Annotated in this window: 158 protein-coding genes, 2 tRNA genes and 2 pseudogenes (1 of these 162 cut by a window edge); 78 read left to right on the top strand and 84 right to left on the bottom strand. The window is 67.1% G+C overall.

Features of this window, described 5'->3' with window-relative positions; all coding sequences use genetic code 11:
- Positions 1-74: 74 nt before the first annotated feature.
- From HBE64_RS04985 to HBE64_RS04975, 3 genes are all read right to left on the bottom strand, one after another.
- Entirely contained in the window at positions 75-605 is a 531-nt protein-coding gene (locus tag HBE64_RS04985; protein WP_167098484.1) for an RDD family protein, read from the bottom strand.
- Positions 606-713: 108 nt separating this feature from the next.
- The gene (locus tag HBE64_RS04980) at positions 714-2,108 is read right to left on the bottom strand and encodes a cystathionine beta-synthase (RefSeq protein ID WP_167098482.1); all 1,395 of its coding nucleotides are present in this window, start codon (positions 2,106-2,108) and stop codon (positions 714-716) included.
- A gap of 34 nt (positions 2,109-2,142) precedes the next feature.
- Positions 2,143-3,207 (bottom strand): alpha/beta hydrolase, encoded by a 1,065-nt coding sequence (locus tag HBE64_RS04975; protein WP_167098479.1) that lies wholly within the window; start codon positions 3,205-3,207, stop codon positions 2,143-2,145.
- A gap of 198 nt (positions 3,208-3,405) precedes the next feature.
- Here HBE64_RS04975 and HBE64_RS04970 point away from each other — a divergent pair, with 198 nt between their 5' ends.
- Both HBE64_RS04970 and HBE64_RS04965 read left to right on the top strand, forming a co-directional pair.
- A complete protein-coding gene (locus HBE64_RS04970; RefSeq protein WP_208300648.1) occupies positions 3,406-4,365 on the top strand; it encodes an SGNH/GDSL hydrolase family protein in 960 nt (319 codons plus the stop codon).
- 42 nt (positions 4,366-4,407) lie between these two features.
- Complete coding sequence (locus HBE64_RS04965) at positions 4,408-5,625, top strand: acetyl-CoA C-acetyltransferase (protein ID WP_167098474.1); 1,218 nt, start codon at positions 4,408-4,410, stop codon at positions 5,623-5,625.
- Between the two features lie 54 nt (positions 5,626-5,679).
- Here the strand turns inward: HBE64_RS04965 and HBE64_RS04960 are convergent, their stop codons facing one another.
- Positions 5,680-6,564, bottom strand: coding sequence for an endonuclease domain-containing protein (locus tag HBE64_RS04960; RefSeq protein WP_243841502.1), 885 nt, complete (start codon positions 6,562-6,564; stop codon positions 5,680-5,682).
- A 123-nt stretch (positions 6,565-6,687) separates the two neighbouring features.
- Positions 6,688-7,536, bottom strand: a complete 849-nt coding sequence (locus tag HBE64_RS04955) for a Bax inhibitor-1/YccA family protein (protein ID WP_167098471.1) — start codon at positions 7,534-7,536, stop codon at positions 6,688-6,690.
- 217 nt (positions 7,537-7,753) lie between these two features.
- Between HBE64_RS04955 and HBE64_RS04950 the strand changes: the two genes are divergently transcribed.
- Genes HBE64_RS04950 through HBE64_RS04940 form a run of 3 tightly spaced genes read left to right on the top strand, consistent with a single transcriptional unit; the run spans position 7,754 to position 11,289 of the window.
- Complete coding sequence (locus HBE64_RS04950; RefSeq protein WP_167098468.1) at positions 7,754-8,812, top strand: enoyl-CoA hydratase/isomerase family protein; 1,059 nt, start codon at positions 7,754-7,756, stop codon at positions 8,810-8,812.
- Positions 8,802-9,587 carry an enoyl-CoA hydratase gene (locus HBE64_RS04945; protein ID WP_167098465.1) on the top strand — a complete coding sequence of 262 codons (786 nt, stop codon included), beginning with the start codon at positions 8,802-8,804 and terminating at the stop codon, positions 9,585-9,587. Before HBE64_RS04950 ends, HBE64_RS04945 begins: the two co-directional genes overlap by 11 nt.
- Positions 9,588-9,597: 10 nt before the next feature.
- Complete coding sequence (locus HBE64_RS04940) at positions 9,598-11,289, top strand: alpha/beta-hydrolase family protein (protein WP_243841501.1); 1,692 nt, start codon at positions 9,598-9,600, stop codon at positions 11,287-11,289.
- On the opposite strand, the gene HBE64_RS04935 is transcribed toward HBE64_RS04940, so the two are convergent.
- The gene (locus tag HBE64_RS04935) at positions 11,273-11,653 is read right to left on the bottom strand and encodes a rhodanese-like domain-containing protein (RefSeq protein WP_167098462.1); all 381 of its coding nucleotides are present in this window, start codon (positions 11,651-11,653) and stop codon (positions 11,273-11,275) included. The genes HBE64_RS04940 and HBE64_RS04935 overlap by 17 nt on opposite strands.
- Entirely contained in the window at positions 11,650-12,210 is a 561-nt protein-coding gene (locus HBE64_RS04930) for a cysteine dioxygenase family protein (protein ID WP_167098459.1), read from the bottom strand. The genes HBE64_RS04935 and HBE64_RS04930 overlap by 4 nt, the downstream gene beginning before the upstream one ends.
- Before the next feature lie 110 nt (positions 12,211-12,320).
- Here HBE64_RS04930 and lpqV point away from each other — a divergent pair, with 110 nt between their 5' ends.
- The 3 genes from lpqV to HBE64_RS04915 all read left to right on the top strand — a co-directional run bounded on the left by lpqV (position 12,321) and on the right by HBE64_RS04915 (position 14,036).
- Positions 12,321-12,755, top strand: a complete 435-nt coding sequence (lpqV, locus tag HBE64_RS04925) for a lipoprotein LpqV (RefSeq protein WP_167098456.1) — start codon at positions 12,321-12,323, stop codon at positions 12,753-12,755.
- A 137-nt stretch (positions 12,756-12,892) separates the two neighbouring features.
- Positions 12,893-13,072 (top strand): hypothetical protein, encoded by a 180-nt coding sequence (locus HBE64_RS04920; RefSeq protein WP_167098452.1) that lies wholly within the window; start codon positions 12,893-12,895, stop codon positions 13,070-13,072.
- A gap of 22 nt (positions 13,073-13,094) precedes the next feature.
- Positions 13,095-14,036, top strand: a complete 942-nt coding sequence (locus HBE64_RS04915; protein WP_167098449.1) for a patatin-like phospholipase family protein — start codon at positions 13,095-13,097, stop codon at positions 14,034-14,036.
- On the opposite strand, the gene HBE64_RS04910 is transcribed toward HBE64_RS04915, so the two are convergent.
- Genes HBE64_RS04910 through HBE64_RS04890 form a run of 5 tightly spaced genes read right to left on the bottom strand, consistent with a single transcriptional unit; the run spans position 14,002 to position 19,123 of the window.
- Complete coding sequence (locus tag HBE64_RS04910) at positions 14,002-14,865, bottom strand: patatin-like phospholipase family protein (RefSeq protein WP_243841500.1); 864 nt, start codon at positions 14,863-14,865, stop codon at positions 14,002-14,004. The two genes, HBE64_RS04915 and HBE64_RS04910, sit on opposite strands and share 35 nt — an antisense overlap.
- Before the next feature lie 25 nt (positions 14,866-14,890).
- Positions 14,891-16,045 (bottom strand): SRPBCC family protein, encoded by a 1,155-nt coding sequence (locus HBE64_RS04905; protein ID WP_167098446.1) that lies wholly within the window; start codon positions 16,043-16,045, stop codon positions 14,891-14,893.
- A 50-nt stretch (positions 16,046-16,095) separates the two neighbouring features.
- Positions 16,096-16,974: an ABC transporter permease gene (locus tag HBE64_RS04900; protein WP_167098444.1), complete on the bottom strand. Its 879-nt coding sequence runs from the start codon at positions 16,972-16,974 to the stop codon at positions 16,096-16,098.
- Positions 16,971-17,873: an ABC transporter permease gene (locus tag HBE64_RS04895; RefSeq protein WP_243841499.1), complete on the bottom strand. Its 903-nt coding sequence runs from the start codon at positions 17,871-17,873 to the stop codon at positions 16,971-16,973. The genes HBE64_RS04900 and HBE64_RS04895 overlap by 4 nt, the downstream gene beginning before the upstream one ends.
- Before the next feature lie 5 nt (positions 17,874-17,878).
- Positions 17,879-19,123 carry a spermidine/putrescine ABC transporter substrate-binding protein gene (locus HBE64_RS04890; protein ID WP_167098441.1) on the bottom strand — a complete coding sequence of 415 codons (1,245 nt, stop codon included), beginning with the start codon at positions 19,121-19,123 and terminating at the stop codon, positions 17,879-17,881.
- Between the two features lie 124 nt (positions 19,124-19,247).
- On the opposite strand from HBE64_RS04890, the gene HBE64_RS04885 reads away from it, so the two are divergent.
- On the top strand, positions 19,248-20,624 hold the full coding sequence (locus tag HBE64_RS04885) for an aspartate aminotransferase family protein (RefSeq protein ID WP_167098438.1): 1,377 nt from the start codon (positions 19,248-19,250) through the stop codon (positions 20,622-20,624).
- Positions 20,625-20,649: 25 nt separating this feature from the next.
- Entirely contained in the window at positions 20,650-21,807 is a 1,158-nt protein-coding gene (locus HBE64_RS04880) for an ABC transporter ATP-binding protein (protein ID WP_167098435.1), read from the top strand.
- A 1-nt stretch (position 21,808) separates the two neighbouring features.
- Here HBE64_RS04880 and HBE64_RS04875 read toward each other — a convergent pair whose 3' ends face one another.
- Positions 21,809-22,486, bottom strand: coding sequence for a TetR/AcrR family transcriptional regulator (locus tag HBE64_RS04875; RefSeq protein WP_167098432.1), 678 nt, complete (start codon positions 22,484-22,486; stop codon positions 21,809-21,811).
- 111 nt (positions 22,487-22,597) lie between these two features.
- Between HBE64_RS04875 and HBE64_RS04870 the strand changes: the two genes are divergently transcribed.
- Positions 22,598-24,238: an NAD(P)/FAD-dependent oxidoreductase gene (locus HBE64_RS04870; RefSeq protein ID WP_167098429.1), complete on the top strand. Its 1,641-nt coding sequence runs from the start codon at positions 22,598-22,600 to the stop codon at positions 24,236-24,238.
- Between the two features lie 8 nt (positions 24,239-24,246).
- Positions 24,247-26,295: an acetate--CoA ligase family protein gene (locus HBE64_RS04865; RefSeq protein WP_208300567.1), complete on the top strand. Its 2,049-nt coding sequence runs from the start codon at positions 24,247-24,249 to the stop codon at positions 26,293-26,295.
- Positions 26,296-26,354: 59 nt separating this feature from the next.
- Here the strand turns inward: HBE64_RS04865 and HBE64_RS04860 are convergent, their stop codons facing one another.
- Positions 26,355-26,702: a cupin domain-containing protein gene (locus HBE64_RS04860; RefSeq protein ID WP_167098425.1), complete on the bottom strand. Its 348-nt coding sequence runs from the start codon at positions 26,700-26,702 to the stop codon at positions 26,355-26,357.
- A gap of 20 nt (positions 26,703-26,722) precedes the next feature.
- Positions 26,723-27,919 carry an FAD-binding oxidoreductase gene (locus HBE64_RS04855; RefSeq protein ID WP_167098422.1) on the bottom strand — a complete coding sequence of 399 codons (1,197 nt, stop codon included), beginning with the start codon at positions 27,917-27,919 and terminating at the stop codon, positions 26,723-26,725.
- A 65-nt stretch (positions 27,920-27,984) separates the two neighbouring features.
- Here HBE64_RS04855 and HBE64_RS04850 point away from each other — a divergent pair, with 65 nt between their 5' ends.
- Positions 27,985-29,160, top strand: coding sequence for an acyl-CoA dehydrogenase family protein (locus HBE64_RS04850; protein WP_167098419.1), 1,176 nt, complete (start codon positions 27,985-27,987; stop codon positions 29,158-29,160).
- Positions 29,161-29,172: 12 nt separating this feature from the next.
- Here HBE64_RS04850 and HBE64_RS04845 read toward each other — a convergent pair whose 3' ends face one another.
- The 3 genes from HBE64_RS04845 to HBE64_RS04835 are packed head-to-tail and all read right to left on the bottom strand — an operon-like array spanning position 29,173 to position 31,549.
- Complete coding sequence (locus HBE64_RS04845) at positions 29,173-29,991, bottom strand: class II glutamine amidotransferase (RefSeq protein WP_167098416.1); 819 nt, start codon at positions 29,989-29,991, stop codon at positions 29,173-29,175.
- 5 nt (positions 29,992-29,996) lie between these two features.
- Complete coding sequence (locus HBE64_RS04840; RefSeq protein ID WP_167098413.1) at positions 29,997-30,470, bottom strand: SRPBCC family protein; 474 nt, start codon at positions 30,468-30,470, stop codon at positions 29,997-29,999.
- A 20-nt stretch (positions 30,471-30,490) separates the two neighbouring features.
- Positions 30,491-31,549: a dihydrodipicolinate reductase gene (locus HBE64_RS04835; RefSeq protein WP_167098411.1), complete on the bottom strand. Its 1,059-nt coding sequence runs from the start codon at positions 31,547-31,549 to the stop codon at positions 30,491-30,493.
- Between the two features lie 153 nt (positions 31,550-31,702).
- On the opposite strand from HBE64_RS04835, the gene HBE64_RS04830 reads away from it, so the two are divergent.
- On the top strand, positions 31,703-32,893 hold the full coding sequence (locus HBE64_RS04830) for a lipid-transfer protein (protein WP_167098408.1): 1,191 nt from the start codon (positions 31,703-31,705) through the stop codon (positions 32,891-32,893).
- On the opposite strand, the gene HBE64_RS04825 is transcribed toward HBE64_RS04830, so the two are convergent.
- Positions 32,890-34,515, bottom strand: a complete 1,626-nt coding sequence (locus HBE64_RS04825; protein WP_167098405.1) for a long-chain fatty acid--CoA ligase — start codon at positions 34,513-34,515, stop codon at positions 32,890-32,892. The genes HBE64_RS04830 and HBE64_RS04825 overlap by 4 nt on opposite strands.
- Before the next feature lie 66 nt (positions 34,516-34,581).
- On the opposite strand from HBE64_RS04825, the gene HBE64_RS04820 reads away from it, so the two are divergent.
- On the top strand, positions 34,582-34,914 hold the full coding sequence (locus HBE64_RS04820; RefSeq protein ID WP_167098402.1) for a YnfA family protein: 333 nt from the start codon (positions 34,582-34,584) through the stop codon (positions 34,912-34,914).
- A 48-nt stretch (positions 34,915-34,962) separates the two neighbouring features.
- Here the strand turns inward: HBE64_RS04820 and HBE64_RS04815 are convergent, their stop codons facing one another.
- The gene (locus HBE64_RS04815; protein ID WP_167098399.1) at positions 34,963-35,199 is read right to left on the bottom strand and encodes a CsbD family protein; all 237 of its coding nucleotides are present in this window, start codon (positions 35,197-35,199) and stop codon (positions 34,963-34,965) included.
- A gap of 177 nt (positions 35,200-35,376) precedes the next feature.
- Between HBE64_RS04815 and HBE64_RS04810 the strand changes: the two genes are divergently transcribed.
- Entirely contained in the window at positions 35,377-35,700 is a 324-nt protein-coding gene (locus HBE64_RS04810) for a hypothetical protein (RefSeq protein WP_167098396.1), read from the top strand.
- 10 nt (positions 35,701-35,710) lie between these two features.
- Here the strand turns inward: HBE64_RS04810 and HBE64_RS04805 are convergent, their stop codons facing one another.
- From HBE64_RS04805 to HBE64_RS04795, 3 genes are all read right to left on the bottom strand, one after another.
- Positions 35,711-36,790: a YncE family protein gene (locus HBE64_RS04805; protein ID WP_167098393.1), complete on the bottom strand. Its 1,080-nt coding sequence runs from the start codon at positions 36,788-36,790 to the stop codon at positions 35,711-35,713.
- Positions 36,791-37,307: 517 nt separating this feature from the next.
- Positions 37,308-37,955, bottom strand: coding sequence for a superoxide dismutase family protein (locus HBE64_RS04800; RefSeq protein ID WP_167098390.1), 648 nt, complete (start codon positions 37,953-37,955; stop codon positions 37,308-37,310).
- A 48-nt stretch (positions 37,956-38,003) separates the two neighbouring features.
- The gene (locus tag HBE64_RS04795) at positions 38,004-39,242 is read right to left on the bottom strand and encodes an MFS transporter (protein ID WP_167098388.1); all 1,239 of its coding nucleotides are present in this window, start codon (positions 39,240-39,242) and stop codon (positions 38,004-38,006) included.
- 239 nt (positions 39,243-39,481) lie between these two features.
- On the opposite strand from HBE64_RS04795, the gene HBE64_RS04790 reads away from it, so the two are divergent.
- From HBE64_RS04790 to HBE64_RS04775, 4 genes are all read left to right on the top strand, one after another.
- A complete protein-coding gene (locus HBE64_RS04790) occupies positions 39,482-40,687 on the top strand; it encodes an alkane 1-monooxygenase (protein ID WP_167098384.1) in 1,206 nt (401 codons plus the stop codon).
- 4 nt (positions 40,688-40,691) lie between these two features.
- The gene (locus HBE64_RS04785) at positions 40,692-41,405 is read left to right on the top strand and encodes a DUF3060 domain-containing protein (RefSeq protein ID WP_167098381.1); all 714 of its coding nucleotides are present in this window, start codon (positions 40,692-40,694) and stop codon (positions 41,403-41,405) included.
- A 115-nt stretch (positions 41,406-41,520) separates the two neighbouring features.
- Positions 41,521-42,999, top strand: coding sequence for an amino acid ABC transporter substrate-binding protein/permease (locus HBE64_RS04780; RefSeq protein WP_243841498.1), 1,479 nt, complete (start codon positions 41,521-41,523; stop codon positions 42,997-42,999).
- The gene (locus HBE64_RS04775) at positions 42,996-43,769 is read left to right on the top strand and encodes an amino acid ABC transporter ATP-binding protein (protein ID WP_167098378.1); all 774 of its coding nucleotides are present in this window, start codon (positions 42,996-42,998) and stop codon (positions 43,767-43,769) included. The genes HBE64_RS04780 and HBE64_RS04775 overlap by 4 nt, the downstream gene beginning before the upstream one ends.
- Here the strand turns inward: HBE64_RS04775 and HBE64_RS04770 are convergent.
- Entirely contained in the window at positions 43,766-45,217 is a 1,452-nt protein-coding gene (locus HBE64_RS04770) for an alpha-L-fucosidase (protein WP_167098375.1), read from the bottom strand. The genes HBE64_RS04775 and HBE64_RS04770 overlap by 4 nt on opposite strands.
- Before the next feature lie 93 nt (positions 45,218-45,310).
- On the opposite strand from HBE64_RS04770, the gene HBE64_RS04765 reads away from it, so the two are divergent.
- Positions 45,311-45,751 (top strand): MarR family winged helix-turn-helix transcriptional regulator, encoded by a 441-nt coding sequence (locus HBE64_RS04765; RefSeq protein WP_167098372.1) that lies wholly within the window; start codon positions 45,311-45,313, stop codon positions 45,749-45,751.
- Positions 45,752-45,755: 4 nt separating this feature from the next.
- Positions 45,756-46,178 (top strand): organic hydroperoxide resistance protein, encoded by a 423-nt coding sequence (locus tag HBE64_RS04760; RefSeq protein ID WP_167098369.1) that lies wholly within the window; start codon positions 45,756-45,758, stop codon positions 46,176-46,178.
- Positions 46,179-46,183: 5 nt separating this feature from the next.
- On the opposite strand, the gene HBE64_RS04755 is transcribed toward HBE64_RS04760, so the two are convergent.
- Positions 46,184-46,549, bottom strand: coding sequence for a hypothetical protein (locus HBE64_RS04755; protein WP_167098366.1), 366 nt, complete (start codon positions 46,547-46,549; stop codon positions 46,184-46,186).
- A 97-nt stretch (positions 46,550-46,646) separates the two neighbouring features.
- Positions 46,647-48,542, bottom strand: coding sequence for a glycoside hydrolase family 2 protein (locus HBE64_RS04750; protein WP_167098363.1), 1,896 nt, complete (start codon positions 48,540-48,542; stop codon positions 46,647-46,649).
- A gap of 167 nt (positions 48,543-48,709) precedes the next feature.
- Between HBE64_RS04750 and HBE64_RS04745 the strand changes: the two genes are divergently transcribed.
- The 6 genes from HBE64_RS04745 (at position 48,710) to HBE64_RS04720 (ending at position 55,352) form a co-directional block, all read left to right on the top strand.
- Positions 48,710-49,714, top strand: coding sequence for a GTP-binding protein (locus HBE64_RS04745; protein WP_167098360.1), 1,005 nt, complete (start codon positions 48,710-48,712; stop codon positions 49,712-49,714).
- Positions 49,715-49,760: 46 nt separating this feature from the next.
- The gene (gene zwf, locus HBE64_RS04740) at positions 49,761-51,254 is read left to right on the top strand and encodes a glucose-6-phosphate dehydrogenase (RefSeq protein ID WP_167098357.1); all 1,494 of its coding nucleotides are present in this window, start codon (positions 49,761-49,763) and stop codon (positions 51,252-51,254) included.
- 26 nt (positions 51,255-51,280) lie between these two features.
- Entirely contained in the window at positions 51,281-52,099 is an 819-nt protein-coding gene (locus tag HBE64_RS04735) for an acyl-CoA thioesterase II (protein WP_167098354.1), read from the top strand.
- Positions 52,100-52,130: 31 nt separating this feature from the next.
- A complete protein-coding gene (locus HBE64_RS04730) occupies positions 52,131-52,919 on the top strand; it encodes a DUF4239 domain-containing protein (RefSeq protein ID WP_167098351.1) in 789 nt (262 codons plus the stop codon).
- 134 nt (positions 52,920-53,053) lie between these two features.
- Entirely contained in the window at positions 53,054-54,202 is a 1,149-nt protein-coding gene (locus tag HBE64_RS04725) for a hypothetical protein (RefSeq protein ID WP_167098348.1), read from the top strand.
- Positions 54,203-54,320: 118 nt separating this feature from the next.
- A complete protein-coding gene (locus HBE64_RS04720; RefSeq protein WP_167098345.1) occupies positions 54,321-55,352 on the top strand; it encodes an acyl-CoA dehydrogenase family protein in 1,032 nt (343 codons plus the stop codon).
- 30 nt (positions 55,353-55,382) lie between these two features.
- Here the strand turns inward: HBE64_RS04720 and HBE64_RS04715 are convergent, their stop codons facing one another.
- The 3 genes from HBE64_RS04715 to HBE64_RS04705 all read right to left on the bottom strand — a co-directional run bounded on the left by HBE64_RS04715 (position 55,383) and on the right by HBE64_RS04705 (position 57,572).
- Complete coding sequence (locus tag HBE64_RS04715; RefSeq protein WP_243841497.1) at positions 55,383-56,087, bottom strand: hypothetical protein; 705 nt, start codon at positions 56,085-56,087, stop codon at positions 55,383-55,385.
- A 58-nt stretch (positions 56,088-56,145) separates the two neighbouring features.
- Positions 56,146-56,640 carry a VOC family protein gene (locus tag HBE64_RS04710; protein WP_167098342.1) on the bottom strand — a complete coding sequence of 165 codons (495 nt, stop codon included), beginning with the start codon at positions 56,638-56,640 and terminating at the stop codon, positions 56,146-56,148.
- A gap of 68 nt (positions 56,641-56,708) precedes the next feature.
- Positions 56,709-57,572 carry a cyclopropane mycolic acid synthase family methyltransferase gene (locus HBE64_RS04705; RefSeq protein ID WP_167098340.1) on the bottom strand — a complete coding sequence of 288 codons (864 nt, stop codon included), beginning with the start codon at positions 57,570-57,572 and terminating at the stop codon, positions 56,709-56,711.
- Positions 57,573-58,055: 483 nt separating this feature from the next.
- Here HBE64_RS04705 and HBE64_RS04700 point away from each other — a divergent pair, with 483 nt between their 5' ends.
- On the top strand, positions 58,056-59,834 hold the full coding sequence (locus HBE64_RS04700; RefSeq protein WP_167098336.1) for a diguanylate cyclase domain-containing protein: 1,779 nt from the start codon (positions 58,056-58,058) through the stop codon (positions 59,832-59,834).
- Positions 59,835-59,840: 6 nt separating this feature from the next.
- On the opposite strand, the gene HBE64_RS04695 is transcribed toward HBE64_RS04700, so the two are convergent.
- The 3 genes from HBE64_RS04695 to HBE64_RS04685 all read right to left on the bottom strand — a co-directional run bounded on the left by HBE64_RS04695 (position 59,841) and on the right by HBE64_RS04685 (position 61,492).
- The gene (locus HBE64_RS04695) at positions 59,841-60,662 is read right to left on the bottom strand and encodes a family 16 glycosylhydrolase (RefSeq protein WP_208300645.1); all 822 of its coding nucleotides are present in this window, start codon (positions 60,660-60,662) and stop codon (positions 59,841-59,843) included.
- 90 nt (positions 60,663-60,752) lie between these two features.
- The gene (locus HBE64_RS04690) at positions 60,753-61,238 is read right to left on the bottom strand and encodes a cupin domain-containing protein (protein WP_167098333.1); all 486 of its coding nucleotides are present in this window, start codon (positions 61,236-61,238) and stop codon (positions 60,753-60,755) included.
- A gap of 2 nt (positions 61,239-61,240) precedes the next feature.
- Complete coding sequence (locus tag HBE64_RS04685) at positions 61,241-61,492, bottom strand: hypothetical protein (protein ID WP_167098330.1); 252 nt, start codon at positions 61,490-61,492, stop codon at positions 61,241-61,243.
- A gap of 195 nt (positions 61,493-61,687) precedes the next feature.
- Here HBE64_RS04685 and HBE64_RS04680 point away from each other — a divergent pair, with 195 nt between their 5' ends.
- Entirely contained in the window at positions 61,688-63,202 is a 1,515-nt protein-coding gene (locus tag HBE64_RS04680; protein WP_167098327.1) for an MFS transporter, read from the top strand.
- An 11-nt stretch (positions 63,203-63,213) separates the two neighbouring features.
- On the opposite strand, the gene HBE64_RS04675 is transcribed toward HBE64_RS04680, so the two are convergent.
- Positions 63,214-64,116: an NAD(P)-dependent oxidoreductase gene (locus HBE64_RS04675; protein ID WP_167098324.1), complete on the bottom strand. Its 903-nt coding sequence runs from the start codon at positions 64,114-64,116 to the stop codon at positions 63,214-63,216.
- Between the two features lie 133 nt (positions 64,117-64,249).
- Here HBE64_RS04675 and HBE64_RS04670 point away from each other — a divergent pair, with 133 nt between their 5' ends.
- Positions 64,250-64,843, top strand: coding sequence for a hypothetical protein (locus HBE64_RS04670; protein WP_243841496.1), 594 nt, complete (start codon positions 64,250-64,252; stop codon positions 64,841-64,843).
- A 3-nt stretch (positions 64,844-64,846) separates the two neighbouring features.
- Here HBE64_RS04670 and HBE64_RS04665 read toward each other — a convergent pair whose 3' ends face one another.
- A complete protein-coding gene (locus tag HBE64_RS04665) occupies positions 64,847-66,433 on the bottom strand; it encodes an NF038122 family metalloprotease (protein WP_167098321.1) in 1,587 nt (528 codons plus the stop codon).
- A gap of 521 nt (positions 66,434-66,954) precedes the next feature.
- On the opposite strand from HBE64_RS04665, the gene HBE64_RS04660 reads away from it, so the two are divergent.
- The 3 genes from HBE64_RS04660 to HBE64_RS04650 are packed head-to-tail and all read left to right on the top strand — an operon-like array spanning position 66,955 to position 68,696.
- Entirely contained in the window at positions 66,955-67,662 is a 708-nt protein-coding gene (locus tag HBE64_RS04660; RefSeq protein WP_167098318.1) for a hypothetical protein, read from the top strand.
- Between the two features lie 60 nt (positions 67,663-67,722).
- Positions 67,723-68,325: a hypothetical protein gene (locus HBE64_RS04655; RefSeq protein WP_167098315.1), complete on the top strand. Its 603-nt coding sequence runs from the start codon at positions 67,723-67,725 to the stop codon at positions 68,323-68,325.
- Positions 68,322-68,696, top strand: coding sequence for a hypothetical protein (locus HBE64_RS04650; protein ID WP_167098312.1), 375 nt, complete (start codon positions 68,322-68,324; stop codon positions 68,694-68,696). The genes HBE64_RS04655 and HBE64_RS04650 overlap by 4 nt, the downstream gene beginning before the upstream one ends.
- On the opposite strand, the gene HBE64_RS04645 is transcribed toward HBE64_RS04650, so the two are convergent.
- The 7 genes from HBE64_RS04645 to HBE64_RS04615 all read right to left on the bottom strand — a co-directional run bounded on the left by HBE64_RS04645 (position 68,693) and on the right by HBE64_RS04615 (position 75,131).
- Positions 68,693-70,120, bottom strand: a complete 1,428-nt coding sequence (locus HBE64_RS04645) for a tyrosine-type recombinase/integrase (RefSeq protein ID WP_167098309.1) — start codon at positions 70,118-70,120, stop codon at positions 68,693-68,695. The genes HBE64_RS04650 and HBE64_RS04645 overlap by 4 nt on opposite strands.
- A 43-nt stretch (positions 70,121-70,163) precedes the next feature.
- Positions 70,164-70,802 carry a recombinase family protein gene (locus HBE64_RS04640; protein ID WP_167098306.1) on the bottom strand — a complete coding sequence of 213 codons (639 nt, stop codon included), beginning with the start codon at positions 70,800-70,802 and terminating at the stop codon, positions 70,164-70,166.
- Positions 70,803-70,879: 77 nt separating this feature from the next.
- Positions 70,880-71,311, bottom strand: a complete 432-nt coding sequence (locus HBE64_RS04635) for a hypothetical protein (protein ID WP_167098303.1) — start codon at positions 71,309-71,311, stop codon at positions 70,880-70,882.
- 362 nt (positions 71,312-71,673) lie between these two features.
- Positions 71,674-72,867, bottom strand: coding sequence for an AAA family ATPase (locus HBE64_RS04630; RefSeq protein WP_167098300.1), 1,194 nt, complete (start codon positions 72,865-72,867; stop codon positions 71,674-71,676).
- Entirely contained in the window at positions 72,857-74,047 is a 1,191-nt protein-coding gene (locus tag HBE64_RS04625; RefSeq protein ID WP_167098297.1) for a bifunctional DNA primase/polymerase, read from the bottom strand. Before HBE64_RS04625 ends, HBE64_RS04630 begins: the two co-directional genes overlap by 11 nt.
- A gap of 178 nt (positions 74,048-74,225) precedes the next feature.
- Complete coding sequence (locus HBE64_RS04620; RefSeq protein WP_167098295.1) at positions 74,226-74,855, bottom strand: hypothetical protein; 630 nt, start codon at positions 74,853-74,855, stop codon at positions 74,226-74,228.
- Between the two features lie 27 nt (positions 74,856-74,882).
- Positions 74,883-75,131 carry a hypothetical protein gene (locus HBE64_RS04615; protein ID WP_167098292.1) on the bottom strand — a complete coding sequence of 83 codons (249 nt, stop codon included), beginning with the start codon at positions 75,129-75,131 and terminating at the stop codon, positions 74,883-74,885.
- A gap of 301 nt (positions 75,132-75,432) precedes the next feature.
- On the opposite strand from HBE64_RS04615, the gene HBE64_RS04610 reads away from it, so the two are divergent.
- The 4 genes from HBE64_RS04610 (at position 75,433) to HBE64_RS04595 (ending at position 78,850) form a co-directional block, all read left to right on the top strand.
- Positions 75,433-76,611 (top strand): hypothetical protein, encoded by a 1,179-nt coding sequence (locus HBE64_RS04610; protein ID WP_167098289.1) that lies wholly within the window; start codon positions 75,433-75,435, stop codon positions 76,609-76,611.
- Between the two features lie 617 nt (positions 76,612-77,228).
- Positions 77,229-77,411: a YegP family protein gene (locus tag HBE64_RS04605; protein WP_167108682.1), complete on the top strand. Its 183-nt coding sequence runs from the start codon at positions 77,229-77,231 to the stop codon at positions 77,409-77,411.
- A gap of 492 nt (positions 77,412-77,903) precedes the next feature.
- Positions 77,904-78,272 carry a hypothetical protein gene (locus HBE64_RS04600; RefSeq protein ID WP_167098286.1) on the top strand — a complete coding sequence of 123 codons (369 nt, stop codon included), beginning with the start codon at positions 77,904-77,906 and terminating at the stop codon, positions 78,270-78,272.
- Positions 78,269-78,850, top strand: coding sequence for a methyltransferase domain-containing protein (locus HBE64_RS04595; RefSeq protein ID WP_208300566.1), 582 nt, complete (start codon positions 78,269-78,271; stop codon positions 78,848-78,850). Before HBE64_RS04600 ends, HBE64_RS04595 begins: the two co-directional genes overlap by 4 nt.
- 71 nt (positions 78,851-78,921) lie before the next feature.
- Here HBE64_RS04595 and HBE64_RS04590 read toward each other — a convergent pair whose 3' ends face one another.
- The 3 genes from HBE64_RS04590 to HBE64_RS04580 form a co-directional block, all read right to left on the bottom strand.
- Positions 78,922-79,584 carry a hypothetical protein gene (locus HBE64_RS04590; RefSeq protein WP_167098283.1) on the bottom strand — a complete coding sequence of 221 codons (663 nt, stop codon included), beginning with the start codon at positions 79,582-79,584 and terminating at the stop codon, positions 78,922-78,924.
- A 199-nt stretch (positions 79,585-79,783) separates the two neighbouring features.
- Positions 79,784-79,857 (bottom strand) — tRNA-Leu (locus HBE64_RS04585).
- Positions 79,858-80,624: 767 nt separating this feature from the next.
- Positions 80,625-81,560, bottom strand: a complete 936-nt coding sequence (locus HBE64_RS04580) for a hypothetical protein (RefSeq protein ID WP_243841495.1) — start codon at positions 81,558-81,560, stop codon at positions 80,625-80,627.
- 430 nt (positions 81,561-81,990) lie between these two features.
- Here HBE64_RS04580 and HBE64_RS04575 point away from each other — a divergent pair, with 430 nt between their 5' ends.
- Positions 81,991-82,326 carry a RidA family protein gene (locus tag HBE64_RS04575; protein ID WP_371744093.1) on the top strand — a complete coding sequence of 112 codons (336 nt, stop codon included), beginning with the start codon at positions 81,991-81,993 and terminating at the stop codon, positions 82,324-82,326.
- Between the two features lie 192 nt (positions 82,327-82,518).
- Here the strand turns inward: HBE64_RS04575 and HBE64_RS04570 are convergent, their stop codons facing one another.
- Together HBE64_RS04570 and HBE64_RS04565 are read right to left on the bottom strand one after the other, a co-directional pair.
- Positions 82,519-82,914, bottom strand: coding sequence for a hypothetical protein (locus HBE64_RS04570; protein ID WP_167098280.1), 396 nt, complete (start codon positions 82,912-82,914; stop codon positions 82,519-82,521).
- A gap of 154 nt (positions 82,915-83,068) precedes the next feature.
- Positions 83,069-84,442, bottom strand: coding sequence for a cation:dicarboxylate symporter family transporter (locus HBE64_RS04565; RefSeq protein WP_167098276.1), 1,374 nt, complete (start codon positions 84,440-84,442; stop codon positions 83,069-83,071).
- A 107-nt stretch (positions 84,443-84,549) separates the two neighbouring features.
- Here HBE64_RS04565 and HBE64_RS04560 point away from each other — a divergent pair, with 107 nt between their 5' ends.
- The gene (locus HBE64_RS04560) at positions 84,550-86,103 is read left to right on the top strand and encodes a sensor histidine kinase (RefSeq protein WP_167098273.1); all 1,554 of its coding nucleotides are present in this window, start codon (positions 84,550-84,552) and stop codon (positions 86,101-86,103) included.
- Positions 86,100-86,786 (top strand): response regulator, encoded by a 687-nt coding sequence (locus HBE64_RS04555; RefSeq protein WP_167098270.1) that lies wholly within the window; start codon positions 86,100-86,102, stop codon positions 86,784-86,786. Before HBE64_RS04560 ends, HBE64_RS04555 begins: the two co-directional genes overlap by 4 nt.
- 9 nt (positions 86,787-86,795) lie before the next feature.
- On the opposite strand, the gene HBE64_RS04550 is transcribed toward HBE64_RS04555, so the two are convergent.
- The 3 genes from HBE64_RS04550 to kdpA (HBE64_RS04540) all read right to left on the bottom strand — a co-directional run bounded on the left by HBE64_RS04550 (position 86,796) and on the right by kdpA (HBE64_RS04540) (position 90,901).
- Positions 86,796-87,608, bottom strand: a complete 813-nt coding sequence (locus HBE64_RS04550; protein WP_167098267.1) for a LysA protein — start codon at positions 87,606-87,608, stop codon at positions 86,796-86,798.
- 173 nt (positions 87,609-87,781) lie between these two features.
- The gene (locus HBE64_RS04545; RefSeq protein ID WP_243841494.1) at positions 87,782-89,041 is read right to left on the bottom strand and encodes a DUF2254 domain-containing protein; all 1,260 of its coding nucleotides are present in this window, start codon (positions 89,039-89,041) and stop codon (positions 87,782-87,784) included.
- Between the two features lie 168 nt (positions 89,042-89,209).
- The gene (kdpA, locus tag HBE64_RS04540) at positions 89,210-90,901 is read right to left on the bottom strand and encodes a potassium-transporting ATPase subunit KdpA (RefSeq protein ID WP_167098261.1); all 1,692 of its coding nucleotides are present in this window, start codon (positions 90,899-90,901) and stop codon (positions 89,210-89,212) included.
- 408 nt (positions 90,902-91,309) lie between these two features.
- Here kdpA (HBE64_RS04540) and HBE64_RS04530 point away from each other — a divergent pair, with 408 nt between their 5' ends.
- The 7 genes from HBE64_RS04530 to HBE64_RS04500 all read left to right on the top strand — a co-directional run bounded on the left by HBE64_RS04530 (position 91,310) and on the right by HBE64_RS04500 (position 100,360).
- Entirely contained in the window at positions 91,310-91,399 is a 90-nt protein-coding gene (locus HBE64_RS04530) for a potassium-transporting ATPase subunit F (RefSeq protein ID WP_156432735.1), read from the top strand.
- The gene (gene kdpA, locus HBE64_RS04525; protein ID WP_167098258.1) at positions 91,399-93,069 is read left to right on the top strand and encodes a potassium-transporting ATPase subunit KdpA; all 1,671 of its coding nucleotides are present in this window, start codon (positions 91,399-91,401) and stop codon (positions 93,067-93,069) included. The genes HBE64_RS04530 and kdpA (HBE64_RS04525) overlap by 1 nt, the downstream gene beginning before the upstream one ends.
- Positions 93,069-95,213 (top strand): potassium-transporting ATPase subunit KdpB, encoded by a 2,145-nt coding sequence (gene kdpB / locus HBE64_RS04520; protein ID WP_167098255.1) that lies wholly within the window; start codon positions 93,069-93,071, stop codon positions 95,211-95,213. The genes kdpA (HBE64_RS04525) and kdpB overlap by 1 nt, the downstream gene beginning before the upstream one ends.
- 2 nt (positions 95,214-95,215) lie before the next feature.
- Complete coding sequence (locus HBE64_RS04515) at positions 95,216-96,121, top strand: potassium-transporting ATPase subunit C (protein ID WP_167098252.1); 906 nt, start codon at positions 95,216-95,218, stop codon at positions 96,119-96,121.
- A gap of 134 nt (positions 96,122-96,255) precedes the next feature.
- On the top strand, positions 96,256-98,751 hold the full coding sequence (locus tag HBE64_RS04510; protein WP_167108673.1) for a sensor histidine kinase KdpD: 2,496 nt from the start codon (positions 96,256-96,258) through the stop codon (positions 98,749-98,751).
- Positions 98,748-99,434 carry a response regulator gene (locus HBE64_RS04505; RefSeq protein ID WP_167098249.1) on the top strand — a complete coding sequence of 229 codons (687 nt, stop codon included), beginning with the start codon at positions 98,748-98,750 and terminating at the stop codon, positions 99,432-99,434. The genes HBE64_RS04510 and HBE64_RS04505 overlap by 4 nt, the downstream gene beginning before the upstream one ends.
- Before the next feature lie 164 nt (positions 99,435-99,598).
- Entirely contained in the window at positions 99,599-100,360 is a 762-nt protein-coding gene (locus tag HBE64_RS04500; RefSeq protein WP_167098247.1) for a sulfite exporter TauE/SafE family protein, read from the top strand.
- A gap of 248 nt (positions 100,361-100,608) precedes the next feature.
- Here HBE64_RS04500 and HBE64_RS04495 read toward each other — a convergent pair.
- Positions 100,609-101,038: pseudogene (locus HBE64_RS04495) on the bottom strand (pyridoxamine 5'-phosphate oxidase family protein).
- Between the two features lie 364 nt (positions 101,039-101,402).
- Positions 101,403-101,729 (bottom strand): MarR family transcriptional regulator, encoded by a 327-nt coding sequence (locus tag HBE64_RS04490; protein WP_167098244.1) that lies wholly within the window; start codon positions 101,727-101,729, stop codon positions 101,403-101,405.
- Between the two features lie 160 nt (positions 101,730-101,889).
- On the opposite strand from HBE64_RS04490, the gene HBE64_RS04485 reads away from it, so the two are divergent.
- Together HBE64_RS04485 and HBE64_RS04480 are read left to right on the top strand one after the other, a co-directional pair.
- Positions 101,890-103,884, top strand: coding sequence for an APC family permease (locus HBE64_RS04485; protein ID WP_167108670.1), 1,995 nt, complete (start codon positions 101,890-101,892; stop codon positions 103,882-103,884).
- A gap of 40 nt (positions 103,885-103,924) precedes the next feature.
- Complete coding sequence (locus tag HBE64_RS04480; RefSeq protein ID WP_167098241.1) at positions 103,925-104,407, top strand: DUF4383 domain-containing protein; 483 nt, start codon at positions 103,925-103,927, stop codon at positions 104,405-104,407.
- 4 nt (positions 104,408-104,411) lie between these two features.
- Here the strand turns inward: HBE64_RS04480 and HBE64_RS04475 are convergent, their stop codons facing one another.
- The 5 genes from HBE64_RS04475 to HBE64_RS04455 form a co-directional block, all read right to left on the bottom strand.
- On the bottom strand, positions 104,412-105,353 hold the full coding sequence (locus HBE64_RS04475) for a Ppx/GppA phosphatase family protein (RefSeq protein WP_167098238.1): 942 nt from the start codon (positions 105,351-105,353) through the stop codon (positions 104,412-104,414).
- Entirely contained in the window at positions 105,350-105,841 is a 492-nt protein-coding gene (locus HBE64_RS04470) for a DUF501 domain-containing protein (protein WP_208300564.1), read from the bottom strand. Before HBE64_RS04470 ends, HBE64_RS04475 begins: the two co-directional genes overlap by 4 nt.
- A complete protein-coding gene (locus HBE64_RS04465) occupies positions 105,834-106,496 on the bottom strand; it encodes a septum formation initiator family protein (protein WP_167098232.1) in 663 nt (220 codons plus the stop codon). Before HBE64_RS04465 ends, HBE64_RS04470 begins: the two co-directional genes overlap by 8 nt.
- A gap of 15 nt (positions 106,497-106,511) precedes the next feature.
- Positions 106,512-107,798, bottom strand: a complete 1,287-nt coding sequence (gene eno / locus HBE64_RS04460) for a phosphopyruvate hydratase (protein ID WP_167108667.1) — start codon at positions 107,796-107,798, stop codon at positions 106,512-106,514.
- A gap of 106 nt (positions 107,799-107,904) precedes the next feature.
- On the bottom strand, positions 107,905-108,633 hold the full coding sequence (locus HBE64_RS04455) for a lytic transglycosylase domain-containing protein (protein WP_167098229.1): 729 nt from the start codon (positions 108,631-108,633) through the stop codon (positions 107,905-107,907).
- A gap of 176 nt (positions 108,634-108,809) precedes the next feature.
- Here HBE64_RS04455 and efeU point away from each other — a divergent pair, with 176 nt between their 5' ends.
- From efeU to efeB, 3 genes are read left to right on the top strand one after another with little or no spacing between them, the layout of a single operon-like run.
- On the top strand, positions 108,810-109,730 hold the full coding sequence (gene efeU / locus HBE64_RS04450; protein ID WP_167098226.1) for an iron uptake transporter permease EfeU: 921 nt from the start codon (positions 108,810-108,812) through the stop codon (positions 109,728-109,730).
- Positions 109,730-110,893 (top strand): iron uptake system protein EfeO, encoded by a 1,164-nt coding sequence (gene efeO, locus HBE64_RS04445; RefSeq protein WP_371744167.1) that lies wholly within the window; start codon positions 109,730-109,732, stop codon positions 110,891-110,893. The genes efeU and efeO overlap by 1 nt, the downstream gene beginning before the upstream one ends.
- Positions 110,874-112,184, top strand: coding sequence for an iron uptake transporter deferrochelatase/peroxidase subunit (gene efeB, locus HBE64_RS04440; RefSeq protein ID WP_167098223.1), 1,311 nt, complete (start codon positions 110,874-110,876; stop codon positions 112,182-112,184). Before efeO ends, efeB begins: the two co-directional genes overlap by 20 nt.
- Position 112,185: 1 nt before the next feature.
- On the opposite strand, the gene HBE64_RS04435 is transcribed toward efeB, so the two are convergent.
- The 3 genes from HBE64_RS04435 to HBE64_RS04425 are packed head-to-tail and all read right to left on the bottom strand — an operon-like array spanning position 112,186 to position 117,426.
- Positions 112,186-113,100: a nucleoside triphosphate pyrophosphohydrolase gene (locus HBE64_RS04435; RefSeq protein WP_167098220.1), complete on the bottom strand. Its 915-nt coding sequence runs from the start codon at positions 113,098-113,100 to the stop codon at positions 112,186-112,188.
- Positions 113,097-116,777: a transcription-repair coupling factor gene (mfd, locus tag HBE64_RS04430; protein WP_167098217.1), complete on the bottom strand. Its 3,681-nt coding sequence runs from the start codon at positions 116,775-116,777 to the stop codon at positions 113,097-113,099. Before mfd ends, HBE64_RS04435 begins: the two co-directional genes overlap by 4 nt.
- Before the next feature lie 55 nt (positions 116,778-116,832).
- Positions 116,833-117,426, bottom strand: coding sequence for a TetR/AcrR family transcriptional regulator (locus HBE64_RS04425; RefSeq protein ID WP_167108661.1), 594 nt, complete (start codon positions 117,424-117,426; stop codon positions 116,833-116,835).
- A gap of 94 nt (positions 117,427-117,520) precedes the next feature.
- Between HBE64_RS04425 and HBE64_RS04420 the strand changes: the two genes are divergently transcribed.
- The 5 genes from HBE64_RS04420 to HBE64_RS04400 all read left to right on the top strand — a co-directional run bounded on the left by HBE64_RS04420 (position 117,521) and on the right by HBE64_RS04400 (position 121,143).
- Positions 117,521-117,592, top strand: a tRNA-Gln gene (locus HBE64_RS04420).
- 74 nt (positions 117,593-117,666) lie between these two features.
- Positions 117,667-119,064, top strand: coding sequence for a bifunctional UDP-N-acetylglucosamine diphosphorylase/glucosamine-1-phosphate N-acetyltransferase GlmU (gene glmU, locus HBE64_RS04415; protein ID WP_243841606.1), 1,398 nt, complete (start codon positions 117,667-117,669; stop codon positions 119,062-119,064).
- 94 nt (positions 119,065-119,158) lie between these two features.
- Entirely contained in the window at positions 119,159-120,139 is a 981-nt protein-coding gene (locus HBE64_RS04410; protein WP_167098211.1) for a ribose-phosphate diphosphokinase, read from the top strand.
- Between the two features lie 9 nt (positions 120,140-120,148).
- Positions 120,149-120,496 (top strand): arsenate reductase (glutaredoxin), encoded by a 348-nt coding sequence (gene arsC, locus HBE64_RS04405; protein ID WP_167098208.1) that lies wholly within the window; start codon positions 120,149-120,151, stop codon positions 120,494-120,496.
- 35 nt (positions 120,497-120,531) lie between these two features.
- Entirely contained in the window at positions 120,532-121,143 is a 612-nt protein-coding gene (locus tag HBE64_RS04400) for an LpqN/LpqT family lipoprotein (protein ID WP_167108645.1), read from the top strand.
- Here HBE64_RS04400 and HBE64_RS04395 read toward each other — a convergent pair.
- Positions 121,130-122,905: a PecA family PE domain-processing aspartic protease gene (locus tag HBE64_RS04395; RefSeq protein WP_167098205.1), complete on the bottom strand. Its 1,776-nt coding sequence runs from the start codon at positions 122,903-122,905 to the stop codon at positions 121,130-121,132. The genes HBE64_RS04400 and HBE64_RS04395 overlap by 14 nt on opposite strands.
- 170 nt (positions 122,906-123,075) lie before the next feature.
- Between HBE64_RS04395 and HBE64_RS04390 the strand changes: the two genes are divergently transcribed.
- The 4 genes and pseudogenes from HBE64_RS04390 to HBE64_RS24960 all read left to right on the top strand — a co-directional run.
- Positions 123,076-123,942, top strand: a complete 867-nt coding sequence (locus HBE64_RS04390; protein ID WP_167098202.1) for an oxidoreductase — start codon at positions 123,076-123,078, stop codon at positions 123,940-123,942.
- Positions 123,943-124,082: 140 nt separating this feature from the next.
- Complete coding sequence (locus HBE64_RS04385) at positions 124,083-124,733, top strand: 50S ribosomal protein L25/general stress protein Ctc (RefSeq protein WP_167098199.1); 651 nt, start codon at positions 124,083-124,085, stop codon at positions 124,731-124,733.
- 9 nt (positions 124,734-124,742) lie between these two features.
- Entirely contained in the window at positions 124,743-125,318 is a 576-nt protein-coding gene (gene pth, locus HBE64_RS04380; protein ID WP_167098196.1) for an aminoacyl-tRNA hydrolase, read from the top strand.
- 87 nt (positions 125,319-125,405) lie between these two features.
- A pseudogene (locus HBE64_RS24960) lies at positions 125,406-125,816 on the top strand (DUF6611 family protein); the annotation flags it as partial.
- Between the two features lie 35 nt (positions 125,817-125,851).
- Here the strand turns inward: HBE64_RS24960 and HBE64_RS04375 are convergent.
- The gene (locus tag HBE64_RS04375; RefSeq protein ID WP_167098193.1) at positions 125,852-126,493 is read right to left on the bottom strand and encodes a DUF998 domain-containing protein; all 642 of its coding nucleotides are present in this window, start codon (positions 126,491-126,493) and stop codon (positions 125,852-125,854) included.
- A gap of 9 nt (positions 126,494-126,502) precedes the next feature.
- Positions 126,503-127,534 (bottom strand): epoxyqueuosine reductase, encoded by a 1,032-nt coding sequence (locus HBE64_RS04370; RefSeq protein ID WP_167098190.1) that lies wholly within the window; start codon positions 127,532-127,534, stop codon positions 126,503-126,505.
- A 49-nt stretch (positions 127,535-127,583) separates the two neighbouring features.
- On the opposite strand from HBE64_RS04370, the gene HBE64_RS04365 reads away from it, so the two are divergent.
- A complete protein-coding gene (locus tag HBE64_RS04365; protein ID WP_243841493.1) occupies positions 127,584-128,237 on the top strand; it encodes an O-methyltransferase in 654 nt (217 codons plus the stop codon).
- On the opposite strand, the gene HBE64_RS04360 is transcribed toward HBE64_RS04365, so the two are convergent.
- Both HBE64_RS04360 and HBE64_RS04355 read right to left on the bottom strand, forming a co-directional pair.
- Positions 128,234-129,868 (bottom strand): fatty acyl-AMP ligase, encoded by a 1,635-nt coding sequence (locus HBE64_RS04360; protein ID WP_167098187.1) that lies wholly within the window; start codon positions 129,866-129,868, stop codon positions 128,234-128,236. The two genes, HBE64_RS04365 and HBE64_RS04360, sit on opposite strands and share 4 nt — an antisense overlap.
- A 310-nt stretch (positions 129,869-130,178) precedes the next feature.
- Positions 130,179-131,132 (bottom strand): 4-(cytidine 5'-diphospho)-2-C-methyl-D-erythritol kinase, encoded by a 954-nt coding sequence (locus HBE64_RS04355; protein ID WP_208300563.1) that lies wholly within the window; start codon positions 131,130-131,132, stop codon positions 130,179-130,181.
- Between the two features lie 67 nt (positions 131,133-131,199).
- Between HBE64_RS04355 and HBE64_RS04350 the strand changes: the two genes are divergently transcribed.
- Positions 131,200-132,009 (top strand): serine/threonine-protein kinase, encoded by an 810-nt coding sequence (locus HBE64_RS04350; RefSeq protein WP_167098184.1) that lies wholly within the window; start codon positions 131,200-131,202, stop codon positions 132,007-132,009.
- Here the strand turns inward: HBE64_RS04350 and rsmA are convergent.
- The 3 genes from rsmA to HBE64_RS04335 form a co-directional block, all read right to left on the bottom strand.
- The gene (gene rsmA, locus HBE64_RS04345; RefSeq protein ID WP_167098182.1) at positions 132,003-132,920 is read right to left on the bottom strand and encodes a 16S rRNA (adenine(1518)-N(6)/adenine(1519)-N(6))-dimethyltransferase RsmA; all 918 of its coding nucleotides are present in this window, start codon (positions 132,918-132,920) and stop codon (positions 132,003-132,005) included. The two genes, HBE64_RS04350 and rsmA, sit on opposite strands and share 7 nt — an antisense overlap.
- On the bottom strand, positions 132,917-134,038 hold the full coding sequence (locus tag HBE64_RS04340; protein WP_167098179.1) for a resuscitation-promoting factor: 1,122 nt from the start codon (positions 134,036-134,038) through the stop codon (positions 132,917-132,919). Before HBE64_RS04340 ends, rsmA begins: the two co-directional genes overlap by 4 nt.
- A gap of 123 nt (positions 134,039-134,161) precedes the next feature.
- Positions 134,162-134,962 (bottom strand): TatD family hydrolase, encoded by an 801-nt coding sequence (locus tag HBE64_RS04335; RefSeq protein WP_167108636.1) that lies wholly within the window; start codon positions 134,960-134,962, stop codon positions 134,162-134,164.
- A 62-nt stretch (positions 134,963-135,024) separates the two neighbouring features.
- On the opposite strand from HBE64_RS04335, the gene metG reads away from it, so the two are divergent.
- From metG to HBE64_RS04315, 4 genes are read left to right on the top strand one after another with little or no spacing between them, the layout of a single operon-like run.
- The gene (gene metG, locus HBE64_RS04330) at positions 135,025-136,572 is read left to right on the top strand and encodes a methionine--tRNA ligase (RefSeq protein WP_167098176.1); all 1,548 of its coding nucleotides are present in this window, start codon (positions 135,025-135,027) and stop codon (positions 136,570-136,572) included.
- Positions 136,573-136,621: 49 nt separating this feature from the next.
- Positions 136,622-137,803, top strand: a complete 1,182-nt coding sequence (locus HBE64_RS04325; protein ID WP_167098173.1) for an NAD(P)/FAD-dependent oxidoreductase — start codon at positions 136,622-136,624, stop codon at positions 137,801-137,803.
- The gene (locus HBE64_RS04320; protein WP_167098170.1) at positions 137,800-138,693 is read left to right on the top strand and encodes an RNA polymerase sigma-70 factor; all 894 of its coding nucleotides are present in this window, start codon (positions 137,800-137,802) and stop codon (positions 138,691-138,693) included. The genes HBE64_RS04325 and HBE64_RS04320 overlap by 4 nt, the downstream gene beginning before the upstream one ends.
- Before the next feature lie 45 nt (positions 138,694-138,738).
- Positions 138,739-139,959, top strand: a complete 1,221-nt coding sequence (locus HBE64_RS04315) for an aminodeoxychorismate synthase component I (RefSeq protein WP_167098167.1) — start codon at positions 138,739-138,741, stop codon at positions 139,957-139,959.
- On the opposite strand, the gene rsmI is transcribed toward HBE64_RS04315, so the two are convergent.
- Positions 139,956-140,792, bottom strand: coding sequence for a 16S rRNA (cytidine(1402)-2'-O)-methyltransferase (rsmI, locus tag HBE64_RS04310; RefSeq protein ID WP_167098164.1), 837 nt, complete (start codon positions 140,790-140,792; stop codon positions 139,956-139,958). The two genes, HBE64_RS04315 and rsmI, sit on opposite strands and share 4 nt — an antisense overlap.
- Before the next feature lie 25 nt (positions 140,793-140,817).
- Between rsmI and HBE64_RS04305 the strand changes: the two genes are divergently transcribed.
- Positions 140,818-142,368 (top strand): dolichyl-phosphate-mannose--protein mannosyltransferase, encoded by a 1,551-nt coding sequence (locus tag HBE64_RS04305; protein WP_167098160.1) that lies wholly within the window; start codon positions 140,818-140,820, stop codon positions 142,366-142,368.
- Between the two features lie 21 nt (positions 142,369-142,389).
- Here the strand turns inward: HBE64_RS04305 and HBE64_RS04300 are convergent, their stop codons facing one another.
- Positions 142,390-143,319 (bottom strand): LLM class F420-dependent oxidoreductase, encoded by a 930-nt coding sequence (locus HBE64_RS04300; RefSeq protein ID WP_167098145.1) that lies wholly within the window; start codon positions 143,317-143,319, stop codon positions 142,390-142,392.
- 137 nt (positions 143,320-143,456) lie between these two features.
- Here HBE64_RS04300 and HBE64_RS04295 point away from each other — a divergent pair, with 137 nt between their 5' ends.
- On the top strand, positions 143,457-144,596 hold the full coding sequence (locus HBE64_RS04295; RefSeq protein ID WP_167098142.1) for a Zn-dependent alcohol dehydrogenase: 1,140 nt from the start codon (positions 143,457-143,459) through the stop codon (positions 144,594-144,596).
- A 5-nt stretch (positions 144,597-144,601) separates the two neighbouring features.
- The gene (locus HBE64_RS04290) at positions 144,602-146,908 is read left to right on the top strand and encodes a CoA transferase (RefSeq protein WP_167098139.1); all 2,307 of its coding nucleotides are present in this window, start codon (positions 144,602-144,604) and stop codon (positions 146,906-146,908) included.
- Here the strand turns inward: HBE64_RS04290 and HBE64_RS04285 are convergent.
- From HBE64_RS04285 to arcA, 4 genes are read right to left on the bottom strand one after another with little or no spacing between them, the layout of a single operon-like run.
- Positions 146,848-148,398 carry an NAD(P)/FAD-dependent oxidoreductase gene (locus tag HBE64_RS04285; protein WP_243841492.1) on the bottom strand — a complete coding sequence of 517 codons (1,551 nt, stop codon included), beginning with the start codon at positions 148,396-148,398 and terminating at the stop codon, positions 146,848-146,850. The two genes, HBE64_RS04290 and HBE64_RS04285, sit on opposite strands and share 61 nt — an antisense overlap.
- Positions 148,395-150,131, bottom strand: a complete 1,737-nt coding sequence (locus HBE64_RS24430; RefSeq protein WP_208300642.1) for an NAD(P)/FAD-dependent oxidoreductase — start codon at positions 150,129-150,131, stop codon at positions 148,395-148,397. The genes HBE64_RS04285 and HBE64_RS24430 overlap by 4 nt, the downstream gene beginning before the upstream one ends.
- A 19-nt stretch (positions 150,132-150,150) precedes the next feature.
- Complete coding sequence (locus HBE64_RS04280; RefSeq protein WP_167098133.1) at positions 150,151-151,593, bottom strand: aldehyde dehydrogenase; 1,443 nt, start codon at positions 151,591-151,593, stop codon at positions 150,151-150,153.
- Positions 151,590-152,786, bottom strand: a complete 1,197-nt coding sequence (gene arcA / locus HBE64_RS04275) for an arginine deiminase (protein ID WP_167108634.1) — start codon at positions 152,784-152,786, stop codon at positions 151,590-151,592. The genes HBE64_RS04280 and arcA overlap by 4 nt, the downstream gene beginning before the upstream one ends.
- Before the next feature lie 60 nt (positions 152,787-152,846).
- Here arcA and soxR point away from each other — a divergent pair, with 60 nt between their 5' ends.
- Both soxR and HBE64_RS04265 read left to right on the top strand, forming a co-directional pair.
- Complete coding sequence (soxR, locus tag HBE64_RS04270; protein WP_167098130.1) at positions 152,847-153,278, top strand: redox-sensitive transcriptional activator SoxR; 432 nt, start codon at positions 152,847-152,849, stop codon at positions 153,276-153,278.
- Positions 153,279-153,312: 34 nt separating this feature from the next.
- On the top strand, positions 153,313-153,906 hold the full coding sequence (locus tag HBE64_RS04265; RefSeq protein WP_208300561.1) for an alpha-ketoglutarate-dependent dioxygenase AlkB: 594 nt from the start codon (positions 153,313-153,315) through the stop codon (positions 153,904-153,906).
- Positions 153,907-153,908: 2 nt separating this feature from the next.
- On the opposite strand, the gene HBE64_RS04260 is transcribed toward HBE64_RS04265, so the two are convergent.
- Positions 153,909-154,565 carry a DUF5642 family protein gene (locus tag HBE64_RS04260; RefSeq protein WP_167098124.1) on the bottom strand — a complete coding sequence of 219 codons (657 nt, stop codon included), beginning with the start codon at positions 154,563-154,565 and terminating at the stop codon, positions 153,909-153,911.
- Positions 154,566-154,594: 29 nt separating this feature from the next.
- Positions 154,595-155,248 carry a DUF5642 family protein gene (locus HBE64_RS04255; protein WP_243841489.1) on the bottom strand — a complete coding sequence of 218 codons (654 nt, stop codon included), beginning with the start codon at positions 155,246-155,248 and terminating at the stop codon, positions 154,595-154,597.
- 62 nt (positions 155,249-155,310) lie between these two features.
- On the opposite strand from HBE64_RS04255, the gene HBE64_RS04250 reads away from it, so the two are divergent.
- Entirely contained in the window at positions 155,311-156,279 is a 969-nt protein-coding gene (locus HBE64_RS04250; RefSeq protein WP_167098118.1) for a linear amide C-N hydrolase, read from the top strand.
- Here HBE64_RS04250 and HBE64_RS04245 read toward each other — a convergent pair.
- Both HBE64_RS04245 and HBE64_RS04240 read right to left on the bottom strand, forming a co-directional pair.
- Positions 156,276-156,752, bottom strand: coding sequence for a TspO/MBR family protein (locus tag HBE64_RS04245; RefSeq protein ID WP_167098114.1), 477 nt, complete (start codon positions 156,750-156,752; stop codon positions 156,276-156,278). The genes HBE64_RS04250 and HBE64_RS04245 overlap by 4 nt on opposite strands.
- Before the next feature lie 40 nt (positions 156,753-156,792).
- Entirely contained in the window at positions 156,793-158,115 is a 1,323-nt protein-coding gene (locus HBE64_RS04240; protein WP_208300560.1) for a PE-PPE domain-containing protein, read from the bottom strand.
- Positions 158,116-158,508: 393 nt separating this feature from the next.
- On the opposite strand from HBE64_RS04240, the gene HBE64_RS04235 reads away from it, so the two are divergent.
- From HBE64_RS04235 to HBE64_RS04225, 3 genes are all read left to right on the top strand, one after another.
- Positions 158,509-159,213 carry an LpqN/LpqT family lipoprotein gene (locus tag HBE64_RS04235; protein ID WP_167098107.1) on the top strand — a complete coding sequence of 235 codons (705 nt, stop codon included), beginning with the start codon at positions 158,509-158,511 and terminating at the stop codon, positions 159,211-159,213.
- Positions 159,214-159,288: 75 nt separating this feature from the next.
- The gene (locus tag HBE64_RS04230) at positions 159,289-159,660 is read left to right on the top strand and encodes a hypothetical protein (protein ID WP_167098103.1); all 372 of its coding nucleotides are present in this window, start codon (positions 159,289-159,291) and stop codon (positions 159,658-159,660) included.
- The gene (locus HBE64_RS04225; RefSeq protein WP_167098100.1) at positions 159,660-160,562 is read left to right on the top strand and encodes a hypothetical protein; all 903 of its coding nucleotides are present in this window, start codon (positions 159,660-159,662) and stop codon (positions 160,560-160,562) included. Before HBE64_RS04230 ends, HBE64_RS04225 begins: the two co-directional genes overlap by 1 nt.
- A 42-nt stretch (positions 160,563-160,604) precedes the next feature.
- On the opposite strand, the gene HBE64_RS04220 is transcribed toward HBE64_RS04225, so the two are convergent.
- Complete coding sequence (locus tag HBE64_RS04220; protein WP_167098097.1) at positions 160,605-161,426, bottom strand: shikimate 5-dehydrogenase; 822 nt, start codon at positions 161,424-161,426, stop codon at positions 160,605-160,607.
- Between the two features lies 1 nt (position 161,427).
- Positions 161,428-162,474, bottom strand: a complete 1,047-nt coding sequence (locus tag HBE64_RS04215) for a GNAT family N-acetyltransferase (RefSeq protein ID WP_167098094.1) — start codon at positions 162,472-162,474, stop codon at positions 161,428-161,430.
- Positions 162,475-162,602: 128 nt separating this feature from the next.
- Here HBE64_RS04215 and HBE64_RS04210 point away from each other — a divergent pair, with 128 nt between their 5' ends.
- The gene (locus tag HBE64_RS04210; RefSeq protein ID WP_167098091.1) at positions 162,603-164,108 is read left to right on the top strand and encodes a cellulase family glycosylhydrolase; all 1,506 of its coding nucleotides are present in this window, start codon (positions 162,603-162,605) and stop codon (positions 164,106-164,108) included.
- A gap of 2 nt (positions 164,109-164,110) precedes the next feature.
- Here the strand turns inward: HBE64_RS04210 and HBE64_RS04205 are convergent, their stop codons facing one another.
- The 5 genes in view from HBE64_RS04205 to HBE64_RS04185 are tightly spaced (at most 31 nt apart) and all read right to left on the bottom strand, a layout consistent with a single transcriptional unit that may run on beyond the window.
- Positions 164,111-164,947 (bottom strand): SDR family NAD(P)-dependent oxidoreductase, encoded by an 837-nt coding sequence (locus HBE64_RS04205; protein WP_243841488.1) that lies wholly within the window; start codon positions 164,945-164,947, stop codon positions 164,111-164,113.
- 20 nt (positions 164,948-164,967) lie between these two features.
- A complete protein-coding gene (locus HBE64_RS04200) occupies positions 164,968-165,984 on the bottom strand; it encodes an NAD(P)/FAD-dependent oxidoreductase (protein ID WP_167098088.1) in 1,017 nt (338 codons plus the stop codon).
- Positions 165,981-166,490, bottom strand: coding sequence for an isoprenylcysteine carboxyl methyltransferase family protein (locus HBE64_RS04195; RefSeq protein WP_167098085.1), 510 nt, complete (start codon positions 166,488-166,490; stop codon positions 165,981-165,983). Before HBE64_RS04195 ends, HBE64_RS04200 begins: the two co-directional genes overlap by 4 nt.
- Positions 166,490-167,560 (bottom strand): type III polyketide synthase, encoded by a 1,071-nt coding sequence (locus HBE64_RS04190; RefSeq protein ID WP_167098082.1) that lies wholly within the window; start codon positions 167,558-167,560, stop codon positions 166,490-166,492. The genes HBE64_RS04195 and HBE64_RS04190 overlap by 1 nt, the downstream gene beginning before the upstream one ends.
- A 31-nt stretch (positions 167,561-167,591) precedes the next feature.
- On the bottom strand, positions 167,592-169,667 hold the 3' portion of the coding sequence (locus HBE64_RS04185) for an MMPL family transporter (RefSeq protein WP_167098079.1). 219 nt of this gene lie beyond the right edge of the window; only the last 2,076 of its 2,295 coding nucleotides appear in the window; its start codon lies beyond the right edge, outside the window; it ends in the stop codon at positions 167,592-167,594.

Genomic DNA, 169,667 nt, shown 5'->3' with positions numbered 1-169,667 from the left:
CGTTCCCGGGCGGTTCGGGCGGTTGTGTCATGACATCCTCGGCTTTCGTGGGTGAGTAGAGATATTGACCGGCTTTATAACTGCACGCAGACGGTGGACATGATCTTGTCGGCCAGCGTCTGGCGCTTGGTGTCCCACAGCGGAAGAAGATAACCGATGTAGCAGACGATCTGGTCGACGAAATGGGCAAACTGCCGGATCACTGACAAACCGAAACCGATCGGCTGACCCGTTTTCTCGCCGATCACTTTGAATTTCATGATCGTTTTGCCCACGCTGGATCCCGTGTTGCCCTGGCGGAAGCCCAGATTCCACAGCGCGAACCCGAGCGAGAACACGGTCGCCATGGCCAGTGCGGCCCAGCCGAGCACGGTCGGGCCGATGAAGCCCTCTTTGCAGAATTCACCGAGTTCGTACTCCGAGGAGTCGGTGACGCAGACGGTGCCCTGGGCGCTGGCGAGCCAGATCCACGAGCCGATGCCGATCACGAGGTACACCGGGAGCTGGTCGATCAGCCACGCGACGACCCGGGTGAGCCACGGCGTGTAGGCCTCGGGCGGCAGCGGTTGGTCACCGTAGGGTTGCCCCGGTGGTTGGTCGGTCATCGCGCCTTCCAGCAGACATCGGCCCAGCTCAAGCCGGACACAATCTACCGGAGAAGAGACTTCGTATCGCGCCAAAGTGCAATGTTCACCTGCGGGTTACGCGGCAGGTCAGCGGCGGCGCGGGCCCTCCGAGAGGAAACCCAGAAGGTCGTGGCGGGTGATGACGCCGACGGGTTTGCCCTCCTCGACGACCATCAGTGCGTCCCATTCCCGCAGCGACTTGGCGGCCGCGCTGACCAGCTCGCCGCCGCCGATCAGCGGCAGCGGCGGGCCCATGTGCAACGCCACCGCGTCGGCGAGCTTGGCCCGGCCCTCGAATACCGCCGAGAGCAGCTCCCGCTCGGACACGCTGCCGGCGACCTCGCCGGCCATCACCGGCGGTTCGGCGCCGACGACGGGCATCTGGGAGACCCCGTATTCGCGCAGGATGCCGATGGCGTCGCGCACCGTCTCCGAGGGGTGGGTGTGCACCAGGTCCGGCAGCTCCCCGGACTTCCCGCGCAACACGTCGGCGACGACGGGTTCGGGCACCGACTCGTCGAGCGGTGTGCGCAGGAACCCGTAGGACGACATCCAGGCGTCGTTGAAGATCTTCGACAGGTAGCCGCGGCCGCCGTCGGGCAGCAGGACGACCACGAGCGAATCGGGGCCGGCTTCCTTGGCCACCTTGAGCGCGGCGACCACCGCCATGCCGCACGAGCCGCCGACCAGTAGCGCCTCCTCGCGGGCGAGCCGGCGCGTCATGTCGAACGAGTCGGCGTCAGAGACGGCGATGATCTCGTCGGGTACTGCCGGGTCATACGCCGACGGCCAGAAGTCTTCGCCCACGCCTTCAACGAGGTAAGGCCGGCCGGTGCCGCCGGAGTACACCGATCCCTCGGGGTCGGCGCCGATGATCTTGACCTTCCCGCCGGACACCTCCTTGAGGTAGCGGCCGGTACCGGTGATGGTGCCGCCGGTGCCCACGCCTGCGACGAAGTGGGTAATCTTGCCGTCGGTGTCCGCCCAGATCTCCGGGCCGGTCGTTTCGTAGTGGCTGGCCGGCCCGTTGGGGTTGGAGTACTGGTCGGGTTTCCATGCGCCGTCGATCTCGGTGACCAGCCGGTTGGAGACGCTGTAGTAGCTGTCCGGGTGGTCCGGTGGCACGGCGGTGGGGCAGACGACGACGTCGGCGCCGTAGGCGCGCAGGACGTTGCGCTTGTCTTCACTGACCTTGTCCGGGCACACGAACACGCACTTGTAGCCGCGGCGCTGGGCGACCAGTGCCAGGCCGACGCCGGTGTTGCCGGAGGTGGGTTCGACGATGGTGCCGCCGGGCTTGAGCTCGCCGCTGGCTTCGGCGGCGTCGATCATCTTGACCGCGATGCGGTCCTTGGAACTGGACCCGGGGTTGAGGTATTCGATCTTGGCCGCGACGAGGCCGGACCCCTCTGGCACAACCGAGTTGAGTCGAACCAGCGGAGTGTTCCCGATGAGCTCGCTGATGTGCGGCGCGATACGCATGCCTACATGGTGTCAGGCCCGCACCGCTGTGCGCTCAGCCGGTGGCCTCGCGGATGTATTCGCCGATCTGGCGCAGCGAGCGCGTCGCCTCCGGAATGAGCGGGGCGGCGAGTTGGAAGTCGTGGATCTGGCCGGGCCACACCCGTACCTCGGTCGGCACGCCCGCGGCAGCCAACTTGCGGGCGGCGAGCCGGGCGTCGTGCAGCAGTACCTCCGAGCCCGACACGTGGATGAGGGTGCGGGGCAGCCCGGGCTCGATGTGATCCAGCGGTTCGTAGGCGCCCTCGGGTTCGCCGTCGACGATGTTCTTGGCGGCCGCGCGGGCCACCAGCGCGACCAGTGCGTCAAATGCCTTGGGCGGGAACATCGCATCGGTGTGGATGTTCGGATGGTTGAGCTTGGGGCCGTGGTCGAGTTGAAGCAGCGGCGAGATCGCGACGAGCGCGGCGGGCTCCTCCCCCTCGGCCTGCAGTCGCTGAGCCAGCGCCAGCGACAGGTATCCGCCTGCCGAGTCGCCGGCGAGCACGATCTGGTCGGGCTCGTAGCCGCGCAGCCGCAGCCACTTGTAGGCGTCGTAGCAGTCGTCGAGGGCGTTGCCGATGGAGTGCTTGGGGATGAGCCGGTAGTCGACCACGAGTACCGGCGAATCGGCGAACTTGGACAGCGCAGTTGAAATCCGGCTGTGCGAATTGACACCGCATGTCAGGAACGCCCCGCCGTGCATGTAGAGCACGATGCGGCGACGGCCGTCGGCGGGCAGCACGCCGGGGGCACGAACCAGTTGGGCCGAGGCGTTGGGCAGGCCGACGGTGGCGCGCACCGTTCCCGGTGTGGGCAGGACCGCGCGGGCGACGAAGTCCACCAGGCCGAACGGCCACGGCCAGTGCGGCACATGGCTCAGCACGGCGAGGGTGGGCCACATCGTGGCGCGGGTGCCCATGGATACCAGCCGCGCAGCGATGCTGGGGCCGTCCTCGACGACCTCGACGGGTGCGCCGTCGGAAACCGGATAGCGGCGCGGGCCGTGGGCTTTGCCAAGGCCGTTGCCGGCCTGTGTTCGATGGGGCGAAGAAGCCCGGACCTTACTGGGTGCGGTCATCGTCAACACTCCCTACGCCGTTGTAGATACGTGTCCCCGGGACCCACCAGCGAACCCCGGTAACTTAGCTTGACAGCTGCGATAGATACAACAACTAACGATTTGTTTTCTTACCGGAAGTGATACCTGTCCGTAATCCCGGGGCCACTGTCGGGACCGGTTTCCGGGGGTATCGCGACATAAACTGGCCCGGTGGACATGCGCGGGCCGCGTCGGTCGACGGTGGTGTTGGGGGTGGCGGGAGTACTCGCCTCCACCGGAACAGCCGTGTTGGGTGCCCGGACTCTGCTCAATGAACAGGCAGCCCAGGCTCGAACGGTGATCCCGAAGGCTTGGGACGTGCCCCCGCGCGCCGACGGCGTCTACGCCCCCGGCGGTGGACCGGTGCGCAAGTGGGAGCGCGGTGTCCCCTACGACCTGCACATGATGGTGTTCGGCGACTCGACAGCCACCGGCTACGGCTGCCGCGACGCCGACGAGGTGCCCGGCGTGGTGATCGCGCGTGGGCTGGCCGAGGAGTCCGGCAAGCTGATCCGGCTGTCGACCAAGGCGATCGTCGGCGCGACGTCCAAGGGGTTGTCGGGTCAGGTGGACGCCATGTTCGTGGCCGGTCCCCCACCGGACGCCGCGGTGATCATGATCGGCGCCAACGACATCACCGCGCTCAACGGCATCGGGCCGTCGGCCAACCGGCTCGGTGCCGCGGTCAAGCGGCTGCGTGCCAGCGGCGCGGTCGTCGTCGTCGGCACCTGCCCGGATTTCGGTGTCATCACGGCCATTCCGCAGCCGCTGCGCTATGCCACGCGGTCCCGCGGACTGCACCTGGCGCGGGTGCAGGCCGCTGCGGTGCGGGCCGCGGGCGGGGTTCCGGTGCCGCTGGCGGATCTGCTGACGCCGAACTTCCTGGAGACTCCGGAGCTGATGTTCTCCGACGACAAGTTCCACCCCTCGGCGGCCGGGTATGCGTTGGCGGCCAACCAGTTGCTGCCCGCGCTGTGCCACGAACTCGGCGAGTGGACCGGTGCCACCGTGCCGGACCTGCCGTGGATCACGCCGTCGCAGAGCTGGAACGTCTCTACCCGCCTGGCGCCGATCACGCGGCTGTTCCGCAGGCGTACCACCGGGGTGCCCGCACCGATCGTGGTGCCCGCGAGTTAGGTTCGTGTGCAATTGCCGCACATCTCCTAAGGAGCCCTGTTCATGCCTGAAGCCGTCATCGTCTCTACCGCCCGCTCGCCGATCGGCCGGGCCTACAAGGGTTCGCTGGTCGACATCCGCCCGGACGACCTTGCCGCGCAGATGGTGCGCGCCGCGCTGGACAAGGTGCCGTCGCTGGATCCCCGCGACATCGACGACCTGATCATGGGTTGTGGGCAGCCCGGCGGCGAGTCCGGTTTCAACATCGGCCGCGCCGTGGCGGTGGAGCTGGGCTACGACTTCCTGCCGGGTACCACGGTGAACCGGTACTGCTCGTCGTCGCTGCAGACCACGCGGATGGCGTTCCACGCGATCAAGGCCGGCGAGGGACATGCGTTCATCTCGGCGGGCGTCGAGACGGTGTCGCGGTTCGGCAAGGGCAACGCCGACGGCTGGCCGGACACCAAGAATGCGCTGTTTGAAGCCGCACAGCAGCGCTCCGAGGCCGCCGCGGCCGGTGCCGAGGAGTGGCACGACCCGCGTGCGGACGGCCTGATTCCCGACGTCTACATCGCGATGGGCCAGACCGCCGAGAACGTGGCGCTGTTCACCGGCATCAGCCGCGAGGACCAGGACCACTGGGGTGTTCGGTCGCAGAACAAAGCCGAAGAGGCAATCAAGAACGGCTTCTTCGAGCGCGAGATCGTGCCCGTCACCCTGCCTGACGGCACGGTCGTCAGCACTGACGACGGCCCCCGTGCGGGCACCACCTACGAGAAGATCAGCCAGCTCAAGCCGGTGTTCCGCCCCAACGGCACGATCACCGCAGGCAACGCGTGCCCTCTCAATGACGGCGCGGCCGCGCTGGTGATCGTCTCCGACACCAAGGCCAAGGAGCTGGGCCTGACCCCGCTGGCGCGTGTGGTGTCGACCGGTGTGTCGGGGCTGTCGCCGGAGATCATGGGCCTGGGCCCGATCGAGGCCGTCAAGAAGGCGCTGGCGAATGCCAAGCTGTCGATCTCCGATATCGATCTGTACGAGATCAACGAGGCGTTCGCGGTTCAGGTGCTCGGCTCGGCGCGGGCGCTGGGGATGGACGAGGAGAAGCTCAACGTCTCCGGCGGCGCGATCGCGCTGGGGCATCCGTTCGGTATGACGGGCGCCCGGATCACCGCCACGCTGCTGAACAACCTGCAGACCTACGACAAGACCTTCGGCATCGAGACGATGTGCGTCGGCGGCGGCCAGGGTATGGCCATGGTGATCGAGCGGCTCTCCTAGAGTCCGCCCGCCGATTCTGCGGTGAGAGCGTCCGTCCGCGAGGATTGCGCGCTCTCACCGCAGAATCGATGCACGCCGAGCCAGAGCAGCGCGCACCCGCCGCACGATGTCGGCTGCCGTGTCGCCGACGAGTACCCGGATCACGATCCAGCCCAGCAGCTCCAACTCCTCCCGTCGGCGCGCATCCTTTGCGTATTGCAGGCGGTCGGTGCGGTGGTGTTCGCCGTCGTATTCGACCGCGACTTTGACGTCCTCCCAGCCCATGTCGAGGTAATAGTTCGACCAGCCATCTGAGCGCCGAACCGGGATCTGCGTACGAGGACGAGGCAGCCCTGCTTCGACCAGAATCATTCGGAGCCAGCTTTCCTTCGGCGACTGCGCGCCGGCGTCGACCCATCTCAAGACTGTCTCGAGCTGCCGTAGGCCTGGTGTGCCCCGGTGATCGACAGCGACGGCTGCCACCTCCTCGACAGTGATACCGGTCGCCCTGAACAGGGCGTCCATCCGCGCGACGGCTGAGCGTGCGGGACGACGGCGCCCGATGTCGAAGGCCGTCCGTGCGGGAGTTGTGATGCGGAGGTTGTCCATCTCGACGAACTCGTGGCGGTACATGCGGAGGTAATGCGTTGTTATGCCTTGGGGTGCACGGGCATTTAGCCACATCAGCTCGATGGGCAGATCGTCGTCAACCCACCTGCTGCCATGCAGTGCCGCCGCCGTCAGCCCCATGACAATCCCTTGCCGGTGCGACCACAGCCATGCCGCCCGCGCACGCTCGCGCGACGTCAGCTCAACGTCCTTGGGCGCATACACGTCGGGAAATACGGCGGTGTACCGGGTTCGCGGCAGATGCTTGCCGACCAGCCCGGCATCGACGGCCTCACTTCCGATGAAAGGCGCAGTGCTCGTCATCGGCCCACCATCGCGCAGACCTGCCATCAGTTCTGCTCACAGAGCGACCTTGTGGGGACAAAACCCGATCTGTGAGCAGAACCGATGACACTCGCCATACGACAAAGCCCCGGCCGCTTGGAAGGGGCCGGGGCTTTGTGCGAGGTAAAGCTAGCGCTGCTGGAAGTAGCTGAGCAGACGCAGGATCTCCAGGTACAGCCACACCAGCGTGACGGTCAAGCCGAGGGCCACACCCCAGGCCGCCTTCTCCGGTGCGCCGGCGCGGATCATCTGATCAGCGGCATCGAAGTCGAGCAGGAAGCTGAACGCCGCCAGGGCGATGCACACCAGGGAGAAGATGATCGCGATCGAGCCACCGCTGCGCAGGCCCATGCCCTCGCCGCCGCCCACGCCGAACATCGACAGGACGAAGTTGCCGAGCATGAGCACCAGCACGCCGACCATGCCCGCAACCAGCATGCGGGTGAACTTCGGCGTCACCCGGATGGCGCCGGTCTTGTAGACGACGAGCATGCCGAAGAACACGCCGATGGTGCCCAGGATGGCCTGGCCGATCAGCATGCCGGCATTGGCGCCCGACACCACGACATTGGCCAGCACGAACGAGATCGCGCCGAGGAACAGGCCCTCGAGGGCGGCGTAGCTCAGCACGATGGCCGGGTTGTCTTGCTTGCGGCCGAACGTGGCCACCAGCACCAGTGCCAGGCCGCCGAGCGCGCCCACCAGGGTGAACGGCATCGCCAGCGCGAGGTTGGCCGAGACCAGGAAGTAGGAGATGACGGCGACGATCGACAGCACACCGAGGGTGATGCCGGTCTTGGTGACGACGTCATCGATCGTCATGGGCCGCGAGACACCGGTCTGCGGCGGGTACTGCGTGGTGTAGGGGTCGGCCTGGTAAGCCACCTGCTGGGCACCGGCTACGCCGCTGCCGAACTGTGCATATCCGCCCTGCTGCTTGGGCAGCGAGCGAAATATCGGGTTGCTGGTCTCCCGCACCGTCGGATCCTCTCCTGGAGATCGAGTGAACACACCGTCAACGAACGGCGCCACAGCCGGGTTCCCAGAAAATTCACAAACTTCCCGGTGATTCCCGACCGTACAAAGCCCGACCTTACCGGTGGGACGACTGTGGTGGGGTCTCGATCTGGATCTGGCTGAGCCGGGTGGTAAAACTAGGACATCCAACCTTTCGACGAACAAGGACCGCGCTGCCGTGACGGCTGACTCCGACGAAATCCTCACCAGGGTCGACGGCCGTGTCGGCCGCGTGACGCTCAATCGGCCCAAGGCCATCAACTCGCTGACCCACCACATGGTGAGCGTGCTCGACCAAGTGCTCACCGACTGGGCGGACGATCCGGCAATCACCGCCGTGGTGCTCGACGGCGCCGGCGAGCGGGGGCTGTGCGCGGGCGGCGACGTGGTCGCGGTCTATGAGAGCGCCAAGGCCGGCGGCGCCGACGTGCGGCAGTTCTGGTGGGACGAGTACCGGCTCAACGCCAAGATCGGCAGCTACCCCAAGCCGTACGTCGCGATCATGGACGGCATCGTGATGGGCGGCGGCGTCGGGATCTCGGCTCACGGCAACGTCCGCGTGGTCACCGACCGGTCCAAGATCGCGATGCCCGAGGTGGGTATCGGCCTGATCCCCGACGTCGGCGGCACCTACATCTTGTCGCGGGCGCCTGGCCTGCTGGGCCTGCATGCCGCCCTCAGCGGCGCACCCTTCACCGGCTCCGACGCCATCGCGATCGGCTTCGCCGACCACTACGTCACGCATGACAAGCTCGAGGCCTTCACCGCCGCCGTGGCCGGTGACGGAGTGGAGGCCGCCGTCGAGGCCTTCGCCACCGAGCCGCCCCCGAGTCAGCTTCTGGCGCAACAGGAGTGGATCGACGAGTGCTACGCGGCCCCCACCCTCACCGAGATTCTCGCCGCGCTGCGCGGCCACGCCGACCCCGCCGCCCACGAAGCGGCCGAGCTGATCGCCGGCCGCTCCCCCATCGCCGCATCGGTCGCCTTGGAGGCCATCCGGCGCGCCGCACACCTGCCGACGCTGGAGGACGTCCTGGTCCAGGAGTACCGGGTGTCGTGCGCGTCGAGCCGGTCCCACGACCTCGTCGAGGGCATCCGGGCCCAGATCATCGACAAGGATCGCAACCCGAAGTGGTCCCCCTCGTCGCTGGCCGCGGTGACCGAGGAGGATGTGCAGGGCTACTTCGCCCCGGCCGACCCCGACCTGACCTTCGAGAGAGGACAAATTGAGCCCTAAATCGAGCTTTGAGACCATCCTGGTGGACCGCGACGATCGCGTCGGCACCATCACACTGAACCGCCCGAAGGCGCTCAACGCGCTCAACACCCAGGTCATGCTCGAAGTGACAACGGCCGCAGCCGAATTCGACGCCGACCAGGGTATCGGGGCGATCATCCTCACCGGCAACGAGAAGGCCTTCGCCGCCGGCGCCGACATCAAGGAGATGGCGACGCTGTCGTTCTCCGAGGTGTTCGACGCCGACTTCTTCGCCGCCTGGTCCAAGCTGGCCGCGGTGCGTACCCCGACCATCGCCGCGGTCGCCGGCTACGCGCTGGGCGGTGGCTGCGAGCTGGCCATGATGTGCGACGTCCTGATCGCCGCCGACACCGCGAAGTTCGGCCAGCCCGAGATCAAGCTCGGCGTGCTGCCCGGTATGGGCGGCTCGCAGCGGCTGACCCGCGCGATCGGCAAGGCCAAGGCGATGGACCTCATCCTGACCGGCCGCACCATCGACGCGGCCGAGGCCGAACGCAGCGGCCTGGTCTCCCGGGTGGTTCCGGCCGCCGACCTGCTCACCGAGGCCAAGGCCGTGGCGACGACGATCTCGCAGATGTCGCGGTCGGCCGCCCGGATGGCCAAGGAGGCCGTCAACCGCGCCTTCGAGTCCACGCTCACCGAGGGGCTGCTTTACGAACGGCGGCTGTTCCACTCGGCGTTCGCCACCGACGACCAGACCGAGGGCATGGCCGCCTTCACCGAGAAGCGCCCTGCCAACTTCACGCACCGATAAAGTGCTGTAGGTGAGCGAAGCCGAGGTCAAGACCGCCGAACCTGCCCCGCCCACCGCAGCAGAACCGAAACCGGATTGGTGGCAGCGCCGCTACACCTTCACCGGGACCGCAGTCGGCATGGTGTTCCTCTGGCTGTCGCTGACACCGTCGCTGCTGCCCCGCGGGCCGCTGTTCCAGGGACTGGTCAGCGGTGCGGCCGGCGCCATCGGTTACGGGCTGGGCGTCTTCGGCGTCTGGCTGGTGCGCTTCATGCTCTCGCGCCCCGACAGCCCGCGTGCACCCCGCTGGGCCTGGCCGATCCTGCTGATCGCGGCGGTGATCGGGCTGGCGTTCTCCATCTTCTCGTTCCACCTGTGGCAGGACGAGGTTCGCGATCTGATGGGCGTGCCGCGGCTGAAGTGGTTCAACTACCCGCAGGCCGCGATCATCTCGGTGATCGTCCTGTTCGCGTTCGTCGAGCTGGGCCAGCTGATCGGCAAACTGATCCGGTTTCTGGTCGGCCGGCTCAATCGCTTTGCCCCGCCGCGTGTTTCATTCATCGTCGTGGTCGCCCTGCTGCTCAGTCTGTCGATCTCGCTGCTCAACGGCGTGGTGGTCAAAGGCGGGATGGCCTTCCTCAACAAGACATTCGCCGCGGTCAACGACGAGATGGGCCCGGGCAACCCGGCGCCGACCACCCCGCTGCGCTCCGGTGGTCCCGGGTCGCTGGTCGCCTGGAACACGCTGGGCAATCAGGGCCGAATCTTCGTCGCGGGCGGCCCCTCGGTGGAGCAACTGACCACGTTCAACGCCGCCCCGGCCGTCGAACCGATCCGGGCCTACGCGGGCAAGAACTCCGCACCTGACATCCGGGCCGCCGCCGACCTCGCCGCCCGTGAACTCGAGCGTGCGGGTGGCTTCAAACGCAAGGTGATCGCGGTCGCGACGACCACCGGGACGGGCTGGATCAACGAGGCCGAGGCCTCGGCACTGGAGTACATGTTCAACGGCGACACCGCGATCGTGTCGATGCAGTACTCGTTCCTACCGAGCTGGCTGTCCTTCCTGGTGGACAAGGAGAACGCCCGCCAGGCCGGCCAGGCATTGTTCGAGGCGGTCGACGAACGACTGCGGGCCATCCCGGAGGCGCAGCGGCCCAAGATCGTGGTGTTCGGTGAGAGCCTGGGCTCCTTCGGCGGTGAGGCGCCGTTCCTGAGCCCCAACAACATCATCGCCCGCACCAACGGCGCTCTGTTCAGCGGCCCGACGTTCAACAACACCATGTGGGAGGACGTCACCAGGAACCGCGACGCGGGCACACCGATGTGGCTGCCGACCTTCGACGACGGCGCCAACATCCGATTCGCCGCGCGCCCGGACAACCTCGGCCGTCCGGACAAGCCCTGGGGCAACCCGCGGATCGTCTACCTGCAGCACGCCTCGGACCCCATCACGTGGTGGAATCCGGATCTGCTGTTCGCCGAACCGGATTGGCTGCGCGAGCCGCGCGGCTACGACGTCTCCCCCGACATGAACTGGATTCCGATCGTCACCTTCCTGCAGGTGTCGGCGGACATGGCCGTCGCCATCGACGTGCCCGACGGTCACGGCCACCGCTACGTGCGCGACGTGGTCAACGCCTGGGCGGCGATCACGCAGCCGCCGGGGTGGACGCCGGAGAAGACCGAAAGGTTGCGCGGGATCGTCAACGCGCCGGAGTAGCCAGCCCTACTTCGGCCAGCGCCTCGAACCCGCCGACGACGTCGGTGGCGCGGTGCAGTCCGAGATCCTGCAGGGCCGCCGCGGCCAGGCTCGAGGTGTAGCCCTGCGAGCACAGCACCACCCATTCGACGTCGTCGTCGACCGCTTGGGGCAGCCGCGCGTCGCTGGTCGGGTCGCAGCGCCACTCCAGCACATTGCGTTCGATCACCAGCGCGCCGGGCACCTCGCCTTCGGCAGCGCGCTGGGCCGCGGGCCGGATGTCGACAAGGATCGCGCCCCGGCTCAGCGCAGCGGGAACCTCGTCGGCCTCAAGCCGGCGCAGCCGTGCCCTGGCGGCGGTCAGCGCATCGTCGATTCGGCTCACGAGCCTTCTGGACCGTCGGTCAGTTCGGTGCGGGTCCGCCGAAGCGTATTGCGCTCTGTCACTTCGTAATACGACATCGCGGTCAGCGGCGGCGAGTAGGCGTGCACGCTCAGCGTCGCCGAATCCGGGTCGGCCAGGGCCGGTGCCCCCACCACGTCGTGCACCCAGCCCAGCGGGAAGGCCGCCTGGTCGCCGGCGTCGAGGCGGCGCCGGCGCAGATCTTGGCCGTCCCAACGGTATTCGTGCAGGGCACCCGATAGCACGGTGAGTGCGCCGAGGGACCCGCCGTGGTCGTGCAGTTCGGTGGTGTGACCGGGCACCCAGCTGATCAGCCAGACGTCGAGTTCGTCGTCGGCGTGCAGCCGGGTGTACCAGCGCCCGTCGGACGGCGGGCCGCCCGCGGGCATCAGCGTGTCGTACTCGCCGCGCAGCACGCCGTCGGCGAACAGGTCGGTGGTGTGCAGAAGGTCGGGCAGCCGCAGCCGGGTCGGCGCGGATACTGCGGGAAGCACGGGCGGGAAGTTGGTGACGGCACGAGCTGAGCTCGACAACGACATGGGGAGAAACTCCGGATTGCAGGGACGGATCGGGGCCGGGCTAGACCCGACAACACTCCCGAGAACCGGCACGCTCCGTCATGGCAGACAGTGTTGCATAGATTGGCATCATGCGCCGCGACCGATGTCGTTCACTGACTGCTGCCGCTACGGTCGTGGTGGTCCTCAACACCGCCCTGATGGCGTGTTCGTCGGGGGGCGGCGGCAATGCCACCTCCAAGGCTCCGGCGCCCGCGAGCCCGGCCGAGGAGCAGAGCACACCGGCCGAGCCCATCGGGGTGTCATCGAACGGGGTGACCACCCGCATCGACGTGCCCGCCGAATCCACCGAGGAGCAGTACGCGCAGGCCTGCATGTCCACCAAGAGCTGGATGGAAGCCCACGGCGGTGATCCCACCACGCTGGTGGAGACGAAGCTCAAGGAACTGCAGGCCAGCACCGAGCCGAGCCCGCAGACGTTCAACAGCACCTGGGCCCAGTTGTCCACCGCACAGCAGGCCGCGGTGATCATCGCGGTGCGGGCCGCTGCGGACGGCGGGTGTTGACGGTCACACCCGGTTCTAATCACGGGTAGCAAAAGTCGTCCCGAACACCTGATTGCTGCCAACGGGCGATCACTTACTGCCACTGGAATTAATAGTCTGACCTGGTGGTTTTCACCTCCGTAAAGGAGGCACGAAAGATGACGAGATTCGGATTGACGGCACTGGTCGGTAGCGCCCTGAGCGCTGCCCTGATCGGACTGGCCGCGCCGGCGGTCGCCGCACCGAGCGCCGACCACCAGCACAGCACCACCGTCGACTCGCTGGGCTACACCGTGGGCGGCGACAACGGAACAGTCGACGCGATCCAGCGCGACTGATACCGGCGAGCAGAATGGGGTGATGGCGACTGGACGGGTTGCGCTGGCGCTGGGCAGCGGGGGTGCGCGGGGTTACGCGCACATCGGCGTCATCGACGAACTGCGGGACCGCGGCTACGACGTCGTCGGGGTCGCAGGTTCGTCGATGGGCGCCCTGGTCGGCGGATTGCATGCCGCCGGCTCGCTCGACGAATTCGCCGACTGGGCAAAGACTTTGACCCAGCGGGCGGTTCTGCGCCTGCTCGACCCGTCCATCACCGCCGCCGGCGTGTTGCGGGCGGAGAAGATCCTCGACGCAGTGCGCGACATCCTCGGCGAGGCGACCATCGAGAGCCTGCCGATCCCGTACACGGCGGTGGCGACCGATTTGATCACCGGTAAGTCGGTCTGGCTGCAGCGCGGCCCGGTCGACGCCGCGATTCGGGCGTCGATCGCCATCCCCGGCCTCATCGCGCCGCATGTGCTCGACGGCCGGCTGCTGGCCGACGGCGGCATCCTCGATCCGGTGCCGATGGCGCCGATCGCCGCCGTCAACGCCGACCTGACCATCGCGGTCAGCCTCAACGGCGGCCAGTCCGACGCGCCCGCCGACCAGAGCGCCAGTCCGGAGACCCGCACCACCGAGTGGCTCAACAAACTGTTGCGCAGCACGTCGTCGCTGCTGGACACCGCACCGGCGAAGTCGGTGCGCAACCGGTTCGGCAGTAGCGAGGACACCGGGGACGAGGAGCCTGTCGCACCGGAAGCCGACCTGCCCAAGCTGGGCAGCTTCTCCGTGATGAACCGCACCATCGACATCGCGCAGTCCGCGCTGGCCCGGCACCAGCTGGCGGCCTACCCGCCCGACCTGCTGATCGACGTGCCCCGCACCGCGTGCCGAAGCCTGGATTTCCACCGCGCCGCCGAGATCATCGACCTCGGCCGTGAGCTCACCGCGCGGGCGCTGGACCAACAAAGTCACTGACGGCCTCAGCCACCCGCCGGCCTTGCTCGCGACCGGCGCGCGCCGAGGGGACCCGGCAGACCGGGTCCAGGGGGTTGGGCCCGAACGCGGCCAGCGAGGCCTCGTCGGCGTACACGGTGAAACTGCGGGCCCCGAACGCGGCGATCTCGGCGGCGGTGCCGTCGCTGAACGGCGAGGGCGCGAATTCCGCCGCCGGGACCAGCAGCACCGCGGTATCGCAGTCGGCGGCCACCCCGGTGTGCACCGAGCTACTGACCCCGCCGTCCATGTAGCGCCGCCCGCCGATGGTGACCGGCGGCCAGGTCGCAGGCACCGCACAGCTTGCGGCGACCGCGTCCACCAGCGACACCCCCGAGGCGGAGTCGAACACCACCAGCTCGCCGGTGGCGATGTCGATGGCGGTGATGCGTAGGTCGGCGTCGGGCCAGTCGTGGCTGGGCAGGCGCGCTTCGATGACCCGGCGCCGGACGGGTTCGGCGACGGTGGTGGCGCCGGCTGCGACGGCGCCGATGCGTCGCAGCTTCTCGGTCAGCTCACCGGGTCCGGCCATCGCGCCCAGGAACAGCTCGGCGATGGTGTCGATGTCGACACCGGGATCCAATTCGCTTGATGTGGCTGCGATTTGGCGTTCGTAGAGCTCGTCGAGCGGCATGGGGCTGCTGATCTGGGCGGCCACGGTTGACCCAGCCGAGGTGCCGACGAGGACGTCGGAGGCCAGCAGTGCGCGGGCGGTGGCAGGCGATTCGTCGGCGATGCCGCGCAGCACGCCGGTCTCCCAGGCGATGCCGGCCAGGCCGCCGCCGGCCAGGATCAAGGCTCTTTTCGTCACAGCCTGGCAGTGTGCCAGGCCGGGCTCAGCGGCTGCCGGTGTAGGCCCGCGCAACCCGGGTGACGAACTGGTAGACGCCGTCTTCGTCGGGGGCCAGCGGGCCCGGCCGGGAGTGCGGGGAGCTGAGTCCGCGTTGCACCGATTCGCAGGCACCCCAGTCCTGGCGGTTGGTCAGGTCCCAGAAGTCCACCGCGTAGGACGGGTCGAAATCGGGTGCCTCGAGCGCCTCCCGGGGGAACGCCCACGCGCATTCGACGTGGGTGCGGTCGACGCCCAGCGGCGTCATGATGTGGGTCATCACGTAGTCGGGGTGCAGGCTGACAAGCAGGTTGGGGAAGCCCACCAGGTACATGACGGTGCGCAGTTCCTGTTCGGAGAGGCCCTTGATCGCCACCCCGCCGCTCGCACCGGACAGCGACATCGTCTGTGCACCATCGATGATCGACATCCAGCCGCCCATCCAGTCACCGGGCAGGTCGATGTTCTCACCGCTGGTCGGCGGGGAGATCCGGGACAGCTCGGGGTGGATGGTCTGGCAGTGGTAGCACTCCTGGTAGTTCTCGACGATGACCTTCCAGTTGGTGTCCAGCACGTAGGAGTGCCGGTCCACCACGGTCAGGTCCTCGGGCCGGTATGGGCCGATGATGTCTTCCAGGCCCGCGACGTGCTGGCCGAAGTCGACGTCCGCGCCGCTGGGGTCGACGAACAGGTAGCCGTGCCAGTTCACCAGCCGCAGTTCGGTGAGCCCTAATTGGCTTGTCTCGAACTGGAATCCGTCGGCGTCGTCGAAGCCGGGGGCATTGCGCAGTTCGCCGTTGAGTTTGTAGGACCACGAGTGGTAGGGGCATACGATGCCGCGGCGTTTGGCGGTGGCCCCGCACGCCAGCATCTCGTGGCCTCGGTGGCGGCACACGTTGGCGAAGGCCCGCACCTGGCCGTCGTCGCCGCGGACCAGCAGGATGCTGTTCTTGCCCGAGCCGACAGCCTTCTGGGCGCCGACGCCGTCGAGGTCGCTGGCGTGGCCGACGCAGTGCCAGCCGGAGAAGATGTTCTCCTTCTCCCATTCGAAGACCTGGGGGTCGACGTAGGCCTCGCGCGGCAGCATCCGCGACTGCCCGAAGGGGGCGAGTGCGGCGGCCAGATCGTCGGCGGGAACCGGAGCGGGCTGTTGTTTGAACATACAGTCAGACTAGTCGGTCGGGCGGTCCCGGTCCAGAGATGGACGAAGACTCAGGCCTCGCCGGCGAAGGCCGCGATCCCCTTGCCGGTGGTCGCATCCCCGCGAGTCATCCTCCGGTACAGCAGATATCCGACGGTGACCGCGATCAGCGCCGCCGCCAGCAGCATGGTGGCCAGCGCGTTGAGCGCCGGCGTCGGCGCGGCACGCGCGGTGTTGTAGATCTTCACCGACACCGGTTCGGTCGAGGAGTTCCCGGACAGGTAACGCACCAACACGAAGTCGTCGATGACGTCGGCGAACACCAGAACCGTGCTGGCGAAGATGGCAGGCATCAGCATGGGCAGGGTGACGCGCCGCAGCGCCTCCAGCGGCGAGGCGCCCAAATCCATTGCCGCTTCCTCATATTGGTTGCCGATGGTGGCCAGCCGGGCTCGCACCAACACAGCTGGGTAGGCGATCTGGAAGGTCACCAATCCAATCACCTGAGCCGAGGTGCCCAACCCGATGGGCAGGGCCAGTGAGGTGATCACGAACAGCAGGGCGACGGCCAGCAAGACCTCGGGAAGCACGAAGGACACCAGCATCAGCAGGTTGGCGCCCGCGGGCAGCCTGCCGCGCCAACGGTCGATGCCGATGGCGAGCATCACGCCGAGTGGAACGGTGATCACCGTGGTGAGCACGCCCAGTTTCAGGGTCTGCAGCAGCGCGGTGTGCAGCGAGGCGTCATGCCACACCGATCGGGTGGGGTCACCCCAGTACCAGCGGAACGAGAAGCCCTGCCAGTTGGTGCGCGACTTGCCGTCGTTGAACGAGAACATCACCGCGATCAGCACCGGCAGCAGTGACCACAGCAGATAACCGAGGGTGACCGCGATCAGAATCCGCGGCGGCCGCCAGGGATCCTTCCACCATGCGATGGGACCCCTCATGTGGACACCTCGTCGGCCCGCGCGGTGACCCGCACGTAGTAGAACATCGGCAGCACCGTCACGATGAGCACCAGCATGACGAAGGCCCCGGCCTGCCCGGTCTGCCCGGGCGACTGCACGCTGTCATTGATCAGGTTGCCCACCATCGCGGTCTTCGGCGACGCCGACAGCATGTCGGAGGTGAAGTAGTCGCCGAGCATCGGCAGGCAGGTCAGCAGGACCGCGGCCACGATGGTGGGCCTGCACATCGGCAGCGTCACCCGCCAGAACGACGCGACGCGGTTGGCGCCCAGGTCGCGCGCGGCCTCCAGCGTCGCCTGCGGCAGACGGTCCAGGCCCGCATACAGCGGCAGGATCATGTAGGGGATGTATCCGTACACCAAGCCCAACACCACCACTGCCGGTTGACCGGTCAGCCAATGCGTGTGGACGTGAAACACTCCACCCAGGCTCAGCACCTTGTTGACCAGGCCGTCATCCTGAAGCAGGTTGACCCAGGCCAACATTCGCATCATGTAGCTGATCCAGAACGGCGCGATCAGAGCGGCCAGCAGGATGCCCGCCCACCGCCCGGACAGCCGCGCCACGTAGTAGGCCACCGGGAACGCGATCGCCAGGCACAGCACGCTGGCCAGCAGGACGTACACCCCGGTGCGCAGCAGTGCGGGGCCGAACACACCGTTCTCGCCGACGATGTGGGTCAACACGTAATTGAACTGAGAAGGGTTCCAGTCCAACGGGTTCCACACCGGTATGGGCGTGCGGAAGATGGGGTCTACCTGGCCGAAGACGATCGCCAGGACGACGTAGAGCGGCGCCAGGAAGAACAGCAGCAGCCAGGCGATGCCCGGCATGGCCAACGCAGGCCACAACACGCTGTTGCGCGTGCGCTGGACCACCGTGATCAGGATCCTCCGGCTTTGAAGCTACGCCAGACATTGTGCCAGGCAGCATCGTTGGCGGGATCGAGTTCGAGCAACCGATAGCCGACGTCGAAGTACTCCGGGCGAACGATCGCGCTCTTGAGGTTCTCCGGCACCAGGCCGTCGGCCACAAGCGAATCCGGGTTCAGCGAGACCTGCGGGGGCTGGTAGCCGATCTGCTGGAAGTTCTGCTTGGCGACCTCGGTCTCGAGCATGTGGTTGAGGAACAGGTGGGCCAGCACCGGGTTCTTACCGCCGCGCAGCAGCACGATCAGGTCGTTGTCGACCATGCCCTTGCCGTCGGCGGGGAACCAGTACCGCAAGATGTCGGGCTTGACGTCCTGGGGCAGGTAGTTGATCGCGTTGATGATGTCGCCCGACCACATCTGCGACAGTCCGATCTGCCCGGCGGGCAGGTCGCTGTACATCGTCACGGTCACCTTCGGCGACGTCGCCTTCACCAGCGCTGTCAGCTCATCGCCGAGTTTCTTCAGATCGTCGGCCGAGGAGGTGTTGATGTCGGTGATGCCCAGCTTCAACAGCACCATGGCCATGGCGGTGTGCCAGTCGTCGATGACGGCGGTCTTGTTCTTGTAGGCCGGATCCCACAGTGCCTCATAGGGATTCTTCAGCGCGCCGATGTCGGCGGGCACCTGGTCGTTACGCCAGCCGATGCCGGTGGTGTAGACGGTGTAGGGCACCGTGTAACGCCATTCCTGGTCGTACCAGGGGTTGGAGAAGAACGGCCAGACATTCTTGATGTTCGGGATGTAGCTGTGGTTCAGCGAGCGCACGAGGTTGCCCTTGACCAGCCGGCTGATCTGGTCGTAGCTCGGGAAGTAGATGTCGTAGTCGACGTTGCCGCCGCGGATCTTGGTGATCGCCTCGTCGGTGTCGTTAAAGGTCGACACCTGGATCTTCGTCGCGTACTTCTCCTCGAAGGACTTGATCGCATCCGGAGCGATGTAGTCGGCGTAGCTGTAGAGCTGCAGCGTCGCGCCCTTCTCCGGCGAGAGTCCGTCTGCGATGGGTTTGTTGTCGTCGGCGATGTCCCACTTGACCGGACTGCTGGGTGAGGCGATGGTCAGGCTGGGTGCCGAACTGGTTTGTGCGCCTTTGGAACACGCATCGAGGAATGCCACCAGCGCTGGAGTTCCGGCGGCCAGCAGCGCAGCCCGGGTCAGGAACTGGCGGCGGTTCGGACCGGGTCGATTGGGGACAGGCATCCGCACCTCCGTGAGTTTTTCGGGCTTGTAGCTCATTGGACTCTGACATAGACTGAACGCTCAGTCAATAGCTGGCGCGGTGCTTTTACGCAGGTCCGCACAGCATTCGAGCGGAGGTTTTCCCGTGGCTTCGTCGATTATCGAGAGCCCGGTTGCAGACGCGGTCGACCAACTGATCGCCGACGAGGAGAGGGTGTTCCTGGCGCGCCAGCCGCGCAGCACCGAAATGATCGCTCTCGCACGCGAACACCTCGCCGGCGGCGCCACGTCCAACTGGCAGATCGCCCAGCCGCAGGCAGTCTGGATGAGCCACGGCGCGGGGTCCAAGGTCTACGACGTCGACGGCACCGAGTACGTCGACATGCACGGCGGCTACGGGGCGTCCATCGCCGGCCACGCGCATCCGGCCATCGTCGAGGCGGTCAGCAGGCAGGTCCGTCGCGGCACCCACTTCGCCCAGCCCACCGAAGACGCCATCTGGATCGCCGGCGAGCTGGCCCGCCGCTTCGACCTGCCGCTGTGGCGCTTCGCGAACTCCGGCACCGAGGCCACCATGGACGCCGTCCACCTGGCCCGGTCGGTCACCGGCCGCGACCTGATCATCAAGGTCGAGGGCTGCTATCACGGCCACCACGACTCGGTGGAGGTCTCGGTGCTGCCCGAGGCCGACGAGGTCGGGCCGCGCGACCACCCGATCGGGGTCCCGGGTAACAGCGGTATCCCGGCCGCCATTCGCGACCTGGTGGTCGTCGTGCCGTTCAACGACCCCGCGGCAGTGGCCCGCGCGCTCGCCGAACATCCCGGCCAGGTCGCCGCGATGATCGTGGAGCCGGTGATGATGAACGCCGGCATCATTCCGCCCGCCGACGGGTATCTGGCCGCGATCCGCGATCTGCTGCACAGCCACGGCGCACTGCTGATCTACGACGAGGTCAAGACCGGCTTCACCACCGGCCCGGGCGGCGTCACCGCCATCTCCGGTGTGGTACCCGATTTGGTCTGTCTGGCAAAGGCTTTGGGCGGCGGCATCTCGGTGGCCGCGATCGGCGGCACCGCGCAGGTGATGTCGGCGATCGCCGACGGACGCTACGAGCAGGTCGGCACGTTCAACGGCAACCCGCTGGCGATGGCCGCCACCAGAGCCACCCTGTCCGAGGTGCTGACCGCTGACGCCTACCGGCGGATGGATCGCCTGGCGGCGCGGTTGCGCGACGCTTTGGACGCGACGATCACCGAATACGGTTACGGTTGGCACGTGGTCAGCGTCGGGGCCAAGGGCTGTGTGACGTTCAAGAGTGAACCGGTGCGCGAGTTCCGGGACTTCCTCACGATCGACGACCGCCTGGGCCATCTGCACTGGCTCATGCAACACAACGGCGGTGTGTTCCTGCCGCCCTGGGGCAAGGTGGAGCAATGGTTGCTGTCCGTCCAGCACGACGAGGCCGATGTCGACCGCTTCGCCGCGAACTTCGCCCGGCTGGCCAGGGCGGTGGCGGGCTGAGCGGCTGCTGTCGGGACGGCCGCCGGTGACCGGCGGCGCGATCCGGCTGCACCAGCTGGCCAAGGCATTCGACGGCGTTCCCGCCGTCACCGGCATCGACCTGGACATCCCGGCCGGCCAGTTCTATTCCCTGCTCGGCGCATCCGGCTGCGGCAAGACCACCACGCTGCGGATGATCGCCGGCTTCGAGAAGCCCGACTCCGGCCGCATCGAACTCGACGGCCGTGACGTGGTCGCCGATCCCCCGCACAAGCGGCCGGTCAACACCGTGTTCCAGACCTACGCACTGTTCCCGTTCATGACGGTGGCCGAGAACGTCGCGTTCGGGCTGCGCTACCAGAAGGTGTCCAAGGACGAGACGCGCCGCCGGGTCGGCGAGGCACTCGAGATGGTCCGGATGAACGAGTTCGCCAAACGCAGGCCCACTCAGCTCTCCGGCGGCCAGCAGCAGCGTGTCGCGCTGGCCCGGGCGCTTGTGCTGGCCCCGCGGGTGCTGCTACTCGACGAGCCGCTGGGCGCGCTGGATGCCAAGCTGCGCAGGCAACTTCAGCTCGAGCTGCGCTCGGTGCAGCGCGAGGTCGAGATCACCTTCGTCTACGTCACCCATGACCAGGACGAGGCGCTGACGATGAGCGACCAGATCGCTGTGCTCGCCGAGGGCCGGGTCGAGCAGGTCGGTCCGCCACAGCAGATCTACTCCGCCCCGGCGACCACGTATGTGGCCGGATTCCTCGGTGCGGCAAACATTTTCGATGCCGACGTGGTGGAATGCGGCAACGGTTCAGCTGTCTGTTCGGCGCTTGGTACCCGTCTCGGCGCGGCCGTCGACAGCGCCTGCACGCCGGGCCCGGCCGCGATCGTCATCCGGCCCGAGCGGATCACCCTGGCCGATCCGGGCGATCTGGTGCCTGCCGGGCACAACGCCGTCAACGGCACGGTGGCCCAGGTCGTGTACCACGGCGCGACCACCCAGGTACACGTCAACGTCGGAGCACCAACAGCGTTGATCGTCGACGTGCCAAACCAGTTCGGGCCGCAGTCGGTCGGCTATGCGCCGGGCATGGCGGTCAGCTGCGTGTGCACGTCGGATGCCGTGCGGGTGCTCACCCGCAGCACGGCCACCCTGGTGGTCGACCCGGCCGCGGAGTTGGTGGCCAGTCCGGTGGATTCGCTGAGCGTGTGACTCAGCGGCGGCGCTTACCCGCTGCCACCGGACGCTTGGTCTCGGCGGGCAGGTTCAGTTCACGCTCGGCGAAGCGCATCGCGATGTCGTAGGCCACGTTCGAGTCGACTTCCGGGTCTTCGAGGGCCACCTGGATCGACAGCCCGTCGAGCAGAGCCGAGAATTCCAGGGCGAACATCCGCGGGTCGACATCCGACCCCAGTTCGGCGGACTCGACGGCCTCGACGATCATGCGGCGCCAGCGCGCGTCGAGCTCGACGCGGCCGGCCTTGACTTCGTCGTGCCGGAACGCCTGGGCCCACAGGTCGAACCACAGTCCCCAGGCGCCGGGGATCTCCTTGTGCGCGCCCGGAGCCGCCGGGCCGGCGACATCAGGCCCAGGGACGCAAGTCCACTGGGTCAGCAGCGAAAGCCGTTCGCGCAGTGAGGGGATCTCGGCCAGCATCCGTTCAGCGGCTTCGTAGAACGACTCCTCCGAATAGCGCAGCGCGTCGACGAGCAGCCGGTCGCGGGTGCCGAAGTAGTAGATGACCAGAGCCGAGCTCACGCCGGCACGCTTGGCCACGTCGGAGATCCGGGTTTCGGCGAACCCGCGTTCACAGATGAGCTCCGCTGCGGCACGCAGCATCTGGATGCGGCGGCCCTCGTTGTTCTCAGTGGCGGGCGCAGGTTCGGCCATTCGTAAACTCCCATCGGCAGTACCGGCATTGGCACTTGTCCAAAGCCTAACACTTGGTTAGATTGAACAGTCAGTCAAAGATGCCCATCGGGCGAACGAAAGTGGGGCGCCATGTCGAACTCCTACGACGCCATCGTCATCGGCGGCGGACACAACGGGCTGGTTTCGGCCGCCTACCTCGCACGGTCAGGCGCCAAGACCGTCGTCCTGGAGGCCCGCAGCTCCCTCGGCGGCGCGGCGACCACGGAGGCACCGTGGGAGGACGCGCCGCACCTGCGGGTGACCCGGCTGTCCTACGTCATGAGCCTGATGCCGCCCACGATCGTCAATGACCTGTCCCTGGAGCGGCACGGCTACAAGGTGCATCCGATGGGCCCCTACTACCAGGCGTTTCCCGAGGGCGGCTCGCTGACCATCTACGAGGACGACCCGGCGCGCACCTACGAGCAGATAGCCAAGTGGTCCAAAAAGGACGCCGACGCGTGGCCGAAGTGGAACGCCTGGCTCGAGGGCATCGCCGACGTGATGGGCCCACTGCTCACCCAGGTGCCACCGAGCATCGGATCCCGCCGCCCGTCGGATCTGCTGGAGCTGGCCAAGCTGGCCTGGAGTCAGCGCGGCCTGACCGTCCGCAAGACCGGCGACATCACCCGGCTGCTCACCATGAGCATCTCCGATCTGCTCGACGACTGGTTCGAATCACCCCAAATCAAAGGCGCGCTGGCCGTCAACGGCGTGATCGGAACCTGGGCCGGTCCCTGCGAGCCGGGCACCGCATACGTCATGGCGCACCACTCGATCGGTGACGTCGGCGACGGGCAGCTGGGCAGCTGGGGCTATCCCGAGGGCGGCATGGGCGCGGTGTCGGAGGCCATCGCCCGCTCCGCGCGCAGCTTCGGCGCGGAGATCCGCACCAATGCCCGGATCTCGAAGATGCTGGTGCGCAACGGCCGCATCGAGGGTGTGGCGCTGGAGAACGGCGAGGAACTGCGGGCCCCGCTGGTGGTGACGACGCTGCACCCGCGCACCGCGTTCCTGGACCAGACCCCGCGCAGCGAGCTGCCCTCGGACTTCGTCTCCGACATCGAGCACTGGAAGACCCGCAGCGGCGTGGTGAAGATCAACCTCGCGCTGGCCGAGCTGCCGAACTTCACCGCCGACCCGAGCAGTGGTCTCGCCGAGCATCACACCGGCTCGGTAGAGATGGCCCCGACCATCGACTACATCGAGGCCGCCTTCCAGGACGCCCGCGCGGGCCGCCCGGCGCTGGCACCGTTCAGCGACGGCGTCATCCCGACCACGCTGGACAAGACCCTGAATCCCGATGGCACACATATCATGTCGCTGTTCACCCAGTGGGTACCCGCCGAGTGGGCCAACGAGCCGCACACCGAGGAACTCGAGGCCTACACCGACCGGCTCATCGACCTCTACGACCAGGTGGCCCCCGGCTTCAAGGGCTCGATCATGTACCGCGACATCGTCGGCCCGCACGAGATGGAGGTCGAGTACGGGTTGATCGGCGGCAACATCTTCCACGGCGAGCTGTCGCTGGAGCAGCTGTTCCACATGCGTCCCTCCCCCGGCTTCGCCGACTACCGCACCCCGATCGCCGGGCTTTACAACGGCAGTTCGGCCACCCACGCCGGCGGTGGTGTCTGCGGCATTCCGGGCTGGCAGGCGGTCCGTGCGGCGCTGGCCGACAAGAAGAAGGCCGAGCGGCGGTTCCCGAGGGTGGGTAGGGCCTCCTGAGCGAGACCATGCCTGCACGGGCCATGCTGGAGGCCCGGTCGGTGGCGCTGGTGGGTGCCAGCGCCCGGCCCGGCAGTTTCGGCGAGCGGATGATCATCGAGGCGCGGCGCAGTTCGGCGCGGATGAATCTGGTCAACCCGCGCTACGACCGCATCGACGGAATCCCCTGTGCCCCATCGCTGGATGCGCTCGACGAGCCGGTGGACCTGGTGCTGCTCGGCGTGCCCGACTCCGCGCTGCTCGGCGAACTCAAGGCCGCAGCGGCCGTCGGTGCGCGCTCGGCGGTTATCTTCGGCTCCGCGCACGGTGCGCACCTGCGCCAGGCAGTCACCGACACCGCCGCCGAGGCGGGGATGGCGGTGTGCGGCGGTGGCTGCATGGGCTTCGTCAACAACGCCACCGGGCTGCGGGCGCTGGGTTACCTGGAGCCCGATCCGATTGCGGCGGGCGGGGTTTCGCTGATCACCCACTCCGGGTCGGCGTTCTCGACGATCCTGCGTTCGCGCCGCGGGTTCGGGTTCCGGCTGGCGGTGTCCTCCGGCCAGGAGCTGGTGACCAATACCGCCGACTACGTCGAGTACATCCTGGAGGATCCCGGCACGTCGTTGATCGCGCTGCTGTTGGAGACACCGCGGGCGGTGGGCCGGCTGCGGGCCGGTCTGCGGCAGGCAGCCGAGCGGGACATCCCGGTGGTGATCCTGCCGGTCGGCCACTCACCGCGGGGGCGCGCCATGGTCGCCGCCCACTCCGGGGCACTGGCCGGCGACGCCGCGGGCTGGCAGGCGTTCTGCGCCGACACCGGCGCTATCAAGGTCAGCGACATCGCCGAATTCAACGACACCATCGAGCTTTTCGAGGCCAAGCGGCGTCCACGGGCGGGTACCCGCGGCATTGCGACCGTGCACGACTCGGGTGCCGAGCGGGCGCTGTGCGTCGACCTCGCCCACGATCTCGGGGTGACGTTCGCCGACCTGACACCGCCCACTCTGTCGGCCATCGGCGAGCTGCTCGACGAGGGGCTGGAGGCCACCAACCCGCTCGACGTCTGGGGCACCGGCGCCGACACCCGCGAACTGTTCGGCGGCTGCCTGCGCGCGATGGTCGACGACGCGAACGTCGCGGTCGCCGCGCTGGCCATCGATCTGGTCACCGAGTTCGACGGCGACACCGCCTACGCCGACGCCGCCATCGACATCGCCGCGGCCTCCGATGCGCCGCTGGCCGTACTGGCCTCGGTCGGCTCTGCGGTCGATCCGGAGACCGCGCAGCGCCTGCGCGCCAACGGCATACCCGTTCTGGAGAACGCCCGCAGCGGGATCGCCGCGCTGGGCCACCTCGCCACGTGGCCGCGCGCCTTGGTCCCGGCCGACGCGGCCGTCGACCCGCACCGCCAGGAGCGCTGGATCGCCCGCCTGGGGCAGCCGGGCTGGGACGCACCGACCGCGTTCGAGCTGCTGGCCGACTACGGCATCCCGGTGTCCCGGTCCCGCGCCGCCGCCGACCTGGCCGGTGCGCTGGCCGCCGCCGACGCCGTCGGCTACCCGGTGGCGCTGAAAACCCTTGGCGCCGCGCACAAGAGCGATGTCGGCGGAGTCATCCTGAACGTTCCGGATGCGGCCGCGCTGCAGGCGTCCTATCTGCGGATGGCCGAAGCGCTCGGGCCTGCGGTCAGTGTCGACGCGATGGCACCGGCCGGGGTGGAGATCTCCGTCGGTGTGGTCCGTGACGCCAACTTCGGTCCGCTGGTGATCGTCGCGGCGGGCGGCACCGTGGTCGAACTGCTGGCCGACCGGGCGGTCGCCTGCCCGCCGGTCACCCGTGAGTCGGCCACCGTTCTGCTGCGCTCACTGCGCACGGCGCCGCTGCTGGCCGGCTGGCGCGGCGCGGCATCGGTCGACCTCGACGCACTCGCGGATGTCGTGGTCGGATTCTCGCAGCTGGCAATCGAATTGGGTGAGCACATCGACGCCGTGGAGGCCAACCCGGTGATCGCCTCACCCGGCGGCGCCGTGGCCGTCGACGCGCTGGTCATCCCCTCGCCGCTCCGTCGAGACTGAACTCACGCACAGTGCCTCTCGCTTGGATTCAGGCGTGAGTTCAGTCTCGGCGCAACCGATCAGAAGATGGCGTAGGCCTTACGCAGCGTCTCGTGGATCACCCAGGTGCCGGTCCAGCCGAGCGGGAACACCGCCAGGTCACCGGCGCCGACCTCGCTGGGCTCACCGCCGTCGGGGGTGACGGTCATCCGGCCGGCCACCACGTAGATGACCTCGTTGGTCTCCAGTGTCCAGTGCGACGGCCCCGGGTCGCACTGCCAGATCCCGCCCGACTTGTCGCCGTCGGCCCAGACCTCCAGGCCGTGGGTGGCCATCGGGTGGCCGGTGGCCTCGTCGAGCGGGCCCCAGTCTTCCAGTTCGGCGTCAGCGGCATTGGCGAGCACGGCGGTCAGCACTGCAGCGGTCATGATGGGAAAACCTTTCGTTGTCAGGCGTGTTCGGGGAACGGCAGGGAGATCGGTTCGGGCGCCACGCGGCTGTTGCCGTCGGCGTCGAAGCGGTCCAGTCCGAAATCGGCGAGGTCGAGCCACGTGCATTCGCCGGACAGGGTCAGGTCGGTGGCCACCTCGGCCACCGCCGGGCCCCACATCATGCCGTGGCCGGCCGGGCTGGCCACCACGGTTCCGTCTACCGGGCCGTCGTCGGTCAACAGCGGCCCGACGATCGGCAGATGGTCATTGGTGTAGTCGATCGTGGCCGCCCAGGTGCGGCGCAGACCGAGCCCGCGCACCGGCGGGAACAGTTCCTCGATGCGGGCCTTGGCCTTCTCGTAGTAGGCCCAGTCGAACTCCAGGGCCACCCCGGCCGGCTCCTCGGGGTTGCTCATCCCCCACAGCACGCCGCCGAATTCTCCTGGCCGCCAATAGATTCCTTCACTGACGTCGAAGACCATCGGCAGTTCGTCGATGTTGGCCTGGCGCAGCGGTTCGGTGACGACCACCTGGTGACGGGTGCCGCCGGCCGGAATGCGCCCGCCCGCGCGTACACCGACCTCGCCGAGGTGCGGGCCGCCGGTCAGGACCACGCGCGGGGTGTCGATCGGCCCGGCCGAGGTGTCCACGCCGACCACCCGGCCGCCGGACACCCGCAGCCCGGTGAAGGTGGTCCGTTCCCGGACGTCGACCTGGTGGGCGGTCAGCGCCGCGGTGTAGGCCAGCACGTTGCGCGGTGCGTTGATGTAGCCGTCGCCGGGGGCATACGAGCCGCCCAGGGTGACCCCGGGCGCCATTCCGGTGTCGCGGGCGTCGATGTCCGACGGCGAGAGCCACTCGACATCAAGGCCCAGCTGGTGCTGCAGGGCGATCCGGTCGTGGGCCTGGGTGACCTCGGATTCGGTGAAGCACGGCATCAAGTAGCCCTGGCGGACGAATCCGCAGTCCAGCGGGAAGCGGTCACCGCTGGCGGCATAGAACTCCTGGCTGCGCAGCCCCAGCTTGATGGCAGTTTCGGTACCGCCCTGCGCCCGCACCATGCCGGAGGCGCGGCTGCTCGCGCCGTCACCGAGGGTCTGCATCTCCAGGAGCACGACGTGGCCGGCCCCGCGTTCGGCGAGCTGGACCGCCGTCCACGCCCCGACGGTGCCGCCACCGATCACCACGACGTCCGCACTCTGACTGCTGGTCATACCTCAAGACCGTGACATAGACTGAACGCTCAGTCAATAGGTGGAACGAGCGGAGAGCAGACCGAATGTACGGGTTGTCAGCCGAAGACCTACGGATCCGGGATACCGCCCGCGACTTCGTCGAAACTCTGATCCCCTACGAGGCCGAAGCCGAGGCCGCGGGTGGTCAGCTCCCCAAGGAGATCACCGCCGCGCACCACGCCCGCGCCATCGAGCTGGGGCTGTATGCCACCAACATGCCCACCTCGGTCGGCGGCCCGGGATTCACTGCCCTGCAACAGGTTTTGGTGCAGGAGCAGGTCGGCCGGGTGACCAACGCGATCGCCTGGGTGGCGCACACCCCGCCGCAGTGGTGGGCCGACGTCGCCACCGATTACCAGAAGGAACGCTGGCTGTATCCGGCGGTGCGCGGCGAGAAGCACGAGGCCTACGCCATCACCGAGGAGTTCGCCGGGTCCGACGTCTCGGCCCTGGAGACCACCGCCCGCCGCGACGGCGACGAGTACGTGATCAACGGCGTCAAGTGGCATGTGACGTCGTTCAACCTGGCCGAGTACTGCTTCGTGCAGGCGGTACTCACCGACGGCCCGCACCAGGGCGACCATGTGCTGCTCGTCGTCGATCTGCCCTGGCCGGGGGTGGAAGTGATTCGCACACCGCACTATTCGCACAACATTCCCGACGAGCACCCGATCGTGTCGTTCACCGACGTCCGGGTTCCGGTCAGCCACGTGGTCGGCGCCGAGGGCGAGGGCATGCTGTTCACCCAGGACTGGTTCCGGTTCGAGCGCATCATGGTCGCCTCCCGCTGCGTCGGCGCGGCCCAGCGACTGGTCGACGAGGTCACGGCATTCGCCAAAGACCGCATCGTCGACGGCAAACCGCTCGGTGAGCATCAGCTGGTCGCGGGCATGCTCGCCGACAGCGCCACCGAACTGTTCGCCGCCCGCAGCCTGCTCTACGAGGTGGCCCGCGGGATCGACGCCGGCCTGGATCGCAAAGCCCTGCACGGGCAGGCGTCGATGGCCAAGCTGTACTGCTCGGAGATGGCCGGGCGGGTCGCCGACCGGGCCGTGCAGATCTTCGGCGGGCGCGGCTACATGCGCGAGAACGTCGCCGAGCGGATGTTCCGCGAGTTGCGGGTCGAGCGAATCTGGGAGGGCGCCAGCGAGATTCAGCGCATCATCATCGGCCGCCAGCTGATGCTGCGCGGCCCGCAGGCGATACTCGAACCGCACTGAAGGGCCTCGGGATCACGCCTGCTGCAGGAGATGGCGCGGCGGATCGGGGAACACCACCTGCCCGCTGATGTTCAGGTCGGCGTCGACGTGCACCAGCTCACCCGGGTCGAGCAGCCGCCAGCCCGGGTTGTCGTCCATCTGTTCAGTGGCGAAGACCACCGACGGGCGGGCGCTCAGATGGTCGGATCGGGCCCGAATCCGGTTGGTGCGCAGTTCGAAGGCACCGGCAGGCCCGCGCCGGTCGAGCATGTACAGCTCGTGGGAGTCCGGATAGCGCAGCGCCCACATGTCGATCGCAGTGCACAGCAGGATGTTGACCGCATACAGCGGCAGGTTGTCGGCCACCCACCCGATCGCGTCGGTCACGCCCGCGGCCACGTCTCCCGCACGTGCGCGGATGCCCGCGGTGATGAGCGCGAACACCCGCTCGGAGTCGGTCTGACCCTTGACCAGGTCCGCCGCGCCAAGCACCGAGAGCCGCTCGTCGAGTAGGTCGAGACCGCCCACCACACCGTTGTGTGCGAACAGCCGGCCGTCCTGCAGGAAGGGGTGGGTGTTGAGCACGTCGAGGGCGCCGGTGGTCGCGTATCGCACGTGCGCAAGGAAGGTGGTACCCGTCATTTCGTGTGCCTCACAGGCAAATTCACGATCGTGCCAGGCCGCCATCGGCTGCTTCTTGAGCTCGGGGCGGCCGTCGGGGTCGAACACCCCCAGCCCTGTGCCGTCCGGGTTGCGCCGGCTCTGGGTGGCCAGGTTGTCGGGCGCGTCGAGCAGCCAGAACGTCGCGGTGGCCGCGGTGCGACCGACGTGCAGGCCGAACAATCGACACATCGCGGTCAGCTCAGCAGCTGATCCGACAGCGTCTCCAGGGCCTGCTTGGCATAGCCGCGCCAGATCAGCGCGAACACCGGCAGCGCCCGCGCGCTCAGCGCCGACTTCGGGTGCAGTGTCCAGCGCCAGGTGACCTTGGTGCCGGTGCCGTGCGGGGTGAAGATCCACTCCCCCTCGACGTGGTCGATCAGCGGCGCCATCGCGCCGCGCACGTCGGCCAGGGTGTAGCCGAACGAGTTCGGCGGGTCGACGTTCGTCAGCGTCTCGCGCATGCCGCCGCCGCCCACCAGGGTGACGTCGCGGGTCTGTCCGGCGGTGGCCCACTCACCGACCTGACCGTGCACGGCCTTGATCGGCGGGATCGGCCCGTACCAGTGCGCGAACAGCGTGGGCAGCGGGATCGGCAGCGTCTTCGCAAACGCGTCCTGCGGCGTGACGGGGATGGCCCGAGACTGTTCGACGACGACGGGATGAGCCATGTGTCGATGCTAGTGAAGTTTCAGCGGCTCAGATAGGGAGCAGCGCGCCCGGTGATCGGCGGCAGGTCGAAGAACCCGGCGATACCGGGCTCGGCTGCGCAAGTCGCCGGGATGGAGTTGACGCAGTGCGCGGCGGTGGCCACCACGCCCGGGTTGCTCTTCAGGCCTTCCTCGACGCTCTCGGGCTGCCAGCCCTTGATGGTGACGAAGGTGTTGGGATTGCCTCGTACCTCGATCTCGTAGCGTTCTCCGGCGGGGCCGAAAGTCCATGCGGGGTCGAGGTTTTCCTCACCCATGTACCAGTTGACGGTGATCCGCACGACCAGTTTCTGGGTTACCACGGCATCCCAGTGGAACCGCCGGCCGGCCACCTGGCCCGGTTCGATGACGCCCAGCGGGCTGTCGATCGGGGCGGTCGCGACGGCGATCTCCTGATGGGTGCGGATCATCGGCTCGGCGGCGAAACCGAGCCGGTCGACGATCAGGCGCACCGATTGGAAAAAGCCGCCGTTGAGCAGTTTCTGCATGGGGCCGCTCAGCGCGCTCTCGGGGGTGCCGCCGAATCCCATCACATGGCGCAGCACATCGGGGGCGCCGTAGGTGCGCAGATCGGAGAACTCCTCGGCGCGCACGAACGTCACCCCGGTGGACATCACCGACAGCAGCAGCGGGAACAGTTCGGTGGCCGCGCCCGGTCCGATCCCGGCGCCGTGCAGGGTGACGTTGCCGTCGCGGGCCGCGGCCTCCAGCGGCCCGGCCTCCGACTCGCTGGGATAGAACCAGCCCAGCGGGCTGACGACGTTCTTGCCGGAGCGCAGCAGGGCGGTGACCTCGTCGACGTTGGGCAGCAGCGGGGCGTAGATCACCGCGTCGGCGTCCAGCGCGAGGATGTCGTCGATGCTGCCGGTGGCGGTGACGCCGAGGGGTGCGGTGCCGATGATATCGCCGACGTCCTTGCCGGCTTTGTCTTCGGAGTGCACCCAGCAGCCGACGAGTTCGAGGTCGGGGTGCTCGAGCACGCCCTTGATGGCGGCCACCCCGACCGACCCGGTTGCCCACTGGATGACTCGCAACGCCATTGGTGTCCCTCCGCGGCAAACTAGAACGTGTTACAACTACATGTACACGACCTGCTCGCGAGCAGGCGCAAACTCGCACAATTCCGGCCTCCGGTATGCGATTTTGCGCCTGCTCGGCGTGGGGTGGGTCCAGGAGAAGGTAAGGAATCACGCATGCCGGACAAGGTGTATGTCGTCGGGGTCGGAATGACCAAGTTCGAGAAGCCGGGCAGCCGGCAGGGCTGGGACTACCCGGACATGGCCCGCGAGTCGGGCACCAAGGCGCTGGCCGACGCCGGGATCGATTACAGCCTGATCGAGCAGGGCTTCGTCGGCTACTGCTCCGGTGACTCCACCTCCGGTCAGCGCGCGCTCTACGAGCTCGGCATGACGGGCATCCCGATCGTCAACGTCAACAACAACTGTTCGACGGGTTCGACCGCCCTGTTCCTGGGTGCCCAGTCCATCCGCGGCGGGTTGTCGGACTGCGTGCTGGCGCTGGGCTTCGAGAAGATGAAGCCGGGCTCCCTCGGCGGCGGCTCGGATGACCGCGAGACCCCGCTGGGCCGCCACGTCAAGGCGCTCGCCGAGATCGACGAGTTCGCCTTTCCCGTCGCACCGTGGATGTTCGGCGCGGCCGGCCGCGAGTACATGCGCGAATACGGCGCCACCGCAGAGCATTTCGCCAAGATCGGCTACAAGAACCACAAGCACTCGGTGAACAACCCCTACGCCCAGTTCCAGGACGAGTACAGCCTCGAGGACATCCTGGCGGCCAAGATGATCTCCGATCCGCTGACCAAGCTGCAGTGCTCGCCGACCTCGGACGGCTCGGGTGCGGTGGTGCTGGCCTCGGAGCGCTTCGTCGACGAGCACGGGCTGGCCGGCCAGGCCGTGGAGATCGTCGGCCAGGCGATGACCACCGACTTCGCCTCCACCTTCGACGGCTCGGCAAAGAACATCATCGGCTACGACATGAACGTTCAAGCCGCCCACAAGGTTTACGACCAGAGCGGGCTCGGCCCGGAGGACTTCCAGGTCATCGAGTTGCACGACTGCTTCTCGGCCAACGAGCTGCTGCTGTATGAAGCCCTGGGCCTGTGCGGCGAGGGCGAGGCGCCCAAGCTGATCGACGCCGGCGACACCACCTACGGCGGTCGCTGGGTGGTCAACCCGTCGGGCGGGCTGATCTCCAAAGGTCATCCGCTGGGCGCGACGGGCCTGGCCCAGTGCAGCGAGCTGACCTGGCAACTGCGCGGCACCGCCGACAAGCGGCAGGTCGACAACGTCACCGCCGCGCTGCAGCACAACATCGGCCTCGGCGGAGCGGCCGTCGTCACCGCCTACCAGCGCGCCGAGCGCTAGAGGGTGACGACCTCGTAAGCGTTCTCGGCGTGCCGCGAGCGAATGGTCTTCTTGTCGTACTTGCCCACGCTAGTGCGCGGGATCTCGTCGACGAACGTCCACCGTTCCGGCAGCCACCACCGAACGACCTTGTCCGCCAGGTAGTCCCGCAGCTCCGCAGGACTGACCTTGGCGTCCTCCTGTAGCACGACGGCAGCCAGCGGCCGCTCCTGCCAGCGGTCGTCGGGAACCCCGACCACCGCCGCCTCCCGGACGGCCGGATGCCCGATGAGGTGGTTCTCCAGCTCCACTGAGGAGATCCACTCACCGCCGGACTTGATGACGTCCTTGGCGCGATCGGTCAACGTGATGTAGCCCTGCGTGTCGATGCGCCCGACGTCGCCGGTGCGCAGCCAGCCCGACTCGAACTTCGACTCGTCGGTGTTGCGGTAGTACGACCCGGTGATCCACGGCCCGCGGACTTCCAGTTCACCGACGGATTCGCCGTCGTTCGGCAGTGCGCCACCCTCGTCGTCGACGATGCGGGCTTCCACACCGCACATCGGCCTGCCCTGGGTGCCGCGGATCTCCCACACCTTGTCCTCGGGGGTACCCGGCGCCGGCCAGGCCAGGGTGGCCATCGGCGAGGTCTCGGTCATCCCCCACAGCTGCCGGATCTGCACACCGTACTTCTCCTCGAAGGTCTTCATCAGCGACACCGGAACCGCCGACCCGCCGCAAGCCACCAGCCGCAGCGACGAAATATCATGTCCGGGTTCGCGATCCAGGTAGTTCATCACGTCGTTCCAGATCGTCGGAACGGCTCCGGCGACAGTGGGCCGCTGCGTCTCGATGAGGTTCACCAGCGATTTGGCGTCCATGAACCGGTCCGGCAGCACGATGTCGGCACCGGCCATCAGTGCCGCGTACGGCAAGCCCCAGGCGTTGGCATGGAACATCGGCACGATCGGGAACGCCTTGTCCGAGAAGCTCAGTGCCATCCCGTTGCCACTGCACACCGCCATCGAGTGCAGATAGCTCGACCGGTGGCCGTACACCACCCCTTTGGGATGCCCGGTGGTGCCGCTGGTGTAACACATTGCCGCAGCGGAGTTCTCGTCGATTTCGGGCCAGTCGAACTCCTCGGACTCGGCGGCGGTGACGTCCTCATAGCGAACGACCTTCTTACCTGAGCGTTCGAACGGCTCGAGATCGCCCTCGCCGACCGCGATCACGGTGTGCACCGTCTCCATCTTCGGCAGCACCGGGGCCAGGATGGGTGCCAGCGACAGGTCGGCGATGACGACCTTGTCCTCGGCCTCGTAGGCCACGAATTCGATCTGCTCGGGGAACAACCGGATGTTGAGGGTGTGTAGCACCGCCCCCATCGACGGCACCGCGACGTAGGCCTCCAGGTGTTCCTGGTTGTTCCACATGAAGGTCGCGACCCGGTCGTCACCCTCGACGCCCAGCCGGCGCAGCGCATTGGCCAGCTGCGCGGCCCGGCTGCCGACCTCGCGGTAGGTGGCGTGGCGGTAGCCGCCGCCGGTGGCCGTCGTGACGGTCCGGTCCCCGTGGACGTTGACGGCGTAACGCAGGATGGCCGAGACGGTCAACGAGAACTGCTGCATGGTGCTGTCCATGGCGCCTAGGTTAGTGGCGCCGTTCGGCCGGCAGGCCGGGATCCTGCGAGATGCGATGCTGACGTCATGACTGTCGCCAAGTCGATCCTGTTGTTCGTCGCCGCCGCCCTGCTCGAGATCGGGGGCGCCTGGCTGGTGTGGCAGGGGGTCCGCGAGCACCGCGGCTGGCTGTGGGTGGGCTTCGGTGTGATCGCGTTGGGTGCCTACGGGTTTGTCGCGACGCTGCAGCCGGACGCGAACTTCGGCCGGATCCTGGCCGCCTACGGCGGGGTGTTCGTGGCCGGCTCGCTGCTGTGGGGCATGGCCGCCGACGGCTTCCGCCCGGACCGCTGGGATGTGGCGGGTTCGGCGGTGTGCCTGCTCGGGGTCGGCCTGATCATGTACGCGCCTCGGCGATGACAACGAGCCCGGCCGCACAATCGGCCGGGCCCGCTACCACCACAGGGTCTACTGGTGGGATTTCTGGCGCTGCTCTTCGGCTTTGGCTTCGGCGCGGGCCTTCTCCGCTTCGGCCTCTTTCGCCGCTGCGTCGCGCTGGGCTTCGGCCTTGTCCTGCTGGGCCTTGCCCTCTTCGGTCAGGTCGTCGCGGCCGGTGACCGTGCCGACCGCTTCCTTGGCCTTGCCCTTGACGTCCTCGACGACGCCCTTGATGCCCTCTGCGGGTCCACTGTTGTTGTCTGCCATGGGGCCTCCTCGATGTGAACGATGTGCTGGATGGGGCGCCTGTGTCGCCGTTGACCGTCAACCGCCCCACTCCGTGTCTTCCCGGCAGGCAGTGCCCTAAACGCGCTGCAACATTTCGGTCGGCGCGAGCGATACAGGAAGAGGATCATTGGGGGTCGTCAGAAGGAGGACGCGCGAATGCGCACTACATGGATGCTGGCCGCTGTCGCGGCAGCAGGCGCAATCATCGCCGGACCCGCGGCGACCGCGTGGGCGGACGACACCTCGGCGCAGCAGACCATCAGTCAGCTGCAGCAGCAGGGCTACACCGTCAACATCGACCGGATTGGCACGGGGCCGATGTCACAGTGTGTGGTCACCAGTGTGCGCAATCCGCAGACGGTGACGCAGTGGGTTCCCTACGTCGGGCCCACGATCGGCAGGGGCAACTCCAACGTTTTGGTGCCGGTGGTGACCAGCCAGACGATCTCGGTGTCGCTGGACTGCACCGGCCGCGGCTGACGCCTCCCGGTCAGGAGGCGAGCAGCGCCGCGTCGGTGGTCGAGCCGACCTGAAGCGCGGTGATCGCACCGGCGTAGTCGGCTGCGTACAGCCGGCCATCGGAGCCGGCGGCCAGGCAGGCCAGCGCCCCGCCGACCGCGATGTGGTCGACGATCTCGTGGGTGACGGTGCACATCACGGCGATGTCGTCGCGGTCGACGAAGTAGGCCAGGTCACCGTTGTGGGCGAGCACCAGCGAGGTGGCGATTCCGCGCACCGCGACGGTGTCGACAACACGGCCGGCGGCCACGTCGATCACGTTGATGACACTGCCCAGCTCGACGTCCCACCCGGTGGCGAAAACCTTGCGCCCGTTGGGATGTGCGGCGATCTCACCGATGGAGCCGCCGAGCGCGACGGTGCGCAGCACCGAGCAGCGCTTGGTGTCGACGACGACAAGGCTGCCGCCGGACACGGTGGTCAGGGCGACGAACAGGCGGGTGCCGTCGGCGCTGAGGTGCAGAGCCTCGACGGACGCCCCTGCAACGGCCGAGACCGCGACGGTGCGAAGGGCACCGGTCTCGACGTCGACGACGGCGACGTCGGCACGATCATCACCGATGCGGGCGACGTAGAGGACGTCACCGGCCGGGCTGACGGCCAGGCCGCGTGCGGCCATCTCGAGGTTCTTGGCGGCGAACGGGACGGCCGTCGCGGTGTCGATCGCCACAATCGCATCGTCCTCGGTGGAGGCCGAGGTGACGTAGGCGCGGTCGGCCACCACCACCGAGTACGGCTCGGTGACGCCGTGGACGGTGGCGGTCACCGACATGCTGGCGGTGTCGATGATCGACACCACGTCGGCGCCGTAGTGCGCGACGACCAGGCGCCGGCCGTCGGGGCTGACCGCCATGTCACTTACCGGGCCGTTGGCGGCGGCCACGGTTCCGGCGGCGGTGACCATCGGGGCGGTGACGGGCTCGAGCTGGGCTTCCTCGAACAACACGGGAAGCAGCTCGCCACTGGGTGCACGCCGGATCGTGGGCAGCGTCGACAGCCAGAGGGAATGTGCTGCGGCGACCCGTTCTGCGACTGCTGACGTGTTTGCCATGATCTCGTTCCTCCGACAGCCCCGATGGGGCTGAATTTCGTAGTGAGCGTGCGTGTGACGCCAGGCGGCGTCGGCTTGCGTTGAGTCTACCGAGGTAGTTAACCCAGAATTTCCGTTATTTCGTCCCGAATTCACATCCGTCGCGATGGTCTCAGGTGCCGTTAAGCCAGCGATCGTTATCAATTTGTTGTAGAACATGAATTCATGCCAGAAAACGCATCTGAACTGGGTTGATAGGTACTGCATTTCATTCAACAGTGGGCGCCGGATAACGCGCTAGCTAAGAAATTCTCACCGGTCTTCAGGCGAAAGTTGCCAACATCACAATGCCTCAGTGATGTCTAAATTCTTAAGAGAATCCCTTAATAAGGGCGTTCGATTGAGGGTGTGCTACGCCACAATGGCCGGCGATGCGCCTGCGAACAAGCCGGATGTTCGCTGCTCGCGGCGCTTAGTGAGCGCGTCTCGATACTTCGCCAGTGGCGTAGGTCACAGTGCCTGCTGGTGCAGGTGCGGCTCAGCTCTTCGCCGGGCTGATCACCGCGCACGCCACCCGCTTGCCGGCGTCACCGGTGGCCATCGTCTGCTCGTCGGGCCCGGGCTTGCCGTCGACGGTATAGCGCGGCGGGATGTTGGCGAAGTTGTCCGCACCCTCGTGGATCATCAGGGCGGTGCCCTGCGGCCCGGTCAGATCCGCCTTGGTGAAGGCCGCGGTGGTGGTGATCAGCTTGGCCGAGCCGTCCGGACGGACCTGAAGTGAGGTCAGGTCGCCGCTGGCGGGATGACTGGTGTGGCCACTGACCTGGAAGTGCCCGCCCGCGGAGTTGAAGTTGCCCGGCGCGCCGCCGCTGGGTGCCACCGAGTTCGGCTCACACTTGCCCACCGCGTGGATGTGCAGCCCGTGGAAGCCGGGTGTCAGAATGCCGCCCGCGATGGTCTCGACCGTGATCGTGGCATAGCCGTTCGAGAAGTCGAAGGTGGCGTTGGCCACCGGGGTGCCATCCGGCGTCTTCAGTTGCGTCACAATGCTTTCCGCGCCTGCCGCGGCCGTACCGGAGGTGGTCGACGAAGTCGCCTGGTTGGTGGACCCATTCGACGAGCAGGCCGTGACGAACGCGATGGGCAGGAGGAACGCGGCAGCGCCGACGCGTACAGGTGTCAACATCTGGCGAGCCTACCCGCGGCAGCTGGGACGCAAACTGTGAAAGCGCCGTCAACCGCGTCCCGACGGCGCGACGACGACCGCCGCCACCCCGGCGCCGACATTGAGCACCAGGAGAGTGAGGATCGGTCCGACCACCGCGGCATTCTGGGCGACGGCCCCAAGCGCGGCACCCAGGATCGAGGACTCCACCGCGATCAGCAGGGAGCCGAATCCGATCAGCGTCGCCCGGTTGTGGTCGGCGGCGTACGCACCGACCCAGGCCAGGCCCGCACTGAAGATCGCCTGGTTGGCCATGGTCGCCAGGATGAACACGATGCCGTAGATCCAGATGTGGTTCAGGTCGTCGCGGTACTCCATCACCACGCAGATCGCCGCCGCCGCGGTGCCCAGCAGTGCACTGTTGATGAGCATCCCCCGTACGCCCAGGGTCCGGCTGACGAAGCGCCAGAAGAGCGACCCCACGACCATGCCGACGCTGGAGGAGATGACCAGCACGTGCAGACTCCCCGCGGTATCGCTGTGGTTAACCGAGGCATGGATGCTGTAGAAGGACGTGCCCAGGCTGACCGGGACGAATACCAGCTGAATCAGCGCGTAACGGCGGAACCAGGATTCGGACTTCGCGGCCCGCATGCCGTCGCGGTAGGTGTCGGCGAAGGTCACCCGCTGGTCGGCGGACGCCTGGACCGGGCCGATGAACAGCGCCGCGATCGCGGCGGCCACCAGACCCGAAGCACCCAGCCACAGCACGTCCAGGCGGCTGTGGTCGGGATCGCGTTGGGCCAGGAACGGCAGCAGCATCAATGTGGTGGCGATGGCGCCGATCGCACCGATCGCACCCTGGGTGAGCACCAGGTCGCTGCGCCGGTGATCCTCGAGCTTGCTCGAAACGACCTCGGAGTAGGCCACTTTCGAGATACCCGCCACCACGCCGGTGGCCAGCGACACCGACAGGAAGATGCCGGCGATGAACAACCGGGTCCACGCCGAGACGGCACTGATCGCCACCAGGGTGGCCATCAGTCCGGTGGTGGTGGCGATGACGAGATGCTTGAGGTGCCGTGCGCGCTGCAGAACATAGGGTGACAGCGAGTTCCCGATGACGATGCCGATGCTATAGGCCGGGTAGAGCAGCCCGGCCGCCCAGAAGTAACCCTGCTGGGCACAGATGAACGGCAGCACCACCGAGACGTTGGCCAGCTGGGTGCCGGTGGTGTAGAGCGTGCCCTGGGTCAGCAGCGTCCGATAGGCACGACCGGGAGTGCGGTCCGCGGTCACCTCAGCCATGTGACCCCCACGACTAGGGAAACTTCCGACAGGGAAGATACCTGTTCGGCGGCGCAGCCGGGCGGAGTGCGGGCGCCTTCGTTGCTCAGCGCAGACAAGGCAACACCACGACGGCTGCACCGCCTGCGTCGGGACCGCGGTCGGGCGTCGCCCAGGTATGACCAACCTGTCGCCGACACGCGGTGGTGGCAATTCACCGATCGTTTGCGGTCTTGGTCTCGAAACGGTAAACACTCACCATGGCCTCACCGGCGTCCTCTACTGCCGCGGTGCCTCATTGGCGAGATCGCAAGCGCTATCTGTGGTTGTTCAGCACGATCATGCCGGGGATGGTCGGGCTGTCATGGCTGTGCGTGTTCTTCATCGGAAGCCCCGCCTTCTGGTGGCTGGGGCTGGTGCTGGTCTTCGGGATCGGCCCGCTGCTGGACTACCTCGGCGGCGCCGACAGCAAGGGGCCCTCCGACGGTGCGCTGCTGTCGCTGGAGAAAGACCGGTTCTACCGCTGGGCGACATACCTCTATCTGCCATGCCAGTATCTGTCGCTGGCGTTCGCGTGCTGGCTGTGGGCGGGCGGCGGCTGGCTGTCGATGAGCTGGCTGGACAAGCTGGGGCTGATGCTGGCGGTCGGCATCGTCGGCGGGTGCGCCATCAACGTCGCCCACGAGATCGGGCACACCAGCGAGCGCACCGAGAAGCGGCTGAGCAAGATCGCGCTCGCCCAATGCTGGTACGGCCACTTCCCCGTCGAGCACAACCACGGCCACCACGTGCGGGTCGCGACTCCCGAGGATCCGACCAGTTCCTGGTTCGGCGAAAGCTTCTATCGGTTCCTACCGCGCTCGGTGGCCGGCCGAGTGCAGACGGCGTGGCGGCTGGAGGCCAGACGCCTGGCCCGGCATGGCGAGTCACCGTGGTCCTGGCACAACGAGGTGCTGCGCGCCTGGCCGATGAGCGTGGTGCTCTACGCGGGCTTGGCCGTCTGGTTCGGCCCCGTCGTGCTGCCGTGGCTGTTCGGTCAGGCATTGGTGGGTATCTGCCTGCTCGAGATGGTCAACTACATGGAGCATTACGGCCTGCGCAGGCAGAAGCTGCCCGACGGCCGCTACGAACGGGTGCGGCCCGCGCACAGCTGGAACAGCAACAGCGTGCTGTCCAACCTGTTCCTGTTCCACCTGCCGCGGCACTCCGACCACCACGCCAACCCGATGCGGCCCTATCAGGCGCTGCGGCACTTCGACGAAGCGCCGGAGCTGCCCGCCGGTTACGCGGCGATGCTTCCGCTGACGCTGGTGCCGCCGCTGTGGCGCCGGGTGATGGACCACCGTGTGATCGCGCACTACGGCGGTGACGTCCGGCTGGCGGCTTTGCCGCCGAATCATCCACTGATGGCTCACAATGAGGCTTCAGTGGAGCGGCAGCTGGCCGCTCACGCGCTCGACAGTTGAGGCCATGAACCCCGAAGACGATCCCGAGAAGCGGATTCAGGAACTCGAGCGCCCGTTGACCGGCGGGGCGGGCCCGGTGGAACTGGGCACCACGCCGATGGGTCAGCAGCCCCCCGCGTGGGCGCCCCCGCCGATGCCGCCGCCTCCGCCGCCGGGGTATTACGGCCCGCCGATCCCGACTCCTCCCGTGCAGCCGCCGTCGTCGGCCGGGATGAAGGTCGGCTGGATTGTGTTGGGGCTCTTGGTGGTTGGCCTTGTGATCGGTGGCGGCGTCATCGCAATGACCTCGATGTTCGCGACCAAGACGGTCACGTCGACGCCGACGACGCCGCGCATCTCCGGGGGTGGGGGGCCGTTCAGCCCGACCACCCGGCCGGAAAACCCCAGTCCGACCGCCGAACCCGAAAAGCCTGGAGCCCCCACCACGGCCGGCACCGTCGAGACCGCGGCACCCGGGGCGACCGTCAATGTCTCGGGCATCCAGGAGAACAAGACCATCGCGTGCAGTGACAACCCGGTGTCGATCAGCGGGGTGGAGAACACCGTGGTGATCACCGGGCACTGCACCCGGGTGGAGGTCTCCGGGATGAACAACACCGTGACCGTCGAATCCACCGATGTCATCAACGCGTCCGGAATCGAGAACAAGGTCACCTATCGCTCCGGCTCGCCCACCGTGGACAAGTCCGGCTTCGACAACGTCGTCGGTCAAGGCTGACCCCAGTTATTGACGCTCCCGTAGATCGGGTGAGTGTCGCAGTTGCACAGCAGGAGCACCGCCAGGCCACTAGCGTGAACTGCGCCTAAACACGCACACGCAGGGAGGCCAACACATGGGAGCCGCAAGGTTACGGCGCAGCCTGAGTCGATGTCGAGCGAGCCGGGCCCGCGCTCTCATCGCGCTGGCGGCAGCCCTGTTCGTCACCGTGGCCGGTACCGCACTGCTCACGCCCGGAAGGGCAGCGGCCGACGGCGAGACGTATCTGATCGCCACCGACACCACCTTCGCGCCCTTCGAATTCCAGGACAAGCAGGGCAATTTCGTCGGCATCGACATGGACCTCATCCGCGCCATCGCCGAGGATCAGAAGTTCAAGGTCGACATCAAGCCTCTGGGCTTCGACGCCGCACTGCAAGCCGTCCAAGCCAATCAGGTCGACGGCGTTATCGCCGGCATGTCCATCACCGACAAGCGCAAGCAGGTGTTCGACTTCTCCGAGCCCTACTTCGAGTCCGGCATCCAGATGGCGGTGCTGAAGACCAACGACGACATCAAGTCCTATGACGATCTGCGCGGCAAGAAGGTGGCGGTCAAGAACGGCACCCAGGGTGCGACGTTCGCCAATTCCATCAAGGACAAGTACGGCTTCCAGGTCGTCTCGTTCGCGGACTCGTCCTCGATGTTCGACGAGGTGAAGACCGGCAACTCGCAGGCCGTATTCGAGGACTATCCGGTGCTGCTGTACAACATCGCGCAGGGCAGCGGGTTCAAGACCGTGGGGCCCAAGCAGGACCCCACCGGTTACGGGTTCGCCGTGAACAAGGGGCGCAACGCTGACCTGCTCAAAAAGTTCAACGCCGGGCTGGACAACCTCAAGAAGTCCGGCCGCTACGACCAGATCGTCAACACCTACCTCAGCGAGAAGGCCAACACCGACGACACCTCGTACCTCGGCCTGATCAAGAGCACCTACCCCTTGCTGCTGCAGGGGCTGAAGATGACCGTCATCCTGACGGTCGTCTCGATCGCGATCGCCCTGGTGCTCGGGATCATCTTCGGCCTGTTCCGAGTGTCGCGGGCGATCTGGCTGCGGGCGATCGGCACCACGTTCGTCGACGTCTTCCGCGGCACACCTCTGCTGGTGCAGGCGTTCTTCATCTACTTCGGCATTCCCTCGGCGCTCGGGTTCCAGATGAGTGCGCTGACGGCGGGCATCATTACGCTGTCGCTCAACGCCGGTGCCTACATGACCGAGATCGTGCGTGGCGGTATCCAATCGGTGGACAAAGGCCAGATGGAGGCCGCTCGCAGTCTCGGCATCGGCTATCTGCCGACGATGCGGAAAGTGATTCTGCCGCAGGCGATCCGGACCATGATTCCGTCCTACATCAACCAGTTCGTGATCACGCTGAAGGACACCTCGATCCTGTCGGTGATCGGCATCGCGGAGTTGACCCAGACCGGGCGGATCATCATCGCGGGCAACTACAAGTCGTTCGAGATGTGGCTGATCATCGGCATCATCTACTTCATCGTCATCATGGCGTTGACCAAACTCTCGGATCGCCTCGAGAAAAGGATCGTGAAATGACCGAGCTCGTTCCCGAGGCCGCCGCCGCCGAACCGGCAGGCACCGTGAAGATTCAGATCGAAAACCTCAAGAAGTCGTTCGGTGAGTTGGTGGTGCTCGACGGCATCACCACCGACATCAAACAGGGCGAGGTGGTGTGCGTCATCGGGCCGTCGGGCTCAGGTAAGTCGACGTTCCTGCGCTGCCTCAACAAGCTGGAGGACATCACCGCGGGCAAGGTGGTGGTCGACCACTTCGACCTCACTGATCCCAAGGTCGACCTGGACAAGGTGCGTCAGCACATCGGCATGGTGTTCCAGCACTTCAACCTGTTCCCGCACATGACGGTGCTGCAGAACGTCACCCTGGCACCGCTGGTGACCAAGAAGATGGACAAGGCCGCCGCGGAGAAGAAGGCGATGCAGCTGCTCGGTCAGGTCGGCCTGGCCGAGAAGGCCAACGTCAAACCGGCCACACTGTCCGGCGGGCAGAAGCAGCGGGTGGCGATCGCCCGGGCGCTGGCGATGGACCCCTCGATCATGTTGTTCGACGAGGCGACCAGCGCGCTCGACCCGGAGATGGTCGGTGACGTGCTGGAGGTGTTGCGCCAGCTCGCCCTCGGTGGCATGACGATGGTGGTAGTCACCCACGAGATGGGCTTCGCCCGCGAGGTGGCCTCCCGGGTCATCTTCATGGCCGACGGCAACATCGTCGAGGACGACACCCCCGAACAGGTGTTTGACAGCCCGAAAAGCCCACGGCTGCAAGAGTTCCTGTCGAAGGTGCTCTAGACGCTGCGGGCCCCGGAACCGAGGCTCAGCACGTAAGCCGGTGACATCGGCATACGTTCGGGTAGTCGCACTGCCAGCATGCCGTCGGTCGTGGAGGCCTCGATCGGCTCCTCGAGGCCCAGCATCCGCACCTCGGTGGCCGCGACGCCGCGGATGCCGAACTCGCGCGCGGACACGTCCAGCAGGATCGCGTACACGGCCCCGTCGCGCTGGGTGAACCGCACCGCGCCGCCCTCGGTGGTGGTGGTCTGCGCGAGATGACACGGCCGGGTGCCGAAGACAGCCTCGCAGTTGACGGCCAGCCACTGCCCCAGCCCGCGCAGCGGTGCGAGCTGCTCGGCAGGGAACCTGCCGTACTGGTCGGGCCCGATGCCGATCAGCAGGTTGCCGTTCTTCGCGACGATGTCGACGAAGGAGCGGACCAGCTCGGTGGCCGTGACGATGTCCTCAGGACGCTCATTGCGGTTGGCCCCGAAGGAATGTCCGACGCCGCGGGTGGACTCCCACTTCTTGTCCTGGACCGTGTCGAACTGCGCATACTCGGGGGTACGGATGTCGTAGTGGTGGCTCGCCGGGAAGGTCAGCGACTTGCGCTGCTCCGGGATGACCGACCAGAACCGTTGCACCAGAGTGCCGCCGATGCGGGCAATCGTGTCGGTGACGGCGCCACGGTGGGCGGGCGGCTCGATCCAGCGGTCGTTGATCACCCCGTCGGGCACCGCGTTGTAGTACTCGGCGAACAGCGCGGCGAGGTCGCCCCCGGCGGGCCAGCCGATGTCGTTCCACAGCACCGACGGCTGGTAGCGGTCGATGAGGTCACGGACGTGTGCCGTGGCGTAGCGGACGTAGTCGGGACTGTGCGGGACGGCCAGGAAGCTATCGGCGGGGTTGGTCAGCAGTGCGTCGTTGTAGGGCCAGTCGTAGCCGCCCGAGTAGTACAGACCCATCCGCAGGCCGGCGTCGAGCACGGCCGCACGTAGGTCGCCGACGATGTCGCGCTTGGCGTGGTAGTGGCCCTTGCGGGGATGCACCAACTCGGTGGGCCACAGGCAGAAGCCGTCGTGGTGTTTGGTGGTGAGCACCACATAGCGCGCGCCGGCGTCGCGGCACGTCGCAGCGATGGCCGCCATGTCTGCGGTCGCGGTGCCCTCGTCGAACGCCTCGACGAAATCGTCGTAGGTGGCCCCGGGTCCGTAGGTGGCGCGCTGGTGAAACCAGGTCGGGCTGCCCTCGATCCGGCTGGTGTTGAGATACCACTCGGCATAGGGGTTGTCCCGCAACATCTCTGCGGGCCCTCGTTCCTTGAGCAGCTGCTGGATGTCAGGGACCTGAGGCGCCCACCCGGGGACCGAGTACAGGCCCCAGTGCAGGAAGACACCGAGTTTGGCGTCGTCATACCAGTCCGGGAGCGGATGTGAGCCGACGGACTCCCAGGTCGGTAAGTACATAGGCCCAAGGCTACGCCGCGTCCGGGACCTGCGGCGACGATTCCCGCACCCTATAGGTTGTGCACAACTTAATTGTGTCCTATAGTTGTCGCCGTGACCGCTCCACGCCTCGACGATCAACTGTGCTTCGCGCTGTACTCGGCGTCTCGCGCAGTGACAGCGGCATATCGGCCGCTGCTGGCTGAGCTCAACCTCACCTATCCGCAGTACCTGGTTCTGCTGGTGCTGTGGGAGGAGGGCCATGCCAACGTCGGCCGGCTCTGCGAGCGGCTACACCTCGATTCGGGCACTCTGTCGCCGTTGCTCAAACGGCTGGAGTCCATCGGATACCTCACCCGGCAACGGTCCGCCGATGACGAGCGTCGTGTCGACGTCGTGCTGACGCCGGCCGGAAAGCGGCTGCGGCACAAGGCAGCCTGCATACCCGAGCGGCTGATGACGGTCTCCGAGATGAGCCCCGACGAGATTGTCGCGCTCCGCGACGCAGTGCTGCGCCTGTCCGAGGCAGTGCTATCCACTGAATCAGAAGGGTAATGACATGAACGTTCTCTACACCGCTGAAGCTCTGGCCACCGGCGAGGGCCGCGACGGGCACGGCCGCACCTCCGACGGCAAGGTCGACGTCGCCCTGAGCATCCCCAAGGAGATGGGCGGTTCCGGGGTGGGCACCAACCCCGAGCAGCTGTTCGCCGTCGGGTACGCCGCCTGCTACCACTCCGCGCTGCGGCTGGTCGCCCGCCAGGAGAAGGCCGATGTGTCGGATTCCTCAGTCGGCGCTCGTGTTTCGCTCGGCAACAACGACGCCGGCGGGTTCACCCTCGCCGTCGAACTCGAGATCACCCTGCCGAACGTCGACCACGAGACCGCGGTGGCACTCGCCGAGAAGGCTCACCAGGTGTGCCCGTACTCCAACGCCACCCGCGGCAACATCGACGTCACGCTGACCGTCAGCGACGACTGAGGCGCCTACTGCCCGTAGTAGTCGTTGCCCCTGGAGAATTCGATGAAGGTGCACGCCTGATTGCCGACGCTCCAGGCGTCATGCCCCGGCGGTAGCAGCATGACATCCCCGGCGGCGAAGACGTCCTCGGAGCCGTCGGCCATCCGGATCGCAAGGGCGCCGCTGGTCACCACGGCGACGTGGGGCAGCTCGCACAGTTCTGTGCCGGCATAGTCCTTGAGGTCGTTGGACCAGCGGGCGCCCTCGTGGAAGGTCACCTCGGTGACCGAGACGCCGTCGAGCTCGGCGGTCCGCTTGGAGATGAGCCCGTGCACGTCGGATTCGATATCGGCCAACCGAGCCTTCTGCATGACGGGGTTGTAGCCGGACATCACGGGTCTCCTCTGAGGATCGGGGTCGACCAGTAGACCCCGGACCGGCCGGCGGCACCAGAATTCGGATCAGCGTGATCCGACGCGGCCGGCCGGTTCAGCGCCGGACGTCCACCTGGGTCGTGACCGGGGTGCCCGCGGCGATCACCGCCCGATTACGTTCGGCGACAACCGGTATCGGCATCTTGATCACCCAGCGGTCGTAGCTCAGGAGCCCATTGACCTCGTTCTCGACGTCGGTGGTCTGGGTGTAGATGGCACCGGAGAGCCCGCCGCGGCGGACCTCCGCTTCCAGTGCCAGGCTGAGTGCGACGTAGCGGTCGGTCAGCTTCTCGGGGTGGCGGGCCATCTCGTAGGCCTGCGCCCGGCCCGGCCACCGGTTGCGCTCGAGGGTCAGACCCAGCCCGCCGTATTCGCCGTCGACGCGCACCCGGGGATCCCCGGGCACCGCCGTGCGTCCGGGTCCGACGTAGGTGTGGTCGTCGTAGATGTCACCGGCGCGGCTGTCGCGGCGGGACTTGCAGCAGTTGACCCCACTGTTGGCGTCGACCATGCGGGTCGGGTCGGCGGCCTTGACCAGGTTGGCGATCCTGGCGGTATCGAACTCACCCCAGCCCTCGTTGAACGGCACCCAGCCGACGATCGAGGTGACGCTGCGCAACTGGTTGATCATCGCCAGCAGTTCCCGCTCGAAGTTCGCCTTCGCAGCGGGTGCCGGGGCCGGTGCCGGACCGACCGGGATGTCCAGCGAGACGTCCAGCGACGGCATGTCCTGCCAGACCAGCAACCCCAGCGTGTCGGCCCAGTAATACCAGCGCGCCGGCTCGACCTTGGCGTGCTTGCGCACGAAGTTCATCCCGAAGTCCTTGATGCGCTGCAGGTCTGATTTCAGTGCGTCGTCGGTGGGTGCGGTGTAGATGCCGTCGGGCCAGTAACCCTGGTCCAGCGGGCCGTGCAGGAAGGTGATCGCCCCGTTGAGGGCGATGCGCGGCCGGCCCTTGGCGTCGCGCACGGTTCCGATGGTCCGCAGGCCGGCATAGCTGGACACCGCGTCGAGCACCTTGCCCGCCGGACTGACCAGTGCCACCGTCAGGTTGTAGAGGTACGGGTCGCCGGGGGTCCACAGGCGCGGCGCCGGCACCGCCAGGCGCAGCGGCGCCGTCGCTGCCCCGGATGCGATCGCCACCACCCGTCCCCCGCGTTCGGACACCATCGCCACCGCTCGTTGGTCGGTGGTGCCCGACGTCCGGGAGGTGACGGTCAGGCCGGTGAGGTCGGTGGTGATGTCGAGCTTGTCGATGTGGGCGGCGCCCACAGGCTCCAGCCACACCGTCTGCCAGATACCCGAGGCGCCGGTGTAGAACAGGCCTTTGGGCGTGGTGCGCTGCTTGCCGACCGGAAACGGGTTGGCTTCGTTGCGATCCTGGGCGCGCACCACGATCTCGTGCGAACCCGCCCGCTGCAGTGCGCGGGTGATGTCGGCGCTGAACTCGGTGAAGCCGCCTTCGTGGTGGGCCACCTGCTGACCGTTGACCCACACGGTGGCGATCTGGTCGACGGCACCGAAGTGCAGCAGCACGTGGCGGCCCCGCCAGCTGCTGGGCACCGTGAACACCTTGCGGTACCACATCTCGTCGTCGTGGCGGGCGATGCCGGACAGCCCCGACTCCGGCGGATAGGGCACCAGGATCTGCTCGCGGTACGCGCCCGGGGACGGTGGCGCCGGCAGCGCGTCCCGAACGGACCGCCCGGTGTAGCCCCACACTCCGTTGAGGTTGAGCCACGCGCTTCGCATCATCTGCGGCCGCGGGTAGTCGGGCAGGGCGTTGTCGGGCCCGACGAGTTTCGTCCACGGAGTGGGCAGCAGAACGGGCTTGGGGTGGAACATCACCGCGGCGTTCGCCGGCGTGTACCCCGTCACGGCGACCGCGAGCACCGTCACTGCCACGGCCGTGACGCGGCCGATCCAGGACAGCACGAAACCACCGGACATGACTGCATCCCCCACCCTGAAGAACCGTGCGGTGCACCCCCGCCGCGACAGGCTCGGATTGTCGTTGGGACTGTAGCGCCCTGGCGAGCCGATTACCACAGTTTGCGAAATGTGCCTTCGCACAGTGGCTTTTCGCCGCCTACGGCCCGCGCGTTACTCTCGCGGGCATGGCGATTCCGGTCATCGCACTCACCGGCTATCTCGGCGCCGGCAAGACGACACTGCTCAACCACGTGCTGTGCACCCCACGGGCCCGGGTCGGTGTCGTGATCAACGACTTCGGCGAAATCAATGTCGACGCCTCGTTGATCAGCGGTCAGATCGACGAGCCCGCATCGATCGCCGGCGGCTGCATCTGTTGCCTGCCCGAAGACGGTCAGCTCGACGCCGCACTGGCCCGGCTCGCCGACCCGCGGCTGCGGCTCGACGCGATCATCGTCGAGGCGAGCGGGCTGGCCGACCCGGCGGCGCTGGCCCGCATCATCGGGTTCAGCGAGATCGGCGGCGTGCGCGACGGCGGTGTCGTCGACGTCGTCGACGCCGCGCGGCACTTCGAGACCGTCGACTGCGGCGGCGCCGCCCCGGCGCGCTACGGCGCGGCGACATTGGTGGTGGTCAACAAGCTCGACCAGATTCCCGAGAGTGAGCGCGCCGCGACCCTGCAGCGCATCGAAGACCGCGTGCGGGAACGCAACTCGCGGGTCCACGTCGTCGGGGTCACCGAGGGCCGCATCGACCCCGCGCTGCTCTACGACGTCGCCGCTGCCACCGACGAGAGCGGCCAGCTGTCGTTCCGGGACGCATTCGTCGACGAACCGGTCCATCACCACGTGCACGCCGATGCGGTGACGGTGACCGCCGAGGCTGCCGTCGACATCGAGCGACTGCTCGATCTGCTGGAGAACCCGCCCGCCGGGGTGTACCGGATCAAAGGCACGGTCGCGGTGCGGCAGCGTTCGGCGGTGCGCACCGTCGTGGTCAACGTCGTCGGCCCGTCGGTGCACATCGCCCGCGGCGCCTCGTCGGACACCCGCACCGAGCTGGTCGCGATCGGCATGCACCTCGACGTCGACGCCGTGCGCGCCCGGCTCGTCGACGCGCTGGCGCCCGCCGCCGCGCCGCCGTCGAGCACCGCGGCGCGCCGCCTGCAACGGCACCTGAGCATGGGCTGATGCGCTAAGCCGTGCGGCGTTGGCACGCAGGTGAAATCATCCGGTCGTGGACACAGACAAACCGCAGATCGCCTACCCCTCCCCCGGCTCCCGGCCCCGCCGCCGTGAGCAGGAGCCGCTGGCTCCGCATGTGATCGTGCTGTTCGGAGCCACCGGCGACCTCGCCAAGCGCAAGCTGCTGCCCGGTATGGCGTACCTGGTGAAGTCGGCGCTGGCACCGTCCATCCAGGTGGTCGGAACGTCGTTGGAGGACTACACCGTCGAGGAGTTCCGCGCGATCGCCCACGAGGCCATCGACGACTTCGGCAGCCACAAGCTCAGCGACGAGGAGTGGGCGGAGTTCGCCAGCCGGGTGACCTACGTGCCGCAGAGCGCCGGGCCTGAGGCGCTGGCCGCCGCGGTGGCCAAGGCCGAAGAGTCGCTGGGCCCCACCGTCCGGCGGCTGCACTATCTGTCGGTGCCGCCCAAGGCCGCCCAGGCCGTCATCACGATGCTCAAGGAGGCCGACCTCGTCGCCCGCTCCCGGGTGGTGATGGAGAAGCCGTTCGGCACCGACCTGGCGAGCGCGATCGAACTCAACGACTTCGTCCACCGGACGTTCCGCGAATCGCAGATCTTCCGCATCGACCACTTCCTGGGCAAGGAGGCCGCCCAGAACATCCTGGCGTTCCGGTTCGCCAACGGCCTGTTCGAGCCGATCTGGAACCGCAACTTCATTGACCACATCCAGATCGACATCCCCGAGAAGCTCGGCCTGGATCATCGGGCGAACTTCTACGAGAGCACCGGCGCCTACAAGGACATGGTGGTCACCCACCTGTTCCAGGTGATGGCGTTCGTGGTGATGGAGCCGCCGACCGCGCTGGAGCCACGCGCGATCAGCGAGGAGAAGAACAAGGTGTTCCGCTCCATGCTGCCCATCGACACCGCCAACGTGGTGCGCGGCCAGTACACCGGCTACCGCGACGAGGACGGGGTGGCCCGTGACTCCGACACCGAGACGTTCATCGCGCTCAAGGTCGGGATCGACAACTGGCGCTGGGCTGGGGTGCCGATCTATCTGCGCACCGGCAAGCGGATGGCCGAGGGGCAGCGGATCATCTCGATCGCCTTCCGGGAGGCGCCGCGCACGATGTTCCCGCCCGGCTCGGGGGTCGGCTCGCAGGGCCCGGACCATCTGACGTTCGATCTGGCCGACGCGTCGAAGGTGTCGCTGTCGTTCTACGGCAAGCGCCCCGGGCCGGGGATGAAGCTGGAGAAGCTGTCGATGCAGTTCTCCACCCAGGAGACCGACTACTCCGACGACGTGCTGGAGGCCTACGAGCGGTTGATCCTGGATGCGATGCGCGGCGACCACACGCTGTTCACCACCGCCGAGGGCATCGAATCACTGTGGGAGCGTTCGGCGGACCTGCTGGAGGATCCGCCCGCGGTCAAGATGTACGCCCAGGACACCTGGGGCCCCAATGCCATTCACCAGCTGATCGCCCCGAACAGTTGGCGATTGCCGTTCGAACGGGTGTGGCGGGAGAAGAAGTAGTAACACCGTCTGGCAGCATTTCGCCGGTGACGCGATCGTCCTATCCTGCGGTGCTGGCCGCGTTGTCGCTTCACCGCGTGGATGCGACATCCTTCGTCGGTGCCCAACTGCCCGCCCCGCTCGACCACATCCTGGGTGGGCACCTCGCGGCGCAGGCGTTGATCGCGGCGGCGCGCACCGCCCCGGCACGCATCCCGCACAGCATGCACACCTACTTCCTGCGGGCAGGCGATGCGCGCCGGCCGGTGGACTTCAAGGTGGCCGACTTGCAGGAGGGGCGCACCTTCTCGGCACGCCGCATCAGCGCCCGCCAGGACGGCCGCCTGCTCCTGGAGGCGATGACGTCGTTCACGGTGGCCGTCAATGCACCCGACGGCGTGGAGTACCAGCCGTCGATGCCGGAAGTGCCTGCGCCAGAAGGCCTGCCGGAGCCGGCCCCGCATTTCGCCGAATCCTACGAGGGCGGCTGGGCCAGCCTGAAGTGGTTCGATCGCAAGGTCGTCGACGCCGGCACGGAGGCGCCCGCGAGATCGCGGATCTGGTGGCGGCCCCGCGGTGAGGTGCCCGGCGATCCGGCGCTGGTCGCCGCGATGGTGGTCTACCTGTCGGCGGTGACCCTGGCCGAGCCGGTCAACGTGCCGCGCGGCCAGGTCGGCGAGTCCGCACAGCGGGGCCATTCGGTGCTGTTTCACTGTCCGGCCGATCTTCGCGACTGGCTGCTCTACGACCAGTGGACGCCGAGCAGTACGGGCGCCTTGGCATTGGCCAGCGGGCAGATGTTCAACCGCACCGGCGAGTTGGTCTGCACCGTCGAACAGGAGACGTACTTCCCGCCGTCGAACTGACCCGGGCCTGCGGTGCCATAGTGTTGATCCGATGACTGGCTGGATCGTGAGTCACATCCCGCCCGGGCTGCTTCTCGCCGGGTTGATCGTCCTGATCTCCGGCGGCGCGATGCTCCTCGCCATGCTGGTGCGGCGATGGTTTCCCGCCCTCAATGGCGACGAACACAACGACGTCACCAAGTTCACCTACGGCTTCATCGGGTTCATCTACGCATTCTTCATCGGTTTCGTGGTGTCCTCGATGTGGGGACAGACCAGTACCACCGACGCGAACGCCCGCGCCGAGGGGGCTGCTGCAGTCGAAATGGCAAGGAATGTAGACGTTTTCGCCAAGCCCGACAGCGACCGCATCCGGGAGAGCCTGCTCCGCTACGAGCAGGCCGCGATCGCGGAGTGGGACGACGGCACCGGCACCCGCTCCCCGCAGGCCGACGCCGCACTGGCGCAGGTATCGGCGGCCTATCGCCAGGCCGACGCGTCGACCGACACCCAGAAGAGCGCGCTCGCGGCGTCAATGGCCAACCTGGACTCAGTGAGCCAGGCCCGCACCGTACGGCTGCTCACCGCACGCGACGACACCGGACCACCCTGGCCACTGTGGGCGGTGATTTTTCTGACCAGCGCGATGGTGGTCGGCACGGTGGTCATCTACGGGGTCGAGAAGGCCGGGATGCACTACCCGATGGTGGCGATCGTGGGCCTGATCATCGCGACCAACCTGTTCCTCATCCTCGAGCTCTCCCACCCGTTCCTGGGTGGGATCGCGACGTCATCCGATCCGTTGCACGAGGTGATCGCGGTTCTCGGCCCTGGCCGATAAAGCCTGTTCCAAGGCGCCTGGCAGGACCTTGGCAGCAACCAAGCTAGCGAATTTAATAAAACCGACCCTTAGTACTCTTACTTCGAAGTAACCTTACGCGTCAGTAAGTTACCGACTAGGTTAGGGGATCTGCTGTGCAGGCATTACTACGTTCCAAAGTCACCGAAGGCGCGGCCCTGCTGACGGCGGGCGCCATCGCCCTGTCGCCGATTGTGATCGCACCGGCTGCCGAGCACTTGCCGGCCTTGCGCGTGTCCAGCATCGCAACGACGCTGACCGGGTCGGCCGACCCCATCACCACCTGGGTCGACGTCCTGAACACGACTTTTAACAACATCGCGGCGCTCGGCGGCGTCGTTCAGGCTGACCCGAGCCCGATCCTGAGCCAGCTCGTCACGAACCAGCTCGCCTATGCGCAGACCATCGCCACTGCGCTGTCGCAAGCCGGGGGCAGTCTCGTCGCAGGCATCACCTCGATCCCCCAGGCGTTGCTCACGGCGGGCCAGCAGCTGGCCGCCGGCCAGATCAGCGCCGCCACCCAGACCGTTTGGCAGGCCGGATTGGGCCTGGTCCTGGCTCCGGTGATCAGCCTGCTGCCGGTGTTCAACATCCCCGGGCAAATCGCACAGAACGTCGCCAACGTGCTCACCGCACTGCCGAACGCGCTGCTGCCGATCGGGTTGGCGGCACTCAACCCGATTGCCGGAGTGGTGGCGGCAGTCGGTGACACCGGGCAAGCCATCTACGACGCGCTGTCGGCCGGGAACATCACCGCCGCCCTCGGTGCGATCGTCAATGCGCCGGCTGTTTTCACCAACGCCTTCCTCAACGGGTACGCGCCGCAGGGCACCACCGGGATCTTGAGCGTGGGCACTGACTTCGCGGCCGGCTTGGTCAACGCGCTGCTGAACGTCCGGGACACCATCGCCAAGGCCATCGCAGCACCTGCACCTGTTCCGCTGTCGGCCGCGCCCGCGGCGGCAGTCCCGGCATTGAAGTCCACGGTGACGGTGACGACGGCCGCCCCGGCGGCGGCTGCCGAGACCCAGACCGACGCCGCTGACACACCGGCGACTTCGAGTGGCGGGACGAAGACCCGTGCGGCGACGACGGATCCGGCCGGCGCCGGCGACGATTCACCCACGGTGACAACGCCCAAGAGCGTTGGCGGCGTTAACCGTTCGCGCGGTGAGGCACGTGGCAGCCACGACGCCAGCCGTTCGGCGGAGAAGACCGCGCACGCCGCCGCAGCGGGCGGCAGCGGCCGCAGCACCGGCGAGTAGTCGACACATGCGCATCGGGTGGGGCCTCACGACAGGGTCCCACCCGATGTGCTTTTCGACGGCGGCAGATTTCCACACGCCCCGCCCGAAGCACGCGCCAACCCGCTAGCGTCGCGCTGTGACATCCAACCTTGTCGAACGAGCCCGCGAGATCGCCGACGACGTGCTGTTTCCTGCGGCACTTGAGGTGGATCGGACCGGACGCGTCCCCGAGACGCATTGGGAGACAATCGCCGAAGCCGGCTTGTACGGTGTCGCCGCGCCAGCCGAGTACGGCGGTCCCGGCCTGAGCCTGCCGCACATCATCGAGATCCTGGAGGCGATGGCGGGCGGTTGCCTGACTACCGCGTTCACCTGGGTACAGCACCACGGGATGCTCGCCGCGCTGGCAGCCAGCACGAATCACGTCCTGCGAGACGAGGTTCTTCCCGGTGCGATCAGCGGGCGGATTCGCGGCGGCGTAGCCTACGCCGGGGCTGTGCCGGTGCCACCCAGGATGCGCGCGCAGCAGGTGTCCGATGGGTGGCGGCTGTCGGGGCACGCACCGTTCGTCAGCGGTTGGGGCATCATCGACGTCATTCAAATCTCAGCAGGCGACACCGAAACCGGTGACATTGTGGCCGGTTTGGTCAGCGCCACAGCCCAACCCGGTATCACGGCGGTGACGCCCCAGCCGCTGTTCGTGGCCGACGCGTCACAGACGGTTGCGCTGGAGCTGGAGGGTCTGTTCATCCCGGACGAGCGGATCACGAGCCGGGTATCGCGTGCCGACTTCATGACCAACCAGAACTACGGGTCGCGGCTCAACGCAACGCTTCCGATCGGTCTGGTCGGTCGCTGCGTACGGCTGCTCGACGACGCCGGGGAAGCTGCGGCGGCGAACGCGCTACGCGCGGAGGCTGCAGCGGTGCGGGCTCGGCTCGACGCCGGCCTTGGCGACGCATCGGCCCTTCTGCGAGCCCGTTCCGACGGCTGCGAACTGGCCACCCGCGCCGCGGGCGCTTTGGTCGCGGCGAGGGGCGGGCCGTCGTTGCTTCGATCGGATCCCGCGCAGCTGCTGGCCCGATCGGCATTGTTCACCCTGGTCGCCGCGAGCAGGCCGGAACTCAAGCGATCGCTGATCGACCAGATGTCCCACACTCAGGAATAGGGTCAATCGCTCGTCGCGGCACATCGACGCTCAGGACGCAGCCAGCGAATTGCTCTCGCGCACAGCCGGTTCGACGCTGCGCGGGCGCAGACCGTAGTCGTCCGGGCGCAGCGAGATGTCCGAGTAGTTGGCGGGGTCTTCCTCGGTGCCCAGCGTCAATTCGACGGCGGTCTTGGCCTGGAAGAGGGCGATCACCGCCTGCTGGTGGTGTTCGGTGCCGAACGAGGTCAGCGCAGTCGTGAGCTTGCGGTCCACGTAGGTCATCGAGCGCATCAGGTCGGACTCGGCCGGCTCGGCTGCCTGCCCGCCGGGCGCAGCGGCGCCGAGGCCGTTGTACCAGCGGTATCCGAGGGCACCCAGGATCGCCGCGCAGATCGGGATGACGACGACCGTGCAGATCAGGCCGAGTGTGGTGTGCAGCGCGATCGCGCCGACCACGCCGAGGAGCCCCAGCACGGCCGAGCCGAAGAACAGTTGCAGCGCGGGCGGCACGGCTTGGGCGGCGTGCCAGATCCGCTGGATGACTCGGGCGCCGGCACGGGCGATGCCGGCCGCGGATCGACCTACCGCCGCCACGGCCGCGACCGCGGCGCGGCCGATCTGGTCGGCCTGGGTGCGGGTGACCGGGGACTTGGGCATCGACCAGGCGCGCGGCTGCGGCGGGGCTTGGGCGGGTTGCTGGCCAGGCTCGGCCGCCGACGGCTCAGCCTCAGTCACATTGGTATCAGCAGTCACATCCGTATCATCGCGTCAATCGGCTGGATCGCCGCCCTGGCGCGCCGAAAGACTCCGATTAACCGGCGGCCGCGGCGGCGATGTCCGCGGCACTGATGCCCGAGAGGTCAGGCACGTTCTGCATGAGTTCGATGCGGGTGCCGTCCGGGTCGGTCAGGTAGATGAACCGGCCCGACGTGGGGTCCTCGAGGTCGCCGAGCACGGTGCGCGTCGACTCCACCAGTTGCCCACCGGCGGCCACGATGGCCTCGGTGAGACCGTCGACGTCCTCGACCCGGAACGACAGATGGGTGAAGCCGAGTTCGGTCATCGGCTTGCGCTGACCGGAGCCGGTGGTCTCGACGTCAACCCACTGCAGCAGCTCGACGCGAATGTCATCGCGGATGAGCATCGCCGAGCGGAACGTGCCTTCCTGCTCCATGGTGGCGGCGACCTCGTTGTTCTCGAAGTCGAGTTGGTAGAGCACGACGAAGCCGAACACCCCGGTGTAGAAGCGGATCGACCGGTCGAGGTCGGTGACGCAGATGCCGACGTGCGAGAAGCCCTGGATCATCAGCGCAGTGTGACAGAGCTCAGGCGCCTGGTGGGCCGGTGTATCGATCACCGGGAGTCGACGGCGGGCTACTTCGCCACGGTGAACTGACAGACGTCGATGAGGCCGACGCGGAACAGATGTGGGCAGCCGGTCAGGTACTTCATGTAGCGGTCGTAGACCTCCTGGGACTGGATCGCGATGGCCTCGTCCTCGTGGGCCTTCAACGCCTCGGCCCAGAAGTCGAGTGTCGTCGGGTAGTGCGGCTGAAGAGACTGCACCCGGGTGACGTCGAAGCCGGCCTTGGCGGCGTGCTCCTCGACCATCGGGATCGACGGCAACCGGCCGCCGGGAAAGATCTCGGTGATCATGAACTTGCAGAACCGGGCCAGCTCGAAGGTCAGCTTGATGCCCTTCTCGAAGACGTCCTCGGGACGCAGCCCGAGGATGGTGTGCAGCAACATGACGCCGTCGTCGGGCAACGCGTTGTAGGCGAACGCGAAGAAGTCGTCGTAGCGGTCGAAGCCGAAGTGCTCGAAAGCCCCGATGGACACGATGCGGTCCACGGGCTCGTCGAACTGCTCCCAGCCCTGCAGCAGAATTCGCTTGGAGCGCGGGTTGTCGGACTCGTCGAACAAGCGCTGGACGTGGTCGGCCTGGTTCTTGCTCAGCGTGAGCCCGACGACGTTCACGTCGTACTTGTCCAGAGCGCGCATCATCGTCCCGCCCCAGCCGCAGCCGACGTCCAACAACGTCATGCCGGGCTGCAGACCCAACTTGCCCAGTGCCAGATCCATTTTGGCGATCTGGGCCTCTTCCAATGTCATATCGTCGCGCTCGAAGTACGCACAGCTGTAGGTCTGCGTCGGGTCGAGGAACAACCGGAAGAATTCATCGGACAGGTCGTAGTGGGCCTGAACGTCGTCGAAGTGCGGGGTCAACCGTTTTGCCATAGGGGGCCGGTCCTTTTCAGTTCTATTGCGGCACCATGCGCCAGCAGAGAGCAATAGTGAAATTGACTGCGCGGCAATACAACCCGCGGCTTTGCTCTCTTCGCTGGCGCGAAGTTCGTTGAGCTGCAGTCACACTCGGGTGGCTGCGTCCTAGAGATCTGATGAACATCTGGGCGGTGGTCAACAATCCAGTGCCTCGCCCCCCGGGCAGCGACACCGGCCCCAGGCCGGCTAGTTTCTTAACCAGATCATCAAAGCGCTCCCTGCGCCACCGTGTCAAACCCTACTGAGCAGATGTCAGAAACCACGCCGTTGTTGACGGATGCGTCATTTGAGCGCGGGAATCCGGCCGGATCTTCGCCCTGGATGCGCAATCAACACCACCCATTTATCCGCGCGGCCAGTTGCCAAGCAGGCCGAAGCCGCTGAAAATACTCGTGCGGCAAGAAGTGCCGCTGCACCACCTGGGGGGAGGCGCTGCCGATGGACCGGCCCCGGACTCCGTTGCGAGTGTTGCTGGCGCGGACAAGTCGCGCCGCCGCGGGGCTCGTGCTCGTCGTCGCCGCGCTCAACTGGGCGGGCTGGGCTACCGGAACCGTATTCCTGACGCGGATCAGTCGTACCTGGCCACCGATGACACCCTGGACTTCCCTGTCGCTGGCCGCTCTGGCCGTGGCGGTGCTCCTGCAATCGGGCCGATCGGGACCCAGCCGGGTGTGGGCCGGCCGCGTGATCGCGATTGCGGTGGCGGGTCTGGCGGTCGCGGTCGTGGTGGAGCGCACCACCGGCAGATCGTTGGGCTTCGACCAGATGTGGTTTGCTGACGCGTTGCGGATGACCCGATCACCGTGGCCTGGCCGACCGAGCCTGCAGGCCGCGGGGTCGCTGCTCCCCCTGACGGTGCTTGCCGCATCGATCCGGCTGGACCGCCGCGGAGCCCCCACCCTGTGGGGGGTGTGCGTCATCGGGGGTGGACTCATCCCGATTCTGTCCGTGATGGCCTACCTGTTCGGCGCGACAACGCTGGTGTACGACGGGCCGAAGACCGGCATGGCGATGGCGACCGCCGTGGCCATGCTGCTGCTTCTGGTGTCGCTGTCGACGGCGCGCCCCGACCGACCGCCGCTGGTGTGGCTGCTCTCCCGTCCTGACTGGGTGGCGCTCGCGCGGCTCTTGGGTTTGGGCATCGGCTTTCCGATTGTCGTGGCGCTGCTGCGGCTGACCTTCTTGGCGCTGGGCCGCAGCGAGCGAGCGGCCTTCGCGTTGTCAGTCCTGATCTGTACGGCCATCGCCATGGTCATCGGATTCCGGCTGCGCCGCGGCGAGCAGGACATGTTGATCCGCAGCGAGCAGTTGGCCCGGGAACGCGCCGAGGCCGAGAAGCGCTATCGGATCCTGGCCGACAACGCGGTCGACATCATCGTGCACCTGAAGGGCAACGTGGTGGAGTGGGTGTCCCCGTCGGTGAAGGCCGCTTTGGGATACCGGATGGACGAGTGGATCGGCTCGGAGTTGACCAGTCAGATCCATCCTGACGACCTCCCCGACGTCGTGGCCGTACTGCGTCAGACCACTGTCGGTACTTCCGTCGCCCAGCGGCTGCGGGTGCGTGCGGCCGATGGCGACTACCGCTGGGTCGACGGCCACGCTAAGCCCTACGTCGACGCCAACGGGCAACGCGACGGAATCATCGCGGCGCTGCGCATCGTCGACGACCGCGTCAAAGTCGAGCAGCAGCTCGAACAGCTGGCCCGGTTCGACACCCTGACCGGTTTGGCCAACCGCCGCGAGGCGATCAGCCGGCTGGAGGCTGCACTGGAACACCCGCCGGCTTTCGGTGTGCACCTGGGCATCCTGTTCTGCGACGTCGATCGCTTCAAGGACATCAACGACACCTGGGGGCATGGCTTCGGCGACACCGTCCTGTCGACTCTGGCGGCCCGAATCCGCGACCGGGTCCGGCCGTGCGACACGGTCGGCCGCACCGGCGGTGACGAGATCCTCGTGGTGCTGCCCGGCCTGAGCAGCATCGAGGAGCTGGCCCAGATCAGCGAGACGATCCGCAGTCACGCCGCCGAGCCGATCACCGAGTACGGCAAGACGATTCGTGCCACGCTGAGTATCGGTGCGACCCTTGCCATTCCGGGTGAAACGGTGTCCGCCGTGATGGCCCGCGCCGACGCCGCGATGTACCGGGCCAAGGCCGGTGACCGAAACACCGTCGTCCTGGAGCAGCCGCAGGAGACCGTCCGGCCTAACTGACGTCGGTCACCAGATGCGGATCCAGTCGACGAGCATCGAGATCGGGAACTTGGTCAGGGCGGGGTCACCGCCACCGGGGCCGCCGATGGCGAGGTTGAACATCGGCGCCAGCCAATAGCCGGGATTGTTGAACGGCCAGCGAAGGTCAGTCGGGTTGCCGTGCACCGGGATCGGCTTGGGCGGCACCGAGAAGTACGGAGCCGCGCCGTCGACGTAGTCCCGCCAGAACTTGAATCCGTCGGCATCCCAGCGCATCCGCCAGGTGTGCCAGCCACCGTCGATCAAGCCGGCGATCGACTTGCTCTCCCACGTCTTGCCGTTCGATGCGGCGTGCACCGTGGTTCCCGGGGGCCAGCTCATGTTGCCGTAGTACTCCATGATGTCGACCTCGCCGTCGGGCAGCGGGTCTTCGTTGACTGCCCAGTACGCCGGCCAGGCTCCCGAGTTGATGCAGTCGAGTTTGACCCGGGCTTCCCAGGTGTGGCCCATGGGGACTCGCCAATTCCCCCGCACCTTGCCGCTGTAGTAGGTGTCGTTGTCTTGCGTCGCGCGGATCACGAGGTTCGAGTTGCCGTCGACGAAGACGTTCTGCCGGTCGTCGCGGTACTGGCTGGCGACAGGTGGCCAGACGTCGTCCTGCCAGTTCTGCACCGTCCAGTTCCCCGGATTGGGGGCCGATCCCGCGGGACCGTCGAATTCGTCGGCGAACAGGTAGCCACCCGCCGGGGCTGTGGGAAGCGGCGATGGCATCGCCTGCGCGCTCGGGAGCGGGACGGCCGCGGCCAACAGGCCCAGCCCCGACATCAGCAACATGTTTCGGCGATCCAACTCAGGCACGGCTAAACCATAAGGTCAGCGGCCGTCTCCGGAGCGCCAACGCACCGAATTTGTCGCACAGCCTGCGCCGCTGCCCTGGTTTCAGGGCATCGTCATCGCGGCTGCCGGGTTCGGCTCGAGGACGGTCATCGGCATCCCGCCGGGCGGCAGGGTGAAGTTGTCGATCAGGCGGGCGTCCTCGGTGCCGAGGTTCACCGCGGCCATCGGGACATCCGGGGGCATGTAGTAGCAGGTGCCCGCAGAGTATGTCCCGGGCGGCTGCCCTTCGACGTAATCGGTGATGACGCCGGTCAGGACGCAGGTGTATCCGCCGTAGTCGTGGACGTGGATGGCAGAGCGGGTTCCGGCCCGACGGGTTCCCTGCATGACCAGGAGCCGGTTGCCGTCCGCCGTGACGGTGTCGATCATCGTCTCGACGTCGTCAAGTGACTGCAGGATCCCGGGCGGCGGGCTGCCGTTGATGGTGGTCACGGGTTCGGCCGCAGCAGTTCCCGGCCACACCACTGCCGGCACGGCGAGGCATGGCAAGACTGCGGTGATGGTCAACTGCAGCCGCTTGCGGTCCACTCTCAAAACACGCTGCGGCTGTCGATGTAGAGGGGAAAGCAGAACTCCCATAGCAGCACGCAGGCGAGGAACCACGCTATCGGCGTACTGAGCTGTACCGAGCCCACCGAGGAGACGACTGGGCGGCCGCGGCCGGCGGATGCCTTGGCATCTCTGTAAACCCATGCCGCGGTGGCCAATACGATGACCACCAACAGCAGGATCGGTACCAGCATGCTGCCCGGGGCGCCTATCGCTGGAAATGCGAACAGCATGGGCAACCTCTCCTCGTTCCAATGACGCGCAGCCGTCCTCACGATCGTCACACTGACGGCGTGACACTAGGGCCGAAAGCCCCGCATCCGCCGGTGCCGGTCAGCATACGTTTTCGTCCGTCAATTCTTTGGTTTCACGCGACGGATTGGTGGGAAGTCCCGGTCGGTAGTACGCCGTTTCGCAAGGAGGCGATCATGGCAGCACCTACCGAGAGTGACGGGGCGATCCGGAGCCTGATTCCGGCGCGGATCGACCGGCTGCCGTGGTCGTCGTTCCACACGCGAATGGTCGTGGCGCTGGGCGTGGCCTGGATTCTCGACGGCCTCGAGATCACGATCGCCAGCGCCGTCGCGGATACGTTGAGCCAGCCCGAAACGCTCGGCCTGTCCTCGGCGGCGGTGGGATTTCTGGCGACCGTGTATCTGGCCGGCGAGGTGGTCGGGGCACTGTTCTTCGGGCGGCTGTCCGATAAGCTCGGTCGGCGCAACCTGTTCATGGTGACCCTCGGGGTCTACCTGGTCGGCAGTGGCCTGACCGCAATGACACTGGGCAACGGCGCGGGCTGGGTGGCGTTCCTCTATGTCACCCGGTTCATCGCCGGGATGGGCATCGGCGGCGAGTACGCGGCCATCAACTCGGCGATCGACGAACTGATTCCGGCCCGCTATCGCGGCCGGGTGGACATCGCAGTAAACGGAACCTATTGGGCCGGTGCGGTACTCGGCACGCTGGGGACGTTCGTGTTCCTCAAGTCGATGGATCTCAGCGTGGGCTGGCGGCTGGCTTTCCTGATCGGCCCGGTGCTCGGCCTGGTGATCCTGGTGGTGCGGCGACACCTCCCGGAAAGCCCGCGCTGGCAGGTGATGAACGGCCGGGAGTCCGCCGCCGAAGAGTCGATCGACTACATCGAACGCGAGGTCAAGGCCACCGGTGTGACGTTGCCCGAAGTCGACAAGAGCAAGGCCATCGAGCTGCGGCCGACCGAGAAGATCGGGTATCTGGCACTGACGCGAGTGCTGTTCCGCGAGTACCCGAGTCGCTCAACCCTGGGTGCTTCGCTGATGATCAGCCAGTCGTTCCTCTACAACGCGATCTTCTTCACCTACACCCTGGTGCTGGGCAAGTTCTACGGCGTGGCATCGGAGACGACGCCGCTGTACCTGATCGCGTTCGCCGTCGGTAACCTGCTGGGCCCGTTGACAATCGGGCACTTCTTCGACACCATCGGCCGCCGGAAGATGATCGCGGGCACCTACGGGCTCTCTGGCGTGCTGCTGGCCGTCAGTGCCGTGCTGTTCAACGCCGGGCTGCTCAACGCCCTGACTCAGACCATCGCGTGGTGTGTCATCTTCTACTTCGCCTCGGCCGGTGCCAGCTCGGCCTACCTCACGGTAAGCGAGATCTTCCCGCTCGAGGTTCGCGCCAAGGCGATCGCCGTCTTCTTCGCGATCGCCCAGTGCTTCGGCGCCCTGGGCCCGGTGATCTACGGTGCGCTGATCGGAGACGGCTCCCAGCCATTCCAACTGTTCCTGGGCTATCTGCTGGGCGCGGCGGTGATGATCGGAGGCGGGCTGGTCGCGTGGTTCCTCGCCGTCGACGCCGAGGGCAGGTCCCTGGAAGACATCGCGACGCCGCTTGCGGCAGGCGAAGCGGCCCGGCGTCGAGGCTCGGTGCGCGCCGAGGGTGCTCAGCTGCCGCGCTCGCCGTGAGCGCCGATCGGCTAGGGGCTGACCAACTCCGGGTGGAAGGTCGCGACCATGCGGCGCATGCCGTCGCGCCAGTCGACGTGGGTGGATCCGATGAGTTCGTGCATCTTGGTGACGTCCAACGGATTACCGCGCAGGGCCTGATCGGTCTCTTCGAAGACCGGTGTCTTCCCGACGAGTGAGCCGAGGTAGGCGCACCACTCCTGGATGCTGACGAACTGGTCGCCGCCCCAGTTGACGGTGGTGACCGGAACCGAGGCCACCTCAAGCAGTTTCGGGATCATGGCGATGATGTCGTCTTCGTGGATCAGGTTGTAGACGGCAGGTCCGCCGGGCGGGACGGGGATGGGGATGCCGGCGAGCAGCATCTCGAACTGGAACAGCGGCCAGCCGCCGTTGTCGCCGTAGGGGACGTTGAGGCGCGCGATGGTGGCCGGGACGTTGAGGGTGCGTGCGATGGTCGCGACAACGACCTCCCCGGCGATCTTGGAGATCGAGTAGGTAGGCAACAGCGGCTTGTGGTTGTCGCCGTGGACGGTGCGTTCGGTGCGGGGCTGGTCGTCGGGCGGGTCGTAGACCGCCCCGGAGGAACAGTGCAGGAAGGCCTTGACGCCGCGACAGTGCGCCATGAGCAGGCCTGCCGATTCGGCGTTGACCGCCAGGTCCTTGTCCCAGCGGCCGCTCTTGGCTACCGCCAGGTTGATGACGTAGTCGAAGTCGGACGGGAGCCCGGTGAAGTCGCCGGCAGCCATGTTGACGGTGTGACAGCGGACGCCGGCCTTCTCGAGGCGCTCACGCACGGCGGGGTCGGTGAAGCGGGCGGCGCCCCACACCTCGTTGTCGGCCGCGAAGGCCAGGGCGACCGGGACGGCCACCTGGCCGGTGACACCGGTGATCAAGATCTTGGATCCGCGCATCGGCTGATGGTAGGCACGCCCGGCGCTGGGGACGGGGCTTTGTCTCAGTGCCCGACCTCACCCGCAGAACCAGCGGTTTCAACTTTCGCGCGGCGGGTAAGTGAGCAACACTTGAACGCGACACTAATTTTTGTTGAACGAGCCTGGTGAACGCGCCCTCGCCGAGTCGAGTCGCGGCGTCATGCACAAGGCCACATGCACGTCGGAACGGAGCCACGAGTTGAACGCCCGCATCTGTTCGTCACTGTCTGCCAGCCTGCTTGCTGCAGGACTGCTGTTCGGGTCCACAGGCTCGGCCCAGGCGCTCCCCGGAGCGTCGGCTTGGGCAGTCCCTGGAGCCGACGACGCCATCGCCAGGGCCGAACGTGCGCTCGGGTCAGACATGTTCGGCCCCTACGGATGCGAGGCATTCGTGGCCTACGCCTATAACGTGTCGCAGGCACAGTACGGGTGGGACGGCGCCGCCGAAACCATGTACCAAACCCTTCTTCAGCAGGGGCGGCTACACACCGACATGAATGCCCCGCGGGGCGCGCTCGTCTTCAGCAAGAGCCCCTTCGGCGCCCACATCGACATTGCCCGTGGCGATGGGACGTACATCTCCGGCGGTGTCCAGGGACTCAAGCGCGGGTACGGCGACGGGCACAACATCCAGATCCTGCCGAGTCCCCATGTGGGCTACGGCTGGACCTACCGGGGCTGGAGTCTGGGCTACCCCGCGGCCTGAACGTCAGATGGTGGTGTAGCCGATCGCGTCGAGCACGGCGACGTCGGCGGCGGTCAACGAGTTGGAGCCCGGGTTCGAGTAGGCGTCGTACGGGTCGGTGAACGTAAGACTGTTGGTCGCCCAGTCGCCGTAGTCCGAGGTGTTGCTGTAATCGGCCAGCGCGGTGGCGCCGCCGTCCACCGAGAAATACTGGGGGCGGGTCGAGGGCGCCAAGGAACCGTCGCACACCAGCAGCCCGAGTGCCGAATACCGGGTGAGATCCAGTGGGGTGACGTCATAACCGTTGACGGCTGATCCCCAGCCGGAGTTGCGGCCCATGGCGTGGGTCAGTTCGTGCAGCGCCGCGGCAAGCAGCTCGGCGGTGGGCCAGTCGGTCGAGAAGCCGACTTCGCCGTCGAGCTGTGGGCTGTTGGCCGGGTCGACGCCGAAGACCTGGAGCTGGGCGCCCGACACGTCATAGCTGAGCGAACCGAACGGGTTGGTCGCGGGCAGGTAGGCGACCACCGACCGCCCGATGGCGGTGGTATCGCAGGCGGTGAGCTGGCTTCTGAGCACTGCGTAGCTCTCCTGTTGATCACCAAGTGTCGCTCCCTCGGCCGAGCCCGAGCCGATGGAGGAGCCACCGATTTCCCCATACCCCACAGCGATATTCAGCGTGACGTTGTTCGTGACCGTCGACTCGAGCATCTGGGCGGCCTGCTCGACGGCGGCCTTGAATGATGCCGGCGCCTTGGCGACGCTGGAATCCCAGATGAGGTGGATGACCAGACCTGATGGGCTGATGACAGCAGAGCTGGCCTGCCCGGGGACTGGGACGGTGACGGATTCGGAGGTGGCGGCCAGCCCGTCGGAGGCGGTCACGGTGAAAGTGTCGGTGGTGGCCAGGCGGATTGCGACGGTCGGGGTGTAGGTGAAGCCCCCGGCCGGGGTGAGGGTGACCGATCCGAGTGCGGGATCGGTGGTAACGCTGTAGTTGAGCGGTTGTCCCGCCGGTTCGGTGAATCCCGTTGTGCCGGTGACTGTTCCGGTTGCGGAATTGGGTGTGCCGATGGTCGGGGTTCCGGCCACCGGGGTCAGGCCGGCGCTGGTCTCGACGGCGCGCAGCACGATCCATGCCACCGCGCCCAGAGGATTAGCGGGCTCGGCGGGACCGTTCAACCCGAACGCCGACAGCACTCCGGTGACCACACCGAGCAATGGGTTCACGGTGACGGTGGGTGTCGCCGGCCGGGTTGGCCGGATGAGCTCAGCGGAGCTGGGGCCGAACCCGGCGGTCGCGGTCGTGGGCCTCGGTGTCGTGGGGCTGGCCGCCTCGGTGGTGATGGGTACCGAGCCGGGGCCGCGGTTGCCGCCGGTGCTGGCGGCCGGGCGCGCGGAAGGTTCGGCTGGTCCGCCGACGGCGACGACGGCTTCGGCCACTTTCGTCGCCTTGCCCGACCGCTTGGCTGAGTCGCTTCCAGTCGACGATGCGGGCTTGCCGGTGTGGCCCGTCGATGCCGTGTTGTCTGCGTGGGCGACTCCGGTGCCGCTGGCCATCGCGGCGCCCAGCCCCAGGGCGAGGGCGCCGGTGCCCAGCCAAGCGAAGGGCACACGGGCGCGGCGGTTGCCCCGTCGGTCAGTACGACGGTGCACTGTGCCGTTTGCTTCGTCCGCTTTCACGGGTCTGCTCGCGACCCGGACCCGCCCGCCATGCCTCATTGTGACCGGGCCTCCCCGTTGAGAGCTGGGAGCCGGCTGGCAGATAGTTGAAGGAGAGACCGCGGGGCGACAGAACAGAGCAGGTGTTGTCGCTGTTCGGAGGCTTGCCGGATCGGCCTCCCGACGCGGGAGCATTGGTGCCCCCAGTCGGACTCGAACCGACACTGTGCGGATTTTAAGAACGGAATTGGGCTTTGCTGCTACCAGCAGAAATTGACTCTGTCGGTGTCCAAAACCTCGTTCAGCCTGGTCTTTTGCAGTCCGTACGGGACTCCCTCGGATCCTCTTAGAACCGTGGGGATTTAGCTGGGAATCGCCCTGGCCGCCGGGGTAACGCCGGGGTGACGGTTGTTTGCTACGAAGGCGCCAGGACACCTCAGTAGATTGTCGCCCGCGTCACATAGAATGCTCACGTGGCCAACCCTGCCGAACTGCTGCTCAACAATCTGGTCCAGTGGAACCCGCCGAACATATCGACGAACACCGTTCCAAAGATAGTTCGGGGCCTTGGTAATAACAGAGACCACGCGCTCCGCATGCACGAAATCGCCCTGGGCTACATCGCTCAAATCCGTGAGCTGCTCGATACCTTGGAGCAGACCACAGGTATGGACGTGGAAGAGTTCCGCCGGGAACTGCCGAACTGGACCGCCATGGTGTTGACGTACCCAAGCGGGTGGTCGCAGGCCGTACAGTTCGACGAAACGTCACTGCGGTTCCTTAAGACGCTTGCTCCGCTCCTAAATGGTTTGGTCCCGAAATACACCGATGAGGACGTCCAACGCGCGAAGGACGGACTCACCGAGCTGCTCGAGCTGTTGTCGAAGGAGACGACAATTCCTCGGTCCCTTTCCATCTACCTACTGAACCTGATCAACCATGTCCGTTGGGTTTTGCACGACTATCACATCCAAGGCGATTTTCAACTCGCCCGCGCAACAACATTACTGCGCGACACAATCACTACCGCGGGCGACGCATCCACGGACAAAGAGCTTAAGCCGTGGTACACGAGGCTCCGGGAGTTGTTCGCACGCAAGGAAGTTGTTGACGGAACCATTGCGCTCGGTACAGCTGCGGCCAAGGCTGTGGCCGCTATCGAAATGGGCGGCGGACTCTAGTCGTTTCGCGCCCGCAACCTAGCCTGGGTCGATCGCTGCACAACGTCAGATACGCATGGCATGAAGACCGAGAGGGGGCGCGTGTCCTGGCAAGAGCACGTCAAGCACGCACTTGAGTGGACGAATCTGTACTTGCAGACCCCCTTAGGTGCGGTGGGGTTCGGCTTTGCGTTCTACCAAATACACCAGGCGAGAACTCAGATCACTCAGGCAGAGAAGCAGATCGACCTGGCCACGACCGCAGCCCAGAACGCCGAGACGGCAGCCGACGCCGCTAAGGACGCTGCCGAAGGTGCCCGAGGCCAATTCAAGGCCATGTCCGTCGCGGTATTGTTACCCCAGCTACGGAGCCTCGAAGAAATGGCGGAGCACGCAATCCGGAATAAGGCTAAGGACCTAGCCATCCACCTTCTGCAAGACTGGCGTTGGCACGCCAGCACCTGCCGCGAGTACCTGGATGAAAATGTGAAGGCCGAAGCCGAGGTCATGGCCAAGATTCAAAAATCGCTGACCGCGGCATCGACATTGAAGGAGAAAGCCTTCAACTTCGATGAGGAAACCGACTGGGGCAAAGAAACCAAGCTGTTCCGTAGGGCCATGATCGACGTGACAACGGACCTGGGGGCTCTGTCGGCTCAGCAGACTGTAAAGGAACCCACGTGAGCTACGAAGACGATTACTACAACCAACGCTTACAAAGTCTGATTGACGGGCTCGTTGAGCGGACGCGGGCCGCGATACAGGCCGACAGGCCAATGTGGGACCAAGTCGAGCCCGACGTGTACGAACTGTCTCTCACACGAAGCTCCATGCGAATCTATTCGAGGGACCGGGATGGCCAGAAGCCCTACTACTTCGAATTGTATGACAACAGCGGTAAACTCGTAGACACGATCGAGGACGACGCTTGGTCCCAACCCGTGAAGCTTCAAGAACTTTATGATCAGGTTTCGAAGGGTGAGAAGCTAAAGGCGCGGGAGGCCACACTTTCAGATGCGCTTAATGAGTTAGACATTGAAGAGCCACCGTTCTAATTCGCTTTGCGGCCAAGCAAACTGACCACGTTGCTCAGCGTCGTCGGTTCGGCGTCCTGAATGGGGCTCGGAGGCTCGGGCAGGTTGTTGGCGGTGCCGCCTTCGTCCTCCGGGATCCAATCGCCGTAGGTGTCCAGGACCAGGGTGCGGGTGGAGTGGCCCATCATGTGCGCAACCTTCATGTACGACTCCCCCGCCATCAACTGCATCACCGCGAACGAATGCCGAAGGTCATGCAGCCGAACACCTCTCACCGCCGGAATCGGCGTGCCGTCCTTAGCTGTGGAAGCTGGCCGGCTCGCAGGCAGCCCCACCGCCTCCAAGGCGGGCTTCATGATCGTGTCGTAGAAGGTGCCCATAGCGAGCGGCTGGGACCAATCCAACGGCACCACGTACCGAGCACCCTTCGGCCGGTAGCTGCCGCCGTTCTTGCGGGACGGCCACAGCGGAGCGGTGGGTTCGTCGGCGCGGGGATGCTCCGCCAGGTAGGCGGCCATATGCTCAGCGAGCCACGGCGGCAACGACACTGACCGGCGGGAGCGCTTCGACTTCGGGGTGCCCGTCACCCACTCACCACTACGCCGTTGCTTGGTGCGGCGAACCTGCACCGAGCACCGTGGCCCCGGCTTAAACACGAGGTCCCGAATCTCCAGGCCTGCGTTCTCGCTGGCGCGCAATCCGCTGTAGGCCAAGAACGTCACCATCAACCCGTACACCGGGTACCCGACGTCCGTAATCGCGCCCGACAGGGCTGCAATCTGCGTCGCGTTCAGGGGGTTGTGCTCGAAGGCCGTCTTATCGCCCACGGCCCGCCGCGCGGCAAAGTCCACCGATTCGCACGGGTTGTGGAGGATGGCCTTGTGCCGCTGCGCATACCGCATCACCGCCCGGAACGTGTTCCAGGCGTGGGTGACTGTGGCCGGGGCGAGGGGCTTGTGGTCGCCTTGGCTGGAGGGCTGCCGCACTAGCGCCGCCACGAACTGTTCCGCGTCCATGGGGCTGATGGAGGCGATGGCTGTCCCGCCGAAGCGATCCAACACGTACCGCCGGAGCTGACGGTGGGAGTCGTCGTAGGTGCGCTGCTTGAGGGTGCCTTGCTGCACGCGGACCTCCAATGACTCCAACCACGCCTGCGCGTAATACCCGAACGGCAACTCACCAGCCTTCTTCTGCTCCGCCAGGGAGCTGGTGCCGGTGGTGTGGCGGGCGACGTTCAGCTCGTCTACGCGCGCCTGCGCGGCTTCACGCGTCGGGTAGGACTCCTGCCGCGAGCGCATCTGCTTCGGGCCGTCGGGGTTGGCCGGGTTCAGCGGCACGGGTAACCCGAAGCCGTCGCGTACCGGCTCCCTCCAGATCACCTCGTACCGCTTGACGGACTTACCGCGTCGCCGGTTGGCGGTCTCGTGGGTGCGGATATACGCCATCAGAAGCCCTCCGGTCCGTAGTACCGCTGGTGGCCGTCGGGCATCACGCCACCTCGGCTGCAGCGCTGGCCGATTGGTAGATCCGCCGCACCGTGGAGGGCTGCCAGGTTGGCCGGCCAGCAGGGCTGAGAACGCCTTCGGCGGTCAGTGCACTGGCGATACGGTCGAAGCTCAGCCCCGCCTCGCGGTCCAAGACGATCCGCCGCACAACACCGGGCTTGGCCAGGCGTGGACGTCCGATGGGTTCGTTGCGGGCCTTCTTGGCGGCGAGTCCAGCCTTAGTGCGCTCAGAGATCAGCTCGCGCTCGTACTGGGCGAAGGACAACATCGTGTGCGCCATCATCCTGCCCGCTGCGGTCGTCAGGTCAACGCCGAGATCCAGTACAACGAGTGCCCACCCTTGCTCGTTAGCCGCCTCAATGATCCTGGAGGCGTTGAGGATTGATCGCGACAGCCGGTCGAGCTTCGAAACCACCAGACCTTCACCTTGTTCAGAGGACAACAGCTGCAACACTTCCTGCAGTTGTGGACCGACAATCTTGCCGGTGACGCCGGGGTCGGTGAAGTACTCCATGTCCCAGTCCCGCCGGGTGGCCTCGGCGGCGATAACCGCTTGCTGGGCTTCCAGCCCGTTACGGGTTTCGGCTTGTTCGTCGGTGCTCACGCGCGTGTAGCCGAACATCAGTGGTGGCATTGCGTCCCCTCTCCTACGGGGCGTAACCGTCCGGTTCCGCCTTACGCCCCGGAACGGTACGCCAGCTAGCCTGAATAACGCTGTCGGACAATTGCATTCGCTTCTTCCAGGGTCATCAGCCCAGTCCCTGGTGGCGTAGGCGGCTGCGCAGGCGTGGCAGGTGCGCTGCCCCGACTCGTGGCCGGCATGTCGGTAGCGTCGGAGCTAGGCGGGTCTACCACCTCAGCGTCCATGATCTCCGAGCCGTCCGACGCCGCCAGGGCACGCTGCGGCGGGAGCGGTGGGGTTACGTCGGGAACGCCCCGCCGGGCGCGCGACTCTGCCCGGCTCATCGGCTCCATGGACGCGACGAGCTTCTCCCAGGGCTTCGGCCCGACGCCAACCTCGACCTGTGTAGGCGGCTTCAGGCCCGCCCGGTCGAGCGCGTCCTTCACGGCGGCCAGCTTCACCGCTTCAGAATCGGCACTGTCCGCAATATTCAACAACTGCTTCGCCATGCGGTCCGCAGCCTCATCAAGACGCTGCCGTGCTTTAGCTTTCACCTGCGGTGCGCGCGCCCCGTGCCAATCGCAAACGGTTGTACCTCGTCGGGCTTGGCGGCGACAGCGTGCGCCGTTTTTCTTGTGGGCTAGGCAGCGCGTCGCCTCGTTGCCCTTCCATGGCGCCTCAGTAGGTTCCGGTGTCGATAGGTCACTCATCACAATGTCCTCTCTTTGCAATACTTCTGGTTCCACACAGACCGGTCATTAGGTTGGTACGTCCCCTAAGAGGGACGGGACGTACGGACCAACCGGAAGTCCGGGACGTACCGGGGATGTACCGGGACCTACGGACCAACCCCCATTACGCTGCGGATTCGTCATTCGCTGTCCTTGTTTGAGTTGGCGTTTTCGTGCGTCCCGAGCTGAATGACGTTTCCGTCCTTGGGGGATGCCGGTCCAGGGCTGTGCGGAATGCCGCCTTGTCCCTTCTCTCCGACCACAACCCAGTGCTTGTCGAGCGCGTACTGACGGGCGGAGTTCGGCTTGGAGGCGCCATTGCCGCTCGAAGACCAACCCAACGTCTTAAACAGCGTGGACTTGTTGGGATGGAGGCCGCGCTTGTCCGCGTCGATCACCGCCGCGTAAAACCTTTTCGCCATCCGCTCCACCTCCGCCAGAGCCCTGCTGCCTCCGTGCGGATCCACCACCAGGGCGCCCGTTCCCGGATTCCAATCGAGTTGGATCTCAGGCTGATCCACACGCCGCCCGAACGCCTTTAGCCACCGCTTAGTGTCCGGTGGTGCTTCACCGTGCGCCCCTCCGTGCCGGTATTCGATCAGCACGTCGGGGTTGCCCATCATCGCCGACGTACCGCGTGCGCGACCTTCCCCGCTGTGCCCAGAGTGATGTACCAGGACGGTCACCCGTACCCCCGCACGGCGCATGATGTCTTCCAGGACCAACCACCACTCGTTGTATTCGGTGCTGGAGTTCTCTTCACCCCGATAAAGCTTGCTCAACGGATCAATAATCCAGACCGTGATGTTGCGGTCCTTCAGCCAGTTAACCGTCCACTCCATCGCCAACTCGTTGCGGAAGTCCATGGCGCGGTTGCCGCGTAGGCACTTTGGAAAGATGCGTTTGCAGTCGGGATCGGGAATATCAATCTGGGCGAGCCAGTCGACTATGTCCTGGCGGTCAACCTCCAGGTTCCAGATCCCCACGCATTCATCGGAACCGAAGTGCACACTAAACCGCCCCAGAAACGGCTCCCCCGTGACGAGCGCCTTCGGGAGGTTGACCGAAGCGAGGGTGGTCTTGCCGACCTTGTATTGGGCGTTGATCTGGACGATGCCTCGCGCCCTGATTAGCCCCTCAACCAGATGGCCGATGTCGGGCTCCGGGTTGGCGATTTGATGGGCTAGATCGCCCTCGTCTTCGGGTTCTTCCCACGACTCGAGGGCTTGGAGACGCCGCGCTTCGTTCTGCACCCGTAGGTCGTAGCATCGGTTGGCGACGTCATCGTCAAAGCGCTCCTCAAGTTCACGCGCCAGTTCGTCGTCAAGCTCCATGACGCGCACCACCCCTCGCGCGGTAGGCGGGACGATATCGTGGCCGGTACAGCCGCCGGTAGCGGCCTGGTCGGCGCTGCAGCCGCCATGCACTGCCCGGCGCCAGAGCGGCCATCACTAGCTCGTAGTCCTCGGTGCCCTCGGCCGGGAAACACGGGCACGCGGCCTTGCCGCCGAGGTACCCCGCGCGGAGCTTGCGCAGAGCGTGGATGTAACTGCGAGCGATCTCATCGCGGACCTCGCCCACGCCCCGCTTGCCACGCTTCAGCGTTGTGCGGATGTATACCTCTTCGAGCTGTGCCGTGGCGGTGCGCCACCCGGGATGGCCTTCACTGGCCAACTGCAAGATCTCCCAGTGCCCGTTGGTGATCTTGTCGTGAGAACTCTCCTCGTCGACGATGGCAGTCAGCCACTTCTCGACGGCATTGTGCATCCGCTCGCACGGCACGTTGTCAGGCTCACCGCCGAACGCTGTCGCTGTCCACGCCACTAACTCATCGGGCGTCGAGACCGTGTCAACAGGAACGTCTACGTCGGGAGAGAGGCCGTTGGTCAAGAACGCCAACCAGGCCTCGGGCAACCGAGGGAGTGCCGTCACATCGGGAACCGCAGGCAACGTGTTGGTGCCGTCGGGTACTTGGCCGTAGTCGTGCCACACGTAACGGGTGCCGGGGTCGGGGTTCACTGACGGCCACACCACCGCATAGCGGTGCTTCTTCTGCACAATCTCAATCGCGCCAGCCGCTTTACCCCGAAAGTCCAGACCCACCGGTACAAGGAAGAATCGGATCCCACTCACCCCGTCGCTTCGAGCCGACGAGATGAAGGTGTCAGGTAGACGACCGTGTTCGGCTTCCAGCGCTGCCAGCTGCTTCCCGCCGTGTTTCTCCCCGTAGTCGTCCACGTCGATGCCGACGACCTCGAACGTGTCAGTGCCGACGCTGACCGGGAAGCCAAGGTGCAGAGCAATATTGCCGTGCTTGTACCGTGACATCTTGGCCCACTTGGTGATCTGCTCATCGCCGGGGAACGGAGCACTGCGCCCAGTCCAACCGGTGGGCGGGGGATGTTTCTGGCCGGCGGGCAGTGGAAGAGCTCCCAGCCATCCGCGTTGTCTGTATGTGGCACAAGCGAATCGGAAAGGATCGGTTAAGCGGTCAGGCTCATCCGCGGGTATCATTGATAGTGCCATCTTTCATCGTTGGGATTTGGTATTCGAGGCCCGGATGCCGTCTTTGCTATCCGGGCCTCCGCCAAATCAATACCGCGCCGCGTCCACGTCGTGCTGAACCTCGCTGACCCATTGAGTTCCCACATTGAATGCAAAATGCGATTCACACACGCCCGGGAGAAGGCCGCTACGATGCCGAATTCTCTGCAGCTTGGGCGCGGCGCTCGTTGTACATCCGCACCCACGTGTTCGGATCGGGCGCACCGGCTCTCAGCCATTGGGTGCAGTAGAAACAACTGGGGAACAGCAGTAGGTACTGTGACGGTCGCGCGAAGCACAGGTAGTTGGGCGCATACTCCGCGCACAGCACGTTGTGACCGCGCCAGTAACACTGTGACCTGCCGGCCCGGGTTATCAGATCTTCCACGGTGTCGTAGCGCATGGAATGAGCGACGGTAGGCCGGTCAGCGAAGATCACAAACAAGCCGCCATAGTGGCTCGGATTGTGCTTGTCGAAAGTCGAGAGCGGCACACCCGGCATCTTCGGCTGGTGCTCTTCGATCTGCCGAAGGTCACCCCAGTAGTACTCCGACATGACCGTGGCTACCGCCTGGCGGGCCGCATCAGACTTCGACAAACCCGGATACCGGCGACCGCTAGGCAGCTCCGCATCCTGGTAGTACTCCACCTGGCGCCGCACGATCTCCAGACCGTCAACAGCCGCCGCGTTGGCCACGTCTTCCTCGGGAGTAGGCGAATGCTTCATAACCTCCTGCACAGCGGCCCAACGTTCCTCATCACTTCCGAAGTGGGTCATGACATGTTCCTTTCCAGCACTGTCAATTTAAGCCGTGGCGGTGTTGTTGGTGGGGCGAGTAACGATCCAGGCGTAGAGGTCTTGGGTCGAGAGCATTCGTCGCCGCGCGACAATGTGACAGCGGAGCTTTCCTTCGGCGATGCAGCGCTTGATGTAGCGCGGAGTAACCGACATCTCCAACTCGGCCTGTAGCCACACAACCGCGTCGTCCACGGTCTTGTTGGGTACCGGCGATAGGCGCACACCGTCCGGTGGCGCGGGGAGCGTTCTGGACATGAGTTCCTAATCCTTCCAATTGTTTTGATGAACCAAGTTGTTAGACAACCTGATTAGTAACCTACGCCATCTAAAGGACCCGAGCCGATACCGCGCGCGCTCGGAAGATTCCATAAACGCCCCCAACGGATCTACGGCGACAGGGACCGTTAAGTAGGCGATCGGGAGAGGTGGCGAAAGGATCAGTTTGGCAGTGCGGCAGCATATTGTGACTTCGCGGCGAATCCGCACAAGGTACCGTTCGCCCTTAGAGCTGTTGCGGCACAGAGCAACACAGGAGAACTGAGGAAGTTTCCAGCTAATGACTTCTACCACTTCCACTGCGGACTACATCAAGTTCTTGGAGATCTTCGGCTTCCGCGGTTCGGATACTCGCGTCGGCGGCATCAGCACCCAAGGCGACGTACTGGTGAACTCCAGCGCGGATGGTGTTGATCTCAATACGATCTGGGCCACTATCCAGGCCGCACTGGACATCTGGAACAAGGAGCGTTCCAACGTCGCGAGCCTGCTGTCCTACACGACCACGAACGTGGCGGACGCTATCCCGCAGTCACTCTCGTCCGAGAGCTTCGAGGAAGCGTCCGAGTTTGGTGTCCCGCACTCCGTCCGCGAACCTGCAACTGCACTGCCACTCGGCTACACATTGAAAGATTTCGACCTGGCCATGCGCTACTCGTGGAAGTTCTTGCGGGACAGTACATCTGAGCAAATCAAGTCAGTCTTCAACCGAACTCTTGAGGCTGACAACAAGTTGGTCAACGGGTCCGTATTGCGTCGTATTTTCACGCCCACCGAGGAGCTGAACGAGCACGGGCACCGTTGCTTCGGCCTGTGGACAGGCTCCGACGGGATCACGCCACCGCCATACCTCGGCAAGACGTTTGCCTCCAGTACTTCTCATTACCTGACGTCGGGCGCGACACAGATCGATTCTCTCGATATCGAATTGGCCATCGGGCTCATCACCGACAAGGGTTACGGACGGTCGCCGAGCTCACAGCTGCTGATCCTTGCGAACCCGTATGACGGAGAGTTCATCACGACCTGGAAGGCAGGCGTTGAGTCACGCTCTGGCGGGCCAATCGCCAAGTGGGACTTCGTCCGTAGCTCGACTGCCCCAGCGTATTTGACCGATCAGACCATCGTCGGCAAGATCCCTCCCGGCGACTACAACGGACTGCCTGTGCAGGGCTCGTACGGCCCGGCCTGGTTGATTACGACCCAGTACATCCCACAGGGCTACGTAGCGGTGGTGGCGTCGAGCGGGCAGAACGCGCAGGACAATCCCGTGGCCATTCGCGTACATCCGAACACGAAATACCAAGGCCTGCGTCTTATCCCGGGCAATGGCCCTTACCCGATCCAGGAGAGCTTCGCCGCCAGGGGATTTGGCGTTGGGGTTCGGCATCGCGGAGCGGCGGTCTGCATCCAGGTGACCACCAGCGGCTCCTACACCGCGCCGACCTTCGCTCTGTAACGGGGCCAACGTGGTTGCACATACACCGAATCAGACGCCCGGCGAGTCGGAATTTTCACATGGGCCAGGCCTGCGGCCCAAGCATCTCGAACACGCCTTGCCGTCCGAGGGCGGCAGGTACCGGGGCACCACGCCGCCGGTCGATGAGCATGGGCGCGAGCAGATCAGCTAGCCCCACCTATACGCGGGGCGGGCGGTCCGGCATCCATTCCCCTTGTCGCCGCCCGCCTCGTTCATATCTCGAAGGGATGCCATGAGCGCCATCCTCGCAGTTTCCCTGTCCGCACTCGCCAGTGGCGGCGGCGCATACCTGCTCGGCTCGCTTATCCACCGCAAGCCCGCCGACGTCGCGGCGTACATGGCCCCAGTCGTACCGCCCGTCGAGGTACGTGAAGCCAGCGGGCGCTATCTCCGCAGGATCGCGTTCGACGCGAACCGAACTGCACTCCCGAACCCCGAGTCTGGACCGCCGGCCAGAGTCACGCAGGCGCGTATCGCTTCCCATCGTGGAATTCACCGAAGCTGCACCTTGGCCCGCGTAGATGAGCCAAACTGATTCCGCCGCGTGGCGTCCACTGCTGGCGGCTTCAGTCGAGAGCACGGCGATGGGAATCCCAATGGCAGGCAAGTTCGAGCTCTATAAAGACAAGGCTGGCGAGTTTCGGTTCCGCCTGAAGGCCGCCAACGGAGAAGTGATTGCGGTCGGTGAAGGCTACAAGACCAAAGCCAGCGCGCTAAACGGCATCGAGTCCGTCAAGAAGAACGCGCCCGACGCCAAGATTGACGACCAGACCGAGTAACACCGGCCAGACCGGCGCAGCTGACCCACCGAGCGGCCCACGGCGGAGCCGTTCTCTGGTGTACGGACCAGCGAGAGCCTCGGCGGATCGGTTTCGAGCACGCGCGCTCGGACTTTGATACTGTCGTGAGCGAGCAAGCGGAGTTGCTCTGATGGGGTTGGGAGCACCGGACTCTTTGAGGCCGACGACCAACTTACGAGTCCGCATCTCGGCCGTACATTGCGTTTGCTTGGGTAGGCCGAAAGTCAGTTTTGTCGACTTTCGGAAGCAGGCCCAGCAAGATGAAAACCCCCACTCTCGCAAGGCGAGTCTCTCTGCGTCCTGATTCGTTCAGCCGCCGAGAGACTCGCCTTTTGCGTTCCAGGCGAGGGGGTTTCGCGACGACGTAGCAACTAGACACCTTCAGTTCGCGGCACTGCGCTACGCGCTTTGGCGGCGATGTGCTGCACCCAAGATGCAAGTGAGACCCCATGTTTTCAGAGAGGACCTGTTATGACCATGACCAATGAAGAAGTGCTTGAGCGCATTCGTGCCAAAGGAGGTATTGCGGCGACTTGCTATTGCAAGGGTTTGCCACCAGCCCGTGCGGTGGCGTGGAACGACAATGAGGAGAGCCCGTCCTTCGGAGTCACGCCGCTGATGCTGCCGCCGCCACACGACGTGCTGGTCGTGGCGTCGTGGGATGAAAGCCCTTTCGCACCCCATGTATGCCGGGTGGAAGTGCTTGTGTTCGGGCCTGAGGATTGCCAGCATCCCATGCTGACATTTAAGCGGCCCGAACACGCGATGGCGTTCGTCGAGCAACTGGTTGCAGTGACAGACGAAGCATGGGCCGACGAAGACGAGGCGGGTGCCCGATGACGACGAAGAGTAGCGACCGGCTCTCAATGGTGGAGACGCGGCAAGAGCAGTTCATCGATCCGTTGGGATTCGCCCTGTTTGGACTGGCACGAGAGGGCTCGGTGCCGTGGGTTGACGTGGACACCGCACGGCAGTCGCTGCATCTCGGCCCAGGCGAGAAGCATGTCGCGAACATGGTGGAGCTGGACTATCCCGAATTCGACTTCGACCGATGCGACTTCCGGTTGCCGTTCGCAGATGGCGAGATTGGTGGAGTTATCGCCACGCATGTCCTCGAACATCTCGCCGATCCTCGCCCGCTGATTCGCGAGGTGGCTCGCGTTCTGGCACCGGGATGTCCGTTTAACGTCCTCGTGCCGTATGGCAACTCGCTGATGTACCTGCAGGACCTCGACCACAAGACCCCGTTTGTGCTGGACACCTGGAAGAACCTGCTCTGCAACAGCCACTACGACAACCACTACGGTCGGCCCGAGATCCCACTCATTATCGGGGCGAACTTCAAATTCGCGATCAAGGAAGGGAACGAAGCACTCGTCACCCAGCTAATCAAGGCCCGCCAAGCGCCCGGGCGGTAGTCATCCTGGCGGAATGCCGACCCGGTTGGCCCCTACCCTTTGGGGGGCTTTCCGGGTCGGCGTCAGCCACGTTAATCAGCAGGAGATGGCGCGCGTCGGGGACGCCTGCTTACGTAGTTCCAGATCGAATGGTCAAGCGCTCCAACAGGCTTCTGCAGCCTTGTAGCTGCTTCTCGAACGAGGCGCATCACTTCCGTGTAATCGACTGAGCGACCCAAGGCTTCCTCAACGAAGCGGCTCACCAAGACATCTGGTTTCACGCCATCGTTGCCGAGGAGCATCAAGAAATACTCCCAAGTGATCGGACCAAGACCCTTTGTGCCGCAGTATGCATCACGCTGTGCGACGGATCCTGGCTGAACATCCGTGGAGTGGACGACTCCGACTGCCACAAAACGCTTCGCGGCGTTCACGATCGCCTCCGCCTTGGTAACCCCGCCCGTCTTCTGTCGGTTCGCGAGAACCTCCATCAATTGGCCGGGGTCCATGCCCGCGAGCACCTCTAGATCATCCCAACTCTCACGACCAGAGACGTCACGATACCGAAGCAACGAACCGCGGATGCCTGTCGTCGGGTCATTGCCATACCTCGCCTGAATCGACAGCACTGCGTCGATAAGCGCTAGCTCAATATTCCCGGGCCAGCCATCGAACATTTCCTTCCACTCGACGATGGTGCCGTCAATGTGCGCAAGTAGCTTGTCGAGATCGGCAGATGCGATCGCCTCAGCCATTGGGTTCCCCTCTTCCGGATTCACCGGCAGATTACTGCGCCCCACCGACAACGGTTGGGCCTTCGCTCAGCTCAGGGGGTTAGCTACGGCGACAGGTGGTACGCCCGCACGCCGGGGTAACGCCGGGGTGAGACCCAATTTTCGCGGTTAGATAGCCGAACTAGCGATCAGAAAGCACCAGCTAGCTGGGCAAATACCGTGCCCCCAGTCGGACTCGAACCGACACTGTGCGGATTTTAAGTCCGCTGCCTCTGCCAATTGGGCTATGGGGGCGTCGCAGCTCAAAAACTACTTCAGGGTGATCGGGCAAAGCTTCAGGGCTCCCACTTGAACCCTTGGGGCCAGAGTCTCAGCGGCCTCGCCTGTGGACAGCGACTACTCCAGCCAGATGAGTCAGGCCATCAGACACCAGATCACCGAGGCGGAAGCGGGCCGTTGGGATCTGCGTATCGGCGCGGTTCCATCGCCGGCGGCGGGGGATCGATCCAGGCCGGGTCAAGAGGCGGGGGTGTATAGCGATAGTCCTCGGAAAGCTCAGAGAGATGACCTGGCAGGCCTGTAAGCGGGTATCCGCGCCACCAGATCAAATCGTCATCTTCGCCGGGCTCTCGAGATTCTGCACCTGGCCAATCTTCTTCTAGGTCGAGTAGGTAGTAGTACAGCGCCGGGTTGTCGGCCTCGTTCCATCGGCCGGGGTCTATGAGTGACCTTCGGGTGTCGCGGGCCAAGCCCCAGGTGCGATTCGAGGGGGGCGTGACGTAGACCAGACGAACTGACGAACCGTGCGTCCACGCGTGAGACACCAGGAATATGCACCGTCCAGGCCCTGGATAGGCGGCAGCGTTAGCGTTGCGGACCTCTATCTGATGCAGAAGGTCCTGGAGAACCCCGGCCGCGAACTCGCAGTCCGCGGCGGTCGGAGTCTCGTCAGGTGCGGGCTCAGTTGATGGGTGCATAGTTGTTCACCCACGGCGGCGTCAGCGTCCAGTTTTTCTCTACTTCAACGACTCCGCTGCCACCAGGGAGGGGATACATCGTGATCACTCCTTTTGCCCGCCGCCGGGCACGTCGTAGCTGGGGTTGGTGTTGGCCACAATCCTCATCGTCAGACTCTCGCCGGTGTCGGTGCAACTGGGTAAACCGAGAAAGCCCGATGTGCAGTGAGCTTTGTTGATCGGCACGTCGTAGACCAGGGTTCCAGCCTGGTTCTCCTTAGGACGACTATGGGAAATCAGATCTTTGAATACGTTCGGGTTGATCAGTCCGTGCTTCCAGTAGATCTTGTCCCAACCGAATCCCTCCTTTGTAGCGGCGTTGTAGTACCCGCGCCTGAGCACAACGTGGTTGCCGTCGAGGTCTGTGGCTTCAGCGATGACGTCGTTGACGGGGTACGCCGGATCAGGGGGTGGGGCGAGCGGAACATCCAACGCTTGGATGGTCTCGGGCAGCTCAGCAAATCGTACCTCGCTCAATTGCGTTGTTACGGAGCCGATTCTGGCAGCGATGTCTTTGTCTGCAGCACTCAGCGCAGCTGCACGGGCGGCGATCGCGCCAGCATGTTGGCGCATGGCAGCAATGCGTAGACCATTGTTCTTGCTGGTGTCGGTGACCGAAAGATCGTCACCCACAGTGAATCCCGCTTCGCGGGCTTCGTTGATGGCCTCGACGGTCTGCCGTTTGAGGTAGTCCAGCCGGTCCGCACCGCGTCGGGCGACTGCCGCAGCTTCGCTCAGCGCATCAGCAAGGCCGCGCACCTTCACCAAATCACTGAAAGTCCGTTCGTGGGCTGCGTCAGCGGCTGCCCCTTCCCACGCTGCACCTCCCGGCGCCAGCGTGCCGCGGTGGACGCCATCGAATGTCTCTTCCCAGCACTCCGCCGTGCTTGTCCAGTCAGTAGCCGCCCGGTAGAGGTGCGTGGTGTCCCAGCCCAGGATTTGCGTCAGGCTCGGACCTCCGGCACTCGCATCAGCAGGCATCTACGCTCGCGACGACTCGATACGAAGCGCAGACAGCCGCTGAGCGGAAGCATCGTCGTTGCTCCTGAACTGCGTCGCTGCTTTGGCCACCTTGTCGCCTGTAGCGTGCACTCGACTAGCCAACACCGCCGCGGTAGCGCTAATCGCTGCGTAAGCCCCGCCTACCGCCTTCCCCGTGGCTTGGAATGGCGGTCCTGCCACCCCCGTAGAAACGTGGCCAGCTAACCGCTCTGCGCCAGCCGAGCACCGCGCCGCCAGTACCTGCAGGCCTTCACCGCTGACCTCCAGTGTCCCCATGTGCCAAGTTTGTGACCAATCCAGCCCGCTCAGCAACTCACCAATCATCGAAAGAGACGGCCGACGACGGTCCAGTCGGGTCGCAGACGCCGGTAGCGTGGAGTGATCACCCACGCCCACTGCGAGGAGAACCATGCCCGTCACCTTGATCAATCCCGACGGGCTGCCCGAGGTCGGGCTCTACCAGCAGGTGGCGGTGGCCAGCGGAACGCGCCTCGTCTTCATCGCCGGCCAGGTCGCGCGCACCGCTGAGGGCGCCGCAGTCGGAGTGGGCGATCTGGCCGCCCAGGTCGAACAGTGCTACCGCAACCTCGGCACCGCCCTGGCCGCCGCCGGTGCCACGTTCGACGATGTCGTGAAACTGACTGTCTACCTGGTGGATTGGACCCCCGACAAGATGGAGCCCTTCACGCACGGGCAGCCCGGGCCTTCGAGGCCATGGGCATTGACGCGCCTACCCCACCACTGACCGGCATCGGCGTCGCCTCTCTCGCCGAGCCCGACCTACTGGTGGAGATCGAGGCCACCGCCGTCATCGACTGAGTGACGGCCCCAGCGCCACACTCACATCGAGTGAGCGTCCAGGCCGAGATTTCGCGGCGATTCTCGTCCTGAGCGCTCACTCGACGGCGACGCATCGACAAACGCGCGACGGCCCCGCTCAGTTATTGCTGTTCGGGCACGAAAGAGTCAGGTAGACAGTGGTGCTCGGGGGCGGGTTGCCGCCCTTGTACCCGTCGACCGAGGTGATCTTGCACGACGACAGCACGCTGTTGCCCGAATAGCCTTCACCGTTGTTGATCTGCACGATGTAGCCCTGGCTCTGCAGCGCCAGCAAGGCGTCGGCCGCATTCTGGTTCTGGTTGAACGCCTTCGGCGGCATGTTGATGATGCCCTTCTCGACGGGCGACGGCGCGGGTCCCGGAGAAGAACTGGTGCTCGACGGTGCCGGCTCCTTGACGTCGCGAGAGCATCCAACGGCCGCGCTGCCCACGGCGACGAGCGTCGCACCGCCGGCCACGACAGTGATCAAACGGGTCCATCCGGTGCCGCTCATCTCGTCCCTCCGCATCTGATCACACCCGGGCGGTGTGATGCTGTACAAAACGCTAACCAACGGCAACGCCGCAGTATTTCGTATTCGCCAATTGTTCACCCACACAGCACGACACCCCGGGGATGAGCGTCCCGGGGTGTCGTGAGTCAGTTACTCAGGCGGCCACAGCCTCCTTCTGCGGTGCGGCAGGAGCGGGCTCGTCGAGCATCGTCAGCTCGTCGAACGGATCCTTACCCGAGAGCACCGAGTTCACCTTGTCCATGTCGACCGTCTTGGTCCACGACCCCACCAGCAAGGTCGCCACCGCATTGCCGGAGAAGTTGGTCACCGCACGCGCCTCGGACATGAACCGGTCGATACCGACGATCAGGCCGACCCCGTCGAGCAGTTCGGGGCGATGCGCCTGCAGGCCACCGGCCAGCGTCGCCAGCCCGGCACCGCTCACCCCGGCCGCGCCCTTGGAGGCCACGATCATGAACACCAGCAGACCGATCTGCTGACCCACCGACAGCGGGCTGCCCAGCGCGTCGGCGATGAACAGCGATGCCATTGTCAGATAGATCGCGGTGCCGTCCAGGTTGAACGAATACCCGGTCGGCACAACCACTCCCACCGTGCTCTGCTGCACACCGAGGTGTTCCATCTTTGCGATCAGCCGCGGCAGCGCCGACTCCGAGGACGATGTCGCGAAGATCAGCAGGTACTCCCGCGCCAGGTAGCGCACCAGCTTGAAGATCGACACCCCGGATACCGCCCGCAGCAGCGCGCCCAGCACACCGAAGACGAACACGATGCAGGTGAGGTAGAACCCGAACATCAGCGTCAGCAGGTTGGTCACCGCGCTCCAACCGGTCTGGCCCACCACGTTGGCGATCGCGCCGAATGCACCGATCGGCGCCAGCCACAGCACCATCGCCAGGATCTTGAACACCAGCCGCTGCAGGTGCTCCACCCCGCGCAGGATCGGCTCGCCCTTGCCGCCCATCGCCTGGATGGCGAAGCCGACCAGCAGCGCCACGAACAGCGCCTGCAGCACGTTGCCGTCGGTCAGCGACGAGAACAGCGACGTCGGGATGATGTGCTGGATGAAGTCCATCACCCCACCGGACTCATGCGCCTTCTCGGCCAGCTCCGCGCCCTTGCCGGCCGCCGACGGCGACAGCTTGAGGGTGCTGCCCGGATGCAGCAGGTTGCCCACCAGCAGGCCGATGGCCAGCGCGATCGTCGACATCGCCAGGAAGTAGACGAACGCCAGCCCGCCGACCTTGCCGACCGTGGCGGCTTTGCGCACCGAGCCGATACCCAGGACGATCGTGCAGAAGATCACCGGCGTGATCATCATCTTGATCAGGCTGACGAACATGGTGCCGAGAACGCCGACCTCCTTGCCCACCCCCGGGGCAAGCATGCCGACGATCACGCCACCGATCACCGCGGCGATGACCGCCAGGTACAACCAATGGGTCCGATCGCGGTGCTTCTTCGGCGACGGCGTGTCGCCGCCGCGGCTTTCCAAAACCGTCGTCATAGTCGGTTTCCTTCCAGTTCACGAGCATGTGGTCTGTAAGGATGGTCATACCCAGCGTGAGCCAGGTCACGCTTTAGTTCATTAAGTACAACGGCGGAGGTGCGCACATGGCAGTGCTGCCCCGATCGCTGGCCGGGCAAGCCTTCGCGCTGCAAGCCGCCGTCATCGCCCTGGTGGTGCTGGCCGGCAGCGCCCTGGCGCTCTACGACGCCAAACGTGACGGTGACCGGGCCGCCCGCGAACAGGTCAGCGCCATCGCCGTCGCACTCGCCGATGCGCCGTCGACCGCCCAGGCCATCGAAAACCACGACGCCACAACGGTTCTACAACCCATGACCGAGGCCGTCCGCAAGGGCACCGACATCGCGTTCATCACCATCATGGCCCCCGACCGCACCCGGTTCACCCACACCAACCCCGCCATGATCGGCGGCAGATACATCGGCAACATCGAACCCGCCCTGCGCGGTGACACCTTCACCGAGGTCTACACCGGCACCCTGGGCCCCTCGATCCGCACCGTCGCCCCGGTCCGAAACGGGAGCGGGCAGGTCATCGGGCTGGTCGCCGCCGGCATCACCGAACGCAGCCTGGCCCAACGCTGGCGCGCCCAGTGGCCCGCGATCGTCGGGATCGGCCTTGGCGCGCTGGCACTTTCGTTCATCGGCGTCGCCGCCATCCGGCGCCGCATCCTGCGTCAGACCCGCGGCCTGGCCCCCGACGAACTGCGGGTGATGTATGACCACCACGACGCGATCCTGCACTCGGTTTCCGAAGGCCTGATCGTGCTCGACCGCGACCGCGTGGCCCTGGTCAACGACGAAGCCCGCCGGCTGCTGGGCCTTCCCCCGGGCCCCATCGACCGCGCCGACCTGCCGGAGTTCCTGCGCGGCAACGACCCCGGGGTGCGCGACGAGGTCCGCGTCACCGACCAACGCGTACTGGTGGTGAACCGTTCGGCGGTCAGCGTCTCGGACTCCGAAGTCGTCACCATCCGCGATCGCACCGAACTGCAGGGCGCCCTCGGCGAACTGAGCGCCCTGCAGATGTTCAGCGAATCACTGCGCGCCCAGGCACACGAATCGGCCAACAAACTGCACACCGTCATCACGCTGGTCGAAATGGGCCGCCCCGACGACGCCGTGAAGTTCGCGACCAAAGAGCTGGCCCTGTCCCAGCAACTCGTCGACCGGCTCTCCGACGCCGTCGGCGAACCCGCACTGATGGCCCTGCTGCTCGGCAAGTCCGCCGAAGCCGACGAACGCGGCATCGCACTGACCGTCACCGAGGACACCCACCTCCCCGCCGAGGCCGACCACCTGATGCTCACCCCGCAGGAGATGGTCACCGTGCTGGGCAACCTCATCGACAACGCGATGGATGCCTGCGACCGTGACGACCCCTGGATCGAGGTCACCGTCAATCAGGACGACGAGCGGCTGCTGATCACGGTCGCCGACAGCGGCCCCGGTATGGACGCCGACACATTCGGCCGCGCCATGCAGCGCGGCTACTCCACCAAGTCCGGAAATGACGCGGGCCACCAGGGCCTGGGCCTGGCGCTGATCGCCCAGATCGTCAAACGCCACGGCGGAACACTGCGCGCCGACCTCACCTACGGCTCGGTGGTGAGCGTGAGCATCGAGAATCCCCGCTCATGATCACCGTCCTGATCGTCGAGGACGAGCCGCTGATCGCCGAAGCCCACCGGACGTATCTGCAACGCGTGGACGGCTTTTCACTGTCCGGGGTGGCGGCCACCGCACGCGACGCGATGCGCATCGCCTCCGAGGCCGCCGCGACCGACTCCCCCGTCGACCTGGTACTGCTCGACCTCGGGCTGCCCGACGCCAGCGGGATCGCCCTGGCCTCGGCACTGTCGGGGCTGCGCCCCGCACCGGACATCATCGCGATCACCTCCGAACGCGACCTGGAAATGGTGCGCGCAGCCGTCTCCCACGGCGCACTGGCCTACCTGCTCAAGCCGTTCACCTTCGCGGCGTTCCGCGACCGGCTGGAGCGCTACCGCCGCTACCGGACCGCCCTGCCCGCCGGCACCGAAGCCGCCAGCCAGGCCGAAGTCGACCGCGCCCTGGCTGAACTGCGCAGCAGCGACCGATCGGCCGCACCCAAAGGCGCCGCGCCGGGAACCAATGACGAGATCGCCCGTGCCGTCCGTGACAGGGCCGACGCCGTCACCGCCGACGAGGTGGCCAAACACGTCGGGGTCTCACGGGTCACCGCGTGGCGCTACCTGGAACGGCTGGCCGACGAGGGCACCGTCATCCGGCACACCGAATACGGCAAGACCGGGCGGCCGAGCACCCGCTACCGCTGGCGGTGACCAAGGTGGTCACGCGGCCACCTGTCCGATCACCTCGGTGCCCGCCGCGATCACGACCACCGGTCGCGGGAAGCGCAACGCGGCGCAGGCGTCATCGAGGGATTCGTCCACCCGGGCGGCCAGTTCACACAACGGATGCTCGTCGTTGGCGAAAAACGTGCCGCCACCGATCCCCAGGCAGGTGAGCAGAAGCTGGCGTTGGCGACGGATGTGCTCCATCTGGGCGATCATGTCGCCGACGGCGGCCGGATAGCTCACGAAATCCCCGTCGGCCGTGCCGACAGCACAATGGAGCCCGACCAGATTCAGCCGCCGATGCGCCAGGACCTGGCCGACCGCCAAATCCGCGTCATGAGAGTCGAATACGAAACCGGGCCGACCGATGGCCGCGCCTTGCGGCCGCATGCGCAGGAGCACATTCAGCTGCCTCTCGCCATCGGCATCGCCGACGTTTTCGATGCTCCCCGCGGTGCCCAGCACGACGCGGCTGACACCGAGCATCACGACGCGTTGTACCTCGACGGCGGTCAGCGAATCGGTGTGGACCGTCATCAAGCTCGGGTGGATACCTGACGAGAGGGCGGTGCACAGCTCCGTCATGCTCCGGACGTCGACCGCCAACCGATGGTCCCGCACCCACGGTGCAATCGCCTCGTCGGCAAGAATCGCGGCCGGCAGCGATACCTCCGCCGGAGACAACGACTTGCGGCAGGTCTTCAGTTGACGCATCAGGGCGTGCTCGACTGCCGAGTGTTGATCGTGGCGGCGCAACGAATCCTGCCGTCCCCGGACGATCGACCGAATACTGGTGGACAGAGTCACCGAACACCTTCTTCGACAAGAGCCGCTGGCCTACTGCCGGTGGCGCCTACTCCACGATGACGTGCAGCCACCACGAAGTCGGCAATCCTTGCGATCTCTTGACGGCCCCCCGCCCAAAGATTGACGTTCTGTTGACCCTTCTAGGCGTGTCGCTTCGCAGCGCCGGAGTTTTTTCATTGTGGTTGCGCATCCACGTCCAGCATTGCCACCACGACGTCGTATCGAGCGGTGACATCGGCCCGATCGGCCGGTTCTAGAACGGTTCGTAGGTTCGAGCGCTGGATCATGTCGGCCTGATTGCGCAGAATCTGGCGACGATCGGGATCCGGGGTCTGCTCGACGATCTTTGTCACCGCGTCAAGCTGCCGGATCATCACTGCCGGCATCCCGTCAGCAGCCTGGCGAATCTTCTCGAACGCCCGCTCGACGAGCCGGTCGAAATGAGCCTGGTTGGCAATGACACGGATAAGCCCGCTGTCGTCGCGGCGAACCGGTTCCGGATGCCAGGTCCTCGAGATGCGGCACAGACAGTCGCCGAGCCAGTCGATGCATGTCATCGCGGTGAACGTGTCGTTGACCGCCGGCGAGAGCGCTCGCAGGGCGATCTCGACGAGCTGGTCGAAGCCGAACGAAATATCTTGGGTGAGAGTGCGATACGGTCCCGTGACATGCCCGCGCTGGAGATTACGTTCGACGTATTCCGCGGCCTCGGCAGGCCAGACGCTCGCCAGGATCTGTCCTCGCACCAGGAAATGTCCGGGACGGTAGGGCAAGTGGATGACCGCGTCAGCCGATGCGGCGATCTTCAGCAACGTGTCGTGCCTGATGACCTGTAGGTATCCACTGGACGGGGTGCGTATCACAGCTCCCGACTCGGCGATTCTGGCGAGCAACTCCGCTCTTGACGGGCCTCGCGCCGCGCCGAGGGCGAACGACGTGTCGGTGCGGCCCGCCACGTCGATCTCACGAGCCAGGTCACGCGCAATGCCCGCAATCACCTGTGGCAGTTGGATCATCGATGCCACATGGTTGAGGAAGTAGATCAACACGGCCAGATCCGCCAGGGTCAGGACCAGCGCGACCGTGACCGACAGATGGGGAACGAACTCGCCGGTCGACCCGCTTCCGACGGACACCAGCGTGAGGATCGTGTAGAAAAATGTGGCCACGAACGTGCCGAGCGTGACTTGCGTTCCGCGATCGCGGATGAAGTTGCGCAGCATCCGAGGCCCGAACTGAGTTGATGCCAGCGTCAGGGCCACAATCGTGATCGAGAAGACGATGCCGATGACGGTCATGACCGCGGCGGCGACCGCAGTGAGGATCTGCCTGGCTGAGTCCGCCGTCCCACTCAATACCCACGACGGCAGGTGCAGGTCACCGTGGTAGGCCGCGCGGTCGACCGCGTAGGTGCAGATGAACAGAACCAGCACCACAACAGCCTCGATCGCGGGTACGACCCAGAGGTTGGTGCGAAGCGCCTCACGGCGCCAATCCGCCTGCAGATAAGCCTGACTCGGCATCAGAGGGTCCACTCACCTTCGATGTGACGTGGCGCTGTTGGCCCAACAGGGTTCACGACTTCTCCAAATGTCCGGGAATCAGCTTAGTCCGTCAGCTACCGGGCCGAGCGCAAGCGCCGGCAGGTATTCCAGCCCGACGACAAGCAGTGTGGCGGCCACGATCAGCCAGATGAACGTCAGCGAATGGGTGCGCAGTGTCCCTGCGGTGATGACGCCGGGCTTCTGGGACGCGAAGGCACCCGCCACGGCGAGGACGGCGATGATCGGCAGGAATCGTCCCACCACCATCGCGATCGCCAACGCGGTGTTGTACCAGGTTGTGTTACCGCTGAATCCGGCGAACGCACTGCCATTGTTGGCAGCGGAACTGGTGAATGCGTACAGCACTTCCGAGAGTCCGTGCGGCCCGGCGTTGAGCATCGAGGCCCGTTCGCCGGGGCGCGCCATCGCGATCGCGGTGCCGATCAAGACCGCTGCGGGCAGCGCCAGTATGTAGATGCTGACGAGCTTCATGTGCCGGGCACCCAAGCGCTGCCGGAGGTATTCCGGTGTCCGGCCAACCATCAGGCCGCCGATGAAGACCGCGAGCAGCACCATCATCACCAGGCCGTAGAGGCCACTGCCGGCACCGCCGGGTGCCACCTCGCCGAGCATCATATTGAACATCAGCACCGCACCGCCAAGGCTGGCGAAGCTGTCGTACGAGGAGTTGGCCGCACCGTCGCCGGTGGCGGTCGCCACCTGCCCGAACACGGCGCTGCCGGGCACGCCGAACCGGGTTTCGGTGCCCTCGAACGCTCCGCCGACAGCCTGCACGACGGTGCCGTGCGTCACCCACGTCACCGCGATCATCGCCGCTGTCCCGATCAGGAAAAGCACTGCGGCAGCAGCGAATAGCGCCCAGCCCTGCCTGCGGTCGCCGACCATCACACCGAACATGCGCAGGAACGCAAGCGGAATCAACAGCATCGCCGCGATTTCCACCGCGTTCGTCAGTGGGGTCGGGTTCTCGAAGGGGTGGGCACTGTTGACGTTGAACGCGCCGCCGCCGTCGCCTGACATCAGTTTGATCGACTCCCAGGTAGCCACCGGGCCGCCCAGAATCGTCTGGTCGTCGCCAGCCAGCGTCGAAACCTCCTGCGCCCCAGTGAAATTATTGACTACACCGAGCGCCAGCAGAACCAGGGCCACGATGACCGAAAGTGGAAGCAGGACGCGCACGACCGAACGCACCAAGTCCGTCCAGAAGTTACCGAGCTGCTCGTTCTGGTATTGCGCAAGGCCCCGAATCAACGCGACGGCAACACACATCCCTACTGCCATGCTCGCGAATGCCTGCACACCTAGCCCGACGATCAGCCCGACGTGCCCGAGGGTGGCTTCCCCCGCGTAGTTCTGCCAGCTGGTGTTGGTGACGAACGAGATCGCGGTGTTGAACGCCAGGGCCGGCGTCATACCCTGGTGGCCCCACGGCTCGGGTAGCCGGGTTTGCACCAACAGCAGCCCGTAGAGGAACAGCACGCTCACCGCGGAGAAGGCGAGGACCGAATACCCGTACGCGCTCCAGCGTTGCTGGCCGTCGGGGTGCGCACCGATCAGCCGATAGATCACCCGCTCGACCCGCCAGTGTCCGGTGTCGGAGTACACCCGGGCCAGGTAGTTGCCGACGGGTACGTGCAACGCGACGACGAGCAGGACGATGACGATGAACTGCAGGAGCGCTGCTGCCTCCCACTGGGATGGACCGCCGATAACGGCAACCCCCTTCATAGGCGTGCTGAAACGAGTTCAACCTAGGGAGCTGGGCACCCCGATGGCGTCCGTGGTAACGCGTTCCATACGGGGCGCCGCCACGGTGTTGACGGGACCTTGACAGGTGACCTTTGGCCATTGACGCCCTCGTGATCCCGAATCGAGGATTATCTGGCTTCGTCAACAAATCTGGGGCGTTGAGCGGAGGCTGGGGAAGTCCGTTAAGGCGTCGTGCTCAAGTGTAAAGAAAGCGTCAACGGAGGCGGTGGGGGCCGTATCCGGATCTAACTTCGTCATGTTCGCCGAGTGCGAGCGCTGTTTCGTTGTGAACGGAGAGACATAAGACATGGGTGTCGTCATATTCATCGTGCTGACGGTGGCGATCTTCGCCCTGCTCGGCCTGGTGCAGAAGTTGGTCGAGCGGCTGTGAACTACGAGAACGCCGTTGGCCTGGTCCTCGCGGTGCTGCTGGCCCTCTTCGTGGCTGCCGCATTGCTGTTCCCGGAGAGGTTCTAGTGACTAGCACATCGGCGGGGATCGTGTTCCTCGTCCTACTGATCGCTGCCCTGGCGGCCGTGCACGTGCCGCTGGGCGATTACATGTACCGGGTCTACAGCTCCGAGAAGGACAACCGCGTCGAGCGGGTCATCTACCGGCTGATCGGCGCCGACCCCAAGTCGGAGCAGACCTGGGGCGCCTACGCCCGCAGTGTGCTGGCCTTCTCGGCCATCAGCGTCCTGGTCCTGTTCGTCTTCCAACTGGTCCAGGGCAAGCTGCCGCTGCACCTCAACGATCCGGCCACCCCGATGACGCCGGCGCTGGCGTGGAACACCGCCATCAGCTTCGTCACCAACACGAACTGGCAGGCCTATTCGGGCGAGTCGACCCAGGGCCACCTGGTGCAGATGGCCGGCCTGGCCGTGCAGAACTTCGTCTCGGCCGCGGTCGGTATGGCAGTCGCGGTCGCACTGGTGCGCGGCTTCGCGCGTCACCACGCCTCCGAGCTCGGAAACTTCTGGGTCGACCTGGTGCGGGGCACCCTGCGCATCCTGCTGCCGATCTCGATCGTGGCCGCCATCGTGCTGATCGCCGGCGGCGCGATCCAGAACTTCCACCTGCACGACCAGGTGGTCGACACCCTGGCCGGCGCCCAGCAGACCATCACCGGCGGCCCGGTCGCCAGCCAAGAGGCGATCAAGGAACTCGGCACCAACGGCGGCGGGTTCTACAACGCCAACTCGGCGCACCCGTTCGAGAACCCCACCACCTGGACCAACTGGCTGGAAATCTTCATGCTGCTGGTGATCAGCTTCTCGCTGCCGCGCACGTTCGGTCGCATGGTGGACAGCAAGAAGCAGGGCTACGCCATCGCCGCGGTGATGGGCGTGCTGGCCGTCATCAGCGTCACGCTGATGCTCCAGTTCCAGTTGCAGGCTCACGGCACCGTCCCGACGGCCGTCGGGTCGGCGATGGAAGGTGTCGAACAACGCTTCGGCGTCGCCAACTCGGCGGTGTTCGCCGACGCCACCACCCTGACCTCCACCGGCGCGGTGGACTCGTTCCACGACTCCTACACCAGCCTGGGCGGCATGATGACACTGTTCAACATGCAGCTCGGCGAGGTCGCCCCCGGCGGCACCGGCTCGGGCCTCTACGGCATGCTGATCCTGGCGGTCATCACCGTCTTCGTCGCCGGCCTGATGGTCGGACGCACCCCGGAGTACCTGGGCAAGAAGATCACGCCCCGCGAAATCAAGCTCGCGGCAAGCTATTTCCTGGTCACCCCGCTGCTGGTGCTCACCGGCACGGCGGTCGCGATGGCGATGCCCGGCCAGCGGGCCGGCATGCTCAACAGCGGACCGCACGGGCTGTCGGAGGTGCTCTACGCATTCACCTCGGCGGCCAACAACAACGGATCGGCGTTCGCCGGGATCAGCGTCAACACCGAGTGGTACAACACCGCACTCGGACTGGCGATGGTGTTCGGCCGCTTCCTGCCGATCATCCTGGTGCTGGCGCTCGCGGGTTCGCTTGCCCGCCAAGGCCATACCCCTGAGTCCATCGGCACGCTGCCCACCCATCGGCCCCAGTTCGTCGGGATGGTCGTCGGGGTGACGCTCATCCTGGTGGCCCTGACATTCCTGCCCGCACTCGCACTCGGGCCCCTCGCAGAAGGAATCCACTGATGAGCACCCCCACCATCGCCGCGCCGCACAAGGCGGCCGAGAAGAAGACCCAAGGTGGCCTGCTCGACCCGAAGATGCTCTTGACGTCCCTGCCGGACGCCCTACGCAAGGTCGATCCGCGCACGCTGTGGCGCAACCCGGTCATGTTCATCGTCGAGATCGGCGCGGTGTGGAGCACCATCCTGGCGATCGTCAGCCCCAGCTGGTTCGCCTGGCTGATCGTGTTCTGGCTGTGGTTGACCGTGATCTTCGCCAACCTCGCCGAAGCCGTCGCCGAAGGCCGCGGCAAGGCGCAGGCCGAGTCGCTGCGAAAGACCAAGGCCGACACCATGGCCCGTCGCCTCAACGGCTGGTCGCCGGGTACCCCCGGCACCGAGGAGGAGATCGCCGCACCGCTGCTGGCCCAGGGCGACGTGGTCGTCGTGGAAGCCGGACAGGTGATCCCCGGCGACGGTGACGTCGTCGAAGGAATCGCGTCGGTGGACGAATCGGCCATCACGGGCGAGTCCGCACCCGTCATCCGGGAGTCCGGCGGTGACCGCTCAGCGGTGACCGGCGGCACCACGGTGCTGTCGGACCGCATCGTCGTCAAGATCACCCAGAAGCCCGGCGAGAGCTTCATCGACCGGATGATCGCACTCGTCGAGGGCGCCAACCGGCAGAAGACGCCGAACGAGATCGCCCTGAACATCCTGCTCGCGGCGTTGACGATCATCTTCATCTTCGCCGTCGCCACCCTGCAGCCACTGGCGATCTTCTCCAAGGCCAACAACCCGGGCGTCCCGGACTCGTTGGCGCTCACCGGCGACGGTGTCACCGGCATCGTCATGGTCTCGCTGCTGGTGTGCCTGATCCCGACCACGATCGGCGCGCTGCTGTCGGCCATCGGCATCGCCGGCATGGACCGGCTGGTGCAGCGCAACGTGCTGGCCATGTCGGGCCGGGCGGTCGAGGCCGCCGGCGACGTCAACACCCTGCTGCTGGACAAGACCGGCACCATCACGCTGGGCAACCGGCAGGCCGCGGACTTCGTTCCGCTGCCCGGGGTCTCCCCCGAGCAGCTGGCCGACGCCGCTCAGCTGTCCAGCCTGTCTGACGAAACCCCCGAGGGCCGTTCCATCGTGGTGTTCGCCAAGACGGAGTACGGACTGCGGGCCCGCACCCCCGGCGAGCTGACCGGAGCGACCTGGGTCGAATTCACCGCCACCACAAGGATGTCGGGCGTGGACCTGGACAACGGCCACCTGCTGCGCAAGGGCGCCGCGAGTTCGGTCGCCGACTGGGTGCGAAGCCAGGGCGGCGTGATTCCCCCTGACCTCGGCACCATCGTCGACGGCATCTCCGCCGCCGGCGGCACCCCGTTGGTCGTCGGCCAGGTCGTTCGAGAAGGAGGCGACGCGAAAGCCGAAGTGCTGGGCGTGATCCACCTCAAGGACGTCGTCAAGCAGGGCATGCGGGAGCGCTTCGACGAGATGCGCAAGATGGGCATCCGCACGGTGATGATCACCGGCGACAACCCGTTGACCGCCAAGGCGATTGCCGACGAAGCCGGTGTGGACGACTTCCTCGCCGAAGCCACCCCCGAGGACAAGCTCGCGCTGATCAAGAGTGAACAGGCGGGCGGCAAGCTGGTCGCGATGACCGGCGACGGCACCAACGACGCACCCGCGCTGGCTCAGGCAGACGTCGGCGTGGCGATGAACACCGGCACCTCGGCGGCCAAAGAGGCCGGCAACATGGTCGACCTGGACTCCGACCCGACGAAGCTCATCGAAATCGTCGAGATCGGTAAGCAGTTGTTGATCACCCGCGGTGCGCTGACAACGTTCTCGATCGCCAACGACATCGCGAAGTACTTCGCGATCATCCCAGCGATGTTCGTCGCCCTGTTCCCCGGCCTGGATCTGCTGAACGTTATGCGGCTACACAGCCCGCAGTCGGCAATCCTGTCCGCGGTGATCTTCAACGCGATCGTCATCATCGCGCTGATTCCGTTGTCGCTGCGCGGTGTTCGCTACACCCCGAGCAGTGCGTCGAAGTTGCTGAGCCGCAACCTCTACGTCTACGGCCTGGGCGGCATCATCGCCCCCTTCATCGGGATCAAACTCATCGATCTCGTCATTCAATTCTTGCCAGGGATGTGACCATGAACTTCTCCACGCTTGTTCGCCTGCACTGGGCGGCGCTGCGCGCGCTGCTGGTGCTCACCGTCATCGTCGGGATCGGCTATCCGCTGTTCATCTGGCTGGTGGCGCAGATACCGGGGCTCAAGGACAAGGCCGATGGCTCGATCGTGGACGTCGGCGGAAAGCCGGTGGCCAGTCGCCTGATCGGCCAGTCGTTCACCGACGCCAAGGGCAACGCCCTGCCGCAGTACTTCCAGAGCCGACCGTCAGCCGCCGGCGCCGGATACGACCCGTTGAACACCAGCGCGTCGAACCTGGGCCCGGAAAACATCGTCGACACCCCGGCCGACCCGTCGCTGCCGGCGGATAGCAACGGCTACAAGGCCAGCCTGCTGACCCTGGTGTGCTCGCGCAGCAAGGCGGTCGGCGAGCTGGAGGGCGTCGACGGCAAGCGCCCGTTCTGCACCGGCGACGGTGTGGGCGCAGTCCTGTCGGTCATCGGCCCGCGCGACGCCCGCGGCAACGTCGTCAACCCGACCAAGGTGGTCAGCGTCAACGAACCGTGCCAGAGCACCGCGCGGCCGTTCCTGGATACCTACGAAGGTGTCCGGGTGGAGTGCGCCAAGTTCGGCGAGGACTACACGATCGGTCAGATCGTGCCGATCAAGGGCGCGGTGTCGGATCCGGCCGTGCCCGCCGACGCGGTCACCGCCAGCGGCAGCGGCCTGGACCCGAACATCTCGCCGGCCTACGCCGACCTGCAGATCGCTCGGGTGGCCAAGGCTCGCGGCGTCAGCGCCGAGGACATCCGCCGAGCTGTCGCCGCCCACACCGAAGGCCGGGACCTCGGCATCTTCGGTGAGCCGCGCGTCAACGTGGTCGAGCTCAACATTGCGCTGGACCAGAAGTTCCCGATGAAGAGCTGACTAGCGTGGAAGATAAGCGTGTGGACACCGTCCAACCGCCCCGCGTGACATCCGGCGGCGAACCGCCGCCGGAGACAAGTTCGGAAAGTGATGCGCAGCCCGCCTCGACCGGCCCCAAACGGAAACGAGGCGAGCTGCGTATCTACCTTGGTGCGGCCCCCGGCGTCGGGAAGACCTTCGCCATGCTCGGCGAGGCCCACCGCCGGATCGAACGCGGCACCGACCTGGTCGCGGCGGTGGTCGAGACGCACGGCCGAAAGAAGACCGCCGAGTTGCTCGAAGGCGTCGAGATCGTCCCCCCGCGCTACATCGAGTACCGCGGCAGCCGATTCCCCGAGCTCGACGTGCCCGCAGTGCTGGCCCGTCGCCCTGAGGTCGTCCTGGTGGACGAGCTGGCCCACACGAACACTCCCGGCAGCAAGAATCCCAAGCGGTGGATGGACATCGAGGAACTGCTCGACGCCGGTATCACCGTGCTGTCCACCGTCAACGTCCAGCATCTGGAAAGCCTCAACGACGTCGTCGCACAGATCACCGGCATCGAGCAGCAGGAGACGGTGCCCGACGAGATCGTGCGCCAGGCATCCCAGATCGAACTGGTCGACATCACCCCGGAAGCGTTGCGCCGCAGACTTTCCCACGGCAACGTCTACGCACCGGAGAAGGTCGACGCCGCGCTGTCGAACTACTTCCGCCGGGGCAACCTGACCGCATTGCGCGAGCTGGCGCTGTTGTGGCTGGCCGACCAGGTCGATGCCGCGCTGGCGAAGTACCGTGCCGACAACAAGATCACCGCCACCTGGGAGGCGCGTGAACGCGTCGTGGTAGCCGTAACCGGCGGAGCCGAATCGGAGACCTTGGTGCGCCGGGCTTCCCGGATCGCATCGAAGTCCAGCGCCGAGTTGATGATCGTGCACGTGGTCCGCGGCGACGGGCTGTCCGGGGTATCAGCACCCCAAATGGGCAAGGTGCGGGAGTTGGCGGCAAGCCTCGGCGCGACGGTACACACCGTCGTCGGTGACGATGTGCCGCGGGCGTTGCTCGACTTCGCCCGCGAGATAAACGCCACCCAGCTGGTGATCGGCACGTCACGGCGATCCCGCTGGGCCCGGATCTTCGATGAGGGCATCGGCGCCGAGATCGTTCAGCAGTCCGGCAAGATCGACGTGCACATGGTCACCCACGAGGAGTCCAAACGCGGGTTCGCGGTGCGATCCGCATCGCCACGTGAACGTCGGGTGCTGTCCTGGTTGGCCGCGGTCATCGTGCCCTCAGTCATCTGCGCGGTCACCGCACTGCTCCTGGACAAGTACCTGCAGATCCCGGGCGAGACCGCACTCTTCTTCGTCGGTGTGCTCTTCGTCGCGCTGCTGGGCGGCGTCGCCCCGGCGGTGGTCTCCGCGGCGTTGTCGGGGCTGCTGTTGAACTACTTCCTCACCGAACCCCGGTACACCTTCACCATCGCCGAGCCGGACTCCGCGGTCACCGAGGTCGTTCTGCTGGTACTGGCCGTCGCGGTCGCAGCATTGGTGGACCGCGCCGCCAACCGCACGCGCGAGGCCCGCCACGCGTCACAGGAGGCCGAGTTGCTGACCCTGTTCTCTGGCTCGGTGCTGCGCGGCGCAGACCTGGAGACGCTGCTCGAGCGGGTTCGCGAGACCTACTCGCAGCGTGCGGTTTCCATTCTGCGGGTACGCGGTGAGGACGAGCAGATCGTGGCGTGTGTGGGCAAGGATCCCTGCGCTGACGTCGATTCGGCCGACACCGGCATCGAGGTGGGCGACGACGAATTCTGGATGTTGATGTCCGGCCGCAGTCTGCCCGCCCGCGACCGGCGTGTGCTCACAGCCGTCGCCAAACAGGCCGCCGGGTTGGTGCGCCAACGCGAACTCACCGAGGAGGCCAGCAAGGCCGAGGCGATCGAGAAGGCCGACGAACTGCGCCGCTCGCTACTGTCCGCGGTCAGCCACGACCTGCGTACCCCCCTTGCCGCCGCCAAGGCCGCGGTATCCAGCCTGCGCTCCGACGACATCGGCTTCTCCGAAGAGGACACCGCCGAGTTGCTCGCCACCGTCGAGGAGTCCGTCGACCAGTTGACCGCGCTCGTCGACAATCTCCTGGACTCGTCCCGGCTGGCCGCCGGCGTGGTGCATCCTGAGCTGAAGCGGGTGTACCTCGAAGAGGTGGTGCAGCGCGCGTTGCTCAGCATCAGCCGCGGCACAACAGGTTTCGGGTCGCAGGGGCTGGACCGGATCAAGGTCGACGTCGGCGACGCGGTGGCGATGGCCGACGCCGGTCTGCTGGAACGCGTGCTGGCCAACCTGATCGACAATGCGCTGCGTTACGCCCCGAACAGCGTGGTGCGGATCAATGCCGGGCGAGTGGCCGACCGGATGCTGATCAACGTCGTCGACGAGGGTCCCGGCGTGCCACGCGGCACCGAGGAGCAGCTGTTCGAGCCGTTCCAACGCCTCGGCGACCGGGACAACAAATACGGTGTGGGGCTTGGTCTTTCCGTCGCACGCGGCTTCGTCGAGGCGATGGGCGGGACCATCTCGGCCACCGACACCCCCGGCGGCGGACTCACCGTGATCGTCGACCTGGGTGCACCGCCGGGAGGCCGGCTATGACCAAGATCAAGGTGCTGGTGATCGACGACGAGCCGCAGATCCTGCGTGCGCTGCGGATCAACCTCAGCGTGCGCGGCTACGAGGTGATCACCGCGGCCACCGGCGCCGCGGCACTCAAGGCCGCCGCCGAGCAGCGCCCGGATGTGGTGGTACTCGACCTCGGCCTGCCCGATATGGACGGCATCGAAGTGCTCGGCGGGCTGCGCGGCTGGCTGACCGCACCGGTGATCGTGCTCTCCGCACGCACCGACTCCGCCGAGAAGGTCGACGCTCTCGACGCCGGGGCCGACGACTACGTCACCAAGCCGTTCGGGATGGACGAGTTCCTGGCCCGGTTGCGTGCCGCGGTGCGCCGCGGGGCGGCCGCCTCGGAGACCGACGAGCCGGTGATCGAAACCAGCTCGTTCACAGTCGATCTGGCTGCCAAGAAGGTGGTGCGCAACGGCGCCGAGGTGCACCTGACACCCACCGAATGGGGCATGCTGGAGATGCTGGTGCGCAACCGCGGCAAGCTCGTCGGCCGCGAGGAGTTGCTCAAGGAGGTGTGGGGTCCGGCGTATGCCAAGGAGACCCACTATCTGCGGGTGTATCTGGCGCAGCTGCGGCGCAAACTTGAGGACGACCCGTCGCATCCGCGCCACCTGCTCACCGAGGCCGGGATGGGATACCGCTTCGAGGCGTGAAGTGCGCGTCGGGTTCACCCAGCTGGTACTAAATCCATCCCACACAGGCGAGCAGGGCAGCCCGAAGTTCCGCGTGATCGAAGGCTTAGCTGGGCCACCCGCCACAATGTAGGCGTGCAAGAGCATTCCGCCGTGCCGTCGCTCGATGCCACGAGCAGTTGACGGTGCACCCGCTGACAGGTCCGCAACTGGCGGTGTTGGCCGTAGCCGGGCTGGTCGGCGGGGCCGCTAACGCGGCCGCCGGCGGTGGATCGATGGCGACGTTTCCGGTGCTGATCGCGTTGGGGGTGCCACCGATCAGCGCGAACGTCACCAACACTCTGGGCCATGCGCCAGGGTATGTTGCCATCGTCGTCGGGCTACGGCAGGAGCTCGCCGGCCAGCGCCATCGACTTCGGTGGCTGATCCCGCTGGCGGGATGCGGCGCTGCAGCGGGGGCCGTTCTGCTGTCGGTCACCCCGTCGAGCGTGTTCCGCGCCGCGGCGCCCTATCTGGTTCTGCTCGCATGCGCGCTCATCGCCCTGCAACCGCTACTAAGGCGCAGCATCACAGTGCGGCCCGGCGGTTCAGCGCCGGCACCGGCGTTGATCGGTGGGCTGCTGCTCGGTTGCGGCTACGCCGGTTACTTTGGGGCCGGAGCCGGATTCATCACCCTGGCCTCGCTGTCGCTGGTGCTTGCCGGCAGCCTGCAGGTGCTCAACGCGCTGAGCCGGCTGTGCATCTGCGTCGCCAACTTCGTGGCGCTGCCGATCCTGCTCACGCTGAACAGCTTCGACCTGACCGCGGCCGTGACGCTGTGGCCGACAACCATGGTCGGCGGCTACCTCGGGGCGCGGGCGGTTCGGAGCCTGCCCGAGTGGCTGCTCCGCACCCTCATCATCACGCTCGGGCTGGCCGGCGCGGCCTATCTGTTCATCGGCAGGTGAGGGCAACCGACGCCGACATCAAGTGGTCGTCCCGACCGCAGTGAGAGTTATTGCGCCGAAAAGCAGCGGCCGGATTGGCGGCGCCGGCGGTCAGGGTGAATTGTGGGGCGCTGATCGTGCGAACCCCTGAACTTGGGCGCCATGCTGGTCACCCATCCGCCCCGCTGTAGTACCGCGTAAGTACCCGCGTACCTCAACCGGGCGGGCTCACTACAGGGCCTCCTCGGCCCCGCGCTGACCACACCGCGTCAGACAGAGTAGTCGGCCGTGAGCCAGCGGTCGGGGCGGATGGTGAACAGCACGCTGTCGATATTGCCCATGCTGCGGACGAATTCACGGCCACCCTCGTCGCCGAGGTAGCGGATCGCGATAGCTTCACGCACCTCCACCGGACTTGGGGCGGTGGTTTCGATGACCGAACCCTCGACAACCACGTATTGGTAGGGCGGCTCCTCGTGCTGCACGGTCAGCGTTACCGCCCCGGCCCGCTCGATCAGCTTGGCCTTGCGACTCGATGCGCCGGTGTTGATGCGGATGTCTCCGCCGGGGGTGTAGTCGTACCAGATCGGCACGCTCGCCGGCGGCCGGCCGGCCGGCCGCCGCGGCAACCGACAACACACCGACATGCTTCGCTGCGAGGAATTCCTGTCGCTGGGCTTCGCTGAATGGTCCGGGCATGCACATCGCAACCTTCTGCTTGTCGGGGCTATTCCCTGGTCGCGGCTGCCGAAGCCTGGACAGTCCACGTTCGCGGGAGGAGCGGGGCATGGCAGTCCTATTCCACTGACACGCCCGTCAACGGCAAACTATCGTGAATCCGTCATACGTCCACACCGATGCAGTTTTGCGCCGTGCCCGCCAAACGGGCTCGCGAAGGAGATGATCTACATGCAGGTTTCCGAAATCAAGCACACCGGTGGCTGCACCTGTCGCTGTAACGCCTGCGACGGTGGCCATCACTGCCACAACATCGGCAGCGGCTGCCGCGTCAAGCTGTAACTCTGGAGTATCGCGATCAGGGCGCCGGGTGTCTGACGGCGCTCTATTCGTCGTACAGCGAAGTCCACACCGAGAACCGGGAGAGCAATCCGACGACGGCCCGGCCGCGTTCCGTGTGCTGATAGCTCTCACCCGCCAGTGCCGAGCCGTCCCGGCTGCCCGGCGTATCACCGGTGACCAAACCACCGATAATCAGTTCCCGTAGTGCCCGCCTGACGGCCGGCCGCCCAACACCGAGCGCGGCCCTGATCTGCACGACAGTCATGGGCCCCGCCGCGAGCACGTCGAGCAGGTCGACCAGACGAGGCCTGCTGACGAGGCCGCGCAAGTACTCGAGATGGCCCCAACGGTCCAGACCGGCGTCAGACATAACGCGGGAAGCTAGGCAAAATCACCGGCGCGGCACAGTGGGCTTTACGGAATCCACACGCTTGGGGCACCAATTCTTTACGAAATCTCTACGGCTGGCGGCCCACTGGGGAGGTTGGCCGAAACTAGGCTCGCTACTCGTGTCTTCACCCACGTCGCTGATGAAGCGCCTGGTACTCGGGCGGCCTTTTCGCAGCGATAGCCTTGGCCACACCCTGCTGTCCAAGAGAATCGCGCTGCCGGTCTTCGCCAGCGACCCGTTGTCCTCGGTGGCCTACGCCACCCAGGAGATCCTGCTCATCCTCACCCTCGGCGGGCTCGCCTACATGCACCTGACGCCCTATATCGCCGCGGGCGTGGTGGTGCTGCTGGCCGTGGTGGTGCTGTCCTACCGGCAGGTGGTCAAGGCATACCCCAGCGGCGGCGGTTCCTACGAGGTGGTGGCCAAGAACCTCGGCCCGCTGGCAGGTTTGGTGGTGGCCGCCGCTCTCCTAGTGGACTACGTGATGACAGTTGCGGTGTCGGTGGCCGCCGGCGTCGACAACATCATCTCCGCCGTCCCCGACCTGAACGCCTACCGGGTGGCGATCAACCTCGGCTTCATCGTCGTGCTCACCGCCATGAATCTGCGCGGCGTGCGCGAGTCCGGCCGGGCGTTCGCCATTCCGACGTACGCCTTCATCGCCGGCGTCTTCCTCATGGTCGGCCTCGGTCTGCTGCGCACGGTGATGGGGCATCCGCCGATCTCCGAGAGCGCCCACTACGGCGTGCGGGCCGAGCAGGTCGGACTGACCACGGTGGCGTTGATCCTGCTGGTGTTACGGGCGTTCTCCTCGGGCTGCACTGCACTCACCGGCGTCGAGGCCATCTCCAACGGGGTGCCGGCCTTCCGCAAGCCGAAGGCACTCAACGCGGCTCGCACGATGACGGCGATGGGACTTCTGGCCACCACCATGTTCGCCGGGGTGACCGCGCTGGCCCTGATCGCCAAGACCCGCGTCGTGGAGAACACCTGCGACCTGATCGGCTTCCGAGGCGACTGCGAAACCGAGCCACAGCGCACCGTGATCGCTCAGCTGGCGTCCGCGGTGTTCGGCAACAACACCATCATGTTCTTCTACATGCAGGCGGCCACCGCGCTGATCCTGATCCTGGCCGCCAACACCGCCTACAACGGATTCCCGTTGCTGGCATCGATTCTCGCCCAGGACCGCTACCTGCCCAGGCAACTGCAGAACCGGGGTGACCGGCTGGCCTACTCGAATGGGATCGTCCTGCTCGCCGTGGTCGCCGGTGGCCTGATCTACGCCTTCGACGGGTCGGTGACCCGGCTCATCCAGCTCTACATCATGGGTGTGTTCACGTCGTTCACCCTGTGCCAGGCCGGCATGGTGCGGCACTGGAACGCCGAACTGCGGCATGCGCTCACTCCCGCCGAACGCCGAAAAATCAACGGCGCCAAGGCTGTCAATGCATTCGGGGCAATGCTGACCGGACTTGTCCTGGTCGTGGTCATGATCACCAAGTTCACCCACGGCGCCTACCTGGTGGTCATCGCGATCCCCGTGTTGTGCGTCGTGATGCAGACCATCTACAACCACTACGCCTCAGTGCGCGACGAACTGCGGGTCGACCCCGACGACGAGGAGACACTCCTGAGCCGGGTGCACGCCATCGTGCTGGTCTCCGGATGGAACAAAGCGACCCAGCGCGCCCTGCTGTTCGCGCGCGCCACCAGGCCGCACACGTTGACCGCACTGACCGTCAACATCAACGACGCCGACACCCGCGCACTGCACCGCGAGTGGGAGAACCTCGACATCGCCGTACCCCTGAGGGTGGTCGAGTCGCCTTACCGCGAAATAACCCGACCGGTGCTGCAGTACGTCAAGCGGGCGCGCCAGGGTCCTCGCGACGTGGTGTGCGTCTACATTCCAGAAACCGTCGTCGGGCGATGGTGGCAGAACCTGCTACACAACCAGAGCTCGCTGCGGCTCAAGGCGCGCCTGCTGTTCGAGCCGGACGTGATGGTGACCAGCGTGCCTTACCAGCTGCACACCGCGGTCTTGCGAGATCTCACCCGCGTCGAGCACAGCCCCGGCGATGTTCGCAGCGGCGTCGACCGCTCGGTACGTTACGACAGCAGTATCGACTGATCGACGGTTGACGCGGGCGTAGGACGGGTATCCGCGGACAATGCGGACCACCAAGTCCGGCCGGCTCAACACATCGGTCGGCCTGCTCGCCGTGCAGGGGGCCGCGGTGCTCGTCGCCGCGGCGTTCCTGGCCGTCGCCATCGCCGGGTTCATCCCCGGCCTGACCTCCCGGCTCGACCAGTTGCAGTGGTTCGGCCACGACTCGCACGCCGAACTGTTCGGCGTGTTCGGCATCTCGGTGCTGCACAACCTACTGCACCTGCTGTTCGGGGTCGCCGGCCTGCTGCTGGCCACCAGCTATGCCCGAGCCCGGGCCTACCTCATCGGCGGCGGCATGATCTTCCTGGGCCTGTGGCTGGCCGGGCTGCTCGCCGATCAACTGCGAAACATGCTGCCGCTCAACAACGCCGACAGCTGGCTGCACTTCTCCATCGGTGTGGTGATGGTGCTGCTGGGCCTGACGCTGGCCGGGGCCCGGGTGCCCACCGGGGCCGGCGGCGAACCGCTGATCGCAGAGGACTAGAAACTCAGCTGATCGACAGCGCGATCCCGTCGAGGATGTCGTGCTCGCTGACGATCAACCGGTCGATCCCGGCCCGCCGGCCCAACGCGTCGGCCAGTTCCTCGACCACGATCGAGCCGCCACCGATGACGTCGACGCGCCCCTCGTGCATCGGCCCGAGCGCGGCCCGCTGCTTGCGGGTCATCGCGATCAGCTGATCGCACACCGGCAGCAGCTGGTCGAACGACACCCGCGACAGATGAATCGCGTCGGAGTCGTAGGTGGTCATGTTCTGAGCCAGCGCCGCCAGCGTGGTGAACGTCCCGGCCACCCCCACCCACGTCCTGGCCTTCTCCACGGGCACTACCCGCAGCGCCTCGCCCAGACGCTCCCGGACCACCTCGCGCGCAGCGGCCACCTCGGCAGGCGTGGGCGGATCGGAGTGCAGGCACCGTTCGGTCAACCGCACACACCCGATATCGGCCGAGAACGAGGCCTGCACCCCACCGGCGTCGCCCAGCACCACCTCTGTCGATCCGCCGCCGAGGTCGACGACCACGAAAGGCGCTGCATCAGCAACCAATTCACCGACCGCGCCGTTGAACGACAACGCCGCCTCCTCGGTACCGGTGATCACCTCGGCGATTGCGCCGGGTACCACTGCGCCAAGCACCTCCGCGGTCATCTGGAAGAACACGTCGCGGTTGGCCGCATCGCGGGTCGCCGACGTCGCCACCATCCGCACCTTGGCGACCTCGAACCGTTCCAGCAGGGCGGCGTAGTCCAGCAGCGCGGCACGAGTCCGCGCCAACGCCTCGGGCGCGAATTGTCCAGTGGCGTCGACACCTTGGCCCAGCCGCACGATCCGCATCTCACGGTGCAGGTCGCGCAGCCGACCCTCGGCACGGTCGGCGATCAACAGCCGGATCGAGTTCGTACCGCAGTCGATCGCCGCCACCCGGGTCACGTCCACTCCTCCTTCACCAGAATTCCCGCCATTGCCGGCTCGGCGGCCAGCACCGCCAGCGCCTCGTCGCCAAAGGGGTTGACCCCGCGGCCTTTTGCCAGCGAATGCGCGATCAGCACGTGCAGACACTTGACCCGGTCGGGCATCCCACCGCCGGAGAACTCCGTGCCCAGCGGCTCGATCGCATCCCGCTCGGCCAGATACGACTCGTGGGCGCGCCGGTAGGCCGCGGCGATCTCCGGGTCGGCGTTCAGCGTCTCAGTCATCGAGCGCATCAGCCCCTCGGACTCCAGCCTGCTGGCCGCGGCGGTCAACGCCGGATGGGTCAGGTAGAACAACGTCGGGAACGGCGTCCCGTCCGGTAGCCGCGGCGCCGTCTTCACCACTGCCGGTTCACCATTGGGGCATCGGTAGGCGACCTCGAGCACGCCGCGCGGCTCACGCCCGAGCTGGCGGGCCACCGCATCGAGGTCGGCGGGATCAACCACCGGGAGGCACCGGGACCGGCTCCGGCGGAGGCGGCGGCGGAAGGTTCGGATCGGTGGGCGCGACGGGCGCGGGCGGCGGCCCGTGCGGCGCATCGGCAATGGTGTGCCACAACGCGGTATACCAGGGGTCGTTACTGCGCACGGCCTCAGTCTGCGGTGCCGCCCCCGGGGCCGGCACCGCTCCCGCCGGCAACTGAACCTGGTACGGAATGTCGCCTGGCATCACGAAACCCAGCCGCTCGCGGGCCTGGGCGGCGATGTACACCGGGTCGGCCAGCTTCTGCTTCTGCGACTCCAGCTCGGAGATCTGCTGACGCAGCATGGCCTCGGTGGCAGCGAGCTGCTTCATCTCGGTGCGCTGGGCGAAATAGGTGCGCACCGGCCCGGCGATCGTCAGTGTCAGCACGCACACCACCGCGGCCAGGATCGCGGCCCGGCGGGCGGTGAAACCCAGCCGCTGTTCGTTGCGTTGCTCGGTTGACGCGGCGATCGCACGACGCATCGGCTCGGTGACACTGTGCGCGGTGGGCTCGGCCTGCTGCGGCCGCGGCTCACGCTTGGCGGCGGAGGTGGTGCGAGGGCGGGGCCGACTCGACGCCCCCGGCCGAGAGGCCGGGGAGCGTCGCTTCGGGTCAGGCCGCTTGCTTTCCGCCACAGTCTCTTTCGAGTCCTACTCGCCTGCCACGAACCGTGGGAAGGCCAGGTCGCCTGCGTAGCGGGCCGCGTCGCCGAGGGCTTCCTCGATGCGCAGCAGCTGGTTGTACTTGGCCACCCGCTCGCTGCGGGCCGGCGCACCGGTCTTGATCTGGCCGCTGCCGACGGCCACCGCGAGGTCGGCGATCGTGGTGTCCTCGGTCTCGCCGCTGCGGTGGCTCATCATCGTGCGGTAGCCGCTGTTGTGGGCCAGCGCCACCGCGTCCAGCGTCTCGGTGAGCGTGCCGATCTGGTTGACCTTCACCAGCAGAGCGTTGGCCGCGCCCCGCTCGATGCCCTCTTCCAGACGCTCGGGGTTGGTGACGAACAGGTCGTCGCCGACGATCTGCACCCGGTCACCGATCGCGGTGGTCAACTCGACCCAGCCGTCCCAGTCGTCCTCCGACAGCGGGTCCTCGATGGACACCAGCGGATACGCCTCGAGCAGTTCGGCGTAGAACTGCGTCATCTGCTCGGCGGTCCGGGTCTCCTTCTCGAAGCTGTAGCCGGTTCCCGCGGTGTAGAACTCGGTGGCCGCCACGTCCAGCGCAAGCGCGACGTCAGTGCCCAGCTTGAAGCCGGTGGCCTCGATGGCCGAGCTGATCAGGTCCAGGGCGGCCTTGGTGCCGGCGACATCGGGGGCGAAGCCGCCCTCGTCGCCCAGGCCGGTGGCCAGACCCTGCTTCTTGAGGACCGCCTTGAGCGAGTGGTAGACCTCGGCTCCCCAGCGCAGCGCTTCCTTGAAGCTCGGCGCGCCGATCGGGGCGACCATGAACTCCTGGACGTCGACGCCGGTGTCGGCGTGCGCGCCGCCGTTGAGGATGTTCATCATCGGCACCGGCAGGATGTGGGCGTTCGGCCCGCCGATGTAGCGGAAGAACGGCAGGCCGGCGCTGTCGGCGGCGGCCTTGGCCACCGCCAGCGAGACGCCGAGGATCGCGTTGGCGCCCAGCCGCGACTTGTCCGGGGTGCCGTCGAGGTCCAGCAGTGCCTGGTCGATCAGCCGCTGGTCGTCGGCGTTGAGCCCGATGACGGCCGGGGCGATCTCGTCGAGGACCGCCTCGACGGCCTTCTCGACGCCCTTGCCGCCGTAGCGGGCGGCGCCGTCGCGCAGTTCGACGGCCTCGTGCTCACCGGTGGAGGCACCTGAGGGGACGGCGGCGCGGGCGAAGGTGCCGTCGATCAGGGCCACTTCGACCTCGACGGTCGGATTACCGCGTGAGTCGAGGATCTCGCGGGCCGCAACCTGCTCGATGATGGGCACTGGCTTCTCCTTGCGTCGTGGTGTGCGACGAACGTCCTCGTCCGGCTGAGGGCTGGTGGCCCACTGACGGGTCATAGCCTAGATGGTCGGTGAACCGGAAGCCGTGTTAGAGCGGGTGTCCTTGCGCGTAGGCCGTCGCCCAGTCCCGCACGGTGCGGGCGTACTGGTCGGAGTGGTTGTAGGCGTGCAGGGCATTCATCCAGCCGCGGGGCGTGGCCAGGTCTTTCCCGCGGAAGCAGAGGTAGCCGGCCGCTGAGAGCGCGGCGTCGTCGAAGTTGTCCGGGCTGATCACCCCGTCGTTGTTGGCGTCGACGCCGTAGAGCCGCCAGGTTTCGGGGATGAACTGCATGGGGCCCATGGCCCTGGCGTACACCGGGTCGCCGTCCATCGTCTCCTCGGAGTCGACGATCTCGAGGTTGCCGTTGGTGCCATCGAGTCGCACTCCGCGGATCGGCGGGCTGACGTCGCCGTTGGGGGCGATCGTCGCGCCGTGGTAAGTGCCGTGGTGGCTTTCCACCATCCCGATACCGGCCAGCGTCGTCCACGCCAGATGACAGTTCGGGTTCTCCACCTCGGCCACCCGCGCGGCGTAGGCGTAGGCCTCCAGGGCCTGGATCGGGATGCCGAGAGCCGGGGCCCGCTCGGCAGCCCACTGGTGCAGCTGGTCGGCGGGCCTGCCCTTGGCGTGGGTATCGATCGCGGGCACCGGATCGCCGGCGGGCGGCGGTACCCCCTCGGGGATGGGGGTGCCCAGCTGCCACGAACAGCTCGCGGCAAGCAACAGCGCGGCTGTCGCGACGACGACGCCAGCCCGCACCCAACGCGATGACGACACAGAACTCCTCGAACCGATTTCCAGCTCCCACATCGTCCCACGGGTTTAGGGCCGTTGGTCCCTAGCAAAGCCAAAGATCGCAGCGGTAACTTGCTTACCACCCACCTGCTAAGGTAAGCCGAGCCTTCATTTGGTAAGCCTTAGCTGCCCAATCAGAAAGTCATGAGGACCTGCCGATGAACACGTCATTCGCCGCCGCGGCCCCGACGGTTCCCGCGCAACTGTTCGGCAGCGGCCTGATCGGCCTCCGCGAAGGCCTCGAGGCCGGAATCGTGGTGATGGTCCTGGTGGCGTTCCTGGTGAAATCGCAACGCCGGGACGCTCTCAAATGGGTGTGGCTGGGGGTGGCCGCCGCCGTCGCGATGACCGTCGGGGTGTTCCTGGTGATCCAATACGGCACCTACACGATCAAGGACCTGGCCGCTGAGGCGATCGCCGGCGTCGCGTCCCTGGTGGCCGTCGCCATCGTCACCTCGATGGTGCTGTGGATGCGCAAGGCCTCCGCCGGGTTGTCCGGTGAACTGCGGGCCGGAATGTCACGCGCCCTGGAAACCGGGGCAGCCGCGGTCTTCATGCTGGCCTTTCTCGCCGTCGGCCGAGAGGGCTTCGAAACCGCGCTGTTCATGGTCGGCTACGCCGAGGCCGAAACCGCGTGGCCGCTGCTGGGCCTGCTCGTCGGCGTCGCCGCCGCAGCCGCGATCGCCTTCGGCATGTACGCGGGCGCGGTCCGGATCAACCTGGCCAAGTTCTTCAAATACACCGGCGCATTCCTGATCGTCGTCGCGGCCGGCATCCTGTCCTACGGCGTCGGGGCGTTGCAGACCGTCGGCTGGCTGCCCGGTCTTGGCGCCAAGGCCTTCGACATCACGTCCTGGTTCAACTGGTCGTCCTGGTACGGCGAAATCATCCAGGGCGTCTTCAACATCACCCCCACCCCGACCGTGCTGCAGCTCATCGCCTGGGTCGCCTATCTGGCACTCGTCCTGACCGTGTTCCTGCGTCCCACGACCGTCACCCCGGCGGCCCCGGCCCAGAACTCCCCCAGCTCCGACCCGTCAGAGCAAACCCCTCACCAACCCGAAAGGTCCGCTTCGTGATCCTGTCCGTCGTCCCCTCCAAGTCCGGCCTCGCCGTGACTGCAGCGATCCTCGCCGGTGTGTCGCTGGCCGGCTGCACCGCCAAGGAATCGACCCCCGCCGATTCCGGCTCCACGGCCAAGCAGATCACCGTCGACGCCTCCGACACCGCGTGCACCCTGTCGGGCACCGAGGCCACCACGGGTCCGAGCACCTTCGTGATCACCAACAACGGCACCAAGGTCACCGAGTTCTACGTCTACGGCGAGGGCGAGCGGGTGATGGGTGAAGTGGAGAACATCTCCCCCGGCCTGCAGCGCAAGCTCGTCGTCCAGCTCGGCCAGCCCGGCACCTACCAGACCGCCTGCAAGCCCGGCATGATCGGCGACGGCATCCGCGGCGATTTCAAGGTCACCGGCAACGCGGTGCAGGTCGACACCGAAGGCAAGTTCAAGGAAGCCTCCGACAGCTACAAGCGTTACGTGACCAGCCAGACCGAGGCCCTGGTTCCGGCCACCGAGGCGTTCGCCGCGGCGATCAAGGCCGGCGACGTCGCCAAGGCCAAGTCGCTCTACCCCACCACGCGCACCTACTACGAGCGCATCGAGCCGGTGGCCGAGTCGTTCCCGGACGATCTGGACCCCCGCATCGACCTGCGCGAGGCCGACCTGGCGCCCGGCCAGAAGTGGACCGGTTTCCACCGCCTGGAGAAGGACCTGTGGGTCAGCGGCCTGCAACCCGACACCAACGCCGTCGCCGACCAGCTGGTGGCCGACGTCAAGGAACTCAACGATGGCGTCAAGGCACCGGGCTGGACCATCGACTCGACCCAGATCGCCGGTGGCGCACAGGGTCTGCTCGATGAGATCAGCAAGAGCAAGATCAGCGGTGAAGAGGACATCTTCAGCCACACCGACCTGTGGGACTTCCAGGCCAACGTCGACGGCTCACAGACCGCGGTCGCCTCGGTGCGCCCGATCCTCGACGAGCGCGACGCCGAACTGGGCAAGCGCGTCGACAAGGGCTTCTCCGATGTCGAGGCGCTGCTGGCCAAGTACCGCAAGGGCGATGGTTTCGTGTTCTTCGACACCGTCACCGAGCCCCAGCGTCAGGAACTGTCCCGCGCCATCGACGCGCTGGGCAAGGAGGTAAGTCAGGTGCAGGGTGTCATCGCTCCCCAGTAACCCTGACACCGCCGCCGCCGAAACGCCGCAACGCTCCGGACTGTCCCGGCGCAAGCTGTTCGGCGCCGCCGGCGTCACCGCGGCGGTGGTCGGGGCGGCCGGCGCCGGTGCGCTGGCCGGGCGGGCCTCAGCCGCCGACGCCGCCACCGGCGGACTGGACAAACCGGTTCCGTTCCGCGGTGAGCACCAGGCCGGCATCGTCACCCCCGCCCAGGACCGGATGCACTTCGCCACCTTCGACGTCACCACCGACTCGCGAGCCGACCTGGTGGCGATGCTCAAAGAGTGGACCGGCATGGCCGAGCGGATGACCGCCGGCGACGAGGCCGTCCACGACGGCGCCATCGGGCTCAATCCCTATGCGCCGCCGTCGGATACCGGTGAGGCGCTGGGGCTCCCCGCATCCCAGCTGACATTGACCATCGGCTTCGGGCCATCGTTCTTCCTCAAGGACGGCAAGGACAGGTTCGGCATCGCCGCACAGAAGCCCGCGCTGCTGGAGAACCTGCCGAAGTTCCCCAACGAGACGATGGACCCGGCGCGCTGCGGCGGCGACATCGTGGTGCAGGCCTGCGCCAACGACCCACAGGTCGCCGTGCACGCCATCCGCAACCTGGCCCGCGTCGGGTTCGGCACGGTGGCAGTGCGCTACTCGCAGCTCGGGTTCGGCCGCACCTCGTCGACCACCCGCGGGCAGTCCACACCGCGAAACCTGTTCGGATTCAAGGACGGAACCGCCAACATCAAGGCGGAGGACACCGACGTCCTCAACCAGCAGGTGTGGGTGGCCAAGGGCGACGGACCGGACTGGCTGACCGGCGGCAGCTACATGGTGAGCCGCCGGATCCGGATGCGCATCGAAGCATGGGACCGCACAACCCTTCTCGAGCAGGAGCGGGTGATCGGCAGGCAGAAGGGCAGCGGTGCGCCCAACGGGCTCAAGCAGGAGTTCGAGGAGCTCAACTTCGACATCGTCGACGACAAGAACGAGCCGCTGATCGACCGCAATGCCCACGTACGGCTGGCATCCCAGCAACACCTGGGTGGTATCCAGATCCTGCGCCGCGGCTACAACTTCACTGACGGCTCCGACGGATTCGGGCATCTGGACGCCGGACTTTTCTTCATCGCGTTCATGCGCAACCCGGCGACCCAGTTCATCCCGATGCAGACCGAACTGGCCCGTCACGACGCTCTCAACGAGTACATCACCCACAACGGCAGTGCGATCTTCGCGGTCCCGCCGGGGCTGCGAGACGGCGACTACTGGGGTTCGACGCTGCTGGGCTGAGTCAGGCCGACGGCCAGTGTTCCCGCCACTGCTCCTCGGTGGGCGCACTGGCCGCGCCGCCGAGCTCACCGCGGGTGGCGGCGACGGCCCGCTCGACGTCGCGAACGGTGTCCATGAAATCCAGTACCGCGGTGCGCAATTCGTTCTCGGCGTCGGTGTCGGCGTCCACCGTCACGGAGGTGACCGCCGGCGGGATCAGATCGGCGGGCAGCCCCGCGTTGCGCACCCGGGCGATCACCTTCTGCGCCAGCAACAGGGCGGGCGCGGCCGTCGGGATGTCGTCCACGCACGATCCGCGGGCACTCTTCTCCAGGGCCTTGCGCTGCTCCCACTGTGCCAACTGGTCCTCCAGCGAGATGGACTCACCGGCCAGCACCGCGGGCACCCGGTTGCCGAGCTTGCGCACCAGCGCATCGGCCACGTCGTCGATCGAAAAGGCTTGCTCGGAGGCCTCTTCGGCGATCCGTGCGTGGAACAGCACCTGCAACAGGATGTCGCCCAGTTCGTCGCGCAGTTCCTCGAGATTGCCGCCGCGGACCGCGTCGAACAGCTCGTAGGTCTCCTCCAGCAGGTAGCGGCGCAACGAGTCGTGCGTCTGCTCGCCCTCCCACGGTCCTGTGGTGCGCAGCCGGTCCATCACCGCCACCGCATCGACCAGGCGCTCGCCACGCTGCGGGTCGGCGACGGCGATCAGCCGTTCGCCGGCGGCCAGCCGGGCCCGCACGGCCGGGTGTTCGCGGTCCGAGGACAGCAGCACCGCGGCGTTCTCACCGGTGAGCACCGGCCGCGCCGACGGCAGCGACCACGGCACCTTGATCGGCAGCTCTTCGGTGTATTGGACGTCCCCGCTAAGCAATTCGACCGCCTCCACGGGCACCAGCGACGGACGCCGCGGATCCACCAGGATGACGGTCACCGCTGGGCCGCCGGCGCGAACGTCGTGATGTCAACTTCACCCTGCGGGCGGCCGTCGAGGGCGAGCAGCAGGTCGGCGACCATCTGCACCAACTCCAGGTCGCGGATGCGCGGTGCACCCACGCCGCTGCCCGCCCGCGGAATCGGCACCTGCACAGTCGAGGTCGTCGCGCGGTAGTTCGCACCGGGGTAGACCCGCTTGAGGCGCAGCTGAGCCGAGTCGAGCAGCGTCAGCGGTGAGAGGCGAAGCGTTGTCGGAGAACCGGTTCCGGTGGCGGCCACCTCGGTGACCCCGTGCTGGCGGCACAGCAGCCGCAGCCGCGCGACGGCCACCAGCCGCTGGGCGGGCTCGGGCAGCGGGCCGTAGCGGTCCACAAACTCCTCGACCACCGCGGCCACCGCGGCGTCGTCACCAGCGCCGGCCAGCCTGCGGTAGGCCTCCAGACGCAGCCGGTCGCTGGCGATGTACTCCGGCGGCAGGTTCGCATCCACCGGCAGGTCGAGCCGGACATCCTTAGGCTCCTCGGCGGTGGTCACCGTCTTGCCGTCGGCCGCCGCCCGGTAGGCCTCGACGGCCTCGCCCACCAGCCGCACGTACAGGTCGAACCCCACCCCCGCGACGTGCCCGGACTGCTCGGCGCCCAGCACGTTGCCCGCGCCGCGAATCTCCAAGTCCTTCAATGCAACTGCCATACCCGCGCCCAGTTCGTTGTTCTGCGCGATAGTGGCCAGCCGGTCATAGGCCGTCTCGGTGAGCGGCGTCTCCCCGGGGTACAGGAAGTAGGCGTAGCCACGCTCACGGCTGCGGCCCACCCGCCCGCGCAGCTGATGCAGTTGGGACAGCCCGAAGGTGTCGGCGCGCTCGACGATCAGGGTGTTCGCGTTCGAGATGTCCAGGCCGGTCTCGACGATGGTGGTGCAGACCAGGATGTCGAACTCGCGGTTCCAGAACCCTTCGACGGTGCGCTCGAGTTGTTCCTCGGGCATCTGGCCGTGGGCCACCACCACCCGCGCCTCGGGCACCAGTTCCTTGACCCGCGCAGCGGCCGCGTCGATGCTGCTGACCCGGTTGTGGATGTAGAACGCCTGCCCGTCGCGCAGCAGCTCGCGACGCAGCGCGGCGGCCACCTGCTTGTCGTCGTGCCGGCCGACATAGGTGAGCACCGGGTAGCGCTCCTCGGGCGGGGTGAGGATCGTCGACATCTCGCGGATGCCGGCCAGGCTCATCTCCAGGGTTCGCGGAATCGGGGTGGCGCTCATGGTCAGTACGTCGACGTGGGTGCGCAGGCTCTTGATGTGCTCCTTGTGCTCCACCCCGAAGCGCTGTTCCTCGTCGACCACCACCAGGCCGAGGTCTTTCCAGCGCACCGCGGTCTGCAGCAGCCGGTGGGTACCGATGACGATGTCGACACTGCCGTCGGCCATGCCCTCGATGACCTTGCGCGACTCGGCCGGGTCGGTGAATCGCGAAAGTCCTTTGACCGTCACAGGAAAACCGGCCATCCGTTCGGTGAAGGTCTGCAGATGCTGGTCGGCCAGCAGCGTGGTGGGCACCAGCACCGCCACCTGCTTTCCGTCCTGGACCGCCTTGAACGCCGCCCGCACCGCGATCTCGGTCTTGCCGTAGCCGACGTCACCACAGATCACCCGGTCCATCGGGACCGGCTTCTCCATATCGTTCTTGACCTCCTGGATGGCGGTCAACTGGTCGATGGTCTCGGTGAACCCGAAGGCGTCTTCCATCTCGGCCTGCCACGGAGTGTCGGGACCGAACGCATGCCCGGGCGCGGCCTGCCGCTTGGCGTAGAGCGCGACGAGCTCGCTGGCGATCTCGCGAACCGCCTTGCGCGCCTTGGTTTTCGTGTTGGTCCAGTCGCTGCCGCCCAGCTTGCTCAGGCTGGGCTCCTGGCCGCCGACATAGCGGGACAGCTGATCGAGGGAGTCCATCGGAACATAGAGCCGGTCGGCGGCCTGACCGCGCTTGCTCGAGGCGTACTCCAGCACCAGATACTCGCGGCGGGCGCCGCCGACGGTGCGCTCCACCATCTCCACGAACCGGCCGATGCCGTGCTGATCGTGGACCACCAGATCGCCTGCGGTGAGCGCCAGCGGGTCAACGGTGTTGCGGCGCTTGGCCGCCAGCCGTTTACCGTCGGTGGCGTTGACGCGGTTGCCGGTCAGATCGGTCTCGGTGATCACCACCAGGTTGGCGCCGGGCACCACGATGCCGTCGTGCAGCGGACCCCGCAACACACCCACCACACCGGCCTTGGGCGCCTGGCCCGGTTCCAGCATCCCAGCCGGGATGTCGCGCTCGGCGAGCTGTTCGACGACGCGGTGCGCGGTGCCGGTGCCCGGTGCGACGACGGAGGCGAACCCGCCGGTGAGCACGTGGGCGCGCAGCATCGCGAAGATCTCGTCGACGTTGCTCTGCTGCCCGCGCGCGGTCGGCGAGGCCCGCACGTCGAGTTCGATCGCCTGCTCGTCGGCCAGCTGGCTCAACGTCCACCACGGATGGCCGCCCGCCGCGGCCGCCGCACGGACCTCGGCGAGTTCGCGGAATCCCGAGCCGCCCAGTTGCTCGAGGTCGATGGGCGCATCACCGCCGATGGCGGCCACCGACCACGCCGCCTCCAGGAACTCCCGGCCGGTCTTGATCAGGTCGGCCCCGCGGGTGCGCACCTTCTCCGGGTCGCACACCAGCAGCGGCGTGCCCTTGGGCAGATGGTCGATGAGCAGGGTCAGCTCGTCGGGGCGCAGCACCGGCGCCAATGCCTCCATACCGTCGACGGAGATACCCTCGGCCAGCTTGGCAAGCATGTCCCCGACGCTTCCGTTGACCCGGTTGTCGTCGCCGCGCGGCCGGCCCTCGACGAGCTTGGCCGCCCGCGCCCGCACCTCGTCGGTGAGCAGCAGCTCGCGGCACGGCATCGCGACCACGGTGTCGACGTCGATCTCGGGGATCGAACGCTGGTCGGCCACCGCGAACATCCTGATCTCGCTGACCTCGTCGCCCCAGAACTCGACGCGCACCGGGTGCTCGGCGGTCGGCGGGAACAGGTCGAGGATGCCGCCGCGGACGGCGAACTCGCCGCGCTTGCCGACCATGTCGACCCGGGTGTAGGCCAGCTCGACCAGGCGCGCCACCAGGGCGTCGAAGTCCAGCTCCACGCCACTGCCTGAGGTCGCCGGCCCGGCGGCTCCGGCCTTGAGCACCACCGGTTCGATATCGGCCACATCCGGGGCCATCGGCTGCAGCAGCGAGCGCACCGTGGTCACCACCACCTTCAGCGGCGGGCCCAGCCGGGCGTCGTCGGGGTGGGCCAGCCGGCGCAGCAGCATCAGCCGGGCGCCGACGGTGTCGACCCCGGGCGAGAGCCGTTCGTGCGGGAGCGTCTCCCAGGACGGGAACAGGGCCGCCGAGTCGCCGTACACCCCGCGCAGCTCGGCAATCAGGTCGTCGGCCTCACGGCCGGTGGCGGTGACCGCCAGCAACGGACCGCCGCGGGCCAGTGCGCACGCGGTGTAGAGCTTGGCGCTGGCCGGGCCGACCAACGCGAGTTCAGCGGGACGCTCCGCGGCGCGCTGCGCCAAATCGGTGAAGTCCGGCGCGCTGAGCGCCAATTCGACCAGACCCGCGATCGGGGTCTGGACATACTGGTGCCCCGGTGCGGTCATGATGCGACCATTCTATGCCGTCGCGCCGAAGACGTTGCGGCGGGCCTTGATTCGACTAGTCGGCTTCCAGCTGCGGGTCGGCCTCGAGGTGGGTGAGCCCGTTCCACATCAGGTTGACCAGATGCGCGGCCACTACTTCCTTCTTCGGTTCACGGGTGTCGAGCCACCACTGGGCCGTCATCGACACCGAGCCGACGAGCGCCTGGGCGTACAGCGGCGCCAGTTCGGGGTCCAGCCCGCGGCGGGAGAAATCGCCGGCCAGGATCGAGGACACCTGGTTGACGGCGTCGTTGAGCAGGCTGGAGTAGGTGCCCGAACTGATCGCCGCGGGCGAGTCACGGATCAGGATCCGGAACCCGTCGGTGCGCTCCTCGACGTAGGTCAGCAACGCCAGCGCCACCCGTTCGACGCGCACCCGGGAGCGGTTGTTGGTCAGCGACGAGGTGATCCCGTCGAGCAGGGCCGACATCTCGCGGTCGACGACCACCGCGTAGAGGCCCTCTTTGCCGCCGAAATGTTCGTAGACCACCGGTTTGGAGACGTTGGCCCGCTGGGCGATCTCCTCGATGGAGGTGCCTTCGTAGCCGCGCTCGGCAAACAGCGACCGGGCGATGTCGATCAGCTGACGGCGCCGCTCGGTGCCCGTCATCCGCGCGCGGGGTGCGCGGGGCTCCTTCTCCGGTGCTGCCACCGGATAAGAGTAGGCCCTTCGACTAGAGTCTCTTTGCGAACAAAGCAGCCAGTCCGTCGTGGTGTAATCGGCAGCACCTCTGATTTTGGTTCAGATAGTTCAGGTTCGAGTCCTGGCGACGGAGCTCAAGGGGAGGTCTGCGTGACCACACACAACCAGGCGGCCGTCCTCATCCTGGCGGCCGGTGCCGGCACCCGCATGAAATCGGACACCCCCAAGGTTCTGCACACCCTCGGCGGGCGCAGCATGCTGGCGCACGCACTGCACACCGCGGCCAAGCTCGCACCCGAGCAGATCGTGGTGGTGCTCGGCAAGGACCGCGAGCGCGTCGGCCCGGTGGTCGGCGAGCTGGCCACCACCCTGGGCCGACGCATCGAGGTGGCCGTCCAGGAACAGCAGCTGGGCACCGGGCACGCCGCCATGTGCGGGCTGGCCGCGCTGCCGGAGGACTTCGGCGGGGTGGTTCTGGTCACCTCAGGTGACGTCCCGCTGCTCGACGCCGACACACTGGCCGCCCTCATCGACAGCCATCGCGGTGAGCATGCCGCCATCACGGTGCTGACCACCACTGTTCCCGACGCGACCGGCTACGGCCGCATCCTGCGCACGCAGGACGGCGAGGTCATCGCCATCGTCGAGGAGACCGACGCCACCCCGCAGCAGCGCGCCATCCGCGAGGTCAACGCCGGCATCTACGCCTTCGACATCGCCGCGCTGCGCTCCGGACTGAGCCGGCTGTCGGCCGACAACGCCCAGCACGAGCTGTACCTGACCGACTTGATCTCGATCGTGCGGGCCGACGGTCAGGTCGTGCACGCCAACCACGTCGACGACCACGCCCTGGTGGCCGGCGTCAATGACCGGGTGCAGCTGTCCGACCTGGCCGCCGAGCTCAACCGGCGGATCGTCGCCGGCCATCAGCGGGCGGGTGTGACCGTCGTCGACCCGAGGACCACCTGGATCGACGTCGACGTCACGATCGGCCGGGACACCGTGATCCGGCCCGGCACCCAGCTGCTCGGCACCACCGAGATCGGCGCAGGCTGCGAGATCGGGCCCGACACCACGCTGACCGACGTCGAGGTCGGCGACCGCGCGTCGGTGGTACGCACCCACGGACAACTCGCCGTGATCGGCGACGAGGCGACCGTCGGCCCGTTCACCTACCTGCGCCCCGGCACCGAACTCGGCGCCCACGGCAAGCTCGGCGCATTCGTCGAGACCAAGAACGCCGTCATCGGCACCGGCACCAAGGTGCCGCACCTGACCTACGTCGGCGACGCCGACATCGGCGAGCACAGCAATATCGGGGCCTCCAGCGTCTTCGTCAACTACGACGGCGAGACGAAGCGGCGCACCACCATCGGCTCCCACGTGCGGACCGGCTCGGACACCATGTTCGTGGCGCCGGTCACCGTCGGCGACGGCGCCTACACCGGCGCGGGCACCGTGCTGCGCGACGACGTCCCGCCGGGTGCGCTGGCCGTTTCGGCAGGCCCGCAGCGCAACATCGAGGACTGGGTGCTCGAGAAGCGGCCGAACAGCGCCTCGGCCGAGGCCGCCCGCAAGGCCAAGGCGACCGACGCCCAGGGGTGATCCGCGTCGCCAGATGTTGCCTTTTTGGTAACCCGGCGCACCGGCACCGTACGATTGGCCCGTATCGATCCCCGACCGGCAAGGGCAGCACATAGTGGGCACGGACTGGACCGACAACCGCAAGAATCTGATGCTCTTCTCCGGCCGGGCGCACCCCGAACTGGCCGAGCAGGTCGCCAAAGAACTCAATGTCCAGGTCACTGCGCAGACCGCACGGGATTTCGCCAACGGGGAGATCTTCGTCCGTTTCGACGAATCGGTGCGCGGCTGCGACGCCTTCGTCCTGCAGTCCCATCCGGCGCCGCTGAACAAGTGGCTGATGGAACAGCTGCTGATGATCGACGCGCTCAAGCGTGGCAGCGCCAAGCGGATCACCGCGATCCTGCCGTTCTACCCCTACGCCCGCCAGGACAAGAAGCACCGCGGCCGCGAGCCGATCTCGGCCCGCCTGGTCGCCGACCTGCTCAAGACCGCCGGCGCCGACCGCATCGTGTCGGTCGACCTGCATACCGACCAGATCCAGGGCTTCTTCGACGGCCCGGTGGACCACATGCGGGCCCAGCCGCTGCTCACCGGCTACATCCGCGACAACTACAACTGCGAGAACGTCGTCGTGGTGTCGCCGGACTCCGGACGTGTGCGGGTGGCCGAGAAATGGGCCGACGCGCTCGGCGGTACCCCGCTGGCGTTCATCCACAAGACCCGCGACCCGCGGGTGCCCAACCAGGTGGTGTCCAACCGCGTGGTCGGTGAGGTCGAAGGCAAGACCTGCGTGCTGACCGACGACATGATCGACACCGGCGGCACCATCGCCGGTGCGGTCAAGCTGCTGCGCAACGACGGCGCCAAAGACGTCATCATCGCCGCCACCCACGGTGTGCTGTCGGACCCGGCGGCTGAGCGGCTGGCCGAGAGCGGCGCCCGTGAGGTGATCGTCACCAACACGCTGCCGATCGAGGACTCCAAGCGCTTCCCGCAGCTGACCGTGCTGTCCATCGCCCCACTGCTGGGCAGCACCATTCGGGCGGTCTTCGAAAACGGTTCGGTCACAGGACTTTTCGACGGGGACGCATAGGGAGATCCGTTGCCAAGCACGGCAGTCATCTATCACAATCCGCGGTGCAGCACCTCGCGTAAGACGCTGGATCTGCTGCGCGACAACGGTATCGAGCCGCAGATCGTCGAATACCAGAAGACGCCGCCGTCGCGGGCCGAGATCGCCACCCTGATCGCCGACGCCGGCATCGACGTTCGCACCGCAGTCCGCAAACGTGAGTCCCTCTACGGTGAGCTCAATCTCGCCGAGGCCGACGACGACGTACTCCTAGACGCCATGGCGGCCAACCCGATACTCATCGAGCGTCCGTTCGTGGTGACCGCCAAGGGCACCCGGCTGGCCCGGCCGATCGACGCCGTGCACGAGATTCTGTGAGAGCACGCGTGGCGGCCACCGCCCTGGTCCTGGCCATGACCGTGACGGCCTGCGGGTCGGATCCGCCGGACTACTCGTCGGTGTGGACATCGACACCGACGACCACGACCACCACCTCGAGTTCGGACAAGCCGCAGCCGCTAGCCGAATACCTCTACGGGCTCGGGGTCACCGGCGAGCAGATCCCCCTGGACAAGCTCACCGACCTGACCGTGACGCTGCCGCGCCCGCCAGGCTGGACCAAGTACGCCAACCCGAATTTCTCACCGGGTACCGAGGTGATCGCCAAGAACAACACCTACCCGACAGCGATGGTGGTGGTGTTCAAGCTGACCGGCAACTTCGACGTCGCCGAGGCGCTCAAGCACGCCAGCGTGGACGCCGAGATGTCGAAGAACTTCACCAAGCTCAATGCCTCCTCCGCCGATTTCCGCGGCTTTCCGTCGGCGATGATCGAAGGCAGCTACGACGGCGCTGACGGCAGGCGGCTGCACTCTTACAACCGGGTGGTGATCCCGGTGACGCCGGGCCCGAAGTTCCAGCGCTATCTGGTGCAGTTCACCGTTACGACGCTGGCCAACGAGGCCGCCGCCCAGGCCGAGGGAGTCGAGGCGATCATCTCGGGCTTCACCGTCACGGTGAAGTAGCCGGCGCGTAGTCGAAGGTTGCCGTCCCGAAATCGGCTGGCGTGTAGGAGAAATAGATCGGCCCGAGCAGGAACGGTGCGATGCCGGTGTTGGCGCCGTCGGAGAACGACGACACGAAGGGGCCGTTATCCGCGTCGTACTGGTCCTGGGTGATTGTGGTCGAGAACAACAGTGTCTGGCCGTCGGGCGTGAAGTAGGAGATCGTGGTGCCCACCGGCAGGGTGTCGCCGACGCTGTAATCCGACAGCGTGCTCGGCAAGACGTCGCGCGGGATGTACCCACCGAGGCCGCCGCTGTCGATGACGACGTTCTTCACGATCGGCGTGATCGCCGACTGCACGCCCTGGTAACTGACCTGGGCGGCCAACGTCGTTGCGTACCAACCGGACACCGCGGTCACCGGAGTGAGCGGGTTGGCACCGAACACCAGCTGCGCCACGGGCAAGTTCATCAGGAAACCCTGATTCAGACCGGCGGGCAAGTCGTGGATGGGGCTGGTCAGTCCGCCACCGTCGGCGCCCCAGCACACACCCATTACCGCGTCGATGGCGTACTTCGGGTTGGTCCAGTCCTCTTGCGGAACATCCACCCACGAGCCGTCTTTGAGCTCGGTGACACGGTCGATGACGCCGATCACCGTCGACTGGGTGACCATGCCATTGCCGTAGTCGACCGACGTCCGGTACTCGGTGTAATAGTCCCGCTGCGAACCGCCGTACTCGGTGTAGTTGGTGATACCGGTGGGTTCCAGGTTGCTCACGTCGATTTGGGTGATCGGGATGAGCAGACCGCTGGACCCGGTATCGACCTCGATCGCCACCGGCGCCTGGCCGCCGATGGACACCTGGACTGTCGAATAGTTGTTCGTCGTCGTGTAGGACACCGCGATCGCCGGGGCGCCACCGTTGGCGCCGGTGGCACCGTGCTTGCCGAACAATCCCGCGGCACCGCCGGATCCACCGGAGGCCAGCACGCCGCCGTTGCCGCCCGCTCCGCCGTTGCCGGACAGCAGACCACCCCGACCACCGCTACCGCCTTGGGCGGTTTCGCCGCCGAGCCCGCCTGGTCCACCACTGCCGAACAGCAGCGCGTTGCCACCGGCACCACCAGTCCCGGTCGGGCCACCGGCCCCGCCTGCGCCACCGTTGCCGTACAGCAGGCCGCCGGTGCCACCGACACCACCGGCGCCACCCCAGCCGCCCACGCCACCGGCCCCGCCGTTTCCGACCAGCCCGGCCGCACCCCCGGCGCCACCGGCCGCGCCGGCGGCAGTGCTCGTGCCACCCGCACCGCCGTTGCCATAGAGCCATCCGCCCGGCCCACCCGGGGTGCCCACCCCCTGGGCGTCCGTCGTGCCGGCTGCGCCCTCGCCGACCAGTGGCCGGCCGGTCAGGGTTTGCACGGTGTTGTTGAGGTTGTCGAGAAGGGCGAGACCGGGATTCGGCGTCTGATCGGCAGTCGCCGCAGAGATCGATCGGACCGCAACCGGCGGCGTCGAGCCCCGCAGCGCGCTGGAGGCCGCGGCCCGCACCGCCGGAGTGGTGGACGTGTGAAACGAGCCGGCCGACGACCGGGTGCCTGTCGGCGACGCGGATGCGAGCACGCCGCTGTCATGGCGCTGCGAGCTGCCGACACTGGAGTTGTCGGCGTGCGCCACCGCAGAGCCACACGTCAGCGCGGCACCGACGCCGAAGGTGACGGCACCCGCTCCCAGCCAGAGCGTGGATCGCGCGCGCTGCTGCACCGTGGGCGTACCGGTCATGTGGAACTCCCCGACTCCAGGACGTGGCGGATCCGACCAATTTGTCTGCTTCGTCAATTCGACAGCATCCAGCCAGCGGGAAGAAGAGCACATCAGGATTGCCATGAATTTCTCAGATCGCGCCCGACGCCGCCGGTCGGTCCGGCGGGCGCCCACCTAGAGTGGCTGCCATGAGTTGGACCGCAGCAGATCTCCCGTCGTTCGCCGGCCGCACCGTCATCGTCACCGGCGCCAACAGCGGACTGGGTTTGGTGACCGCACGCGAACTGGCCCGGGTCGGCGGCAACGTCATCCTGGCCTGCCGCAGCATCGCCAAGGGCGAGCAGGCCGCCGCCACCATGACCGGCGACGTCGAAGTCCGTGCGCTCGACCTGCAGGACCTGGCCTCGGTGCGCGAGTTCGCCGACGGCGTCGAGAAGGTCGACGTGCTGATCAACAACGCCGGCATCATGGCCGTGCCCTACGCGCTGACCAAGGATGGCTTCGAAAGCCAGATCGGCACCAACCATCTCGGCCACTTCGCGCTGACCAACCTGCTGCTGCCCAAGGTCACCGACCGCGTCGTCACGCTGTCGTCGTTCATGCACGTGCTGGGCAAGATCAGCCTCAAGGACCTCAACTGGAAAGCCAGGCCGTACTCGGCATGGCTGGCCTACGGGCAGTCCAAACTGGCCAACCTGCTGTTCACCGCCGAGCTGCAGAAACGTCTCGACGCCGTCGGCTCACCGCTGAAGTCCCACGCGGCGCACCCCGGCTATTCGGCCACCAACCTGCAGGGCAACACCGGCAACCAGTTCGGCACCCGCTTCTGGCATGCCGGCAACAGCCTGTTCGCCACCAGTCCCGACTTCGGCGCCCGCCAGACCCTCTACGCCGCATCGGCGGACCTACCGGGCAACAGTTTCATCGGCCCCAAGTTCGCGATGCGCGGACCCACAGGGCCGTCGCCGCGCACCCCGTTGGCCCGCGACGCCAAGACCGCCAGGGCCCTGTGGACCCTGTCTGAGCAGCTCACCGGCACCGAATTTCCGCTCTGAGCAGCTCGTCGGCTACCCTGATGGTCGCGTCACGGCGAGGGTGGTCTGAACACCGTTATCGACGAGGCTTCGCGTAAGCGATCTGGTGCCTTGCCTTTGCCGTGCGGACGACCCACGACAGGCAACACAGGAGCACCGACATGGCGAAGAACCCCGTCAACAAACTCAGCGTCACCGTGCGCAGCAAGACCGGCAAGGGCGAGTCGCGCCGTGCGCGCCGCGACGGCCTGGTCCCGGTGGTGCTCTACGGCCACGGTGAAGCCCCGCAGCACCTGGCCCTCAACGCTCGCGACTTCGCGGCCGTGCTGCGCCACGCCGGTACCAACGCGGTGCTGACCCTCGACATCGAGGGCAAGGAACAGCTGGCACTGACCAAGGCCATCACCGTGCACCCGATCCGCCGCAACCTGCAGCACGCCGACCTGCTGGTCGTGCGCCGCGGCGAGAAGGTCACCGTCGAGGTGCCCGTGATCCTCGAGGGCGAGGCCGCCTCCGGCACCCTGGTCACCCAGGACGCCAGCGCCATCGAGATCGAGGCCGACGCGCTGTCGATCCCGCAGCAGCTGACCCTGTCGATCGAAGGCGCCGAGGAGGGCACCCAGATCACCGCCGGCCAGGTCGAGCTGCCCAGCGGCGTCACCCTGATCAGCGACCCCGAGCTTCTGGTCGTCAACATCGTCACCGCTCCGACCGCCGAGGACCTCGACGCCGAGGGCGGCGGCGAGGAGACTGCGGCGGCGGCTCCGGCTGCCGAGGCCGAGGCCGAGGGCGAGTCGGCCGAGGCCGAGTAAGCCCGCGCCATGGCCGAGCCTCTCCTGGTCGTCGGCCTGGGCAATCCCGGACCGCAGTACGCCAAGACCCGGCACAACGTCGGGTTCATGGTGGCCGACCTGCTGGCCGCCCGGATGGGCGCGACGTTCAAGGTGCACAAGCGCTCCGGCGCGGAGATCGTCACCGGCCGGCTCGGCCACCGGCCCGTCGTGCTGGCCAAGCCGCGGACGTTCATGAACGAGTCCGGGCGCCAGGTCGGCCCGCTGGCCAAGTTCTACTCGGTGATGCCCACCGACCTCATCGTCATCCACGACGAGCTCGACATCGAGTTCGGCCAGATACGGCTCAAACTCGGTGGCGGCGAAGGCGGGCACAACGGGTTGCGATCAGTCGCGAATGCGCTGGGCACCAAGAACTTTCAGCGGGTTCGGATCGGGATCGGCCGCCCGCCGGGGCGTATGGATCCCGCAGCGTTCGTGCTGGAGAACTTCTCGGCCACCGAACGCACCGAGGTGCCGACACTGTGCGAACTGGCGGCCGACGCCACCGAACTGTTGGTCGACGTGGGTCTGGATCCCGCGCAGAACCAGGTGCACGCCTGGTGACAGGGAGTCGTCAAAACTCCCGCACCGGGCGTCAGGATTCCGTATAGATCGCGGTCGGCGGCTGCGCGCAGGCGTAGACCTCGATATGTGAGTACTTCAAGTGTGTGGGGCACGTTCACCGTCTATCCGGCCCGCTTCGGCATGACCCGCTACCGGCTGGTGGTGTTCCCGCCGGGTATCAGCGAGGGACAGCGCCGGATACTCCGGCTGTGGCGGGCCTGGCCGATGTGGGGCGCAGCCTTGTGGGTGAGCCTGCAGATCGGCGGTTCGCTCGCCGGTATGCCGGAGACCGCGCTGATCGGCGGCACCATGCTCGTGATCGCCGCGGGGGCAATGACATTCGCCCTCGCCGGTGATCCGCGCTGGCAGGTCCGCAGCATGTGGGCGGTGTCGATGGCCGGCTACAGCCACGACGAGGTCGACGAGGGCTACCGCACACTCAAGGCGATGGCGCACACCCTGGACCGGGCCGACCTGGCCCTGGAGGAGGGCCGCATCTCAGCCGTCGAACACGAGGCACGCTGGTGGGCGGTCTACGACGCGCTCGCCGAGGCGCCGGAGCCCCGCGTCAGCCACAGCCCGAGCGCGATAATTGCGGCCACCTCGAAGCCGGCGATCCCCCGTTCCACAAGGCCGAGTGGGATGAGCCTCCACCACGATTGATCGGTGGCCACGCCGACCACGATGGCCGCGAACAGCACTGCCAGCCAACCCATTCCGATCACAGCGAGCCACCTGGCTGTGCGGGCGGCGCCGCTGCTGCCACGGGCGATCAGCAGCACCGCCACCGGCAGTGCGACGAATGCCACCAGGGTCGCGACGCGATGCACGGTACCCGACGCACTCGGCCCGGTGACCCAGTTGTGTTTGGGGAACGCGACTACACCCAGCAGGCCCACCACCCACAGCGTCATCAACACCGAACCGGCCGACAGCATCCGGACCCGGCCGGCCCGGATCAGGCCCACCAGCAGGGCTGCCGACGTCGCGGCCAGCGTCAGCACCGCGACGACAAACGCCCAACTGCCTGGGGTGTAGACGTATTCGGAGATCGTGGCACTGCGCAACTCTCGGCCCCGGACCTGCTGTCCACCGAGGGTGACATCGAGCGCGAGCACCGCGGCGATCGCCACGACCGCACCGGCTGCCCCGATCCAGCCGAGCGCGCGCACCATGCGACCAGCCTACGCAAGACCCCGGATGCCGCTGCCGACAACTTTGACCGGCTTGTGCGGATAGCGCCGCTCGGCGTGTTCCTTGGCCTCGGAATTCGGTAGCACGTAAAGCGTTTCGACCTTCTCCTGCAGCGGCCGCAGCACCAGGTCCATGAATCCCTTGCGGTCATCGAGGTAGGGCTCGATGACGTCTTCACCGGCCGGGCACACCGCAAGGCAGTAGGCCGCCTTGTAGTTGGCCTTGAACGACAGGCTCTGCCACATCGACGCGTTCTCCGAATCGGTGACCCTGTTGCGAAAGTCGGCGGCGTCGTCACTGTCGGCGATCGTCTGCACCCAGTCGGTGAAGCCGCCCATGAACTCGCGGTAGTTGTGCACCGAGCAGGCCACGAAGTCGAACTCACCGTCCTTCTTGATGGCGCCCACCGGGCAGGCCGCCACGCACAGTTTGCACTCCAGGCACGGCGAATAGTCAAGCGGCTCACCGTAACTGCTGATCGACGTGCCGACGAGGATGGTGGCCAGCAGGACGAAGTTGCCGAATTTGGGGTGAATGACGTTGCGGTGGATGCCCATCACGCCCAGGCCGGCGGCCACCGCGACGGGTTTGTGGGCGACGACCCAGATCCGGCCAGGGTAGCGGTCCATCTCCATCGGGAAGGTGGCAGACGGGTTGAGTGCGCGGTGACCGGCGTCCTCCAGTGCGCGGGTGATCCGGTGTGCGGCCTCGTTGATGATCTCGCCGCTGCGGTGGAACTCCTGGTTGGCCACGCTGCGCGCGACGGAGCGAACGTTGTCGCGATTCATCCGGACCACCAGGGAGATGTAGCTTCTCGTGCCCGGCAGTGCGGCCTCGACGTGCTCACGTTCGGAGGCCAGCGCGGGGTTGTCGACACTGGCGAAGGCCACGTCGTCGGCGCCGGCCTCCAGGCACAGCGCGCGCAGCCACTGCGCGTCGATGACGTTCGCCGGTTCGCTGCGCTGACGGGCCCGCACGGCCTTCACGGTGGGGTGCTCGTCGATGCGTCGCGAAGAAACCATGCTGAGTATAGTACACACTACTTAGCGTCGTGGCGGTACGGTCGAAGCCATGACTACGCTGCGCGACCCGAAGGTCGCATCGGCCATTGACCGCATGTACGCCGAGTCCGCTCAGCAGATGACACAGCTGCACACCCTGGACTGGCAGCACCTGAGCTCAGCGAGCCCCCGGGAACGCTCCGACGCGCTGCGCGACTACTACCTTCCGGTGACCCCGGAATCCGGTCTGCTGCTCTACACCCTGGTGCGCGCCGCCAAGCCGCAGACCGTCGTCGAGTTCGGAATGTCGTTGGGGCTGTCCACGATTCACCTCGCCGCCGCGGTGCGCGACAACGGCGTGGGGCACGTGATCACCTCGGAGCTCAGCGCCGCCAAGGTCGCCGCGGCCACCGCGACCTTCGCCGAGGTGGGCCTGACAGACGTGATCACCGTCGAGGAGGGCGATGCCCTGCAGACGCTGGGCGCACTCGACGGCCCGGTGAACTTCGTGCTGCTCGACGGCTGGAAAGAGCTCTACCTACCCGTGCTGCAGCTACTCGAGCCGAAGCTCAGCAGCGGGGCACTCGTCGTCGCTGATAACACCGGGATGGCCGACACCCAGCCCTATCTGGACTATGTGCGTGACCCGGCCCGCGGCTTCGTCAGCGTGGCGTTCCCGGTGCGCGACGGCAACGATGCGATGGAGATCAGCTGCCGGGCCTAGGTGACCAGCGCGACGGAGTTGGCCCGGCGCAGCTTGCCCGACGGGGTCTTGGGAATGGTGCCCGGGCCCAAGACCACGACGTTGCGCGGGCGGACGTCGACCTCGGCGACCACTTCGTGGGCCACCTGATGTTCGATGCGGCGCACCTCGGCCGGGTCCTGCCAGGCATTGGATTCCACGGCGACCGCGAAGGTCTCCCGCGAATGCCCGGCATCCAGGCGGACCGCCACGGCACAGCCGGGCCGCACACCATCGACGCGGCCGGCGGCCCGCTCGATGTCGGTCGGGTAGATGTTGCGCCCGGCCATGATGATGACGTCCTTGACGCGACCGCACACCACGACGTGGCCGTTGTCGGTCAGGTAGCCGAGGTCACCGGTGTCGTACCAGCCGTGCTCGTCCTGCGCGGGCACGAAGCCACCCATGGTGATGTAGCCCGGGGTCAGGGACTCGCCGCGCAGTTCGATGATGCCGACACCGCGGGCCGGCAACACGTTGCCGTCCTCGTCGACAATGCGGGCCTCGAGGTCGGTTAGCAGCGGACCGAGCGTGGCCAGCCGGCGGGTGTTGCCCTTGGTGGAGGGCACGGCGCGGCGCAGGGCGGCCAGCAAGTCGGCGTCGACCTCGTCGACCACCAGACCGGCGCCGCACTCGGAGAACGACACCGCCAGGGTGGTCTCGGCCATGCCGTACGCGGGCAGGATCGCCTCGGGCTGAAGCCCGAACGGCCGGCCCGCGTCGAGCAGGTCCTCGACGTCGGCGGGTTCCACCGGCTCGGCGCCGGACAGCGCGAACCGCAGGCTGGACAGGTCGTACTCGCCCGGCTTGGCCTGACGGCGCAACCGCTTGGCGAACAGCGCGTACGCGAAGTTCGGCGCCGCGGTCATGGTGCCCTTGTACTTGTCGATGAGCTTGGCCCACAGCAGGGTGTCGCGCAGGAAGTCCATCGGGGTGACCTTGACCAACTCGGCCCCGAAGTACATCGGGATGGTCAGGAAGCCGACCATGCCCATGTCGTGGAAGCACGGCAGCCAGCTGACCATCACGTCGGTGTCGATGTCGTACTTGGCGCCGATGAACATCGCCTCGGCGTTGGAGTGGATGTTGCGGTGGGTGATGATGACGGCCTTCGGCGACCCGGTCGATCCCGACGTCAGCTGCATCAGCGCGACATCGTCCTCGGAGGTCTCCACCGGGTCGATCGGCTCGGCGCTCAGCAGGTCCTCGACCGTGAGCACCTTGACACCGGCCTCTTCGAGGACCGGGATGGCGATCAGGAACGGGTCGGACACGATGACGGCCTTGGCCTCGATCATGTCGATGACGTTGGCGGTGTCCCTGGCCCACTGCTCCAGGTCGGTACGCGGGGTGGGCTGGTGCAGCATGGTCAGGCTGGCGCCGCGCATCCACAGGCCCTGAGCCGTGGGAGCGATCTCGACGGGCGCGCCGGCGAGGACACCGATGGCGTCCCCGATGCCGATGTCGGCGGCGGCCAGGCCGCCGGCGATACGGCGGGCCCGCTCATGCACCTCCCGCCAGGTGTGCCGAACCGGTTCGACAGGCTCGCCGGTGACCATGCCTTTGGAGCTGGTCATGGCGCTGTGGAACATCTTGTCGGTAAAACGGCTCACGATGACCTCCTCGGCATCCGGAGCTGGCTGTCATGCGTCGCTGTACACGCCGCAAAAGCCCGGAATTTCATGCTCCACCTGCCAGAACGCGCCGCATAGGAGGCACGCCAATACGAGTCGGGAGCTTTTCGGTCTCGAAACGGTGATGAGTCGGCGTCGCCGGGCCATCGCCCGCCCCGGACCGGGGTGGGCGATCCGCACATATGCAGTGCCGGGCCGCTAGTCATCACCGTCGATCATCTTAAACTTCCCTTAAGTTACCGCCAAGTTTTAGTGGCAATTGAGGGGCGCGTCACACAACACCAGACGACTACGGCGACAACCCAGCGACGACGCGCGCCCCGTGAACCGGGCCGCTGGCCACCCTGACCGTCCGGCATACCCCGGCCCCGGCCAGTTCCGTGCCCACGTCGAGCGCCGCCGCCGCCGAGGCGCACAGGAACGCACACGTCGGCCCCGACCCGGACACGATGCCCGCCAGCGCCCCCGCGTCAGTGCCGGCCCGCAACGTCCGCCGCAGCTCCGGGTTGAGGCTCAACGCCGCAGGCTGCAGGTCGTTACCCAGCAGCGGCGCCAGCTCCCGGGGGTCTCCCCCGGCCAGCGCTCCGAGCAGCGGTTCGGGGTCATCGAGGCGCGGTGGCTCGCCGCCCTCGCGCAACCGGTCGATCTCGTTGTAGACCGCGGCCGTCGACAGGCCGCCCGCGCCGAACGCCAGCACCCAGTGGAAGGTGCTGCGGGCCAGCACGGTCGCCAGTTCCTCGCCGCGGCCGGTCCCTAACGCGGTGCCGCCGTGCAGGGCGAACGGGACGTCGCTGCCGAGTTCGGCTGCCAGCGCATGCAGGTCGCGCCGCGGCACCCCCAGCTCCCACAGCGTGTTCATGGCCACCAGCACCGCGGCGGCGTCGGCGCTGCCGCCCGCCATCCCGCCGGCCACCGGGATCGACTTGTCGATCACGATCTCGACGTCCGGGGCGCGCCCGACATGCTCGGCCATCAGCTCGGCGGCCTGCCAGGCCAGGTTGCGTTCGTCGGCGGGCACCACCTCGGCGCCCTCCCCGAGCGTCTGCAACGACAGCACGTCGGCGTTGCGGACCGTCACCTCGTCGACCAGGGATACTGCGTGGAAGACGGTGGTCAGCTCGTGGTAGCCGTCGTCGCGGCGGTCACCGACACCGAGGAAAAGGTTCACCTTGCCGGGCACCCGCACGGTCACCGAGCCCGTCGGCACCCATTCCGGAGCGATCGAGCCGTTGGACCGAGACACCGCACGAGACTATCGCGCCGCGGGCCATTCGCCCGTCGTCGCGTAGAGCCGAATCTAGGGTCGAAGTGTGGTGCAACCCGGGCAGCGATTCGAGGGCTACCTCGTCGGGGCTCTGCTCGGGCGCGGCGGGCAGGCGGCCGTGTACCGGGCGCGCAGCACCGATGCGGCCCGCCGGGTCGTCGCCCTGAAGGTTCTCGACGAGCAGCACCGCGATCACGCCAGCACCGCCCGGCTGGCCCGCGAGTTCCGCATCGCGGCCAGCCTGCACCATCGGCACATCGTGCCGGTGTTCGCTCACGGCGAGTTCTGGATGACGATGCACTACCTCGACGGCGGCAGCGCGGCCGCTCTGCCGACGCTGGCTACCCGGCTCGACGCCCTCACCCAGATCGCAACGGCACTGGACTACGCCCACCATCGCGGCATCGTGCACACCGACGTCAAGCCCGCGAATATCCTTGTACACCAAGACTTTTCGCAGCACGGCGCGATGCTCATCGATTTCGGCGTCGCGCATGTGCTGGCCGAGGACGTCTGGCACCGGGCCACGCAGGTGCTCGCCTCGCTGCCGTATGCGGCCCCGGAACTGTTGCAGGGCAGGTTGCCGCAAGCCGCCACCGACGAATACGCGTTGGCGTGCACGGCTTCGGAGATGCTGACCGGACTCACCCCGTTCGCCGGTGAGAACGCGATGGCACTCGTCGACGCGCACCTACACGTGGCGCCGCCGGAGATCTCCCGTCGCGTCCCGTGGCTGTCCCGCACATTCGATCGCGTGCTGGCACGAGCGATCGCCAAGGATCCCGACCGGCGCTACGAATCGTGCGCCGAGATGATGCGTCACATCAGCGACGCGATGTCCCGAAGCGGTCAGTAGACCCGGATGGGCCGCGACGTGCTCTCGTCGACGGCCTCGGCGGCCGGGGCGAAGTCCGCGGAGCGCTGATAGAGCCGCACGAAGTCGGCGATCCCGAGCGTCTCACCCCGGCGGGCGGGGTCGATGCTTGCGGCCAGCAGCCGTTCGGCGGACTCGTTGCCCGTGCCCGCCCACTCCAGGAAGGCGTTGCGGACGGTCTTGCGGCGCTGGGCGAACGCGATGTCGATCAGCTCGAAGACCCGCGACCGGAAGCCGTCGTCGGTCGGCCAGGGCGAGGTCTCATACCGGTCGATGCGGACCAGACCCGAGTACACCCGCGGGATCGGCCAGAACACCGTCGGCGAGACCATGCCGTAGCGGCGCACCTTGCCGAAGAACCGAACCTTGACGCTGGGTACCCCGTAGTCCTTGCCACCGGGCTCGGCGGCGAGACGCTCGGCGACCTCCGCCTGGACCATCACCATCACGGTGCGGATCGACGGGAACTCCGAGAGCAGGTGCAGCAGCGCCGGCACGGCGATGTTGTACGGCAGGTTGGCCACCACAGCGGTGGGCAGTTCGTCCAGTTCAGCGCGCTGGAGCGCGAGAATGTCCTGGTTGAGGACGGTCAGCCGGTGGATTTCGCTGTGCGAGTGCTCGGCGACCGTCTTGGGCAGCCGCGCCGCGAGCACCGGGTCGATCTCGATGGCACTGACCGTGGCGCCGCGATCGAGCAGGGCCAGCGTCAACGAGCCCAGACCGGGGCCGACCTCAAGCACGTGATCATGCTTGTTGATCCCCGAGGCGGACACGATTCGACGCACAGTGTTGGCGTCATGGACGAAATTCTGACCAAGCGATTTACGTGGCCGAAAGTCAAGTTCTTTGGCCAAGTTCCTGATCTCGGTACGGCCGAGAAGACGAATTGTCACGATGCACCCCTACCACACACCGGCCACGCTCCCCATCCTTGTCGTGCCCGAGTAACTTCAGCAATTGCTATTTGTTCTTCTCTGGTAGCCAGATCAGCTCGGCTAGCATACCTCAAACCACCGTTTCTTTCCCAGGTGTTTTGATCAAACTGCACACCGCCGTAGTACCCGTTGCCAGTGTTGATCGCCCAGTTGCCGCCGGCTTCGCACCGAGAAATCGCATCCCAAATAGCGCCATTAGTTACCGGGGGAACTTCCGTACCAGGTTTTGCTCCGACCCGGACAACCGATTCACGGGCCGGCACGATAACGGTGTTGGCAACGGGGAGCCGTCCGGTTTCCACACCATTGACCTTCGCGACAGCAAAAGTTACGTCTTGCACCCCGGGCGTTCCCGGGTCTTCGACAACCTGACGGCTCATATTCAGCGTCGGGTCTTCGATGCGGTTGGCGGGCGGCACCAGCGGCACCTGCTGGGTGATCTTCTCGATGCGGGTCCGGGTCACCTGGATCTGCATTCCGGCGATCACCGGAGACGACGCGGTGGGCACCACGGTGTCGGCCTGCTCCAGCGGAACCCCCGCCGCGGCCAGCAGCGCGCCGACGTTCGGGGCGGCCAGGTGGACCGTGCTGATCTGGCCACCGTCGTTGATCTGCACCGTTTTTGCGCTGACGACGGGCAGTGCCATGCCTTCGAGCGGCAGACGGCTGCCGCGTGAGGCAGCGGCCGGCGCGGTGTCGGTCATCCGCAGCTGATCGAGCGCCTCGTCGACGGTCGAGGCGGTGGTCCAGACCTGCTTGGCGTCCTGGCCATCCAGCGAAATCTGCAGCGGACGGCTGCGACGCAGCACGATCGTGTCGGCGTCGTGGACGGCCTGGCCGGCCGCCGGGAGCAGGTCGTCACGGTCGGTGACGGAGTAGCCGCTCTCCTCGACGACGTCGATCACGCGCGACTTCATCGTGGTGACCTTGAGCTGGGTGCCGTCGACCTCGAGGGTGACCGTCTTGCGGGCGGTCACCGCGAAGATGCCGGCGCCGGCGAGGGTCAGCAGCAGAGCGGCGACGACGAGGCGAAGTACGGGCGACGGCGACTGGTGAAGCTTGGTCAACGCATTCAAGAGTTTCTATCCCGCCTATACAACAAACGAACAGGGGCCCGCATGCGCAGCCCCTTCGATCACAAGACGGTAACGAACCCGGCGACGGACAGGCAACTTGGCTGCCGTGCTCTCAACAAGCCCTTAGAGACCGTAGACCCGCCGCGCGGTGGCCGAGGACTGCTCGGCGAGCAGCTCAGCGGGCCGGTCGACGACCTCGGCCAGGGCCCGCACGGTGTAGGGCAGGCAGTAGGGCTCGTTGGGCGCACCCCGATACGGGTGCGGGGTCAAAAACGGCGCATCGGTCTCGACCAGCAGCTGCCCGGGCGGGATCAGCGCGGCGGCCTCCCGCAGTTCCCTGGCGTTCTTGAAGCTCACGGTTCCCGACAGGCTGAGCACCCAGCCGGCGTCGACGCAGGTGCGCGCCATCTGCGGCCCGGACGAGAAGCAGTGGAAGATGACGGTCTCGGGGGCGCCTTCGGCCGCCAGCACGTCGAGCACCTCGGCGTCGGCGTCGCGGTTGTGGATCATCAGTGGCTTCCCGGTCCGCTTGGCGAGGTCGATATGCCAGGCGAACGACTCCCGCTGGACCGCGGGTTCGGCACAGCCGTCCAGCTTGCCCGGCCAGTACAGGTCCATTCCGGTCTCGCCGATCGCAACCACCCGCGGCTGCGCGGCCAGCTCCTCGAGTTCCGCGCGGGCCGCCTCGGTCAGCGCGCCCGCCCTGGTGGGGTGCAACGCCACCGCCGCATAGACCCGCGGGTCCCAGGTGGCGGCCTGCGCCGCCCACCGCGCCGCGTCCAGGTCGTCGGCGATGGTGACCGCCGCGAGCACTCCGACGGCCTCGGCGCGGTCGAGCACGGCGCGCACGTCGTCGGCGTCGCGGGCCCCGCATGCATCCAGGTGGGTGTGGGCGTCGACGAGCGGGCTCAGGGGTGCCGGCATCGGCGGCGCCTCGCGACTCCTTCTCTGAGAGCTCACGGCACACACCTTAGGGTGAACCTCAAATGAGCGAGTCCTTCTACATCACCACCGCGATCGACTATCCCAACGGCGCGCCCCACATCGGGCACGCCTACGAGAAGATCGCGACCGACGCCATCGCACGCTTCAAGCGCCTCGACGGTGTCGACGTCCGCTTCCTCACCGGCACCGACGTGCACGGCCTGAAGATGGCCGAGACAGCGGCCGCGCAGGGCATCCCCACGACGGAACTGGCGCGGCGCAACTCCGACGTCTTCGAGCAGATGCAGCAGCGCCTCAACATCTCCTTCGACCGGTTCATCCGGACCAGCGACGCCGACCACTACGAGGCCTCCAAGGCCATCTGGCAGCGGATGAACGAATCCGGCGACATCTACCTGGGCAGCTACCAGGGCTGGTATTCGGTGCGCGACGAACGCTTCTTCACCGAGGACGAGACCGAGGTGCGTGACGACGGCGTGCGCTACGCCGCCGAAACCGGCACCCCGGTCACCTGGACCGAGGAGCAGACCTACTTCTTCAAGTTGTCTGCCTACGCCGACCGGCTGCTGGCCCTCTACGAGGCCAACCCCGACTTCATCGGGCCCGACGTGCGGCGCAACGAGGTCGTCAGCTTCGTCTCCGGCGGGCTGCGGGACCTGTCCATCTCACGCACCACCTTCGACTGGGGGGTGCCGGTCCCCGACCACCCCGACCACGTCATGTACGTGTGGGTCGACGCGCTGACGAACTACCTGACCGGGGTCGGCTTCCCCGACACCGACTCCGAGGCGTTCCGCCGCTACTGGCCGGCCGATCTGCACGTGATCGGCAAGGACATCGTCCGGTTCCACACGGTGTACTGGCCGGCGTTCCTGATGTCGGCCGGCATCGAGCTGCCGCGGCGGGTGTTCGCCCACGGGTTCATCAACGTCAAGGGCGAGAAGATGAGCAAGTCGGTCGGCAACGTGATCGACCCGATCGCACTGGTCGACGAGTTCGGCGTCGACCAGGTGCGCTACTTCTTCCTGCGCGAGGTGCCGTTCGGACAGGACGGCAGCTACAGCAAGGACGCCATCATCGGCCGCATCAACGCCGACCTGGCCAACGAGTTCGGCAACCTGGCGCAGCGCTCACTGTCGATGGTGAACAAGAACCTCGGCGCGGCGGTGCCCACACCGGGTGCGTTCACCGCCGAGGACGCCGAGCTGCTGGCGCTGGCCGACGGGCTGCTGGACAGGGTGCGGGCGGCGTTCGACGAGCAGCAGATGCACCTCGCGCTGGAGGCCATCTGGCTGATGCTGGGCGCGGCCAACCGGTACTTCTCCGCGCAGGAGCCATGGGTATTGCGCAAGTCGGAGACCGCTGCCGACCAGGACCGCTTCCGCACCGTGCTGTACGTGACGCTGGAGGTGGTGCGGATCGCCGCGCTGCTGGTGCAGCCGGTGATGCCGTCGTCGGCGGCCGCCCTGCTCGACCTGCTGGGCCAGCCGCCCTCGCAACGGGACTTCGCCGCGATCGGAGTGCGGATCGCCCCCGGGACGGCGCTGCCCGCCCCGAGCGGGGTGTTCCCGCGCTATCAAGCGGAGTGATCTGGGTCACGTAGAGTCACAGTCAGGGCATCAGCGGTGTCTTGAGGTCATGACTGAACAGAACGCACACCACACCACCCGCGTCGTCGTCATCGGCGGCGGATACGCCGGCGTCCTCGCAGCCAACCGGCTGCGGCAGCGTCGCGGCGTCGACATCACCCTGGTCAACCCGCGCCCGGAGTTCGTCGAGCGCATCCGGCTGCACCAGTTGGTGGCCGGATCCGACGACGCCGTCGTCGACTTCGCCGACATCCTCGGCCCCGGTATCGAATTGGTGGTCGACGCCGCCACCCGCATCGACACCGCCGCCCGCCAGGTGGAGCTGTTCACCGGCGCACCGCTGCCCTACGACTATCTGATCTACGCGGTCGGCAGCGGATCGGGCGGACCGAACGTCCCCGGCGCCGACGAATTCGCCTATCCCATCGGCGATCTCGAGGAAGCCAAGCGTCTGGCCGCCAGGCTCGACGAGCTGCACTACGGCGCCCCGGTGTGCGTGGTCGGTGCCGGGCCCACCGGTATCGAGACCGCCGCCGAGCTGGCCGAGCAGGGCCGCACCGTCACGCTGGTGTGCGGGCCGGTGCTCGGCCCCTACCTGAGCACGCCCGGACGCCGGTCGGTGACCAAGCGGCTGCGCAAGCTCGGTGTCGAGATCGTCGACGGGCCCGGGGCCATGGTCGGGGCCGTCGAGTCCGACGCGGTGCTGCTCGACGGCGGCAGGCGCCTGCCCAGTGCGGTGACGATCTGGACCGCCGGCTTCGGGGTCCCGGATCTGGCGTCGCGGTCCGGGCTGCGCACCGACGCGATCGGACGGCTGCTCACCGACGAGACGCTGACGAGCATCGACGACGGCCGGGTCGTGGCCGCCGGCGACTGCGCGGCGCCGTCCGGTGAGCCGCTGCGGATGAGCTGCCAGGCCGCGCTGCCGCTGGGCGCCCAGGCCGCCAACACCGTGCTGGCCCGCATCGCCGGTGAGCCGCCGGCACCGATCCGGCAGGCGTTCACCGGGCAGTGCATCAGCCTGGGCCGCGGCGCGGGGACCATCCAGATCGCCCGCACCGACGACACCGCGCTGCCGCTGTACATCGGCGGCTGGACCGCGGCGAAGATCAAGGAAGCGATCTGCACGGCCACCGTCAGCGGGCTGCGCCGCGAGGCCCGCAAACCCGGGGCCTACGTGTGGCTCAAGGGCGGCAACCGGACCGGTGCCGAGGCGGCGGCGGTTAGATGAACGCCGCCGACGAGCACGCCGAGCGGTTCACGGCCCTGCGGCCGCTGCTGTTCACGATCGCCTACGAGATCCTCGGTTCGGCGACCGAGGCCGACGACGTGCTGCAGGACGGTTACCTGCGCTGGGCGGGCGTGGATTTGACGCAGGTGCGCGACACCAAGGCCTACCTGGCCCAGCTCGTCACCCGGCAGGCGCTGAACACCCTGCGCAGCCAGGCCCGCAGGCGGGAGGACTATGTGGGCCCGTGGCTGCCGGAGCCGCTGCTGCTCGACGACACCGACGCGTCCTCGGATGTGGTGCTCGCCGAGTCGGTGTCGATGGCGATGCTGGTGGTGCTCGAGACGCTGAGCCCCGACGAGCGCGCAGTGTTCGTACTGCGCGAGGTGTTCGGCTTCAGCCACGACGAAATCGCTTCTGCGGTAGGCAAATCCACGGCCGCGGTGCGCCAGATGGCGCACCGCGCCCGCGAGCACGTGCACTCCCGGCGCAAACGATTCGAGCCCGTCGAACCGGCGAAGTCCGAGCAGATCACCACGCAGTTCCTGGTCGCGGCCGCCACCGGCGACCTGGACGGGCTGATGGCGATGCTGGCCCCCGACGTGGTGTTCACCTCCGACAGCGACGGCAAGGTCAGCGCGGCGCGTCGGCCGGTGCTGGGTGCCGGGAAGGTGGCCAGGCTGCTGATCGGCCTGATGAGCCGGGCCGGGTCGGAGTACCGGGTGGAACTCGCGTCCTACAACAGCGCGCCCGCGGCGATCGTGTATCGCAACGAGCGCCCGGACAGCGTGTTCCTGATCGAGGTGATCGACGGCAAGATCACCAACTTCTACGCGATGCGCAACCCCGAGAAGTTGGCATCGGTGACCGTCCCCCGCGAGATCAGCCGGTAGCACCGCGACTTTGCGTCTGCCCGGCGCAGCCGTCACGCTTAAGCGATGCGCATCGAGCGGCTTGGCGACATCGGCACCGCCGCCGACGTGCTGCGGGCACTGGCCGCCGCCGCGGCCCGCCGCGGGCTGCCGCCGCCTGCGGCGTTCACCGGTGACTGGTTCGGTGCCGGGGCGGTGATCGCGCCGAGTGTGGCGATCCTGCCCGTCGATCCGGCCGACGTCTTCGCCGTCACGCCCGGTGCGCGTCGCGACGCGGTCGGCGGCGGGTGGATCGGATACCTGTCCTATCCCGACGCCGCGGCCGACGGGCGCGGACCTCGGGTTCCCGAAGCGGCAGGCGGCTGGACCGACTGCGTGCTGCGCCTCGACCACGACGGCTGCTGGTGGCACGAAAGCCTCACCGGCACAACGATCCAACCCTGGGTCAGTGCGGCCATCACCTCTCCGGCGGTCTCGCAGTCCTGCGAAATTATCTGGGGTGCAGCCGATTTCGACGCGCATCAAGCCGGCGTGCAGGAGTGCCTGTCGGCGATCGCCGCGGGCGAGGTCTACCAGGCGTGCGTGTGCACGCAGTTCACCGGCACGGTCGCCGGCTCGCCGGTGGACTTCTTCGCCGACGCCGTCACCCGCACCACCCCCGCGCGGGCGGCGTACCTGGCCGGCGACTGGGGCGCGGTGGCGTCACTGTCGCCGGAGCTGTTCCTGCGGCGCTCCGGCGACGGCGTCACGTCCAGTCCGATCAAGGGGACGTTGCCGCTGCACGCCGACCCGGCACTGCTGCGGGCGTCGGTCAAGGACGTCGCCGAGAACATCATGATCGTCGACCTGGTGCGCAACGACCTGGGCCGCGTCGCCGACGTAGGCACCGTCACCGTGCCGGAACTGCTGGCCGTGCACCCCGCCCCCGGGGTGTGGCATCTGGTGTCGGCAGTGGCCGCGCGGGTGCCCGCCGCGATGCCGACCTCGGCAGTACTGGCCGCGACGTTCCCACCCGCGTCTGTCACGGGGACGCCCAAAACCCGCGCACGCCAACTACTTTCGACCTGGGAGCCGCGGCGGCGCGGCGTCTACTGCGGCACCATCGGGTTCGCGTCACCGATCGCCGGCTGCGAACTCAACGTCGCGATCCGCACGGTGGAGTTCGACGCGCACGGCTGCGCGGTGCTGGGCGTCGGCGGCGGCATCACCGCCGACTCCGACCCGGTGGCCGAGTGGCAGGAATGCCTGCACAAGGCGGCGCCGATCCTGACACCGGTCGTCGTCTAGGTGCGGGACCGAAGCACCGCGTCGTAGAGGTCGCGGCGCGACGGCGCGCCAGGGTGTGCGTCGATCACCTGCGCGCAGGCGTCCTTGACCCGCATACCCTCGTCGACCAGTGCGGTGACCTCGGCGACCAGGGTTGCCACGTCGGCCACCGGCCGGGCGCCTTCGAGCACCACGGTGATCTCGCCGAGCACCTTGTCGTCAGCCCAGTCGGCCAGGTCGGCCAGCGACCCGCGCAGGACTTCCTCGTGGACCTTCGTCAGCTCCCGGCACACCACCGCACGGCGCTGCCCGCCGAGCTCACCGACCGCGTCGCGCAGCGTGTCCGCCAGCCGCCGCGGCGACTCGAAGAACACCGTGGTTCGCGGCTCGGCGGCCAGGCCGGCCAGCCAGGCGCGGCGGGCGGACTGTTTACGCGGCGCGAAGCCCTCGAAGCAGAACCGGTCCGACGGCAGGCCGGAGACGGCCAGCGCCGTGGTCACCGCCGACGGTCCGGGCAGGCACGACACCGGCACTCCAGCGTCAATGGCCGCGGTCACCATCCGGTAGCCGGGGTCGTTGATCAGCGGCATGCCGGCGTCGCTGACCACCAGCACGGTGGCCCCGGCCTTGATGTCGTCGATCAGCCCGGGCACCCGGGCCGCCTCGTTCTGGTCGAACAGGCTGACCACCCGGCCAGTGATCGTCACCTCCAGCGACTGCGCCAGGGTGCGCACCCGCCTGGTGTCCTCGGCGGCCACGATATCGGCGCTGGCCAGCGCGTCGACCAGCCGTTTCGATGCGTCGGCGGGCTGTCCCAGCGGCGTCGCCCCCAGGATCAGTCGGCCGGTTGTCATGCCCCAGAGCTTACGATCGACACCGATGACTGCCACCGCCGACGACCTGGCCGCGCACCCGCGCACGGTTCCCGTCATCAGTCCGGGGCCGCTGGTGCCGGTCGCCGACTTCGGTCCGCTCGACCGGATCGAGGGCTGGGCGGCCACCGCCGTCGTCACCGCGCTGGCCGCGCTGACCCGGTTCGCCAACCTCGGCTCCCCCACCGACGCCGGCACCCCGATCTTCGACGAGAAGCACTACGCGCCGCAGGCCTGGCAGATGCTGCACAACTACGGCGTCGAGGACAACCCCGGCTTCGGTCTGGTGGTACACCCGCCGGTCGGCAAGCAGCTGATCGCGATCGGTGAGGCGCTGTTCGGCTACAACGGCGTGGGCTGGCGGTTCACCAGCGCGGTGCTGGGCGTGATCCTGGTGGCGCTGGTGGTGCGGATCGTGCGGCGGATCAGCCGCTCCACCATGATCGGCGCGATGGCCGGGCTGTTGCTGATCGCCGACGGCGTCAGCTTCGTCGCGGCCCGCTCCGCGCTGCTGGACGGCTTCCTGACGTTCTTCGTGGTCGCGGCGTTCGGGGCGCTGATCGTCGACCGGGACCAGATGCGCGAACGCATGCACAACGCGCTGCTGGAGGGACGCATCGCGGAGACGCCGTGGGGTCCGCGGCTCGGGGTGCGGTGGTGGCGGTTCGGCGCGGGCGTGCTGCTGGGCCTGGCGTTCGCGACCAAGTGGTCCGGGCTGTACTTCATCGTGTTCTTCGGCGCGATGTCGCTGGCGTTCGACGTCGCGGCGCGGCGGGCCTACCGGGTTCCGCGGCCGTGGTTCGGGGTGATCCGGCGCGACCTGGGCCCGACGGCATACGTGTTCGGTCTGATCCCGTTCGCGGTGTACCTGGCGTCGTACGCGCCGTGGTTCTCCTCCGAGACCGCGGTCAACCGCTACGAGGTCGGCGAATCGATCGGCGAACGGCAGTGGTTCCAGCCGCCGGATGCGATCCGGTCGCTGTGGCACTACACCTACAAGGCGTACCACTTCCATTCGACGCTGACGAACTCGGCCGGCAACCACCACCCGTGGGAGTCCAAGCCGTGGACGTGGCCGATGTCGCTGCGGCCGGTGCTGTATGCGATCGACAACCAGAACGTGCCGGGCTGTGGTGCCACGTCGTGCGTCAAGGCCGTCATGCTCGTCGGCACGCCTGCGATGTGGTGGCTGGCGGTGCCGGTGCTGTTCTATGCGGCGTGGCGGGCATTCGTCCGCCGCGACTGGCGCTACGCGGTGGTGCTCACCGGTTACTGCGCCGGGTTCCTGCCGTGGTTCGCCGACATCGACCGGCAGATGTATTTCTTCTATGCGGTGCCGATGGCGCCGTTCCTGGCGATGGCCATCGCGCTGATACTCGGCGACATCCTGCACGCGCCGAACCAGAACGCCGAACGCCGAACGCTCGGGCTGATCGTGGTCAGCGGCTACCTGGCGCTGGTGATCACGAACTTCGCCTGGCTGTATCCGATCCTGACCGGCATCCCGATCTCGCAGTCGACGTGGAACATGGAGATCTGGCTACCCAGCTGGCGGTGAGCCGGCCGGGCAGCCCGATCGTCAGAGCCCGAGGACCGGCTTGAGGGCCTCGGCGACAGCCGTGAGCCGCCCCGGGTGGTAGCCGTCGATGTTGGTGACCGCGCTGAGAATGACGCCGTCCACACCGGCGTCGAGAATTCGGGTCTTGATCTGTTCGGCGATCTGCTCGGGGCCGCCGAAGACCGCCTGCTGCTTGAAGTCCTCCGGAATGAAGTCCTCGGTGACGTTCTCGTCGATGACGGCGATTGCCAGCACGCTGGTCTCCAGGGTGCCCGGGTCGCGGCCGATCTCCTCACAGCGCTGCTTGACCACCCCGACCTTGTGCGCCAGTTCGTCAAATCCGGCGATGATGTTGAGGTGGTCGAAATGCCGGGCCGCCAACGGAATTGTCTTCTTCTCGCCGCTGCCGCCGATCATCAGCGGGATGTGGTCGCGGAAGCGGGGGTTGGCGAACGCCTCCTGGGTGCGGTAGTGCTTGCCCTCCACCGTCACTCGCTCACCGCGCAGCATCGGCAGGATGATCTGCAGCGCCTCGTCGAGTTTGTCGAACCGGTCGGTGAAGGTGCCGAACTCGTAGCCCAGTGAATCGTGTTCGAGTTCGTACCAGCCGGTGCCGATGCCGAGGATGGCCCGGCCCTGACTGATGACGTCGAGGGTGGTGATGGCCTTGGCCAGCAGGGTCGGGTTGCGGTAGGTGTTGCCGGTCACCAGGGTGCCGAGCGCGACGTGCTGGGTGGCCGCGGCCAGCGCGCCGAGCGCGGTGTAGGCCTCCATGACCGGGTCCTCAGGGACACCCAGGCCGGGCAGTTGGTAGAAGTGGTCCATCAGGAACACCGAGTCGAATCCGGCGTCCTCGGCCTCACGCGCCTGCGCGACCACCGTCGGAAACATCTCGGCCACACCGGTTCCGTAGGAGAAGTTGGGGATCTGAAGTCCAAGTTTGATTGCCACTCCGGCAACGTAGCCCCGATCAAGCGGGGCGTGCGCTCCGTTTCCCTTTGAGCGAATTCGGGAATACCGCGGTCCCCGCGGATACGAAGCGGGATCTCGCACCCTGGGCCCACGCCGCACCCGTAATGTCGTGGGGCATGAGGAGCCGCGCCGCCGTCGTCCGCGAGCCGGGCGGCGCCTGGTCGGTGGAGGACTTCGAGCTAGACCCGCCGCGCGCCGGTGAGGTGCTGATCCGGATGGCCGCGGCCGGGCTGTGCCATTCAGACGACCACATCCGCAACGGCTTCATGTCCCCGCCCGGTGCACCCACGACGCGGCCACCGACGATCGGCGGCCACGAGGGCTCGGGCGTGGTCGTCGAGGTCGGCGACGGCGTCACCGGCCTGGCCCCCGGCGACCGCGTGGTCACCTCGTTCGTCGCGGTGTGCGGCCACTGCCGCTGGTGCGCCTCGGGCATGCAGTACCTGTGCGACAAGGGCGCCGGGGTGCTTACGCCCGGCATGCCGACCGACGGCACCTTCCGTCATCACACCCTCGACGGGCACGACCTCGGGCACACCTCGAAAATCGGCGCCTTCGCCGAACACACTGTGGTAGCGGCGGATTCGCTGGTGAAGATCGACCCGTCGATCCCGCTGCTGCCCGCGGCGCTGCTGTCGTGTGCGGTGCCCACCGGCTACGGTTCGGCCGCCCACCGGGCCGACATCCGCGGCGGTGACACCTGTGTCGTCATCGGGGTCGGCGGTATCGGAACCGCCGCGGTGCAGGGCGCCCGGATCAACGGCGCCACCACGATCGTCGCCGTCGATCCCCGCGAGGCGCGGCTGACATCCGCGCTCGGCTTCGGAGCCACCCACACCGCGGCGTCGGCCGCCGACGCCATCGACCTGGTGCGGGAGCTGACCCGCGGGGTGATGGCCGACGCCGTGATCGTCGCGCCGTCGGACATCACCGGTGCGGACATCCGCCCCGCGCTGGCACTGACCCGCAAGGGTGGCACCTGTGTGCTGACCGGGATGGCGCGGGCCGGTGCCCAGCCGGTCCAGCTCGACGTGCAGGATCTGGTGCTGATGAACAAGAACCTGTGCGGGACGGTGTTCGGGTCGTGCAATCCACGCTCGGAGATCCCGCACCTGGCGGCCATGTACACCGCCGGCCAACTGCTGCTGGACGAGATGATCACCCGTACCTACCGGCTCGACGACATCAACGAGGCCTTCGAGGACCTGCTGCGCGGTGAGCTGGTCCGCGGCGTCATCGACTTCGGGATCGCCTGAGCTCCATGCCTTCTCCGCTATCGGGTCTGCGCGTAGTCGAGATCGGTGACCGCCTGGCCACCGCCTACGCCGGCAAGCTGCTGCGCGACGCAGGAGCCGACGTGGTGATGGTGGAACCCCCGACTGGCCACCGGCTGCGGCGCTACCAGCCCGCCGGAGTGCCGGCGCGGGAGCAGGAGAGTCCGTTCTTCGCGTTCCTGGCAGGCGGTAAGCACAGCGTCAGCGCCGACACGGTTCCGGCCGAGTTGCTCGCCGGGGCCGATATCGTGATCCTGGGTGCCACCCCGGCTCAGGCCGCGACGCTGGGTCTCGGCGAGGCCGAGTTGGATTCCCTGGCAGCACATTCCGCGGTCGTCACCGTCTCGGACTTCGGCTGGACTGGGCCGTGGACCGACCGGCCGGCCACCGAGTTCACGCTGCAGGCGTGGTGCGGGTCGACGGGATCGCGCGGCGAACCGGAACGGCCGCCCGTCGCCGTGGCGGGCGATCTCGGCGAGTTCGTCGCCGGCAGCTACGCCGCATTCTTCGGAGTGACCGGCCATTACGGCGGCGGCGGCCGCTACGACATGTCGGTGCTGGAAGCCATGACCACCTCGATGCAGGTGTTCTCCTGGCTGCGCAAGGAACTGATGCTGCTCGAGGTGGTCGGGCGTTCCACCGAGGTACCGTCGGTGGAACGGGCCAAGGACGGCTACGTCGGTATCTCGATGGCCACCGGCCAGCAGTGGCAGGACTTCTGCGCGATGGTCGAATGCCCCGACCTCGCCGACATTCCGGAATTGCGGTTCCAGATCGGCCGTTGGGAGCAGCGGGATCTGGTGCGCGCCCGCACCGGTGAGTGGTTCGCCTCACGGACCGTCGACGAGATCGTGGAACTGGCCGCCCTGTTCCGCATCCCGATGGCCGCGATCGGCAACGGCGAAACCCTGCCCGGCATGGATCATTTCGTGCAGCGCGGCTCGTTCGACGACCACCCGGCTGGCTTCCGCGCGCCACGCCCGCCGTGGCGGATGAGCGAGTGCACGCCGCTGCCGGCCGCGCTGCCGCCACCGATCGGTGACACCGGCACAGCCCCGGCGCCGCGCCGCCGGCCACCCGCGCAGGCCGCACCGGGCTTGCCGCTGGCCGGTGTCCGGATCATCGACCTGACCGCGTTCTGGGCCGGCCCGTCGGCGACTCATCTGCTGGCGATGCTCGGCGCCGACGTGGTCAAGATCGAGTCGGTGCAACGCCCGGACGGGATGCGCTTCGCGGGCGGGTTCCGCGCCGACGTCGAACGCTGGTGGGAGTACAGCTGGGTGTTCCAGGGCGTCAACTCCGGTAAGCGGTCGATCACCCTCGACCTCGAATCCGATACCGGCAAGGCACTTCTCGGCCGGCTGGTCGCCGACGCCGATGTGGTGATCGAGAACTTCACCCCGCGTGTCATGGAGAACTTCGGGCTCGGCTACGACGTGCTCAAGGGTTTCAACGAGGCGATCATCGAAGTCCGGATGCCCGGGTTCGGGCTCGACGGGCCCTGGCGCGACCGGGTCGGCTTCGCCATGACCATGGAGCAGCTCGCCGGGTTGGCCTGGCTCACCGGGTATCCCGACGGACTGCCGACCGCCCCGCGCGGCGCGTGCGATCCGCTAGCCGGTGTGCACGCGGCCTTCCTGACCGTCGCGGCCCTCGAGCACCGCAGGCGCACCGGCCACGGCCAGCTCGTCGAGCTACCGATGATCGACGTGGTGCTCAACGCCAGCGCACTGCAGGTCATCGAGTACGACTGCACCGGCGTGCTGCTGAACCGCCGCGGCAACCGGGGCCACGAGTTCGCCGTCCAGAACGTCTACAGCTGCGCCGGGGACGACCAGTGGATCGCGGTCAGCATCCGCCACCGCGAGGACTGGCAGTCCATCAAAGTGGTTCTGGAACAACCACAGTGGAGCCACGGGGTCGACTACACCGAGGACAACGCCGCGCTGATCGACGCCCGGCTGACCGACTGGCTGGCCCAGCGGCCACTCCAGCAGGCAGTCGACGCGCTGCTGGCCGCCGGTGTGCCCGCCGCCCCGGTGGTGCAGCCACCCGAGGTCATCGACAACCCCGCCCTGGGCGACCGCGGGTTCTTCCAGCCCCGTGACCATCCGTTGTGCGGTCCGCTGCCCTACCCGCGGCCACCGGTGACCGGTCAGTTCGTCACCACCGCCGCGCCGCTACTCGGGCAGCACAACAACGAGATCCTCGGCGGCGAGCTGGGATTGACCGATCAGGAGCTCGCCGAACTGGAGGCCGAGGGTGTCATCGGCTTCTGGCCGTCGGGCCTGTAGTGGATCCAGTCGCGCAGCCGCAGCCGCCGGGTGCGGCGGGCATAGTCGAGCTCCTTGTAGGGCCACTGCGTGACGATCCGGCCGCTCGGTGAACGAAAGTAGCTGCCGCACTGGGTCCAGACCGTCTGCTCGAGCTCCGCGCCGATCTCCTCGTTGAACTTCTGCTCGGCCTCCGGCCGCACCTGCAGAACGCCGCCGCGCCGCGCGAGCCGGGCCACCGCATCGGCCACCAGCCGGGCACCGGCCTCCAGCACGTAGACGATCGAGTTGCCCGCCTGATTGGTGTTGGGGCCGTAGAGCATGAAGAAGTTGGGGAAGCCGCTGACGGCGACCCCGAGGTAGGCGCTCGGGTCTTCGCCCCACCGCTCGTGCAGCGAGCACCCACCGGGACCGATCACCTCGATACCGGACAGATAGTGGTTGGTCTGGAAGCCGGTGGCCAGCACGAGCACGTCGATGTCGACCGATTCGGCGTCGGTACGCACCGCCGTCTCGGTGACCGCCCGGATCGGGTCGGTGACCAGGGTGACGTTATCGCGTTGCAGCGCAGCGTAATAGTCGGCGCCGAGCAGCACGCGTTTGCACCGGAACGGATAGTCCGGGGTGAGCGCGGCGCGCAGGTACTCGTCGCGTACCGTGCGGCGCAGGAAGTCCTCGGCGATGCCCTGCCGTCCGACCACCAGCGGATCGTCGGCGCGGGTGGCGGTGTTGTCGTGCTGTTCCTTCCACAGCCGGTAGCGCTCCCGCCGGGCCGCCCAGGGGTTGCGCCGGAACCGGGTGAGCTCCGCGGCGGTGAACGAGCGGTCGTCCTTGGGCACCATCCAGGGCGGTGTGCGCTGGAAGACGGTCAGGTGGGCGGCGCTGGCGGCCAGTTCGGGAACCAGTTGCACCGCACTGGCTCCGGTGCCGATCACCGCGACCCGCTGGCCGTCGAACTGCACTCGGGAATCCCAGCGCGAGGTGTGCAACACCCGTCCGCCGAATTCCCCCAGGCCCCCGATGTCGGGTTGCTTGGGTTCGCCGAACAAGCCCACCGCACTGACCACCACGTCGACGGGAAGGCCGAAACCCGAGCCGGTGGAGACTGATTCGAGGGCGAGGTCCCACTGCTGGACCGTGTCGTTCCAGTGAATGCCGGTCACCCGGGTGTCGGTGAGCAGATGACGTCTGAGATCGAAGTCGTCAGCCACCGACTCCAGGTAGGCCAGGATCTCCGGCTGGTGGGCATAGGTGCGCGTCCAGTTCCGGTTGGGCGCGAAGGAGAACGAATACAGATGGCTCTGGATGTCGCATGCCGCACCGGGATAGGTGTTCACCCGCCAGGTGCCGCCGACACCGTCGCTGCGTTCGATGATGAAGATGTCCTCGACGCCGATCTTGCGCAACGCGACGGCGGCCGCCAGTCCACCGAAGCCGGCGCCGATGATCGCGACGCGGGGCTGGCGGCCCCGGCGCAGCGCTGCCCGGAGCCGGCCGATCCGGTATGTCACCCGCGACCACCCCGGCGGATGTCGAAGCCGTCGAGGTCGCCCCGGTCGCGCCAGCCCGCGAGGATGTCGGCGTATTCGGTTGGGCCACCGTAGAAGAAGCTGCCCTGCCGGGTCTTGGCGTTGGCCTGGCCCTCCCGGTTGTAGTACCCGGGTGTGCACGCGCGGGCGCGGTCGGCGGTTCCGGCCGCGCGCTCGACGACGGTCGATACCCAGTCGTCCTGGGCGGTCGCCGTGGCCTCCAGTTCGGTGACGTCGTTGGCCAGCGCCCAGGCGATGATCCAGGCGACGTGGGATGCCTGGACGTCGAGCAGATAGGGGAAGTTCACCGTGAAGCCGGACTGGGCGATGCTCTCCACGAACAGGTTCGGGAAGCCGGCGACCGCCAGCCCGTGCAGTGTCCGGACCCCGTCCGCCCATGCGCCGGTGAGTGTGACACCGTCGCGGCCCACCACTTCGAAGCCTGTGCGCCTGGCATATTCGGTGCCCACCTCGAAACCGGTGGCGAAGATCAGGCAGTCGAGTTCGTACTCGACCCCGTCGACTACGGCGCCGCGTTCGGTGATGGCCTGCACGCCGTGGCCGTGGGTGTCGACGAGCGTCACGTTGGGACGGTTGAACGTCGCCAGGTAGTCGTCGTGGAAGCACGGCCGCTTGCAGAAGTAGCCGTACCAGGGTTTGAGCGCCTCGGCGGTGGCCGGATCGCCCACGACCGCGTCGACCCGGGCGCGGACCTCCTCCATCTTGGCGAAATCGGCCAACTCGCCGTCGCGCATCACCAGCAGGGTCTTGACGATGGACGTCCACGCGTCGGCGACCAGATCCTCCTCGGCGTCCCCGCCCGCGGTCAGGTGCTGGAAGTTCTCGATGCGCCGGCGCTGCCACCCGGGGCTCAGGGCGGCGGCCCACTGCGGATCGGTGGGCTGGTTGTCACGGACGTCGACCGATGACGGGGTGCGCTGAAACACCAGCAACTGCTTCGCGGCGCGGGCCAGGTGCGGCACACACTGCACGGCCGTCGCACCGGTGCCGATGATGCCGATTCGCTTGTCCGCCAGGCGTTCCAGATCGGTTCCGGTGTAGCCGTAGTCCCACCGGCTGGTGTGGAAGGTGTGGCCGCGGAACGCGGCGATCCCCGGAATACCGGGCAGCTTGGGCTTCTGCAGGTAGCCGTTGGCCATCGAGACGAACCGCGCCCGGATGGCGTCGCCGCGATCGGTGTGCACGATCCAGCGCGACGACTCGGCCTCCCAACGGATCTCGCGGACCTCGGTGCGCAGGCAAGCATCCCGGTACAGGTCGTAGTGTTCGGCGATGCGCCGGCAATGCGCGAAGATCTCGGGGCCCTTGGCGTACTTCTCGGTCGGCAGGTAGCCGGTTTCCTCGAGCAGCGGCATGTATACGTAGGACTCGACGTCGCAGGCGATGCCGGGATACCGGTTCCAGTACCAGGTGCCGCCGACGTCGGCGGCCTTGTCGATCAGCCGGATGCTGCCCACGCCGAGCTCACGCAGCCGCGCCCCGGTCAGCAGCCCGCCGAAGCCGGCGCCGATGACGGCCACGTCGACCTCGTCGGTCAAGGGTGCGCGGGGCGGCGGCGGCCCGGCCCACGGGTCCTCGGCGAACCCGGCGAACTCCCCTGCCACCTCGACGTACTGGCCGATGCCGTCGGGACGCAGCCGCCGGTCGCGCTCCTGCGCGTAGCGGGTGCGCAGGGCGTCGGGGTCGAAAGGCAAAGACGTCACGGTGACCGCACTATAAATTCACAGCGGTGGCGATCACCTTGGTCTCCAGGTATTCCTCGAAACCGGCGAGCCCCATCTCGCGGCCCACACCGGACTGCTTGTAGCCGCCGAACGGGGTGTCGGCGCTGTACCAGACACCGCCGTTGACGTTGACCGTCCCGGTCCGCAGCCGCGCGGCGACGCGGGCGGCACGCTCGGCCTGCCCCCACACCGTCGCCGACAACCCGTACGAGGAGTCGTTGGCGATGCGCACCGCATCGTCGTCGCCGTCGTGGGCCAACACCACCAGCACCGGTCCGAAGATCTCCTCGCGGGCCACCCGGGCGTCGTTGGTCAGCCGGCTGATCACCGTCGGCGCGACGAAGTAGCCGGGCCGGTCGAGGCGGGCACCCCCGCAGGCGAACGAACCCCCTTCGGCCAGCGCCAGATCCAGGTAGCCGCACACCCGGTCACGTTGGCGCGCCGAGATCAGCGGTCCGCACACGGTGGCCGGGTCGGTGGGGTCGCCGACCGGGACGGCCGCCATCGCCTCGGCCGCCGCGGCGACGCCCTCGTCGTAGCGGGCCCGCGGCACCACCAGGCGGGTGGTGAACGCACACCCCTGCCCGGCGTGCCGGGCCACCGCTGTCGCGGCCGCGGCGCAGGCGCGCGCGAGGTCGGCGTCGTCGAGCACCAGGAACGCCGACTTGCCGCCGAGTTCGAGGAACACCTTCTTGATGGTGTGCGCGGCGGACGTCATGACCGCGGCGCCGGTTGCCGTGGACCCGGTGAACGACACCATGTCCACCCGGGCGTCCTCGGCGAGAAGGGCGCCGACGCGCCGGTCGCTGGAGGTGACGACATTGACGACTCCGGACGGAAAGTCGGTACGCTCGGCGATGATTCGGCCGACATGCGCGGCGCACCACGGTGTCTCAGGTGCCGGCTTGAGGACGACGGTGTTGCCCGCGGCCAGCGCCGAGCCGAGCTTGGCGAGGTTGAGCTGATGCGGGAAGTTGAACGGCGTGATGGCCCCGACGACCCCGTACGGCTCGCGGTACAGCCGCCGGTGCGACGGGATGCCCATGGGGCTGGCCACCCCGAGATCGGTTGTCCACGAATAGTTCTCGGCGGTGCGGGCCGGGAACTCCAAGTCGTCGACGGGGCCTTGCAGATGTGGGCCGTGGGTGAAGGCGACCGGTGCGCCGACCTCCGCGACGGTGACGGCGCGCAGGTCCTCGATCTCGGCGTTCAGCGCATCACGCAACTGGCGCAGGCAGTGCACCCGCAGCGCGACGTCACGCGACCAATCGGTGTGGTCGAACGCGGTGCGCGCGGCCACGATGGCCCGGTCCATGTCGGCGGCGTCGGCGTCAGCCGCGGTCCCGAGGATCTCCTCGGTCGCCGGGTTGACCGTCGCGAAGGTTCCCGAGCCGCCGCCGCGCAGCGCCCCGCCGATGAGCAGTTCGGTCACAGCGGATCACGGGCGACCGGGCAGGACATGCAGCGCGGCCCACCCCGCCCGGTGCCGAGTTCGGCGGCCGCGATGGGCAGCACCTCGATGCCTGAATCCTCAAGTCGCGCATTGGTTTCGGTATTGCGCTCGTAGGCGACCACCACGCCTGGCGCCAGGGCCAGGGTGTTGTTCCCGTCGTCCCACTGTTCACGCTCGGCGGTCACCGGGTCCAGCCCGGTCTCGATGACCCGCAGCCGCTCGATACCCATCGCCTCGGCGGCCGCTTTTACGAACGGCGCCTCGTCGTGGATCCGCACACCGGTCGGGGTGCGGGTGATCGTGAACGCCGACAACGAGTCCTGGATCGCCGGGTACATCACCACGGCGTCGACGTCGACCATGGTGCACACGGTGTCGAGGTGCATCTGCGCGCGCTCCTGGGCGATCGGCACCGCCAGCACGGTGTGGGCCAGGTCGTCGTCGAACAGGCTGCGCGCCAACGCCTCCGCCCCGGCCGGGGTGGTGCGTTCACCCACCCCGACGGCGACCACACCCGGTGCCAGCAGCAGCACGTCGCCGCCTTCGACCGGGGCGGTGTGGGACTCGTAGGCCCGACGCACCCCGAGGAACCTCGGGTGATGGGCATAGATCATGTCGGTCAGCGAGGTTTCCCGCGCCCGGGCCGGCAACGCCAGCGACGTGATGGCCACCCGGGGCCCGATCCAGAACGATGAGTCCCTGGTGAACAGCAGATTCGGCAGCGGCTCGATGACGAAGTCCCCGCCGTGATGCATACGCCGCACCAGTGACGTGTCGGCCTTGGCGCTCGTCGGCAGTTCGGTGAACGTCATGCCCGCCGTCAACACATAGGCCAGATCGGCGGGTTCCAGACCGCGCAGGTAGGCCGAAAGTTCCTGCGCCAGAGGGTGTCCCAGGCGCCGCGAGTCGACGGCGGCGGCGATGCCCTGCATCCGGGCGGCTCCGCTGGCCAGCGCCTCGGTCAGCAGGTCCGACATCAGCAGCACTTCCACGCCGCGTGAGCGCAGCAGGTCGGCGAACGCGTCGTGCTCCTCCTGCGCGCGCGACACCCACGGCAGACCGTCGAACAACAGCTTGTCGTTGTTGCGCGGTGTCAGCCGTTGCAGCTCGGCGCCGGGGCGGTGCAGGATGACGACCCGCAGCGTCCCGACCTCGGAGTTGGAGCCCAGCACAGTCGAAGTCACAGCTAGCACCGTAACAAGCCCGGCGATCACCTCAACTATCGTTGAGCTGTGACCGAGCAGGAGCTGACGCCAGGCGAGCTGGCCGGAAGAGCCGGTGTGGCGATCTCGGCATTGCACTTCTACGAACGCGAAGGGCTGATCCGCAGCCGTCGCACCTCGGGTAACCAACGCCGCTATCCCCGCGAGACCCTGCGCCGGGTGGCCTTCATCAGAATGTCTCAGCGGCTGGGCATTCCGCTGGCCCGGGTGCGGGAAGCACTGGCGACACTGCCGACCGACCGGGTGCCGACCAGCCGGGACTGGGCCCGGCTGTCGGCGGGCTGGCGGGCCGACCTCGACGAGCGGATCGGGCACCTGCAGCGGCTGCGCGACAACCTGGCCGACTGCATCGGTTGCGGCTGCCTGAGCCTGCGCAGCTGTGCGCTGTCCAACCCGGAGGATGTGTTGGCCGGCCACGGTCCGGGCGCAGCCAAGCTCTAGCGTTTTCGAACAGACGTGCGATAACCTTGGGGGCGTGTCTGTGTCTGTTCAGGGCGCCTTGTTCGAGCACAGTCAGCGCCGCGACCTCGGCGCCGGCGCATGGCTCGACGTCCGCTCGTCGTGGGTCGACGACGACACCCTGTTCGAGCATCTGCTGACATCGGTGCCGTGGCGGGCCGAACGCAGGCAGATGTACGACCGCGTGCTCGACGTGCCGCGGCTGGTCAGTTTTCACGACCTCACCGCCGCACCCCCGCCGCATGCCGCGATCACCCGGCTGCGCCGCCGGCTCAACGACGTCTACGCCGGCGAACTCGGCGAGCCGTTCACCACCGCAGGGTTGTGCCTGTATCGCGACGGGTCGGACAGCGTCGCCTGGCATGGGGACACCGTGGGGCGCAGCAGCACTGAGGACACCATGGTCGCCATCGTCAGCCTCGGCGCAACCCGGGTTTTCGCCCTGCGCCCGCGCGGTGGCGGCCCGTCGCTACGGCTGCCGCAACATCATGGCGACCTGTTGGTGATGGGTGGTTCGTGTCAGCGCACCTGGGAGCACGCCGTCCCGAAGACCGCACTGCCGAAGGGTCCCCGAATCAGCATCCAGTTCCGGCCGCGCGACGTGCGCTGAGGTTAGTTGCGGATCGCGTTGACCCCGGCGACCAGCAGATCGCCCGCGCGTTTTGTATCCACCGGCGCGACCGGCTTGTCCGGCAGCACCAGCGGGTTGGCGGTGACGATCACCTGGTAGTCACCGAAGTGAGCGGAGTAGTTGTACACCTCGCCGGTGCGGGCCTGGTTGTTGATCACGGTCTGCAGCACCCGGTGCACACCGAGGGTCTGGGCACCGTTGATCGCGGGGGCGTCGACCGCCTCGACGGTCCCGCGCAGCGCACCCCCGCTGAACGACACCTTCTTGCAGTCGGCGCCGGGTTCGGTGACCGGTACCGGCTCGTTGGTCTCGACGGCGATGATGATGAAGCGGTTGCCCTGCCCCTCGGCCGAGACCGCCGCCATATTGCCCTTGGTGCCGGGCGGCACCAGCTGCCCGGTCGCGAACGCCGCGCATGCGGGCGGGTCGAACTTCAGCCCATCGGGCAGCTTCTGGCCGGTGAGCAGCTTCGGGTCGATGCCCGTTTTGGACACCTCGGTGACCTTGAACTCGGGGCCGAAACTCGCTTTCAGGGTCGACACCTTGGCGATGTCCGCGCCCTGCGGGCCACCACCCGATCCACATGCGGTCAACAGTCCGGCGCACAACACGGCGACCACGGCTCTCGGGTTCGACATCGCCGCCAATGTACCCAACGCGGCGGCGGTCAGCCGCGCAAGGCAGTCACCGTCTGGGTCAACAGGTCGTCGACGAAGCGGGTGTCCAGCGGCGGGTGCGCCGACCCCGGATCGGTGACGAGCGTGACGACGACGACGTGGCCGTCGAGGTAGGCCTGCGCGGTGGAGGCCTGCCCGTTGGTTTCGGAACCGGACTCGACAACAGTGCGGGTGGCGGTCGTCATCGCGACGGTGTCGGCGCCGTCGACGCGCGGCGGTTCGGCCAGCGTCACCGTGCCGCTGGTGTGGCCGAAGGTCATGGTCCACTGGCCGCACTCGTCGAGCAGTCCGGCGGCGGGTGGGCCTGCTGCGGCGACGACGACATAGATCGTCCCGCCGCGCCCGGAAGCCGAGTAGCCGCGTGCGCCGGCGTCGCCGGCGGCCGGGTCGGCCAGCGCCGCACAGGGCGCCGGTTCGGCGGTCCAGCCCGGTCCGAAACCCCACTGCCCGGCCGCGCTGACCGGGCCGACGACGTCGGCGATCTCATAGTCGGCGGGCAACAGGGGGCGGACGCGTTTGATGTTGGCAGGATCAACGGCCCGCGAGGCCGTCGGGCTCGGCGAGGTCGACGGTGTGGGCGCGGGCTGGCTCGCGCAGGAGGTCAGCCCGAGCACCAGGCCTACGCCGAGGGTCAGCCGCCTCACGCCGTCTTGATACCACCGATCGGTTGGCGCGTGCGGGCGCCTCGCGGGCATAGCCTGACGGCATGTGCACTCGCGTCTTGTGGAACACCAACGATCTCGCCGTCCTCACCGGCCGGAGCATGGACTGGCCGGAGCCGACTCAGCCCCTGCTCGTCGGCTTTCCCCGCGGCCGGGAGCGCAGCGGGATCGCCCCCGCCGGCCTGGTCGATGACCCGAACCCGTTGCGCTGGACCAGCCGCTACTCGAGTCTGGTGACGACGATCTACGGAGTGGGCACTGTCGACGGCTTCAACGAGGCGGGCCTGGCCGGCCACGGCCTGTACCTGGAGGCCAGCGACTACGGCGCGCGGGACGCGCAGAAGCCCGCACTGCAGGCCGGGCTGTGGTTGCAGTACCTGCTGGATCAGGCCGCCACCGTGGCCGAGGCGCTGGAGTTGATGAAACACGTCCAGCTGGTCAAGATCGAAGTCCGCGGCCACGAGGCGAACCTCCATGTCGCGCTGGAGGACACCGGCGGCGATTCGGCGATCATCGAGTTCGCCGAGGGCCGCCCGGTGATCCACCACGGCAGGCAGTTCACCTTGATGACGAACGACCCCACCTATGACGAGCAATTGAAACTTCTTGGTGCCCAGGACTTTTCGCACCCAAGCCGGGAGATGCCGCTTCCCGGCAACGTCAATGCCGTCGACCGGTTCCAGCGAGCCGCCTACTATTCGGCGCTGCTGCCGAAACCGAACTCGGAGCGCGAGGCGATCGCGGGGGTCATGGCGATCATGCGCAACGTCTCCGTTCCGTTCGGTGCCCCGTACGCCGAATTCGGCGTCTACAACACCGAGTACCGGACGGTCACCGATCTGACCAACCGGATGTACTTCTTCGAGCTGACCACCAGCCCGAGCATCATCTGGGCCGAGTTCGACCGGCTCAAGCTCAACGAGACCACCGGTTCGGTGGCCGTCGACCCATACGACACCTCGCTCGTCGGCGACGTGACCGACCACTTCCGTCCGGTCGAGCTGCCGTTCTAGCGGTTGCGCCGCCAGATCTCGGAGGACAGCAGCGTCGCGAACGAGCACCACAGCGGGTAGGGCGCCAGGGCGACGCCGAACTTCGGATCGGCGGCGCCGGCCCGCCGCGCCAGGTCGGCGCTGCTGATCGCCAGCGCGCCCGCGCCGAGCACCGACGCCCCGAGCTTGCGCTTGCCGAAGAACAGCCAGCTCCAGCCGGCATTGAGCACCAGGTTCGTGCCCAGCGCGGCGATGTAGGCGTTGGCTTTCGAGTCCTGGCCATCGGCGCGGAACCGGTCGATCGTCGCCGCCGAGGTCACGGCGATGTCGGCGTACAACGTCGTCCACGCGATCGGGAACGCCGCGTTGGGCGGGTTGAAGGGCGGCTTGCGCAGGGTCGGGTACCAGGTCTCGACGCCCTTACGGCTGGAGACGCTGCCCACGACTGCTGCCGCGGCGGTGGCAAGGGCTGTTCCCACGATGGTCTTACGCATTCCGCCAACGTACCCGAGGCCGCTGTTTCCCAATCCGCTCTCAGTGCCGCGGCCGGTGCCCGCCGACACTTCGCTTCGGCGCGTTCGGCGTCGCCGAGGATTGCGGGTGCGATCCGGCCCGGGCCGCCGACGGACGGGGCTTGGCCCCGGCGGCGCTGTTCGGTCGCGCCGAAGGCGGCCGTGGAGGCGACGACGGCGCGCCGGCGCCGGCCGGGGCGGTCGACGGGACTGTCGGGTCCCCCACCCCGAACATGCCGGCGCGGGCGGTGCCGAACGGGCGGCCGAAGCCGGCGTCCTGCAAGCCGTCGTCCAGACCCGTCGGGATGGCGGCCAGCAGGTTACGGATACCGGTGACCGGGTCGGCCACGATGCTCGGTTGCATGGGGGTGGGCACGCCGGGATTGGTCGCCCGGTCGTAGGCCCATTCGACGATGACCCGCAGCGGGGCGTCGAGCACGGCGAGGATCGGCGCCGGGACGCCGAGCTGTTGTAGCGGCATCAGCAGCGGCAGCAGGTGCGTCGGGACCATGTAGTAGCTGGTGTCACCGGTGGTGCCCTGGTACATCGAATCGGTGACGGGCGCGTCGTAGAAGAGGTGCAGATAGGCGATGCCGAGCAGCGCGTTGAGGTCGGCCACCAGGTTGAGCTGGCGTACCGGAGCGTCGGCCCATCCGTCGTACTGGCGCGCGATGTCGGCGGTCGGGAATCGGCAGTGGGTGCCGTCGGCATCGCAGGAGTCGGTCGGGGTCGCGCCGTCGAAGGTGATACCCAGTTGCGAGATGTAGGAGCCGTTAAAGCGTTGCAGGAAGCCACCATTGGGCCGGTTCGGGTTGCCGATCACCACGAACGACGCGTGCAACGGGGCGCCGTTGGAGTCGACGAGGGGCCGCCAGGTGCCGTCGGCATTGCGGTAGGTGTCGATGAGGTCGCGCTTGGCGATGCTGGCGATCCTGGCGCTCTGGGAGTATCCGAAAGCGACGTAGTCCGACGTCAGTTCCGGGGCGTTGTCGAAATAGTGGCCCTTGCACGACAACCGTCCCTGAAGGCAGTTCGACAGGTTGGCCACGCCCGTGGCGACCGAGGCGTCGAAATCGAGTGTGCCGTAGAGGGGCCAGAACTCCTCCGGCGTCTGCAGCGCGACCACGTTGTACCCGCCCGCGTCGGTGGCACCGCCCCGGGCGGGACCGGTCGGGCCGACGAAGAAGTTCATGGCCTGGTTGACGATGTCGGCGACCACTTGCGCGGGTTCGGCGAGCGGATAGGACGGCAACTGCCCGACCGGATTCTGCGCCGAACCGCCGAGCGTGGGACTGACCAGCGGATGCATCGTCCCGCCCATTATCAGAGCGGTGGTGGCCGTCAAATGAACGCCTATTGCGAACGGCGACAACAGAACGTAACCGGCTAACACGATCGTTGCTAGCGCAACCGTGGACAGCCGGTGAAGACCAAAACGCACAGCGCTCCTTTGCCCTATGCGTAACACCTGCTGGTGGCTTCGCCTGACCCACCGCCGCGACCCGCGTTACGTCTGCATCTTCGCAGCCCATCTGCATCGTGCCCCTGCCGCGGCCGGGCCGGGCAAAATCGGGCCTATTAACCAGCCGCGTGTCGCGACCGTCAGATTTGGCCGACTTCCGGCACAGTATTGATTCAGCAGAATTCGGGTCGCGAATCCTTTCCTGAGCACTAAGCTCACAATCGAATTCGGTCGCTGCCAGCGGTCGGCCACAGTAAATAAGGAGAAGTTCGTCCGATGCAGAAAATCACGGCGGTTGCGACAGCCGGGCTGGCCGCCATTTCACTGAGTGTCGCGCTCGTTGGCTGCGGCTCGAAGACCGAGACCAAGACGTCGACGACCACGTCGACCTCGACGTCCACCTCCACCTCGACGTCCACCAGCGCCAAGGCATCGCCGAGCCCGGCCGAATCGACCGGCAAGAACGAGACCATCCAGGATTACCTGAAGGCGAACCAGATTCAGGAGACGCCGGTTCACCGTGGTGATCCGGGTTCGCCGAACATCGACTTGCCGTTCCCGCCCGACTGGTCGGATGCCGGCCCGCAGACCCCGGAGTGGGCCTACGGCGCCATCGTCTACGACAAGCCGGCGACGCCGGACGATCCGCCGAGCATCATCGCGATCGTGTCCAAGCTGACCGGCAACGTCGACCCCGCGAAGATCCTCGAACTCGCACCGGGCGAGCTGAAGAACCTCCCCGACTACGAGCCGCTGGGTGACGACAACAAGAGCACCCTGAGCGGGTTCGACGCTATGCAGTTGGGCGGCAACTACGTCAAGGACGGCAAGAAGCGCATCATCGCGCAGAAGACCGTCGTGATCCCGACCGCCGACGGCCTCTACGTTCTGCAGTTGAACGCCGACGCGCTCGACGGGCAGGAGGGTGTCCTGATGGACGCCACCAGTGTGATCGACGAGAAGACGACGATCACTCCCTGATCGGAGTTCGTGGCGGCCGGCGCGATCGTGCGCCGGCCGCCACGGCCCCGGTCTCCGGGCTTCGGGAGGCATGAGATGAGTTCTGCGCAACCGCCCTATCCCGACGAGCCGGCACCCCCGGCCCGCGGACTGACCCGCGAAGAGCTTGGACCTGACGTGAGCCAGGCCCAGGCCGAAGCCGACGCTGAGACCTCAACGGGCAAGCGCCTGCTGAAGTCGATGAGTCCGCGGTTCGTGTGGTCGATGGCCGACGGCTATCCGGTCGTCATCAAGCAGTTCCTTCAGTTCTGTCTGATCCTGATCTATCCGGCGTGGGTCTTCGGCGTCCTGGCCTCGGCGGCCGTCTACTACACGGTGTACGGCGTGCTGTGGGTGGTCTTGAGCCCGCTTCGGTTGTGGATGAAGAAGAACCGGCCGGAGGACTACGCCGCGAGCCAGAGAAAGTAGTGGGCCTGTTCCGCCGCGATCAGGCACTCGAGGTCAGCGTCACCCCCGCTGTGGTTGTCCCGCGCCAGACCGTGACGGCGGCGATCACGGGTTCTGCCGACAAGGTCCGCTCGGCGAAAGTGGACTGGGGCTACACCAACTTCTTCCGGTATCACTGGGCGGGCCATGCCGATTCGGCCGCAGCCCAGGTGAGCGACGACCTGTGGCTCGCCGGCCAGGTGGGTACCAACTACGGCGGTGATCGTGACACCGACGAGTGGGTGAGCGTCGTGGTGGTCGATGTACCGATCGCGACAGGCGAATTCACCGGTGGTTCTTTCGATTTCAGGGTTCCGTCGTGGGCGCCGCCCTCGTCGAAGGAGATCGCGCGCTGGTCATGCCGGTTGACAATCGACCGCGGGGGCCGCGATGTCGAGACCCGCGGTGATTTCACCGTCGTCGTACGCCCGGAGGACGCATACGCCGGCGACGAGCCGACCGAGCGGTACTCCGGATCGGCCGAGACGGTGTTGGACATTGCGCTGTCGTCTCCGGTGTATGCCGCCGGTGAGATGGTGCGGGGGCAGGTCACACTGACCCCGACGGTCGACCTGCCCGACGGCGACCTCAGGGTGCGCTGGCAGCGCCATCGCGAGTCGCACCCGTTGACTCGAAACCCCTGTGCCACAGGACCTGTCGATGGGCCGCCGGTCAAGTTAGGCAAGGGAATTACGCTGCGCGCGGGCACTCCGATCACCGTGCCGTTCGCGTTTGCGTTGCCTGCTGACGCCGCGCCGACCGCCGCCGCGGTGCACTCGTCGATGTCGTGGGCCGTCGCCGCGGAGTTGTTCTACGCCGGGTTCACCAGCCACATGACCGAGCGGGTGCGCAAGACGATCGTCGTGGTGAACGCGCCGGCGTGAAGAACGATTCCTCAAGCAAAGGGAGCAGTCGTGAAGGCGGGATCATGCCCGGCTGAACGCCGAGGCGGCCGCCACCTGCTCGGCGGACGGCCGAATACCGGTGTAGCGCTCGAACTGTTCGGCGGCCTGCAGAGCGATCACCTCCGCCCCGGTGATCACCTGCTTGCCCGCCGCCCGGGCGGCCACGATCAACGGGGTCTCCGACGGGAGTGCCACGACATCGAAAACTGTTTGCGCCGAATCGATCACGGCATCGTCGAAGGCAGGCTCGTGGGACTCCGGGCCGCCGGACATACCGATCGGTGTGACGTTGACGATCACCGGCGCACGCAGATCCCCGACCTCAGCCCGCCAGTCGTAGCCCAGGCGTTCGGCGAGTTCGGCACCAGTCTGAGCATTGCGGGCCACGATCGTGCCCGCTCCGAAACCGCCATCGCGGAACGCGGTTGCCACGGCGCTGGCCATCCCGCCACTGCCGCGGATCAACACATGCCGCTTAGGGTCGAGACCATAGGAGGTGATCAGCCGCTGCACCGCGATGTAGTCGGTGTTGCTCGCAGTGAGCACGCCGTCGTCGTTGACGATCGTGTTGACCGCGGTGATGGCGCGCGCCGACTCGTCGACGTGGTCGACCAGCGTCAGCACGTCCTGCTTGAACGGCATAGACACCGAGCACCCCCGGATGCCCAGTGCACGCACGCCGCCGACCGCGGCCGCGATATCGGTTGTGGTGCAAGCCTTGTAGATGAAGTCCAGGCCCAGCTGGTCGTAAAGATAGTTGTGGAACCGGGTGCCGATATTGCTCGGGCGGGCAGCCAGCGAGATACACAGCCGGGTGTCTTTGTTCAGCGCCGGCTTGGCCACCTCAGCTCACCGCCTGGATCACTTGGCGGGCAACATCGCGGATCTCGCCCGCCAGGGCCGGGTCGATCTGCAGCGCATCGAGTTTCGGCACATCGAACACGGTGGTCACCACGCCCGGCTCGTCGCGCTCCCAGTGCGCACCGAAGCGATCCAGGATGGTGCGCATGGGCAAGTTATCGGACAGCACCCGCGCCGAGAACCGCTTCACTCCCCCGACGTGTGCGGCGATGGTCAGCGCATCCATCAGGAAATTACCGATGCCCCTGCCCTGGTAGGCGTCGCCGACGATGAAGGCGATCTCAGCGCTCGACACGTCGCCCTCGTCGCGGACGAACCGCACGTCGGCGACCACCGGACCGTCCGCCCCGTCGACCAGAACCCACACGAAGTGGTCCACATAGTCCACCTGGAACAGGTAGTTCATCAGCGCCATACTCGGCGCGCGAGTGGACATGAACCGGCGGTAGAGCGTTTCGGTGGAGAACTCGACCGGCCCGTGCGAGTTGCGTACGCTGTCGCCAGGCAGCACGGGCCGCAGAACCAGTTCGGTGCCGTCCTTGAGGACCACCGGGATCGGCGAGACGAACGCCGCCAACCGCTGTCGCGCGGTGCGCACCATCCGTTCGGTGATCCCCGGCAGTTCCGCCATCACCGCGAAGGCCACATCGTCGCCGATATAGCCGACCAGCGGCTCCGTGGTGACGACCGTCGCCGTGCGTGGGACGTCCCGCAACAGCGCGATCTCGCCGACGATCGCCCCCGCCGACACCTCGTCGAGGATCACCACCCCGTCCTCGCCGACGTGGCGCACCTCGGCCTTGCCGGACTGGATCAGCAGGAATGACACCGCCTGCTCGCCCTGGCGCATCAGCACCCGGCCGACCGGTGCCTGCAACGGACGCAGCAGGGTGGCCAGCACCTGCAAGTCCGCCGACGAGCAGCCGTCGAACACGTCCATCTCGGCCAGGGCCTCGGCGCGCAGCGCGATCAACTCGGGTGTGGCGCCCAACGCCGACGCCAGACCGCGCTCGCCGCCCTCCGCCGTCATCCGACCTCCGTAGTCATTGCCCCCGAGGGTACCCAGCGCCGCGAAACACCACGGGGTGTTTCACGGCACAGCCCACCGGTCGGCATTACTGTCAGATCGGCGAAAAGCAATGGCAGGGGGGAGTTGCGATGTCCGTTCGCTTCAGGCGGGCCGTGAGCACCGGCACAGCGATCGCCGTAGCCGCCGCAACTCTCATCCCCTGCGCGCTCGCCCCCGCTGCGGGACCGCTGCCGCACGGCGCAGTCCAGATGCCGGTGATGCTGACCGCCGCGATCGCCGACTCCTCGACCACGCTGGGCATCTCCGACCCGAACCTCTACCAACTCTCGCCTACCGAGATCGCCACCACCCTGGACACGCTGAAGGCGCTCGGCGTCACCGACATCCGGATCGCCGTCCCCTGGGCCGCGGTGCAGCCGTCCAACTCCACCACCTACGACTGGTCCAAACTCGACGAGGTGATCGACGCCGCCAGCGCCCGCGACATGGGCGTGCTCGGCGTCATCAGCGCCACCCCGTCGTGGGCCGGCACCCTGCTCATCGGTCACCCCGACCCGACGGATTACGCCACCTTCGCCTCCGCGGTCGCCACGCGTTACCAGGGCAAGATCTCCGCCTACGAGGTGTGGAATGAACCCAACGGCGCCACATTCTGGTCGCCGCCGGATGCGGCGTCCTACACCGAACTCCTGAAGGCCGCCTACCCCGCCATCAAGGCCGCCGACCCGAGCGCCACCGTGATCGCCGGGGTCCTCGGCGCCGTCAGCACCGTACCCGGGGTGACGCTGAACCCGGTCACCTTCCTCACGCAGATGTATGCCGATGGCGCCCACGGCTTCTTCGACGCGCTGTCCTATCACCCCTACCAGTACACGACCCCGTTCTCGCTGGGCACCGTCGCAGACTCCCCGCTGATGCAGACCGAGGCCATCCGCGCGCTGATGGCTGCCGCCGGCGACGGCTCCCTCACACTGTGGGCCACCGAATACGGGCTGCCCACCACCTGGGGGATCTCGGACGCCCAGCAGGCCGGCTTCATCCACGACTTCGTGGTGGCCTGGCAGCAGATCCAGGGCGCCGGCCCGATATTCATCCACACCACCAGAGACACTGCCACCGGAGCGTTCGGCGCAGAGGACAACTTCGGCATCTTCACCACCAACTGGACCGAAAAGCCTGCGGCCGAGACCATCGCGGAACTGATCTCCGAGCTGGCCGACGGCACGCTCGCCCCGTTCGACGTCACCCCTTACCTGCCGCAGAACGGCTTCCTGCAGGCCGTCGGAATCTTCGCCGGCCAGATCATCGAGCAGTTGCTCGTGGGTCCGAGGCTCGTCATCCAGGCCGTATGCGACTTGGTCAAGTCGTTGGTGAAGGTCGTCACCGGGCAGAGCTCCGCCGCAGCAGCAGCCACGGTGCGCTCGGCGGCCGCCGAGCCGAACACCGCGACAGTGACGGGACGATCCGCCCGCACGATCACCAAAACCACTGCTGCCCAATCACTCCGGCCCGCTGCTACCACGCCCAAACCCGCCGCTGCGGCACGCAAGCAGGCGACGGCCGCCAAGAGCAGCGACAGTCCCGGCACGACGACTCGCAGCAGCCACGGGGCGACCGGACGGTCCGGGCGCTGAGGCTACAGATGCTTGGATCGGTTGACGAACCGTCCGGCCCGGGGTGAAAACATCCATCCACCACCGGCTTTGGTTCCGCCGTCGACCGGGATGTTGTGGCCGGTGACGAACGCCGACTGGTCGGACGCCAGGAACAGTGCTACCCGGGCCTGATCGGCCGGCCGGCCCACCCGACCCACCGGCGCCCACGACTGCCAGAGATGCTCGGCGTCCTCGTAACCGGTCAGATAATCCACCTGCGGTGTCTGGGTGAGGTCGGTACCGATGCCGTTGACCCGCACGCCGTAGCGCCCGACGTCAACTGCAAGGCACGTAGTGAAGTGTGCGACAGCGGCTTTCATCGCGCCGTACACCGGATCGCGGGGGAACCCCCGCATCCCTTCGACGGAGTGGATGTTGACGACGCTGCCGGCGTGCGCCGCGATCATCGCAGGCAGGAAAGCCCGGGTCACCGCGAAGACGTGACGAAGGTTGATGTCGTACATCCGCTGCCAGGTGTCCGGCGTGGACTCCTCGAACGCCACCAGGGGGCGGTAGTCACCCACGTTGTTGACCAGCACGTCGACCCGCCCGTGCTCGGCGAGCACCGCATCGGCCAGCCGGATGACGTCGGCATCGTCGGTGACGTCGACGACATGACTGCGGATCGTGCCCTCGGCGGCGATCTGCTCGGCACGGTCCCGGTCGATCTCGGCGACCTCCACCGCCGCGCCGTGTTCGGCGAACAGTGTCGCGACCGCCGCGCCGATTCCTGCCCCGCCCCCGGTGACGACCGCAACCCGACCGTCCAGCAGGCGATTCCAGTCGGTGATGGGCGGTACGCCGGGCATCTCGCTCATAGCGGCGCAGCCTACGCCGGTCAGTACGCCAGCTGGTTCACTATCCCGGCGAACACCGACGGTAGTGCGACGGCCGCGGGCACGATCAGTGACCGCACCGGCTTGATCTCGCTGGCGTGCAACAAACCCGCGGTCAGCAGCCGGTAGCGCCGCGACATGTGCCGCCACTGCCGGTCGTAGTCCTGCGGCCGGTCGGCCGCCACGCAGTTAGCCAGCAGCTCGGCACCACCGAAGGCGATTCCCAGACCCTCACCGGTCAGCGCGTCGACGTAGCCGGCCGCGTCACCGACCAACATGACCCGGCCGGATCGCCTGGTTGAAACCCGTTGTTGCAGTGGGCCTGCGGCCCGGTCCCGGCCGTGCGCCAGGCTGCTCACCCGATCCCGCAGCGCGGCGAATTCGGCCAGGTGGTCGTCGAACGATCCCTGCCGCGATGTCAGGATCGCGATACCGACGCAGTCGTCGGCGACCGGAGTGACATACGCTTCGGCGTCCTCACCCCAGTAGACCTCGACGGTGTCGCTCCACGGCGCGGTGTGGACGTGGCGGCGCACTCCCCATCGCCGTGAGCCACGACTGGGCCGGGCCAGCCCCATAGCACGGCGGATCGGTGAGTGCAGTCCGTCGGCGGCGGCGAGATAGCGGGCGCGGAACTCACCGCAGTACACCGCGTCGGCGTCCTGGCGCACCGTGCCGATATCACCGTTGACCACCCGCACACCTGCCGCCGACACGGCGTCGCGCAGGGCGCTGTGCAGGGCGGTACGCCGCACACCCAGGCCCGAACCGGACTTGAACGGTGCCTCGATGCGCCGCTGTGCGTCGAGGTAGGCGACGCCCCGAAAGGGCTTGCCGTGCAACGTGACACCCAGCTTCGCCAGTTGCGCGACGGTATGAGGCATGAGGCCCTCGCCGCAGGCCTTGTCGATGACACCGGAGCGGCGTTCGACGACGGTGACCTGCAGACCGGCCTGAGCGGCATACAGGGCGGTGGCCAGTCCGGCCGGGCCGCCGCCTGCCACCAGGAGGTCGATCATCTCAGGCTCGCCAGCGCGGTGTTCTCGGTCTGGATGCGGGTGCGCAGCAGTGCGGCATTGAGGACGGTGAACACCAGCGCGGTGATCCAGGCGCTGTGCACCAACGGCAGGGCGATGCCTTCGGCGACGACGGCCACATAGTTGGGGTGCGAGAAGTAGCGGTAGGGGCCGCCGGAGACGCGCGGCGCACCGGGCACCACCACCACCCTGGTGTTCCACTGCGGGCCCAGCGTGGTGATACACCACCACCGAAGCCCTTGGGCGGCAACCACTATCGCCAGCATCGGCCAGCCCAGCGCGGGCAGGAACGGCCGGTGGGCGGCGAGGACCTCGACGAGGCAGCCGAGCAGCAGGGCGGTGTGCAGCACCACCATCACCGGGTAGTGGCTCGCGCCGAACTCCACCCCGCCGCGTTCGCGGCTCCACGCCAGGTTGCGCCGGGAGACCACCAGTTCGGCGAGCCGCTCGAGTGCGACCGCTGCCAGCAGCAGTACGTACCAGATCATCAGTGCCAGCGCAGCAGCAACAGCTCGGAGCAGAAACCCGGCCCCATTGCCATCATCACGCCAGGACTTCCGCTCGGCGGCCGCTTGGCGATGGTGTCACGCAGGACGTGCAGCACCGACGACGAGGAGACGTTGCCGATCTCGGCCAGCGAGCGCCAGGTCAGCTCCAGCGCATCCTCGGGCAGGTCCAGGCTGGACACGATGGCCTCGATGATCTTCGGGCCGCCGGGATGGCTCACCCACGCGCCGATGTCGTCCATCGTATGGCCATGGGCGCCAAGGAATTCGGTGACGTCGTCGTACAGGTAGCGTTCGATGGTCGCGGGCAGGTCCGCCGACAGCACCAGCTCCAGACCGGATGCGCTGACATCCCATCCCATGGTGCGCAGCGAGTCCGGGTAGAGGTGGCTGCGCGAGTCCAGCACGTCGGGACCCGACGCACCGATCTGCTCCGCCTTGCGCTCACCGACCGCGACGACCGCCGCGGCGCCGTCGGCGAACAGGGCGCTGCCGACCAGGCTGGCCATCGCCGGTTTGGCGCCGGGGAAGGTCAGCGAGCACAGCTCCACCGACACCAGCACCGCCACCCCGTCGGGGGCGCCGCGCAGGTAGTCGTGCATCCGCGCCACACCGGCCGCGCCCGCCACGCATCCGAGGCCGAACAGCGGCACCCGCTTGACGTCGGGCCGCATGCCCAGCTTGCTGGCGATCCTGGCGTCCAGCGACGGCACCACGATGCCGGTGACCGTGGTCGAGATGATGACGTCGACATCCTCGGGACGCAGGCGGGCTTCCTCGAGCGCACCGGCGACGGCCGCACTGCCGAGCTCCACCGCGTGCTCGATGAACAGGGTGTTGGCTTCGCCGAAATCGGTCAGCGAGGGGTAGCGCTCCAGCGGGAGCACGAAGTGGCGGTTGTTGACCTTGGCGCTGCGGTGCAGGCTGCGCACGATCTCGTCGTACTCGCTGTAGCCGGGGAGCTGCAGGAACGCCTCGGTGATCTCTGCCTGGCTGTAGCGAAGCGGAGGCAATTCGCCGCGGACTCCGGCGATAACAGACTTTGTTGGCATGTCTTGAACACGATCCTGGGAGCGGGGAGGTTCAGCTGTCTGGCGTGGGGACCGTTTGTTGGACACCCTCTACAGTATTGTCAGCCGCACCGCTCTTTGCTGCCGGCAGGGCGGCTCCGTCATGTATCTGTAAGCGCTGATGGACCTTGACCAGCGGTTTTGGCGCCCACCAGTTCCATCTGCCCATCACATGCATGAACGCCGGCACCAGGATCAGGCGCACCAGGGTCGCATCCGCGAGCACAGCCAGGGTCAGGCCCAGCCCGAACATCCGCATGAATGACACGTGCGCGGCGATCAGGGCGGCGAACGAGATCGCCATGATCAACGCCGCTGCGGTGATCACCCGGCCGGTGTGGGCCACCCCGAGGGCGACGCTTTCGTCGTTGTCGGCGCCGGTCTGTGGGGAGGCCAGCCAGAACTCCCGGATACGGGAGACCAGGAACACCTCGTAGTCCATCGACAGCCCGAACGCGATGCAGAACAGCAGCACCGGGATGTTGGCCACCAGGGTGCCGGTGGACGTGGTCCCGAACGCCCCGAGATTGCCGTCCTGGAAGATCCACACCATCGCGCCGAAGGCGGCCGACAGCGACAGGACGTTGAGCAGCAGCGCCTTGACCGGCAGCACCACACTGCCGGTCAGCAGGAACAGCAGCACCAGCGTGATCGCCGCAATCAGGCCGAGCACCAGCGGCAGCCGGGAGGCTATTGCGTTCACGCTGTCGCGGTTGGTCTGGGCGGTTCCGGTGAATTCGACGGTGCGTCCGTCGGGGGTGGGCACGGCGTGCAGCTTGTCGAGCTGGTGCTCAGAGCGGTCGGAGAACAGCGGGGCCGTGCTGTCGACGGTCAGCAGTGTGCTGCCCGACGCCTGTCCGGTCGCCGAGGTCGGCGGCCCCACCACCTTTCCCTCGACGAACGCTCCCGTTGGCGCGGATACCGACACCACGTCGGGCGCCCGGGACAGGTCGGCCGCGTAGCGCGACACGTCCTCGGCGGTCAGCCCGTCGGAATTCAGGATGACGACCGGCACGGCCGTCTCGAAATTCGTGGCGAAGTCGCGCCGCAGCTGATCGCCCACCTGATGTGCTGACGCCGACTGGGGCAACACCCGGTCATCGGGGAAACCGGGCCGCACCCCGAGGAACGGGATGCCCAGAACCAGCAGTACCGCGACACCCACCAGGCCGATCGGGATGGCACGCTTCATCACGAATTTCGTTGAGCGATACCAGAATTGCTCCTGCACGGGCTTGACGGCAGGTTCGGGTCTGTTGCGGATCCGACGGAAGAAGCGCCGGACGTCGAGCGAATCGAGCCGATCGCCGAGCAGCATGATCGCCGCCGGGGTGATCACGATGGCGGCCAGCGCAGCGAACGCGACGGTGGCGACCCCGGCGTAGGCGAACGACCGCAGGAAGTTCATCGGGAACGCGACCATGACCGCCATGGACAGCGCCACCGTCGTCGCCGAGAAGATCACCGTGCGGCCGGCCGACATCATGGTCCTGGTCAGCGCCAGTTCGCGGGGTGCCCCTTCGGCCAGTTCGTCGCGGTAGCGGCTGATCATCAGCAGGGTGTAGTCGATGGCCAGCGCGAGGCCCATCGCGGTGGCGAGGTTGAGCGCGAAGATCGACACCTCGGTGAAGTAGGTGGTCACCCGCAGCACGGCCAGCGATCCCAGGATCGCCATGAGTCCGACGGCGACGGGCAGCGCGGCCGCGAACATGCCGCCGAACACCCAGACCAGCACGAGGAAGCTCAGCGGCAGGACGATCGACTCCATCAGCAGCAGGTCGTGCTTGGACTGCTCGGTGACCTGGAGGTTGACCATCGCGGTTCCACCGGAGCGGACCACGATCCCGTCCGAGTCGCGGGCGATCTCCTCGGTCAGCGTCTTGGTATAGCCCTGCTGCTTGTCCACCGGGCCGACGATCCCCGTGACGATCAGCCCGGACTTCTTGTCGGTGCTGATCAGGGCGGCAGCTGCAGGCGGCGGCGAGGTCCACGCCGAGGTGATGGCGGCGACGTGCCCGGATCGCTGCAGCCGGTCGATGACGTCGGTGGCCGCGGCGCGGGCTTGCGGGCTGTCGAAGCGGTCCGGCGC

Source organism: Mycobacterium sp. DL592, from assembly GCF_011694515.1.
Classification (GTDB): Bacteria; Actinomycetota; Actinomycetes; order Mycobacteriales; family Mycobacteriaceae; genus Mycobacterium.
Note: the sequence above shows the minus strand (reverse complement) of the source record. Positions and strands in the feature narration are given on the sequence as shown.

Coding starts and splice junctions, on each gene's coding strand:
- HBE64_RS04970 (WP_208300648.1), top strand. CDS start 3,406: ATGCGCGGGCCGCGTCGGTCGACGGTGGTGTTGGGGGTGGCGGGAGTA.
- HBE64_RS04365 (WP_243841493.1), top strand. CDS start 127,584: ATGACTACGCTGCGCGACCCGAAGGTCGCATCGGCCATTGACCGCATG.
- HBE64_RS04805 (WP_167098393.1), bottom strand. CDS start 36,790: ATGGCAAACACGTCAGCAGTCGCAGAACGGGTCGCCGCAGCACATTCC.
- HBE64_RS04625 (WP_167098297.1), bottom strand. CDS start 74,047: ATGATACCCGCGGATGAGCCTGACCGCTTAACCGATCCTTTCCGATTC.
- HBE64_RS04865 (WP_208300567.1), top strand. CDS start 24,247: ATGCCTGCACGGGCCATGCTGGAGGCCCGGTCGGTGGCGCTGGTGGGT.
- HBE64_RS04870 (WP_167098429.1), top strand. CDS start 22,598: ATGTCGAACTCCTACGACGCCATCGTCATCGGCGGCGGACACAACGGG.
- HBE64_RS04245 (WP_167098114.1), bottom strand. CDS start 156,752: ATGCGTAAGACCATCGTGGGAACAGCCCTTGCCACCGCCGCGGCAGCA.
- HBE64_RS04195 (WP_167098085.1), bottom strand. CDS start 166,490: ATGATCTGGTACGTACTGCTGCTGGCAGCGGTCGCACTCGAGCGGCTC.
- HBE64_RS04200 (WP_167098088.1), bottom strand. CDS start 165,984: ATGATCGACCTCCTGGTGGCAGGCGGCGGCCCGGCCGGACTGGCCACC.
- HBE64_RS04580 (WP_243841495.1), bottom strand. CDS start 81,560: ATGCCTGCTGATGCGAGTGCCGGAGGTCCGAGCCTGACGCAAATCCTG.
- HBE64_RS04615 (WP_167098292.1), bottom strand. CDS start 75,131: ATGTCCAGAACGCTCCCCGCGCCACCGGACGGTGTGCGCCTATCGCCG.
- efeU (WP_167098226.1), top strand. CDS start 108,810: ATGAACACGTCATTCGCCGCCGCGGCCCCGACGGTTCCCGCGCAACTG.
- HBE64_RS04190 (WP_167098082.1), bottom strand. CDS start 167,560: ATGCCAACAAAGTCTGTTATCGCCGGAGTCCGCGGCGAATTGCCTCCG.
- HBE64_RS04570 (WP_167098280.1), bottom strand. CDS start 82,914: ATGAGCGGCACCGGATGGACCCGTTTGATCACTGTCGTGGCCGGCGGT.
- HBE64_RS04600 (WP_167098286.1), top strand. CDS start 77,904: ATGACCATGACCAATGAAGAAGTGCTTGAGCGCATTCGTGCCAAAGGA.
- HBE64_RS04845 (WP_167098416.1), bottom strand. CDS start 29,991: ATGTGTCGATTGTTCGGCCTGCACGTCGGTCGCACCGCGGCCACCGCG.
- HBE64_RS04655 (WP_167098315.1), top strand. CDS start 67,723: ATGAAGACCGAGAGGGGGCGCGTGTCCTGGCAAGAGCACGTCAAGCAC.
- HBE64_RS04750 (WP_167098363.1), bottom strand. CDS start 48,542: ATGTCCGGTGGTTTCGTGCTGTCCTGGATCGGCCGCGTCACGGCCGTG.
- HBE64_RS04480 (WP_167098241.1), top strand. CDS start 103,925: ATGCGGACCACCAAGTCCGGCCGGCTCAACACATCGGTCGGCCTGCTC.
- HBE64_RS04425 (WP_167108661.1), bottom strand. CDS start 117,426: ATGACGGGCACCGAGCGGCGCCGTCAGCTGATCGACATCGCCCGGTCG.
- HBE64_RS04560 (WP_167098273.1), top strand. CDS start 84,550: ATGGCAGTGCTGCCCCGATCGCTGGCCGGGCAAGCCTTCGCGCTGCAA.
- HBE64_RS04915 (WP_167098449.1), top strand. CDS start 13,095: ATGGCGACTGGACGGGTTGCGCTGGCGCTGGGCAGCGGGGGTGCGCGG.
- HBE64_RS04965 (WP_167098474.1), top strand. CDS start 4,408: ATGCCTGAAGCCGTCATCGTCTCTACCGCCCGCTCGCCGATCGGCCGG.
- HBE64_RS04485 (WP_167108670.1), top strand. CDS start 101,890: ATGAAGCGCCTGGTACTCGGGCGGCCTTTTCGCAGCGATAGCCTTGGC.
- HBE64_RS04680 (WP_167098327.1), top strand. CDS start 61,688: ATGGCAGCACCTACCGAGAGTGACGGGGCGATCCGGAGCCTGATTCCG.
- HBE64_RS04395 (WP_167098205.1), bottom strand. CDS start 122,905: ATGACCGGTACGCCCACGGTGCAGCAGCGCGCGCGATCCACGCTCTGG.
- HBE64_RS04800 (WP_167098390.1), bottom strand. CDS start 37,955: ATGTTGACACCTGTACGCGTCGGCGCTGCCGCGTTCCTCCTGCCCATC.
- HBE64_RS04230 (WP_167098103.1), top strand. CDS start 159,289: ATGAGTTCTGCGCAACCGCCCTATCCCGACGAGCCGGCACCCCCGGCC.
- HBE64_RS04335 (WP_167108636.1), bottom strand. CDS start 134,962: ATGCCGGCACCCCTGAGCCCGCTCGTCGACGCCCACACCCACCTGGAT.
- HBE64_RS04975 (WP_167098479.1), bottom strand. CDS start 3,207: ATGACCGCACCCAGTAAGGTCCGGGCTTCTTCGCCCCATCGAACACAG.
- HBE64_RS04210 (WP_167098091.1), top strand. CDS start 162,603: ATGTCCGTTCGCTTCAGGCGGGCCGTGAGCACCGGCACAGCGATCGCC.
- HBE64_RS04920 (WP_167098452.1), top strand. CDS start 12,893: ATGACGAGATTCGGATTGACGGCACTGGTCGGTAGCGCCCTGAGCGCT.
- HBE64_RS04630 (WP_167098300.1), bottom strand. CDS start 72,867: ATGGAGCTTGACGACGAACTGGCGCGTGAACTTGAGGAGCGCTTTGAC.
- HBE64_RS04305 (WP_167098160.1), top strand. CDS start 140,818: ATGACTGCCACCGCCGACGACCTGGCCGCGCACCCGCGCACGGTTCCC.
- HBE64_RS04320 (WP_167098170.1), top strand. CDS start 137,800: ATGAACGCCGCCGACGAGCACGCCGAGCGGTTCACGGCCCTGCGGCCG.
- HBE64_RS04795 (WP_167098388.1), bottom strand. CDS start 39,242: ATGGCTGAGGTGACCGCGGACCGCACTCCCGGTCGTGCCTATCGGACG.
- HBE64_RS04745 (WP_167098360.1), top strand. CDS start 48,710: ATGGCGATTCCGGTCATCGCACTCACCGGCTATCTCGGCGCCGGCAAG.
- HBE64_RS04755 (WP_167098366.1), bottom strand. CDS start 46,549: ATGTCCGGCTACAACCCCGTCATGCAGAAGGCTCGGTTGGCCGATATC.
- rsmI (WP_167098164.1), bottom strand. CDS start 140,792: ATGACAACCGGCCGACTGATCCTGGGGGCGACGCCGCTGGGACAGCCC.
- HBE64_RS04575 (WP_371744093.1), top strand. CDS start 81,991: ATGCCCGTCACCTTGATCAATCCCGACGGGCTGCCCGAGGTCGGGCTC.
- HBE64_RS04620 (WP_167098295.1), bottom strand. CDS start 74,855: ATGACCCACTTCGGAAGTGATGAGGAACGTTGGGCCGCTGTGCAGGAG.
- HBE64_RS04815 (WP_167098399.1), bottom strand. CDS start 35,199: ATGGCAGACAACAACAGTGGACCCGCAGAGGGCATCAAGGGCGTCGTC.
- HBE64_RS04705 (WP_167098340.1), bottom strand. CDS start 57,572: ATGGCAAAACGGTTGACCCCGCACTTCGACGACGTTCAGGCCCACTAC.
- HBE64_RS04730 (WP_167098351.1), top strand. CDS start 52,131: ATGACTGGCTGGATCGTGAGTCACATCCCGCCCGGGCTGCTTCTCGCC.
- HBE64_RS04590 (WP_167098283.1), bottom strand. CDS start 79,584: ATGGCTGAGGCGATCGCATCTGCCGATCTCGACAAGCTACTTGCGCAC.
- HBE64_RS04375 (WP_167098193.1), bottom strand. CDS start 126,493: ATGGTGCGCGCGCTCGGCTGGATCGGGGCAGCCGGTGCGGTCGTGGCG.
- HBE64_RS04505 (WP_167098249.1), top strand. CDS start 98,748: ATGACCAAGATCAAGGTGCTGGTGATCGACGACGAGCCGCAGATCCTG.
- HBE64_RS04235 (WP_167098107.1), top strand. CDS start 158,509: ATGCAGAAAATCACGGCGGTTGCGACAGCCGGGCTGGCCGCCATTTCA.
- HBE64_RS04400 (WP_167108645.1), top strand. CDS start 120,532: ATGACCGTGACGGCCTGCGGGTCGGATCCGCCGGACTACTCGTCGGTG.
- HBE64_RS04850 (WP_167098419.1), top strand. CDS start 27,985: ATGTACGGGTTGTCAGCCGAAGACCTACGGATCCGGGATACCGCCCGC.
- HBE64_RS04515 (WP_167098252.1), top strand. CDS start 95,216: ATGAACTTCTCCACGCTTGTTCGCCTGCACTGGGCGGCGCTGCGCGCG.
- HBE64_RS04595 (WP_208300566.1), top strand. CDS start 78,269: ATGACGACGAAGAGTAGCGACCGGCTCTCAATGGTGGAGACGCGGCAA.
- HBE64_RS04985 (WP_167098484.1), bottom strand. CDS start 605: ATGACCGACCAACCACCGGGGCAACCCTACGGTGACCAACCGCTGCCG.
- HBE64_RS04960 (WP_243841502.1), bottom strand. CDS start 6,564: ATGGCAGGTCTGCGCGATGGTGGGCCGATGACGAGCACTGCGCCTTTC.
- kdpA (WP_167098261.1), bottom strand. CDS start 90,901: ATGAAGGGGGTTGCCGTTATCGGCGGTCCATCCCAGTGGGAGGCAGCA.
- HBE64_RS04565 (WP_167098276.1), bottom strand. CDS start 84,442: ATGACGACGGTTTTGGAAAGCCGCGGCGGCGACACGCCGTCGCCGAAG.
- HBE64_RS04610 (WP_167098289.1), top strand. CDS start 75,433: ATGACTTCTACCACTTCCACTGCGGACTACATCAAGTTCTTGGAGATC.
- HBE64_RS04775 (WP_167098378.1), top strand. CDS start 42,996: ATGACCGAGCTCGTTCCCGAGGCCGCCGCCGCCGAACCGGCAGGCACC.
- HBE64_RS04290 (WP_167098139.1), top strand. CDS start 144,602: ATGCCTTCTCCGCTATCGGGTCTGCGCGTAGTCGAGATCGGTGACCGC.
- lpqV (WP_167098456.1), top strand. CDS start 12,321: ATGCGCCGCGACCGATGTCGTTCACTGACTGCTGCCGCTACGGTCGTG.
- mfd (WP_167098217.1), bottom strand. CDS start 116,777: ATGACCGCACCGGGGCACCAGTATGTCCAGACCCCGATCGCGGGTCTG.
- HBE64_RS04605 (WP_167108682.1), top strand. CDS start 77,229: ATGGCAGGCAAGTTCGAGCTCTATAAAGACAAGGCTGGCGAGTTTCGG.
- HBE64_RS04980 (WP_167098482.1), bottom strand. CDS start 2,108: ATGCGTATCGCGCCGCACATCAGCGAGCTCATCGGGAACACTCCGCTG.
- HBE64_RS04635 (WP_167098303.1), bottom strand. CDS start 71,311: ATGGCGAAGCAGTTGTTGAATATTGCGGACAGTGCCGATTCTGAAGCG.
- HBE64_RS04820 (WP_167098402.1), top strand. CDS start 34,582: ATGACTGTCGCCAAGTCGATCCTGTTGTTCGTCGCCGCCGCCCTGCTC.
- HBE64_RS04645 (WP_167098309.1), bottom strand. CDS start 70,120: ATGGCGTATATCCGCACCCACGAGACCGCCAACCGGCGACGCGGTAAG.
- glmU (WP_243841606.1), top strand. CDS start 117,667: ATGAAATCGGACACCCCCAAGGTTCTGCACACCCTCGGCGGGCGCAGC.
- HBE64_RS04860 (WP_167098425.1), bottom strand. CDS start 26,702: ATGACCGCTGCAGTGCTGACCGCCGTGCTCGCCAATGCCGCTGACGCC.
- HBE64_RS04260 (WP_167098124.1), bottom strand. CDS start 154,565: ATGTCGAACCCGAGAGCCGTGGTCGCCGTGTTGTGCGCCGGACTGTTG.
- HBE64_RS04205 (WP_243841488.1), bottom strand. CDS start 164,947: ATGAGCGAGATGCCCGGCGTACCGCCCATCACCGACTGGAATCGCCTG.
- HBE64_RS04900 (WP_167098444.1), bottom strand. CDS start 16,974: ATGAGGGGTCCCATCGCATGGTGGAAGGATCCCTGGCGGCCGCCGCGG.
- metG (WP_167098176.1), top strand. CDS start 135,025: ATGAGCGAGTCCTTCTACATCACCACCGCGATCGACTATCCCAACGGC.
- HBE64_RS04785 (WP_167098381.1), top strand. CDS start 40,692: ATGAACCCCGAAGACGATCCCGAGAAGCGGATTCAGGAACTCGAGCGC.
- HBE64_RS04385 (WP_167098199.1), top strand. CDS start 124,083: ATGGCGAAGAACCCCGTCAACAAACTCAGCGTCACCGTGCGCAGCAAG.
- HBE64_RS04905 (WP_167098446.1), bottom strand. CDS start 16,045: ATGTTCAAACAACAGCCCGCTCCGGTTCCCGCCGACGATCTGGCCGCC.
- HBE64_RS04840 (WP_167098413.1), bottom strand. CDS start 30,470: ATGGCTCATCCCGTCGTCGTCGAACAGTCTCGGGCCATCCCCGTCACG.
- HBE64_RS04825 (WP_167098405.1), bottom strand. CDS start 34,515: ATGGACAGCACCATGCAGCAGTTCTCGTTGACCGTCTCGGCCATCCTG.
- HBE64_RS04890 (WP_167098441.1), bottom strand. CDS start 19,123: ATGCCTGTCCCCAATCGACCCGGTCCGAACCGCCGCCAGTTCCTGACC.
- HBE64_RS04790 (WP_167098384.1), top strand. CDS start 39,482: ATGGCCTCACCGGCGTCCTCTACTGCCGCGGTGCCTCATTGGCGAGAT.
- HBE64_RS04770 (WP_167098375.1), bottom strand. CDS start 45,217: ATGTACTTACCGACCTGGGAGTCCGTCGGCTCACATCCGCTCCCGGAC.
- HBE64_RS04215 (WP_167098094.1), bottom strand. CDS start 162,474: ATGACGGCGGAGGGCGGCGAGCGCGGTCTGGCGTCGGCGTTGGGCGCC.
- HBE64_RS04930 (WP_167098459.1), bottom strand. CDS start 12,210: ATGTCGTTGTCGAGCTCAGCTCGTGCCGTCACCAACTTCCCGCCCGTG.
- HBE64_RS04295 (WP_167098142.1), top strand. CDS start 143,457: ATGAGGAGCCGCGCCGCCGTCGTCCGCGAGCCGGGCGGCGCCTGGTCG.
- HBE64_RS04710 (WP_167098342.1), bottom strand. CDS start 56,640: ATGATCCAGGGCTTCTCGCACGTCGGCATCTGCGTCACCGACCTCGAC.
- HBE64_RS04390 (WP_167098202.1), top strand. CDS start 123,076: ATGAGTTGGACCGCAGCAGATCTCCCGTCGTTCGCCGGCCGCACCGTC.
- HBE64_RS04780 (WP_243841498.1), top strand. CDS start 41,521: ATGGGAGCCGCAAGGTTACGGCGCAGCCTGAGTCGATGTCGAGCGAGC.
- HBE64_RS04810 (WP_167098396.1), top strand. CDS start 35,377: ATGCGCACTACATGGATGCTGGCCGCTGTCGCGGCAGCAGGCGCAATC.
- HBE64_RS04370 (WP_167098190.1), bottom strand. CDS start 127,534: ATGGTTTCTTCGCGACGCATCGACGAGCACCCCACCGTGAAGGCCGTG.
- HBE64_RS04250 (WP_167098118.1), top strand. CDS start 155,311: ATGTGCACTCGCGTCTTGTGGAACACCAACGATCTCGCCGTCCTCACC.
- HBE64_RS04675 (WP_167098324.1), bottom strand. CDS start 64,116: ATGCGCGGATCCAAGATCTTGATCACCGGTGTCACCGGCCAGGTGGCC.
- HBE64_RS04855 (WP_167098422.1), bottom strand. CDS start 27,919: ATGACCAGCAGTCAGAGTGCGGACGTCGTGGTGATCGGTGGCGGCACC.
- HBE64_RS04875 (WP_167098432.1), bottom strand. CDS start 22,486: ATGGCCGAACCTGCGCCCGCCACTGAGAACAACGAGGGCCGCCGCATC.
- HBE64_RS04700 (WP_167098336.1), top strand. CDS start 58,056: ATGGACCGGCCCCGGACTCCGTTGCGAGTGTTGCTGGCGCGGACAAGT.
- HBE64_RS04490 (WP_167098244.1), bottom strand. CDS start 101,729: ATGTCTGACGCCGGTCTGGACCGTTGGGGCCATCTCGAGTACTTGCGC.
- HBE64_RS04555 (WP_167098270.1), top strand. CDS start 86,100: ATGATCACCGTCCTGATCGTCGAGGACGAGCCGCTGATCGCCGAAGCC.
- HBE64_RS04315 (WP_167098167.1), top strand. CDS start 138,739: ATGCGCATCGAGCGGCTTGGCGACATCGGCACCGCCGCCGACGTGCTG.
- HBE64_RS04835 (WP_167098411.1), bottom strand. CDS start 31,549: ATGGCGTTGCGAGTCATCCAGTGGGCAACCGGGTCGGTCGGGGTGGCC.
- HBE64_RS04640 (WP_167098306.1), bottom strand. CDS start 70,802: ATGTTCGGCTACACGCGCGTGAGCACCGACGAACAAGCCGAAACCCGT.
- pth (WP_167098196.1), top strand. CDS start 124,743: ATGGCCGAGCCTCTCCTGGTCGTCGGCCTGGGCAATCCCGGACCGCAG.
- kdpB (WP_167098255.1), top strand. CDS start 93,069: ATGAGCACCCCCACCATCGCCGCGCCGCACAAGGCGGCCGAGAAGAAG.
- HBE64_RS04760 (WP_167098369.1), top strand. CDS start 45,756: ATGAACGTTCTCTACACCGCTGAAGCTCTGGCCACCGGCGAGGGCCGC.
- HBE64_RS04830 (WP_167098408.1), top strand. CDS start 31,703: ATGCCGGACAAGGTGTATGTCGTCGGGGTCGGAATGACCAAGTTCGAG.
- HBE64_RS04325 (WP_167098173.1), top strand. CDS start 136,622: ATGACTGAACAGAACGCACACCACACCACCCGCGTCGTCGTCATCGGC.
- HBE64_RS04685 (WP_167098330.1), bottom strand. CDS start 61,492: ATGCTGTTCGCATTTCCAGCGATAGGCGCCCCGGGCAGCATGCTGGTA.